Raw genomic sequence first — 230,686 nt, forward strand, 5'->3', positions numbered from 1 at the left:
GCAGCTCATTATGCTGTAAATGAGTATAAACCTGAACTTATAATCAAATTCTATTCAAATGGCGGGTTAGATAGTTTAAAGAGGTATATCGAACGCAGTAAGGCCGATGGATTTGATCCGAAAGCATTTGGATTAAAAGAATTATCCAATCTCTTAGCACAATTAGATTCTAATCAGTTTAAAACTATTGATGAGGTTTATCCTTTAATTGCTACATTAGAACTTAAAGCTGCTGATGCGCTCCTTCGGTATCATAGCGTTATGAAATATGGTAGTGTTAATCCGCGAAAATATTTTAATCGCTATTTTATAAAGCAACTACGACCAGATAGTGTGCACATGGATTCGATACTTAGTACTTCAGATCTGCTTTTAGTGCTAAATAATTCGCAACAGACTACAAAGGCTTACATCGATTTAAAAATGGCGTTAGCACATTACCGTGATAGCCTAAAAACAGATGATAATCCATTAATAAGGACAATTAAGCTAAATATGGAACGCCTGAGATGGCAAATTCCAATAACTGCGGATGAAGTTGTTAGGGTAAATATTCCAGATTTTTCGCTAACCTGGTTTTCGAAGGAAGACACGCTGGTACACATGAATGTATGCGTTGGCGCGAAAAGAGAGCAGACTTATGCCGAAAAGATGAGAATTTTCCTACAATCGGGTAAGCTTGATGATAAGCCAAGAAATCACGAGACCCCCCAATTGTATAGTGTTTTCAATGCAATACAAGTAAATCCAATTTGGAATATTCCGGTTAGTATTGCACAAAGTGAGATTTACCATCAAGCACTGAAAGACCCTTATTACCTATCGAATAATAATATAAAAGTTTACTATAAAGAAAAGCTGGTTAAAGATCCCGACACCATAAGATGGGGTAGATATGCACGCGAAAAATTACCTTTTAAGTTTAAACAGGGTTCTGGTGAGGGAAATGCATTGGGGAAATTTAAATTTATCTTCGACAACAGTTCGAGTATTTATCTTCATGATACCAATAATAAAAATGGTTTCAAATTAAAAAATAGAGCAATTAGTCACGGTTGTGTGCGAATTGAAGATCCGTTAAAGTTTGCCCAGTTAATGGTGAAAGATAAATATCAGTATGATAATTTGCGGATGGAAGTGAATCTACCTCCAATAGATACCACTAGAAATGCGAAGTATAAGCGATTAATGGCTAAAAAAACTGACACATTAAAAAGATTTCAATTAAATCCGGCTTGGTTCGCTACGCGAAAAAATATTGCTGTAATTATTGGCTATGCTACCGCATGGGTAGAAAATGGTAGGGTTCAATTCCGTCCAGATGTTTATGATTACGACGGATTGCTGTGGGAAGCGATGAAGCCTTATCGGTAAAGCGCTAGCAACATTCAAACATTTAACATTCCAACATTTCAACAATTTTTAAAACAAATTCGATTTTATTTCATTTTGTAAGTATGAAATTAAAACGCTACCCTAACTCTGCTTTCCTCGTAAGTATATCCTTACTACTTTTTATTCTCCCATCTTGCAAAAAACCCCATTCTGATATTGGAGCAGTTGTTTTCAAGGAAACTCGAAACAAAATTTTTAAGGATATTGAAACGGATGTTTTTATTGAGAAATTTAAAGAAACCTTTGAGAAACAAAAAAATACCTATAGAAACCCCAAATTTTTAGCTGCGCTATACGAAGCGAACGATTTTGAGCCCCTGATTTTGATGAGGGATTTACCGCAAAATAAGCTAAAAAAAGCTGTTATCAAATTAGGTGAATCAAATGCCCACGGTTTAAACCCTGAAACCTTTCAAACTTCCAAATTAGACCAACTGGTAGCACAAGTATATAATAAAAAGTCGATAAAAACATTAAATGAAGCCTATCAAGTGCTGATAGCTCTAGAGCTTACAGCAGCCAACGCTTTCACCAATTATAGCAATGCGCTGCAATTTGGATTAATTAGTCCCAGAAAGATTTATGCTCAATATTATACCGAAACCAAAAGACCAGATAGTGCAAGTTTTATGGAGGTGTTTACCACTAAGAGTATTACATCATTTTTAGACAGCATACAGCCAAAAGATAGCGAATACCTTATGCTGCAAAAGGCCCTTCAAGATAATGTTCAAGTGCCGGGCACAAACAAAGAAGAGTCGGAAAGAATTTTAATTGTAAACTTGGAGCGGATGAGATGGAAAAATAAACCTACAGAAGAAAAGTATGTTTGGGTTAATATTCCTGATTTTAGATTAGATGTTGTTGAAAATGGAAAATCTATTTTAAATATGAAAGTATGCGTAGGAGAGGGAAGAAATAAAGACTATTCAGATAAATTAATGGAATACGATGAGAACGACTTCGATAGCGATCGACCGTTTAATAGAGAAACTCCTCAGTTAAAAAGTATAATTCATAGTGTTCAAGTTAATCCAATATGGAATATACCTGAAAGTATTGCGACTAACGAAATCACCAAATTAGCTGCTAAAGATCGTTATTACCTTTCCAATCATAATATAGATGTTTTTTTAGACGGAAACAGAATTGAAGATACTGAAACCATAGATTGGTCGTCGCCAGATGCAGGTAAAAAATATGCGTTTAAACAGCGACCAGGCGAAGATAATGCATTGGGTAAAATTAAGTTTTTGTTCAACAATCAAAGCAGTGTATACCTTCACGATACACCTTCTAAAGCAGCATTTAAACAAACCATGAGAGCCGTTAGTCATGGCTGTGTTCGAGTTGAGCAGCCTTTAGAACTTGCCCGTGCATTATTTGGTGAAGGAAATAAATTTGACAAAATAAAATCGGGTATGGAAGGTAAGCGAACCGATGCAGAAGACATCGGTTTATCCAATAAAGTTCCGGTGTACCTAGCGTACTCAACCTGTTGGGTGGATGCAAATGGTGTGTTACAGTTCAGAAAAGATGTTTACGGTTTAGATATCGTGCTCTATGCTTACCTGAAAAAAATGGCGTAGTGATTTTATAGAAGGAGCATACAAGCCTAATTTTAGCGTTTATGTTCCTTCTATTCTATGGTGAAAACTTAAATTTTAAAAGGCTAGTAGGTAGTATGTTCGAGTGCAAAATTTGCAGCCAAGGTGTGATCTAAATACTTAGATGTATAGGCTTCTTGGCTTTTGTTGATAAATAGCACCGTTTTATCTTCGATGGTGCTAATTACCTTATCGGCCAACTCAGGGGCCACTGCAGGACAACCCTGACTTCTGCCCAATCTTCCAAGGGCCTGTATCGTCCCCTTACTAACATAAGCCGCTCCATGTACTACAATAGATCGCATGCGTGCATTGTTGTTAAAACCCTCATCCATTCCATCTAATTTAAGCGATTTGCCATGCATGCCCCGATATACCTCGCCAGTAACATAGAAACCTAGGCTACTGCTAAACGAATCGTTTTGATTAGAGAATTTTATCGCTTCATTATTTCCACTGCGTTGTCCGTGAGCCACCCAAGTATTCAACAAAATTTCTTTTTTATCAAGATCGATAATGTAAAGACGTTTCTTTGTACTTACTTGATCAAAGTCGACAATCGTTAATATCGATTTTTTGGAAAGCTGACCTGCTTTTTTTAGATTATAAAAGCCTGTTAATGCCTTTTCGAAGGTAGCTTCCAGTAATCCTGCATCTTTTAAGTGTGCAGCTTGATAAATACCATCTACATGTTTAATGTACATACTATCAATGGAAACAACAGTTCTCGGTTTTACCTCGTCTTTTGATGATTTCCATCCCATGCTAATGAAGAAAATGGCGAGTGCTGCTAGTCCAGATAATCCTAAAATGTATTTTTTCATAGCGTTTGCTTTTTATGCGTGCTGTATAATTATTTACGTATAGGTTTTTTCGAATAGCGTTGTTTTATGTATTAGATATTAACCAAATATACGCATTTTTTAATAGTTATGTTAAGTTTTGTCCCATTATTGCTTTATAGTGACTAATTCAACGAGTTGAAATTCAAAGTGTTATACTCTTTTTTGGAATAATTCCATGTTTAATTTTATAACTCCTAAAAATATAGTTATTTTAGGGTCATTTAAATATTAAGCTAAACAAAATGAATAAAATGCTCCCTATTATTTTTACATTGGGTTTTGTAATTAGTTTTGGTTCTTGTGTGCAGATTCCAAAACAAGAGGAAAAAAAGACTGCAGAAAACCCAAAAATTGATAAGGATAAAATAGGAAAGCCAATAATTGAAGAGAAGTTAATTATGTCTAATTTTAATACATTTTGGGCATATTATAACGCAAATATTAAGTTTTTCGAAGACTTTGTCCCCTTTGATACAGCAGGAGTTGAAATGAAGAAGAGAGATTTCTTAAATACCTTAACTTCTGGAGATTACTATCCCTTGCTTATTAAATCAAAAGACTCGTTAATTAATTATAAGTTAGCTAAAATACCTGCAAATGGACCAAAAGATGCAGGGGCCTATTTAAGACAAGATTCGAAAATTGCTTTAGTACATTACGACATGGAGGGCAAAGCCATTCCTGCGTTTGATTTTATCGATGTGAATGGTAAACATTATACTTCAGAAAATACAAAAGGTAAAATTGTTCTTTTTAAATGTTGGTTTATCAATTGTGGGGCTTGCATTTTAGAAATGCCCCAGTTAAATAAAATGGTGCAAAAATATAAAGATAGGAACGATATTTTGTTTATCAGTCTTGCATCAGACCCTAAAAAGTCACTTCAAACTTTCCTAAAAAAAACGCAATTCGATTATGCCGCCGTTCCTAATCAGGATAAATACATGGATGAAGAATTAAAAGTCGCTGCTTACCCATGGCATTTCTTAATTAATAAACAGGGATTATTGGTTAAAGCAGTAGGTTTAGCTGAAGATGTTGAAATGCTTTTAGACCGAGAATTGAAAAAGTAAGTTATTTAGAGCATGTTTCGCTCAAAAATAAGCAATAAACATTTTCACAACATAAATTTAAACAGGCTATTAATATCCGAATTTTTTCTATCTTTGGTTTTTAATGAATTTCCTGTATCCAGGCTTTCTTTTTGCGCTTTTTTCGATCGCTATTCCGGTCATAATACACTTATTTAATTTTAGAAAGTTTAAGAAAGTATATTTTAGCAATGTTGCTTTTCTGAAGGAAATTAAAGAACAAAATTCTTCTCAGGAGAAACTAAAAAACCTCCTTGTACTTGCGAGTAGGCTATTGGCTATTATTTTCCTTGTTCTTGCATTTTCTCGCCCATTTATCCCTTCTGGTACAAAACACGATCAAAGCAGAGGAAATACAGTAAGCATTTATATCGATAACTCCTACAGCATGGAAGCTGTTAATAAGGAAGGTAATCTATTAGACGAAGCAAAAAGAAAAGCAAAAGAAATTGTAAAGGCATTTCAACTGAACGATCGATTTCAGTTGTTAACCAACGATTTTGAAGGTAAACACCAGCGTTTACTTAATGCCGATGAATTGATACAGGCAGTTGATGAGGTGAAAATTTCTGCTGCGAGTAGGTCTTTACAACAGGTTATTAACCGTCAACAAAGCATATTTACAGGAACAAGTAATCGTTTTAGCTACTTAATTTCAGATTTTCAGAAAGGCTTTGCAGGCGATGTTCCAATTTTAACGGATAACAATACAAACATTTCGCTCATCAAATTAAAATCCAACCACTTGCCAAATGTTGCGGTAGATAGTGTATGGTTATTATCTCCCGTACATCAAATCAATGCCACTGAGAAGGTTGCAATCCGTTTAAAAAATTATGGAGATGAGGAAGCAAAAAATATCCCAGTTAAATTAACCGTTAACAATCATCAAAAAGCCATTAGCAGTTTAACTATTCCCGCTGGCGAAACTACAATAGATACACTTTCTTTTAGTGGATTAAACCTCGGTTGGCAAAAGGGGCAATTAAGTATAAAAGATTTTCCTTTAACATTCGACGACCAACTTAACTTTAGCTTTAAGGTAAGTGCAGATCAACAGGTATTAAGTATAAATGGCACAAGTAGTGAAAAATATATTAGCGCGCTTTTTAAGTCTGATTCCTATTTTAAGTTAACGGAAATGCCCGAAAGTAATATTAATTACTCTACATTCGCCAACTATAGTTTAATCGTACTTAATGGATTAAATAATCCTTCAAGTGGTCTTGCATCGGCACTTAAACTTTATGTAGAAAATGGAGGTTCTGTTGTTGTTTTTCCGGATATGGCTTCGAGTAAAGAAGTATACAGTCAGTTTTTTACCAACTTAAATCTTCCGGCAGTTGCCGAATTAAATACCACGCCAACCAAAGTAAGTGCCATCGAACTAAAAAATGCCCTTTTCAAAGATGTATTCGAAAGTTTACCTCAAAAATTAGATCTTCCACAGGTAAAACAATATTTTAGTTTTGTAGAAAATAACAATATTAACAAAGAAAATTTACTTCAGTTGCCAGCTAACAAATTATTTTTTGCCCGTTATCCTCAAAAAAGTGGGCAAATTTATCTAGCGGCAACAGGCTTAAATAAGAACGATAGCAATTTACCTGAACATCCTGTTTTTGTGCCCTTAATGTATAAAATAGCTTTTGCAAGTGTACGCGAACAACCGCTTTATTATACCGTGATAAAGGATAATGTTATAGAAAGTAATAAAATCAACTTAAGTAATAATCAATCGCTCAGGTTAGTGAGTGATAATTTTGAAATTATTCCAGAAATACGGCAGAGTAACGACAAAACACGGTTGTATACAGCAGACCAAGTTAAAAATTCTGGTTTTTACGAGTTAAAACAAGCAGATTCACTACTCTCTGTTATTGCTTTTAACGATAACAGAATAGAGTCGGATATGCATTATGACGGCCCATCCGATTTAAGTAAGGTAATTAATAAGCAACAAGCAAACCTAATCGACCCAACTGTTGATCCGGTTGCAGCTACAGTCTCTGCAAAAAATAGCGGTACAGAGTTATGGAAACTTTGCCTAATTTTAAGTGTTATTTTTTTAGCGATTGAAATACTATTGGTTAGATTTTATCATATAAACAATAATTCAAATTCATGAACCTCTTTATTAAGGGAATAACAATAGCCGATCCAAATAGCCAGTTTAATCAACAAAATTGCGATATACGCGTTGAAGATGGAAAGATTGTGGCCATTTCAAATGCGTTAGCGCCAGCTAAAGGTGATCAAATTTTTGAAGCACAAGGTGCAATTCTATCGCCAGGTTTTTTCGATTTAAATTGTTCGATAGGCGATCCAGGATTAGAAACCAAAGAAGATCTAGAAACCGCTACGGCAGCTGCCAAGGCAGGTGGCTTCACTGCATTAGCTGTATTGCCAACAAGCAAACCTGTAGTACAAAATAAAGGGCAAGTTGAATACATTTTAAATAAAACAAAAAACAATCTTGTAGAGGTGCACCCAATTGGCGCCATCAGCAATGAACTAGAAGGAAAAGAGCTTGCCGAGCTGTACGACATGAAAAGGGCAGGGGCGGTAGCTTTTTCTGATGGTGATTATGCTATTGCCGACGATGGTTTTATGAGTAGGGCTTTACAATATGCACAAGGATTTGATGCCTTATTAATGGTATATCCCGAAAATAAATCGATGGCTGGTAAATCACAAATTAATGAAAGCAAAAATAGTATCCTTTTAGGGATGAAAGGATTGCCCGCATTGGCCGAAGAAATGCACATCGCTCGCGATATTTATTTGGCTACCTATCATCATTCACCTATCCACATTAGTACGATCTCTACTGCAGGGTCGGTGGCGTTAATTAAACGCGCTAAAAAGGATGGAGTTAAAATTACTTGCGATGTGGCGGCCCATCAACTCATTTTTACAGAAGATTTGCTGAACGATTTTGATAGCAATTATAAAGTAAAACCTCCGCTAAGAAGTAAAAACGATACTAAAGCGCTATTGGCCGGGCTAAAAGACGGAACAATAGATGCGATTTGCACGCAACATCGTCCACATGAAATCGAATTTAAAGATGTAGAGTTCGAACGCGCAGCCTATGGGATCATCGCTTTACAAACTGCCTTGCCGCTTTTACTAGAAGTTGGTTTAAGTGCCGAATTGATTGCGGAAAAATTAGCAATTAATCCACGTAAACTATTGGGGCTGCCAGTTGCGACGGTTAACATTGGTGAAGATGCCAATTTCACTATTTATCACCCTACCCAAGAATGGGTTTTTAATTCACAAACAAATGCTTCTAAATCAAATAATTCGCCTTTGCTCGGTAAAACCTTAAAAGGAAAAGTGCAACTGGTTTATAACCATAAACAATTTCAAAAATATGAACACTAGCGTAGAACAAGCATTAATTGCTTCACTTGATAAATTTGCTGAAACCAAAAAAATAGATTCGATTGCTATCGAAACACGATTGGTAGAAGTTTTTGGAAAAGACATGAACTTTTTAGAGAAAGTTGCAGAATTTGATGAGGTTTTTGATGAACAGCCGGCTTTTAACGAGTTAAGAGAGGTGTATTTCGATTTACTGATGATTAATTTCTTTACTAGTGACGTAATTAAGCTGGAAGAAGATTATCTTGAATCGAAAGAATGGGCGGATATTGAAGAAGAAACGATTGATCGGGGAACGGAATTGCTGAATTTGTTATTGTACATTAATGAATGTCACGATGAAGAAATCAAACCTGGGCTTGAAGATTTCCTAAAAGAATTTTTGTTGGTCGAAGAAGATGAATTTCAAGACGAGTTCCATATTTATGAAGATTTAATCAGCAACCAACAATTGGCCGAAAGTAGTGTGGAAGATATTTGTAGTAATGCTGACTTATTGGAGTTGAGTGAAGAAATGGAAGAACTTTTTGTACCCTTTATGACGTTTTTCTTGCAGCCAAACACCAGTGAAGGTGTACAGCTCGAATTAATAAAATATAGCAATAATAGCAGTTTTGATGTTGCGGTTTACACATTAATTACTAATTTTAATAAAAATCGTTAAACCAAACAAAAAAAAATATGGAAGCAACAGCTACGAAAGTAAATTTAAAAACAGAAGCGCTAAAAAATGGCGCAATCTGGGGCGTAATTAATATTGTATTATTTGCGGTGGTCTGGTATGGAATGCCAAGCTTAATGAGCTCGTATGTTTATGTTGGTATTACCGTAGTTATAGGCATTTTGCTAGCCGTTTTCTTTTGTATCGATTTGAGAAAGAAGGCGGGTGGCTATTGGTCGTTCAGTGAAGCACTTTGGCCAATACTTGCCATGTTCTTAACAAATATGACCATTGTGTTGGTATTTACATTGGTATTTGGAAAAGTAATCGATCCCACCTATCCTGTTAAGATGAAAGAAGTTTCTATGGCAGGAACAGAAAAAATGATGTCGTCTATGGGCATGGATGAGTCTCAGTTGCAAGAAGCAATGGCAAAAACTGAAGAACGATTAGATAAACAATTTAACCCATCTGTTGGCGACTTCATCTTTCAATATGGAATGTCTGCAGTATTTTATTTTATAGGCGCGCTAATATTTGCTGCTATTTTCAAAAAAGCTAATCCTAATCCTTGGTCAGAACAGGAAGAAGAACCTGTTCTTCAAGAATAAATCGAACCAAGCATAAATTTATCAACGTGCAGGTTTTATCAAAATATTTGATGAAGTTTGCACGTTGTTTTTTATAGCGCATTTTATCTCACTACCCAATACTAAAAAATGCCAAACTTATATATCATTTCTGGATATAATGGAGCAGGTAAAACTACTGCTTCGTTTACCGTATTACCAGAAATGTTAACTTGTAGAGAGTTTGTAAATGCAGACGAAATAGTGAGAAGATTATCGCCTTTTTTTCCAAACGTTTTGTCTTTCAAGCAGGTAAAATAATGCTTAAACAGATATATGATTTGTTGTTTAAGCTAGCTCAACGAATGAATTAAAAAGTGAACTGGTTGTTTTTTGTTTAAATAATGTGAATCTTGCCATTCAGAGGGTTGAGGAAAATTGCTAAAGGGAATAAAAAGGGAATTGCTATCTTTGATCACGAAATTTTTTGAAAATTTAATCAAAAATTGATGAACAAGGAATTTACACTTGACGAACTTCAAGAAAAAATAAAACAAGGTCTTGATTTAGCTTTCAAAAAACTTGTTGCTGAAAAGAAGAAGAATAATGGTGTTTTTGTTTTTTCAGAGAATGGAAAAATTGTGAAGGTAAAAGCCGTGGATTATAAAGGTTAGATGGATATATCAGTTGTAGTACCCTTATTTAATGAAGAAGAATCGCTGCCAGAATTAATGGCTTGGATTCAGAAAGTAATGTCGGAGAATAATTTCTCTTATGAAGTCGTCTTCGTTGACGATGGAAGTACCGACTCTTCGTGGCAGGTAATTACCTCCTTAAAAGAACAGTATACTGCAGTTAAAGGAATCAAATTTAGACGGAACTACGGGAAATCTGCCGCACTAAATGTAGGCTTCGAAGCCGTACGGGGCGACGTAGTCATTACCATGGATGCCGATTTGCAAGATAGTCCAGACGAAATACCCGAATTATACCGTCGCATAAAAGAAGAAAACTACGACCTCGTGTCGGGATGGAAAGCTAAACGCTATGATCCCATCTCTAAAACAATCCCTACCAAATTATTTAATGCTGCTACGCGAAGCATGAGCGGAATTCAGCTAAATGATTTTAATTGTGGGTTAAAAGCTTATCGTCATGATGTCGTTAAAACCATCGAAGTCTATGGCGAAATGCACCGCTACATTCCTGTTATAGCCAAATGGGCCGGTTTTACGAAGATAGGAGAGCAGGTGGTTGAGCATCGTGCGCGTAAATATGGAACAACGAAATTCGGCCTTAGCCGATTTATTAACGGATTTTTAGATTTATTAACCATTTTCTTTGTCGGTAAATTCGGTAAACGACCCATGCATTTTTTTGGAGCCATAGGTGCATCAAGTGTGTTTATTGGAACGATAATGGCTTTATGGCTCATTGGTGTAAAACTTTATCATATTGCCACCGGAACAGCATATCGAGAAGTAACCGATCAACCGATGTTCTACTTGGCCTTAACGGCTACCATTATTGGAACACAACTTTTCTTAGCTGGATTTATTGGCGAATTGGTTACCCGAAATGCCCCTGAAAGAAATGCCTATTTAATTGAAAAGGAAATACTTTAATTAGCTAATTTGCTAATTAGCTAATTAACAAATTGTCTGATGTTTTTCTCCATAATCATCCCTTTATACAACCGTCCACAAGAAATAGACGAGCTTTTAGCCACATTAACCAAGCAAACCTATACACGGTTTGAAGTTTTGGTGATCGAAGATGGCTCAGTAGAGGATGCGAAAGCTATCGTAGCTTCTTATGCCGACCGATTAGACATTCATTATTACGTTAAGCCTAACGAAGGACAGGGCTTTTCCCGTAATTTTGGCTTCGAACGAGCTAAAGGCGATTATTTTGTAATCTTCGACTCCGATTGCTTAATCCCGGCCGATTATTTAGAAATCGTATCTAATTATCTTTTTGAGCATCAGCTCGATGCGTATGGAGGGCCAGATGCTGCACACGAAAGTTTCACACCCGTACAAAAGGCCATTAGTTATGCCATGACTTCGCCCTTTACCACAGGCGGTATCCGCGGAAATAAAAAACATATCGGACAATTTCATCCGCGGAGCTTTAACATGGGCGTTTCGAGAGAAGTTTATGAGAAAGTAGGTGGCTTTATTCTTACCCGCTTAGGCGAAGATATCGAATACAGTATTCGTATCCACGAAAATGGATTTAAAATCGGATTAATACCAACAGCAAAAGTTTATCACAAAAGAAGAACAAGTTTTGCTCAATTTTATAAACAATTGCATTTTTTCGGGAGAGCACGAATCAATATTTACAAACATTTTCCATCTACCTTAAAATTAGTGCATTTTTTTCCTGCAGTAGCTACACTAGGAATGGGATTAACCTTATTGTTGAATGTATTTAATCAGCCTTTGGCCCTGATTTGTAATCTGTTGGTCGTATTATACTTTATGTTGATATTTTTTCATGCTTGGCAGCTTAATAAATCAATAAAAATTGCATTTTTGAGTGTTATCGCATCATTTATCCAGCTCACTGCTTATGGATTTGGCTTTATGCAGGATTTTTGGAAACGAGTTATATTAAATAAATCATGATTGAGTACCTAAAAGAAAGCTCATTTGCTGTTAGAGAAGTAATTTTTGACGCATGGAAAGTTACACGCGACAATTATGTTTCGATTGCCACGCTATGCTTTTTAATTTTCATAACCGCATCAACTTCTACTTTTATGGCCTTTTTTATGGGCGAATTGCACATAGGGATTCGGATAATTATGCTTATCATTTTTATTATGAGTTACTGTGTGGTCGAACTGTGTTTAATCAAATACATTTTTAAATTGCTAGACCACGAAAATGCAGAAATTACCATTATAGAAACACTTCCTACACGAAAAGAAATAGGTCGCTTTTTAGTGGGGGCGGTTTATTTTGGCTTGAGTATATTCCTGGTTGGCATTTTGCTGATGCCCGTTTTATATATCTTAGAACTTATTTTAAAATTGGGTGTAAATCAAGGCGTGTTCAGTAATTACACGCAAGCAGGAAAAATAATCGTAAATATTTCTGTGGCAATTGCTGTGCTTAGTATTTTCTTTACTTTCATTAGGATTATCTTTTTTCCTTTTTTTATTATCGATAAGCACGTTACTGCATTTGAATCGATAAAATTTAGTTTGGCAACTACAAAGGGCAATTTTATTAAACTATTATTCATTTTTGTAGGCTTAGTTTCGGTTCAAGCAATTGTATTTGGATTTTTTTATATTGTAGTGATGACTGGCTTTCGGCTTATTAATTTCTTTTTCGACTATGATATCAATCAATATATATCTTTAATTGTGGTTGTATTTAGCTCATTCGTCATTGTTCCCTTCACCACTGCATTTTTTGCAGTCGCCTATCGTAAAATAATGAGCGAATATCAAGGAGACGAGCATCCCGATATTATGCATAATATCGTTTAATATATTCTCTTTCAATATTAATATGGGGTTAAAAGCAGCATTAAGTAAACCATTTGCGGCCTGGGTGGTAAAGAAAATAGATAAATGGAAATATAATGCCGTAAATGCTCAACAGAAAACATTTAAATCTTTAATTAAATCGGCAAAAAATACAGCTTTTGGTAAGGATCATCGTTTTTCGAATATTTTGAGTTACGACGATTTTAAGGCAAATGTTCCTATTCGCGATTACGAAAAATTAAAGCCTTATGTAGATCGAGTGGTAAATGGGGAGAAAGATATCTTATGGAAAGGTAAACCTAAATACTTTGCCAAAACCTCTGGCACTACATCGGGTGTAAAATACATTCCAATTTCTAAGGAATCGATGCCCGAGCATATCAAAGCTGCTAGAAATGCCTTATTAACCTATATTCATGAAACTGGAAAAGCAGAGTTTGTAAATGGGAAAATGATTTTTTTGCAAGGAAGCCCCATTATGAGCAAGAAAAACGGTATAAACGTTGGTCGTTTATCGGGCATTGTAGCCCATTTAGTTCCAAAATATTTACAGAAAAACAGGCTTCCATCGTATGCTACCAATTGCATCGAAGATTGGGAAACAAAAGTTGATTGCATTGTGGAAGAAACTTTCAATCAAAATATGACCTTGATTTCGGGAATACCACCTTGGGTACAGATGTATTTTGATAAATTAATAGAGAAGTCTAATGGAGCAAAAATTAAGGATATTTTTAAAAATTTTAGTCTTTTTGTATATGGTGGAGTAAATTTTGAGCCTTACCGTGCCAAAATCGAGGCAAGCATCGGAAAAAAGATTGATTCTATCGAAACGTATCCAGCCTCAGAAGGATTTATTGCTTATCAAGATCAACAAACGGATAAAAGTTTATTGTTATTGGTAAAAGCGGGTATATTTTACGAATTTATTCCGGCCGACGAATATTATAATGAAAAACCTACCCGTCTAAGTTTAAAAGATGTAGAATTGGAGAAGAATTACGCCTTAATCTTAAATACAAACGCGGGTTTATGGGGATATAGTATTGGCGATACCATTAAATTTGTATCCAAAAACCCCTACAAGATTTTAGTCACCGGTAGAATAAAACATTTTATATCCGCCTTTGGCGAACATGTAATAGGCGAAGAAGTAGAACACGCACTGCTATCGGTTGCAAATGAAGAAGGGATAGAAATTACTGAATTTACCGTAGCTCCACAAGTAAATCCGCCACTCCACGAATTGCCCTTTCACGAATGGTTTGTAGAGTTTGGTTCTTTACCAAAGAACATAGAAGAATTTAGTAAAAAGGTGGATGAGGCTCTTCAAAAGAAAAATATTTATTATTTTGACCTTATCGAAGGCAAGATACTTCAACCCCTAATTATCCGTACCTTGCAAAAAGATGCTTTTGTAAAATATATGCGCGCTGAGGGTAAGTTAGGCGGACAAAACAAGGTTCCAAGATTAAGTAATGATAGGCAGCTTGCTGATAAACTAAAAGAATATGTAATTAGCTAACCCCGATCGCTATCGTGAAGCTAATTCGTCAATTAACACATTAACATTTGAAGAATATATCCATACTAGGGAGTACAGGCTCAATAGGAACACAAGCATTAGCTGTAATTCGTGCTAATCCTAATTTGTATCGAGTACATGCGTTAACAGCACAGAATAATGCTGCGTTATTAATACAGCAAGCATTAGAATTTAAACCTGAATTGGTTGTAATCACTTGTGAAGACCATTTTACAACCGTTAAAAAAGCCTTGCCGAATATCCTTGTTTTATGCGGCGAAGATGCGCTAATTGCTGCGGTTGAACTTTCGCAAACAGATTTTGTGCTTACTGCGATTATGGGTGCTGTTGGGTTAAAACCTACCATTGCAGCCATCAAAGCGAAGAAAGATATTGGTCTTGCGAATAAAGAAACCTTAGTTGTTGCCGGCGAACTGGTGATGCAATTGGCAAAAGAAAATGGTGTAAAAATTATTCCGGTTGATTCGGAACACTCAGCAATTTTTCAATGTTTAGTCGGCGAAGAAGAAAATCCATTAGAGAAAATTTATTTAACCGCATCTGGAGGGCCATTTAGGGGAAAGGACATCGAATTTTTGGCCACAGTAACCAAAACCGAAGCCTTAAAACATCCCAACTGGGTAATGGGTGCCAAAATAACTATCGACTCGGCTTCTTTAATGAATAAAGGTTTAGAGGCGATTGAAGCAAAATGGTTATTCGATTTAACACCCGAGCAGATTGAAATTATTGTTCATCCACAATCCATTGTGCATTCTATTGTTCAATTTATAGATGGTTCTATGAAAGCGCAAATGGGCATTCCCGACATGAAATTACCCATTCATTATGCATTAGCCTATCCCAAAAGGATAAATAATGATTTCGAACGCTTCAATTTTTTAAATTATCCTTCTCTTACTTTTTCGACTCCAGATACAAAAAGTTTTCGTAACCTTGAACTTGCTTTTAAGGCAATGGATAAGGGAGGGAATTTGCCCTGTATTTTAAATGCAGCTAATGAAGTAGTGGTAGAGGCATTTTTACAAGATAAGATCGGATTTTTGCAAATGAGCGATGTTATTGAAGAATGTATGGAAAATGTATCTTTTATAGCCCAACCTAGCTTAAACAATTATTTAGAAACCGATGTGCATACACGTATATTTGCACAGCAACTCGTAACAAAATAAAATATAACACATCTAAAAACATTATACTATACATTATATGAACGGACTGATTATGGCGGGCCAGCTTTTGCTGGGATTATCGATACTAGTAATTTTACACGAGTTAGGACACTTTTTAGCCGCACGTGCCTTTGGAATAAAAGTCGAAAAATTTTACCTTTTCTTTGATGCCTGGGGCTTTAAACTTTTTAGTTTCAAAGTTGGCGATACAGAATATGGTGTGGGATGGTTACCACTGGGTGGTTATGTGAAAATTACTGGGATGATAGACGAATCGATGGACGTGGAACAAATGGCGTTGCCACCACAGCCTTGGGAATTTCGCTCAAAACCAGCTTGGCAACGGTTAATTGTGATGTTAGGTGGAATTATCGTAAACATTATAGTAGGTATTTTTATTTTTTGGATGCTTACCTTTAAATATGGTGAAACCTATATCGATAACAACCGACTGGTTAATGGTGTGCATCCAGGCATAATTGGTAAAGAAATTGGCCTAAAAGATGGCGATAAGATTTTGGCAATTAATGGGCAGAAAGTTGTTCGATTTGATGAGATTGTTACTTCGAAAGTGTTACTTGGAAACCCAAAATTAACCATTTCTAGAGAGGGACGGGCAATAGATTTAACAGTTCCTGAATCGGTTTTAAATAGCATTAGCAAGCATGGAATTGATGAGTTTATCGAGCCTAGAATAGTAGCGGGAAAAATTGCCACTGTAATAGGCCCAGAGAAAGAAAAAACTGGTTTCTTAGCCAAAATTAAGCAATTAATTTTTGGAAAACCCGAGCCTATACTTACTCCAGCATATGATGCAGGAGTTAAAGCTGGCGATAGTATTATTGCTGTAAATGGAAAATTAGTGCGTTTTAGAGACGACTTTACTTCTGGCGTACGAGCATCTGCCGGTAAAAAAATTGCTTTAACTGTAATAAGAGATCATAAGCAAATCGAATTAATGCCAAAGGTTACACCTGATGGCACAATTGGGGTGATGGTAACTCCAGGTGAAGATTTGCCAACCCAACATATTGATTATAATTTCTTCGAATCATTCGGGGTAGGAACCACGAAAGGGTGGACTACCTTTGCAGATAATGGTAAGGGGATTTGGAAAATGGTGACAGGGAAAGTGAGTGCAAGAAATATTAGTAGTCCGATCGGTATTGCAAAAGTATATGGAGCCCAATTCGATTGGTACAATTTCTGGCGATTAACAGGGCTAATTTCTATGGCATTGGCCTTTATGAATTTATTGCCAATTCCAGCTTTAGATGGGGGCCATGTGGTATTTTTAATTGTTGAGATGATAAAAGGAAAACCACTCGGCGATAAATTTATGGAACGCGCACAAGTGGTGGGCTTTGTGATTTTATTGAGCTTAATGGTATTTGCTTTCGGAAACGATATCTTGAAGATTTTTAATAAGTAGGTTAATTCGTAAATTAGCTAATTAAATTAGCCTATGAACTACTTTGATTTATACGAAATTCCCATTAGTTTTAATCCTAATCAAGAGGCGATTAAAGAAAAATTTTATGCCCTAAGCAAAAAGTATCATCCCGATTTTTATATCAATGAAAGCCAAGAAAAACAAGACGAAGTACTCGAGTTATCAACCCTTAATAATAAAGCTTTTCAGGTTTTAAAGGATGATCAACAACGACTCCATTATATTTTAGAATTAAAAGGACAATTAATAGAGGGAGAAAATTATAGCCTTCCGCAAAGCTTTTTGATGGAAATGATGGATGTAAATGAAGCAATTATGGAGTTAACAGTCGATTCTGATAAAGCTAAAAAGGAATCGTTGGTTGGTCAAATTTCTGATATCGAAAATTTATTAAGTAGCGATTTAAAGGCATTAACTTCATCTTTTGATAGAAGTAGTGTAATTGAGCAAGAAGAACGCTTAAAAGCTATTAAAGATGTTTACTATCGGAACAAATACCTTGGGCGCATAAAGGAGTCGCTCGCTAAATTTACAACATGAGTTCATTAAACCTATTTAGAAAAGTAGCCGTTGCCGAGGGCATATCTTATATTTTATTATTATTTGTGGCAATGCCATTAAAATATTGGGCCGATATGCCATTAGCCGTAAAATATACCGGATGGGCGCATGGCTTGCTCTTTGTCTTATATGCAGCCTGTTTAATCATGGCATGGCAAGAGCGAAAATGGAAGTTCGGTAAATCAGTACTCATTTTCCTAGCGTCGCTATTGCCTTTTGCACCGTTTATAGTAGATAAAAAATTAAAAGAAGAAGGATAACCTTACTTCTTCGTAAAATTTATCATATAAATTACCTTAGCAGCAATCTTAAGGAAATCATTTACTGAAAATCAGCAGTTAATTCATCTTGTAAGTAATTATTATGAAAATAAATTTGCGTAGTTAAATGGCTACACATATATTTGTAGTCAAATAGCTACATATGAAACTTAGACGGGATGTATTTCAAGCCATTGCGGATCCTACAAGAAGGGCCATTCTGCTTTTGGTGGCTTCACAATCTATGACAGCCGGTGCATTAGCCGCTAACTTTGACACAGCAAGGCCAACGGTTTCAAAACACTTGCAAATACTAACGGAGTGCGAATTATTGGTGCAGCAGCAAGATGGAAGGGAGATTTATTATCATGCGAATGCGAAAAAAATGAAGCAAGTGGCCGACTTTATCGAACCGTTTCGGGCCATGTGGGACGAGCGATTTAATAAATTGGAAGAAGTAATGAGAAAATATAAAAGCGTTGGTAATGGAATTGAAAACAAAGATTAAGGCCGAAGAAGGTAAACAGGAATTGATTATTACACGTGAATTCGATTTGCCTTTAGCATTACTTTTTAAAGCGTATGTTGATGCCGATGTTGTAGCGCAATGGATGGGCACAAAAGTAGTGAAGCTGGAGAGTAAAAAGCACGGTAGCTATCAGTTCGAAACGAGAGATCCCCATGGTAATGTGGTTTTTAGCGCCAACGGTGTGCTGGCTGAGTTTGTGCCAAATGAGAAAATTACGCGTACGTTTGAAATGGAAAATACGCCTTTTGCCGTTCAGCTCGAATATTTAACATTCGAACACCTTACTGCAGAAACGAGCAAACTCACCATGCAAATTGTATATAAATCTGTCGCTCTGCGAGATCAAATGCTAGCACTTCCATTTGCTCAAGGACTTAACATGGCGCATAATCGATTACAAGAAATAGTAAATAAGCAAATATGACAAAGACCCAAAGAATTACCTATTGGATTGCCACAGGCTGGCTGGCGTTGGGCATGCTATCAACGGGTATCGTACAATTCATAAAATTAAAAGAAGAAGTAGGTATGATGATTCATTTAGGTTATCCTTCTTACATTTTGCCCTTATTAGCTTTTTGGAAAATATTGGGTGTTGTAGCAATACTTATTCCTAAATTTGCTTTGTTAAAAGAATGGGCCTATGCAGGCTTCTTTTTTGCCATGTCTGGCGCCTTGATTTCGCATTTAGCTGTTGGTGACCCTGCTAAAGAATTTTTCGGTCCCACATTATTAATCATACTTATTGTAGTATCTTGGTATTTTAGACCTCTATCTAGGAAAATGGTAGCCGCTAATTAATTTAATCGCATGAAAAAAGAATTACCGTTAGAGCAAAGTACAGAATTACTCAGCATTTTGAAAGCGCGCTTTGAGAAAAATATGAACCGTCATTCGGGTATGGAATGGTCTAAAATACAGGTAAAGTTGGAAGCAAATGCCGAAAAACTATGGTCGCTCGATGAGATGGAAATTACAGGAGGGGAACCTGATGTGGTGATGTATGATAAAGCTACTGATGAATATGTTTTCTTTGATTGTGCTGCCGAAAGTCCGAAAGGCCGTAGAAGCGTCTGTTACGATCATGAAGCGCTTGAGGCGAGGAAAGAACATAAGCCAGGCAACAGTGCTGTAGAAATGGCGAAAGAGATGGGGGTCGAGCTGCTAAATGAGCAGCAGTACCGTGAACTACAAAAATTAGGGAATTTCGACACTAAAACATCGAGCTGGATTGTCACTCCACAAGCGATCAGAAAATTAGGAGGCGCTATTTTTGGCGATTATCGCTATGGTACCATTTTTATCTATCATAATGGTGCCGAATCGTATTATGCGGCAAGGGGTTTTCGGGCTTCGTTAAGAGTTTAATTGATGATGGTAAATCCTAAAGTAGATTTTTATTTTAGAAGGCCTGGAAAATGGCAGGAAGAATTGGAGCGATTGCGTCTAATTGTTCTGGGCTGTGGACTAACAGAAGAACTGAAGTGGGGTTGTCCATGTTATCAATATAAGAGAAGCAATATTGTTTTAATCCATGAGTTTAAAGAATACTGTGCGCTTTTATTTTTTAAAGGGGCATTGTTAGGGAATGTCCATGGTTTGTTGATTCAGCAAACGGAGAATGTACAAGCTGCGCGACAGATTCGCTTTTCGAATGTTTTACAGATTTTAGAAAATGATGCGACTATTAAAGCTACCATTTTTGAAGCTATAGAAGTAGAAAAGTCGGGTTTAAAAGTGGAATTGAAGAAGACTACTGAATTCGAGATGACGGAGGAGTTTAAAGATAAGTTGGATCAAATTCCGGCATTAAAAACTGCTTTCTATGCATTAACACCGGGCAGACAGCGTGCTTATTTACTTCATTTTTCGCAGCCTAAGCAGGCGAAAACGAGAGAAGCAAGAGTAGAAAAGTGCATGGAATTGATTATGAATGGAAAAGGATTGGGGGAGGATAGGAAATAATTATACTAGGATTGTCACTGAATCAGACAGGGAAGCTGATAGAAAAGAGGTGGGCTTTGTGCATGTGCCTCGTTCAGAAAAGCTTGCGTTAATAACAAACTTTCAGAATAAGAGATATTAAGTTGGAGAGAAACTTTGAAATGTTGCATCCATCAAAAAGGCTATCATTTCTGATGGCTGTTCATTTCGATTTTTAGGTACTCCCGACGATACAAATTTTCCAAACACTAAAGTTAACCCCTCTATTAACAAAACGTATATTTCCTTTTCACTATTTCCAGCTGTTTAACATTTCAATCGCTTTTTCCAAGACTGATGACAATAGGGCGAATGCCTAGAACGATGCAGCGCTACGCCATAGAGCATTATCCAAAGCACACAAGGCTCACCCTTACGAGTTAAACAACTAGATATTTTTTTCTATAAATTATTATCTCCAAATCCATAGCAGCTGGTTTTGGATGCCTGCTATTGAACGCACGTGTAAGATGCAGGATATGAAAACATTCAGGGTATTCTGCTGAGAACGAATTTTTACAATTACAGTAAATAGTAAGATTGCATGGCCTAAATATTTTATCAAAACGTGCAAAAAACGATTTTTTACAATCAGGGAATTTCAGCATTGCAGACATTTGTAAAACATTCAAACACATACAAAAGCAATGAAAAAATCAAGCAGAATAATCAACATAGCGCTAATCGCTGCTATGGTTGTGGCTGCAAAAGTTCAAAATCAATAAATAATAATATGAAAGCATTTACAGTAGATCAAGTTAATGAAGCTCACAGCAAGGTAAAATCAGGCGCTGATTTTCCGGCCTACATAAGGGATCTGAAAGAGCTGGGGGTAGTATACTACAAAACATATGTTACCGATGGCCATACGGAGGTTTATGGCGCAGAGGGTTATAAAGTAATCAAGCCGGCAAAATATGAAGCTATTGCAATTTCTGACCAGCGCAACATAACCCAGTTTAAGATTGACCTAAAGGAACACCAGCAGGGAAAAACGGATTACCCTACGTTCATCAGGATGTGCGCTGGCTTCGGTATCGACCACTGGATTGTCTCATTGGATAGGATGACCTGCACCTATTATGATATGGCGGGCAATGAGGTATTGGTAGAGCTGATCCCGGAGGTATAATTCGGTTTGTCTGGCATTTTAATTAAGAGTAATAACAGTTTGTTTTATAGAAAATAGTGGTGTGTCTGCTGCTTTTGTCCTCTGCCGCATTGGGCTGCAGATTATCTGCCGCTCGCTATTTCATTTGTTTATTTAACTTTTACTACCTCAACAGCGTGATCGTAATTTGAATTCGCAAGATTACAACAAGCGAATTTTTACAATCAGGACCGTGCCCATGCCTTTAGATTTGTATTTAAACAATTTGATTTCAATATAATGGACTTTATAAAAAAGAATTTCGGAACATTATTTTTTCTGTCAGGATTAAGCCTTTTGGGACATATCGCCTCGGATATGTACCTGCCATCATTTCCGCAGGTAATGGCCGATTTCTCGACTACAGAATCAGCAGTTGCTTTGACCTTCAGCATATTTCTCCTCGGACTTGGTGTAGGCAGCCCCTTATCAGGTTATTTGTCTGACAGCTTGGGAATGCGCAGGTCACTACTTGCCGGGCTGATACTTTTTATAATCTCCAGTATAGGCTGCGCAATCAGCAGCTCGATAGCCATGTTGCTCTTGTGTCGCGTGCTCCAGGCCATCTCGGTTTCGGCTGCGGCTACAATATGGCAAAGCATTGTGGTTTCCCGGTTTGAGGGCGCGCAGCGCGCAGCAGCTTTCAGCATACTGTATCCTATGGTAGCAGTATCCCCTGTCTTGGCACCCCTTGTCGGGAGCTATTTAAGCTCACAGTATGGATGGCGCTTGGTATTTTATATAATAGCAGCAATAGGCTGCATCCTCATGATGGTTGCCTACCGCAAATTGCCTGCATCAGAAGGAGTAGAACGCGGCAGCTCGATGGTGGAGAATTTCAGAAAATTGCTCTCCGACGCCTATTTCAGGAGTATGGTCTTAATGCTAAGCTTTACCACAGGGGCCTATTTCGGTTACCTGACCATAATACCTTTCCTATTAAAGGAGCATGGGCATCCCGAATGGCACATCAGTTACTTCCTTATACCAAGCCCCTTCCTGTTCATGCTCGGCGGATACCTCAGTCCTAAGCTATCAGCTAAATATGGATCAATCCCAACACTGATGCTGATTGCGCTGTCCAATCCATTGGTTATCGGTATCACCTTTCTAATATCGGGCTATTTTGATGGTATTGCCATCTTTATCATAGCAATGCAGTGTATGTCAGTTTTAAACGGGATTATTTATCCACTTGCTTCAGCTGAGGCAGTAAACCGTATTCCTGCGCTCTCGGGATCTGCGGCCGGGCTTTCAGGGGCATTCCAGTCTTTTATCGCTTCACTTGTTTCCCTGGCGGTTGCCTTAACTATCCCTTATCAAATGGTTGGCTTTGCGACTGTCCTATTTGCCTCTTATGGTATCGCATTGCTGTTCTGGTGGAGATTGCGCCGAAGTTCATTAATTAAAACAGCTCATCAATTATCTTTGTAAATACTTGATAATTAAAATGTTATGGTGTTCAAGCTTTCAATAAAACAGAGGAACGGTAGCAGGAAACATCATTGTGTTGTATGTCTTTGATAATTAGTCTAGTACTCGCTTTTTGGTGCAATTTCTATTCTAAAATCAACCAAAATTCTGTAAAAAGCAAAAAATGCAAGTTGTTAATAGTCAATCTGTTACAAACTTTCGTTTTTTTGTTGCGTACTCTCGGAGATACAAATTTCGGAACTTTTTTATAGCGATTTAGAAATTTTATTTCGTTTGAAGGCTTGAAAGACACTTTTTGAATAAGGTGAAGGGAAAAATATCCAAACGTTTTGAATGCTAGAATAAAATTAGTTTTTCAGAGCCTGTAAAATATAATTGATTTTATCTACTTCTTTCACTTCAATTTTTATATCTGGTTTGATGCCAATATTGTCGATAGGATATTCTGGCAGACGTTTGGAACGTCCAATAGGTATAACTAGATTGAAATCTTTACACGGAATATTAAAGTACTGCGTGTTATTGTAATCTAACATTCCAGCTGAATTTTCACCATAAATTTTCACCTTATCACTTTGCATTGCACTTAGCAGAAACGACTCTGCAGAACTCGCTGTATTCCTATCAATCAGTATGGCTACTTTAATCGGAAATTGATAAACAGTATCCAGCTTGATTTCGAAACTATCTTTTCCAGAAGGATTAACAAACTGATTAGGGTATTGCTCCATCAGTTTAATCAAGTTAATTATAAAATCTTTTCCAGCCTTTGATAAGTCAGTATCTTTAAGGTTTTCTGTTAAAATATTGATATTTTCTTTAGAAGATAGAAATTCGTCTGGCTTAATTTTTATTGGTTTGGTATAAATGAAGGGCATTAGGCCACTGAATGCATAATCAGTACCACCAGTATTACCCCTTAAATCAATGATCCAGTTGGGCAATTTCATTAGTTGCTGATTATAATTTTTAAGTAAACTGTCGATGTTTTTTTTCTCGCTCCATTCAAATGATGGAAGCCTTAACAAGACAGTTTTGTCATCAAGTATTTTGAAATTAGTCTTTGAGTCTAATTTTTCTATTGAAACTGGACTATTTTTTGGTTTAGCAAATCGAGCATTCAAGAATTTTGCTACTTCCGGATATTTTTCTCTATATCTCCAATCAAGCTGAACACGAAGGTGACTGTCTTTGAAATAATTTGTCCACGATCTGAGGATCACATAACATGAATCAACACTCTTAGCAGCAACTGCGTTCTTTCTTAAAGAGTTAGTAAATTTTTCAAAAGCTTTTTTGTTTGTAACTTTAATTTTATCGTTAAAACCAGCATAATCTGATCCCACGCGGCTAACCATGTAGTCAAAGTTAATTGCACAATCACATTGTTGTGCTGCAGATATAAAAGGAAGAAGGAAGAATAGAATAGGAAGAAGTGTTTTCATCTTTTCAAATATACTATACTGACGAATAAATTTAGGTTTTGGTTGCATGATCAAAAACAGTTTGCTCAAATGGAATAACATTTACAACTATAGTTTATGATATTAAAAATTTAAGAGGGCAATGGGAATTGAGTCCATCTAGCGAAAGCGTGTCACTTGTGATTTTAAACCCACACGAATTGACTACATACAAAAAAACCCTTCATTTCTGAAAGGTTTCAATTCGATTTGAGTACAGAAAAGGGTTCTGTTTTAGAACATTTAACTGGCTTCCTAATGATAGTTGAGAACATTATCGAGAAAAATGAACTCAAAAAAAGTCGAGAAAATTACACATAACTTTTTTGTTGAAAGTGTTCGAAGAATTTAACATAGCAGATTTTTCGAACACTTTTCAAATCACTACCAATTTATTTGTAAAGTTGCACGCTTACTTATTTTGTTAGATTTATTCTTTAGTTTCAGTATTTCTGAATTCCCTGTTGAGCAAGTAGTCGATTTTATTTATCCTTGCAAGAATATCATCTAATTCATCCACTTTAAACTTAATTGCATTGGGTTTGTCACGGAACTTTGCTAGTCCGATTCCAGTTTCATTGTCCCAATCGGCAATCGTCGGAATCAGTGGATAATGCGCAAACTGATTTCTGAGCTCATTTAGTTCAGAAAGTTCTCTGAAGATATGTTTGTATTTTATCTTGTTCTCCGGAGCCCGTGAATAAATGATGGCTTGGAAACTAGCTCGTTTGTTTTCAAAGGTCATTCTTTCAAGCATGGTTTGATACATTTGATTACCTAATTCCCGATCAGAAATAAATGATTCGGTCATGATCATGCTCATGGTCATTTCCAGAAAACAGAACTGGCTGATAATTTTTCCTCTATAAAAGTGCGCTCGATCGATATAGTTTTCGTCAATGATCCAATTGATATTGTCTTCCATAGCAATAAATCTACAAAACTAAATGCAGTTTAATTGGGCTATGTTTTTGAACAGTATTTATCTAGTAGAATTTTCTCTGCTACGAGTCTTAAATGAAATTGGTAATTTTAGATCGCCTGTTTCATCTAAATTATAGCTTACTCATGGATACAGAAGAATTTCCCGTTCTTAAATATACTGTACAACTGTATTACAGTCCCGCGCAGAACCAGCAGCTAGATAGTGATCATTCTCCACCACTTCAGATTGCCTCGGGAGTTTTGGTACAGACTTCAAAAAAGTTTTTTCTCATTACTTGTAAACACGTCTTTGATAACATCAAAATAGATGATGTTGTGATTTTAACTTCAATGGGCTTTGCTGTTAGGTTACCTGATTCGGTCAAATTTTTGAATGATGCAAACGACAGCATAGATTTAGCCATAATAGAACTAAAAAGCTATAGAGTTAGTGAGCTGAAAACTGTTTACTCATTCCTGCCATATAAATACCTCGGTTTCAGTCACGAGTTCGACGAAGAATTATGGTATATGCTTTTCGGATATGTTAATAAAAAGACAGAGCTGGAAGACAAAGCATTCTATGCCCCGACTTTTGGATATCTGACTACAATTCGTCGATATAGAAATTTCGAGAAACTGGGTTTTAGTTATGAAAACAATGTGTCGTTAGAGTACAGCCGAAAACAAAGCTTCCTAGATGAAGAGGTTAAAATGTTAGGTTTCAAGGAACTGAAGGGAATGAGTGGTGGTGGGATATGGTTGTCGGTTGCTGGCAGAAGACGCAATACTTACAATTACATTCTTGTAGGTATCATGATAGAGGAAAGGATCGACAGAGGATTCGTAATTGGAACCAAAATAGGTCTTATTGAAAAACACATTAACTGATCATCTAAATTATTCAAGATATGTATCAAGACGACCCTATAAAGTTCTGGAAAAACTTCCGTTTAGGCACTGAATTGCATATTTCAGGAAGCTTTATTTACGATGCGCTGCATTCATTTGATCAAATTGAATACTTCCGATATGAACACGAAGTATTTGAATTCCTCTATAACCTTTCTGTTGGACTTGAACGGTTGGAAAAAATCGTTGTTATTCTGGCAGAGCATGATGAAGAAATTGACCAGGAAGAATTTGAACGTACCTTGATTACCCACAATCATTTGGAACTTCTTGCCCGAATAAAGAAAAAACACAACATAAATCTTGGCAAACCCCACCTCAAGCTATTACAGTTTATAGGAGACTTTTACAGGTCTACCCGATATATTCGTTATAATCTCAAATCCGTCTATACCAAAAATCAGGATCTACATGGTTTTGTCAACTTTTTAAAGGAAACCTTACACGTAACCGAGGAAGAAGGCATTAGCCCGATGGTTGCAAATGACCAAAGGGTAAAAAAGTTCATTGGCAAACTGGTTGGCAAAATCAGCGCGGAACTTTACGAATTGATTCTCGCAGAAACCGCAAGGCTAAATATTTACACCCATGAAATATTGACTTATTCGAAAGCCTATAAGATTTTTCTTGCCAAAGAATTCACATTTGAAAAGGAAAGGCATCTGCAAAAAGAAATTCTGGTGTTGCTACAGTCAGGGCATTTGGATGATGGGATGACGAGGTTTATTAGGTCGATCGAACCACTGCCTCTTGAGAATTACAGTAGTGCAGAATACATCAGGTTTTTGATGGATATCAGGAACAACAGCGAAATAATAGATGAAATGGATACAATCTTGGAAGATGAGCCAATGACTAAAGAGCGGTTGGAACAGGTGAGTCTAGTTGGCAGGGATGATTTATACTTTCAAGAAGAAGATGATTTTGATGATATTTAAAGAAATTCAAAAATGAACAAAGATGAACTGAGGGCCGAATTTACCCGTTTGCGAATAATGGATTCGGAGAAAAACATAAATGATGTGATCGATATCCTTTTGGAATATTTTCTGAAAAGCATCCAAAACCATAGGAGTGACAAAAATACTCCAACGCATTTGCATGATGCCATGCTGATCAACCAGATGCTGTTTACCAAGCTGGCTCATCTGAAACAATTGATCAGCGGGATTGAATTCGTTTCAAAAGATGGTTCGAGACTGAAAAAAATTGTTGACCCGACTGTTGTTGCATCGTTGGTCAGGACTATTTTTGAAACCGTCGGAATGTTCAATCTCATCTACATCAGTAATAATTCGGACGAAGAAATGTTGATTAAATACAATCTGTGGGTTATAGCAGGATTAAGCTACAGGCAAAGGTTTGTCCAACAAACGAGCTCTCCCGAAAACATTCAAAAGGCAAAGGATGAGCTCGCCCAAATAGGAAAGTTGAAAGCACAAATCGAATCTACGGCTTTATTCAAAGCGCTGAGCCAGCGTGACAAGGATAAAATCTATGAAAAGATTAACAGAAAGGAATACAACGTCATATTTGAAAATGGGCATGTAAAGGGAATTGCAGGGTTCCAAGAATTTATAGCAAACGCGGGTTTTAATCCCAAACTGATGGATAACATGTACACTCATTTTTCGTTGAACTCACATCCATCCAATGTTGCGGTATTCCAGTTTGGAGATATGTTCCAAAATAAAGACCCACGTTTTTTTGAACTGGCAAGTTTCAATGTAAAAAATGCCATTTTTCTGCTCAGTGTTTTCATCGCCGACTATATCAGGTTATTCCCTGATGTAGCCAACACGTATAGCGGTAGACCAATCATCGATCAAATCATGATTAACTTCTTCAATGCCTTTATGCGTGGTCATGAATATGACATCAACAATGCTTACGAACATCTGAATTAGGTCGACTGACTTTATACTCACTTTTTCCGCACTTAAGGCGAGCAAAAAAATAGCCCTAAATCTACTTGCCAGAGAAGATTAGGGCTTAAAATATTAAAATGATTTCTAAGCCTTTGATTTTATATATTGTCGTTTTGGTCTATCATCTTTTACCAATTTACTACCATATTTGGCTCTGATTTCATCCAGTGATTTTTGACTCCCCTTAGCTACCTTATATTCCCCTGTGCGGAAATACCAAGCCATTTTTTTAGACGCAAACAAAAAACCTGCTTCCTTTAGTGTTGCCCTTTTCGGATAAGTATTGCCTGTTACCCAAATCCAGTAACCGACCAGTTCAATAACAATGCCTTCCAAATGGATAATCTTTTCTATGGCTTGCCTGTATTCTTCCGAAAATCGGATTTCGTTTTCTGTTTCTTCCTCGGAGAGATTGGCACCCTTCAAGGCTTTGGCTGATGCAAAGGCATACTCTTTATTGATTTCCTGCATGGTAAGCGTATCGCCTCCCAAATCGGGGTGATACTGCTTTGCCAGTTTCTTATATGTGGCTTTGACCTCTTCCAGTGTTGTACATTCGTTAAACCATTTCATAACATTAAGAATTAGGTAACTTGGTTTCTAAAATTTCTGTTTCGGTTACCGTTACGTTGGCGGTGCTTCCAATGAGGTAATCGGTTTCCGTCTCCAGTTCTGCTATTGTTTCAAAAAGACTAAGAGCGGTTTCCACGTCTACCCGAATGCTTAGGATTAAATGATGCTTTTTCATAACTAGAGATTTGATGTTGTTTCTTGAACTCCCTTAACTGCCTGTTAAAATGGGTTGGGTTATCCGCTTTGAACTGCTCGTCGTAACCCTCCCAATACATTTGGTCGAGGAATTCTATAAATACTGCTTCCATACGCTAAAAATTTGATAAGGAAATAAACGCCCCTGCAAATAGCAAGGGCGTTAAATGGATTAATAGGTACTATTGATCTGCCCCTCAACTTCGCCCAATTTTTCTAGGCATAGGGTTTTGATGTTGTCCGCTGTGTTTTTAATGATGAAAGGATTTTTTGTTGTAAACTCCCTGTCGTTATCATCTGTGATGGTAAGCGTACAACCCTGAAAGTGGTTAAGGTTGGTTTCTTCCGCTTCATCCATCTGCGCAACCTCAAAGGCTTCCAACGTATCGATAGTTGAAGAAAGTTTGTCCCTTTGATTGGACAGTCGGGTCAAATCCTTGATTTTTTTCAACATCTGGTCAAGGTTCATCACTGGTTTTTCCTCTGCCAATTTTGCTTTTATCTCCTTTTTGGTCGGCTCTGCCTTTGGTTCATCGGCTTTGGACTGTGCCTGTGTATTTTCAGCCTTTGGCGCTTCTGTTTTAGCTGTCGGTTGTCCATCGGTTTTAACAGGCTCGTTTACTTTTCCTTTCTCTGCTTCCTTGTTTACATTGACAAAATCGCTCTTATTTGCCTTGCCGTTTTGGATTTGTCCATTTGATTTGTTGTTTGCGATTGCTTTAGTTTCCATTATTTCTATTTTTAAATGATTGATAAATGATTTGTAAATAATATCCTGCGGGTTGATGCGATGCCCCTTGCTGTGGCGCATGGGCGGTGGGTGCTATGGGTGGGCTTCTGCCTTTTGTCGTATTCATCGGACTATGGGTTTAAAAAAATCAGTCGGCAGGAGCCTCCTGGCTTTTTGTTAAACCCCCTCACCTGATACAATCCAGTAGGCAGGCAAGACTTTGCGAAAAAAAATACTACCCGAAGCGAAGCGAGGTGTGGAGATTTTTTTTCAGCAAACCCTTTAGGGCTTGGTCTTGACTAGGCTAATGGATTGTTCAGAAATTTGTTAGCAAAAAGGTTGGATGAGAATTTTGAGTGTCATTTAGATTCTTCGCTCAATTTTGAGTAGTTTTAAGAAGCAATCAAATATGTTCATCATTAAACTATCGCTCATTAATGAAAGTAGTTAACGCTCAAATAACAAATTATAGGTTATTAAAATCCTTTAACCTTGACTTTGAAAATGATCTTTCTTTGGTCATTGGAAAAAATAATTGTGGCAAGACATCATTATTGTCCATAATGGAGAAATTTTTGAATTCAGATTCTGGTACGCCAGATTTTGCCTTTGAGGATTTTAACATAGAATTTCAAGAGAAAATCAGGGAAATTGTTGAGGCTAAAGAAGTAGTTGAAATACCTGATGCTTTCGGGATAACATTAAAGCTATACATTCAATACGGTGAAAATGATAATTTGAGCAATATTAGTCCCTTAATGTTAGATTTAGATCCCGAAATAACTCAGATTGTTCTTGCATTCGAATACATACTTACTTACGAAAAACTATTGTCATTGAGAATTGATTATGCTTCTTTTAAGTTAGACCAAAATTTAAGCTCTTTGAACAATGACTCGGCAATTACAGCAGTCCATTCTCTTCCATCATCTGGTGAAGAAGTGAAAGCCGTAGTCTCTGAGCCAAAAAAGGAAATTATAAAAAAAGATGTGCTTTACTTTCTTAAGAAGTATCACAAGAACTACTTTAAGTTATTCAAAAAATCTTTGGAGTACAATAATGAAAGTAATTTCATTGACTTAGGAAATCAGCTAATAAAGCTTGATAAGGTCATAAACTTTAAGAGAATTAAGGCTAAAAGGGATGTTTCAAACCAAGATGGCAATCAGAGCAAGTCTGATAAAACATTATCTAGAATGTCATCTAGATATTATGAAAAAATTTCCAATCCAATAAATGAGTCTGAAAGTATAAAGGAACTCATTGCACAATTAGGAAAAACAGATGAGCACCTTACCGGCATTTATGAAAGAGTTTTTTCAGGAGTAATTGGGAAGGTAAAGAAATTTGGTGGTATCGGAAAGGATGAATCTATCATCAATATTATTTCTACTCTTGAAGAAAAAAATATCTTAAAGGAAAATACGACTGTGACATATAACCATAATTCTTTTTCATTACCAGAGGATTACAATGGTCTTGGCTATATGAATTTGATAGCTATGATATTTGAGATTGAGGTACTATTAAACGATTTTAAGAAAATTAAGGATAAAGAAGCTATTCCAGCTGACATCAATATTCTTTTTATCGAAGAACCAGAAGCACATACGCATCCGCAAATGCAATATATTTTTATAAAAAATATTAAGAGATTATTATTCGAAGCTTCACATGGAATTGACCAGGATAACATTAAGTTTAACTTACAAACTATAATCACAACACACTCTTCACATATCACAGCGGAAAGTGACTTTGATGATATAAAGTATTTCTTTAAAGAGTCTAAGAATAGTGTAATAGCAAAAAATCTCAAAAAACTTAAAGAGGAATACAATTCAGAACCAAGTCACTATCACTTTTTAACTCAATATCTTACTTTAAATAGAACGGAATTGTTTTTTGCGGATAAGGCGATTCTAATTGAGGGCGATACTGAACGCCTATTACTGACAGCAATAATGAAAAAACTAGATATTGAACATAAGCATGAAGATTTTATATCGTTGCTTTCTCAAAACATATCAGTTGTTGAAGTTGGGGCGCATTCTCATATTTTTGAGAAACTTATACATTTTTTAGGTATCAAATGCTTAATTATAACAGACTTTGACACCTGTAAGATGGAACAAGTAATGAAAGACGGTAAAGCTGCTCAAAATAAAGATGGTAGTCCAAAACTAAGAGCAAAAAAATGTCGAGTTGCTGAAGGCGAATCATCTTCAAATGCTGCAATAAATAGTTTCTATCCCAATAAATCTTTACCTGATTTAATAGCTCTTACAATCTCTGAAAAAGTCCATGAAAAGATCAACAATAATTGGACTGTTAAAGAAGATGGATCACTTTGTATTGTATTCCAAACCAAAGAAAATGATTATCATGCAAGAAGCTATGAGGATGCCTTTATCTCCTTAAATCTGCAATTCATTAAAGACAATAAGGACAAATTTAGGAGCTTAAAGAATGTTGATGAGCTGGATAACGATGAATTGGATGTTTATGATATTGCTGATACTTGCATTGACAAAAAGACGTCTTTTGCTCTTGACGTAGTATTTAACAGTAATGAAGATTACAGTAACTGGCAAATACCATCATACATAACCGAAGGATTACTATGGCTACGGAACTAGACGAAATTTCAGCACTTATCGACGATGGCAAGAGCTTCCTACTTAGTGGAGGTGCAGGAAGTGGCAAAACTTTTACACTTGTTCAGGTTCTTAGAAATGTTTTTGAAAAAAAGCCTTCTGCGAATGTTGCCTGTATTACATATACGAATGTTGCTGTTAAAGAAATTCTTGAAAGGACATCTTATCAAAATCTGCATGTTTCAACCATTCACGATTTTCTTTGGGACACAATAAAATCCTATCAAAAAAATTTGAAACAGTGTTTATTCTCTTTGATAGAAAAGGAAAAAATAACTGACAGCAGTGGATTAGTGACGAGTAGTGAATACTTTTATGATAAAAGCATAGATTACAGAGAGTGGCGAAAAATAAGCGAAGGTATCATTAGCCATGACGAGGTAATTCTTTTAGCAGAAGAAATGTTTTGTGTTTATCCTGCACTATGTGACATTGTAAGAGATAAATATGATTTCATCTTGGTCGATGAATATCAAGACACTTCAAAAGAAGTAATAAATATTCTTTTAAATCATCTTCAAAAATCTTCAAAAAAGAATGTCCTTGGTTTTTTCGGGGATTCAATGCAGGCCATATATGGAGGTAATGGCGATATACAATCTTTTATTGATGAGGGAATTATTTATGAAGTTGTAAAAAAAGATAATAGGAGAAATCCTAAAACTGTAATCGATTTAGCCAACCAACTTCGAACAGACTCCTTGGTTCAACAGCAGGCGGAAGATGAAAATGCCCCAAATTACGGAAAATCAGGAAGCATAAAATTTCTATATTCTGATTCTACGGACTTTGATCTAATCAAGTCTAGTGAATATTTTTCTACTTGGGATTTTTCTAATACAAAAGAGACTAAGGAACTATATCTTACACATAATTTGATTGCTCCCAAAGCGGGTTTTCCAAATCTGATGGCGATTTTTTCGAAAGATAGGATACTAGAATACAAAAATTCTATTCTTAGACATATCAAGGAAAATAACATTCAACTTGAAGAGGGTTTGAATTTTGGACAAGTAATTGATTCATTGAATTTGAGAATGCCTCCAGTCGTAACAAGTTTTGTGGAGGAAAACCAACAGCTTTATATGGAAGCACGTAGTTATCCTTTTGATACGTTTAAAAATATATATTTAGATTCCGATCAGCTTATAGGAAATAAGAAGGGCTCCGATGAAGAAGAAAGAAAAAAAGGAAGCTTAAGAAATCCAATAATAAAACACCTATTTCATATACAAGATTGCATATTTTATTATGCAAACCGTAACTATAATGATTTTATTAGGAAAACACACTATAGAGTCACCTCTCTTGAAGGTAAACGAGCATTAAGAGGTAATATGAATGTATTACGTGCATTGGCTAATAACCGAATACAGGACATAATCGATTTTTCCCATGAGAATGGAATCTGGCTTAGGAACGAAGAAATCAATGACTATATTGAACAATATCGTTACGTTTATAATCGGATTAAAGAAATTTCTTTCAGTGAATTTCATAATTGTTATTTATATATAGAGGGATTTACGCCATTTTCTACCCAACATAATATTAAAGGTGCTGAATTTGATGATGTTTTTATTGTATTAGATAATGGCAGGTGGAATAAGTACAATTTTAAAAATCTATTTCTAAAAAATGGGAATGAAAATGTGTTAGCTGAAACAGAAAAACTTTTCTATGTATGTTGTACGAGAGCGAAAAGAAATTTAGTTGTATTCTATCATAATCCAGAACAAGCCGTGCTATCGAAAGCTGAGATTTGGTTTGGGAAAGATAATGTAAAAAAGCTATCTTGATATAGCAAAAAGCCTGACCGTTTCCGATCAGGCTTTAATTCCCAAAACAATTGAATGTTTTATTTTGCGTTCTTTTTCTCAGTTACCTCTTTTCTGATTTCGGTAGCCAGATTTTTCAAGTCCTGCATGCCTTTTCTCACTCTAGTTCCTGCGGCACTGTTAGCCTTGTTGTAGAATTTGTCTGCATCCGCTTCAATTGAAGCCACAAGGTCTTTTACCTTTTGGAATTTTTCCATGTCTTTGATCTTTAAGTTTATGAATATGGGTTAGTTTTTTTCTAAACGAACATAACCAATTTTTTGGTTACCTGCTCATTTCGTGAACCTGTGCATTTTCCTTCTCTTTGCCCTTACCGTTTAACAGGTTATTTTCCATAGCCGGCTCCTTTAAAAACTGCTCACGTTTTTCTGGCCTGCCATTTTCAGCATAGAAATTTAGTTTGCCCCAACGTACTGCAGTTTCCATGAACATCTTTACCTGTTCGCCTTCTTTGGTCACCGTAACCAATGGCCTGTTACCGTTACGGATGGAGGCTTCCAAAGCTTCCGCCTTTTTTGGGTCTTCCATTTCCTTGATCTTATACGTTTCAAGTATAGCCTTGATATCAAATCGGTATGCAGGGTCGGCATACTGTCTAAAGGTTAGATTTCCCTGACGGTCACGTTCCTTATCGGTGTCCAGTTGCATCCACGCTTTATAGGGCACACCGTCACGGCTCAACATATCGTCACGGTAAACATACCTGCCTTGCACCAAGTTAGCTCCCTGTTCTTTGGTAAACCCTTTTCCGTGGTCAAGCCAAAAGGTCTGCGGCAATGGTTGAGAATAGAAACTGCGCTGAAAATCTTTTGCCACATAGTTGATCGTTCCCTTTTCCATATTTGCCAGCATGATCTTGTGTGCGGCATCCTTTCCAACAGCAAGTTCACTGTTACCTTTCTGTTCCTTGAAAAAAGTAATCGCTTCGGCAACATTTTCAAACTTTTTGACCATGTTCTTGCCTTCCTCATTGGGCGTTATGACCATATATTTATGGCCTCCTTCCAATGGTCTGCCCTGATTGTGGGTCGCTTCGTACTTGTTCAGATAGTAGAATTCCGATTGTCCCGACTGCTTGAAATGAATGGTCAAATCTACCTGCCCCTTAGTCGCAGAAACAGTATCATAGAGCTTGAAGTTTGGCACATCCTTGCGCATGTTTTCTTCCATCTGCTCAATAAGTTTATCGGCGAAACCCAATTTTTTCATCTCAATTTTCAGGTCTTCCAAATTATTCAAATTCATGGTCTTATGGTTTTAGTAAACGATTCGGGTTTATTGTTTCGGAGCAAAATTGATTGCCCAGCCTTTAGTTTTACCCTGATACGGCTAACTTTTCGGCTGACCAGCGTTTTGGCGGCATCAATGCCCGCACTGGTGACCTGTGCGCCCAACGAGCCGTCAATTCCAAGCAGGTTGACACCACGCACCGCATTCTCGGTGCCACCGTTGAGCGCATCGGTCAACATGGCTTCTGGTGCATAAATGCCCTCCATACCATCAAGGCTATATACAGATAGGTCAACTGGAACAATGGAAGTACCCAAGCGGATATTGCGGATATCCAATAGCAAACGTTGGTTGGCAATCCTGCACGTACCGAAAACTTCATGGCCTTTGGGAATGAATACACCATTTATACGAATGGTGTCCTGTAGCTTCAGTTTGATGGTTGCACCCTGTACTACCTTGTAACTGCCCACAAGCGTTGCGGGAATTGCCCTAAACTGGCTATCTGGATTTAACGATTTCTGTAACCTGAACCGCTGTTGTACCAACTCGGGGTGTTGCAGTTCCAGCATGTTCTGCATCAGACCGTTGAGCTGTGCCATTTCGGGATCTTCACCTTTGCCGTTCTGCATGGTCTTCATCAGGGCTTCCAAACGGTCAACATCGGATTTCATGCCTGTTTGCTGTGCGCTTGAAATGGAACTTCCAGAACGTGGGCTCGTTGGAGTGGGCTTTGCGATTTCCCTGTTCAGCTCTTCCAGTTTTCGGCTGATATCATCGGTCTTTGAGTCTTGTTGCCCAAATCCCAATCGGTCGGCAACGGCCTTGATGCCGTTAACCGAATCAGCGGATTTATCGCCGTTCTGCTCATAAAGCCCGAACTTATCGGTCGGTTCTTCATTTTTAAATGAAGCATCGGGCAATTGGGTGTTGATACCCTTAGCGGATGACTTTGAATGCCCATCCTTTAGGCTTTTGCCACCGCCCATTGCATAGAATGCAAGGGCAAGAAACGGAATGATGAGCAAAGGTACAAATAACAGTACCTTCTGTTTCTCCAGTCTTTTTTTTGTTATCATATCTAGTGTTTTAATGATGAAATAATTTTTAATTAAATGCCTTTACGATCAGGTAAAGGCAATAGCTTCCAAAAGCTATACTAAACCCGATCAGTCCGAGCCGAAGGCTTCTCGCTGAAAACCTTCGAACTTTTTTGTTGAGGTATTCCGCAATGGCGGTCTGTCTGCTGACAATACCATCAGATATTCTTTTTAAGGTAGCCTCATCCGCAATTTGCGGCCTGTTTTTTCTTAAAAACTTCATGGCATTTAGGGATTTAAGGGTTCGTCCCTGTTGACCAATATCTCCCAATCCTGCACCAAAAAACCGTGTGGGTTGTTATCGGTCTGCATTTTCATGTCCCGTACCTTTCCCTGTGTAACCAGTTTTCTCACGATGGTACTGGATGAGCGTACCAGCTTCTGCGTGGCATAGCAGGTAAATTCATACGGGTATTGGTTGATGTCCAGTTTGGTGCTATCGACCTCGATTTCCTGCGAAATATTGGCCGAAATGAGGTTGTTGTAATAGCCCGACTCCCGAAGATTGTCGAACTGTTTTTTGGCCGATTCATCAGCCAGGTACAATGCTTTGGAAACCGAAGCTTTGATCGCCTTATCATCGGGACTGAGCGAAAAGAAATACTGGTGAAAGGTCTTGATGTGGTCACGAAGTTCTACTTCAAGATTACTTTTTTTGTCGGATGCCATTGCCTGTAAAACCTTGCCGTTATAAAGGATATGGATGCGGTTCTGCGACCTGTCCACCAGATCATAGCTTTTGTAGATGCAAAAGCACATACAGCCCACATTGGCCAATATCAGAAAGATACTGAACAGTTTGATGTGCCGAAAAGCGGTATCGATATTTTTAAAATGTGTAAACATAAAATTGGTTTTTTAAATCAGTGACCAGATAATCTGTCGCGCATATGACTTCCGCTTTTTCCCAAAGCCCTGCCGACTGCGCCGTGTGTGCCTGCGCCTTCTGCTTTTCCAGAAAGACCCTCATTGATATGCCTGCCAGCACTGAGGATATTCCCTGCGCCCTGTACCGCTCTTGCGCCACCTGCGGATGCTACAGCACCTCCAGCACCCGCACCACTTGAAACCATATTGGTCACTTTTTGCAATACACTGTTGTTACCATGTGCATGTACCACATAGTTGGCAATGCTCGGAACAGCCGCATATCCGACGATTCCAATGACGAGAAACACGAGATAAGCTACATCGTTCTGACTGAAAAAGGTATCTCCCTGCTGGTCAATCTGTGAAATATCCAGCTTTAGCATATTCTCTTGGATTTTCCCCAAAATGCTTCCAAAGATGTTGGCAATTGGAAGCCAAAGGAAAATGTTCACGTACCTTGCCAGCCATTGGACTAGCGAGTTCTGGAAACCGTCAAACACGGCAAATCCAAATACGAGTGGCCCCAAAATGGCAAGCACAATGAGAAAGAATGTCCGAACAGTATTGATGCAAAGACTTGCAGCAGCATATAGTACTTCCAATACCTGGCTCAACCATTCCTTGATGGAGTTTCTGAAATTGTAGTACTGCTTTTCCATAAAGAACTGCATATCATGTCCGATGCCCTCAAAAAATCCTTCGCTTTCCTCTTCGGGATAGGTGTATTTCAGCCACTTTTCCTTATTACCGTTACCGTTATCCCCGACATACATTTGCCAATGGTCGCTCTTTTTGATCGCGGCTTCCTTTGCCTTCAGCAATCTTTCTATCGCCTTATTACTATCGCTTACCATTGCACCAGTAGCCGAAACGGTGGGCTGGAGAATGCCATTCATAATTGCAATGACCATCGGGAAAAGCAAAATCGCTAGGCCGAGTGCAAATGGGCGCAAGAGCGGATAGACGTCGATAGGTTCGGCGGATGCAATCTGTCGCCAAACTCGGCTGGCAATATACCAGAGTGCGCCAAATCCAGCGATGCCACGGGCAACATCGATTAGCCGACTGCAAAGGGGAAGCATTTCGCTGTACACCTTGTCCAGCACGGGTTGCATTCCATTCAGGCTTTGTGCCATACCCTGTGCGTGGGAAAATTCGGGCAAAAGCATAGCTATCACCGCAAGAAATGCGGTCAAAAATAATCTCTTCTGCATAAAAAATTAGTTGATGTTAAATTGTTTTTGGATGGTTTTCAGATCGGCTTTTTCCCGCTTTCGTTGCAGGTTCAATAGATCCGCTTCACCGTTGAAATCGCGCAGGAACAGCAGCTTGTCCTGCGTATCGGCAAAGATGCGGTCGATTGCCCGAAGGCGTTCTTCATCAGCCATACGGAGCTTGGACGAAGTAATGATCAGGGTAAGTTCTTCCAGATTGTCCAGACTGCCGTCAAAAATCCGCTTGTAGACCTTTTCGAGATAATCGAGTTCCGAAACACTGAAATTGTCCGAACGGCTGAAACGGGAAAATGCGGAAGTATATTCACCTATGATATGTTTTTGGCATTTGATGATGTCGGCCACCCGCTTGTATTTTTTGATCTCTGGATTGACCAGCATCAGCCCATCCAAAAACATTTCGTGGAGACTGAAATTTCCCTGCGCAATGTTCTTTACCGAATTATAACCGTTGCTTACAATCTGGTAGCCTCTTTTCATATCGGCTAGGATATTCTTCAACTGGCTCAATTTTTCGACATTTAACAGCAGTTGCTGGACTTCTGTAGATTGTGCCTTTACTGAAAAGGAAAGCCCAAAGACCATCAATGCAATGCACATAATCGGATATTTTCTAATTGATTTCATAGCTTTTCTTTAATAGATCAATCTGTTTTTGTTCGTTTTTCTTCTGACGAATGAGCAGGTTAACGTTTCCCACAAAATCCTGTACAAATGCGGCTTTTTCTTTCATGGAACTGTAGACCTTCTCCAGTCTTTCCAATCGCTGCTGGTCACCCATTTCCAGCTTGCCAGAAGTAATGATGAGTAGCATTTCTTCAAGATCACCATCACATTCGGAAATTACCTTTGCTTTGACCTGACCGATATACAGGGAATTGAAGGAAGATAACAGGTCGCTCTGTGCGATATTACCGAAAGCCTTTCTGGTCGAAAGCTGTAGTTCGATAATCTGGGCAATCTTGGCGTTGCCCAGTACAACGGGGCTGACCTGTTTCAACGAACTGATAAAAGCATCATGCAATTTGAATTCCCCATTGGTAAAATCCCGAACGGTTTCCAGTCCCGAACCTACAATATCATAGCCCTTTTTTGCATAGCCAATATAGACCTGCAAGGCGGCGATCTGTTGCAAGAGGTACTGTTTCTGCTTTTTCTTTTGGTTGAAGAACTCGCCCAGGGTTTGGGAGTAACCAGAACCTGCAACACCAAATAACAGCACAAACAACAATAAGCTGATCTTGAATTTACTGTACCCCATAGATTTCCTTTAGTTTAGCGGCCTCGTCCAATGATCTGCTTCGCTGGATGCTCAAAGCGATGTTCTGCCTGTTGAATTCCTTGAGGTCGGAATAATTGCTGTCCATCTGCGCCGAAGCCTTACCGATAAGCTCCAATCGCTCGCCATCACTCATCTGTGTCTTAAAGGAATTCACCACCAATAAAATCTGGTCTACATTTTTAAGGCTTTCATCGAGCATCCCTGAATAGATTTTCTGCATGTGTTCCAATTCTTCAGCCTTAAAGTGCTTGTCCTTTTGGAAAAGGTTCCATGCCCATTTGTATTCATCGATAATGGAAACCTGCTTTGTAGTGAGTTCCTTTAACTTTTTATAATAGGCAATGGCCGATTTGACCTTCCAAAGTTCGGTGTAATATTCGCTGTAAAGCTGCTTCTGTTTTTCCGTCCAATCGGCAATTTCCGTTAGCTTCAGTTTTGAAAGCTGGTTTTCCAGTACTTTTTGCGCATTCTGTAGCCAGATCGTTTCGTTCTGCAAACGCTGTACTTTAAGGTCTACCGCCTTGATTACTTTTTTTACCCCCGCCTTGATGACCTCAACGACCGCTATCTGTGCATCTGCATTTTTGGGCAGTGCCACAAACAGGGTCATGGCGCTCATGGGGAGCATGACCATATATTTTTTCATAAATTTCTTGATTGCACCGATGTATGGCCATACACCGATAGGTTCTTTGATTCTCATATCGATATGAATTGAAATGTTACTGTTTTTGATATTCGCGCGAATTCACCATCAGTTTGTTTGCTTCGGGGAAGAAAGTAATCAGTCTACCTTTTCGGGTTTCGGTCAAGGTTTTGGTAGCCTTGTCATAGACCGCATTCCAGGTTTCGGTTTTAAATTCCCGCATTTGTTTTCTGCCGTTTCTGATCCTGTTCAGCCCGGTTTTGCGGTAAATGATAAAATTGTTTCCTTCTGACGGCTCAATTGTCAAGGTATCATTTGAAGTGCCGTATTCATGGTTGTAATCATCGGTATAGGTTCCCGAAATAAACGGTCTAACGTTGTCATTTGTGCAACCGATAAACAGGATTGCCCCTAATACAAATAAAATGATGGTGGTTTTCATAGGATTAAAGTTTATGCCCAAAATGGTCGGTGAATATTTGGTTGTTTGTTAGCCAGTTCCGAGGCCAGAACTGCAATGCCTTTTTGCATACTGCCGTATCTTTTGGCATATTCCTGTACCTGCATTTTTTCCTTTTCTTCAGTGGTATAGGCCAGATATTCACTGGCGGAAACTTCTGTACGGTACACTTTGCTGTGTCCACCAAGCGAGATAAAAACCTCCTTGTATTTCCGTTTGGGGTCGTTTGCCTTGTTCATCGAAAGTACCTGCGCCTTTTCCTTATCGGTCAAGCCCAAGAGCTCCTGTACCTGGTCGAACTTGTTCTGGTATTTGCTCTGGTCTAACAGAATTTTGCAGTCCGAATTGTTGAGAATAGCGTTTTTGACGATGGGCGAACTGATGATGTCGTCAATCTCTTGGGTGACGACAATCGGTTCACCAAAGAACTTCCGCATCGTTTTAAAGAGGTATTGCACATAAGCCGCCATGCCTTCTTTTGCAATTGCCTTCCAGGCTTCTTCAATTAATACTAATTTCCTGACACCCTTTAACTTGCGCATCTTGGAAAGTATCATTTCCATGATAACAAGTGTTACCACTGGAAACAGAATAGGATGATCCTTCACGCAATCAAGCTCGAAAACAATAAACCTTTCGTTCAACAGGTCAAGGTTTTCGGTCGCATTCAATAGGTAATCGAATTCACCACCACGATAGTATGGGCGCAATACATACAGGAAATTGCCCGCGTCAAAATCACGCTCCTTTACCTTTTGCCCGTCCAGCACACTCAGGTATTCGGACTGCAGGAATTCGTAAAAGGTATTGAAGCAGGGAAACAGGTCGGCATTCCTTTCCAGATGCTCAAAATATAAAGTCAAAGCACCCGAAATGGCCACATACTCCGACCTGCGGTAAGGCTCATCGTCCTTTTTCCATAGTGCAAGCAAAAGCGTTTTGATGCTTTCCTTTTTTTCGGTGTCCAGTATCTCGCCATCGCCCAAATAAAAAGGGTTGAAACGGATAGGGTCACTTTCAGAATAGGTAAAATAGTAACCACAAACAAGCTCACAAAGTCCCTTATAACTATGTCCAATATCAATGATCACCGAATGCGCGCCCTGCTCGTAGTATGACCTTACCAGATGATTGGTAAAAAATGACTTTCCCGATCCACTTGGGCCACAAATGAACTTTGAACGGTTGGTAATCCAGCCCCTTAGCATCGGTTCATCTGAAATATCCACATGAAGGGGTTTTCCTGTCAAACGGTCACCCATGCGCAGACCAAACGGACTGATGCTTGACTGGTAACTGGTTTCAAGGTTAAAAAAACACGTTGCCTGTTCAACGAACGTATCAAAGGTATCGTTCATCGGAAAATCCGCTTGGTTGCCTGGCATTCCCGAAAACCATATCTGGGCGGCTCCATCCGTTTCCTGTTTACAAGTGGCATCCATTTGCGCCATTGCCGTCGATACCAGATTTTTAAGGTCTTTAGCCTTTTCATCTTCCGACCATGCCATCACATTAAAGTGCGCCTTTATCGGAAGCCTTTGTGATGCAATGGCCTCGTTCAGAAAATCGTTCACCGCATCACGGCTGATCGAATTTTCCCTTGAATAGCCCGAAAGGGACTGCAAGCGCAGTTTCTTGGCTTCGAGTTTTTTGATCGTCTTTTGCGCATCTTCGATAAAAATAAACTGGTTCAGTACATGGTTGCAGTTCAGAAGGCTACCCAAAGAACTGGCATAACCGATGGAGAACTTCGTACGGTCGGTACTGTACTTTTCGTAATTGATACGGCTTCCGCAATAAGCTGGTAGGTCTTCGGTATCTGATAAGGCATACAGTTCCACTTTTTTACTGCCCACATGGATTTCATCTTTGATATGCACATCGGAAATGATCGGTTGCTCACCATTTTTTAATAGGAAAACGTACCGTTCGATAATTCCTGCACGGTTTGCCGTTCCCGCAAGCTCATCATCGGTCAACCGTTCCAGCGAAACAAAACCACTGTCTTTTAGGACATGCTCAAACTGGCCTACATTGTCCAAAAAGTCATTAAGCAGCACGGGGTTAATGGTCTGGCTAGGTACGATCGACTTGCGCAAGATGTTGCTGTATGCGGATGAGGAAAGTTTTCTGTCTTTTGGCTTTTTGGTCAAAAAGATATAGCATTCGTGCTCCAGAAAGGGACGTTCGTTAAAAAAGGTTTCACTGGATTTGGACAGAAAGGTTTTACCATACTTGTTGTAATCAGCATTATACGAACTTTCAAAAAACCAGTCGCTTTTGTGGAAAATACTATGCTCTGGTAACACCCTTATCGCCCTTACCCAAGCCTGATGATAGGCTTCATAGTCCCTGTCCGAAAGGGTAAATATTTCGGGCATGGTGGCTTTGTAGGCTATGGTGATGTCACCACCAGATGAAAGGATACAGTTATGTTCTATCTTCACTATCGGAAGAATATCGGTTGCTTCTGTCATGGCTTAAGATTTCAGTTTGATAAATAATTTTCTGGAACGGAATTTTAGGCAAATGGGCAATCGACGTTTGGCCAGGAATTTGGAAAGTCCGTGTTGCCCGAAACGGTGGCTCAATCTAGTGACCACCATAAAAAGTGCGGTTCCCATTCCAATAATGAGGGGCAGTACAACAAACAGGCTAACTCCCAAAATGTACAATGTGGCGAATGCGATGAGCAAAAATACCAGCCCAATGGCAAGGTAGGCGATGTACTGCGCCTTTAATTCCTTAAAGGTTATAGGTTTGCTCACGCCCTTGTTGATCTGATAAACGCTTGCCATGACTAGATGCCAAAAAAGGATTTAAGTACCGTTGCCACTACCACCAAAAAGATACAGCTACCAAACCATGCAGCGGCTACCTTGCTCGTATCGGGTTCGCCAGCGTTCCACTTATTGAAAACTTTAATGGCACCGATAATGCCCACAACTGCACCAATGGCATACATCAAATCTGTTCCTGCATCGAAATAACCCTTTACTTTGTTGGTCGCTTCGCGGATTCCATTATTCCCATCTTGACTGTAAGCGGTAAAACCAATAACCAAAAGGCAGAGCAGTGCCGAAAAACGTAAAATGATATTCTTAAATAACTTGTTCATATTGAAAAAATGTTAAAGGTTAGTCCCAAAGGTTTTCCAATTCTTCTGGAGTCAAATGAAAAGGTGCGTGTTCACTGATAAAGGCATTGATCTGGCCGATGTTGGGATGAGAACCGATGGAAGGAAAGTTCAGTCGCACCATTTCCATCATCCCAAAAAAGTCCTTTTTGTTGCCATCCTGTTTGGCCAGCACTGAAAAGATTTCCTTGAGTTCCTGAACCACATCGGAAACCAGGCCGATCTTCTGCACTTTGGCACCATCATCAGAAGCAAAGCTGATCTGCTCGGTGCCTATTACGCTCATCCCATCGGGCAGTTTGGATTTGCCCATTAGCCCATCATCTTCAACTAGGGATTCTTCTTCCACCGTCTCCACATCTTTTTCCCATCGATGGGGCAAGGGCTGAGAAACACGACCGCTACTGGAACCGCTAGCTAAAAGACTATTCAGTTCAACCTTGAAATAGAGCAGGATTACTCCAACATACCAGAGTACCGTGAGTACCCCCGTGGCAAACAGAAACTGGTGCCATGAAAATTGTTGCATCATTTGATTTTGCTTTAGTCGCAATGCTCCATTGCACCGCGATTTGTGATGGCAAAGTTTGAAAGACCGTAAAACTTCCTTTCCAAGCTTGGAAATAAAGTCTCAAAAACAGCCTTCAAATCAAGAAAAACCTAGTTTTTTGCCCGCTAACTTTTCGGGGTCATAGGCATCTTCGTCCTCCATTTTCTTAAGCAGCTCTTCCCGAACACTGTCCAAAAAGTGTGTCTTGCTCAAACGCTTGCGCAGTTTCAGGTCATCAAAGCCCCTTTTGGGAATACCGAGGTCAATCCCAAAAAACTCGCCCACCATTTCAAAGAACTCGCCGATACCGATCTTCCCATCGTTCACCTGTTTTTTTACATAAAGCCCATGTAAAAGTTCAATGAGGTTGATTTTCTCGCCTGTCCATTTCAGTGGTTTGCGCAGTTTAGTGGGAATGGTGGGGGGTTCGGTAGCACCCTTTGGGCTGTCCAGTTCGGCGATCAATTCATTTATATCAGACCGTAACTGTTCATAGGCGATAAACTTGGCAAACAGGTAGCTCACCTGTGGAATATCAACCGCTTCATAACCCTCAAGAACAGGGGGCATCGGCACATCGGTATTACCAGCTTTGCAGAACCAGGCTTCATCCATCTGGTGCATATCCACTTTGTAGTATTCATAATGCAAAGGATGGCGCAAAAAGAACCGTTCCAGATAGTGCAGCTCATCGAGATAGTATTTCTTCAAAGCCTTTCCATCTTGGTGCGGTTTTCCCGCGGACAACGAGTATTTCTCGGTACAATAGAGCTGAAAGGAAGTGAAATCGGGAAGATAGTATTTGTAATAGGAGACTTCAGCACCCACATTATCAATTGGATGTTCACATAGATAATCCTTTACCGATTTAATTGAAGCACCGATCAACAGCAGTTGTTCGCGCAATAATAGATGTGGCAAATAGCTACTGCTATCCAAATTTTTGAGAGCGTTACGAAGCTTTTTCAGCTCATTTTCACTGAACTCTTGTAACATAGGGTAACATTAAGTTGATCCTGCCTTGCCCGTTGACTGGCGATAATTCTTACAGGTCAGGACGATAGGTAGCTTTTCTCCATACGCTATTTGGTTATATCGCAAAACTCAACTACAAAAACCTCAAATCCATACTGAAAAGCGAGAAATGAAATACGCCAAACTACGAATATTGGCTTAATTGAACTACGTTCATACGTCAATAAATTCAGAAAATTAAAGGAGTTTCGCACATGGATTGGAAAACCGAAACAAAGCTGAAATTTGCCGAGCACTTGCTTGCATTAATGGAAGCGTACGCAAAAGCCAACCCAAATGATAAAAATTCGCTCAGGGCACTAGCGGCACGCTCCGGACTTGAGCCCAGTCACGTACAACGTATCGCAAAAGGAAAAGTAGATGTAGCAATGACCACACTTTTTTCGCTTGCAGAAGGACTGAAGATCAGTCCAAAAGAACTATTGGATTTCAAATAAAATTACAAACTATGGTGTTTCCAATTTGCGGATCAGGTTGAGCCTGGTCTTTACCTCTGCTTTGGAATGGATATTCTGCACATGCTTGGCCACCGTTGAGGGAGAAATAAAGAGCTGTTCGGATATTTCCTGATGCGAACACCCAGAACGCAAAAGCCTGATTACTTCCATTTCCCTAGCCGTAAAATCATATTTGGTAAGATTGGATTCAAAGATTTCTTCGTTCGGCGCAATACGGTGCAACAACCTTAATTTTTCCTGCTCAAGCCTTGCAACTTTCACGGACTTGGTAATGAAAAGCACCGTAATGATCAAAAAACCCAGATTGGTCACCAGCACCTCAATCCACTGTGAAATCTGGAAATAACCGAATACCGTCATAAACACCCACGGAGAAACTGCCGCATAAACGGCAATCATTTCGGTCTTGTTATAGGGATGATTGGAAATACTCCGTTTTTTGATCTTGAGCCGAATGGCATCCAGTAGCATATACAGCAAAAATACTGCATACAAAAATGGCACGATCATCCCATAGCTCGTTGGAATGGCCAGTTCCCCGAAAATCGGATAAACGATGCAGAAAAAAATAACATAAGGCAATATCAGAAATAGAAAAGCTCCGTAGGTTGCCTGAAACCGCATGCTCTTCAGGTTAAACGCCTTGTAGAAATAGTAAGGGAAATAAGCGGACATCAAAAAGCCACTGCCATAGGCAATGATATTTTGGCCAACAACCGACATACCATAACGGGCATTGGGCAGCAGTCCGCCCGCAACATTATAGACCAATAAAAGCAGCAACAATAACATATACCAGCCACGGCTTTTATCCTGCGGGTTGAAAAGAAAATAGACCAGTTGATAACAGAACATACCAAATTCAAGGATGCAGATGATGAAGGTAAGCACATGCATTTCGGAATTAAAAACTAACATAGGGATAGATGTAGGGTAGATAATCAGTTAGAAAAGGGCAATCTTAGAAAATAGAGTTGATAGCCGAGTTCAAGCATGTCATAAACTTCAAAACCAAATTTTTTATACCACGGTAGATTAGCAAGCGTCGAGGTTTCCAAATAAATCGGACGGTTCTCCTGTTGGCAAGCAATAATAACTTCATTCATTAGCTTCTTACCCAAACCAAATTTCTGATATTTTGGTTCAACTCCAATGAACCAAATGTATGCCATTCTAACCCTTGGCTGTACTGCTTTAATCTTCGCCTCCCTTTTTATTGCTTTGACCACATTGCACACTCCAATACTCCAAATGATCAGTTTCAAATCGTGAGATACTAATTCAATAGTCATTTTTTTCAAATCAGGGTAAAGTAAAAGCGCACATGCTTTTCTGTCATCAGATAGTACAACTTTTCCAAACCTATAGCATACCTCAAAAGCGTATTCCATTAGCTTTTTGATTCTTATTAATCTTAACTCGTCCTGTTTAACAATAAAATTCACACTTGCATTCTGGTCAAAGGCATAGGTCAAAATTTCAACAGCTCGATCTTTGTCATTTGGTTGCGCTATTATCATAAAATGTATTTTTGCTAACAAAAAAAAGCACGTCTGAAAATCCTTTCAGATCGTGCCTAATTAACTATTATTTACCTAAATTTATGAAAAGAGATTTTTGCTCCTGTCTTTAAAATTTTTACTTGTTTGTTTGTGGAAATCATTTGAAATCACTTTTTAGTAATTGTTCTATTGTTTTGATTAATAGGTCCTTCTCTCTAATTTCAGAAAAACTATTTGTCCTAAACAGGTTTCCATTTTTATCTATCAACATCGGATGTGGATATGATTTTATACCATAATAACTAATAATCGGATGTTCTTTTCCTAAATTTGAAGTATATAAATTGATCACATCATTAGACGTATAATCTCCAGAAGCGACACTTTTCTTCCATAGTTCAAAATTTTTATCTATAGAAATAGTAATAAAAACTATATTATTGTTAGCTTTATAAAGCTCCTCTACATCTTTGAGTTGATTTTGATAAAATAAACGGCATGGTGCACAGCCAGTGAACCAAAAGTCAATAAAGACAATCTTTCCCTTAAAATCAGTCAGTTGTACCGTTTTTCCAAAGATATTGGTAAGAGAAAAATTATATGCTTTGGCTCCATCAGCAAGTCTAGAATATTTGGACAGAATTTGTTTCACCTCTTTTAAATTGACTTTAGTCAACGCGTCATGAATTAAACTGTCCATATTTTTTAATTGATTAACATACAGATAGAAGAAATTAGCTATCAATTTATCTTTAAGTAAGCTATCGCTTTGTTGCAAAATTTCTCGATATGTATTTAGGTATGCACTTTCATTATCAGAGATATAATTTTTCACGAATAAGTCACTTATGATAAATACAGGTTGGCTCTTAGAGTATTTGTTCCTAGTTGGGTAGGAGGTATTTTCTTGTATATGCTTCTTATAAAGACTTAGTAGCGTATCTTTTGAATGGTTATCTGTCTTCTTTATTTCATAAAAGAATGTATTTATTTTTTCTACTGCAGTTTCACTTTGAATATCTGTTAAAAATAATTGATAAGCAGGAATAGATAATTTATCCTTATAATTTTTTAGTAAATTCTCAAGATCAAAATACAAATTATCTATGTGATTATTTTCGTTGTAGTAGTAAAAACCGTCTTTTTTTGATAGTAATGGAAGGCCGTGTCGCTTGTTATGTATGTTGTTGAGGTCTTTGAAACATTCTAGGTTTATCGCCCCATTACCTATGGCTTCAAAATTGAAATGCTTGTTAATTACATTTTGCGATATTATAATTGTTATATCGTTCCCATTCTCGATAGGACATAGGGAAATCACGTCCTTGAAAAGTGAATATGAATTAGCATCTGAAGTTTTTAAAAAAATCGAAAAATATCCAATTTCCCTGCTAGTTAGTATAATCTCGGACTTTCCATCAACAATTTTTAAAGCGGTATCAATTGATGGAACATTTGATAATACATTACCCAAAAAGGCATTGTCATAATATTTAACATAAATTGAATCAGTAATTAAATTTAAGCTGCTTGTTAAAATTGTGATTTTGGTACTTGCTTTAACGGCATTTGAAGCAAATGTTAAAGAGTATGTTAAGGCAATTGTAAGCATACCAATTGTCTTAAATATTTTAGTCATGTCCTTTTTCATCTAATATTTTGTTCGATTCCACTTAACCTAATTTCTACATCTGGTATTTGATATACGTAACGAGCGTCATTTGCAGTAAGAGTATACGTTTGATTATTAATTGTTCTTACAAGTGTTTTTTGAAATCTAGGATCGGTATTTAGTCTTCGCAAATCTTCCCACCTTATTTGACCTGTGAATGGCAATTCTTTTCGTCTTTCAAGTAGGATTTTTTCGAGTGCTTCAGTGGCGTTATTTAGATTAATATCTACATACGAACCAGTTTTATATCGTTTTCTTAATAGCGAGTTTAAATCTGCACTAGCATCTTGAAATTTATTTATTCTGGCGTAGGATTCTGCTCTATTTAAATAGACCTCATTAATGGCTAAGCCGCCAAATAAATCAGTTGTTCCACTATACGCCCCTCTAAATACAACCTGATTGGCAGGTTCGGAGATAATACGATAGAAAAGGATTTTCCTTAAATCATTATTCTGATATGATTTATATATTACGCTATCTATCCATCCTTTTCCTGTGTATGGTCTGATGATTTGACTAGTCGAAATATTAGCAAAAAAAACTATTTCTGAGTTACCTGTCTTAAAGTTTGGAAATGGCAGTGGAGCAGTTGTGGATAATGTATTGAAATCTAAAAGTGAATTATTGCTACCTAAAACTTTTGTTGAGGAAGCAATGCAATTATCGAAATCGCCCATGCATAGATATATTCTAGATAGAAGAGCTTGGCATGCTGATTTACTTGGCCTTGATAGAAAAAGTGCTCTAGCAGGCAAAAGTCCTTCGGCTTCATTTAGATCTTTTATAACCTGGGAATATACTTCTTCAATAGAATTTCTTTTTGAGATAATGTTTACGTCGGCACTTAGTCTTAAAGGAATTCCCAAATCATTTTTTGTATTCGTACTATATTGCTTTGCAAAATTTTGAACTAAATTATAAAAAGCAAATGCTCTATGAAATAATGCAGCGCCTTTTACTTCTGAATATTGCACTGCATTCTGTTCATTGATTTTGATTTTATTTAATCCTTCTAAAACAACATTGCAAATTTCTATTTTTTCATAGGAAAAGTTCCAGTCATTACTTGTACCGCCTTCTAAAATATCCTTAGACCATATATATGCATTTCTAGGTATTACAGCCTGAGACTGCCAATCCGAAGTCAAAGTAAAATAGTTGTCACTTCCTACTAAACCTAGTCCAGGATAATTTGTATTCATTTTTCCCTCATTGTCTAATAGTTTTTGTAAGTCTTCTATTGTTGTAGGAACAACTTGTGATATTGAATATTTCTTTTCTAACCAATCTTTTTTACATGATATTGAGATCACACATATTGATAGAATAACATAAAATATATTTTTCATAACGCAATTAAAAATTAGTTCTTAATGAAATCGAGTAAGTTTTGGGACTTGGTAAAGCTGTAATTGATCCATTAGATATTGCATCTGGATCATATCCTGATTTGTTTGCTTTCCAAAGTATACCTAGATTGTTCGCATAGAAGTAAATAACAACATTTTTAAATGATGCTTGCTTAGAAAGTATATTTGAAAGGTTGTAACTTAGCGATATATCCTGTAATCTAATATGATCTGCTTTCTCTATATTAACTTCAGAATTTTCATAAAATGAATTTCTATTATCATTTGTTTGGTAAATTAAAGATGGTACGTTTGTGAAAGCTTCATCACCAGGTTTCTGCCATCTGTAAACATAATCATTGTGTATTCCTTTAGAAGATGTCAGAAGATTTTGGTAATTTAAGTTAATCGTGCGCTTCTTGAAGTAATATTTCATCGCATACGTGATATTTACTGAAGCCGAAAAGCCCTTAAATGAAAACATATTTCTAATTGACCCAAATATTAAGGGTCTAGTGGAACCATTATAGACAATCCCGTTTCCAACGGTTGCATTAGATATTATCGAAGTATAATCCTTACTATTAAGATTGTTTATGAAACCTATTGGATCACCATTCACAGGGTCAAGTCCCGCATATTTAAATGAATAAAGTCCATTGATAGAATTTCCAATAGCTGAAGAACCTGTATATCCACTAGTTATTTGTATTCCTGTCGTATTTTTTGATGAATAGTCAAGAACTTTGCTTGTTGATAAGTTTGTTAAAAGGTTTGTTGACCAATTGAAAATACCAGAAATATTATTTGAAGTTAGGTTTATATCGATACCTGATGCTGATGTTTTTGAAATATTTCCAAGTACATTTGTAAATCCTGTCGATGGAGCAAGTTCAATATTATCTATTAAATCTTTACCTGTCTTTTTATATATATCGATAGAGCCTGTTAAAACATCTTTATTTGTTTTGAAATCTATCCCGAAATTAGTCGTTCTGATAGTTTCCCATTGAAGTTCAGGATTTGGTGCAGTTATAATATTTCCGTTACTTAATCCTGTATTGATACTTGTTCCTATATAAGCGGCTGTCAGATACGCAGAACCAAAATAAACATTGCCATTATAACCATAACTTCCACGTATTTTTAAATATGGTAACCAAGTTAGTTTATACCATTTTTCGTTACTACTAACCCAACCTAAATCAACTGCGCCTAATGGAGTGACTTTATCGTTGGCTTTAACTCCAAAAATATTAGCTCCATCACGTCTGCCACTTAGTGTGATTGAATATCGATCTTTAAATGAATAAAATATTTTAGCCATTTGAGAAATATATCGTTGAGTAGTACTTAATATTGACCCGTTTGGCTCTGGAATACGACCTCCAAATCCCCCTGTTTGGGTAAGGAAAGTTGAATAATTTAAAGCATTTGAAGATGTTCCATATTCTGTGAATCCATACGAAATTCTGCCGTCGAAATTCTCGTTAACCGACTCTCTAACTTCGTAGCCTACGAGTCCATTTATTGAATGATGTCCGAAATGTTTTGCAAAATTCAATTGACTCCTATAACTATTTGCTGTACTATTCCCGTTGCCTTGATATAAAATTCCGCCTTTCGGAACTTGGAAAGTAAAGGATTTCGATGTAGGATTGTATATTGTAAATGTGTTTATTAGATTTCTGGAAAAAAAAGAATTCTGATCATACAGGTTTGAATTAGTTGACGTAGATTTTTGATTCTGGTATTGTAAGTCAATGCTGAGCCAATCATTGAATTCGTATTTGGCCGATAAAGCTATTCGTAAATTATTGTTTTTAATTCTATTATTGACCAGGTTAATCTCATCTATTGGACGCAATTTCCAATCAAGAAATCCTAATTTCGAAAGACTATCTACGTAACTTAAAGAATGATTTTGTACAATTGCAGATGATGCTCCGCTTTTATCAACTAAAGTTGCATAGCTATAAATTGTTGAATTGTCTGGTCCAGATAAGTTTCCCCATGAAAACCTATTGTTTTTTACTGCGTTTGATTGGCTGAAAACTATAGAAGATGTAAATTGCAGCCCTTTTATGGGTGTATATGTGTTAATATTGGTTACACTTAAACGATTCGAATTATTTTTTATTAAATTTTCCTTAAAATCGTCATAGCCTAGACCAACGTAATAGGTCGTATTTGTGCCTCCTCCGCTTAAATTTAACGCGTATTGCTGAACTTGATTCTTCCTGTAAATGTATTTTAGAAAGTCATCCCTAACATCATTTAATTTAAATTCATTTAATTGGTTCTCTCCTTCGGTAGAAGTTAACTTGCCAGTTTTCAGTTTTTGGAATATATCAACAGCAGGAGTTAAACCTGGATACTCATTTGTGTTTGAAATTTTATTGTTATAATAGCCATTATCAAATAAAACTTTTTCTATTGAGATAAAATCAGAGGAGTTTAGAAATTGTTGATCGTAAAAAATATCAGGTTTTTCAGTAATTGTGTAGCTTGTGTTAAATCCTATTTTAAGTCCCTGATTTAACTTACCTTTTTTAGTTGTGATAACTATTACGCCATTGCCGCTTCTAGCGCCCCATAACGAAGCTGCAGAAGCGTCTTTTAAAATAGAGATATTTTCAATATCGTTAGGGTTTAGTGAATTTATATCTCCTTCAAAAGGAAAACTATCAACTACAATCAGAGGAGTAGAATTAGCGATGAAAGTTGTTTGGCCTCGAACTGTTATTCCAGTTGAATTTGTACCTTGATTTACTGTGTTATTAAAGTAAGCTCCACTTGATATACCGTTTAATCGACTAAGAACATCGGAACTTACTCGTCTATTAAATAATTCATTATCTATAGTAGTAACTGATCCATTAATACGCTCTTTCGAAACTGTTTCATAGCCTGTCGAAACCACTCCAACCTCATTTAGTTGATTTATAGAAATATCAAGTTTAATATTTCCAAGATTTTTAGCAGCAATTAATTCCTTAGTCTTAAAACCAAGTGACGAAATCTCCAACATCGCATCTTCTGCTATGTTTTTTATTATAAATTGACCGTTATTATCTGTTTTAGTTATAATACTGGTACCTTTGACCTTGATTGTGGCACCTGCAATCGGATCACCTCTTTCATCTACAATTTTTCCAGTGACATCTATTGTAGACAGATAATCTATTATCCTCTCTAAAACGGACTTAGACTTTTCCTTAATGATAATCGTTTTTTCCTCTATTTCGTAATCTAGATTATTTCCATAAATAATTTCTTTCATTACTAAATCCACTGGTGCATCTTGAAAATTCGCATCAATGCGTTTCGAGGAGTTAAACTCAGTGCTCTTAATGAGTACATCATATCCAGTTTGTTTACGGAGCTCAAAAAACAACTTTAGATAAGATATATTTTTTTCCTTGAGGGTCAGATTTTGCCCAAAGGTCGCTGCGCTCACCTGCATCAGTGATAACAGGATTATAGTTGCAGTCAGTTTCATGATAATCAGTAGTTTATGTACATAGCTATTCGGCGTACGAAAAATTTTAGTATATTTTTTATACATTTGATATTCTGTTAATGATGTCGTGTCCATCTTTCCACAGACTTCAGCACTTCATCAGGTTCAATACTTTGTTAACTCAATGTTTGATGTGACAGATAAAAAGGGCTTCGACGGCAAATCGAGGTCCTTTTTCGTCTTGATGATACTATTGCGTTTCCTTTTTTTCTTTCATGTCTTTAGTTGTTTATTAGGTTTACTTTTTATAACAGGTTGGTTAGACCTTATTTATTTTTTCTAGCAATAATTATCTTATTTTTTTCAATATTAAATTTCGCCACTTTCGTTTTTTCCAACATCTTCAGCACCTTTGATACATTTTCAAACTTACTTATGGTTCCCAAAAAAGTTTCTTTTTTTAGTGAAGCATCTTCATACAACACCTCTACATTGTACCAAAGTGCAATCTGAGCCATGATATTTTCCAACGATTCGTTGTTGAAAATGAAGAAACCTTCTTTCCACGCGATCACATATTCCGCTTCAATATCCCTCACATCAGTACCTTTCTCGGTTAACACCATCTGTTGGTTGGGTTTTAATATTTTTGAAATGCCCGTTTTGGTTATGATCTTAACTGAGCCTTCTAATAAGGTTGTTTTGATCTTAGAAGATTTAGAATAACTTTCGATATTAAAATGGGTACCTAAAACCTCAACTTCCTGTTTTTCACCTTTTACAATGAACGGATGCGCCTTATCCTTTGCCACCTCAAAATATCCCTCACCCGATAAAAAGACTTCCCGTTTAGCATATCTTTTAAAATTCGTCGGATATTTCAGCGAAGATTCCGCATTTAAAAACACGAGGGAACCATCAGGCAAACGCACCTGCGATTGTTCACCTCGTGTAGTAGATAAGGTATTGTAAGTAAGATTATTTCCATCGTTTCCTGTAACCTCGTAGATCAATTGCCCGTCTTTAGTTTTAGTTATTTTTACGCCAGCTTCATTTGCAATATTCCCTGCAAGTGCATCATTGATCAAGATCTTGCGACCATCGGCCAAGGTAAGGGTTGCCCCATTTTTGCCAGGGGCAATGTCATTGGCATATTCAAGATTTTTAGTTAGACCTTCATTTAGATTTTTGCTATAGAACCAGATACCTGCCGAAACCAAGGCTACGACAACAGCAGCTGCTATACCAATACGTGGCCAAAGCCTTATCTTTCTGATCGGCGCTTTTGGCTGTTCACTACTGAAAATATTTTCAAGAATCATCTTGCGCTGCTTTTCAGAAGCCGAAACCAAACTTTCCTCTTGATGATAAGCCTTTTCTATTAGCCTTTCCAATATTTCACCGTATACTGGATCGCTGGTAAAATCCCAAAACTCTTCCAATTCCTCTGGGCTTGCCTGATCGGTCAAGTATAGTTTTAATAGATGTTCTATTTTATTCTGTATGTTATCCATAGTATCCGAATAGGGTAGAAAATGGTTGTTTCTTTTATGGACACCAAAAAAATCAGGGCAGGGTCGGTTGCGCCGTAAGAAATGTTGCAACTAACTGATATTCAATGAAATTATTTGCTTAGCGCAATAATTAATAGCGGATAATAGATTGCATTTTTGCGGAAATGTTCCCGTATGATTGCCAACGCCTTTTTCATGTGGCCACGCACTGTTTCCTTAGAAATGCCCATAGCAAGTGCAGCTTCTTCGTATTTAAGCCCATCTAAATGGCAAAGCTGGTAGACCTGCCGTTGCTGTGGGGCAAGGTGGTCAAGGGCATCGTTCAGCATGTGCATGGCAGACTTGTAATCCAGTTGCTGATGGATAGGGTCATATCCAAGCGTTTGGGAAAACTCGCTTGCATCAATATCCATTTGAACACCTAACCTTTTTTTGCGTTCCAGATCACGAAGGGCATTCAGGCAATGGTTGCGAACCATCCTGCTCAGGTAGCCACCGAAACTTTCAATTTCAACTAACTTTGCTCTAAATGACCAGACTTTTAAAAAAACATCCTGCACGATTTCCAGTGCCAATTCTTCGGATTTAGTCAGTTTGATACTGAAAGATAGGATGTCCCTATGGTAATGGTTGAACAGTATCGTAAAGGCACGCTGATCCCCTGTGGCAATCTTTGCCAGCACTTCTGTTTCGTTGATAAGGGGAGTCAATGCCATACCGTACTATCCAGTAAATTTAAGTATAAATACGCCCCAATAATAATCATAATTATCTATTTTCCTATTAGGCTAACATTAAGTTTGACGTATGAGACTATCTTAAAATGATTCGGTTACATAGATATTGGTCTTTCCTGTTCTGAAAATCCCTCATCTGTTTTGCTTTTATCTTCTTTTGGTGGTTTTGGATATTTCGCTTTGATCTTTTTGCATTCTTCGGCTAGTAACTTTTCAATGTCATTTTTGATCTTTTGGTAGTTCTCTGCCACATCCCTTGCCGATACCTTTTCAATAATTGGAATGGGTTTATAATTTGCTTCCTCTTGTGCAATCGCTTTGTGGTCATTCTGTATCTCGCAGTGGAACATCTTTAAGCTAATCTTCTGCTCTGGATTATCGGCTACAATGCCCACAAATTCCCCCGATGACAATGCCGAAATCTTTGATGCTGGAAGGGCATAATCTAACTGTGTTGATTTGGAAATAGACACATCACTGCTGTTGATACTCTTGCTCTGCCTGTCCTGCATGATCTTCCCAAAATTCTCGCTTAGTTTTTTTGCCGTACTTCCCGTAACCTGTCCGCTGATGATATTGCCGATAATCCCCGTAATAACATCGGCCTGCTCACTGCCATAATCTTTTTTAAGCTGGCTAAAATCCTGTACCGCTAAAGTCGTAGCAACCTTATTGCTTCTTGCCGTTGCAATCAGACTATCCATGTTGTTAAAATAGATAGTCGGAAATTCATCAAACACCAAACTGCTTTTCAACTGATTTTTTCGATTAACGAGTTTAATCATCCTAGAAATATACAATGATAATACTGCGCCATAAACCTGCAATTTCTGAGGGTTATTACCTACGCAAACTATCTTGGGCTCTTTGGGATTATTCACGTCCAATGTAAAATCATTGCCACTCAATACATAGTACAATTGAGGTGAGGATAATCGAGCCAGCCCAATCTTTGCCGATGCAATTTGTCCTTCCAGTTGCGCCATTGCCTTGTTCTGGTAAGCTGAAATAAACGGGTTGACCAAAACCCTGATCTCTTCCTGCTCAAACAGCACGGCAAAAAGCTTATCATAGTCTGCCTGCATCAGTTCGATTACATGGGGCAAAGTGCAATACCTGCCATCTTCATATTTCCGCAAATACCAGATAATTGCCGTTAAAAAATTGATGGGACTTTCCACAAAGAAATCACCTTGTTTTTTGATCCAGTCCCTGTTCAGCCCCATCATAATGGTGCGGCTAGCTTCTGTCGCATCCGTGATATCGTTCATTGCGCTTGGGTCTAATGGGTTGCAACGGTGGGTACGGTTCAAGTTGTCAAAGTTGATGATGTAGAATTTGGGCTTAACCTTATAATTCTGCTGATATTGCAACAGCTTGTTGTAGGCAATCTTGGAAAGGTCGTCAAACTTGAAATCATAAAGGAACATGGAAAAGCCTTTTTTGATGTGCTGGTCGATGATATGTCGTATCACAAAATACGATTTTCCTGCGCCTGGGGTTCCCGCTACAAGCAATCCACGAAAAGGATTGATGAAATTGATCCAGCTATCTCGAACCTTGTCTTTGAGTTTGTATTTAGCGGGCAGGTTAATGGAATATTCGTTTTCCAATAGCCGTTCTTCCTGTGGAAAGGTTTCGTTTTCCGAGTTGAAAATATCATTGTTTAAACCGTTTTTTATCAACCTTGATAACAACGTACCACCTGTTAGGATCAACAAATAGCCAACCATTGTAATAGCAATATATACTACAGCATCAATCGTTGGTGTTGCATTCAAATAAAAACATAATACACTGATAAAGTATAAGAGCAAGCCTGTAATCAAGTAGGCTATAATTACATTCTTCTGTATCTTTTCATCCTTTCTGCCTTTTATCCCAAATAGCGAAACTACTAATAGCAAAAGCCCTGCAAGCTTTGGATAGAGCACGTTTTTGAAAAGCCCTGTTTTTGAGAAATTGGCGATAATTCGATCTGTAATTTCTGCCGTAAATCCCCATTGTTTGAATGCCAAATAACAGCATAGGTAGAAATGGATAGCGAGTATAAAAATGCTGATGAGCCTTGTAAAATCTACAATTTTTCTAAGCCCCTGAATGTCTTCGCCTGTATTCATAATAATATAGTTTCATTAAAGTCCTTGTTGTGGTTCCTGTCCCTGTGATTTCCCTTTTTTGCGTCTGCGTTTTTTGCCTAATAGCGGAGCAGGTTCATTATTGCCCTTGGCCAGTATCATATCCAAGAAGTTGGTTGGTGTTGAAGGTTTAAGGAAATCGGTTTTTTCCTGTTGCTGTAAATGGGTCTCTTTTTCTTTTTTTATTGGAACATCAGTTTCCCTGAACCGTTCCAATAATGCCTTAGCACCGTACGACTTGTGCAGGTCGCTACCATTAAATGCTGTTTTGCGGTTGTGGTCGATAAACGTAACACCATAAATAAAACCCTGTTCGTTCTGACGGAACAGGCAAGCGATGTTCCGTTTATCCAATTCCTCAATAAATGTTGATCTCGTTAACCCGTGGTAGCGGTCAAATACCTTTTCGATTGCAGAGATTAACGGTTCTTTGAGTACTTTGCGTTTTTCTTTGTTAAAGCCAGACTGCTTTCCGATGTTATCTAAAGTCGGTTTGCAATAGATATGACTTGCCTTGATCGGGATGCCGATAGGCTCGCCTTTTTCACCAACAATGGAATAGAGCAGACCTCTGTTCTCGAACATCTTTGTATCTTCTCTTCCACGAATTGCGGTAATATTGAATTGCTTCAAAACCGCATTGTATTCTGCAAATGAGGTATATCTATACGTGCGCATGACTGCGCTTACGATATTGCTAATCGTTCGTTTGGTCGGTTTGCTGCCATACGTCGCTTTTTCAATTTCAGCCGCCTTGATGCCTAAAACATTTCTCAATTGCCTGCCCGAAGCCTGTACAAGTTTGTATTCTTTTTCTATTTCTATCCTTGCGTTCTCGGACAGCCTGTAACCTATACCGTGAATATCAATTCGCTTGCCCTCTTTGGTGACGTTGGTGGTCACGATATGGATGTGGGGATGGTTTGCATCAAAATGCCTATAGACCAAATGCGGCTGTTCACCAAAGCCAATCCGTTCCATATATTCTGCGGTTATCTGCTGAAGCTTTTCATTGTCCAGTTTGTCCGAAGGATCAAAGTTGAGCGTAATGTGTAGGGCATTTGTTTTCACCCTGCCATTGAGTTCGGTCAGACGTTCAAAACGTTTTAGTTTTTGAATGATGTGCATCTGTTCCACTTCCCCTGCGAAGCCACTGGCCATGATCAGTTTAGCTTGGTTTTCTGCAACCTTATCTTCATTATAGTGGATAATCCCTCGAATACTCTTACCACTCGCTATTTTTGCAACCATTGTACAGCCAGTTTTGAAATGATGGTGAGCAATCGGTCTACTTTTTCACCAACCACATTGTAAAGCACTACCGTTTTGCTTGCATGGAACGCCCGTTCAGTTTGGCTCTTGCAGGCGTTGAAATATCGGGTCTGCTGGTTGATGTTGATGCCAATTGCTTTCAGTTCTTTTCTGATCAGTGCCATTTCTTCCATCGGGGCGTTCATCGAAATATCCTTGTGCAGACAGTTGATGCGCTCTTTGGAAAGTATCTTCCTTGCGATTTCTGCGATGCTCTGGCTATCGCTTGCTTTGCACAGCTTATCCAATTTCTGATACAGGGCATCATTTACCCTAATGATCAGGTTATGTTTGAGCAGTTCATCATCCGGTGTTTTCGGTCTTGGCATACCTCACTTTTAAACGTTCAAAGAATTACGAGTTCCGAGTAATTCTCCCGACCACAAGGGCGGCAAGATGTTTTTGCGCATGCAAAAATCCATCTTGCTGCCAACCCTCGGTGGCCAAAAAGCACCCTAAGAACGTCACTTCGCAATTCTTTTTTCAATGGTTATCTATCTAGGCCAAAAGTGAAAAACCTGCTGATTGTTCTTTCCAAGCTTGGAAGAATAAGCTCTTCGACATGCCATTAAATAGTTCGTAAGATGTATTGTCAGCGATTAGGCTTATCGTTTTTCCAAGCTCGTTTCTATGGCTTTAAAAGGGAAAGATATTTGAACAATGAGAAAAGCAAAGCGTGTCGGAGAAGAGGTTAAAGCTGATAGCAAAAGCCTATCGGAAAGGCCATTATCCATCGATAAAAAGAATGAAGAAATGACAGAAATCTACGCAGGAAGCGAGGAGGTAATGCTAAATTTAGTCGTAGAAATCATTGTTAAAATAATAAAAAAGGAGGTTTTATGAATGCGATTGGGTATATACGTTTGAGTATAAAAGACCAGTCCAACTATTCGCTGGAATATCAGGAGAAAAGCATCAGGGACTATTGCGACCGCAACAACGTAAACGTATTGGCGGTGTTCAAAGACAATGGAAAAAGTAGCTATACTTTTGACCGTCCAGATTACATCGCACTAGAGGATTTTATCAAGAAGCACAAAAAGAAAGTGCGCTATCTGATTGTCATGGATCATGACCGCTTTAGCCGAAACCTTTCTGAAGCGTTGACCAAGATCGATAGCCTAGAAAAGAAGCACGGATTGAAGGTGCTGGCGACCAATGAACCTTTGGATTTGGACACCACCGATCCATCTGTGTTTATGCAAAGGGCCTTCAAGTATCTGATTGCCAATGAAGAGCTTTTCCGTATCAGAAAAAGGGTCAAAACGGGCATCCGTCATGCAAGGGAAAGTGGTAGGTTCATCAATAAGGCTCCTTATGCCTATACCAATACCCGTGATGAACACAACAAATCCATTATTGTCGTGAATGAAAATGAGGCTGAAATCGTCAAGAAAATTTTTAGGGATTACTTGCGGGGCAAACAAGCCTTTATCATCCATAACGAGGTCAAACAATTGGGCTTCACTAGTAAGGGCAACAGCTCGATCACTCGGACTTTGAGCAACTGTGTATATGCAGGTTTGATCAAAGTTCCAGCTAATAAGGACACGCCCGAAAAATATGTAAAGGGACAACATAAGGCTATCATCAGCGAATCAGACTTTTGGTTGGCGCAGGAAATGTTGGGCAACAAAAGACCATCTATTGTAAGGGCTAGAAGTGAAATGCCATGGAGAGGATTATTAAAATGTCCATGTGGAATGAGTATGACCGCAGGTTGGAGCAAGGGAAAAAGGGATTACTACCTTTATTACAGGTGTACTCGGCATCGGGGAACCAATATCTCTGGTGAAAAATTGCATGAGCAATGGTATGAGCTATTAAATATGTTGAGTTTCACAAGCGAACAAGTGGATACCATTGTCAAGAATACCAAAAAGGAGTTAAAACAAACCTTGAACGATAACCTTGAACAGATTGCCGCTAGGAGGAAAGAATTAGAGGAAATTGAAGCGAAGATTGACCGTTTGGAAGCAAGGGTAATGAACGATGAGATAGAAGCCTATACCTATAAGAAATGGTTCAGTAAGTATTCGGGAGAGAAGGCCTATGTGGTTAACGAACTTGAAAAATTGAATGAACATAGAAACGATAAGTGGGGTAAGATGCTTGCCCTTTTGCCTAACTTATTGGACATTCCTTCGATTTTTGAAAAGGCTGAAATCAATGACCAGCATTTGCTCATTAAAGAGGTGTTCAAACATAAGTTCACATATCTGGGAGGGCAAGTTAGAACACCTTTACTTAATCCTGGCTTCAATCATAAGAGGTTGGTATTCAAAGAGAAAGGGCTGCTTTTGGAAGAGCAACCCTTGTCTAATTTGGGAGTTAATCCCGTTTGTACTCGGAGCGGGAATCGAACCCGCACGCCTGTTGAGGGCACAGGATTTTAAGTCCTGCGTGTCTACCAGTTCCACCATCCGAGCTTAAAAGCAATTAAGCTTTTAAAATAAATGCCTCCTGGTAGGAAGGCATTTAGAGCGAAAGACGAGATTCGAACTCGCGACCCCGACCTTGGCAAGGTCGTGCTCTACCAACTGAGCTACTTTCGCATTGTTAACATCATCCGATGTTGTCCCCATCGTTTCCGTTTGGGAATGCAAATATAAACAGATTTATATTCCCGTCAAGAAATATTTTAATAAAAATTAAGCTACTAGGGTAAGTTGTTGGCTTTCAGTACATCAAAAATTAAATCATTTTCGAAACCCTTGTTTTGAAGGTAGCTAATGAGCTTATATTTCTTTTTTAGTGAGTCTTTTTCATTAATTGTTGCTTCTTTCTTTATTGCGGAAGCTAATAAAATAGCTAAATATTCGTCCATTTGGATTCCATTTAACGCTTTTTGAATCAGCTTATCTGGGACTTTCTTCAATTTCAAGCCTTGTTTGATTTTTAATTTCCCCCATTTTTTTATCTTAAACTTACCAGATGTATAAGCATGAGCAAAGCGTTCTTCATTTAAGAAATTGGTGCTAATGAGTTCAGCAATTACTTCTTCTACCTCATTTGGGAACAAATTCCACTCATAAAGTTTATCCCTTACTTCCTGCTGAGAACGTTCTTGATAGGCACACCAACTCTCGGCTTTTAATAAAGCAGTTTTTTTATCTAAATTGAGGGGCGTTTGTTGAGTAGATTTCATAAATAATTGTTGAAATTCGTAAAAAAATAGCAGCAATTCTCTATTTATTGTTTTTTATCATGAGCAGCAATTCGTATTCGATCAACCATATTGCCAAAATATTAGCTGCAAATGCTATATTACCTCATCAAGATGCAGTTATTCAAAATTTGCTTACCGATAGCAGAACGGTGGTTGATGCCGATAGATCCTTGTTTTTTGCCATTTCTGCACAACGAAATGGGCACGACTTTATAGGAAATGCTTATGAGAATGGGATACGTAATTTTGTCGTCTCAGCGAAAATCGATGTGAAAAAATATAGTGATGCGAACTTTTTAAATGTCGATAATACCTTAATAGCATTGCAAGAACTAACTGCTTATCATCGAAAGCAGCACCATTTGCCCGTTATCGGAATTACAGGAAGCAATGGTAAGACTATAGTTAAAGAGTGGTTATTTCAATTGTTAAGTACCGATTATCATATTGTTAGAAGTCCCAAAAGCTTTAATTCTCAAATCGGTGTTCCCTTGTCGATATGGCGAATTACAGATGAAGATAACCTTGGAATTTTTGAAGCTGGTATTTCTAAGGCCAACGAAATGAATGCTTTGGCTGAGATAATTAAACCGACGATTGGTATTTTAACGAATATTGGAGAGGCCCATGCCGAAGGATTTAACTCAAAAGAAGATAAACTAAGAGAAAAGTTAAAGCTTTTCAAAAATGTGGATTTACTAATCTATGCTCCAGAGTATGCGGCAGGTGTAGAATTACCTGGGAAGAAGAAATTTTCGTGGAGCACAGTGGGGCCTGCAGATTTGCAAATCACCTCTATAACAACAAAGGAAGAAAATACAGTTCTTCATGCCATTTACCATCAAAAAAAGATTGGCTGTGAAATTTCTTTTAACGACAAAGCTTCGATAGAAAACTGTATCATTTGTTGGGCAACTTTATTAGCACTTGGATATACGCCAGAAGCAGCCGAATTAGGTTTAACGAAATTAACGCGGGTAAACATGCGCCTTGCTTTAATTAATGGGATAGAAAATTGTTCTATTATTGACGATTCGTATAGTGCAGATAGTTCTTCCTTAGCCATAGCGCTTGATTTTCTTAATCTTCAAAACCAACACCCTAAAAAAACGCTTATTTTATCCGATTTATACGAAACCGGTAAAAAGGATGAAGAGTTATATACAGAGATAGCTGCCTTATTACAGCAAAAGCAAATTGATCGATTAATCGGAATTGGTGTAAAATTATCCTCAATGGCTCATTTGTTTTCTTTAGAAGCATCATTTTATCGAAGTACGCAAGCGTTTATCGATAATTTATCATCCATTCCATTCGCTAACGAAACCATTCTAATAAAGGGAGCAAGACGCTTCGAATTCGAACGTATTACTAAAGTATTAACGCTAAAAATTCACGATACCATACTCGAAATTAACTTAAATTCCCTCGCTGGAAACCTGCAATTTTACCGAAATAAGTTAAATCATGGTGTTAAAATTATGGCGATGGTTAAAGCTTTTTCGTACGGTAGTGGGAGTTTCGAAATTGCCAATCTACTTCAATACCAGAAGGTAGATTATTTGGCAGTTGCTTATGCCGATGAGGGAATAGCTTTAAGAAAGGCAGGTATAACTTTACCTATTATGGTGATGAGCCCGGAACCTTCCGCTTTTGAAGCGATAATTAACTATAAACTGGAGCCTGAAATTTATAGCGTATCGATTTTAAAAAGTTTCATCCATTTCTTGCCCGAAAATGAAACTACGTTTAAAGTCCACCTTAAATTGGATACGGGAATGCACCGTTTAGGTTTTGAAAAAACAGACCTTCCACAACTTTTCGAACTCTTGCTTAACACGAATAAACTAATGGTTGAAACAATTTTTACTCACTTGGTTGCTACGGAGCAGGCTAGACATGATGAGTTTACAAATTTACAAATTAACGAATTCTCTTCTTTGTATTCCGAAATAACTAAACAATTAAACTATTTTCCGATTAGACATGTTTTAAACACCTCTGGCATTACTCGCTGGCCGCAAGCGCAATTTGATATGGTTAGGATAGGTATAGGCTTATATGGCTTCGATGCTGCCTTAAGCCATAATAAGGGGCTGCAGACAGTAGCTTTATTAAAAACAACGGTTACTCAAGTTAAGGATCTAAAACCTGGCGAAACTGTTGGGTATGGTCGTTCAGGGGTTTTACCTAATGGAGGAAAAATTGCGACGGTAAAGATAGGTTATGCCGATGGCTATAATCGTAAATTTGGCAATGGTGTAGGTAAAATGTTAATCAACGGGAAAATGGCACCTACAATAGGGGCAATCTGTATGGATATGTGCATGCTCGATGTAACCAACCTGACCGTTAAAACAGGTGATGAAGTTGTGGTTTTCGACCATCGGCACAGTATTGTAGATTTAGCCAAGGAAATTGATACCATTCCGTACGAAATATTAACAAATGTGTCGCAACGCGTTAAAAGAGTTTATTTTTATGAATAAAATCTCTGGTTGAGCAGTATTAATAAATTTTCCCATTGAGACGATATGGATAGACTAAATTTAAGCAATTAACCGAATAACCAATTAACCAAAAATTACGTAATTTTACTCCATGAACAGAATTGGAAAGGCACTTCTTAATTACCTGATTAAAGGATTGTTGATTGTGTTACCAGTTGCACTGAGTGTTTTCATTGTTATTTGGGCCGTAACTACAGTCGATAGCTGGTTAAATATCAATAATATTTTAGGCGTAGACCCTAAAACAGGTGCGAACAGAAATATTCCGGGTTTAGGATTAGGTTTGGTATTAACGATTATTCTAATTTCTGGCATCTTTGTAACCAATTTTGTTACTGAACCTATGTACAATTGGTTTAAGCGGGTGATGAACCGTTTGCCACTCTTAAATTTTATATTTTCTTCAATAAAAGATTTAACAGAAGCCTTTGTGGGCGACGAGAAAAAATTTAATCACCCTGTTTTGGTAGAGGTAGAAGGTGGGATGAAAAGAATTGGTTTTTTAACTCAAAATGACTTAACAAAATTGAATCTACCGGGCGATGCGATTGTTTATTTCCCTTTTTCTTATTCATTTGCCGGCCAAGTTTATGTAGTGAGCAAGGATAGAATAAAGCCTTTAAATATGAGTGCTGCCGATGCCATGAAATTGGTAGTGAGTGGGGGGGTTAGTCAATTTTAATAAGATCGCGTTATGGTGGGTATCATAACCGCAATAATAATAAGAATAATCGCCCTAGAAAAAAATTCTCGAACAAAAAGACCGCTTAACAGCAATAATTCATCTTCATTATCACTTGAAGCAGTTCCGGAAGCAGTTGTAGAATGGTATTGGATAAATTTATCTCGGTGATTCGTTATAGCCCATTGTGATAGCCAGCTGTTTGTATAGCTCCAAGACGCAACATCTAAATCGTTAAAAGTTACAGTTGCTTTTAATTTCCAACCATTATAGGTGATTGTGCCGATTTGATTGTGGTTTTCATCTCTTATTTTAGTGATTGGATTTAAAAACCCCTCTGTCGTGAAATAATAGTTTTTTAGCGCAATTCCCCTTGCGTTATTCTTCAATGAACTAAAGATTAAGCTTCCCTTTATTTCTCCATTGGTATAGAGTTGATAATTGCTATCAAACAAACCTTTTCGCCAAGTTAACAATCGTTTCATTTCAATCTCCTTAATTAATAGACACCATATTTAAGGAATAGTTACGTTAAAGATGCGTTTTGATTAAAGTATGACAAATAACAAATAGATTTCTCCTCGCTACGCTGCGTTCGAAAAGACGGTTTCTAAAAATTTGGTTTCAGTACATATTTATCGTAGAACCTGAAAATGTGTTCCGCTGCATCTTCTGCGGTGTCTACCAATCTGAATAAATTCAAATCTTCGGCATGGATATTATGTTCCATCTCTAACATGTGTGATTTAATCCACTCTACCAATCCGCCCCAATAGGCAGTGCCCACTAAAACAATAGGGAAACGGGCAATTTTTCCCGTTTGAATTAAGGTTATCGCTTCGAATAATTCATCCATTGTTCCCATTCCGCCAGGTAAAACCACAAAGCCTTGAGAATATTTCATGAACATTACTTTTCGAATAAAAAAGTAATCAAATTCTAATAGTTTATTAGGATCGATGTATTTGTTGTGGAATTGTTCGAAAGGCAAATCGATATTTAAACCAACCGATTTTCCGCCGTTCATGTGCGCCCCTTTATTCCCAGCTTCCATAATACCGGGTCCGCCACCCGTAATTACACCATAACCTCGCTCTGTTAATAAGCGACCACATTCTACTGCAATTCCATAATACGGATTTGTTTCTGCTGTACGTGCCGAGCCAAAAATACTTACACAAGGGCCAATTTTAGCAAGTTTTTCGAATCCATCTACAAATTCGGCCATGATTTTAAAAATCTGCCAACTATCGGTAACTTTAATTTCTTGCCAATCTTTATTCGCAAAAGCGCTTCTTATCTTTTCTTCACTAGTCATCTTTTTTGTTTAACTGTTTATGTAAAGTGTCGTCCTCTCGACGATAGGAGAGATCTATAACGTTATTTCTTCACAGATTTCTCCTCGTTCCTCATTCGAGATGACGCCGTGTTTTATATTAAAATTTAGTCTGTTGATCGGTTTTTTTGCTAATCAGCAATAAGCCTGCAAAGGTAATCAAACCATTTACCAAAATCAGTTCTACACTAAATACATATCCACCCAATAAGGTAGTAGAATTTGCAGCTAGGATGAAACATAACGCCGGAGAGAGTACACAAATTAAAGGAACTAATCTGTCATTTACCCCTCTATTTCTAACAAATAGTCCGAAACTATACAACCCTAAAAGTGGTCCGTAGGTATAAGACGCCACCTTAAAAATTCCTGTTACAACCGACTGGTCGTTAACTGCATTAAACAAGATGATTACTAAAAACATCAATATAGAAAAGACAACATGTACAGTGTGCCTCGTTTTAACCGCATTTTTATTATCAAGGTTTTCCTTTTTTGCCATGCCCAAAAAATCTACACAAAATGAAGTGGTTAATGCCGTTAAGGCACTATCGGTAGTGGCAAATGTTGCTGCAGTTAAACCTAGCATAAACACAATTGCTGGTATGGTTGCTAAATGATTTAAAGCAATTTCAGGAAATAAAAAGTCGGTTCGCGGTTTTCCTGTAAGGTGATCTAAAGGAATCTCGATACCGTTTTTACTCGCAAAAACATATAATAATGCACCTACGCTTAAGAAAAAGATATTTAAGATTACAAATACTCCGGTAAACGTAAACATATTTTTTTGAGCTTCTTTAATGGTGCCCATACTTAGGTTTTTCTGCATTAAATCTTGATCTAAACCCGTCATCGCAATAGTTACGAAAATGCCACCAAGTAAAGCCTTACTCACATGAAAACCATTAGTTAAGAAATCTTCGTAGAAGAAGATTTTCGAATACCCACTATTTTTAATCGTTTCGAAAGCCTGCGGAATGCTGAGGTCTAAGCTGTTGCAAATAAAATAAATGGTTAAAAACACAGATAGTACCAAGAAAAACGTTTGTAAGGTATCTGTAATGATAATGGTTTTTAAGCCTCCTTTAAATGTGTATGACCAGATTAATGTTAAAGAAATAAGAACTGTTGCCCAAAATGGTATGTTGTACGAATCGAAAATAAAACGTTGTAAAACAATAACGACCAGGTAGAGACGAAAAGCTGAGCCTATGGTTCTACTGATTAGAAAGATGGAAGCTGCAGTTTTGTAGCTATAAAAACCCAGACGTTGCTCAATGTAACTATAGATCGAGGTCAACTTCATTCGGTAATAAAGCGGCAGTAATACCGTTGCGATTATAATAAAGCCTATTGCATTACCCAATACAAACTGGAAATATTGAAACTGATTTCCAGAGGGAGCGCCAACTTCTCCCGGTACAGATATAAATGTTACCCCAGATAAGGCTGTTCCAATCATCCCGAAAGCAACCAAATACCATTTAGAGTTGCGATTGGCCAAAAAGAAAGTAGAATTATTAGACGATTTTTTTGATGTTGCGAAGGCAATGATAATTAAAATGGCGAAGTAGCCGATCAAAAAGGATAAAAGTATTGCTGGACTCATAAAGTATATTTAGTTTTTAAATGTAAGAAAATACTCTTTAAATCGATTATTTGTGCTAAAAATAAATTGAGTTTTGACTATTAGCTATGGTCTAAATACTTAAGAAATCAACTTTTTTCCTTAATTTCGTAAAATGAATTTTTCTTCCAAGCTGCTCGAAGATGCGGTACACGAATTCTCTAAATTACCTGGTGTGGGGCAAAAAACTGCACTTAGGTTAGTTTTACATTTACTAAATAAGGATCAGGAAGAGGTGTCGCAATTTGGAAATACACTCATTAAACTGAAACAGAATATTAAGCATTGCACTGTTTGCCATAATATTTCAGACCATACCACTTGCAGTATTTGTGCAGCAACAAAAAGAGACAAGGAATTAATTTGTGTAGTAGAAGATACCCGCGATGTAATGGCTATTGAAAACACCAATCAATTTTTTGGTGTGTATCATGTTTTAGGTGGATTAATTTCGCCGATGGACGGTATTGGTCCGTCTGACTTAAGCATTGATAGTTTAGTGCAACGAGTGGCAACAACTCCAGTTAAAGAAATTATTTTAGCTTTAAGTGCTACGATGGAGGGCGATACTACACTTTTCTATCTTCATAAGCGTTTAAAGGATTTCCAAATTCCTATTAGCACTATCGCTAGGGGGATAGCCTTTGGTGGCGAATTGGAATATGCAGATGAGGTAACCTTGGGTAGGTCGATCATTACGCGCGTACCTTATGAAAGTTCAATTTTAAAATAAGTATGAAATAGCCATGTGCCGAAATGCACAAACACAAATGAAGATACAAAGCGTATTCCATATGACAATTGAAAACAATATTATCTACATATGAAAACACGAATTGGTATTGCTTTAGGATTAATGATTTGGGGAAGTACTTTTGCTCAGGTTAAAATTCATTCCCATAACGATTATGTTCAGCAGAAACCTTTCTTTACTGCTTATAACAACAAGGTGGATGAGATGGAAGCTGATGTTTTTCTTGTAGGTGATTCAATTGTAGTGGCGCATAGTAAAAAGGAAATTAATGCTGCAAATACTCTTTATAAACTTTATTTAAAGCCGATTGCTGCGTCTTTTAAAACGCATAAGACCAAATTATATACTGATGAAAAATATACGTTTAGTTTAATGATTGATGTGAAGGAAAGCTGGAATGCAATTTACCCTTCATTGAAGAAAGAAATTGAAAAATATGGAAATATATTTAATCGGGATGCACAAAAATTAGGTGTTCAAATCGTAATCAGTGGTTCGAGACCAGATCATTCTACCTTTTCTACTTATCCAAAATGGTTATTTTTTGATGGACTGCCGAACATCAGCTATGCAAAAAAGGATTTAAAGCGAATTACAATGATAAGCGATAATTTTGCTACCTATTCGAAATGGAAAGGTGTAGGAGAAATTCCAAAAGAGGATAAAGAGAAGTTAAAAAAACTGATTGCCCAGGCGCATAAACTTAATAAACCCATTCGATTTTGGGGAGCACCTGATACTGAAGCCTGTTGGGAACAGTTAGTTGAATTAGGTGCAGATATCATTAACACTGATAAAATTGAAGAAAGTAAGAAATATTTCCAGAATGAACGTTAAAGATAAAACCATCATCATAACAGGCGCCTCATCGGGCATAGGTAAGGCATTGGCCGAAGAATTGGCACAGCGTGGCGCAAACTTGGTTTTAGCCGCTAGGCAATATGTTACCTTATGCGAAATCACAGCTAACTTAGAAGCAAAATATGCAATTAAAGCACTTGCTGTGCAAACTGATGTTAGTAAGGAAATAGATTGTGAAGTATTGGTTAAGCAGGCCGTTGCAACTTTTGGTAAAGTTGATATTTTAATTAACAACGCGGGTTTATCCATGCGTGCGCTATTTAAGGATTTAGATTTAGCTGTACTCAAGAATTTAATGGATGTTAATTTTTGGGGAACGGTGTATTGTACTAAATATGCTTTGCCAGAAATTTTAAAAACCAAAGGTAGCATTGTTGCCGTATCTTCCATAGCAGGCTATAGAGGTTTGCCTGGAAGAACGGGTTATTCCTCATCAAAATTTGCAATGAATGGATTTATGGAAGCGTTACGAACAGAATTACTAAGAACAGGCGTACATGTAATGGTGGCATGCCCAGGTTTTACCACCTCGAATATTCGGGTTGCTGCCTTAGCTAAGGATGGTGCAGCGCATGGCGAAACCAGTATGGAGGAAGGTAAAATGATGACCGCCGAAGAGGTTGCAACCCGTATTAGTGATGGGATCGTTAATCGCAAACGTACATTAATTATGACAAGGCAAGGCAAATTAGCCGTTTGGATGAATAAATTGTTTCCTGCATTTACCGATAAAAAGGTTTTTGAATTATTTGCTAAAGAAAAGAATGCCTTGATAAAGTAGTAAGTATTCAGGGATTTAGTAGGAAGTATCAAGACAGGGTGCAGAAAATTAGGTGTATTATGTTTCTATGTTAAATAAAATATGAGTTTTAGAACTGCTTTTATGATTTTTGCTTTTTTAGGACAGATTTTTTCTGGATATGCTCAGGTTCGAGTGGTTAAAAATATTAATTATGCGGCGACCAATAGCATAGATAACACGTTAAATATCTATCACAAAAAAGACAATCTTCAAAATCAAGACGTCATTATCTTTATTCATGGCGGTTCATGGAGTAGTGGCAAGAAGGAAACCTATTGGTGGTTAGGAAGAAATTTAGCAAAAAAGAATATCGTAACGGCTGTTATTAATTACCCATTAGCCCCAAATGCTACCTATAAAGAAATGGCTTTGGCTAGTGCTCAAGCGGTAAAATGGGTTAGGGATAGTATTTCGAATTATGGAGGCAATCCGAGTCGTATTTTTTTAATGGGCCATTCGGCCGGTGGACATTTATGTGAACTCATTAACTCGGATATGGAGTATTTTAAAGCGGTGAATATAGATAATCCAATAAAAGGAGTGATTTTAGATGATGCTTTTGGTTTGGATATGGAAGAATATTTAACAAAAGCAGAAAAAGACGATAATTATTTCGATTTTTTAAGAACCTTTAGTCCAGATCCTAAAATATGGCAAGCGGGTTCGCCATTATTTTACATCAAAAATGTAAATAACCCTCATTTGTTGTTTTATGGAAGCAAAACATACGAAGCCATACAAATTCAAACTGAGCGAATTTATAAAAGGTTAAAAGAACAAAATGTAACTGTAAAATTAGCGGTAATTCAGGATAAAAAACATGTGGGCATGATTAGTCAACTTATTTTTGGAGGCAATAAAATGTACAAAATTATTGTTGATTTTCTTAAGGAGACAACCTGAACACCCCCAAGAATTTAAGCTATTGCCTCTACTGCGCTTATCTTTGATAAATCTAACGTAGTTATGCCTTGCTCATCTTGAGAAAGAAGACTGGCAAATCGACAGTGAAAGAGTATATGATCGTCTAAATAAGATGCCCTACTATGTACAGTTTGAGAAAAAGTATCATCAAAAGCTTGCAGAAGTACTAAAACTTCAGTCTCTCCTTCAATCATTTCCTCATGGCTCATTCCAAATAGTGGGCTTTTCTCATCAATCGGGTGTACAACCGTCCAGCTTAAACTTAACAAGCCAATTTTATTTCGTTCCAGTTCTAAAGGGAAGAATCTTCTTGTTTTTTTACCATCTACCAGTTGATTTATGGTAAAAACCATTTGCACTCCAATTTCAATCAATTGATTGTTACGTGCATTGGCTAGTCTGAACATTAAGCCTGTTATGCCTTTGTAAGGTGCTACAACCATGTTTTTGCTGTATAAAATTTTAGCTGTGGGTCTCGAAAACCTACCGTATAATAATCCAGTAGCTAGCGCAAAAGCCAATAAACCTAACATCGACTCGAAAGCAGCTACACAACTAGTTAAAAACCCATTCGGACTAATATGGCCATAACCTACAGTAGAGATGGTTTGTGCAGAGAAGAAAAAGGCATCAAAAAAATGATCTCTAGTTGTTATACCAGCTGCACCACGTAAGTTTTCTATTCCAATCAGGACATAAATGGATGCGAATAGAATATTGATGATTAGATATGAAGCAAGGATAATTAGTATGAACTTACGCCACGACATCGAAATTAACCAATTATAGGTGTCGTCTGAACGGAAAAAGGGTAGGCCAATTCTCTTTACATTCGAAGTTCCATCGGGGTTCATCATTCTTTGGTCTTTTCCCATCGGCCGTTTGCCAAAGCCTAAATCGTCGTCGTCATGCTGTTTTTTTCTATTAAATGCCATATTTCTAAATTATTTCAAGAAAGATTTTGCAAATAATAAAAACTATTCCATATTTGTGGCAGAATGATACAGATAAACACAAATAAAAACTGGTGGTGGCATAACGCAATAGCGTGATGTAACCTCTTTTGTGCTTATTTTTTATAAAAATATTTAGAAGGTTGCTTATTTAGGCAGCCTTTTTTGTTTTACACTCATGAAGAAAATTTTAAACCACTTATTCGAAAATAAAACCTTTAGCCGTGAAGAAGCGCAACGAATTTTAACGGCTATTGCACTTGGCGAGTTTAACAGTTCACAAATTGCCGCTTTTATTACAGCGTATGGAATGCGTAATATTACGGTATACGAATTGCAAGGTTTTCGTGATGCAATGTTAGATTTATGTTTAAAAATAGATTTTTCAGAATTTGAACTCGTTGATCTTTGTGGAACAGGTGGTGATGGTAAGGATACTTTCAATATTTCCACTTTGGCTTCATTTGTGGTCGCGGGTGCCGGATATAAAGTAGCCAAGCATGGAAATTATGGGGTGTCGTCTGGCTGTGGTTCTTCGAATGTGATGGAGTTCTTAGGTTATACGTTTACAAACGATGAAAGTACATTGAAAAAGAGCTTAGACCAAGCAGGAATTTGCTTTTTGCATGCACCCTTATTTAATCCCGCAATGAAAACGGTAGCACCCATTAGGAAGGAGCTGGGGGTGAAAACTTTTTTCAATATGCTGGGCCCAATGGTGAATCCGGCGCAGCCGAAAAATCAGATTGTAGGGGTGTTTAGTTTAGAATTGGCTCGTCTATATGCTTATTTATATCAACAAACGGATAAAAATTATACCATTATCCATGCCGTTGATGGCTTTGATGAAGTTTCGTTAACCTGCGATTTTAAAACGTTTAGCAAAAATGGTGAGCAACTAAATAAAATAGCCGATTTGGGTTTCGAAGAAATAACCGAGCAAGAAATTCAGGGTGGAAATACAGTAGAATCTTCTGCCGAGATTTTTATGAGCGTTTTAAATGCAAAAGGCACAGATGCGCAAACAAACGTGGTATTAACTAACGCAGCCATAGCTATACAAACCATTAAAGGGAAGGTTGAATTTGCCGATTGTTATTATGAAGCAGAAGAATCGTTGTTGAGTAAAAGAGCATTAGGAAGTTTTACAGAATTGATAAACGTTTAAATTGAAACTTTAGGAGTTGAGAAAATGAAGTTTTTTGTCTTAATAAACTTAATTTAATGGTAAAAAAGATAGATGAATGGTAAAAACAATATGAAATTAAAGCTAAAAGTTTGTGGAATGAAACATGCGGCTAATATTGCTGCTGTAGCCGAACTACATCCTGATTATTTGGGTTTCATTTTTTATCCTAAATCTCCACGTTTTATTAGCGAAGTTTCTGCAGAGTTAATAAAATATATTCCATCAAGTATTAAAACAACTGGAGTTTTTGTGGGTGAGGATATAGAAACTGTTAAGGCTTACATTTTTAAATATAACTTAAAAGCTGTTCAACTACATGGCAAGGAAAATACAGAATACTGCAAAGAAATTAAATTAACTGGAGTAGAGCTAATTAAGGCATTTGGAATAACAGAGGATTTTGATTTTTCTCAATTGGTAAGCTACTTAAATGTAGTTGATTATTTTTTATTCGACACACAAACCCCTCAACATGGTGGCTCAGGTAAAGTATTTGATTGGAGAGTGTTAGAAAATTATACCCTAGATAAACCTTACTTTTTAAGTGGCGGCATTGATTTAGAGCATATAGGAAAGCTAAAGGAAATAAGCGACAAAAGGTTGTACGCAGTAGATATAAATAGCAAGTTTGAGCTAGAGCCTGGATTAAAAGATGTTAAAAGGATTAAGGAATTTGTAGAAATGACGTGAAGCAAAAACAATAATTATGAACTATTTTGTAAATGAAAAAGGATATTATGGCGATTTTGGGGGAGCATACATTCCCGAAATGCTGTACCCTAATGTGGAAGAATTAAGACAAAAGTATTTGTCGATCATACGTGAAGATAGCTTTCAACAAGAGTTTAAGGCTTTGTTAAAAGATTACGTAGGCCGTCCATCGCCACTTTATTTAGCTAAACGTCTATCTGAAAGATATGGGGCTAATATTTTCTTAAAAAGAGAAGATTTAAACCACACTGGTGCACATAAAATCAACAATACAATCGGACAGATTTTATTGGCCGAACGTTTGGGCAAGAAACGGATTATCGCTGAAACCGGAGCTGGTCAGCATGGTGTGGCAACGGCCACCGTTTGCGCATTACGTGGATTGGAATGTGTGGTGTACATGGGCGAGGTAGACATTAAGCGCCAAGCCCCAAACGTTGCGCGAATGAAGATGTTAGGGGCTAAGGTTGTTCCCGCTACATCAGGCAGTAAAACATTAAAAGATGCGACCAACGAAGCCATGCGCGATTGGATTAATAATCCAGTGGATACACATTATATCATAGGCTCTGTGGTAGGTCCTCACCCATATCCCGATATGGTAGCCCTATTTCAATCCATTATTTCTGAAGAAACTAAGAAGCAGTTAATCGAGCATACTGGAAAAGACGAACCCGACTATGTTTTGGCTTGTGTAGGTGGTGGTAGCAATGCCATAGGAATGTTTTATCATTTTATTGACGATAAAAATGTTAAGCTCATCGCTGTCGAAGCTGCGGGAAAAGGAGTAGATTCAGGTTTCTCTGCAGCTACAACTAATTTAGGTAAAGAAGGTGTTTTGCATGGAAGTAGAAGTATTTTAATGCAAACGTCAGACGGGCAAGTGGTAGAACCACATTCAGTTTCAGCTGGTTTAGATTATCCTGGTATCGGCCCACAACACGCCCATTTGTTTAAAACTGGCCGTGGAAAATATGTTTCCATTACAGATGAAGAATCGCTAGAAGCAGGTTTATTATTAACACAATTGGAAGGTATTATTCCTGCAATTGAAAGTGCGCATGCCTTGGCGTATTTAGAGTATATGGAATTTAACCCAGGCGAAAATGTGGTGGTGTGTTTATCGGGCCGCGGCGACAAAGACATGGAAACGTATATGAAACATTTTAACTTATAGATTTGAGATTTAGCTATGAACCGATTACAACAACTCTTCGCAAAACAAGGAAAAAATCTTCTTTCCATATATTATACTGCAGGGTATCCCAATTTAACCGATACATTAAAAATTGCTGAAGCTTTAGAAAAAGCTGGAGCAGATTTTATAGAAATCGGATTTCCGTACTCAGATCCTGTTGCCGATGGACCAACAATTCAAGCCAGTAGCAAGCAAGCGCTTGATAGTGGAATGACTCTAGAAATTCTTTTCGAACAATTAAAGGATTTACGTAAAACCGTTAGCATCCCTATTTTATTAATGGGATATGTAAATGTGGTTTTGCAGTATGGGGTTGAAGATTTTTGTAAAAAATGTAAAGAAGTTGGAGTGGATGGTTGCATCATTCCAGATCTTCCGATGTACGAGTACGAAGAACTTTACCATAACTACTTCTCAGAAAACGGTCTTAGTAACATCTTTTTAGTTACCCCGCAAACCTCTGAAGAACGCATCAGAAAAATTGATGCATTGAGCAATGCATTCATTTATTTATTATCGTCTGCAGCCACTACAGGAAAGGATTTAGATGTTTCAGCTCAAGCGAGAACTTATTTTGCACGTATCAAAGCTATGGACTTAAAAAATCCAGTGATGATTGGTTTTGGTATTTCAGATCGGAAAACCTTCGATTCGGCAAATGAATATGCTAACGGAGCTATTATTGGAAGTGCTTTTGTTAAAAATCTAGATGAAAACAGGTTAGAAGCTAGTATAAAAGAGTTTATGAGCGAGTTTAGGTAACTCATTATCCCTTTATCATTTTCAAGAACAAAAATCCACTTAGTCCAGCGATAGCCGAAGCACATAAAATTGCAAATTTTGCTTCCAAAATATGATCGGTACTATTGAATGATAATAATGAGATGAAAATGGACATGGTAAACCCTATTCCTGCTAACATCCCTACACCAATAATATGTTTCCAATTTGCACCTGAGGGTAGCTTCGCAAGCTTAATTTTAACCGCAAACCACGAAAATAAGGTAACACCAAGGGTTTTACCTAAAAATAATCCCGCTATAATACCCAGCCCCAAAGGAGAAACCAGCCCATCAACCATCTCGTTCTTGAAAGTAATATTGGTATTAGCCAATGCAAAAATAGGCATGATTAGATAATTTACTGGAACGGTTAAAAAATGCTCTAATTTCTCCAGGGGTGATTCGATTGCTGTATCATTTGTTGGGATCGTAAAGGCTAATAAAACGCCTGCAATGGTAGCATGTATTCCCGAATGGTGAACAAAATACCATAAAAATAATCCTGGTATTAAATAAAACCATAAATTTTTAACTTTAAAGTAATTTAAGGCAAGAAGTAATGCGAAAACCACTCCAGCCATTAAAAAATAATTCCAATAAATTTGAGCTGTATAAAAGATGGCAATCACTATAATTGCTCCTAAATCGTCGGCAATAGCTAAGGCAGCTAAGAATATCTTTAATGAGCCAGGTACATTTTTCCCTAATATGGCAATAATAGCTAAAGCAAAAGCAATATCGGTAGCCATCGGAATTCCCCAGCCCGAAGCGGTATCTTCACCTTTGTTGAAAAGGAAATAAATTATTGCAGGAATAATCATCCCTCCCAATGCAGCCAATACGGGTAAGGACGCATTTTTTATACTCGATAATTCGCCTTCTATTAATTCTCTTTTAATTTCTAAACCCACTAAAAGGAAAAAAATGGCCATTAATCCGTCGTTAATCCATGTAGAAATGCTGTAAGTTAAATGAATACCGGCAACGTTAATTCCAATGTTGTGTGCTAAAAACTCAATATAATCCAGCTTATGGCTCGAATTTGCAATCCATAATGAAATACAAACACAAATTAAAAGGAAGATGCCGCCAATTTTACCTGATTGAAAGAATTTTTTAAAAATAGAGAGGTTAATCTTTTTTGCCATTTATTTGCTTAATATTTGCTACAGATATGCAGATTTAGGTCAGTATGCATACTATACAAAATTAACATTTAACTTATTAATCAACGCATCCGCGGATAAAAAAACACCTATAGAAATTCTGCTAAATCCCCTTTTCCTTCACGTATAATTTCAAATTCTCCTGTGGTGCAATCCACTACCGTAGAGGGTTCATTATCGCCATAACCACCATCAATTACAGCATCTACTTGTTCTTGGTACTTTTCGTAAATTAATTCTGGGTCGGTAGAATATTCGATCATTTCGTCGTCGTCTTTAATGGAGGTAGAAATTATAGGGTTTCCCAGTGCTTCCACAATAGATCGAGCAATTTCGTTATCGGGAACTCTTATGCCCACTGTTTTTTTATTCGAACTTAATAGTTTAGGTACATTGTTATTGGCATTAAAAATAAAAGTAAAGGGGCCAGGCAAGGCTTTTTTCAACACCCTAAATACAGTGGTATCTATGGGTTTAATAAAATCGGAAATATGCCTTAAATCGGAGCAAATGAAAGAAAAGTTTGCTTTTTCTGGTTTTATGCCGCGAATACGACAGATTTTTTCGATTGCTTTCTGATTGGTGATGTCGCAACCCAAACCATACACCGTATCGGTTGGATAAATGATCAATCCCCCCTTTTTCAAGATTTCTACAACTTGATCTATGGCTCTTGGATTCGGGTTTTCTGGATAAATCTTGATTAACATACTCAAAAATAACAAAATCGGGGGTAAGTTGTTTAGTTTTAATGCGCTTCTTTTATTATTTTTGAGTACACCTTGAAGCTAAACATTAATTATGAGAAAAGCTTTCGTTGCCATTGCCGCCTTTTTAGTCGCCCTCACTATAATGCTGGGATTATTGTATCCGCCATTGTGGTGGTCGTTTATTTTTACAGGTCCTTTTGTAATTTTGGGTGTTTACGATTTATATCAACCAAAGCATAGTATAGTTCGGAATTATCCGGTTTTTGGCAGGCTTAGGTATTTTATGGAGGAATTAAGGCCGAAAGTGTATCAGTATTTTGTAGAAAGCGATACCAATGGCAAGCCGTTCAGTAGATTGAACCGTTCCCTAATTTACCAACGTGCTAAGAAAGAAAACGATACTATTCCATTTGGAACACAGCTAGACGTTTATGAAAATGGATACGAATGGTTAAGCCATAGCATAGCTGCAGTTAGTCACCACGAATTAGAAGTTAATCCACGTGTTACAGTTGGTGGTCCAGAATGCACGCAACCCTATTCGGCCAGCATATATAACGTATCTGCTATGAGTTTTGGATCGCTTAGTCAGAATGCTATTTTAGCCTTAAATGGGGGCGCGAAAATGGGAGGCTTTGCACATAATACTGGCGAAGGTGGCATTAGCGATTACCATAATGGACCTGGGGGCGATTTGATTTGGCAGATTGGAACTGGGTATTTTGGTTGCAGACATCACGATGGTTCATTTAATTATGAAGCCTTTGCTAGTCGATCGCAAACAGAAAATGTAAAGATGATCGAAATTAAGTTATCACAAGGAGCTAAACCCGGTCACGGAGGTATTTTACCTGCAAGTAAAGTTACCCCAGAAATTGCTCGCATTCGTTTGGTAAAAGAAGGTTTTGATGTAATTTCTCCTCCAGCACACACTGCTTTTTCTACTCCCTTAGAAATGATGGCTTTTGTGAAAAAACTTAGAGAACTGTCAAACGGCAAGCCTATTGGGTTTAAATTATGCATTGGCAGAAGGAGTGAATTTTTTGCTATTTGCAAAGCCATGGTAGAAAGCGGTATTTATGTAGATTTTATTACCGTCGATGGAGGAGAAGGCGGTACAGGGGCTGCGCCACAAGAATTTTCGAATGCTGTAGGTATGCCTTTGAGAGAAGGAGTGGCATTTGTACACGATGTACTCACAGGTTTTGGATTAAAGAAATATATTAAAATTATTGCTTCGGGTAAAATATCGTCGGGTTTCGATTTGGTTAAAAATATTGCCTTAGGTGCCGATTTATGTAACTCGGCAAGAGGGATGATGTTTGCTTTAGGCTGTATTCAGGCGCTCGAATGTAATAGTAATACCTGTCCAACCGGTGTAGCTACGCAAGATCAAAGTTTAATGAAGGGTTTAGTGGTTGAAGATAAAACGGTACGCGTTTTCAATTTTCACCGATTAACGGTTCAAAGTGCGGTAGAATTGCTAGGAGCGGCAGGATTGCGACACCCTTACCAACTTACACGAGCGTACATTAATAGGCGGATGACACAGAATGTGATGCAATCTTACTTAGAAACCTATCCTTATATTCCGGAGGGAAGTTTATTGCAAAGCCCTTATCCATCACAGTTCGAATTGGGGATGGCATTGAGTACATCCGCAAGCTTTGCGCCAACAGATTACCGTGTTTCGGCAGTCGATTATCAAGCGGCAAGCGCGCATTCTGTTTAGTTTTTAACACAGAGGAGATAGAGCTTTCGCAGAGCACGCGGAGTAAATTATTTTAACGGCAAAGGGCGCCAAGGTCGCAAAGTTGGGTGTGAGTTACCATCAAAATAAATAGTTAAAACGATTGTCTGTACGCCCTCAGCGATCTTTGCAGTTTAAGTGTGCGTATTGCCTACACTCCCCCGTTTCTCTGTGAATACTTTAAGATCTCTGTGGTTATGAATTACCTAAAATTCAGCGTTCTTCGGAAATCTTGGGAAAGCAATTACGTCTCTAATGTTAGTCATACCAGTAACGAACAACACTAATCGTTCAAAACCCAAGCCAAAACCGGCATGTGGTACTGATCCAAAGCGACGGGTGTCTAAATACCACCACAGTTCTTCTTGCGGGATATTCATTTCTTCCATGCGTTTGGTTAACTTATCCAATCGTTCTTCACGCTGTGAACCCCCAATCATCTCGCCTATCCCAGGAAATAGCACATCCATAGCCGCTACCGTTTTGCCATCTTCGTTCATTCGCATATAAAATGATTTGATGTCTTTCGGGTAATCGGTTAAGATTACTGGTTTTTTAAAATGCTTTTCGACTAAATAGCGTTCATGTTCAGATTGTAAATCTGCCCCCCATTCATCAATAAGGTATTTAAACTGTTTCTTCTGATTTGGTTTCGAATGTTTTAAGATTTGTATCGCTTCGGTATAGGTTAAACGTTCAAAATCGTTAGCTAAACAGAAGTTAAGTTTTTCGATTAATGATAATTCACTGCGTTCTTGTTGTGGTTTTTGTTTTTCTTCCTCTACTAAACGGTCATTTAAAAAGGTTAACTCGTCTTTGCAGTTCTCAATGGCGTAGTTAATGATGTATTTCATCATGTCTTCGGCCAACTGCATATTATCTTCAATATCGGCAAAAGCAACTTCAGGTTCAATCATCCAAAATTCGGCTAAATGGCGAGTTGTGTTTGAATTTTCTGCTCTGAAAGTTGGTCCGAAAGTATAAATCTGTCCAAATGCAGTGGCGGCTAATTCGCCTTCTAGCTGACCCGAAACGGTTAAGTTAGTGGCACGACCAAAGAAATCTTCCGAAAAATCTATTTTTCCATCTTCTGTTCTTGGGGTTTTGTCGAATTCTAACGTGGTTACTTTGAACATTTCACCGGCACCTTCGGCGTCGCTAGCGGTTATAATTGGTGTGTGCATGCATACAAAACCGCGATCATTATAAAACTTGTGGATAGCAAAGGCTAAAGCATGACGAACTTTAAATACAGCATTAAACGTATTTGTTCTAAAACGCAAATGCGCATTTTCTCTTAAGAACTCCAAACTATGCTTTTTAGGTTGTATGGGGTATTGTTCAGGATTGCTATCGCCCAATATCTCAATTGAAGAGGCTTTAATATCTACCTTTTGCCCTTTACCTATTGACTCAACAATAATGCCTCTTACGTTTAGTGCTGCGCCTGTGGTAATACGTTTTAACAATTCTTCGGGCGTATTGGTGAAATCTACCACCACTTGGATATTGCCCATGCAAGAGCCATCGTTTAAGGCGATAAATTGATTGTTGCGAAACGTGCGCACCCAACCCATAACCGTTACTTCTTTGTTAAATACTGTAGATTCTAATAAGTCTTTAATTTTTTCTCTCTTTATCATCCTGCAATAGCTTTTATAAGGGGTGCAAAAATAAGGATTTTAACCTAAAAACCTGTAAAATATCATTAAGTTTGTTTATGCAAATTTTCGGAAAAGAAATTAATGGGAAAAGGTTAGTAGGAGAACCTGAACTTTTTTCGCTTGAAGAGCGGATTTTTAATACCGTTTGCATTATTGCCTTTGTTACCATGTGTTTTGAGGTTCCTTTTAATCTAATTATAGGATTAATGGTGCCAGCAAGCCTATGTATTTTTGGTGTTTTTTTTTCAGCCTATCTGTACTACCTATCGCGATTTAAACGAAAATCATCTATTGGAATCCAGCTATTTTGTTTTGTCTGCAACCTTTTATTTGTAGTTAATTATTTTTTTAATTCGGGAATTTTTGGGCCAAATTTGTTGTTGTTTTTGTTGGCCTTATTTTTAGTGGTTACCATTATTCCAAAAAATCAATTTAAGATTTGGGTAACACTTAACTTGATTTCGGTATTTACCTTATTGGTATTGGAGTATCTTTATCCCGAACTTGCCAAAAACGTCTATGATAGTAATTTGAGTAAGGCCATAGATTTTGCAATTACCTATTTTGTTGCCGTTTTACTTATTTATTTTACCATTAATTATATAAGAAAGAATTACGACACCGAGAAGAAAGCAGTTCTTGATCGAAATATTGCTATAGAAAACCAAAAACTTGAACTCGAACGGTTAAATTCTGAAAAAGATAAATTGTTTTCTATCGTAACGCATGATCTTCGTACGCCTTTAAATTCGATTCAAAGTTATTTGGAACTGCTTTCCATGTCAGAATTGGACGAAGATGAAAGGAAAATTTTAAAGAAACGCTTGCTCGAGATTACAAAAGATACTTCTGCTATGTTAACAAATGTGCTGTCGTGGTCTAAAACGCAGATGGAGGGAACGCATGCAGAATTAATTTCCTTAAAGGTTAAAAATGCCCTAATTAGTGGCTTAAGTATTGAAAGAAATCTATCGCTAAAAAAGGGGGTGAATTTTGAGATCGCTTGCGATGATGATTTAGCTATAATTGCAGATAAAAATATGTTTGAACTCGTATTGAGGAATTTGGTTAATAATGCGATTAAGTTTACGTCAAGTGGGGGATTGGTTCGTATCTCGGCGACAAAGAAAGATTCAGAATGCCATATTGTTGTTAAAGATAATGGTTTGGGGATTGATCCCAAGCAACAAGAAAAATTGTTTCAGTTAAAAGCAGCATCAACATATGGCACCAATAACGAAAGAGGCGTAGGGGTAGGGTTGTTGCTTTGTAAAGAATTTACCGATTTACAGGGAGGAAAAATAGGTTTCGAAAGTAAATTAGGTGAAGGTTCATCCTTTTATCTTTCTTTTAAACTGAGTTAAGATAATTTTATCTTTTTTGTGTTAAAATTTGAAAAATATCTCATTTCATCTTAATTTTCTGATAGATTTTGTATTTTTTATTGATTTATTAGGTGTTTATTTGATTTTTTTCATAAAATATCAAGTATTATTTAAGTTTTTTTGAAAAAATACTAAAACAATCAATTTTTATCGTAAATTTTTAATAAAAAATCGTTTCATTTTCTTATTTGATAGTTATTTTGAGAGAAAATTCATTTATTTTTCAATAAAATTAAAAATATTATTGAAATTATTTATTTTTTATAAAAAATTATATATATTTGTCATGTTCATACAAAAAAGTACATTTATATTTGGTTTGATTAAAGCTCTGGTTGGATGGCCAGAGCTTTTTCATTAAAAAATTAAACAAAGAAGAATAAATTATTCTCAAAAAAGAACAAGACTACGCTAATTATAAAACTAAACCAACCTAAACTAAAAGACCAGCCGAATTCGACTGGTCTTTTTTTAATTTTCTAAATTCAAAACACGTATTTTAACATTAGTCGAACAAGAGCTATTGCTGTAACCTACTCAAATATCGATATAGACCCTCTTGATTACCTATCAATTCTAAGTGATTTCCTGATTCTATAATCTGACCTTTCTCGAGTACGATTATATTATCGGCTTCACGGATGGTAGATAATCGGTGTGCAATAATAATTGATGTACGACCCTTCATTAATTCTTCAAGTGCCTCTTGTACTAAACGTTCTGATTCTGAATCTAAAGAAGACGTAGCTTCATCTAAAATCAGTATGGATGGATTTTTTAGCAATGCTCTCGCAATAGCAATACGCTGGCGTTGACCGCCAGATAATTTAACCCCGCGTTCGCCTACTACGGTTTCGTATGCTTCAGGAAATGAAGAAATAAATTGATGTGCATTTGCGCGCTGTGCAGCTTTGATAATTTCTCCTTTTGTAGCACTTAATTTGCCGTAGGCGATATTTTCTAAGATAGTACCCCCAAATAGCATTACGTCTTGAGGCACAATAGCTACCTGATTGCGGATATCGGTAAGGGAATAGGAGCTTGCCGATTTACCATCGAACAAAATCTCTCCGCTTTGCGGATGATAAAACTGTAAGATCAACGTAGCCATAGTCGATTTCCCCGACCCGCTTGGTCCAACAATAGCCACTTTTTGACCCACTTTGGCTTCGAAAGAAACGTTGCGTAATATTTCTAACTCTGGTCGCGAAGGATAAGCGAAGTTAATGTTTCGAAAAGACAGATTACCTTCTATTTTTTGAATAATGTTATCGTCTTTCTCGTTAGTCGATATTTCTTCGCCTGGTTCGGCCAATATTTCGAGTACGCGTTCGCTAGCGCCTACTGTTTTTTGTACGTTGGCAAACAATTCGGGAAAACTACCAAGGGAACTCCCTAAAAACATAGCATATAGGGAGAATTTCAATAGTTCGCCAAACGTAATTTCGTGCCTACTTACCAGCACGCAACCATAACCTACTACACCAAGCACGCCACCAAAAACGCACAATACAATAAATGATACAAACATGCCCCTAAATTTTGCGCCTCGAACAGCAATATTGGCAACATCACGAATGGTATTGCTATAACGCTTGGCTTCGAAAGATTCGTTCACAAAAGCTTTTACATTCGCAATGCCCTGCAAGGTTTCTTCTACTATGGTATTCGATTCGGCCATTTTATCCTGCGCTTGGCGTGAGATTTTTCTGATAAATCGCCCAAAGAATACCGCAAATACAATAAGGAGGGGCAGTACCATGAGAAGTGCAATTACCAATTTTTTAGAAATAATGGCCATAAAAATAATACCTCCCACAAGTAAAACAGCCTGCCTGATAATCTCTGCGATGGTGGTGGTAAGTGTATCTTGTACCTGCGATAAATCTGCAGATATACGGCTATTGAGTTCTCCCACCCTTCGGTTAGAAAAGAAATTCATGGGTAGGGTAATTAACTTGAAGTAAGTGTCTCGCCTTATATCTGCCAATGAGCGCTCTGCCACATTAACAAACCAAAGTATACGAAAATAAGATACCATAGCCTGCACAGCCAATACCACAAATGCCAATGTTAATATGCCCTGTATAGTGCCAGGTAAATAGCTACTGGTATGCTTCCCTTGTGCAGTATCGATAAGTCCGCCAATAAATGATGGGAAGGCAAGCCCAACTAAGCTCGATAAAAACAGGAAGAAAAGCGCTGCAATGAATTTAAAGCGATAGGGTTTAAGATATCTAAGTAGCCGTGCAACATGGGTTAAGGTTTCTCTATTTAACTTTGCTTTTGGCAAATCTATGCTTGCTTCATTACCGCTGTTTAATCGTTGTCGTGCCATTGAGAGTTAGTCATGAATTTGTGCTCAGCAATTTTATGCTTTAAATATATGACCAATAGATTGTTGTACCTTAAACGTATCTGCTTCAATTATTTTTTTGACTGAAGGATCAATTTTTGAAGAAAAGCTAGCCTCTACAACGATATGATTTAGTTCATTTGTTATCATCACTTCAAAACGATGATTTTCGAATTTAAAGTCTGATTTAACTTTAGTTAGTTGTTTTTCTGTTATTTTTACAAATTCATAACTACTACTAAGCTGGTCGAAAGCATCTTTTGCGGTTTCTAGCACAAGGCGTGTTTCTACATCCAGATCGTTAATTAAAATGGTAGCGTTTTGATTCAAATCTTTCAGCACAGGCAGTAGATCTTCACTGAAGATAATTTCTTTTGCATCGTTTATGGAGAGTATCTCAGAATTACCACTTTTATCAAATCGCTGTTCTAGATAAATACTGTCATTCCCATCTTTTAGGTGTGCTATTGTTGGAGAAGTATATTCAACTTTGAGATCGCTGATTACATTTTTAACAATGTTTACTACTTGAATTAATAACGGAGAAGGAGTGATGTTGCTCATTATTTATATTTTTTGCAAAGGTACAATACTATTTGTGGAACCAGGAATTATGGACGTATTATTAAAAAAAAATCCTCCAGCTATACATTATAGCTGGAGGATAATAGCGATTAGCGAACCTATTTCAACGAATCCTGTATTTTTTTAATGGCATCTAAATGTGCTTTTACAATAGGGGCAGTTTTCGCTGCAAATGCTTTCAAATCTGCATCTTCACCATCTTTAGCTTGTTTTTCCATCAAGTCTACTACTTTTTTATGGCCATTAACCATATCGTCTACATATTTTTTGTCGAAGTCTGTTCCAGTTTTAGCGTTTAACTCATCCCACATTTTCTGATGATCTTCGTCTAATGAAGCGGGTAAGGTAATATTTTTAGCGGTTGCAATAGCCATTAGCTCTTCGTTAGCTTTGCCATGATCGCTTACCATCATACTGGCAAATTCTTTAACTTGTGAATTGGTAGCTTTTGTAAGTGCCAATTTGCCCAATTCTACTTCGGCCATGCCAGCTGCTGCAGATTTTGTGGCAAATTCTGCATCGGCTTCTATAACTGCAATGCCACCTGTTGCGGCTACATTTGTAGTGGTGTCTTTCGATTCATTTAAACTGTCGGCAGTTTCTTTGGAATCTTTGTTTTCGCTGTTACAGCTTTGGAATGAAAATGCGGCAAGCGCAATCATACATAGAAATCCTAATTTTTTCATGGTAAAATAATTTAATTTTTAAAGGTTATGAAGCTATCATGAGTTTTGTCTATTTTTTAATGTGAACTCATGATGGTTTCACGATAAGTGGTTTAAATTTTTAATTTGTGGAGATAACAGTTTATGGAGCTGAATGTTTTAATTTATTCAGCTAAAAATTACCTAATCCTTTAATTTTTTTCACCATCTTAGCTATTTGAGGTGTTTTTTTACAACTTGCGTACTATGAAAAAATCGACGCTGTTTTTACTCCTATTATTTTGTACTACGGCTTTTGCACAATCGCCATGGGACAATCTTGCCAAAAGGCCATCTACCTTAGGGATAGACAAAGGAACGATTAGTTTACAATCTACCGCCTTTTCGATTCAATTGCTAAAGTCGTCTCAGACCTTAAAATCATTGTGCCCAAAGACCGATCGGAGTTTCGATTTTTCGCCAATACAATTTTTACAAAAGAGAAGTAGCGATGGTTTTTATCATTTAGGCGATATCACGCTGAGGATAAGACTACAGGGCGAGAATGAGTGGAAGAAGTACAGTACGGCAAGTAAAAGAGCGCCAATTACCGAATTGCCAACTGGCGGAAAGATTTTAGCAGCCGCAAATTTAGCAAATACCTTGCCTGCTGATATTCCGCTTACCATTAAACGGTATTGGGAACTCGATAACGGCAATTTGGCTTTACGTTTCGAACTTATCAATACCAGCAATGTGAATGTTGAAATAGGTTCGTTGGGTATCCCCTTAATTTTTAACAATATTTTAGACGGTCAGTCGCTCGATTCAGCACATAAGCACAATGTATTTTATGATCCTTACATTGGCATGGATGCAGGTTATCTTCAGGTAACACGATTAAGCGGAAAAGGGCCTGCTCTATTGGTAGTTCCACTTGGAAAAACACCATTTGAGGGCTATAGTCCATTACTCGACGACCCTTCGCCACGCAGCATAACTTTCGAGGGATTTTATGAATGGATGCCGTTAACCAAAGCACACGCAGAAAGTGATTGGAAAAATGCCCAACCTTGGAACAAGCCCAACACAATTATCTTTAAGGCAGGTGAGAAGCGAAGTTTTGGACTAAAATTTATACTTGCACCTAACGTTAAGGGGATTGAGCAAGAATTAGCCGCTCAAAAAAGACCGGTTGCGGTAGGGATTCCTGGGTATGTAATTCCACAAGATGTGGATGCAAAATTGTTCCTAAACTATTCAAAAGCTGTTCAGTCGATTACAGTTTATCCCGAACATGCCTTAAGTCTTAAAGCTTTGCAAGCTTTAAAAAATGGTACTAAGGTATATCAAGTAAAAGGGAATGTTTGGGGAAGAGCAAGGCTTACCGTTGTGTATGCCGATGGACTTCTGCAAACCATCCAATACAAAATCATTAAACCAGAAAGCAAATTGCTAAGCGATTTTGGTCATTTTTTAACCACTAAGCAATGGTTTGATGATGCAAATGATCCCTTTCATCGCGCACCTTCAGTAATTAGTTACGACTACGATACCAAAACACAAGTAACACAAGATAGACGTGCATGGATTGCCGGTTTGGGTGATGAAGGCGGTTCTGGAAGCTGGTTGGGTGCTATGATGAAACAACTCATCCAACCCGATAAAGCTGAAGTGCAAAAAATGGAGCAATTTGCAGTCGAAACCATGTGGGGTAAGTTACAAAGCAATGCAGCAGATTCGTCTAAATACGGTGTTCGCAAAAGTTTGTTCTACTATGAACCAAAGGAAATGCCCGAAGGTACATACAATGCTACTATTAACTTTAAAACTTGGAGTGCATGGCCAAAAAAAGAAGCAAATTCTTTGGGGCGTTCGTATAACTATCCACACGTTGCTGCAGCACATTGGGTATTGTATCGCCTTGCGCGCTACCATACTAATTTGGTTACTCAAAAAGACTGGAAATGGTATTTAGAAAATGCTTTTCAAACCACTATGGCTATGGTAAATAAAGCACCTTACTATGCGCAGTTCGGACAAATGGAAGGTTCTGTGTTTCTATATATTCTAAAAGATTTAAAAGCAGAAGGTTTGGTGCAAATGGCTACGGAGTTAGAGAAAACCATGAAAAAGCGAGCCGATCATTGGCGCAGTTTAAACTATCCCTTTGGAAGCGAAATGCCGTGGGACAGTACAGGGCAAGAAGAGGTGTACCTGTGGTCGGCCTATTTTGGCTATCAAGATAAGGCCGATGTAACCTTGAACGCTATTTTAGGGTATATGCCTACGGTTCCACATTGGGGCTATAATGGCAGTGCTAGAAGGTATTGGGATTTTTTATATGGTGGCAAATTATCTAGGATAGAGCGCCAACTTCATCATTACGGTTCGGGCTTAAACGCTATTCCAGTATTAACGGCATATCGACATAGCCCAGCAGATTTATATCTTTTGCGGGTTGGCTATGGTGGTTTAATGGGGGCAATATCGAACATCACCGAAGATGGTTTTGGCCCGGCAGCTTTTCATTCCTTTCCATCTACCTTGCAAATAGATGGGCTTTCGGGCGATTATGGACCTAACTTTTATGGCTATACAGTAAACTCGGCAACTTATATTGTTAACGATAAGGCCTATGGCTGGTTAGCTTTTGGTGGTAATTTAATGCAAAAGACGAATTTAGTTGAAGTGAAAATTACTACGGCGGCTAAATCTAAAGTATTTATAGCGCCGTTAGGATTATGGCTCACTTTAGATGCAGGTACATTTAATTCGGTTGCTTACGATTCGTTAAAGCAAACTGTAGAGATAACTTTAAATGCTGATGATGCGTTTACGCCCAATGCGTATTTGCATATCGATCAAAATGATATGAGTAAAGGAAAATTTAAAACAAAAGCAAGCTTTAAGTTAGAAAGGGAAGCTTTTGTAATTCCTTTAGGGAAAGAAGCGATTAAAGTGTTACTAACAAAATAGGAAAATTAAGTATTAAATGAGCATTTTTTCCCCATTGTGTAGAATTTTCCCCCAATTATGAGTAAAAATGTCCACGAAATTTTATTTTTTAGGTTAGTTTACCTTGAAAAATAACGTTTTTATTCTCAGTTAAAACTTGGTTTGTAAATCTCAAAGCCAATTTGTTTGGGGCTATTTAACTCGTTGGTTATTCTTTATATGCTTTTGGCTTTCTATTTGAGAGATAGGTTAGCGTGTAAAAGCACGTTCGGAAGCGATGGAGTACAAAAATAAGGTAATGATTGTTGACGATAACCCAATAGATCAATTGATAACGGAATATATCCTTAAATTGAATCACGAGCAGGGCGACATTATTGTTATGAAAAGTGCTAATGACGCATTAAACTACCTTGCGCTACATGCAAATTCCCCAGAATCGCTACCATCCTTGATATTTCTTGATTTAGATATGCCTGTAATGAATGGTTTCGATTTCTTGCAACGGTTTAAAGAATACGCTGATGAAGTGAAAGAAAGATGTAGAATTGTAGTAGTTACCGCATCTGAAGCAAAAGCTGATATTGAAAGAATGCGATCAGATCCTCATGTTATCAAATTAGTTGCCAAACCGCTACACAGACACTCCTTAGTACTTTAATTGACATAGAATTACGCAATCATAACTCAGCCCCGACTAAAGTTGGGGTTTTTTACTCCTCAGCCGGCTTATTGACCATTATTTATTGCAATATATTCACACTCCTGTTATAACAATCAGGGGTATGCGAACTGGTATTGGCCTCACGGGATTCCTGTTAAGAAACCATCATGAGTTTACACTTTCGTGGTATTCATGCTTTACGCTGCGCATCAAGATTTTGTTTATTTTTGTATCAACACAAAAAGAAAGGTATATTGCATTAAAATCCAATTTGTATGAAACGCAAAATCTTAACCCTTTTATTTTTTAGCCTGACCATCACTTTAAAAGCACAAACTGCGGCAGAAAGCAAAGTTTTAGCGGCCGTAGAAAAAATGCGATTAGCTTTAATTAGTGGAGAAAGAGCTGCATTAGATGATATTGCTGCTACAGATTTAAGTTACGGACATTCAAGTGGTAAGCTACAAGATAAAGCTGCATTTGTGGAAGCTATAGCAAATGGCTCGTCTGATTTTGTAACTATCGATTATAAAAATCAAACCGTTAAAGTAACCGGAAAAACGGCGCTGGTTCGTCACGAACTGCATGCAAAAACAAACGACGGTGGTAAGCCTGGCGAAGTTCACTTGGGCATATTATTAGTTTGGCAAAAAGAAGGTAAAGATTGGAAATTATTGGGTAGGCAGGCTTTTAAATTAGCGAATTAGCGAATTCGTAAATTACCTAACGCACAATTCAGTGGCTAAAATCTTTTTTTCGAAATCTTCAACAGGATATTTTGCTTCAATAAGTTCTAGCAACATTTCTGTAGCAAGTTGGCCCATCTCAAAGGCAGGTTGCCTTACAGAAGTTAATGGAGGATTAAAAAGATCTAATACATCGGAATTGCTAAATCCAACGATAGCAACATCGTGCGGAACCGAAATCTTTAAATTTTGAAACACACTTAAGCAACCCATACTTAAACGGTCGCCCGCCACAAAGATAGCATCTGGTTTTTCTTTTAACGCCATTAATTCTTTGATGGCTTTTTCGGTTTCCGAATACATCATTCCGCCATGTAAGCAATGTTTAATATAGTTCGGATTAATCGGCATACCGTTATCGCTCAAAGCGGCCTCATATCCTGATAAACGTTCAATGCTGATCGATAAATGGTTGGAACTGGTAAGGTGTGCGATTTTTTTATAACCTTGACTAATTAAATGATTGGTAGCCTGATAAGCTCCCTTTTCGTTGTTAGCAATTACTTTATGTGTAATAATCTCATCCGCTACGCGGTCGAAAAATACAATGGGCAAGCCTCTTTCATGTAAAGAACTGAGGTGAGAAATATCTGTCGTTTCTGATGATAAGGAAACCAATAGCCCATCTACCGACCTCGAGGCTAAATGCTGTACGTTAATTACTTCTCTATCGTATGATTCGTGGGTTTGAGAAATAATAACGTGATAACCTCTGTCGTATGCAATAGATTCGATGCCGTTAATGGCTTGAGAGAAATAACTGTTGGCCACCTCGCTTACAACTACGCCAATTGACTTGCTTCTACGCTCTTTTAAGCTTAAAGCTATAGGGTTTGGTTGATAATTAATCTCTTTTGCGTAGGCTAAAACAATTTTCTTGGTAGCTGCACTAATTTCGTGTGTATCTCTTAACGCTCTAGAAACGGTAGAGGTAGATAGCCCTAAGGCTTTGGCAATATCTTTTATGGTTACGGGCTCAAACATGTTTCAACGCTATATTTTGATGCAAAAAATTCGATTTATAATAATACTATTTTTTTACATGCTTAAAGGTAACTTTTTAAATCAGTTTTGGCAACGTTGTCGGGAACGATTGCACAAATTTAGTGTCCTGTACTGTCATGCTTTTTGAAAAAAACAATGTAGACTTGTTAATGGAAGACCGTAAAAGTCTACCAATACAACCATTTATAACCTTAATGTATGAAAAAAGTTTTACTATTATGTAGTATGCTTATCCTCTTTTTAGGATTAGCTAATGCACAACAAACAAAACAAATCTCGGGTAAAGTAACAGATAAGAACACCAAAGAAGCTATTCCTGGTGCAGCTGTTGCTGTAAAAGGTACAAATTCTATCGTTAGTACCGATGAGAAGGGAGAGTTTAAGATCAATGTTCCGGCTACAGGCACCGTAATTTTAACAGCGAAATACTTGGGCTACAAGCTACAAGAAATTACTGTTGGAAATTCAACAAAAATTAATTTTTTGCTCGAAGACGATGTTTCGGTCTTAGACGAAGTGGTAATTAATATTGGGTACGGAACAGTACGTAAAAAGGATTTAACGGGAGCTGTATCTTCAGTGGGTGCCGACGTGATTTCTGCAGCCCCTGTTTCGTCGGCCTTAGAAGCTATTCAAGGTCGTGTTGCGGGTATTAATATCTCTGCAACAGAAGGATCACCTGATGCCGAATTAACCGTAAGGGTTAGGGGCGGTGGTTCGATTACAGGCGACAATTCGCCACTTTATATTGTAGATGGATTTCCGGTTTCGAGTATTTCTAATATTGCCCCACAAGATATAGAAAGCATCGATATTTTAAAGGATGCTTCTTCTACCGCCATATACGGGTCGAGGGGAGCTAATGGTGTGGTATTAATTACCACTAAAAATAGTAAGGATGGCAAAACATCGGTAAGTTATACAGCGTTTACTGGAACACGAGAACTGGCCAATAAATTAGATGTGTTATCGCCTTTGGATTTTGTGACTTGGCAATATGAAAGATCGCTTTTAGAAAGAGTGCCACTCGATTACACCCAATATTTTGGAAATTATCAAGACATCGATTTGTATGCAAATGTACCGGCAAACGATTGGCAAGAAATTATTTTCGGACGTACAGGAACTACATTTAATCAGAATATTAACATTAGTGGTGGTGGCGACAAAACAAAATATAGCCTTAGCCATAGTTTAGTAAAAGATAGGGCCATTATGCAACTTTCAGATTTTGAAAGACAAAATGTGAATTTTAAACTAAACCATAAATTGTTTAAGGGATTATCACTTGACTTTGGTTTGCGTTATGCTGATACTAAAACAAATGGTGGTGGGGCAAATGAGCAAAACGAAAAATCTTCTGCCGATTCTCGCTTAAAAAATGCAATGATTTACCCGCCATTTACGGTTCCTGGTTTAACTACTACCACAGAAACCAATGATGAATTTAACTTATACGATCCTTTAGTTTCGATTTCTGACAACGATCAGTTTATCCACAAAAAAACCTATAACATTAATGGTGCACTATCTTGGGATATTATTGATAATTTAAAATTACGTTCAGAAGCTGGTTACGATGCTGCTAGAACCGATAACGATCGTTTTTATGGCACTACAACCTATTATGTAAGAAATGCACCAGCGGCAGAAAATCAAAATCTTCCGGCTATTATCTTCGCAAATTCGAATAGAAATAGTTTCAGAAATACAAATACCTTAAATTATAATTTTAGCAAGATTTTTAAGAACAAGCATAACCTAAATGCATTGTTAGGTCAAGAATTTATTAAAACCGAGCAAACAGCCTTAACGAATGTAGTGCATGGCTTCCCTAAATCGTTCGGTTTTGAACAAGCACGAGTTCTATCTACCCAAGGCAAGGCAAATTCGATCGATAATAATTTTTCTCCAGACGATAAATTGTTGTCGTTCTTTGGTAGGGTAAATTATGATTACGAAGGGAAATATTTATTAAGTGCAACTTTTAGAGCGGATGGTTCATCAAAATTCTCGGAAGCAAACCGTTGGGGCTACTTCCCTTCAGTTTCTGGAGCATGGAGAATTTCTCAAGAAGGTTTTATGAAAGGTACTAAATCGTGGTTGAACGATTTAAAACTGAGAGGAAGTTACGGTACTGCAGGTAATAACAACATCCCTCCGGGTCAAATGAACCAGAGCTTCCAAAATTCAGTAACCACTTGGGTTAATGGCTTTAATAATTTTTGGGCGGCTTCTAAAATTATGGCAAATCCAGATTTAAAATGGGAAACCACTGTTACCAGAAATGTGGGACTCGACTTTTCATTGTTAAGTGGTACCTTAACAGGAACAGTTGATGCCTATTCTAATCGAACTAAGGATTTACTAATTAGCTTCCCTGTTGCGGGCACTGGGTACGATTTTCAGTTCCGTAACTTAGGCGAAACCCAAAATAAAGGATTAGAGTTTTCTTTAAATTGGAATGCAATTAAAAAAACCAATTTCGATTTATCGTTTAGTGGAAACATAAACTTTAATAGAAATAAAATTATTTCCCTAGGGTCAGTTAAAAATATTAACGGAACATCGGGTTGGGCTTCGACAGAAATTGGGGTCGATTATTTAGTAGAAGAAGGGGCTTCGGTTGGTCGCATTTACGGGTATAAAAATGCTGGAAGGTACGAAGTGTCTGATTTTTCTGGATATAATGCCGCCACAGGTAACTGGACATTAAAAACTGGAGTAGTAAATGGAACATCGTTCCTTGGAACTGTTCGTCCAGGTACAATGAAATTGCAAGATATTTCGGGCGATGGTAAAATTGATTTATCAGATAGAACAGTTATAGGAAATGCAAACGCCTTAAATACAGGTGGTTTCTCCGTTAATTCTAGAATTTTCAACTTTGATATTGGTGCTTATTTTAACTGGAGCTACGGTAACGATATTTATAACGCAAATAAAATTGAGTACACTTCTACAAGTAAATACTCATCGAGAAATATGATTTCTGAAATGGCTACTGGAAAGCGTTGGACCAACTTGCGTGCAGATGGTACCCTAAGCAATGATCCTGCAGAACTAGCTGCAATGAATGCGAATACAACCTTATGGTCGCCTTTTATGAAATCATTTGTGTTGAGTGATTGGGCTGTGGAAGATGGTTCGTTCTTGCGCCTTTCTACCGTAACATTAGGCTATACCTTGCCGCAGAGTATATCGAACAAAATAAAAATGAAAAAGCTACGTGTTTATGCTTCTGGTTACAATTTATGGCTGTTAACCAATTATACTGGCTTTGACCCAGAAGTTTCAACGCGTCGCCAAACCAGTTTAACCCCTGGCGTAGATTACTCGGCTTATCCGAAAAGCAAATCGATTGTTTTTGGTTTAAATGTTAATTTTTAATTATTAAAAATATGAAAAAGTTATTCTATATAGTATTCATGCTCATCGGAATTACAGTAATTAGTAGCTGTAAGAACACCTTAGAAGCACCAACCAAATCATCGCTCGATGAATCCGTTATTTTTTCTACACCTGGCTTGGCCGAAGGAGCAGTTGCCGGAATTATCCAATCGTTCGGGGAAACCAACTCCTACCGAGGTCGTTTCTTAGTTTTTTATGGTCTCAACAACGATACTGAGGTTAACAATGGACTAAAATCAACCGCAGATGATAAATCTAGATTGTCTAACTATGATGGAAATGCGAATAATGCGCAAATGAACACCGACAATAATGTTTGGGCTAAACTTTACGAAGGTATTGAAAGAGCAAATCTAGCCATCAGAGGGATAAGAACCTATGGTAAAATAGAGAGCAACCCCCAAATGGCGCAGATTTTAGGCGAAATCTTAACCTTAAGAGCGGTATTGTACAACGATTTAATGAAAGGTTGGGGCGATGTACCTGCTAGGTTTGAACCCATCTCTAGTGCAACTTCATATCTGCCAAGAAGTGATAGAGATGTTATTTATAAGCAATTGCTGAAAGATTTGGACGAAGCGGCGGGTTACTTACCATGGCCAAACGAGACAGCTACCACTAGTAAGGTTGAGCGCGTAAGTAAGGCTTTCGCAAAAGGTATGAGAGCCCGTATTGCATTGGCAGCAGGTGGTTACGGACAACGTTTAGACGGAACAATACGCCTAAGTACGGATCCAGAACTATCACGCGATAAAATGTATGCGATCGCTAAAAAAGAATCTGTAGAGATTATCGACAGTAAAAAATTAAGACTGCTGGGTTTCGAAGAGTGTTTTAGAAAATTAAATGAAGAAGGGGGTGCTGCTGGATTAGAATCGATTTGGGAAATTCCATTTAGCGAAGGTCGCGGTAGAGTAATTTTTGATTTAGGTGTTAAACACTTAAAAACAGATCAATATACTGGACAAAACAAAGGTGGTACCGACGGACCAAATCCCATCATGCTTTACGAATATGATGTAGATGATGTAAGAAGAGATGTGAGTATTGTGCCTTACGAATGGGATGGCGGCGATGGTACTAAAGGTGCTATTCAGGTGCCTTCGTCGCTTGGTCGTTTATATTTCGGTAAATACCGTTACGAGTGGATGAAACGCAGAGTTACATCTACCAATGATGATGGATTAAATTGGTTATACATGCGTTATTCGGATGTAATACTTATGGCTGCAGAAGCAATTAATGAGTTAGATGGTCCGGCTGCAGCAGCTCCATATTTAAAAATGGTACGTGATCGTGCTTTCCCAACTAACCCAGCAAAGGTAAATAGCTATATGGCTACAGTATCGGGTTCTAAAGCTGCGTTTTTTGATGCAATCGTTAATGAAAGAGCATTAGAGTTTACCGGAGAGATGCTTAGAAAATCTGATTTAATTCGTTGGAATTTATTAGGTACAAAAATAGCTGAAGCGAAAGTTAAACTTCAACAGTTAGAAAACCGACAAGGTAAATACGCTGCACTTCCTGCAAAAATTTATTATAAAACCTTAGCAAATGGAGAAACCGTTGAAATTTATGGATTAAATTTTGGTGATACCGATGCGCAAGGCGCAGCTTTGGGGTATACTTCAAACAAAGCATGGACCATGTCTGCATCGAGCGATGTAGTTACCTATTGGGACGCTCTTGCCATAAAAGATCCAAATAAACAACAATATTGGCCAATATGGCAAATATTCTTAGACTCGTCTAATGGAACGTTAAATAATAAAAACTTAAACTTATGAGAAAGCAAACCTTATATATGAGCATTTTCGTTCTAGGAACTCTGATTGGATTTTCGGGATGTAAAAAGAACGATATTACCGAGCCGATTACTACACTAGATGTAGATCGCGCATTTTCACCTACCGGCTTAACAGCCAATGTGGTGAATAAAACCGAAGTTAGATTAACATGGAAAGCGGTAAATAACGCAAAAAACTATACCATAGAGGTTTATGAAACAGCTGATTTTTCTGGAACACCCATAATAGCCGTTAAAGACATCACCTTTTTACAATTACCTTATACTGTAACTGGGCTTGGTGGCGATACGCAATATTACATTAGAGTAAAAGCTGTGGGAGAGGGTGTGGATGATTCAAAATGGATTTCAGCCACCCTAAAAACCGATTCGGAACAGATTTTTCAAGATGTAAACCCTGATAAATTAACCGCCACTTCTGTGGTATTGAATTGGCCAGCAGGGAAAACAGCAACAAAGATTACGCTAAGCCCTGGAAATATCACTCACACGGTTACCGCTGCCGAAATTGCCGCAGGGGCGGCAACGATTTCGGGTTTAACAGGAGAAACGAATTACACAGCCACCTTATTAAATGGCACAAAGATTCGTGGAACGATGACTTTTAGTACGTTACTCGATTTAGGTGGTGCAACTTCTGTTTCACCAAGTGATGATTTGGCCATGGTGATTGCCAATGCATCTGCTGGTGATGTTCTTGCATTACTTCCAGGCACCTATACCATTAATGCAGATATCACTATCGATAAATCAATTTCACTTAAAGGTGCAAAACCTTCTGATAAGCCCATTCTTAAAGGTTTGGTGTTAAAAATCATGGGAAATGCAGCATTAGGCTTGAAAGATTTGATACTTGATGGCACTGGAGCGCAAAATAGCAATCAGGCCATTATTTATAATGAAGCGTTAGATAATGCTTATGGTAACTTGGAAATCGAAAATTGTGAGATGAAAAATTATGTAAAAGGACTGATGTATGTAAATGTTAAAGCTCTCATCGAGTCGGTTACCTTTAAAGGAAACATCATCAGTAATATAGAGTGTAACGGTGGCGATTTTATAGACTTTAGAAATGGCATTGCTAAGAAGTTTGACTTCACAAATAACACCGTATACAATTCTTCTTTGCAAAGAGACTTTTTTAGAATGGATGCCGGCGGCTCTGGTAATTTCCCAAGTATTACCTCGGTAGTAACCATTGCAAATAACACGTTTAATAATATTTGTGTAGGGGCTTCTAGGCGACTACTATATATTCGACTTGCTAAACACGAGATTTATTTTACTAAAAACATTGTTGCAAATTCTGGTGGCATCTTAACAAATCAAGGCTCTACCAATATTGTTGGGACAAACTTTGTAGAAAACAACTATTACAATGCACCAGCTTATATGGGTGGAAGTTCGACCTCGGGTGCTAAATATGATACAGGAAGTTTTACCACACTAAATCCTGGTTTTGCCAATGCTGATAACGGTGATTTTACACTGTCAGAAATTACATTAAAAATAAATGGAATAGGCGACGCACGCTGGAGATAAATCAATTGTAAACTAGAGGCGGTAAAGGTATCACTATCTACCTTTACCGCTTTTGATTCAAAACCTATGTATATTTTTAAAATTATACTTCTTGCTTCTGTTTTCAACTTAATCAGCTGTGCCAAAAAAGCAAATACCGATATACTACCTCCAAAAGAAGAAGTAAAGGTAACACCACAACCTATTCAGGAAACAGCTATTGCGTTTCCAGGAGCTGAGGGTTTTGGTAAAATCGCCTCTGGTGGACGACGCGGTAAAGTAATAAAAGTTACCAACCTGAACGATGATGGAGCAGGGAGCCTAAGAGCGGCCATTGCCGAAACTGGGGCACGTATAATTGTTTTTGAAGTATCAGGAAACATTAAGCTGAAAAGCAAACTTCAAGTAAAGAATGCAAATCTTACCGTCGCTGGGCAAACTGCTCCAGGTGATGGAATTTGTATTCAAGATTACGAAATGAATATCGATGCTGATAATGTTATCATCCGTTTTATGCGGTTTAGGATGGGCGATTTAACCAAAAACGAGCAAGACGCTCTTTGGGGTCGCTATCATCAAAATATTATCATCGACCACTGTTCCATGAGCTGGTCGATTGACGAGTGTTCGTCATTCTATGCCAATAAAAATTTCAGCATGCAATGGTGTATTCTTTCAGAAAGTTTAAATAAATCGTTCCATGAGAAAGACAATCATGGCTATGGTGCGATATGGGGTGGGTCGAATGCTACTTTTCATCATAATTTGCTTGCTCATCATAACAGCAGAAATGCCCGATTTGATGGTGGAAATCGCCCAGGTACTGGGGTAAGTCCGTTTGGAATTGACAAAGTGGATTATCGTAATAACGTGATTTATAATTGGGGGAGCAATAGTGCGTATGGTGGAGAAAATGGGGAATATAACATTGTGGCCAATTACTATAAGGCAGGACCTGGAACTGCGAGTTCGAAAAGAAGCAGGATTATGGAGATATCTATGGAACCCGATCTAGTAAAATACGGTCCCGGATATGGCAAATTCTACATCACAGGTAATTATGTAGATGGAAACGCTACTGTAACACAGAGCAATTGGAATGGAGGAGTAGATAAAGGGTCTGGACTAAGTGATGCCAATTACGCCGCTGCAAAAATGACAACTGCTTTTAGTGCTGAATCATTAACTACACATACTGCTGTTCAGGCCTATAACGCAGTATTAGCTTATGTAGGTGCAAGTTATAAAAGAGATGCGGTGGATACACGTATTTTAAAAGAGGTAAAAGATGGAACGGTTACGTATAATGGTTCTAAAACAGGTTTCAAAGGAATTATCGATTCTCAAACGGATGTTGGGGGATGGCCTGTCTTACAACAAACTGCTCCTTTAAAAGATACTGATGGCGATGGAATGCCCGATGATTGGGAAATAGCAAAAGGATTAGATCCCAAAATAGCGAATGCAGTTGGACGGAATTTAAGTACAGGCTATGATAATATTGAGGTTTACGTTAACGAGCTTGTTAAAGTGATTACAGAAAATCAGATACTTTAGGATTATTTTAACTAATGACATTTTTGGCATCGTTTGCATTAATTAATTCTGTATGAATACCTTTTTGGGAGATAAAATTGGCTAATTTGCTGTGTAAAAACCAAGTATCTTATGTATAAAAGTTTAATTATAGGTTTATCGTTGATATGCCTATCCTTATCAAATTCACAACAAAAAATTACAGTTTATATTATAGGAGATTCTACTGCGGCCAATAAACGGCCTAAAGCATTTCCAGAAACAGGCTGGGGAATGGAATTGCAACCTTTTTTTGATGCGGAAGTTAAGGTAGATAATAGAGCTCTTAACGGAAGAAGCACCAAATCTTTCATTAACGAAAAAAGATGGGATGCCATTTTAACCACATTAAAGGCAGGCGATTATGTGCTAATCGAGTTTGGTCATAATGATGAAAAAATTGAAAATCCTGCGGTTGGAACCTCATTAGAAGAGTTTAAACAGAACTTAATTACGTACGTTAAAGAAACCCAGGCGAAGGATGCGCATCCTATATTATTAACACCAATTATGCGTCGAAACTTCAAGGATGGTGTTTTTATCGACACACACCTAGGCTATCCTAATGTAATGCGAAAACTGGCAGATTCCTTACACCTACCCCTAATCGATATGCACCGTAAAACGGAAAAACTAATTGTGGGTTTAGGAGAAAAGCCATCGATAAAATTATTTAATCATGTAGATAGTGGCCATGTAAATTATCCTAAAGGAAAAATGGATAATACGCATTTGAGTCCTGAAGGCGCAAAAGCAGTTGCAGGCTTAGTTGCCGATGGTATTAAAGAAACTAAAACTTCACTAGCAAAGCATTTAATTAGAAGATGAAGCCATTATGATTTTCAAACCACACCGTGGGATGAATAACTCTGATAGCTTCATCACAATTAAAAAACAAATTATATACGGATGAAAATCTTAACCAAATCATTTATATTTCTTTGTTTACTAGTTCTTTTCGCTTTTTCACTACCGAAGAAGCCAGTACGTATTTTTTTGATAGGTGATTCAACCATGGCCGATTATACTTTAGATTCAGGCTATATGGATAAGAAATTTCCATTACATGGTTGGGGACAAGTGTTTCAGCCTTTTTTTAGGAAGGATAGTTTATCGAAAGTTAAAAAGTTAATCGGTTCTGATAGTGTAATTATTCTGGATAAGGCAAGAGGTGGAAGAAGTACCCGAACTTTTTTTGAAGAAGGGCGTTGGGCTGCAGTGTATAAAGCATTGAAAAAGAACGATTTGGTAATGATCCAGTTTGGACATAATGATGCTGCGGTAGATAAACCCGAACGCTACGTTAATATTGCTGGTTACAAAGAATATTTACGATTATATGTAAACCAAACCAGAGAAAAAGAAGCTATACCCATCTTGATTACACCTGTAAATAGAAATTATCCTTGGAAAGATGGAAAATTAAGTAACGTACATGGCGAATATCCAAACGCAGTAAAGGATGTAGCCAAAGAGTTAAATGTAAGACTGATCGATTTAACTCAACTGTCAATTGCAGCATTTACAGCAAAAGGGCAAGATGAGGTTACCTCAACATATTTTATGAATTTGGAAAAAGGCATCTATAAAGGATACCCTGTTGGGCAAAAAGACAATACCCATTTTCAAAAAGCTGGTGCCCTTGCGGTTGCTCAGTTGGTATTTAACGCAATGAAAGGATTATAATATGAAGAAAATTATGTTATTAGGGTTAAATTTTTTAATCGTTTTTTTTGCGAATGCTAACGATGCTCCCAAAACCGCAACTCTTAGCCCACAACTCAAAACGCCATACGATATCACCGTTGCAGCCGATGGATCTGGAACCTACAAAACTGTTCAAGAAGCCATTAATGCAGTGCCTGATTTTAGGAAAGTAACCACCACTATTTTTATAAAAAATGGGGTTTATAAAGAGAAATTAAATCTTTCAGCTTCAAAGCAATTCATTAGAATGATTGGGGAAAGTGTAGAGAAAACTATTTTAACATACGACGATTGGGCGCAGAAAAAAAATGTGTTTGGAGAAGAAAAAGGTACCTCTGGCTCGTCTAGTTTTTACATTTATGGAAATTCTTTTACCGCAGAGAACATTACTTTTCAGAATACAGCTGGTCCGGTTGGACAAGCGGTTGCTTTATTTGTAGCTGGCGATAAAGCTAAGTTTATCAATTGTAGAATGCTCGGTTTTCAGGATACACTTTATACCTATGGCCATGCCAGCAGGCAATATTATTACAAATGCTATATAGAAGGTACGGTCGATTTTATTTTTGGTTCCTCGACCGCGGTATTCGACGACTGCGAAATTTTCTGTAAAAAGAACGGCTACATTACGGCATCTTCCTCTCCAGATACTTTGAAGTACGGCTATGTGTTTATCAATAGCAAAATAACTGGCGATGCACCAGAAAATTCGTTTTACTTGGGCCGTCCATGGCGGCCATACGCAAAATCTGTCTTTATAAATTGTGAATTGGGTAAAATGATTAAGCCCGAAGGATGGAACAATTGGGGGAAAGAAAGCAATGAGAAGACTGCCTTTTATGCAGAATATAAAAGCAAAGGACCAGGTGCCAATTCTCAATCTAGGGTCCCTTGGTCGCATCAGCTTGATGAGGTTACGGTTAAAGAGTATACACTAGCAAAAATTTTTAACGACTGGAATCCAAAAGAAGGAATAGGGAAATAGGGAATAGAATAACAAACCATGAAAATACTTACTGCACTTTTCTTTTTAAGCTTTGCGTTAACCGTAAGTGCTCAACAACTTTCCCAAACCTGGGTTTCAGATTTGGGTAATGGAAACTATAGAAATCCAGTGCTAAATGCCGATTATTCAGATCCAGATGCGATACGGGTAGGCGACGATTTTTTCTTGGTTTCTTCAAGTTTTGATGCAGTGCCAGGTTTACCAATCTTACATTCTAAAGATTTAGTAAATTGGACCATCATTGGGCATGCGCTAAAAAGACAGCCCCCATTCGAACATTTTGCGAAAACACAACATGGTAATGGCGTTTGGGCGCCTTCTATCCGTTTCCATAACGGAGAATTTTATATCTATTATCCAGATCCAGATTTCGGTATTTATGTAACGAAAGCTAAAAATGCTGCTGGTCCTTGGGGAACCCCTATTTTGGTAGAAGCTGGTAGAGGATTAATAGACCCTTGCCCACTGTGGGACGAAGATGGAAAAGTTTATTTGGCTCATGCATATGCCGGCAGCAGGGCTGGCATTAAAAGTATCATTGTAGTTAAAAAAATGAATACGAGTGGCGATAAAACAATCGACGAAGGTAAATTAGTTTATGACGGACATGAGCTTGATCCTACCATTGAAGGGCCTAAATTTTATAAAAGAAATGGTTTTTATTATATTTTCGCACCAGGAGGAGGTGTGGCAACAGGTTGGCAAACAGTATTACGCTCAAAAAACGTTTACGGTCCTTATGAACGTAAAGTGGTGATGAACCAGGGTAAATCCCGAATAAATGGGCCACATCAAGGTGCTTGGGTAGATACACCAAGTGGTGAAGATTGGTTTTTGCATTTTCAAGATAAAGGCGCATATGGTCGAGTAGTGCATCTACAACCGATGAAATGGATAAATAACTGGCCCGTTATTGGTGCAGATCTTGATGGGGATGGAATTGGAGAACCCGTATTCATCCATAAAAAGCCTACAATTTCAAAGTCGACCCCACGTGTTACACCCGCAGAAAGCGATGAATTTAACAGTGAGAATTTAGGTTTACAATGGCAATGGCAAGCTAACCCGGTTGCAACCTGGTCATTCTTAAACCCTACTAAAGGCATTTTACGACTGTTTTCTGTTAAGACACCCGATAGCGCAAAAAATCTTTGGGATGTTCCGAATTTGCTCTTACAGAAATTTCCTTCAGAGAAATTTATGGTTACAACAAAATTAACTTTTACACCAAATCCTAAGCTCGAAAACGAAAAATCGGGGCTGATCGTCGCGGGCATGAGCTATGCTAATCTAGCTGTGAAAAGCAAAAAAGATGGACTTTATCTCGTGTATTCTGTATGTAAGAATGCGGATCAGGGAAAAGCAGAAGTTGAAAAAACCATAGGTAAACTCAATTCAAGTATCATTTATTTGCGTGTTTCGGTTATTGAAGAGGCTAAATGTCAGTTTAGTTATAGTGTTGATGGCAATACCTTTATTACCTTAACAGATATTTTTCAGGCCGAACCCGGAAAATGGATAGGCGCTAAAGTAGGCCTTTTTTGCGTTAGGGAACAGCAGACTAATGATTCGGGCTATGGAGATTTTGATTGGTTTAGGGTAGATTAGTAGGCAAAAACCGGTAACGATTGCATAGTTATTTCCTCCTAATTAGTTCCGTTATAATTTAAATCTATGTAGACTTGCTATAATAAAGAGTGAAGAGATGTAGTTAATGATTAGGTTAAGCATCAAGACCTGCAACCCACAACTCGCAACCCATAACTCAAAAGAACCTAATATAATCTGTAACACATGAATAAAATAGTATTAACTCTATTTACACTTGTTATTTTAAGCGGATCACCTTCACTGTTCGCTCAAACGTCGGTTAAACCTTATTCGTTTACTAATCTTCCAAAAATTGCTAAAACTTCGTTTAAAGCAGATACTTTAAACATTTTAAAATTTGGTGCTATAAGCGATGGATTAACCTTAAATACAAAAAGCATAAACGATGCTATCATTACCTGCAATAAGAGGGGCGGTGGTGTGGTAGTGGTACCGAAAGGATTATGGTTAACCGGACCGATCGAATTAAAAAGCAATGTTAATTTGCACCTCCAAGAAAATGCAATTCTTCAGTTTACAAAAGATTTTAATCAATATCCTTTGGTAGCGGGTAATTGGGAGGGTTTGGCTCAAATGCGTAATCAATCGCCCCTATGGGCTACCAACCAACAAAACATAGCCATAACTGGTAAAGGAATTATTGACGGTGCTGGCGATGCCTGGCGAATGGTAAAAAAGGAGAAATTAACGGAGAGCCAATGGTCTAAATTGATTGCTTCTGGTGGTGTAGTTAGCGAAGATAAGAAAACATGGTACCCAACAGAGAAGTTCTTTAATGCCTCGAAACTTAAAAATCCTGGAGAGATTACACCAGAAAAAACGCTGGACTTTTACAATTCAATCAAAGATTTTCTGCGCCCAAATTTAGTAGTATTTACTTCGTGTAAAAGAATATTATTAGAAGGGGTTACCTTTCAAAATTCTGCCGCTTGGAATATTCATCCACTAATGTGCGAAGATTTAACCGTGAGGAACGTGTATGCTAAAAACCCATGGTATGCGCAGAATGGAGACGGTATCGACATCGAATCGTGTAAAAATGTGTTAATAGAAGGAAGTACGTTTGATGTGGGGGATGATGGAATTTGCATTAAATCGGGTAGGGATGCCGCTGGAAGAAAAAGAGGAATGCCAACAGAAAATGTAATCATTCGCAATAGCACCGTTTATCATGCGCATGGCGGATTTGTTATTGGCAGTGAGATGAGCGGCGGAGCAAGAAATATATTTGTTTACGATTGCTCGTTTATTGGAACCGATATTGGTCTTCGTTTTAAAACTACCCGTGGTAGAGGTGGCGTAGTAGAAAAAATATTTGTGAAAAATATTAACATGATTGGAATAGTAGGAGAGGCCATATTATTCGATATGTATTATGCTGCGGTTGATCCAATTGCTTTAAAAGGAGATAAAAGAGAAGCGCCAAAAGTAGTGCTTTTGCCGGTTACAGAGGAAACACCAACATTTAAAGATTTTCACATCAGCAATGTAGCTTGTGATGGTGCTTCCAAGGCGGTTTTTATTAGGGGGTTGCCAGAATTAAGTATTAGTAACATTACCCTCCAAAACCTAAGCATCAAGGCACAAGAAGGATTAGACATACAAGAGGCTAAGAATGTTACACTTAACAATGTAAATTTGGTGGTTTCTGACGCTAATCCGCTGATAAATATCCAAAATGGAAATCAAATTAACTTCAAAAACATAAAATATAATGCAGCACAACTTCTTTTCCGCATTAGTGGAGAGCGGAACAGTTTAATACAATCTTCGGGACTAGACGCCTCAAAAGCGAAGATAAAGACCGAATTTTTAGCTGGCGCAACAGAGAAATCATTACAGATTAAATAAAAAATACAAATGAGAACTTCTTTTTATAAATATTTATCAGCGGTTGTTTTATTTAGCCTACCTTTTCAAGGAAGCGCACAATTAAATAAATCGCTGTCACAACAGATGGCTGCAACAGTAATTGGGGTTTGGAACGATAGTTTAAGTACAACAACATCGGGGTTTAGGCCTACAAAATGGTCGTACGATTTAGGTGTAGTTTACGAAGGTTTTGAAGGAATATGGAAACGAACTGGTGATGCTACGTATTTTAAAGCCATGCAAAAAAATATGGATAGCTATTTGGATAAGGATGGCACGATAAATAAGTACAAACAGACTGATTATAATATCGACAATGTTAAAAATGGTCGCACTTTACTACTGCTCTATAAAGTAACTGGTCAGCAAAAATACTTTAAAGCAGCTACTGTATTATGGGATCAACTGCAGCAGCAACCCCGCACTAAGGAAGGTGGTTTTTGGCACAAAAAAATCTATCCAAACCAAATGTGGCTCGATGGCTTATACATGGGCGAACCATTTTATGCTGAGTATGCGGCTTTGATTAAAAATGATAGGGCGTTTGATGATATCGCCAATCAGTTTATTTGGATGGAAAAAAATGCTAGGGATACTAAAACAGGATTAATGTATCATGGCTGGGACGAGTCGAAAGCAGAACAATGGGCCAATAAAACAACGGGCAGGTCGCCTCATTTCTGGGCTAGAGCAATGGGTTGGTACGGAATGGCATTAGTTGATGTGCTGGATAATTTTCCTGTTAATCACCCTAAACGAAAAGAACTGCTTGCCATTTTAGCGAGATATGCAGTTGCTATACAAAAAGTTCAAGATGTTAAATCGGGTCTTTGGTATGATATTTTAGATAAACCCCATGGAAAAGGGAATTACCACGAAGCTTCAGCGTCGAGCATGTTTGTGTATACCTATGCAAAAGCGGTCCGCAATGGCTATTTACCGAAAACGTATTTCGCATTAGCCGATAAGGGCTATAAAGGAATTAAAACTTCATTTATAGAACGTGTTGATGCAGATAAAATAAATCTTAAAGGTACGGTGAGCGTATCTGGCTTGGGTGGTAAACCTTATCGTGATGGGAGCTACGCATATTATTTAAGCGAGAAGGTAGTGGTTAACGACCCCAAAGGGGTAGGAGCATTTTTACTAGCATCGAATGAGATGGAATTAGCCGCATTGCCAAAACCGGGCGTGGGTAAAACAGTGCTATTGGATTCATACTTCAATAACGAATCGAGAATAGATCAGAGCGGAAATGCATTATCATGGCATTACAAATGGGACGAACAAGCGAATGGAGGTTTTTCGTTTTTTGGAGGTGTGTTTAATAGGGCAGGTTTCAAAACAAAAACCTTATATCATACACCAACAGCGGCAAATTTAAGCGGTTCTTCAATTTATATTATTGTAGATCCAGATAATGAAAAAGAAAATCCAAAACCAAATTTTGTTTCCCAATCGGATATCAAAGCCATTACGACTTGGGTAAATTCAGGGGGAGTGTTAGTGTTAATGGCCAATGATGCGCCAAATGCAGAATTGAAACACTTTAATGAGCTTGCAGCTAAATTTGGCGTATTTTTTAATGGCGATAGCAAAGGAACAGTTCCTGTTGCTAAAAATTTCGAGACGGCAAAAGTTGAGGTTCCTGCAGGAAATGAAATCTTTAAAAATCCAATTACACTCTTCATTAAAGAATACAGCAGTTTAAAACTATCTGGAAATGCAAAATCCCTTTTAAAAGATAAAGACGGTGACCATGTGATGTCGGTTACAAAGTTGGGTAAAGGAACAGTATTTGTAATTGGTGATCCATGGGTGTATAACGAATATGTTGACGGTAGAAAAATCCCTGCTAACTACGAGAATTTTAAAGCTATGGTCGATTTGGTAAGCTGGCTTTCTAAACAATTGAAATAGTAAGATGTAATGAAAAATAAAATAATTATACTTTATGCATTAGTTTGTATCGTCTTTTGCTCATGTGCAACTGCGCAAACTGCTAATGAAGTTGTTCCGAAAACGGATTCCTTGGCTGATAAAATGTTGATTTATCAACTAAGTAACGGAGCATGGCCAAAACAATTGGATGGGGGCCATGTAGTTAGATATGAAGAGCCCTTAGATGAGGCCTTGATGAAAAAAATTAAAGCCACTACCTATATGCATGCTACCATAGACAATGCAGCTACGAGTCGTGAAATTAATGCTTTAGTTAAAGCCTATAAAGAAACGGAAAATAAAAAATATTTAGATGCCGCCGAGAAAGGAATTGAATATCTTTTTAAAGCGCAATATGCCAATGGTGGATGGCCACAATACTATCCCGATAATAGCAGTTACCGTGCAGAAATTACCTTTAACGATAATGCAATTGTAAATGTGCTTAATATCATGCTAAACATCGCTACTCAGAGCAATGGTTTTGAGGTAGTTAATAAAGCTTATATACCAAAGGCTAAAGATGCTGTAATGAGAGGCTTAGATTGTATTTTAAAAACTCAAGTGGTGCAGCACGGAACATTAAGTATCTGGGCAGCACAATATGACCAAAACACATTAAAACCAGCAAAAGCTAGAAATTTTGAGCCTGCATCATTAAGTACCTCCGAATCTGTTGGGATAGTGAAGTTTCTAATGCGATTGAAAAATCCGAGTTTGCAGGTTAAAACGGCTATCACCAGTGCAGTAGATTGGTTCCAGAAAGCTAAAATTGTTGGTTATCGGTTCGATAAATTAACAGATGTAAAAGATAAAGGATTAATTAAAGACGAAAGCGCAGTGATATGGGCTAGATTTTACGATTTCGACACCAATATGCCCATTTTCGGCGATCGCGATAACTCCATTAAGAGTAACGTAGCCGATATTAGTTTCGAACGTAGAAATGGGTATGCTTGGTATGGTATCTGGGCAGCTAATCTAATTGCAAAGGATTATCCAAAATGGAAAAAAGCGAATCAGTATAAGTAAGCAGTTTTTAGTTTTCAGTTCATTCAACTCCCAACCAACCAAAAAACTAATCAACCAAAAAACCAACCAAACTGGGAACGATTGCGCAAATATTTGCACCTAAATAAGGTTTTTACTAGTAAAAAATCCTTAAAATTGTTTTAACCAAGCTGGGATTGAATAATTGTGCCTTATCCCTAAGAAAGTATAAATCGAAAAGCCGTAGAACATAGAAATGATCTTATCTAAAGAAAATTTACACCTTATTAATAAGGAGAATGTAGCCATACCTCAAACACATACCTTCGAACTTCCAGAAAAAGTACTTCAATTCGGAACTGGTGTTTTACTTCGCGGTCTACCAGATTATTTTATCAATAAAGCCAATCAGCAAGGTGTATTTAATGGTCGTGTTGCTGTTGTAAAATCTACAAAAGGTGATACCGCCGAATTTGATTCCCAAGACAGTCTGTATACCTTGTGCATAAGGGGCTTAGCGAATGGAAAACTAGTTGAAGAAAACATTATTTCATCGGCAATTAGCAGAGTAATTGCTGCCGATCAAAACTGGGCAGACATATTAGCAATTGCCTCGTCAAAAGAACTTAAAATTATCATTTCTAACACTACCGAGATTGGTATAGTTTTAGTAAATGAAAGTATTAACCAAAATCCACCAAGTTCTTTCCCAGCTAAAGTTTTAGCGGTACTTTATCAACGCTTTAAAACATTTAATGGTTCAAAAGAAAGTGGTTTAGTGATTATCGCTACAGAACTCATCCCTGATAATGGATCTAAATTAGCATCAATTGTATTGCAGCTTGCGCAATTTAATGAACTGGAGGCTTCTTTTGTTGCTTGGTTGGCAACTGCGAATACTTTCTGTAATTCATTAGTAGACCGCATTGTTCCAGGCAAACCTGATGCTGCTCACTTAATGCAATTAGAGAGAGAATTGGGGTATACTGATCAGCTGTTATCAATAGCCGAGCCCTACAGACTTTGGGCCATAGAGGGCGATGATAAAGTAAAAGAAATGCTCCAATTTGCTAATGTTGATGCCGGAATTGTGGTTGCAAAAGATATTGAGATTTATAGAGAGTTAAAAGTACGCCTATTAAATGGTACGCATACATTAAGTGCTGGAATTGCATTTTTATTAGGTATCGATACTGTAAAAAATGCCATGCTAAATGGGCAGGTTAAACGATATATTGAAGAATTAATGGCTTCTGAAATTAGCGCCGCAATACCTTATGCTGTTACAGAAAAGCAAACTTCTGATTTTTCTAAGGCGGTGGTCGACCGTTTCGCAAATCCTTCGATCGAGCATCTTTGGCATAATATTACATTTCAATATACCATGAAAATGAAAATTCGTATTTTACCGCTTCTGGCGAATCATTATAAGGTTTATGGTAATGTGCCAGATTATATGGCGATGGGTTTTGCAGCATACTTACAGTTTATGAAGGTTGATAAGTTAGCTAACGAAAAGTATTATGGTTCATTAAATGGTCATAGCTATTTAATTAACGATGATAGTGCCGGATATTTTTATAAGCAGCAACTAAAAGGTGATGCGGATTATGTAACAAGCGTACTAAGCGACTCGGATTTCTGGAAATTGGACTTAAATTTAATGCCAGGATTTATCGAAGCAGTTCACGAAAAATACAATTCGATACAAAATAAAGGAATGGAAGTTACTTTAGTAAATTTAGCATAAGAAATGAAACAGTTAGTTTTAAAAGTTCACCCTAATGATAATGTGCTCGTTGCATTGAGCGATTTAAAAGCTGGCCAAACCCTAAGTTATCAAGGTGAAACGTATACACTAGTGCACGATATTAATGCAAAACATAAGTTTTATATAAACGACATGAATACGGGCGACGAAGTGTTGATGTATGGAACGTTAGTTGGGAAAGTGCAATATCCACTTAAATCGGGCTCTTTAATGACTACCGATAACTTAAAACATGCAGCAGCTCCTTACGAATTTCGACCTTATCATTACACTTGGGAAGCACCAGATGTTTCTAAATTTGAAGGTAGAACATTTAATGGATACCATAGAGCAGATGGTAAGGTTGGGACGGCAAATTATTGGCTATTTATTCCAACCGTTTTTTGCGAAAATCGCAATTTGGATGTGATTCGTGAAGCTTTACATAACGAATTGGGTTATGCAGTAACGGCAAAATATAAATCGTACACCCATCAGTTAGTAGAAGCCTTTAAAAATGGTGTAGATATTTCTACTTTAGATTCGCCACTTTCTTTTGAGGGTGTAACGAATAACCGTCCGTTTAAAAATATAGACGGCATCAAATTTTTAAACCATCAAGGTGGATGTGGGGGAATCAGGCAAGATTCTGCCGTGCTAAGTAAACTTTTAGCCGCTTATGCCGATCATCCAAATGTTGCGGGAGTAACCGTATTAAGCTTGGGGTGCCAGAATTTACAAGTTCAAGATTTTAAAAAGGATTTAAAAGATAGAAATCCTAATTTCGACAAACCGCTTTTCATTTTCGAGCAACAACAATCGCAAAGTGAAGAAAGTATGATCGCTTTAGCTATCAAAAAAACTTTTGAAGGTTTGGTAGAAGCAAATAAAATTGAACGTCAGCCTGCACCGCTAAGCAAAATGAATGTGGGTGTTAAATGTGGTGGGAGTGATGGTTTTAGTGGGATTTCGGCAAACCCAGCAGTTGGTTATTGTGCTGATTTGCTGGTGGGCTTAGGAGCTACGGTTTTATTGGCCGAGTTTCCAGAGTTATGTGGTGCAGAGCAAAATTTAATAGACCGTACCAAAAATGAAGCTGCGGCTAAGAAATTTATCAGTTTAATGGGTGCGTATAGTCAGGCAGCAGAAAATGCTGGCTCTGGTTTTCACATGAATCCATCTCCAGGAAACATCAAGGATGGCTTAATTACCGATGCCATAAAAAGTAATGGAGCAGCAAAAAAAGGGGGAACATCGCCCATAGAAGATGTTTTAGATTATACTGAACCTTCTACTAAGCATGGATTAAACTTAGTATGCACTCCAGGAAATGATGTAGAGGCAACCACAGGTAAAGCAGCAAGTGGTGCTACCTTAATTTTATTTACTACCGGTTTAGGCACGCCAACAGGAAATCCAGTTTGCCCAGTTATTAAGGTGTCTACAAACAATGCCTTAACCAAAAGAATGGGTGATATTATCGATATCAATACAGGGCCGGTAATTGAAGGCGAGAAAACCATTGAAGAAATGGGAGAAGATATTTTAGAATACTGCATAAAAGCTGCTAGCGGCGAAGTAATTCCAAAATCAGTTTTACTTAATCAAGACGATTTTATTCCTTGGAAACGGGGGGTGTCGTTGTAAAAAACGAAAAATAATGAAACCTGCGAAGCAAGCTTCATAACCGTTAAAAACAATAAAAGCTAATGAAAATAATACAACACGTACATTCAGACGACTTTAAAACCTACCAAACCGATAAAATTAGAGAGCGATTTTTATTGGATGGCCTGAAAGAAGAAAATAAGGCAAACTTTGTGTATGCCCATTACGATAGAATGGTTACTGGATTAATTACGCCAAAAACCGAGACGTTGAGTTTAGGTACATACGATATATTACGCGCCAATTTCTTTTTAGAAAGAAGAGAAATGGGTGTAATTAACGTTGGTGGCGAAGGAATAATTGTTGCCGATGGAACGAGTTACGATTTAGCAAAATTAGATTGCTTATATATGGGAAAAGGTGTGAAGGAAGTGAAATTTAGCAGTAAAAATGCAAATGATCCCGCCGTTTTCTATGCCTTATCTGCACCCGCACATGCAACCCACCCAACTTCATTTTTAAAGCATAGTGATGCATTTTCTGCTCAGTTGGGAAGTGTTGAAACGGCTAATGAACGTAAAATTGCCCGTTATATCCATAAAGATGGCATACAAAGTTGCCAGCTGGTAATGGGATTAACCATTCTTTCTAACGGAAGTGTTTGGAATACCATCCCGCCACATACTCACGATCGCCGAATGGAAGTTTATTTCTATTTCGATGTTGATGAAGAGCATCGCGTGTTCCATTATATGGGCGAACCGCAGGAAACCCGCCACATTATTGTAGCGAATCATGAGGCGGTATTGTCGCCCGTTTGGAGCATACATGCAGGCAGTGGAACAAAAAATTATAGTTTTATTTGGGGTATGGCAGGCGAAAATCTAGACTATGCCGATATGGATACATTTGGAGTAAAAGAACTTAAATAATGGAACAATCATTTTCTTTACAAGGTAAAGTAATCATAGTAACTGGCGGAACGGGAATTTTAGGCAACTCGTTTGTAAATGCCATTGTAGAAGCAGGTGGAGCAGTGGGAATTTTAGGTAGAAATACCGAAATCGCGAACGAAAGGGCCGATGCAATTAATAAAAATGGCGGTAAAGCCATCGCATTAATTGCTGATGCCATGGATGAAGCCCAATTAATTGCTGCCCGGGAAAAAATTATAGCCGCTTTTGGTAAAATAGATGGATTGGTAAATGCCGCTGGTGGAAATATGCCAGATGGTGTTTTGCAACCTGAGGAGAGCATTTTTGCCATGAAAATGGATGGGATGAAAAAAGTGTTAGACCTCAATTTATGGGGAACATTAATTCCAACACAAATATTTGGAGAAGCGATTGCTCAGACAGGAAGAGGAAGTATTGTGAATATTTCTTCTATGAATTCTAAAAAAGCAGTGACCAAAGTTTTAGGCTATAACATGGGTAAAGCGGCGGTTGATTGCTACACCCAATGGTTTGCTGTAGAATTGGCCAATCGTTATGGCGATAAAATTAGAATGAATGCCTTAGCACCAGGCTTTTTCTTAACAGAACAAAATCGTAATTTATTAACTACACCAGATGGTGGATTTACACCCCGCGGTCAGTCGGTAATTAAACAAACTCCCTTTAAGCGTTTTGGTGACCCCGACGAATTAAAAGGTGCTTTAGTTTGGCTATTGAGCGATGCATCTCAGTTTGTAACTGGCGCAATGATTTGTGTAGATGGAGGATTTTCGATATTTAGCGGGGTTTAAAATGAAAATAACCACATAGAAACCCCTATGTGGTAAAGTAAAAAATAACAAAACGTGAAAAATTTTTTAGACGATAACTTTTTATTGCAAACTCAAACAGCCCAAACGCTGTATCATGAGTTTGCAAAACATATGCCCATTATTGATTACCATAATCATTTAATGCCTGATCAGATTGCTGAAGATAAGAACTTTGAGAACATTACTCAGGTTTGGTTATATGGCGACCATTATAAATGGAGAGCAATGCGTGCAAACGGAGTCGACGAATATTATATCACGGGTGGTGCAACAGATTGGGAAAAATTCGAGAAATGGGCAGAAACAGTTCCGTATACACTAAGAAATCCACTATATCATTGGACTCATTTAGAATTGCAACGTTATTTTGGTATTCATGAAGTGCTATCATCGGCCAATGCCAAAAAGGTGTACGACGAGTGTAATGCTAAATTGCAAACCAAGGAATATAGTGTGCAAGGCTTATTGCGTAAGATGAACGTTAAAACCTTATGTACTACCGATGATCCTCTTGATAATTTAGCCTACCATCAACACATAAAAAATAGTGGAATTGATTTAAGAGTTTTACCTGCTTTTAGACCGGATAAAGCAATGAATGCTGATGATATAGCTGCACTAAACATATATATCGATAAATTAGCTAGTATAACGGCAACTTCTATCGATGATTATGATGCCTATTTAGCAGCCTTAAAATCTCGTCACGATTATTTTGTGGCCAATGGTGCATCGGTTTCTGATCACGGTTTAGAACAGATTTATGCAGAAGAATATACGGAAGCTGAGGTAAAAGCCATCTTCTTAAAAATCAGAAGCAATTCGACCATCAGTTTAGCAGAGAATTTGAAATTTAAATCCGCTATGCTATTCAATTTTGCCCTATGGGATCACGAAAGGGGCTGGGTACAGCAATATCACTTAGGAGCATTGCGTAATAATAATACACGCTTGCTATCTTCACTAGGTCCTGATACAGGTTTCGATTCGATTGGCGATTTTCAACAGGGTAAATCCTTAGCTAAATTTTTAAATAAATTAGATTTAGAGAATAAACTTGCAAAAACTATTTTATACAATTTAAACCCAGCTGATAACGAATTGATGGCTACCATGATTGGAAATTATCAAGACGGTACAGTTGCGGGTAAGGTGCAATGGGGTTCTGGTTGGTGGTTTTTAGACCAAAAACAAGGGATGATTAATCAAATCAATGCCTTATCGAATATGGGTTTATTAAGTCAATTTGTAGGTATGCTTACTGATTCGAGGAGCTTCTTATCCTTCCCACGTCACGAATATTTTAGACGCATATTATGCGATTTATTTGGTACAGATGTAGAAAATGGAGAACTTCCTTATGATAAGGAATGGCTAGGAAAAGTTATTCAAGATATTTGCTTTAACAACGCAAAAACCTATTTTAATTTTTAATATGGGCAGAGTATTAAGTTTTGGTGAACTTTTGTTGCGTATTTGCCCCGATGGCGATGGCGAGTGGTTGGCTGAAAATAAATTACCATTTTATGTTGGTGGTGCCGAATTGAACGTAGCTACAGCCTTAGCTTTATGGGATATTCCATCAGCCTATTTTACCGCCCTGCCAGAGAATTTTATGTCCGAACAACTTATCGGATATATGGATAATTGCAAAATCGACACCAGCAAAATATATCGTGGTGGTGAACGTATAGGTTTATATTATTTACCAAAAGGAAAAGATTTAAAGAATGCAGGTGTAATTTACGACCGTGCACATTCTGCATTCGCAACCCTAAAAACCAATGCGATTGATTGGGATAGGGTTTTAGAAGGAGTAAGTTGGTTTCATTTTAGTGCGATTTGCCCGGCGCTAAACCAAGATGCTGCCGATGTATGTTTGGAAGCGGTAAAAGCGGCAAGCGAAAGAGGCATTACCTTATCAATCGATTTAAATTTTCGTGCTAAATTATGGCAATACGGAAAACAGCCTATAGAAATTATTCCTCAAATGGCTCAATATTGCGATTTAATTATGGGCAACATTTGGGCAGCGGAGAAAATGCTTGGGATTAGTATTCCAGAATTCATCCACGAAACGAGCGATAAAAATACGTATCTTGAACAAGCAAAAAGAACTTCTGAAGAGATACGTAAACGTTATCCTAAATGTAAATGGATAGCAAATACGTTTAGATTCGATTACAAACTAGGAATAAAATATTACACTACACTTTTTACGGCTAACGAGCTTTTGGTTTCGAAAGAATATCGCGCTGAAAAGATTTTAGATAAAGTGGGTAGTGGCGATTGCTTTATGGCGGGATTAATCTATGGATTTTACCAAAATAATAATCCTTTAGCTACCTTAAATTTTGCAACTGCAGCAGCATTTAATAAACTATTTATAGCGAGCGATTGTACCACAGCTACTGTCGAAGATATAAAACAAACATTGGAAGCGAATGATCAAGAATAAAGAAACAGCAATAGCAGCAATTAAGAAACAAGGCTTATTGCCTTTGTTCTATTATGAAGATGCTCAAGTAAGCTTAGAAATTGTTCGAGCATTGTACAAAGGCGGTGTACGTATTTTTGAATATACGAATCGGGGTAAAGCTGCGCTCGAAAATTTTAAGTTTTTAAAGGAAGCCTTAAAAACAGAAATGCAAGATTTGTTTTTAGGTATTGGCACCATTAAAAATACAAACGAATTAAACGATTTTCTGGCTGCAGGAGCTGATTTTATTGTTTGTCCGGTTGTAGATGTAGAAGTTGGAAAGTTAACCCATGAAGCAGGTTTATTATGGATACCTGGCTGCATGACACCAACAGAAATTAATATTGCTCACCAATTTGGTGCGGGAATAATTAAGCTTTTTCCAGCGAATATCCTAGGTGCAGAATATTTATCATCAATTAGAGAGCTTTTCCAAGGCCAATTGTTCGTGCCCACTGGCGGCGTAGAAATCGACGAAGCAAATATCGATACTTGGTTTAAAGCAGGTGTGTGTGCTGTAGGAATGGGAAGTAAATTAGTAAGCAAAAAAATATTAGAAAATAGAGAGTACGAGAATCTGTTTTCGCTGACCACGAAAGCATTAGAAATTATAAATAAAGTAAATCCAACAAACTAACCAACCAAAAAACCAAAAACCAATAATATGAACCAAGCCAAAATTGGCAATTATAGATGGACGATTTGTGCCCTTCTATTTTTTGCGACTACCGTTAACTATTTAGACAGACAAGTTTTAAGTTTGTTAAAACCAGTATTAGAAGAACAATTTGGATGGTCGAATAGTGACTATGCAGATATTGCAGCAGTTTTTCAATTTACCTATGCCATTGCTATGCTTTTTGCAGGCCGATTTGTAGATAAATTAGGCACAAAATGGGGGTTTGGAGTTGCAATCGTTGTCTGGTCTATCGGTGCAGTTATTCATGCCTACTCCATTTCAATTGGTACTGGCTTAGCTTCTGTTTTAACATCGTTTGGAATAGCTGCATTACCCGTTTCGCTATTGGGCTTTATGTTTTCGAGAGCAGTATTGGCGGTTGGAGAAGCAGGCAATTTCCCCGCTGCAATTAAAGCAACTGCAGAATACCATCCCAAAAAAGAGCGCTCTTTAGCAACCGGTATTTTCAATTCTGGTGCTAATGTGGGTGCAGTTTTAGCCCCGCTTACAGTGCCATGGATTGCCGAAAACTGGGGCTGGGAAAGAGCATTCGAAATGGTAGGTGCAATTGGGTTTTTATGGTTGTTGTTTTGGCTTATTTTCTATGAATCTCCCGAAAAACAAAAACGATTATCGGCCGCAGAATTAGCCTACATTAATAGCGATGAAGATGAAGTTTTAGATAAGGCAAATGTAGATAAGGTTTCATGGTTTAAATTATTAACCTATAAACAAACTTGGGCTTTTACATTTGGTAAGTTTATGACAGATGGTGTTTGGTGGTTTTTCCTGTTCTGGTTGCCAGGATATTTAAAAGATCAATATGGCATGACTGGTTCAGATATCGTTCTTCCATTATCTGTACTTTATAGTATGACCATGATTGGAAGTATTGGTGGGGGTTGGTTACCTAAGTATTTTGTAGATAAAGGATATGGAGTTTATGATGGCCGAATGAGGGCAATGTTTGCCATTGCATTGTTCCCACTTGTGGTATTATTAGCCCAACCTTTTGGTCATTACTCGTTCTGGGTTCCTGTTCTCTTAATCGGTATTGGTACCTCTGCACACCAAGCTTGGTCGGCCAATATTTTTACAACAGTTTCAGATATGTTCCCGAAAAGAGCAATTGGCTCAGTAGTGGGTATTGGCGGCATGGCAGGTGGAATTGGTGGTGTTTTGGTTACTAAAATGGGAGGATGGATATTCGATAGTTATGCACACAAGGGAATTTCAGAGTCTTTCTCTAAATTTAGCGAAATGGGGAATAGTAGTTTTGTCAGTCAAATTACATCAATGGATCTTGCCAGCAAATATGGCGATAAGGTTGATTTAAATGTGATGGCTTTGAGTAAATTACCTGTAGAAGTTGCCGAGCGGTTAAAATCTATAGACGGTACGCTCTTTAATCAGCTTTTAGAGATCCAAAAACCATTAGTACAATCCAACATGACGGTTGCCTACACTATAATGTTTGCGTTCTGTGCCGTGGCCTATTTAATTGCTTGGGTGGTTATGAAATCATTGGTTCCAAAATATAAAAAGATTACTGATTTATAAAGTATGAGTTTTCAAGAACAATTAAACGAACTCTTTTTAACGGAAGAGCAGATTCCTGCTGACTTTAACTTAGTAGAAGAAGTAAATCAACGTGAGTATCTTTCGAATGGAGAAATGTTGCCTTGGAATGGAGATGTTCATACGGTACTTTCGCCAATTTGCATTAAAACAGGTACGGGCTTACAGCGTAAAGTAATAGGCACTTATCCACTATGTGATAAAGATGAAGCGAATGCGGCGCTCGATGCTGCTGTAGCTGCTTATAATAATGGTAGAGGCGAATGGCCCACCATGAGCGTTGCCCAGCGAATAGAAAGGGTAGAGAAGTTTACACACGAAATTATTGAGAAAAAACAAGAAGTTGTAAAGCTAATTATGTGGGAAATTGGTAAAACATTTACCGATTCGACCAAGGAATTCGATCGTACTATCGAATACATTCAAGCCACAATAGATGCCTTAAAGGATTTAGATCGCCAGTCGGCCGGATTTACCATAGAACAAGGAATTATTGCACAAATTCGCCGGTCGCCCCTTGGAGTAGTTTTATGCATGGGGCCATTTAATTACCCGTTAAATGAAACCTTTACTACATTGATTCCTGCGCTGATAATGGGCAATACCATTTTATTTAAACCACCTAAGCATGGAACATTATTGTTTTATCCGTTATTGGAAGCCTTTAAGAACTGTTTTCCGAAAGGAGTGGTGAACACTATATATGGTCGAGGAAATAAAATTATCCCTGGCTTGATGGAGTCTGGAAAAATTAATGTACTTACCTTAATTGGTTCGAGCAAGGTGGCTAATGAGCTAAAAAAAATGCATCCTAAGGTAAACCGTTTACGAGCAATTCTAGGTTTAGATGCTAAAAATGCAGCAATTATTACGGCAAAGGCCGATTTGAAATTGGCCGTTCAAGAAACAGTATTGGGCTCGTTATCATTTAATGGACAGCGTTGTACAGCGCTAAAGATTATTTTTGTTCACCGTAGCTTAGCGGATGAATTTTTAATCCAACTTTCGGAAGCTGTAAGTAAGTTAAAATTTGGAATGCCATGGGTAAGTGGAGTTTCGTTAACTCCTTTACCAGAACCTCATAAGCCCGCCTATTTAAAAGAGTGCTTAGATGATGCAATCGCAAAGGGTGCAAAAATAGTAAACGAAAATGGTGGTGTTACGAACGAATCTTTTGTCTTTCCTGCAGTAGTATATCCTGTTAACGCAGAAATGAAATTGTATACAGAAGAACAATTTGGTCCGGTAGTACCTGTTGTTCCATTTGATGATTTAGAAGAAACGATTACTTATCTAATCGAATCAACACACGGTCAGCAAGTAAGTATTTTTAGCAACGATGAGGATGAAATTGCCGCTTTAATCGACCCTTTGGTTAATCAGGTAAGTCGTGTAAATATTAATTGCCAATGTCAGCGTGGACCAGATGTTTTCCCTTTTACAGGCAGAAAAGATAGCGCTGAAGGAACATTATCGGTAGTTGATGCATTAAGATCGTTTTCTATTCGGTCTTTAGTAGCAACAAAACTCAATGATAGCAACAAGCATCTTTTAAATGAAATAATTGATAGTCATAGTTCAAATTTCTTAAGTACCAAGTATTTGTTTTAGCATCAATATAAAATGCTTTAATCTTTTCACCGTCACAATTATACTACAGTTAAAAAAGAAAGTCTAAAACTTTCTTTTTTTTATAAAATTGATTACATTTGAGCTTACCCTTTCGAGGGTATGTTTTTCATAGGTAGATGTAGGGTCAGAAACATTGTTTCTGGCCCTTTTTTTTGTGGCTTTTATCCGAGTTAAGTATTCGCTGCAAACGCCCAGACTATTTTATCAAATCTTCGTATCTTTGCTACAATGTTAAATAAAAAGAAGATTATTGTTGCCATTACTGGAGCAAGTGGAGCTGTTTACGCTAAAGTTTTATTAGATAATCTCTTAAAGCTTTCAGACCAGATTGAGAAAATAGGTGTGGTGATGTCTGACAATGCAAAAGAAGTTTGGCGCTTTGAACTGGGTAATGATGATTATAAACACTATCCATTTGCGTTTTACCAAAAAATGGATTTTAATGCACCTTTTGCTTCTGGTTCTGCCAAGTACGATACTATGATTATCGTACCGTGTTCTATGGGAACACTTGGTCGTATTGCAAATGGAATCTCTAATGATCTAATTTCGCGTGCAGCGGATGTAATTCTGAAAGAACGTCGAAAATTAATCGCCGTAGTGCGTGATACTCCTTTTAGCCTCATTCATATCAATAACATGAAAATAGTTACCGAAGCGGGAGGAATTATATGCCCTGCAAACCCATCGTTCTATAGCCTTCCAAAAACCATTGAAGAAGTTGCGCAAACTGTAGTAAGTAGAATGATTGATTTAGCAGGGCTGGAACAAGAAAGCTATCGCTGGAATGATAAATAGTTCATTTGTGTCATTAGTTCATTGTCAACTAAGCGCCATGTCTCCATACTCACATCTAATTGTTATCTTGATGTAAGATAACATCCTGGCTTAATACTCAATACTTAATACTCAATACTATTTTCGTAACTTTGCAAGCTGATGAAAAAAGTTGCATTTTATACACTTGGCTGTAAGCTGAATTTTTCAGAAACGTCTACCATTGGTCGCTTGTTTACCGATGCTGGCTATACTGTGGTAGAATTCACCGATTCAGCTGATGTTTATGTAATCAACACCTGTTCGGTAACAGAACATGCCGATAAAAAGTGCCGTAAGGTAGTTAAAGAAGCATTAAAATACGCACCCAATGCCTATATCACCATTGTTGGGTGTTATGCGCAGTTAAAACCAACAGAAATTGCCGAGATAGAGGGCGTAGACATGGTTTTAGGTGCTGCAGAGAAATTTAGAATCGTAGAATTTATTTCCGATTTAACTAAAAATCCAAAAGCTATTGTTCATCAACAAAATATAGAAAAAGTAAACCATAATTTTATTGCAGCCTATTCAATTGGGGATAGAACACGTACTTTTTTAAAGGTACAAGATGGATGTGATTACCCATGTACCTATTGCACCATTCCTTTAGCGCGAGGTGGAAGCAGAAGTGATACCATCGAAAATGTGGTTAATCGTGCTGCTCAAATCGCAGCTAGTGGCGTAAAAGAAATTGTGCTTACGGGTGTAAATCTGGGCGATTTCGGCATTCGCGATGGCCAAAGGCAAGATAAATTTTTCGATTTGGTGAAAGCGCTAGACGAAGTTGAAGGTATTGAACGGATTCGGATTTCATCTATTGAACCTAATTTGTTAAGTAACGAGATTATCGAATTTGTAGCTACTTCTAAACGATTTGTACCACACTTCCATATTCCTTTACAATCTGGATCAAACAAAATTTTGGGATTGATGAAGCGGCGCTACCAACGTGAATTATATACCGAACGGGTTGCTAAAATTAAAGCAGTAATGCCAAATTGCTGTATTGGTGTCGATGTGATCGTAGGTTTTCCGGGCGAAACGCACGATGATTTTTTGGATACGTATACATTTTTGAATGAACTAGACATTTCTTATCTGCACGTTTTTACCTACTCAGAACGCGAACAAACAGAAGCGGCTACCATGAAGGGTAAAGTAACGGGAAGCACTCGATTTGACCGTAATAAAATGCTACATATTCTATCTGATAAAAAGAGAAGAGCCTTTTACGAGTCGCAGATTGGAAGTGAAGCACAAGTTCTTTTTGAAGATGATCAAAAAAACGGATTTATGCATGGCTTTACTAAAAACTATGTAAAAGTTAAGGCAAAATACGACCCAGTTATGGTAAATGAACTTAAAAATGTGAAGTTAACCGCATTATTGGCCGATGGAGAGGTTGAAGTAATGGAACTTCAGTCGGCAGCCTTGAGTCATTAGTTAGTTAATCCAAACTTTAGACTTTAGGCTAAAGACTTTGGACTATCTTTATTATCTTAGCCTAAATTTTTTTGATATGTTCCCAACCGTTTCCCACTTTCTTAACTATCTTTTTGGTATAGATCTACCCTTACCTTTTAATACATTTGGTGTATTTGTTGCGTTTGCGTTTGTAGCCGGTTACTGGGCATTCTCTGAAGAAGCAAAAAGAAAGGAAGCATTGGGGATTATAAAGCCTTCGATTAGAAAAATTACCATTGGAGAGCCAGCAAGTATCACCAGCCTGTTAACAAATGCATTTTTCGGGTTTTTGGTAGGTTATAAGTTAGTTTATGCACTGTTAAATTATAAACTTTTTGTAAGTGATTCCCAACTCGTATTGTTATCTGGTAAAGGGAATATTTTTGGCGGATTGGCCTTGGCTGCATTATTTGCCTATTGGGAATATAAAGAAAAGGATAAAGCAAAATTACCTAAACCAAAAACAGTCGATGTTATCGTTCGTCCACACGAATTAATGAGCAGCCTTGTGGTTTGGGCAGCCGTTTGGGGTTTTTTAGGAGCAAAAATATTCGACAATCTGGAGAACTGGGATAGCTTTATTCAAGATCCTATTGGGGGTTTACTTTCGTTTAGTGGGTTAACATTTTATGGAGGTTTAATATTTGGTGCTGCAGCGGTACTTTATATTGCACGTAAACACGGAATCAAACCTTTGCACATGCTCGATATTGGCGGTCCCGGAATGATGTTGGCGTATAGCGTAGGCCGTATCGGATGTCATTTATCAGGAGATGGCGATTGGGGAATTCCTAATTTAAACCCAAAACCCTTTACATGGCTTCCAGATTGGCTTTGGGCTTATACCTATCCAAATAATGTCGCAAATGAAGGTGTGCCTATTGCAAATTGCGTAGGGAAATTCTGTAACGAATTGCCTCAGCCCGTATATCCAACAGCATTGTATGAAGTGATTGCTGCCTTTTTAATCTTTTTGGTGCTTTGGAACATTCGTCACCGTATTAAATTGCCTGGAATGATGTTTGGTATTTATTTAATGTTTAATGGTGTAGAACGCTTCTGTATAGAGCTAATCCGGGTAAACTCGAAATACCATGTGGCTGGAATTCCATTTACACAGGCTGAATTAATTTCTTCAATATTATTTATCTGTGGGTTGTTATTGGTTACTTACTCCATCAAAAACAAAGAGAAAAACGCTAATTATTAACTAGGGATTACAGGATTTTAAGATGAATTATGAATTGCTTTGTTCGAAGGTGATTTCAATTGCTCGCTTAACGGGAAATTTTATCCGCAAAGAAGCGATGGCATTTGATGCAAAAGCGATTGAGTATAAAGGCTTAAACGACATGGTTTCGTATGTTGATAAACAGGCTGAAAAACAATTGGTTAGAAATTTAACTAAAATTTTGCCAGAAGCTGGATTTATTACCGAAGAAGATACCGTTAATACTGTTGGTAAAAACTATACCTGGATCATCGACCCTTTAGATGGAACCACTAATTTCGTTCACGGAATACCTACTTATTCGATTAGTATTGCGCTTTACGAAGAAAATAAACCCGTAATTGGTGTGGTATATGAAATTAATCGTGGCGAAATGTTTTCTACCTATAAAGGAGGGGTAGCTTATCTTAACCTAAAGGAGATTCGTGTTTCATCAAATCGCAATTTATCGCAAAGTCTATTAGCTACTGGGTTTCCATACTACCAATTTGAAAAGCAACCACAATACATTCAATTGTTTACCGAAATGATGCAGAAATGCCACGGCTTAAGGAGAATTGGTTCTGCAGCGGTAGATTTGGCCTATGTAGCATGTGGTCGATTTGAAGCTTATTTCGAGTATAATCTCAATGCTTATGATGTGGCGGCTGGCGCCTTTCTCGTGCAACAAGCAGGGGGTAAAATTTTAAATTTTTCTGGCGGTGATGAGTTTTTAGAAACTAGAGAGATACTAGCCACGAATGGGTTGGTTACTGATGAGATTTTAGCTACAATTAAGAAGTATTTTTAGGCAAGCGTTTGCCCCGGGCGAAAGTGGCCTACTTTATGAGAAAAATACGCGGCAAGCAGAAGTTGCCTTGCTGGAAAGAAAATTAAAGTATTGCGTTTGGCGATAAGCGATAGCGATGATTTAAACTTTCCTTTAAACAAAAAAAGCCGTAACTAATGCCACGACTTTATATTTCTTTTGAATGGTGCTGCCAATTCACAAATTAGCTAATTGACAAATTCACTACTTACAATGCTTCCGAAACTACTTCCTTAACTTCAGGTACCATTCTTTGCAATAAATTTTGAATACCAGATTTTAAGGTGATGGTGCTCGAAGGACAGCCACTACAACTTCCTCTAAGTTCAACGGTTACCACACCCTCATCAAATGATTTATATGAAATTGCACCGCCATCTTGCTCTACAGCTGGGCGTACATAATCATGTAAGATTTGTTGAATTTTTATTTCAAGATCACTACCCTCAAAAGCAGGAGCTTCTTCATTACTATTATCTTTTATCTTTAGTTCTGATTCTACTGCCCCTTTTACAAATTCTTTTAAAATAGCCTCAATATCTCCCCATTCTGCATCTTCCGTTTTAGTAATGGTTACAAAATTACTGGCAAAGAAAACACCACTCACAAAATTAAACTTGAACAATTCTTTTGCAAAAGGAGAATGCTCGGCACTTTCTTTAGTTGCAAAATCTTCGCTACCATTAATTAAAAGCTTATTAACCATAAACTTCATGGTGGCAGGATTTGGCGTTTGCTCGGTATATACGTTTATTGTCATGTCTGTAATATTATGCTACAAAAATAATTAATTCTAATTCTAAATAGTAGCTAATGTTGTCTATTTTAGGTCATTTTGATAATATGCCGAAACATTTATAAAAAACCAATTAAAAGACCCCTGTATAATTAAACGGCGTAATCTGCTTCAATTCCGCTTTAATGGTATCGTTCACATCCAGTTCATCAATAAAAGCCGCCATGGTTAACGCTGTTATTTTTGTGTTTGTGCGGGTTAAAGCCTTCAACGCTTCGTATGGGTTTGGATAAGCCTCTCTTCTAAGCACTGTTTGTATTGCCTCTGCAACTACCGCCCAATTATTTTCTAAATCAGCCTCGATAGCTTCCTTATTTAATATAATTTTATTTAAACCCTTTAAGGTAGAGCTAATTGCAATTAGGGTATGAGCCATGGGTACACCAATATTTCGAAGAACAGTAGAGTCGGTTAAATCTCTTTGCAAACGGGAAATGGGTAGTTTGGCTGCGAAAAATTCGAATAAAGCATTTGCTAAACCAGCATTTCCTTCGGCGTTTTCAAAATCGATCGGGTTTACTTTGTGCGGCATAGCCGATGATCCTACTTCTCCGGCTTTAATTTTTTGTTTAAAATAATTTTTTGAAATATAAGCCCAAATGTCGCGGTCTAAATCGATGATAATGTTATTAATTCGTTTTAAAGCATCGCATTGTGCTGCAAATTGATCGTAATGTTCAATTTGAGTAGTGTGTTGTGCTCTTTTTAAGCCTAAGGTATCATTTACAAAATGATTAGAAAAAGCTACCCAGTCTGTTGCGGGATACGCAATATGGTGGGCATTAAAATTTCCAGTTGCCCCACCAAACTTGGCACTATTGGGTATATTTTTAAGATTTTCTAATTGAATGTTCAAGCGCTCGGCAAATACTAAAAATTCTTTACCAAGTTTAGTAGGCGAGGCGGGTTGTCCATGGGTATGAGCCAAAAGCGGGACATTTTCCCATTCTTTCGCTAAATCTTTAATTTTTTCAATGAGTTCGCCTATAACGGGATAATATACTTCTTCCAAGCCTAGTTTAAAGGTGTAAGGGATTGCTGTATTGTTTATATCCTGAGAAGTTAATCCAAAATGAATAAATTCTTTATAAGGCTGAAGATTTAACTCATCGAATTTAGATTTAATAAAATATTCAACCGCTTTTACATCGTGATTGGTTATGCCTTCGGTGTCTTTAACTTGTTGCGCATCTTCATCAGTAAAGGATTGATAAATGGATTTTAAATTCGGATATAGTTTGGTATCAAAATCAGCCAAACCTGGGACTTTAGCTTCGCAAAGTGCAATGAAATACTCTATTTCTATAAAAATTCGGTATTTGATTAAAGCAGATTCAGAAAAATAATCGGCAAGTTTAGCAGTTGTTTTTCTGTAGCGACCATCAACTGGAGATATGGCCTGAAGCGGAGATAAATTCATTTTGAACCTGAAATTTGATATTTCCGCAAAGTTAAGTATAATATACTTAATTCCATTTCCATAAATCGACTTATCGAACGAATGTAACGTGTACCACTACTAAATTCGTTAGTTGCTCCTAATTCGAAACGACGATTTCCTTAGAATCAAAAAACCCCGATGTATATCGGGGTTTTTTGTAAGTTTTGCTTTTGACTAGTTTTTTACAGTAGTATCTTTAGCCATAGTATCAACAGCTACAGTAGTATCAGTACCGTTAGTATCAACAGCCATAGTTGTGTCAGCTCCAGTAGTATCAGTACCCTCTGCTTTTTTCTCTGAGTTACAAGCTGCTACTGATAAAGATAATGCTAAAGCTAAAAAGCCAAATTTAAATAAGTTTTTCATTCTAATTTTCTGTTTAAATAATTAATTAATTTTACTTGTTAATACTGCAAAGTTAAAAAGGTAACCCGTAAATGTGAAAAAAAGTTAATATTATTTTTTTATAGCCCATGAAGATAAGATTATGGCGCTTTTCGATTCATAACCATCAAAAGTTTACCTGTACAATTTAATTAATTAAACTCATGAAAGCTTCATTACCATTAAAATCAGTTATTTACCAATGAAAATTTGTTGTATTTTGCAGAAAAATTCACAAAAAATAACAATCGGTAAGTTTTTGATAACGTTAATCCGCTTATAATTAGCATATAAGGCTAGTTTGTAAATAAATGTCCTTTATATTAAAATAAAATATTTTTTTAATTTATTGGGTTACCATTCACGTATAAATGTATTAATTGGTGAGTATTAAGTTAAGCAGTTCAATTCCAACAGATAGAGAGGTAGTATTAGGTATACTTAATAATTCAGAAGAAGCCCTTAATAAGTTGTATTTAGGTTACTTCCCTATGGTGTTGCAATTTATTTTGAATAATAGCGGCGATGAAGCTGATGCGAAAGATGTTTATCAAGAAGCTATTATCGTATTATATGATAAAATTAAGAGTGGTAATTTCGAATTAAGTAGTAAGCTTAAAACCTATTTATACTCGGTAAGTAGACGAATTTGGTTAAAGAAACTAGCACAACAAAGTAAAAAGACAAATAATATATCGGATTTTGAAGATGTATTAGTGGTAGAGGATGATTTTGAGCGCCATGAGGAAATAGATCAACAGTTTGATCAGATGTCAAAAGCCCTGAATCATTTAGGCGAACCTTGTAAAACGATAATACAGGATTTTTATCTCCGTAATTTATCGATGCAAGAAATTTGTGAGAAGTTCGGCTATACGAATACGGATAATGCAAAAACACAAAAGTATAAGTGTTTACAACGGTTAAAGAAGTTATTTTTTCAATTATAAAATGAACAACGAGATACAGTTAGAAGCGATTATTGAAGATTACTTAAATGGTAAGCTTAGTCCAGCCGAACATAATGCGTTTGAGCAATTAAGAAGTAACGACCCAAATGTTGATCATAAAGTTGTTGCGCACAAGGTGTTTTTAGAATCCATGCAGCAATATGCTGATGTACTGGCATTAAAAGAGCAAATGGATTATGCCCATAATCAGATGGATATCGCTGCTATGAGTGCTAAAGTTAAACCCCATGCTTCAAAAATAGTTAGAATTTGGCGTAACAATAAGTCTGCGATTTCTATTGCCGCTTCATTTTTAATCTTAGCCAGCGCTGTATTATTGTCTACTTACAGTCAGACCAAGCAAGAAGTAAACTTACAATTACTCGATAGAAAAGTATCTCAACTTAATCGATCACAGAATAATATTATTAGAGTAATAAGCAATGATGCGCACAGGTCAAACCGCGCTCCTGCTAAATTTGGCGGCACTGGTTTTGCGATTTCAAGCAACGGCTATATTTTAACAAATTATCATGTGATAAAAGATGCCGATTCTTTATATATTCAAAATAGTAAAGGGATGTCTTTTAAAGTTAGAAAAGTTTACGAAGATTCAGGTAACGATATCGCAATCTTAAAAGTCACTGATCTATCTTTCGAAAACCTTGGTGCAGTGCCGTATAGCATAAAGGAAAAGGGCGCTGTCATTGGCGAATCTGTTTATACATTGGGTTATCCGAAAGATGATTTTGTACTTGGTGATGGCTATGTAAGTTCTAAAACAGGGATAAATGGGGATACCTTAACCTATCAGGTTGATATACGGGTAAATCCAGGAAATAGTGGTGGCCCATTGCTCGATAATAATGGAAATATTGTGGGTGTAATAAATGGCAAGGAAGATAAAGCAGATGGAGCAGCCTTTGCTGTTAAGTCTAGATATATTACGGAAGCCCTAAATGCAATCCCACAAGATTCATTAACTAAAAGAGTAGCCTTGGGAAAAAGAAGCATTTTGCAAGGTTTGAAGAGGCAAAAACAAGTCGAAAAAATTCAAGACTATGTTTTTATGATAAAAGTATATAATTAACGCTAGATAAATAAAAATAGAACCCGTTGCCTATCGCTTCGGTTTTTTTAGTTTTAATCGCAGTTGTACCAATCTTTTATTCTTAGCTAGTCGAAGGGAAATACTCACATCCGTGGCTATTTTTGTTAACTTTATTTCTCATTAACTAATTATGGAATTCGGACGCGTTGAACCTTCAGAAATAAAAGAAATAGACTTTAGCCTGCCAAAGGATGGTCATCAAACTGCAATTACCTTTAAATCCTTAAAAGCGACACAAAAGCGGGAGTTTTATGTGGGCTGTGCCAAATGGGGTAGGAAAGAGTGGGTTGGACTTATTTATCCTCCCAAAACAAAAGAGAAAGATTTTTTAGGCGCTTACGTAAAGCACTTTAATTCAATCGAGCTCAATGCCGTTTTTTATAATATCCCTAAAGAAGAACAAATTCTGAAGTGGAAGGAAATGACCGAAGCGAACACGAGCAAAAATTTCATCTTCTGCCCAAAATTCTCTAGAAGCATTACTCACATCAAACGCTTAAATAATGCAGATGTAGAAACCGACCTATATTTAAAAGCAATGTCTGCATTTGGTAAACATCTAGGGCCATGTTTTTTGCAGGTGAGTGATAATTTTGGACCAAAAAATCTTGCTGTTCTTGAAGCCTATTTACAGAAATTACCGAAAGACCTTAAGGTGTTTGTAGAAGTACGCCACCAAGACTGGTTTAAAGATCCTATCGCAAAGAAAGAATTATTTGAAATGTTAGCAAAGGTAGGAAAAGGCGCGGCCATCACCGATGCGAGCGGAAGAAGAGACTGTTTGCACATGGAACTACCTACCCCAGAAGCGTTTATCCGGTTTGTTGGCAATGGAGGTAAATTTTTAGATTCTGATAAAGCTAGAGTAGACGAATGGGTAATTCGAATTAAACAATGGCTAAATCAAGGACTTCAAAAGGTATATTTCTTTTTGCATCAGCATGATGAAGCAGATACCCCTCTAATTGCAGATTATACCATCGAACAATTTAATGCCCATTTTAACAGTAATTTGTCACGAATAGAATTTATTATACCAAATAAACTACCTTTTTAATAGACTTTTTGTATCTTCAACTCAAATTTATTTTATCAATCTAAAATTAATTCATTATGAGTATAAGAATTGGAGATACAGCACCGAATTTTAAAGCCGAAACATCAATTGGCAATATAGATTTTTACGATTATCTGGGCGATAGTTGGGGAGTATTGTTTTCCCATCCGGCAGATTATACGCCTGTTTGCACAACCGAATTAGGTAGAACAGCATCCCTAATGCCCGAATTTGAGAAGAGAAATGTGAAAGTTTTAGCATTAAGCGTCGATTCTGCAGAGTCGCATAAAGGCTGGATAAACGATATCAATGAAACACAGCATACACTTGTAGAGTTTCCGATTATCGCTGATCAAGATAAAAAAATTGCGGATGCGTACGATATGATTCATCCCAATGCTTCTGAAACGATGACCGTTCGCTCTTTGTTCGTTATCTCTCCAGATAAGAAGGTGAAGTTAATGATTACCTATCCTGCCTCAACAGGTCGTAATTTTGTAGAGGTGTTAAGGGTAATCGATTCCTTACAATTAACAGCAAAATATAGTGTAGCTACCCCCGCAGATTGGAAGGATGGCGAGGATGTTATTGTAATGAATAGCATTAAAACTGAAGATATTCCAGAAAAATTTCCAAAAGGACATACGGTAATTAAGCCTTATTTGAGAACAACTCCGCAACCTAATAAGTAGTCTAACTAAAATTCTTCATAAACAGCGTATCGTAGTTTTTAAGTTTCGCTTTTATAGTTTTATTTAATTTTTGTTGCTGATAATTCGAAGTAGAACGATCAAGTTGCTGAAGTACAAAAAATCCTACCTGTATATCATTCATTAATGTTCGTTGCTGATCAGGATGAAGCGATAAGATATAATCAAATTCTTTTTCAATGTAAGAGGAAGTTGCGGTGGTGAGCTGGTTGGCCCGGTTAAGCTGTCCTAATCCATAGAGATTTTGAATCAAGCCCACTTTATTAAGTGTGTCTGAAATGGAGGAGTTTTGAAGCAGAAGTTTTGAATAGGTTTTCTCAATAACATTTTGAGCCATTTTAATCTTGTTTTCCAGAATTAAATTTCTAGCTAGGGTGTTTGAAAAGCCTAGTGTTCCTTGCAGTACACGTCTGCTCTCTGGATCTAGATAGGCTGCAGCTTTAAATCCACCTAATTCAAATTTATCTACAAAGTGTTGGTAGGCTAACTCCGTATTCGTTTGTTCTGTTTTCGTAAAATTCTCAGCTGTCGACGGTTTTAAAGGTAGTAATCGATAGGCAAAGCCTTCTAAATACAAATATTTATCCAAGCCCAAATAGGTATCTTCAGAAACTGAAGCAGCAAAATAAATTGGCCGTTTCCAATTATTGTGCACTAAGATATCGAACATCGCTAGATCCGACTTTAACACGTGATTTTTCTTGAAGTTCCACTCTAGTTTCGTAGCAATTTTATCCTCATCAACTGCTGAAACGGTTTTTGTAGCGATGATATGTTTCGGATTAATGGTCATTTTGAATTTTTGAGTTGGTAAAAAGTTTTCCAAGCTACCATCTCTCATTTCAATTTTATCGTCTTTATTATCTGATGTAAGTATAGAAAGTAGTTCGTTTAATTCCACACTATCTTTAATTCCATAATCGTAATACATAAGATAATCGCGTGTGCCATCTTTGTATTGCTCATTTTCCATTTTTATTGGTAAAGCGTCAGATTTATACTGACTCCGTTTCATTTGATTGATATAGGCTTCTGACGATAAAAATTGTAAATTTACTACGCGTACATCCGTTCTAATGCCTTCCACTTCTTGTGCATACCATAGGGGATAGGTATCGTTATCGGCATTGGTAAATAAAATGGCGTTTTTTTCACAGCTATTAAGGTAATTTTTAGCCATTTCTATCGCGGTTGTTTTACCACTTCGATTATGATCGTCCCAGCCATTAAGGGCCATTAGCGTTGGGGCCATAACGCATATCAACGTAGCTACAAGCAAAGTTAACTTTTGATTGTAATATTTTGCCATAAGTTCCTTTATGGCAAGTACGCTTAAACCAATCACAATGGCAAAAGCATAAAAGGAACCCACATAAGCATAATCGCGTTCTCGTACTTGCAATGGGTCTTGATTGATGTATAAAATGATGGCAATTCCCGTACAAAAGAATAAGGCAATAACTACCAATGCATCTTTTCTATTTTTTCGCCATAAGTATACTAAACCAATTATTCCGAAAATAAAAGGCAATCCATAAAAAAGATTATAGCCATTATTTAAAGTTATGCTTGGCGGCAATTTACTTTGGTTACCTAAATGGATGGCATCTACTGGTTTTATGCCCGACAACCAATTGCCTTCGGTTAAGCCTCCCTGACCTTGGAGATCGTTTTGTCTGCCAATAAAATTCCAGGAAAAATAACGCCAATACATAAATCCTAGCTGATAGCTTGTAAAGAAATTGAAATTCTGCCAAAATGATGGTGTTTCTCCATCAGAAAGATTCATCCAACTCTGATAAAATTTAATGTGGTCTGGCTTATCGCTAAAGGTGCGGGGAAACAAGGTGTTTTTATCATATACACGCTCGTAGTTTTTACCATTTATTTCATATTTATTTAAACCTCTTCTATAGGTCTCACCATTTTCTTTGATAGCTATAGGTTCAGAATTGAAAAATTGTCCGTAAACAAGTGGTTTATCGCCATATTGCGTGCGTGCTAAATAAGAAAATAAAGAAAGTGGAGTATCGGGGTTAGAAAGATTAATATTTGTCTTTGCATTGGCTCTGATAATGATCATAAAATACGAGCTGTAACCAAAAAGCACAAAGCTTAGGCAAATTAAAGCTAAATTTAATTGGTATTTACTTTTCTTAATGCTGTAAATAATTCCATAAGCGATAGCAGCTGAGCTTAGTGCAAGAAAGACCAATGCGCCAGAACCAAATCCCATGCCGAGTGTATTCACAAAAAGTAAGTCGAGTTTAGCAGCAAATAGTACAAAGTATTGAATAATGCCAAATTGAACGAAGCCAAGTAAAGCACAACCAATTAAAAAAGCTTTGCTAGTTCCCCAAAAGGTCGCATTTTCTGTCTTCCTAAAATAATAAATTAATGCAATGGCAGGAATGGCTAAAAGACTAAGCAGGTGAATACTGATTGAAAGCCCAATCATAAATGCAATAAATACTAACCACTTATCGTTCATTTTAGCTTCCCATTTTAAAATTGCCCAAAAAACAATGGCCGTACATAGTGTTGATATGGCATATACTTCTGCTTCCACGGCCGAAAACCAAAACGTATCTGAAAAGGTATACGCTAAAGCCCCAATTGTTCCTGCAGAAATAATGCTCCAGGTGTTTATGGTACTTAACTCTTCTTTCGACTTCCTTACAATTTTCAAGGCCATCGCATTGATGGTCCAAAAGAGGAACATTATGGTAGCTGCACTTGTAATTACCGATAAAAAGTTAACCCAGTAAGCAACTTTCTCGGGGTTACCTACAGCTAATAAAGAAAATAAGTTTCCAAGCATTAAAAAGAATGGCGCGCCGGGTTGGTGACCAACCTCTAGTTTAAATGAAGCGGCAATAAATTCGCCACAATCCCAAAAACTTAGGGTAGGCTCCATACAAAGCCAATAAACGAGTGTTGCAAATGCAAAAATTGCAAAGCCGATTCTTTTGTTAAGTAAGTCGAAATGGTTCATCTGATTAGTTTAGGTTCTAATCAAAAGTACCTTTTTGATGAAACGTGAGTTGTTAAAAGACGTTAAAGAATGTTAAAATGGTTGTTTAGTTGTTTGGGTTGTTGGTAGGAAACCTAACCAAGCGACTTCATTAATAGTATTGAACAATTTTTGCTTTTATCGCTAAATATCCATTGCTATTTTGTGTAAAAATGATAAAATCGTCGTTATTTGATACTATTTTGTGTTTTTTCACTAGATTTTCGGCCTTTTCAGGATAGTTTCTAACCACTACATTGCCGATTAAATTTTTCTCCTTTTTTAACTCATTTAGTGTTAGGATGGATTTGATTTCAAAAATTCGCCCTAAAAAATCAGCGTTTATCGTATCGCTAAAATATAAATGACTGTGTTGATGTAATTTTTGAAGACCAAATGCTTTGCCGATAAAATTAAAAGCGCCGCTTTTTAAGAGTGCCACATCGGGTTCATATAAGTAACCTGTAGGTTCGGTATTTCCAATTTCAATCGGTGTTTGCAAATCATTTAACTTAAAAGAAAATATTTTTAAAGTATCATTAAGCGTAGCACAAACAATTTTTGTTTCGGCTATATAATTTTTATCAATTACCCAAAGTAATTCTTTACACTCGTTTTTCACACTTACAATATGAATTTCACTCACATTTTGTAATTCTGCAATTCCGGCACTAATATCCAATAGTGGGGCTGTTTTGATGATTACACGTTGTGCCTTTTCAAGGAAAAACTTTAAGTATGAGGTTACATCGGGTGTACAGTCTTTAAGTTTAAAAACTTTAGCACTTCCACTTCGACGAGCGGGGTCTATATATAGGGTATCACAGCTTAAAGTAATGGCCTCCAAAATCTCTATTCCATTTCCAGCTAAGCATACTATATTCTGAGCACCTAGAACTTTTGCATTGTTTTCCGAAATGGCACATAACTCCTCATTTATTTCACAACTTAACACCTCTTTTGCCTTTTTAGCGAAAAAGAAACTATCTACGCCAAAGCCTGCTGTTAAATCGATCAGTCTATCACCAATTAGTAAATTAGCTTTATAGGCTGCAGTTTGTTCAGACGAGCATTGCTCTATAGAAAGGAGTGGAGGATAATAAATATTATCTTGATGATACCAAGTTGGCAATTTGTGAATCGATTTCTTTTTCGCAGCAATTTGCCCAGCTAATTCAACCGAACTTACCCCTTCAACTACAGGTTTCGCTAAAGCAATTCTGTTTACATCATCGTTGATATGAGTTTTGATGTAATGCTGTACTTCTGGGAGTAGGATTTTTTGGTTCATAGCATTTAATGTTGTAAGGTTGAAATGTTTTAATGTTCAGGGAATATAAGTACCATATCGTAAGCACCCAAAACCTTCCAACTTTCGAACTTTTCAACCACCTAAAAGTCTATCTTTCATCACAATCTGACAAGTATGCCTGCTTTTAACCTCTAGCAATACCTCCTTATTCAACGTAACGCGATCAATAGTGTTTTGATTATAATAGCGTATGGTTACCAACTCAAGCCCTTTATTGTATTTAACTTTAAAGGTTTCTGATAAATCTTTAATTAAAATATCAATTTTATCAGAATCATCAACACTTACAGAAAAACTAATGGCCGAGTTAAGCATTGTATTTACTTTTACTTTGTTTTTGTGAAATACACTAAATATAGCGCTTAAACTTTCCTCGATAATAAAAGAATAATCTTTTGGAAATATAGAAATTAACACCTGATTAACTTTAAAAATGAAAGAGGGTACGGGTAGTGGAATATTTAAGTTGCTAATTTTAGTTCCTTCGGCTTCAGGAACTAAAAATGAACGCACATAAAGTGGAATTTCTTTGTTTTGAAGAGGTTTAATTGTTTTTGGATGAATAACAGTAGCCCCATAATATGTTAATTCGATGGCATCGTGATACGACAATTGGTCTATTTTCTCCGTTTCATCGAACCATTTTGGATCGGCATTTAAAACTCCAGGAACATCTTTCCAAATGGTTAACGATTCGGCATTTAAGCACGAGCTAAAAATAGCAGCGGAATAATCAGACCCCTCTCTGCCTAAGGTACTTGTGAAATTTTCACTCGTGCCCCCCACAAATCCTTGTGTAACCACAATCCCTTTATCTAAAAATGTTGGTAAATGTTTTTGGATTTCGTATGCTGTTTTTTCCCAATTTACATTTGCATCTTTATAATTATTATCGGTTTGAATGTAGTTTCTAGCATCAGTCCAAATCGTAAAAACACCTACCTGATTTAAATAAGCCGCAACAATTTTTGTAGATACCATTTCTCCAATAGAAACAATCTGGTCGTATAAATAATCGGCAGGATCGCTGGCCTCGTCTTCTAATTGCCATTCAATTTCTACAAAAGTATTAGCAACATCATTAAAAACTGGATTTTTGTGATCTTCAAAGAGGCTATCCATTATCGAAAAGTGATAAGCTTTAATTTCTTCGAAGATCTGATGACAACTGTTATCACCATTAATGTATGCTTTGCTAAGCGCTTCTAGCTTGTTGGTTACCTTGCCCATTGCCGAGATCACAATTAAAAGTTGATGTGCTGCATGGCTTTTAACAATTTTAGCTAGATTTTTAACACCTTCAGCATCTTTTACAGAAGCCCCTCCAAATTTAAATACCTGCATGCCGCCCTTCAATCAATTTATGTGTTTGCTCTTTTGAAAATGAGGCGTTTAACCAGCCTTCTTCGATATGTGCTTTGTATTTGTTGTAAAAATGAATAGCAGGCTCGTTCCAATCTAACACTTGCCATACCATGCCATTATAATCGTTTTCTTTAGCTTCTCGAATTACATTTTCGAAAAGTAATTTACCTGCACCTTTACCTCTATACGTTTCAGTTACTAAAAAATCTTCTAGGTATAAACGGCGACCTTTCCATGTCGAATATCGGGTATAGAATAACGCAAAGCCAATAATGCCAACCGCAGGATCTTCGGCTACAAACGCCTTCCAAACGGGCGTTGTACCAAAGCCAGCATCTATAAATTCGGCTAAGGTAACTGTTACCTCTTCTGGCGCCTTCTCGTAAAATGCCAATTCATTAATTAATTCGAGAATACGTTCGCAATCGGTTTCTATCGCAGTTCTTATGGTGATGTTCATCTGTTCATTAGTCATGAGTTCATTTTGCTTTTTTATTCCGTTTTCCAGTGCTTTATCACCCTCTTTCCAAATATACTACTTCCAATTCTTACCATTGTACTACCCTCGGCTATAGCTGTTTTATAATCGGCCGACATCCCCATTGATATTTCTTTAAAGTAGTCGTCATTTCTAAAGAAACTCAATTTTATGCCATCGAATAACACTTTTAGCTCATTAAATTCTACTTGAGTTTGTTTTTCAGAAGCGGTATTGGTAGCGATGCCCATCAAACCTAAAATTCTAATATTTTTACAGGCTGCAAATTCTTCGCTCCTTAATAATTCTATCAATTCATCATAGCCCAAGCCAAATTTTGTGTCTTCATCTGCAATATAAATTTGCAACAAACAATCAATAATCCGATTGTTTTTCGCTGCTTGTTTGTCTATTTCTTTCAGTAATTTTAAACTATCTACCGATTCAATAAGCGTTATAAAAGGAGCAATATATTTTACCTTATTCGTTTGTAAATGCCCAATTAAGTGCCACTCAATGTCTTTTGGTAATTGATTAGCTTTCTCTACCATTTCTTGGACCAAATTTTCCCCAAATACACGTTGTCCGGCGCTATAAGCTTCTAATACCGCTTCGGTAGGATTGTTTTTTGAAACTGCAACAAGTTTAACTTTTGCTTCATCTAATTCACTTTTATATTTCAATAAGTTATCTGCTATGCTCATTTATCAGTATTTTTGGTAAAAATAACAAAATGAACAGAATTTTCGCCTTATTCATCATTTGTATGACGCTTTATGCCTGTAAACCTGGCATCCCAAAAGATATTATACAGCCCGATAAAATGGAAAAAGTTTTATTCGATATTCATACTGTTGATGGGTATATTGGAGCATTACAAAAGCCAGATACCGCTAAAATTGTGGCGTCGAGCTATTACGCTGGTGTATATAAAAAATTCGATATCGACTCAGCAACTTTTGAAAAAAGCAAAAACTACTATTATACAAGGCCCGATCTTTTAGATAAAATGTATAAAAATTTGATGAAGCAATTCGAGCAAGAGCGAAAAAACAACGATAAACGGTTAAACGAAGAAGCATTAGCACAGCAAAGAAAAGAAATGGCAAAAAATATCCAAGTGTTGGCTGTACCCGATTCGCCTGCAGTAACTCCTACATTTACCATGGGACAAAATCCTTTTACCTTATTCCCGCCTCTCCTTCAATAGCTTTATGTTATATCCCGAAAATTGCCAAGAACGTTTAGGCTTTAATGAAATAAAACAGCTCGTGCATCATCATTGTTTAAGTACAATGGGACAGGCTTTGGTTCTAAAAATGCAGGTGATGACCAAGCATGATCAGATTACTAAATTTTTGCGCCAAACCTATGAGTTTAAAAGTATTCTTGTAAATCAGGAACCCTTGCAAATCAGTACGTTTTTCGATATAAAAACTTTAGTCGAAAAAATTAGAGTCGAAGGTGCATATTTAATGGAAGACGAATTGTTTCAAATTTACGCTTCCCTGCAGACGGTTTTTTCAGTTATCCGCTTCTTTGATGAGAGAAAAGAGATTTATCCAAGTTTGGAGGCACTTTTTGAGCATCTGCAAATCGAAAAAAATATCCTTAAAAAAATAGAAACCGTAATCGATGCAAAAGGTAAAATGAAACCTAACGCATCGCCCCAACTACAAGAAATAACATCAGCCATAGCAATAGGCGAACAGGAAGTAAGGAAGAAAATGGACTCTATCTATAAAATGGCCTTGGGTAAGAACTGGGTAGCCGATGGAAGCCTAACCATTCGCGATGGAAGAATGTGTATTCCCATTTTAGCCGAAAATAAACGCAAGCTAAAGGGTTTTATTCACGATGAATCTGCCAGCGGTCAAACCGTATATTTAGAACCAGAAGAGGTTTTTACACTAAATAATAGGCTTAGAGACCTCGAATTTGATCGTCGGCGAGAAATCATCAAAATTTTAATCGCATTAACCTCAGAATTAAGGCCTTATACCTCACTATTGCTTTCTTATCATGGTTTTTTAACTAAACTGGACTTTGTTAGGGCAAAGGCACTTTTTGCAATCGATATTGATGCGACCATACCTATTGTGATTAAAGAGGCAAAAACGAAACTAATTAATGCCAAGCATCCCTTATTGCTGCTTTCTTTTGCGGCTGAAAAGAAGACGGTTGTGCCTTTAAACCTCCATATTAACGAGCATTTGCGCATCGTGTTAGTATCAGGCCCAAATGCAGGTGGAAAGTCGGTCTGCATGAAAACCGTTGGCCTTTTACAAATGATGTTGCAAGCTGGTTTATTAGTGCCTGTTGATGAAAATAGTGAAATGGGTATTTTTGATCAGATTTTCGCAGATATTGGCGATGACCAATCGATAGAATCAGATTTAAGTACCTACAGTGCACATTTAACAAAGATGCGCTATTTCGTTGCCCATGCCTCACCAAAAACTTTAGTGCTAATTGACGAATTTGGAACAGGTACAGATCCACAGTTTGGCGGACCAATGGCCGAAGCGGTGCTCGAAGTACTAAACACAAAAAAGGTAAGAGGCATAATCACTACCCATTATTCGAACCTTAAACTTTTCGCAGGTAATACCAGCGGACTAGAAAATGCATCTATGCTTTTCGACAATAGTAAAATGAAACCCCTATATATTCTCGATTTAGGTAAACCAGGAAGTTCTTATGCGTTTGAAATTGCACAAAATATTGGTTTACAGCCTGAAGTATTAGCATTGGCACGATTAAAAACGGGCGATAACCAGAATAGCGTAGATAGTTTATTGGTGAATTTAGAACGCGAAAAAAGACAAATGCACGAAGCAAAAATTACCTTAGCAAATCAGCAAAATAAGGTAAAGAATTTGGTGGCAGAAAATGAGAAGTTAAAACTTTATCTCGAAGAAAATAAAAAAACACTCATTAAAGAGGCAAAATTAGAAGCCCAAAATATTGTTCGTGAAGCCAATAAATTGGTAGAGAATACCATCGCCGAAATAAAAGAAAAGCAAGCCGATAAGGTGGTAACTAAAGAACTTCGTCAAAATCTTCAAAAGAGCATCACTAAGAATGAAGTTAAAGAAGAACGTAAGCCAGTGGTTAAACTAGACCATTCAGTTATCGAAGTAGGGGACTGGGTGCAATTGATAAATACCGAAACGAGCGGACAAGTGTTAGAAATTAATCGCGATACTGTTGTTTTAGCACTTGGCGATCTGCGTTCGGTGGTGAAAAGAAATCGTGTGCAAAAAATTAGCAATAAACAAGCTAAAAAGGCAGTTCAGAACAATTCCTTTTCTGGTAGAATGTCTGAAGCCATCAGTACGTTCAGACCTGAACTCGATTTAAGAGGTATGCGTGGCGAAAATGCCATTCATGAAGTAGAGAATTATTTAGATAAAGCAATTATGCTAGGTTTTCCCTCTATAAAATTAATCCATGGTAAAGGTGATGGTATATTAAGGAAATTAATTAGAGAATATCTAAAGAAATACAAAGAAGTTAACCGAGTAGAAGATGAGCATGCCGATCGTGGTGGCGATGGAATTACATATGTGTATTTGAGTTAAACTAAAAATTGTTGAACTTGGCGAGGCTTACAACTGGATTTCGACCGGTACCAGGAAAGAAATAAGCTAAAGCAAAAGGCATAATTCCCGACCACTTAGTGTATTTTTTACATCCAAATTAAACTAAATTTCATTTGGATAGCGTCTAATATCTTTCTAATTTAGCCCGAAAACAAGGGTATATGATTAATAAAGTGGTAGCAGGTGCTGACCAAGCCGTCAAAGATATTGAAGATGGAAGTACGCTGATGTTGGGCGGGTTTGGCCTTTGCGGTATTCCAGAAAACTGCATTACTGCATTGGTTAAAAAGGGCGTTAAAGAATTAACGTGTATTGCAAATAATGCTGGTGTGGATGATTTCGGTATTGGCTTGATGCTTCAAACCAGGCAGGTTAAAAAAATGATCTCATCCTATGTGGGTGAAAATGCCGAATTTGAACGGCAATTGCTAAGCGGGGAATTGGAAGTTGAATTAATCCCACAAGGTACACTAGCCACTAGATGCCTAGCAGCAGGCTATGGCATGCCCGCCATCTTTACACCTGCCGGAGTAGGTACTGAAGTAGCAGAAGGTAAAGAAATCAGGAATTTTAAGGGTAAAGATTATTTGTTGGAATATGCCTTCGAAGCAGATTTTGCTTTGGTAAAGGCATGGAAAGGTGATACTGCTGGTAATTTAATTTTTCGCTCTACGAGTAGAAATTTTAATCCTGTAATGGCAATGGCAGGAAAAATTACCATTGCCGAAGTCGAAGAATTAGTAGAAGCTGGTGAACTTGATCCCGATCAAATTCATACACCTGGCGTGTATGTACACCGCATTTTTCAAGGTAAAGCGTATGAAAAGCGAATTGAGCAGCGAACAGTTAGAAGTAGGTGATTTGAGAATGTGCTGATGAGTCAATTCACAGATTAACACATTTACAAATTAATACAAAGTATGAAGGGAATTGGCTAATTCACTAATTAACACATTTACAAATTAAACAATGTTAGATAAAAACGGAATAGCGAAACGCATCGCAAAAGAAATAAAAGACGGCTACTATGTGAATTTAGGTATTGGTATTCCAACCTTAGTTGCTAATTATATACCGAACGGTATAAATGTAGTTTTGCAATCAGAAAATGGGCTTTTAGGTATGGGCCCATTTCCCTTTGAGGGAGAAGAAGACGCCGATTTGATAAATGCAGGCAAGCAAACCATTACCACCTTACCAGGCTCGGCTATATTCGACTCGGCGATGAGTTTTGGGATGATTAGAGCACAAAAAATTGATTTGACGATTTTGGGCGCCATGGAAGTTTCAGAAAACGGTGATATTGCCAACTGGAAAATTCCTGGTAAAATGGTAAAAGGAATGGGAGGGGCGATGGATTTAGTAGCCTCAGCGAAGAACATTATTGTAGCAATGCAGCATGTAAATAAGGCAGGTGAAAGTAAGCTGTTGCCAAATTGTACCCTGCCATTGACCGGTGTTAAATGCATAAAGAAAATTGTAACCGAACTTGCTGTTTTAGATGTATTGCCTGGCGGGGGATTTAAGCTCATCGAGCGCGCTCCAGGTGTAAGCGTAGATTTTATACGGGCTGCAACGCTAGGTAAATTTTTTGCAGATGATGATGTTCCAGAAATGTTGGTTGATTAGTTCATTGATTCATCAGTACGGAAATTTGCCTTTAACTCATCTGTAATCTCTGCTGTAATGCGAATAATGTCATCAGGGATATCCAGATTGTTTATCACTATTTTTTCGCAGGCATCTCGATAAGGTAATAAGAACTCTTTATAGGCAGGTAAGACGTGATTTGTCCATTTATAAAGCACATCATCTTCAGGATAGCCTCGGTCCATTCCGTCGCGTTTAATTCTACGTAATAAAGCAATCTCTTCATCCGCTTCGATAAAAATGCGAAGGTCTAATAATTCTGCAATTTCTTTAAAATGTAGGATAAAAAGTCCTTCAACGATGATAATTGGAGCTGGATTGATCTCCAAAATCTTCACCACGGCAAGGGGGTTGTTAAAATTGTATTCCTTCTTATAAACGACTTCACCTTTGATTAATTTTTTAATATCTATTAAAAATTGTTCGTCATCAATGGTAGATGGAAGATCGAAATTATATAACTTATTTTCTTCTTGGGTCATTTCCCCAGCAGGAATATAATAATCATCTTGCGATAACAAGGTAACTTCATCATTTTTAAAATGATGAAGAAAGCTATTTAAAAAAAATGTTTTACCAGAACCACTGCCACCCGCAATACCGATAATTAAAGGTTTATTGTTGTTCATTTTCAACTGCACCGTAATTTAAATTACAATTAAATCGTTTATCTAACGCACCCACGGCATCGGCCACGGCTTTTGTCATTACAATAATAACATCTTTTGTGGTTTCATTCTCGGTAAATTTACCAACAACTTTTGCATAAGTAGAACGATTGGTCATCGGATTAGTAACTTTAATAATAGTGCCAACAGGGGCAGTACGATGTAAAACAAGCATTTTTGAAGGATCTAAGTCCTGGTCTTCTATCCATACTGCTACCCCTTTTTCATTAAACTGCACCAATCCAAATTTTCCAGGTTGCTTAAGTTTTGGATCTTTTGTGGTTTCTGCATTCTCGCTCCTCGCTTCTTCCTCAACCCCAGTAGTTTTATTAGCGTTCTTAATTATTAATTTTTGTCCAGTCGTTAACTCATTGCTTGATAAATTATTGCTTGTTGTTAACTGATAAGTAGTTAAGTTATACTTTTTTGCAATCGAATAAATGGTTTCACCAGTTGCAACCACATGCTCGAAACTCCCGTCATTTTTTGTAGAATTTGACGTGGGCGAATTTACAATGGCCTTCGTATTCACAATAGGTTGGGCTACCGTTTCCTGTGCTGCTTCACCAGTTTCGCCATTAACGTTAGCGATTTTTAAGACTTGACCAATTTGTAAACTGGAAGAACGTAACTTATTTAATTTCTTAATCGCCTCTACAGTAGTACCATATTTTTCGGCCAATGCATTTAAACTTTCTTTGGCCTTAATAGTATGCGATATAATAGTTGCAGTAGAATGATCAGCCTCACTTTCTGGCGCTTTATATACTGAGGCGGAGCTAATTTCAGACGTTAGTGTTTGTTCTTTGTTAGTCGGAATTTTTAGCACCTGTCCAATTTGCAAGTTAATAGAATTTAGTTGGTTAGCTTTTTTAATCTCGTCTACTGTTGTTCCATATTTATTGGCCAGCATATTCAAATTGTCTTTTGCCTTTATGGTGTATTCGATAAAATCTGCTTCAGGTGTTGCAATAGTTGATGAGGTAACCGTAAATGGTATAGCCGTTGGAATTTTTAACGTAACACCAATCTGCAAGAATTTACTGTCATTAAATTCCATTACATCTTTATAAGGGACGTTATATTTTTTAGCAATAGAGTAATAGGTTTCTTTAGGCTCAACTTTATAGATAATTACCTTTTTTCCCTTGTTATTTTCTACCCCAATCGAATCGATAGTGTTACTGGCTAAAGAAACAGAAGTGCTTAAAAGCAAAGAAGCTAGCAATAAAATATATAATTTATGCATTAAAATGAGTTCAAACTATTTGGATTTACAATTATACGAATAATATCTTTTATGGTCGTATGCTATGTTAAAACGATAGTAATACGGTTCTATTGTTGAATAGGCATAATTTTGGAAAACCATTTTGAAGGATTTTTGTTATTATTAAAAATAGAATCAACATGAACGCAAAAGAAATAAGCTTGGAAGAAAAAGCAGTTAAACCTGTAGTAGATTTATTAAATGATTATCTTGCCAATTACCACATTCATTATCAAAAGTTAAGAGGCTGCCATTGGAATGTAAAAGGTCACAATTTTTTTACTCTGCATATTAAATTCGAAGAATTATATACGAATGCGCAATTAACTATTGATGAAATTGCTGAACGTGTATTAACTCTTGGTAAACCTCCACATAGCCGTTTTGTTGATTACATTAAAGAATCTGCGATTAAGGAAGTGGATACCATTGGTATGAACGATTTTGCAATGGTCGATGCCATTTTAGACGACATGGCTAAATTAATTGAATTGGAAAGAGAAATTATGAAAGCGTCTGAAGAGGCTGGTGATGATGGAACGAATGATATGGTGAATAAATTCATGCAATTTAAAGAAAAAACGACTTGGATGTTAAGATCTTTCGCAGGTAAAAAATAGTTTGTGAATTAGTAACTCGCTAGGAAAAAATAATCAGCTAATTAGCTAATTTACGAATTAGCTAATTATCTTTGACCATGGGCTACAAAAGTTTAGCAGCGTGCATCGAAGATTTAGATAAAAATGGACATTTGCTCCGAATTAAGGAAGAAGTAGACCCTTATTTAGAAATGGCGGCAATACACCTACGCGTATACGAAAATCAAGGCCCTGCTTTGCTGTTCGAAAACGTGAAAGGCAGCAAGTTTAAAGCCGTTTCTAACCTTTTTGGTACCTTAGAAAGGTCGAAATTCATGTTCCGTGACAGCTTAGCTAAAATTAAGCAATTGGTTGAACTCCGATCAGACCCTATTAAAGCGTTGAAAAATCCGATCGCTTATGCAGGTACCGCATTAACCGCTTTGTCGGCATTGCCCTTAAAACAATCGCTTTTCAAACAAACGTTTAGCAAAACCTCTATTAGCAGTTTGCCACAAATTGTAAATTGGCCAATGGATGGTGGCCCATTTATAACCATGCCCCAGGTTTTTACAGAAGATATCGATAAACCTGGTGTAATGAATGGAAATTTAGGCATGTATCGCATCCAATTAGCTGGTAATGATTATATACAAGACCAAGAAATTGGTTTGCATTATCAAATTCATAGAGGCATAGGGGTTCATCAAACCAAAGCCAACGCAAAAGGGAAACCCTTAAAAGTGAGTATTTTTGTAGGCGGACCGCCATCGCATCCGCTTGCGGCAGTTATGCCTTTGCCCGAGGGATTATCGGAATTAACTTTTGCAGGTGCACTGGGGAATCGTAGGTTTCGATATTTTTATGATGATGAAGGTTTTTGTATTTCTGCAGATGCCGATTTTGTAATTACTGGGACGGTTTATCCACAGCAAAATAAGCCAGAAGGACCCTTTGGTGATCATTTAGGCTATTATAGCTTAACACACCCCTTCCCGCTAATGAAAGTGCATAATGTGTATCATAAAAATGATGCACTATGGTCGTTTACCGTAGTGGGCCGACCGCCTCAAGAAGATACGAGCTTCGGGGCCTTAATTCATGAAATAACAGGTTCGGCTATTCCACAAGAAATCTCAGGATTAAAAGAAGTGAACGCAGTTGATGCAGCTGGTGTACATCCGCTATTGTTTGCTATTGGAAGCGAACGATACACGCCTTTTTTAAAGGAACGAAAACCTCAAGAGATATTAACCATCGCCAATCATATTTTAGGTAAAAATCAACTTAGTTTAGCAAAGTATTTATTTATTGCCGCAAGAGAGGATAATGAAGCGTTGCGTACCGGAGATGTTGGACCTTTTCTTCAACACATGCTGCAACGAATAGATCTTCGAAAGGATTTGCATTTTTATACAAACACCACCATCGATACCCTCGATTATTCGGGAGATGGGCTAAATACAGGCTCTAAAGTTGTTTTTGCAGCTGCTGGTGAACAAAAAAGGGAGTTGTGGAATGAATTTCCTGCTAAAATTAATTTACCCGTTGGATTTAGTGTGGCAAAAATTGCACTCCCTGGTATTGCGGTAATAGGAGCAAAACCATTTAGCACCGCTGATGAGCGAAGTAAAGAGATGCTACGATTAACAGAAGCACTTCGTTCGGATGATTTATCAGGCTTGCCACTAATTGTGGTAGGTGACGATTCGGAATTTACAGCTGCAACACTAAATAATCTCGTTTGGGTAACTTTTACGCGAAGTAACCCTGCAGCCGATATATTTGGTGTTGATGCTTTTACCAAAGATAAACATTGGGGCTGCAATGGACCATTAATTATCGATGCCCGAAAGAAATCCCATCATGCGCCTGAATTAATTAAAGATGCAGCAATAGAAGAGCGAATTAATCGATTGTGGGAAAAAGGCGGCTCGCTATATCAAACTAAGCATTAAAATAAAAACCATTAAGAAGTTAAGCCTTAATTTTCTTAATTCCTTAATGGTTAGAATATTTTCACATTAGCTAATTATTTAATTTTAATCTCGTAATCCATTTTTGCCTGTATACCCGCATTCATAATGGCTTTTTGCATTTGTTTATACAATAGGTAATTTTCGCCCAATTCTTTCTTGGTGTAGTAAATGCTGATATTTTCTTTTGCATTTGCTAATAGCGATTTTAAAGGGTCAATTTTCTCTGGATATTCTACCACTTTATAATCGCTTAATTTCGCTTTTTTTGCTGCCGAAACAATAGCATCATTAAAACTGCCTAAACGATCGGCCAAACCAATTTTTATGGCATCAGTACCAATCCAAACGTGCCCCCCACCAATGCTATCGATCTGTGCTTTGGTTTTCTTTCTTCCATCAGCCACTCGGCTTAGAAAAGTATCGTAGATATGATTTACTCCATTTTGGATGATAAAGCGCTCCCCAGCCGTTAATGGCCTGTTTATGCTCATAATATCGGCATACTTACCCGTTTTAACACCATCAAACGTAATCCCCAATTTATTGGTTAGCAAGTTTTGCATGTTTGGAATAATTCCGAATACCCCAATCGACCCCGTAATGGTGTTCGGCTGCACAAAAATACTATCAGCAGCACAGCCAATATAATAACCGCCAGATGCAGCTACATCCCCAAAGGAAGCAATTACGGGTTTAACTCTTTTACTGAGTTCAACTTCTCTCCAGATTACTTCAGAAGCTAACGCACTACCACCGCCAGAATTTACACGTAAAACAATTGCTTTAATGCCATCGTCTAATCTTGCCTTTCTAATTGCCCTCGAAATGCGCTCCGAACCAATTTGCTCATCAGACCCCTCTCCACCAACAATATCGCCATTGGCATAAATTACTGCGATTCTATTTTTACCTGTGAAAGTAGAATTTGCAGGTAAATTTGCTGCGTAATCATTGATGCTTACGGTTTTGATTGTACTTTTTTTATCCTGTTTAGTTAATTTTCTTAGTTCGTCAAGTACTTCATCTTTATATTTAAGACCATCGATTAATTTATAATTTAAAGCATCTTTTGGTTGTTGTATTTTAAAATCATTCGCTATAGCATACAAATCTGTGGTCGCGATATTTCTGCTCTTCGAAATGCCATCTAAAAAAGTTTGGTACAATCCGCCCACATATGCGGTTACTTGCTGACGGTTATAGTCGCTCATTTTGGTATTCGTAAACGGTTCTACCGCACTTTTATAATTACCTACACGAATAATTTGTGCCTCTATTCCCAATTTATCTAGGGCGCCTTTAAAAAAAGTAAGTTCTGAACTAAATCCTTTAAATTCTAATCCACCTTGAGGGTTTAAATAGATTTTATTAGCTGCTGAAGCTAAATAATAGGCGCCCTGAGAATAAACTTCGCTATAGGCAAGAACCGGTTTGTTACTTGTTTTAAAGTCGAGAATAGCATTTCTAACTTCAAGCATCGTTGCCATGCCGGCATTTGGAGCGGTTACATTAATATACACCGCTTTTATTTTATCATCGGTTTTCGCAGCTTTAAGTGCTCTAATGAAATCGGGAAAACCAATTGTTTTTTCATCGCCACCTCCAAAAAATGGAACTCCAGCTAAAGAATTTTCTGGTGTACGCTCGGTAATGGCTTGGTCTAGGTTTAAGTACAAGACTGAATTATCCTTAACGATCACTTTTTTCTCTTCTCCAACGCTTGCTATAATGCCCACCATGATTACAAAAAACAGTATAAACAATAGAACAGTAGATATTACGATTCCAACAACGGTTGCAAAAACATATTTAAAAAATTCTCTCATGTGCGAATTAAAGTTATTAATTTGTAAACTTAGATAAATTGCTTTAAAATTCAAGACTTTTACTATGCAATCAGACAAACATACTGCGTACTTGTTACTCGGCAGCAATTTAGGCAAGCGTGAAAAATGTATTGCCGATGCTGTTGATTTATTGGCAGAACGCGTTGGAGAGATTGTAAAAATTTCTTCTATTTATGAAACTGCTGCATGGGGCAAAACCGACCAGCCAAGCTTCTTAAATATCGCTATTGAAATTGAAACGGTACTAAATCCATTTCAACTACTCGAAATGGCATTGAAAATTGAAGCGGATTTGGGTCGAATTCGCTATGAGAAATGGGGGTCGAGGTTAATTGATATTGATATTATCCTTTATGGAGATAGGATAATTGAAGCAGAGAAACTAAAAATTCCTCATCCTGAAATGCAGCATAGAAAATTTGTGCTGCTTCCATTAGCTGAAATTGCGCCTACTCTCATTCATCCAGTATTAAAACAAAGCATTTCTGAATTACTTCTTAATTTGGATGATAATTTAGCAGTATTAAAGCGATAAATCAAAATTCTAATTAAACAGGAAGGTATTTTTTTTCTGTAATTGCATAAAGCCACATTTTTTTTTAAGTTTGAAACAATGATCGATCAAAATAAAAATAATCAACCGTTAGACCTCTCGTATTTAAGGGAGATGTCGGGCGATAGCAATGATTTTATGATTGAGATGCTAGATGCATTTCAAAAACAAACGCCTATCTACATGGCCGATTTGGCAACTGCAATAGCCGCTCAAGATTGGAAAGCAACTTCAGAAGCCGCGCATAAAATTAAACCTACTTTTTATTATGTAGGTAGGGAAGATGCTCGAGATCATATGCAAATGATGGAGAGAAATGCGCGTGAATTAATCGATTTACAGAATATTCCATTAAATTTTGCAGAAGCACAAGAATTTGTAGAAATACTTTATAAACAATTAACCGAGGCAAAAGCAGCGTTGTTAAAATAAAAGTATTATTTCCTAAAATGCAAAATCGATAATCCAATATATAGAACTAGAATAAAGGGTACTGCTGTAAATTTTAGTAAGGTAATTAATAGCACAGACAAGATTAAAAAAAGATATTTCATCTTATTTCTAGCCCAAGTTACATCACTTAATTTCATAGAGAAAATCTTAATTTCACTTACCAATAAAAAGCTTGTCAATGCTACTAATCCAATCAATAAGAAGGTAGAGCCAATTACCCCTGGATAATCTTTCGCAATAAAAGGAAGTGAAACAATAAATAAAGTATTCATTGGCGTGTTTAAGCCAATAAAATCTTCAGTTTGTCTTTCGTCTATATTAAATTTTGCTAGCCGTAAGGCCGAGAAAACGGTAATTATAAATCCTAAATAGGGCAAATATTCGTGTTGATAATCCCCTGCTTTCAAGAGTTGAAACATTACCACTCCTGGTAAAAAACCAAAACTGACCATGTCAGCTAACGAATCTAATTCTTTCCCAATGGCCGATTTAACGTTTAATAAGCGGGCAACCATACCATCAAAAAAATCGAAAATTCCAGAAAGAAGTACAAAATAAGCAACGGTTTCGAGATCGCCTTTAAATGCAAAAACAACCCCAATGCAACCCGAGAATAGATTGGCGCAGGTAATGGCATTGGGGATGTGTTTTTTCATTTTATCCATTCATTCCCAATAAAAACTCTTCATTGGTTTTAGTACCTTTAATTTGGGCTTGTACTAACTCCATCGCTTCTTGAGAGTTCATATCAGCTAAGTGATTGCGCAACACCCAGATACGTTGTAATGATTCTCTGTCTAACAACAAATCTTCTCTACGTGTACTGGATGCAGTAATATCAATGGCAGGGAAAATACGTTTATTCGATAATTTACGATCCAATTGTAGCTCCATATTACCGGTACCTTTAAATTCTTCGAAAATTACCTCATCCATTTTAGAACCCGTATCGGTTAATGCAGTTGCTAAAATAGTTAATGAGCCTCCTTTTTCGATGTTACGTGCCGCACCGAAGAAGCGTTTTGGTTTGTGTAAAGCATTGGCATCTACACCACCCGAAAGAATTTTTCCGGAAGCGGGAGCAGTAGTATTATATGCACGTGCTAAACGCGTAATCGAATCCAATAAGATTACTACATCATGTCCACATTCTACCAAACGTTTCGATTTCTCTAACACGATATTGGCAATTTTAACATGACGTTCTGCCGGCTCATCAAATGTAGAAGCAATAACTTCAGCGCGTACACTACGTGCCATATCTGTAACTTCTTCTGGGCGTTCATCAATTAAAAGAATAATTAAATATACCTCAGGATGGTTTTTTGCAATGGCATTGGCCACCTCTTTTAATAAATTGGTTTTACCAGTTTTTGGTTGTGCAACAATTAAGCCACGCTGACCTTTACCAATTGGAGTAAAAAGGTCCATTATGCGTGTAGAGTAATTAGTATTATCTGTAAATAAATTTAATTTCTCTGTAGGAAACAGTGGGGTAAGATAGTCGAATGGTACACGATCTCTTACATCTGCGGGCATACGACCATTAATGCTAATTACTTTAACCAAAGGGAAATACTTTTCGCCTTCTTTGGGCGGACGAATGCTTCCATTCACCGTATCACCAGTTTTTAAACCAAAAAGTTTAATTTGTGATTGCGACACATAAATATCATCAGGTGAAGAAAGATAGTTGTAATCTGCCGAACGTAAGAATCCATAACCATCGGGCATAATTTCTAGCACACCTTCGTTGGTAATGGTATTATCGAAATCGAGTGTCGAATAGCTGGTTTCGTTTTGCTTGTGGTTATTGCTGTTGTTGTGGCCTTTAACCGGGCGATTGTCTTCTCTTGGTACTCTTTCTTCGCGAACAGGCTTTTCTTTAACTTCTGCACTTTCTGTTTGCGCAACAGGTGTGGCTTGATTTTTATTTTGTTTGGGCCTGTCTTTAAAAGATTTACCTTCGGTAGCAGCGGTTTTATCTTCTCTCGGGAGTTTTTCTTTTTTAGCTTGATTTTGCAACTTCATGGCAATCGTCTCTAAACGATTAGGGTCGTCTGTAAAATCTGGTGGTAACGTTACTGGAGTAGGATCGATTGCCTCTTCTTTTACTGGTCGAGTTTTTGGCTCATCGAAAAGTGTTGGTCGTTCTGGCTGCGGCTCCGCTAAAGGGGTACTATCTTTTGCAGCAATTCTTGTGCGTTTACCAGCTTTAGGTTTATCTGCAGAACTTTCTTTTACGATTTTGGGTTTTGCTTCTTTCACAGTCGTTGCGCTTGGAGCTGCATTCTTAGTTAAAAGTTGTTCGATTAGGTCGCTTTTTCGCAAATCATCAGCGTTTGCGATTCCTTCATTTTTTGCTAACTCACGTAATTCTGCAGTTAGTTTTTCAGTTAATTCTGTTTTATTAAACATTTATATGTGATTGTCGGGAAATTTTAATTTGGGTTTATCAAAAAGAATATGACGGAAAAATGCCTTTAAAAACATTTACGATTAGCTATTTGTGAGAAATTTTTCTGGGATATTCAGATAAACGTTCGAGAATTATTGCACAATTGTATGTATTTGAAATTTAATCTGCAACAAAAACTTTAAAATGTTTAAAAATAAATTAAAAATTTTTGATTTGCCTTCCTTAAAAACTCTTAAAATTAACATCTTTGTGTTGCATTTTCGCCATTTTAAATGAACAAAGAACAGCTTTTTGAACAAATTAAACAGAAAAAATCTTTTTTATGCGTGGGCTTAGATCCAGTATTAGACAAGATACCAAAACACCTTTTAAAATATAACGATCCTATTTTAGAATTTAATAAGCAACTTATCGATGCTACACACGATGTATGTGTGGCGTATAAACCAAATACTGCTTTTTATGAAAGCTATGGAGCAAAAGGCTGGCAAACACTTACCGATACCTGGAAACACATTCCAAAAGATGTATTTACCATTGCAGATGCGAAACGTGGAGATATTGGTAATACCTCCGCAATGTATGCTGAAGCATTTTTTAATGAGAAAAGTGGGGGAATGAGTTTTGATTCCATTACAGTTGCTCCCTATATGGGGAAAGATTCGGTATCACCATTTCTGAATTTTGAAGATAAGTGGGTGATTTTGCTAGCTTTAACCTCTAATGATGGAAGCCAAGATTTTCAGATTAAGCAGAGTGGAAACGAGCTGTTGTTCGAGCAAGTTATCAAAACTTCATCTCAATGGGCCACCACTGATCAGATGATGTATGTAGTTGGAGCAACTAAGGCCGAGGCGTTTGAAAATATCCGCCGTTTGGCTCCCGATCATTTTTTGTTGGTTCCTGGTGTAGGCGCACAAGGTGGAAGTTTGGCTGCAGTTTGTAAGTATGGGCTAAATAAGCAATGTGGATTACTTATTAACTCCGCTCGAAGTATTATTTATGCGAGTAGTGGTTTAGATTTTGCCGAAAAAGCAAGGGAAGAAGCCTTGGCACTCCAACAAGAAATGGAGCAGATTCTAGTTGCCGCTCAATTGGTATGAGCGCAAAAATTAATATAAAATTAATTGTAGCCCTATTAATTGTAGCCATTGTTTGGGGAACAACCTACTTGGGCATACGAGTTGCCGTGCACACCATCCCACCATGGTTTGTTGCTGGTATGCGACAATGTATTGCTGCCCTTATATTATTAATTATTTTATGGCGTAAGGGTGAATTTAAGTGGATAGGGTGGGGCAATTTAAGGCGACAAATGTTGCTTTCTACCTTAATGATCGTAATTGCCAACGGGATGACCACCGTAGCAGAGAAAAGTATCCCTAGCGGATTAACTTCTTTACTCAATGCGCTTAATCCAATTGTTGTGTTTTTGGGAAGTGTAGCAATTGGTCTGCAAAGACCAAGTTTAAAAGGATTTTTAGGGGTAACGGTAGGGTTTTCTGGCGTTGCATTTATCTTCCGAGACGGATTAAGCGATTTGCTTGATCCACAGTACCAAACTGGTATGTTTTGTATCGCAATAGCCATTACTGGCTGGGCAGCAGGCACTATTTATACCAAAAAGTTTACTTTGCAGAGTTCTAATATCTTTTTAGACCTTTTTTATCAGTTTGCGTTTTCGGCCGTAGTACAAATCGGATTGGCTTTTTGCTTATCATCTGAAATAGCACCTGAAAATTGGACGCTGAAAAGCTTAGCTGCTGTAGGCTATTTAGCCGTATTTGGTTCAGTAATTGGTTATTTTAGCTACAATTATGCCCTAAAAAAGGTGAGTGCCACTGAGGTTTCTATCCTTTCTTATTTTAACACCATCATTGCGCTGTTTTTGGGTTGGCTTATCTTAGATGAAGTAATTACGATCGACTTGCTCATTGCAACAGTGTTGATTATAGCAGGTGTTTTTATTACGAATTATAAGAAAAGACCTTAATACCTTAACCAATTTTTTATTCTTTAAATTAAATCAAGCACTCTATATTAAATGATTGAAAATAATTATTAAGTGCTTGTAATTCAAGGTTAAATGATGTTTAAATTTCTTTTTTGAAAGGAGATTTCAATAGTTTTAAACATGAAATTTCCTGAAGAATTCTTACATTTTATTTGGCAATTTAGGCTTTATGGTTCCCTAAAATTATACACTACCAGCGGCGAGGCCATCGAAGTAATTCGAACAGGTAGCTTAAATAAAAATTCGGGTCCCGATTTTTTGCATGCAAAGCTTGTAATCGATAAAACCATTTGGATTGGGAATATAGAAATACATATCCATTCGTCAGATTGGCTTGTGCATCAACATCAGCATGATACAGCCTATGATAATGTAATTTTACATGTAGTTTATGTGAACGACGAACCTATTTATAGAACTGATGGTACCCAAATACCCACTTTAATATTAAAGGATTGTTTTCCTGTTAAATTCTTAATTCATTATGAGCAGTTAATCCAATCTACAAATCATTTTCCATGCCAAAAACAAGTCCATAGCATAGATAGCTTTTTTATAAACAGTTTTCTAACAAGGGTTGGAATAGAACGGTTAGCACAGAAATCGGAAGAAGTATATGAGAAGCTGAATGAACTTAAGGGGAATTGGGATGAAACCTTTTATCATTTTATGGCTAGGAATTTTGGACTAAAATTAAATGCAATGCCAATGGAAATGCTATCGAGGGCATTACCCCAGCAAATTTTAGCAAAGCACAAAGATAACCCCTTTCAAATAGAAGCATTGCTATTTGGACAGGCAGGATTTTTAGAGCAAAAGTTTACCGATGCTTATCCTCAACAGCTAAAGCAAGAATTTCAATTCCTAAAACATAAATATAATTTAAAGCCCTTATCAGTTTCCTTATGGAAATTTATGAGAATGCGGCCTCAGAATTTTCCAACGCTTCGATTGGCGCAATTTGCGGCACTTGTTGTTAATTCCAATCATTTATTTTCTAAAATTGTCGTCATCAAGGAGTATGGTAAAATTGCACAGCTTTTTGATGCGTTGCCAGTAGATCCATTTTGGGAAACACATTATCACTTTCATAAAGAAGCCGAAAACGTGAGGGTACAATTAGGAAAGGGTACAATTCAAAATATTCTTATCAACACCATTAGTCTATTTTTATTTGCTTACGGAAAATATATCGATCAACAAGCGCTAATTGATCGAGCGTTGGCGTTACTGGAATATTTACCTTCAGAGCATAATGTCATTATAAAACAATATTGCGATGCGGGTGTTAAAGTGAATACCGCTTTTATATCGCAGGCATTATTACAACTAAAAAAAAATTATTGTAATGAAAAAAAATGTCTAAATTGTGGTATTGGAATTAAAATTTTAAACAAATAACATGTTTCAAAAAGTTGTTACTTTTTTCGAAAAGCAGAGTTTTGGGGTTTCAACCTATTTGGCGAATAAATTGAACATGAGCACTACTAAAGTACGTTTGTTCTTTATTTATGCATCATTTCTGGCGGTTGGCTTTCCAATTTTATTTTATCTTTTGGCGGCGGTTGTGCTGGATATCAGAAACTACATGAAAAAAGCACGGTTAAACGTTTGGGATATTTAGCTTAATCATCATCCCTTAAGATAGCTGCAATTTCCTCAAAACCCTTTTGCGCAGCTAGGTCGGCCGGAAGTTTTCCGCCTTCCATCCGTAAATTTACATCGGCCCCATGCTCTAATAATAAGATAATTAACTCGATATTGCCCAATTGTGCTGCCGAATGCAAAGGTGCCATTCCCGATTTCTGACATACATTTGGGTATGCCCCAGCTTCGAATAGCATTCTAGTGATCGCAATATTATTTGCAGCAACGGCAGAGTGTATAGGGAAAACGTTAAAGCCATTCTTGCTGGGTAGATTTACCTCTGCTCCCTTTAGAACCAAAAATCGAGCTAAATCTTCGTGTGCAAAATAGCAAGCTAGCCCAAGTGGAGTAAAGCCATCTTCAGAATACGCATTAATAAGATTTGGATTTTTAAAAATAAGAAGCGTTGCATCATCAAATTTACCCAAAGCACAAGCTTCAAAAAGTGTTAACTCGGGCACAAATTCTGCTATAGCATTTGCAATATCCGGTCTTTTATAATACGCGGCTAATAATAAAGGCGATACGTGATGAGAGGTTGTCCTTTTTGCTAATTCAGGTTGTGTGCTAAGTAAGTCGATAATTTCGGCTAACTGATTTTCTTCAATTAGCTTTTCGAGATGCGTATTATCCATGGTATTAAAACTAATACGTTAAAATAACAAAAATAAAATGAGATTGTTGCATAGATTGTTATTTTAGTATAATGAATCAAGTTTCCCCATTAGTTAACGCCACATGGCTTTTTGAAAATGCAAATCTTCCCCAGCTTATTGTTTTAGATGCAAGTCTGAAAAGCCCGATTAAAACGGGGCAACCCATCGAAAACAAAATTATTCCTCATGCTCTGCAGTTTGATTGGGATGCCTTTAGCGATCTTGGAAATCCTTTACCTCATACCTTCCCCGAAAGCCCTCAATTTACGCAGGCTGCTCAAGAATTAGGAATAAACACGAACAGCTTAGTGGTGATATATGATCGTGCAGGTATTTATTCTAGTGCAAGGGTTTGGTGGATGTTTTTGGCTATGGGCTTTAAAAATAGCTATGTTTTAAATGGTGGCCTTCCCGAATGGCTAAAAATGGGTTATGGATATGCAAATGAATACGAGAAGCCACAAGAAAAAGGAAATTTTATTGCAACATTTAATGAAGATCTAATTTCAAATCGACAACAAGTTTTAGCTGCTTCGAACGATAAAAGTAAGTTAATCATTGATGCTAGGAGTGCAGATCGTTTTGATGGAAAAATTGCTGAGCCAAGGCCTGGCCTTCGATCGGGGCATATTCCAAATGCTATAAATATACCCTACGAAACGGTACTTTTTGAGAATAAAATTCGGACTAAAAAAGAACTTGAAGAGATTTTTTCAGCCGTTAAAAACAAAAATACTCCCCTAATTTTTAGCTGTGGATCGGGCGTAACCGCTTGTATTGATGCCTTAGCGGCTACCCTAATTGGTTATAACCATATAAGCGTTTATGATGGCTCTTGGAGCGAATGGGGTATGAATTAATATTGGATATAAAATGGAATTTATCTAAGTTTGTTGACTATAAATTTATACAGATGTCGGTAAGGGGAAACCAATTTAAATCCAATTCATTTAAGCAGGAAAATGATCCTTCAACAGGTAAGAAACCTTCCGCAAGCCGTTCTCAACGTCCAAAAGCAGATATAATGCCTTCTTTTGATTTAAAAGATGGGCGATTTATTAAAATTGTTGGCCTCCTCTTTATCATTATCTCCATCTATTTTCTAGTTGCTTTTACCTCATATTTATTCACTTGGCAAGACGATCAGAGTTATGTAATTGATGCAAATGGCGGTTGGAATAATCTTTTTAAAACGGTTGGCGAATTGAAAGACGCGGGTGTTAATGCTCCTGTGGTCGAAAATTGGTTGGGAAAGATTGGTGCTTTACTTGCACATCAATTCATTTATGAATGGTTTGGTGTTGCTTCTTTTCTCTTTATTTTTGTATTTTTCGTTATTGGATATAGGTTGCTTTTTAAAGTAAAGATTTTTGCAGTAGAGAAAACATTGGCCTATAGCTTTTTCTTTTTGATTTTTATATCATTAACCTTAGCCTTTGGTCATTCTTTTTTATCGCAAACCCCTCATTTTTTGGAAGGCGAATTTGGATATTGGACGAATAAATTACTGGTAGCACAAATAGGGCCTGCAGGAGTTGCCGGTTTGATTTTATTTTTAGGTTTAACCATATTGATTATAGCTTATAATATCGATTTTAAGCTGCCTAAGCTTAAAAATGAGGAAGAATTTGTGCCTAATTTGCCCCCTGTAATTATAGATGAAGATGAAATTATTTCGGAACCTGTAGAATTTAGCGTTAACGACCGATTTAAAAAGGAGCAGAAAAAGGAACAGAATATTGTGCTAACACCCAATCGTTTCGAAGATCGGGAGGAGCGTGTGGAGGATATTATCGCTGCCCCGTTGGCCAACAATGTGATGCTAGCCCCAACGGTTAGTCCGCCTCTAGAAGTTGCACCTGAACCTGCATTTACTATCGAAAAAAGTGAGGATGAAGTTAAATCAGATGGCTTAGTTGAACAATTTGGTCATTACGACGAAAAATTGGATTTGTCTGGTTATCAGTATCCAAATTTAGACTTACTCGAAAACTACGGTTCCAATAAAATCTCGGTAAACGGCGAAGAACTGGAAGCCAATAAAAATAAGATCGTAGAAACCTTAAATCACTACAACATAGAGATTGATAAGATTAAAGCTACTATTGGTCCAACCGTAACCCTATACGAGATTATTCCAGCCCCTGGTGTTCGGATATCGAAAATTAAGAATTTAGAAGACGATATCGCGCTAAGTTTAGCTGCTTTAGGTATTCGTATCATTGCTCCAATGCCAGGTAAAGGAACAATTGGCATTGAAGTGCCGAATCAAAATCCAGAAATGGTATCGATGCGCAGCATTTTAGCAACCGAGAAATGGGCGCAAAATACAATGGATTTACCCATTGCTTTAGGGAAAACGATTAGTAATGAAGTTTTTATCGCCGACTTGGCCAAAATGCCTCACTTATTAGTTGCTGGAGCAACCGGACAAGGAAAATCGGTTGGAATAAATGCAATTTTGGTTTCACTGCTCTTTAAAAAGCATCCAGCGCAGCTGAAATTTGTATTGGTCGACCCAAAAAAGGTAGAATTAACTTTATTTAATCGAATCGAACGTCATTTTTTAGCTAAATTACCTGGTGAGGCCGATGCCATCATCACCGACACAAAGAAGGTGGTAAACACCTTAAATTCGCTTTGTATAGAAATGGATCAGCGTTACGACCTGTTAAAAGATGCACAGGTGCGTAATTTGAAAGAATATAATGATAAATTTATCAAGAGAAAGCTTAACCCAAATAATGGCCATCGTTTTTTGCCATTTATTGTATTGGTAGTGGATGAGTTTGCCGATTTAATGATGACCGCGGGTAAAGAAGTAGAAGCGCCAATTGCACGGTTAGCACAGCTGGCCAGAGCCATTGGTATTCACTTGGTTTTAGCTACACAACGCCCTTCTGTAAATATTATAACGGGTACTATTAAAGCCAATTTTCCAGCTCGATTAGCCTTTAGGGTACTATCTAAAATCGATTCCCGAACAATTTTAGACAGTGGTGGGGCCGACCAGTTAATTGGTAGGGGAGATATGTTATTGTCGACCGGAAGCGACTTAATAAGACTACAGTGTGCTTTTGTAGATACACCAGAGGTTGACCGTATTTCTGAATTTATTGGCAATCAGCGGGGCTATCCAGATGCCTATCAGTTGCCAGAATATATCGACGAAAATGCAGAGCAGAACAAAGCCGATTTCGATCCTGATGATAGGGATCCGCTATTCGAAGAAGCAGCACAACTCATTGTAACACACCAACAAGGCTCTACATCGCTCATCCAACGGAAAATGAAATTAGGATATAATAGGGCAGGAAGGATAATCGACCAACTAGAGGCCGCAGGTGTAGTTGGCCCTTTTGAAGGGAGTAAAGCAAGAGAAGTTTTATTGCCAGATCAATACGCTTTGGAACAATTCTTGACTAACTTAAATAAAAAATAATGAGAATTTAGATTCTACTGAGTAAATTTGTACTCGGAAGATAAAATAGAGAAAAGATGAAGAAATTAATAATAGCATTGGTTGTAATTGGAAGTTTTGGATTTACTGCATTGGCACAAACTGATTCGAAAGCAAAAGAGATTTTAGCTGCCGTAAGTAAAAAATATCGATCATACGATGTGGTTAAAACCGATTTTACGTTTACACTTAATAATGCACAAGCAAAAGTCAAAGAAACCCAGCAAGGAACTTTATATGTAAAAGCAAATGCAAATAAATATAAAGTGGCTATGACTAACCAAGATCTAATAAGTGATGGTAAAGTGCAATGGATGTATCTAAAAAACGATAAGGAAGTTCAAATTTCGAACGTCGATAATAGTAGTGATGCTATTAATCCAGCGAAAATATTTACCATATACGAAAAGGGTTTTAAGTACTTATATACTGGCGAGAAAAAAATAGGTGCTAAAACGTATCAAATGATCGATTTATCTCCAACAGACATTAAGAAATCGATTTTTAAAGTGCGTTTAAGCATTGATAAAGTGACCAAGCAAATTGCTAACGTTGTTATTTTTGAGAAAAATGGAAATACGTATACGTACAACGTTAAAACATTTTTACCTAACATAAAAGTGCCGGAAACAACATTTGCTTTCGATGCCAAAAAATATCCTGGTGTTGAGGTGGTTGATTTACGATAAAAATATTTTTACCTGTTAATACGAGGGGTTTAGGCGATATGCTTAAGCCCCTTTTTTTGTGTAATCGTTGTTGCTTAAATAATTTTCGCTAATATTGTAACCTACAGTCACTAATTTGTTAAGGGATGAAAAATAATATATTATCGCTTATTTTTGGCTTAATTAGCCTATCATCTTTCGCCCAGCACACTAAATTTACCATCAAAGGAACAATTAACTGGAAAAATGATGGCTATGTTTACCTTAGCTATCAAGATAAAAATGGGAAAGCCAAAACAGATAGTAGTGCAATTACTAATCAAACTTTTCTATTTACAGGAGAAATTAACGAGCCAAAAAATGCCTATTTGACAAGCTCGTTAAAGATTAGAAGTATGGACGACCCAAATTATACCAGTTTCTTTATCGAGCCTACAGAAATGAAATTGGAAATTACACAGGGAAACTATAAAAATTTTAAACTAAAAGGTTCTAAAACACAAGATGAGGCTACAGCTTTAGCAAAGTTAAAGAGATCAATTAACGAAGAGCTGACGCCCTATTACGCTGCCTATAAGAAGGCTAATGAAACCTATACTCAAGCAATTAGAAACAGACTGCCACAATCTGAACAAGATGCGCTGCATAAGAAAGCAAATGATATACGCGATCAATTCGAACCTTTTAACGCACGATTGGATCGGCTAGATTATGCTTTTATTTCAAAAAATCCTAACTCGTATTTATCGGCCTATTTGATGATTTTTAAGGTTTCGAGCTTACCTTTAGACTCAGTTGAATTATTTTATAATGGCTTTTCTCCCAAAGTAAAACAGAGTAGCTTTGGAATGCAGATTGCTGGAGAAATCGAAAAACTAAAGAAGGGCTCGCCAGGTGCCCTAGCAACAGTGTTTAGTACGATCGATATTGATGGTAAACCGTTAAGCTTAGCCGATTTTAAAGGAAAATATGTATTGCTAGATTTTTGGGCGAGTTGGTGTGTGCCTTGTAGAGAAGGAAACCCGCATTTAAAGAAATTATATGCCCAATATAAAGAAAAAGGCCTAGAGATTATTGGAGTGTCTGATGATGACACCAAGCCCGATGCGTGGAAAGCTGCAGTGGCTCAGGACCAGATTGGCGTTTGGAAACATATTTTAAGAGGATTAAAAAGAGTGGGGGATACCTACGATCGCACAAACGATATTAGTGAGGATTTTGGAATTCATACGTTACCCACTAAAATATTGATTGATAGAAATGGAAAAATTATTGGTCGCTATGGAGGCGGTGGCGAAAGTGACGAAGCGATGGATAAAAAATTGGCAGAGATATTTTGAAGATAACATTTTTAGGTACTGGAACATCGCAGGGCGTACCCGTAATTGGGTGTGGCTGTGCTATATGCCAATCGCAGGATAGAAGAGATAAACGGTTGCGTGTATCTGTTTTGATTGAAACTGATGATAAGACCTTTGTAATCGATAGTGGCCCCGACTTTAGGTACCAGATGCTACGAGCTGGTGTAAAAGATTTGGATGCGATCCTATTTACTCACGAACACAAAGATCATGTAGCAGGCTTAGATGATATCCGACCTTTTAACTATCTTCTACATAAGAAAATTGAAATTTATGCTAGTCCGCGCGTACAAGATGCCTTAAGAAGAGAATTCTCTTATATTTTTGAGGATACAAAATACTTTGGATTGCCACAGATTAACATGCATACCGTGCTAGATTTGCCTTTTACCGTTGGCCAAAATACAATTATCCCTATCGAAGTAATGCACCATAATTTACCTGTAAATGGCTATCGGATTGGCGATTTTACCTACATCACCGATGCAAAAACAATTTCTGAAGCTTCCTTGTCTAAAATGAAAGGCAGTAAGTATTTAGTGTTAAATGCTTTACAAAGAGAAAATCACGTGTCTCATTTTACTTTAGAAGAAGCAATAGCATTTGCGAATAAGGTAGGAGCTAAAATGACTTATTTAACGCATGTGAGTCATAATTTAGGTTTACATACAGATATAGAGAAAGAGTTGCCAACTGATATTCGGTTGGCTTATGATGGGTTGACTTTTAATGTGTAGTATTCTCTTTTAAAATTCAATCATTCCCTTATATTTCCTTTATAACATGATATCTTTATTGGTTGAGGAGAGATCGATAATTCCTTTTTATATGCAACGTAATTATATTGCATATAAAAAGGAATTTATCTAAGTTTGCAAGCTTAAACCCGGGTGGCGAAATTGGTAGACGCGCCAGCTTGAGGGGCTGGTGCTGGCAACGGCGTGGCAGTTCGAATCTGCTCTCGGGTACAAAGGTAGCTAAGTCTGATTTTTCAGATCTTAAGCTGCCTTTTTTATTTTATTTAATCGAGGATACTGTTATAAATAGTTTCATATTATTTTTATTCTTATTGATTGTAAGTATAAATGAAAGTATACGTAAGCTTTCATAATTATTTTATAAGTTTAGGTTTTATTATCCTAACCAAAATATAATAAATGAAATCGATAAGCAGAATTTTTGTTTTTATTTGTTTAAGTGCTACTTTTCCAACTTGGGCACAAAAAGTTATAACACTTAAATCTCCCGATGGGAAAATTTTATTTTCCTTTAAGCTCACACCAAAAATGCCGCTTTATCAAGTAAGCTATGAGGGCACAGCGTTGATAAACTATTCTGAACTTGGTTTTAATTTTAAAGAATCTGGAGTTTTCGGTGCAAATCTAAAACAACCTAAAGCAGTATTTTCGCAGGCTGATGAAAATTATGATTTAGTAGTAGGTAAAACTAAAACAGTTCATTATCAATATAAACAGGTAATTATTCCTTTAATTGAGAAAAAGGAAAATGGAAAAACCATCAATTTAGTGGTTAGAGCTTTTAATGATGGATTGGCATTTCGTTATGAATTTCCAAAACAATCGAATTGGGATTCTTACATTTTAACTGAAGAAAAAAGCCATTTTAATTTAAGCCAAAACCCTAAAATAACATCTTTATTATTTAAGAATACCAATAATAGTCACGAAGGTTTATATAATAAAACTACACTAAATGACTTTGTTTCAAAGGAATTGATGGATATGCCCGCTTTGTTTGAATACCCAAACAAGGTCTTTATGGCAATTACTGAAGCGAATTTGAGGAATTATGCAGGAATGTATTTAGTTAAGTCGGGTCTTGGGTTAAAAAGTGAGTTATCGCCTTTGCCAGGACAACAAGAAATTAAAGTTAAAGCTATTCTTCCTCATCAAACCCCATGGCGAGTACTGTTAATTAGCAATAGGGTAGGTGCTTTAATCGAATCCAATATTTTAACAAGTTTAAATGATCCTTCAAGAATAAAAGACACTTCGTGGTTAAAACCTGGTAAAACATCCTTTCATTGGTGGAATGGAGATGTAGTTCCTGACACCTCGTTTGTTCCTGGGGCGAATTTCGAGACCAATAAGTATTACATAGACTTTTGCGCAAAAAATAATATCGAATATCACTCGGTAATTGGTTATGGTGGTTTTGCTTGGTATCCAAACGATTGGCCAAATTATGGTCACCAAGGAACCTATTCGGATGTTACTAAAACAATTGCTTCTTTAGATATGAAAAAGATTTGTGATTATGCCAAAAGTAAAGGGGTTGCCATTCATGTTTGGGTAAATTGGAAAGCGTTGTATCCACAACTTGAAGCAGCTTTCACGCAATTTGAAAAGTGGGGTATAAAAGGTATGATGGTTGATTTTTTAGATAGAGACGATCAGGAAATGGTTAATATTCAAGAAGAAATTTTACAGAAAGCTGCAAACCATCATCTATTTATACAATTTCACGGTGCCTATAAACCAACAGGTCTAAGTAGAACATATCCAAATGAATTTACCCGAGAAGGCACATGGAATTATGAACAAAATAAATGGCGTAAAACGGGTATTACACCAGAACACGACTTGGATATTGCATTTACAAGGTTATTGGCGGGCGCTACCGATTATCATCTAGGTGGCTTTAGAGCAGTAAAACCGGAAGAATTTAAAACACATTATATAAGGCCTTTAATGGTAAATACCCGTACGCATATGCTCGCAATGTATGTCGTTTTAGAAAGTTATTTAACCATGGTGGCCGATTACCCAGAGGCTTATGAGGGTCAACCTGGTTTTGATTTTATACAAAATGTGCCTACATCATGGGATGAAACCAAAGTGCTAAATGCTGAAGTTGGTGGGTTTTTAACAGTAGCTCGAAGAAAAGGGAACGATTGGTATATAGGCACTATTAATAATAGTATAGCAAGGAATTTGAAAATTTCATTAGCATTTCTTCCGGCAGGAAACTATAAAGCAGAATTGTATAGTGATGGATTTCAAACCACTCAAGACCCAAATGCTTTAGTTAAAACTTTAAAAACCGTAAGCAAAGCCGATGTAATTACAATTGATTTAGAAAAAGGGGGTGGACAAGTAATGAGACTGGTTAAGGAATAAAGAACTCTTTAATTATACTGTACGTAATATCTTCTCCATTTTCCTTCCTTTTGCTAACTCATCAATTATCTTATCTAGATACCTTAATTTTTGCGTTAAAGGATTTTTAATTTCTTCTACTCGGTAACCACAAATTATCCCAGTAATGAGATGAGCATTGGGATGTAAGGTAGCTTGTTCAAAAAAAGTTTCGAAAGTAACACGCTGTTCGATCAGTTCTTGTAATTTTTTTTCGTCAAATCCAGTTAACCACTCAATTAATTGATGCAATTCTGCAATGGTTCTGCCTTTTGTTTCTACTTTTTTAACGTAGTGAGGATAAACCGAGCCGAATATCATCTTTGCAATACGGTCGTCGTGTTTGCTTGTATCTGTTAAGGCTCCCATAATTCTATTTTATTACCCTCTGCATCCATAATATGTACAAATTTCCCATAGTCGTATGTTGCAATTTCGTCGAGTACAGTTACTCCATTTTCTTTAAGGTTATTTACCAGTTGTTCGATATGTTGGACGCGATAGTTAACCATAAATTCTTTTTTAGACGGCGAGAAATAAGCATCTCCTTTTTTGAATGCGCACCATTGAAGCGTGTCGATTTCGTCCGGATTATTAATATTTCGTGAATCAAAACTAGAAGAGCCCCAATCGTTAATTTCAATACCTAAATTTTTGGTGTACCATTCTTTCGTTTCTTTCAGATTTTCTGAATAAAAAAAAATGCCACCAATTCCTGTTACTTTTGGTGTATTATCTGTTTTATCTTCCATATGATTGGTTTTGAGGTTAAATTTACTAAAAATTATCAAAGATTAATGTATGATTTCGAATGGTGAACTTTCTTCAATATCCATTCAATCTTCCTTTTTATAAACTTAAAGTTCATCCTCAAGTTACTTTTTTCGTGGGTGAAATTGGAATGGGGGCACTTGGCGCCACAAGGACGGCTTTTTCTCAAGAAGTGAAAGTATTGCAGAAAGATTTAGTTTTTGCAGTTGGCTACCTCAAACGTAAATCTCCCCTTTTCATAGTCGATCGGTACTCGATTATCGAAGTGTGCAGAACCCATAATTAGCATAAATTGTCCAACGCCCATCGTTAACTTGCCTTCTTTTTTTAAGAAGGCTACTGGATTGCGGTTCCAACGTTCGGCCTTGTTAATTTTAAAATCGTAATGCCCACGTAGGGTATCTCCATACATTTCGCCTTTAAACTGACCTTCATATTTTTCTTTTTTATCGACATAATTAAAAGTGAGGATTCCATTGATAATTTTTTTCGAAGTATCTATCGATAACCATGCGGTATCGTTTCCTGAAATGGATTGGTAACAAACGGTTTTTGTCTTGTCCATTACCTTTTCTTTAGGTTTTTCTTGTTGACAACCAAAGATTAAGGTACTTGTTATGAATGAAATTGTAATAATTAATTGATGAGCTCTCATGAGTGTACAGGTTTACGTAAATATACAAAAGAATTATAAAGGATAGATGCATTATTAGTCTGCTTTCCATAAAAAAAGACCTCCATATACTTGGAAGCCTTCTCGGTAAATTAAAACGTATACTCTTATTAAAAAATCTCAAATCCTTTTTTAATTCTATCGCTATAAACCGCAGCCTCATCAAATATTGCTGTTTTAAATACTAGTGGTTTGTTCTTATAGTATACAGTTGTTACGGTATTAACTTGTTCTTTTAGCGAAGAAAATGGGGCAATGCGTTTATGGATAAAAAGTGTATCATTTCTAAGCGTTGCTACTTTTTTAATTTCATTAAGATTATTTGATTTAAAAGAGTTAGTTATCGAGCGTTGCTCATTAATACCCCAGTTGGTATCATCAATAATAGGATTACGCGTTACAGGTGCATTTTCTGCTCTTCTCCACGTAGTAACACGTATGTCTTTCTCATAACTCTCGATTTCAGCGCCACATCTAGAACATTTTCCTGTAGTTGCATTTGAAACAGGATAAACTGTAACTGTGCTGTCTTTGGTATCGATGGTATAGGGTTTGCGTGACGTTGATGATTTTGTGTAGGTTACACTGTGTCCTCTTTCGGCACAAATATTTTTTTTATCTTCAGATTTTTGAAGAGAGGCTGTATATTGAGCCGATGCTGAGAAAATGCTTAATGTAAAAATTAATGTGAATATGTGTTTCATAATAAGGAATAATTAATATGTGATGATGTACATTAGACAAAGAGAATGCCATCAACACTTGGTATGAATTTCCTTTCGTGTTCTGGAGTAATAAAATGGCATTTATAGCTATTTTAACTAATTTTTGGTTTCCTAATTATTTTATTAACTAGTTGTATAATCAAGTTTTTTAGGAATGAAAAAAAATAAATGTGCAACAAATTCCCCACCTCTGGGAAAACGAGAAAAGAGTTCCACTCACATTAAAGCAACTATTTAATTAATAATATAAATTAGATTTTTAGCGGACCTGAAATTTATCACGATACTGGGAAGGCGTCATTCCTACATTTTTTTTAAAAATCTTTCTAAACGCTTTAGGGTCGCTATATCCCGATTGGAAAATAACTTCGTTCATTTGATGTGAAGTGCGTTCTAATAATTTTTTAGCCGCTTCAATTCGCGTTTGTTGTAAATATTTGATGAGGGTTACACCTGTAATCTCCTTAAATCGTCTAACAATATTTCTTCGGCTAGATGGGATATCTTTTATTAACTCGTCTATAGTAGCGGTATCGTGATAATTGTTTTCGATTTTTTCTTGTGCCGATGCTACTAAGTGATCATTATGGTTTTTGGAAGGCTGAAAGGTACTAAAATAGGTTTGCTTATCTCGATCCATGTCAATTGCAAAGATCTTAGCGGTTTTAATGGCTATTTGACTGCCACAAAATTCATGAATGATATGTAAAAGAAGATGGAACGAAGAAGTAGCTCCGCCACTAGTATATAATCTTCCATCTTGTGTAACGGTTTTATCTGCCCGTAATCGCACTTCAGGAAATGCAGCTGCAAAGTTAGTACAGGCATCGACATGTGTAGTAGCGATTTTTCCCTTTAATAAGCCACTTGCAGCAAGCAAAAATGCACCTGTACAAACTGTTGCAATACTTGCACCCTTTGCATAGTGTTTTGTGAAGTAGGGAATATATATCGCATTTTTTTGCAAGGTCTGTGGCATATTATCTGTAGTAAATGCAGGAATTAAAACTAAGTCTAAGATCTCGTCCGTATCTACTGATGTTAACTTATAGCCATAAATCTCCTTTGTGTTTCTTAATAAATCTGTCGAAGCAATTACGCTAATATTAAAAGGGATTTCTTTTTTATCGTTTGCGTAAAATTTATTAACGGTTTCAAAAACTTCTAAAATAGCGGCAACGCTTAATAATTTGTAATCTTTGGTTAATAATACCGCAATGTTTTTCTGCATTTTTTTAAATCTTAATTAAAGATAAGAAATTTGTCGCAAATGCCCCCTATAGTTGACTTTAATAGCATTCATTTTAACATTGAATTATCTTAACTTAGAGTAATTAAATAGATAAAATGAAAGAAGAACTAGTAAGTAAGAGATTGTATGCCTTAATCGATTTATTCGATATGCATACTCCATTTTTTGATAACGTTTTAGAGGGGATTTCAGAGGAAGATTCGACAAATCGCCTTCATACTAAAGCTAACCATATAGCGTGGCTTGCTGGTAGTTTGGTTCAAGAACGTTATGAATTGGCTAATTTATTAGGGCTAGATCTAAAATCGACCTCAAATGAACTTTTTAAAGAGCATAAGGGGATTCAGGAAAATACTACCTATCCTTCTCTCGATTCTTTTAAAAAAGATTGGAAAGCCATTTCCCCAATTTTAAAAGCACAGTTGTTAAGGGCAACAGATCAAGAGCTAGACAAGGTACTTGAGTTTCCTGGAATGAGCTTTCCGCTGTACGATATGATTTCTTTTCAAATGTACAGGGAGGCCAACTGCATCGGCCAAATTGCCTTATGGCGTAGATTATTAGGTTATGAAGCAATGAAATATATGTAATATGGATAAGCAAGCAATACTAACTGAATTTGAAAAAACATTTTCTTCCCTAGAAAATACAATCACCCTATTTAACAATGAGGATTTCAATACAATTCCATTTGAAGAAAGTTGGACTCCGGCCCAAGTAGTACAGCACATTCTATTGTCTATAGAAAATTTCCCATCTGTATTAACTGGAAAAACTGAAGAAACGAATAGACCTATCGATAAGTTTATTCCTACGTTAAAAGATATTTTTTTAAACTTCCAGACAAAAATGAAATCACCAGATTTTATTAAACCAACACTAAAAGACTATGACCTTGATGAGCAATTGACAAAAATACAACACGTATCTGCTGAAATTAAACGGGCCATTGAAAAGGAAGATCTTTCAAGAACCTGTTTGGGTTTTCAGTTTCCCTCTCTCGGCTTGATCACAGGATTGGAATCGGTATACTTTATTATTTTTCATACCCAACGCCATACGCATCAATTGACTGAAATTCACCGATTTTTGAAACACAATTAACTCATATGAACATAGTTTTAAGTATTCTGTTATTTTTAGCTGTATTTGTGGCTTTTCTGCTTTTTTTAGCACTTGTGGTGAAGAAAAAATATTTCATTCAAAGAGAAATAGTTATCAATAAACCAAGTGATGAGGTTTTCGATTACATAAGATATATGCGAAACCAAGAGAAGTATAACAAGTGGGTACTGCAAGATCCCAATGTAAAAATTGAATATAAAGGCATAGATGGAACAGAGGGATTTACCAGTATTTGGGAAGGAAATAAGCAAGCCGGAAAAGGTGAACAAGAAATTAAAAAAATTGTAGAGAATGGTAGTATTAACTTTGAATTAAGGTTCGAAAAACCATTTAAGAATGTCGGACAAACGTATATGCATACCACTGCGGTCGGTAAAGCTAAAACCAATGTTAAATGGACGATGGAAGGACGAAACAGTTATCCTATGAATTTATTTAATCTATTTATTGATAATTTGCTTGGAAGAGACTTAAGTACAAGCCTCGATAATTTGAAACGGATTTTAGAAAGCTAAAATATGGTAGAAGTGTTTAAAACGAATGTAAATGATGCCTTAGATGCACAGCTAATTCTTAATCATATTCATGAAAATTTCTCAAATTATCAGGCAAATTTTGCACTTGATGATTGCGATAAAATTCTTAGGATTAACTGCTTAGACGGATTTGTAGCTGCAGTAGACATTATCGCTATTGTTGCCGCACATGGATTTGATGCTAGCATCTTGGCTCATGATTTTCAGCCTAGGAGTTTTATTTTCTAAGCAAGATTGTTAACTTTATAGCATGTTGCAAAGAAAATTATCTTTTTTTCTGTTTCTAGTTTTTTATTCGGTAACTGCCTTTGCCCAAAATAAGGATGCTGTAATTGGAAAGTGGCTCAGCGCTACTGGCGAAGGCCAGATCGAGATTTACAAACGCGCAGATAAGTATTTTGGCAAATTATCGTGGATTAAAGAACCAAACGACGAGAAAGGAAAACCTAAGGTTGATTCTAAAAATCCAAACCATGCCTTACAAACGAAGCCGATTTTAGGGCTGGAAATATTAAAAGACTTTGTTTTTGAAGATGGAAGATGGACCGACGGTACCATTTACGACCCTAAAACTGGAAAAACCTACTCCTGTAATTTATCAATTAAAGAAAATGGTCAACTCAATGTTAGAGGCTATATTGGGATATCGCTAATTGGTAGATCTGAAACCTGGAAAAAAGTAAAATGAAAAAGCTATTTCTATTCGCATTACTATTCCCTTTAATTGGGTTTGCTCAGCAATATTCTTCAAAAAATCTCAGCTTAAAAAAACTTACTACTGGAAAAAACACAAGTATGCGTGGCGTTTCTGTTGTGTCTAACCAGGTAGCTTGGGTAAGCGGAAGCAACGGACAGGTGGGAAAAACAGTTGACGGCGGTATAACTTGGGCATGGACACAGCCAAAAGGGTATGAGAAATTGGATTTCAGAGATATTGAGGCATTTGACGACCAAAATGCGATAATTGTAAATGCCGGTTCTCCAGCATATATATTATTAACTAACGATGGCGGAAAAAGTTGGAAGGAAACCTATAAAAATACCGATTCACTTATTTTCTTGGACGGGATGGGATTTTGGAACAGAAATGAAGGAATTATTTTTGGAGACCCCATCAACAATAAAATGCAACTGCTAAAAACTAGTGATGGTGGGTTAACCTGGAAGAATATTTCAGATCATCTAAAGAAAGCATTAGCGGTGGGAGAGGCGGGTTTTGCGGCAAGTGGTACTACCATTAGAACAAGCAACGACGGAAAGGTATGGATTGCAAGCGGAGGAAAAGCATCAAATATTTATTATTCGTCAAATTTTGGTAAGAAATGGAAAGTTTATCCTTGCCCAATCATTCAAGGCGAAAGTAGCACAGGTCCGTTTTCAATTGGATTTTTAGATTCAAAAACAGGGATTGCCGTAGGTGGTAATTACTTAAAAGATAAAGAAAGTACAAATAATATTCTTCTCACTAAAGATGGTGGAAAAACGTGGACCAAGCCAGTAACACCTGTACTCGGTTACAGATCGGCTGTAGAACATATTAATGGATTGCTTTGGGTGGCAACAGGGAGCTCTGGTACTGATTTTTCGGAAGATGGAGGCCAAAATTGGACGAATATTTCGACTTTAAATTTCAATGCCGTTCAAAAAGCAAAAACAGGCAATTTAGTGCTATTAACTGGAAACAGGGGAAATATCTATCAGCTGGTACTGCCAGTTGAGTAATTTTTTCACCAGCCAATACAGCTAAGTTTAGCTAATTTTACACGTTGTAGCAATTGCACTAATATAAAGCCATTGAGAAGTTAAGCCTTAATTCTTAATTTTAATGGTTAAAAAATATTTTACAAATAGCCTAGGATTTTCTAAGCTGCCTGAGATGTTAAGAACAAAAACAACACGGTGGTAAAAAACCAAGTCAATTTCCTGTCATAAATCAGCTACATTTTTGATAGAAATGTCTTATTGTAAAACATACACTTACATTTGTTGTTTAACAAAAATGTTAAACATAATTGTAAATGGCGCAGAGAGATACAGGAACCGAGCAATTAATTAAAGATACAGCAAAGCAAATCTTTTTTTCGGAGGGAAAATTACATGCAACTACGCAAGATATTGCCGATGCTGCAGGTGTGAATAGGACATTACTCAATTACTATTTCAGGTCGAGAGATATTTTATTTGAGCAGGTTGCCACCGAAGCAAGAGCCGAAATATCGGCCGAATTGGATTCAGTGTTTACTGCAGAACTTGAGTTTAAGGAAAAAGTTAAACAATTGATTACTGTTTTTATGGATCAAGCCATGAAATTTCCTTACCGTGAAATGTACGTAGTTACTGAACTTAACCGTAGCGATAAATCTGTTCCAGAAGAAAAGAAAAATCGAATAAAGCAATTTTTAAAAGAGATTAGTGCCGAAATGGAAAAGGGAAAAATAAAGAAAATGGATCCTCGGCAATTTGTTATGAATCTTTTTGCTTTAATGGCTTATCCGCTGATTACGAATTGCTTGAATAAATCGCTCTACAGCATTAATGATGCCGAGTACCTTAAACTAATGCAGGAAAGAAAGCAGCTCATTTTTGAAATGGTCTATCAATAAAATAAATTAAACTAAACACACAAATAAACTCAAGATACACATGAAATCGATTACCCAACTTTTCATTGCCTTACTTTTAAGCGTCGTTTTAGCCTCATGTGGCGGAAAAGATGAGAAAGCAGCTCAAGCAGCGGCTGCAGCAAGCGAACCTCAACCTTATCCGGTTTTTGAAGTAAGTACCCAATCAACTACACTCGATTCAGATTATCCTGCAACCATAGAAGGTATTCAGAATGTAGATATCCGCCCAAAGGTAGATGGCTTTATCGAAAAAATTTATGTAGACGAAGGTGCGGTGGTTAAAAAAGGACAATTGTTATTTGCAATCAACGCTCCTCAATATGAGCAGTTGGTGAGAACAGCGAATGCTGCCATAAGTAGCGCCGAGGCAGATGTAAATGCTGCTCAGTTGCAAGTGAATAAAACAAAGCCACTAGTAGAGAAAGACATCATCAGTAAATACGAACTTGAATCGGCACAATTAACCTTGCAAAGTAAAAAGGCAATGCTTGCTCAAGCTAAAGCAACATTGGTTAACGCAAAGGTAAATTTAGGCTATACTAGAATTACCAGTCCGGTTGAGGGTGTTGTAGGTGCTATTCCCTTTAAAACGGGAAGCTTAGTAAGTGGAACAAGTGCACAACCTTTAACTACTGTTTCCAATACATCAAAAGTTTACGCTTATTTTTCGTTAAACGAAAAGCAATTGTTAGATTTTTCAACGATGTACAAAGGTAAAACGCTTCATGAACAAATGAAGAATATTCCAGCAGTTGGCTTGGTATTGGCCGATGGGTCAATTTATGCACAGAAAGGTAAAATCGAATCTATTAACAGTCAGATCAATAAAGTTACGGGATCCGTTAGCCTTAGAGCTACTTTTCCAAATCCATTATTTCAGTTAAAAAATGGTGCAAGTGCCCAAGTTCGTATCCCCCAACATATCGAAAATGTAATTCTTGTTCCACAAAATTCAACCATCGATCTTCAAGGAAAGAAATTTGTGTACATTTTGGGCGACTCGGCAAAGGTAATTAATACAGAAATCCAGATCATGGAAATTCCAAAAGGTAAGTTCTATGTGGTTACTGGCGGATTAAAAGTTGGTGATAAAGTGGTCTTGGAAGGTTTCCAATCCCTAAAAGACGGCATAAAGATTAAACCACAAGAGCAAAAAACCGATTCGGTATACGCTGAACTAAAAAAATAAGCTTCCTGTTAAAGCAAATCATAAATTAAAATTATGTTCAAAAAATTTATAGAACGGCCTGTATTATCAACCGTTATCTCCATTATCATCGTGATACTCGGTATACTTGGTCTAGTTACACTTCCCGTTTCCCAATATCCTGAAATTGCCCCTCCAACCGTTCAAGTAAGTGCTTCTTATCAAGGCGCAAATGCCGATGTGGTGATGAATAGTGTAGTTATCCCACTCGAAGAGCAGATTAATGGGGTAGAGAACATGACTTACATGACTTCGTCTGCTAGTAACGACGGAACGGCAACCATAACCGTAAATTTTAAGCTGGGTACCAATGCCGATTTGGCAGCAGTAAATGTTCAAAACCGTGTAGCCAGAGCCAGTAGTTTATTACCGGCAGAGGTTACACGTTCGGGTGTGGTTACGGCTAAAAGACAATCGAGTAACGTACTTATTTTTGGTATTTATAGTGACGACCCCTCATACGATCAGAAATTTTTACAGAATTATGCAAACATCAATATCATTCCTCAAATTAAACGTATAAATGGAGTAGGGGATGCAAGTGCATTCGGATTGATGGATTACACCATGCGTCTTTGGTTAAAACCCGATGTAATGGCAACGTATGGCCTAGTTCCAAATGATGTAAGTGTTGCTTTAGCCGAACAAAATATTGAAGCCGCCCCGGGCCAACTTGGTGAGCAAGGGGATCAAGCTTTTCAGTACACCCTAAAGTACTCTGGTCGCTTAAAAAATGAGACAGAGTTTAGCAATATTATTATAAAAACGGGGTCAAATGGACAAATTTTAAGGTTAAAAGATATCGCTAGAATAGAATTAGGTGCCCAAAGTTATGCAAGTTCTGTACGATTTAACGGTAAACCAGCTTTGGGTATCGCCATTGCTCAAACAGCGGGTTCTAATGCCAAAGAGGTTATTGATGGCGCCATTGCAGCCCTAGATCAATCGTCGAAAACCTTTCCAAAAGGAGTGCATTACATGACCCTGATCAATATCAATGATTTCTTGGATGCTTCAATTGAAAAAGTGCTTCATACCTTAATCGAAGCATTTATTCTGGTATTTATTGTAGTGTTTATCTTCTTGCAAGATTTTAGGTCGACCTTAATCCCTGCTATTTCTGTTCCAGTGGCTATTATTGGTACATTTTTCTTCTTAAGCTTATTTGGTTTTACCATTAACTTATTAACACTCTTTGCTCTGGTGCTTGCCATTGGTATTGTGGTAGATGATGCTATTGTAGTCGTCGAGGCCGTACATGCTAAACTAGACCATGGTTATACGTCGGCTAAAAAAGCCACACTCGATGCCATGGACGAGATTAGTGGGGCAATTATTTCGATTACCCTGGTAATGGCCGCTGTATTTATCCCAGTTAGTTTTATTCAAGGTTCGTCGGGTGTATTTTATAAGCAATTTGGTTTAACCTTAGCGATTGCAATTATATTATCAGCTGTGAATGCGCTAACCTTAAGTCCAGCTTTATGTGCTTTATTCTTAAAACCACATGCAGATGACGATGGGAAACCTAAAAGTTTTATAGAACGTTTTTACATTGGCTTTAACACGGCTTTCGACTTAATGACCAACCGTTACAAAAGATCGGTTAGTTTTTTATCACGGAAAAAATGGGTAGCTATTGCTGGTATTTTTGCCTTTGTTGGTTTGCTTATTTGGACCATGAATACTACCCCTAAAGGCTTTGTTCCGAACGAAGATATGGGTACGATCATGTCTGATATTTCCTTGCCCGCTGGAACTTCACAAGAACAAACCGCTATTGTTATCAAACAGATCGACCAAATTGTTCACGAAATTCCTGAAATAAAAAACTCGCTTAGGATAGTTGGTCGCAGTATGATCAGTGGTTCGGGAAGCTCGTATGGAATGGTAATCTCTCGGCTAGTTCCTTGGAATGAGCGTAAACGTGATGTGAAAGTAATCATAGGCGAATTATTTGCTAAAACTGCTAAAATTAAAGGGGCGAAAATAATTTTCTTCGCACCACCCACCATCCAAGGGTTTGGTTCTAGTGGTGGCTTCGAATTTCAACTACAAGATAAAACCGGGGGTGATATTCGTAAGTTTAACGAAGTGGGAACTGCATTTTTGGGGGCTTTAAGTAAACGCCCTGAAATTCAATATGCATCAACCTCGTTTAATCCTAATTTTCCACAATATCAAATTGATGTAAATGTAGCCAAAGTAAAACAAGCTGGCCTTACCGTAAATGAAGTGTTAAACGTAATGCAAGGGTATTATGGTGGTGTATATGCATCCAACTTTAATAAATTCGGAAAGCAATATAGGGTAATGTATCAGGCCGATGCTCAATATCGTGCAAACGAGCAAAGTTTGAATGGTATTTATGTGCGTAATGCGAGTGGCAGCATGGCGCCTATTAGCGAATTTATTACCCTTCAACGGGTATATGGACCGCAAGCCATCTCTCGTTTTAACCTGTATACTTCGATAGCAGTAACAGGTGCACCAAAGGCTGGTTTTAGCTCAGGTGATGCCTTAAAAGCTGTACAAGAAGAAGCAGCAAAACATTTGCCATTAGGTTATGGCTATGAGTTTTCGGGCTTATCTCGAGAAGAAATGGCGGGAGGCAATCAGACCATCCTTATTTTCTTACTGTGCGTAGTTTTTGTGTATTTCTTGCTTTGTGCGCAATATGAAAGTTATATCTTACCATTAGCGGTATTAATATCGCTTCCTATCGGATTGGCGGGTGTGTTTATTTTCGATAAATTATTCGGTGTTGATAATAACATTTATACACAGATCACTTTAATTATGTTGGTTGGCTTATTGGCGAAGAATGCGATTTTAATCGTAGAGTACGCGGTAGATCGCAGACGAAAAGGTATGGGTATAGCAGATGCAGCCATCCAAGGTGCAACCGCACGTTTACGCCCAATTTTAATGACCTCTTTTGCCTTTATTTTGGGCCTATTGCCATTGATGCTTTCTAGTGGGGTAGGTGCTGCAGGTAATAAATCGATTGGTACGGGTGCCGTAGGGGGGATGTTAATTGGAACGATTTTCGGAATTTTTGTAATCCCTGCATTGTTTATCATTTTCCAAACCTTACAAGAAAAAGTAAGCAGTAAATCGCCATTTAACGAAGATGTTCATGCTGAGCAAATAGATTTGGCATTTCCAACAGTTGATGAACGTGAACACTAATATAAAATTTATGTTATTCAGAAATAAATTATCAGTTTTAATTTTCGGTTTTGTTACACTAACTTTTAGTGCGTGTATCAATCAAAAATACAATGGTCCGACGGCCAATGCCACACACTTATATAGAAATCAAACCACAACAGATACCACAACCATTGCAGATTTACCTTGGAGAAATTTATTTACCGATCCAACACTGCAATCGTTAATTGAAACAGGTTTGGCGCAAAATTTAGACTTAAAGCAGGCAATTGAACGTATTAAAATTGCAGAAGCCACTTTACAACAAAGTCGTGCTTCATTTTTACCTAGTTTACAAGGTGATGTATCGGTAACTGATGCCAAACAATCGCGTGCTGCTCAGAATTTTCCCGCTGGGTTAAACATTAACCTAGAAACACAAACCTATAGGGCACAGTTAAGCACTAGCTGGGAGGCCGATATTTGGGGCAAACTAAGCAGCGCAAAACGCTCTGCCTATGCAAGTTTATTGCAAAGTGACGCCGCTAAACGTGCAGTGCAAACGCAGTTAATTGCCAATATTGCCAATACCTATTACAGCCTATTGGCTTTAGATAAGCAGTTGGCGATTACATTACAAACGATAAAATCAAGAAAAAGTAATGTTGAAGCGATGAAAGCTTTAAAAGAAGGAGCTAAAGTAACCGGAGCGGCGGTGGTGCAAAGCGAAGCGAATTTATATGCTGCAGAGGTTAGTGTTCCCGATTTAAAAAGAAACATTAGAGAAACCGAACATGTATTAAGTATTTTATTGGCAAACGCCCCTGCTGCTATCAATCGTTCTTCAATAGATCAGCAAGTAGCCTATACCAATTTAAAAACGGGTGTGTCTGCTCAACTTTTGCAAAACCGCCCGGATGTACAGGCTGCAGAATTTGCATTTAAAGCCGCATTCGAAAACACAAATGTAGCTAAGGCCTATTTTTATCCGGCTTTAACTTTAACTGCAAGTGGTGGTTTATCTACTTTACAATTAAAAGATTTTTTTAATCAATCTGTTTTTTACAATTTGATTGGTGGGTTAACTCAGCCAATCTTTGCAAAAGGACAAAATAAAGCACGCTTAAAAACATCCTTAGCTCAACAACAAATCGCGTTTTTTGCTTTTCAACAAGTGCTAATCACTAGTGGTTCAGAGGTTTCTAATGCATTATACAGTTATCAAACGGCAGTTGAGAAACAAGAAACTAGAGCCAAGCAGATCGCTTCCTTAACCAAAGCGGTAGATTTTACCCAGGAGTTATTACGTTACAGCTCGGCAACAAATTACACCGATGTATTAACTTCAGAACAAAGTTTACTTGCAGCGCAACTAAGTGGGGTGGGCGATCAATTACAGAAATTGCAGGCAGTGGTTAATTTGTATAGAGCTTTAGGAGGTGGCTGGAAATAAAAGATCAGCTTAAATGCAACCTGTAATGCGGGCATAACAGGTTACGAATTTCATTATACGCTTTACGAGATAGGGAGTTTTTGTAAGACGTATTGCTTATCAATAAGCCTAGAATGATTATTACGAGGTGGTTAAAAGTTTAATGTTTCCTTTATAGTTTTTTCCGATATTTAATTTCGTTCCATTTTTGAGAATAATCATATTTCCTTCTAAATAATTCACGAACCTTTTGTGGAGGATAAACGATTTGTGGATACGAACAAATTGTACTGCGGGCAATTGCTCTTCAAAACTCGTTAAGGTTCGTGGGGTGAGTAAAAACTCCTTATCTTTCCATACTTTTACGTAATTTCCTAAACTTTCAAGATAAAATATTTCGTTTAAGTTAACAATAATCTGCTTTTTATCTGCTTTAATGGTAATATACTCATCTTCAATTTGAACACTATCTGGAATTACCGATTTTATTTGATTTTTGAGTTGATAAATTGTTAAAGCTCGGTTTGCAGCTTTTAATAGTCGATCGAAACGAAAAGGTTTAAGCAAATAATCACACACATCGAGATCAAAGCTTTCTAATGCATATTCTTCGAACGCCGAAGTAATGATGATGATCGGCTTATGCGTAAGGGTTTTGATAAAGTCTAATCCACTTAATTTTGGCATTCGAATGTCAAGAAAGATAAGGTCTACTTCGGTCTTGCTTAAAAAATCTAGTGCATCCGTTGCACGATAACACTGCCCCACGCAAGCTAAAAAAGGAATATCTTCAAGATGTGCTAAGATTACATCATGTGCTAAGGGTTCATCGTCGATAATTAAACAGCGTAAACTCATGTAATAATTTCTAATTCTGCGGTATATCGATTTGGGTGAAGGTTTATTTTTAAACTTGAAGTTTTTGGATAAACCAAAGCTAGCCTTTTCTTTAAGTTAGCTAAACCAATACCACTAATCTTAGTTGTGGCTTCATCCTCAATAGAATTCTCGCAGCTAAAATATATTTTTTTGTCATCAGATGTTAAGTATAGGTTTAAAAAAGCTTCATTCTCGGCTGGCTCAATACCATGTTTAAATGCATTTTCTATCAATACAATTAGCAAAAGAGGAGCTATTTGTAGATTTTCGTCGCCAATATTTTTTTCAAAGCGAAAATTTAACTGCTTTTTAAGCCGAATTTGTTGCAATTGGATATAATCCTCAATATAGTTAAGTTCTTCTAATAAAAATACGCGATCTTGTTGCCCTTTGTAAATGGTGTAGCGCATCAAGTCTGATAACCGCAAAATGCTATCCGATGTTTGATCAGACCGCTGTAAACTAAGTCCGTAAAGATTATTTAAGGTATTAAAAAAGAAATGTGGATTGAGTTGTTGTTTCAGTAAGTCGAGCTCTGTTTGCGATTTTTCCATTTCCAGCGACAATATATGTGTATTTTGCTTGCCCCATTGCATCGCCAATACCACGGGTAGGCTAAATAACATGATCCCAATTACTCCAAATGCATTTTCTAAATCGAAAGCATTGCTTGAAAAAATAGCTCTTCCTAACGTTTTATTAATGGGTAATGAAATTAATATCTGTGCAATTATTGGATATAAAATTACAACGGTAGCAAGCACACTCAGAATATATAAAATTAAGCCTTTTCGCTTTAAGACATGAGAAACCAATATGCGGTTGTTAAGGATAAAAAAGAGGTAGCCACAGAGATACATCAATAAAAACTGAATAAAAAAAAGTAAAAATGTTCCAAAATTGGCCACTATTTTCGTTAAGCTAAATTCGAAACCTATTAATAATTGTTCTTTTTTGTGGTACATGGGATTGTTCAAACTCGAGGTCCCCATAGCAGCTATCACAAGAGAAATTAAGATTAAGCTGATTAATACCGAATTCTCTAAGCCTATTTTCTTCAACCATTTGGCATCCTTTATTTTTTTTTGATAATAAGAGTTGATCTTTAATAACAATTCGAGTGCTATTGTTGATATAGCAGCTGTAATAAATAGGGAAGAATCATAGTTTTTGGGTGCTAATAGTATGCAAATAGTAGTAAAAAAAGCCTGCATCAATAAAAAACAACTGGCCCAATAGATAAGATAATATCGTGGAGTTAAATTCTCTTTAAAATAAGTCTTATTGTACACAAAAGCTAAAGCTGGAAGCTGATTAAAAACCAAAATAAGTACACAATTCAAATAATCAGACCATGCTAAAGTTTTGGCTTCAGTGATATGGAAAATAGACAACCACAGCGTTAATCCCAAAAAAAGTATAAACTCTTGGTGCTTAAGGTAAGAAGTTCCCGTTCGGCGTGCTTTTGTCATCTAATTTAAGCTTAAAGAAAATGGATTTTAATGAATTTGAGAAATCTAAATGACGAAAGTAGTGATTTTAATGACAAAAGGATTTTTAATCAAAATATTGGCGAACAGGGAAATATCTCACCTTAATCTGCCTTTTGTCACTAATGTAATAGCGTTCGTCATTATTATTTATTAGTCTGTAGCTGCATCTGTTTCTTTGTTATCGTATTAATAGTATTTCAAATGAGCAGACTTCAATTACTAAATCTCAGTAAAACATACACCAATGGCGCTAAGGCTTTAGACAACATTTCATTAACTATTTCTAACGGTATGTTTGGCTTATTGGGGCCAAATGGAGCAGGTAAATCATCGCTGATGCGAACTTTGGCCACTTTACAGCTTCCAGATAGGGGTACCTTCGTTTTTGATGGTATCGATATGCTCAAAGAGCCTCAAAAAATGCGTAAGCAGTTGGGGTATTTGCCGCAAGATTTTGGTGTTTATCCTAAAATATCGGCTATAGATTTGCTTAACCACCTCGCTATTTTAAAGGGTTTAACAAATAAAAGCAATCGAAAAGAGCAAGTTTTATCGCTACTACAACAAACTAATTTGTTCGAAGTAAGAAATAGGGCCGTTAGCAATTTTTCGGGAGGGATGCGTCAACGCTTTGGCATTGCGCAGGCCTTATTGGGCAACCCTCAATTTATTATTGTAGATGAGCCTACTGCTGGGTTAGATCCCTTAGAACGTAATCGGTTTCATGATTTGCTAAACGAAATTGGCGAACAAAGAGTAGTTATGCTCTCCACACATATTGTAGAGGATGTACACGATTTGTGCCCAAATATGGCTGTTTTAGCAAATGGGCGGATTGTACTACAAGGAAAACCCGCCGATTTAACCGATAAACTAAATGGTAAAATTTGGAGAAAAGTAATTGATAAGCAGACTGTAAATGAATATTTGTCGATATTTAATGTAATTTCTACACGGATAGTGGCTGGCAAAATTCATGTTTTTGTATTAGCAGATTATTGTCCGACAACAGGTTTCGAGCAATTTTATCCGGGTTTAGAGGAAGTATATTTTGCGGCCCTATTTGATGTGAAAGGGGTTAAGTCATGCTAATTTCTATGCTTAAATTTGAGCTTAACTATCATTTTAAGCAAACCTCTTTTCAACTTGCCTGTCTTTTATTTTTAGTACTGGGTACATTTGCCATTGCAAAAGGAAATTTTGGCGATGGAGATGTTTACAAGAACTCTTCATATGTAAGTGCTTACCTAATTTCTCTACTTTCGTTATTTTCCATCTTTTCGAGTATGCTGTTCTGCGCCAATGTGGTTTTGAGAGATTATCAGCATAAGATAGACTCGGTTATTTTTACGACTGCAGTAAATCGGTTCACTTATGTCACTTCAAGGTTTTTAGGTTTATTAATTGCGGTATTTTTACACCTCGCTTTCGCTGCCCTAGGCCTCTATATTGGGACAGCCTTTGTAGAAACTGCGCAATTAGGTGAATTTAATATGGGATATTACCTGCACCCGCTCTTTTTTTTCGGCCTACCAAATGTTCTTTTATCGGTAAGCTGCATTTTTTGTGCCGCATTATTAACTAAAAATGTGCGAGCAATTTATGCAACTGGTGTGCTATTGTACATTATTTACATGGTAGCATCTATTTTGGGTGATTCTCCATTATTTGCTACTTCTAATTTAAGAGTTAATGATCCAAGTATTTTACCTTTTTTGGCCGACCCTTTCGGGATGACTTCCTTTTTTAGTGAAACGAAAAAGTGGACCAATGCGAATAAAAATTATCAACTTTTTCCAATTAAAGGAGTGTTCTTGGCTAATCGATTAACTTGGCTAGGTTTTAGTGTCGTCATCACTTTCTTAAGTTATACATTTTTTAATTTTAGATTATCAATAGCTAAACAATCAAAACAAAGAGTTAAAGAAGAAATTAAGCAACTTATTGTTCCATTTAAACATTTTAAAGTTGACCCACAGGGCATAAAGTATAATTATAGCACATTTGCTTCACAGTTTAAGCTTGAGCTTATTTCGCTCTTTAAACACATTCCTTTTATGGTGATGCTTATCCTCTGGGTATTTGTGTTTAGTGTTGAGTTAAAAGATACACTCTTTAATGGCGCTTATGGTATTCATGCTTATCCAACCACTGGAATGATTGTGGAGGAAATGAGGTCGATAAATTTTGCTTTATTGTTGCTGATTTTTTACGCCGCAGAATTGGTGTCTCGAGAAAAAACGGCAAACATAGATGGCTTAATTTACAGTACACCCGTTAGAAATGGAGGAATGTGGTTGGCGAAGTGCTTAACACTTGGCGTTTTGGTACTAACCCTAGTAACCTTAACTATTGGTATAGGAATAGGAGTTCAAGTAGCTAATGGTTACTTTAAATTCGAAGTGTTAACCTATCTTTCGCTCTTTTATTATAGTGCTTTCCCCTTATTGTTATTTGTTATACTTATTATAGGTATCCAAAGCTTAACTTCCAATAAATATTTAGGCATGCTATTAAGCATGGTGATAGTTTTCTTCTCAATTTTTTCGTCACAGTTAGGGATATCCCATTTCTTACTTCGATTTGCAGCCGTGCCCGATCTTCAATTTTCTTATTTTAATGGTTTCGGACATTATGCAGAAGCATTTAATTGGTATATGTTGTATTGGCTAGGTTTTGCTTCAGCTATTGGAATATTAACCATTGGCATGTGGCAAAATGCCACTCCACAAACGTTTTTAAGTCGTGTAAAATCAATTCCAAACGTTTTAATCAATTTAAAATTTATCTTCCTGCCAGCTGTTTTGGTTTGGGTAGGCAGTGGAGTTTACATTTATCACCAAACGAATAGCATTGGAAAGTATAGCACTAAACAAGAAAGGTTAGCTTGGCAAATAAACTACGAGAAGAAATACGGTCCATTTGTTTATCTTCCTCAACCTATAATTAAATCAGTTTCTATCAAAGTAGATCTTTTAACCGAACAAGGAATCTATACGGTAAATGGAATTTATCGCCTAAAAAATGAGACCAACAAGCCCATTACAAAAATTTGGATAGGTTTAGATCCATCTGTTAATACTTTCGATATTTCTATCCCCAACGGAGAAAACCAAGAGAGAGACGACGAATTTAACCAACAATTTATCAATTTAAAGAAGCCGTTATTGCCAAATGCCGAAACTACAATGAACTTTTCTTTAAAAGTAATACGTGGTGGTTTTGTACCTTTTGATACGGAGAATTCGATAGTTTCGAATGGAACATACATCGAGTTGGAAAAATTCGTTCCTAATTTTGGTTATAATCCCAGTCTTGCTATAGATGATAAAAAGAGTAGACAAAAATCACATCTTCCTCAAAAGGCTCCAGGAAACGCTGTTGATTACCGCTATCACTTAATCGATTTTGAAAACACCATTTCTACGGCATTAGATCAGCAAGTAGTTACTGTAGGCACACTTCAAAAATCATGGATAGCAAATAACAGACATTATTTTACCTATAAAACTACTCAACCCATCAATTTTATGTTCGCCCTAAGTTCGGCACATTATGAAATAAAGAAGGAAAGGTATAAGGGCATAGATTTGCGTATTTATTATAAAAAAGGACAGGAGTACAACTTAACAACCATGATGAAAGCCATCAAAGAAACCATAGCTTATGGGGATCAAAATTTTGGTGCATACACGTTAAAGCAGTTTACGTTAGCCGAAATTCCGCAATATCGTGGTGCGGCAACTGCCTATCCCGGCGTAATATTTAGTGCAGAACGATTAAATTTTTTAAGTAACTATAGTAAGTCAAATAAAATAAATCAAGCCTATGCCATTACCGCACATGAAGTTGCACATCAATGGTGGGCAAATAAACTCGATCCGGCTTACGCTCCTGGAAGAGCCATGCTTACTGAAACATTGGCCAAATATACAGAGGCGATTTTAATCGAAAAGCACTTTGGTAAAATGTATTTAAGCAATTATTTGCGATTGGATAATCAGCTTTATTTTTCTAATCGTTACGCAAACGAAGTAGAACAGCCGCTAACAAAAGCAATCGACCAAGCCTATGTATATTATCAAAAGGGCGGCTTAATTATGTATGCTATTAAAGAAGCCATTGGAGAAAAAGCATTAAATGCTATGTTAAGAAAATTAATTGTTGAGCACGAAAATCCAAATCAAAAGGCTACTACAGCAAACTTTATTCAACTTTTAGCGAAATCACTTCCGCTCGATCAGAAAAAATTTGCCGAAAATAGCTTTAATCAGGTGGTTAATTACGATATGAGTATAAATGTACTGGGATGTAAAGTGTTGAAAAATGGAAAATTCAAGGTAGACATCGCTGTAAAAGTTGTCGCAAATAAGCAAGGTTTTAATCAACCCCAAACACCAGATATGGATGTTGATATTGCATTTTTCCATACGACAAAACCAGAATGGAATCTACACACAAAACCTAGCTATTTGAAAAAACATCGCATCAGCAGTTTAGCTACCAAATTAACCATTTTTACTGATAAAAAGCCAAAAGTAGTGGCAATAGACCCCTATGCTTACCTCTTGGATGCAAATTTAGAAGATAATATGCAACAACTTAAATAAGCTATTTTGTAGTTAATAGTACTTTCGATTTGTTTTATTTGTTTTTATTTTATTTCTTTGATAGGGTGATGCTTTGCATAACGATACCATACGAAACACTTTAAAATGTCAAATCTTAATGATGCATTAGCCGCCGCAAGCGAAACCAAAGCACTTCGCATTGGTTGGGGTATGATAGGGCAAGTAGCTGATTTATTTACAGAACAATTTCCAAACCAACAAGCGGTAATCATTGCAGATCGCATTACATATAAAATTGCAGGCGAAAAAGTACATCAAATTCTTGAGGAAGCTAGAATTAAACAGGTAAGCCCTTTTATATTTTCAGCTGAACACCTTTATGCAGAATATTCTTTTGTAGATGAACTTATTGCATTTTTAAATACAAATAATGCGATCCCTATTGCTGTAGGATCGGGTACCATTAACGATTTAACTAAATTAGCTGCTCATTTAACCAATAGACAATACTTGTGTGTGGCAACTGCAGCCTCGATGGACGGTTACACTGCTTTTGGAGCATCCATTACTGCAAATGGTGCAAAGCAAACCTTTAATTGCCCAGCTCCACAAGCTTGCTTAGCTGATATCGAAATTATAGCTCAAGCACCTGTTGAAATGACAGCTTCAGGCTACGCCGATTTATTCGCAAAAATTACCGCTGGTGCCGACTGGATTTTAGCGGATAGCTTACATGTTGAAGCTATCGATTTTAAAGCCTGGTCTATTGTTCAAGATGGCCTTCACGATGCACTTTCAGATCCTGCCAGTGTTCGTAAAGGTAATGCTGAAGCGATAACGAAGTTGGTAGAAGGTTTAATGCTTGGCGGATTTGCCATGCAATGGTCTAAATCGAGTCGGCCAGCTTCTGGAGCCGAGCATCAATTTAGTCATTTATGGAATATGGAGAACCATTTAAACAATGGCGAACACGTGTCTCATGGTTTTCAGGTTAGCATTGGAACATTGGCTATTACCGCACTTTACGAACAGTTTTTAGCAACACCCATTGATGAATTAGACGTTTCATTTGCCTGTGCGAACTGGCCATTGGCAACTGAATCGGAAGACCAAGCCTTAAAAATCTTCGAAGGAACCGATTTTCCAACTATTGGTTGGCTAGAAACCAAAGCAAAATACAGCAATCGAGAACAATTGACTCAACAATTAACGCTATTAAAAACCAATTGGACAGGATTAAAGCACGAACTCGCTAAGCAAATAGTTCCATTCGTAGAAGCTAAACGTAGATTAGACTTGGTTGGCGCCCCAACCACACCTGAGCAAATTGGAATCTCGAGGGAAAAACTTCGAGAAACGTTTATCCGTGCCCAATTTATTCGCAGACGTTTTACGATACTAGATGTAGCCATACGAACCGGTTATTTAAATCAATGGCTCGATACCTTGTTCGGAAAAGGAGGCATCTGGGAAATCCACTAATAAACCAAAGAACTAAACCACAAACCATCCAAAAACCGAACCAAATATGAGCACTAGCACTAATCAAGGGTATGCATCTATGGATGCTTCAGCAAGTAAAAAATTTAAATATTGGCAGTTTCGAACCATCATCATTACTATGATTGGTTATGCACTATTTTATTTTGTCCGTAAAAATTTCTCTTTTGCCATTCCAGGCTTAACGGCAGAATACGGAATTACCAAAACAAGTTTTGGTATTATCATGACTCTTGTAACAATTGTTTATGGAATATCTCGATTTTTGAACGGAATACTTGCCGATAGGATAAATGCACGCTATCATATGGCCATAGGCTTGTTTTTATGCGCTGTGGCCAATTTTGCCTTTGGTTGGGGTACTGATTTGAGTACCTTGTTTACTGGGCAAACTAGCGGTATAATGTTCACCAATACAATGGTTTTAATTTTTGGTATTATTCTAATTCTCAATAATCTAATACAGGGAAGTGGATTCCCACCAGTAGCTCGTTTATTAACCCATTGGATACCGCAGAACGAATTGGCAACAAAAATGTCGGTTTGGAATACTTCACACTCTATTGGTGCGGCTTTAGTAGCTATTTTAGCAGGTTATATTATGGGCTCATTAGGAACAAATATGAGTGCCAATCCAGAAGTGGTAAACATGATTGCTGCCAATTTAAAGATTGATGTAAGTGATGCTGATAAAATGAAAAGTGTGATCGAATCGGCTTCTCATTATGGTGCATGGAAATGGTGTTTTTGGATACCAGCCTGTATTGCGTTAGTAGGTGCTATCGGATTATTCATTACGCTGCGCGACACACCTTCGTCGGTAGGATTGCCAGAATTACATAAAACTTATAATAAAAAAGGAAAAGAGGCAACTGCCGAGTTTAAAGCATTTGTTCGCAAAGCAGTTTACCGAAATAAATGGATTTGGATTTTGGGAGTTGCCAATTTCTTTGTGTACGTAGTTCGATTTGCAGTATTGGATTGGGGACCAACGTTTTTAAAAGAAGCGCGCGGAATGTCGTTGGCTAATGCAGGGTGGACGGTAGCTGTTTTTGAAATTTTTGGTATTCTTGGCATGCTTGCAGCAGGTTGGGTAACCGACAAATATTTTGCTGGGAAAGCTCATCGTACATCATTATATTGCATGGTTGGAGTAGCTATATTTATGACGATTTTTTTATACATGCCCGAAAGCAGCCCACCATGGGTAATGATATTTGTATTAGCAATGTCTGGATTTTTTATTTATGGCCCCCAGGCACTTATAGGTATTGCAGCAGCAAATCAAGCAACAAACAGGGCGGCTGCAACAGCAAATGGTTTAACAGGAATGTTTGGCTATGCTAGTGGTTTGGTTTCGGGAGTTGGCGTTGGTTATATGGTTGATTCTATTAACAAAATCAACCCGGGAAAAGCTTGGGATTATGTGTTTATGATGATGATCGGGATGGCAATAATTGGCGTGCTGATTTTTGCTTTAATGTGGAAAGCTAAAGCTCATGGTTATGAAGAGCTAGAAAATTAATTATAATGAAAACAACAATGTTCGAAGGAATTCACAATTCTATATCTCCAGAATTAAAAATACGCTTAAAAGGAATAAAGCATGTGGCATTGGATATGGATGGAACCATTTATAACGGGAGTACTTTATTTCCATACACCATTTCCTTTTTAGAAAGCTTGAGAAATGCTGGGATTGGCTATTCATTTTTAACCAATAATCCCTCTAAAAGCAGGCAAGATTATTTAGAACATTTAGCTAAAATGGGAATACCCGCCGATGCCGAAGAAATGTATACGTCTGCATTGGCAACGATCGATTATTTAAAGAGCACGTATCCTCACGTTAAACGCTTGTTTATCTTAGGAACGCCAAGTATGATTGCCGAATTTGAGGCAAATGGCTTTGTGTCTACTGCCGACGATGCGACCGATATTCCAGATGCGGTAATTATTGGCTTCGATACTTCTTTGGTGTATTCGAGATTGTGTAGAGCAGCATGGTGGATCAGTCGGCAATTAATTTATATCGCTACCAATCCAGATTGGGTATGTCCAACAGATCAGCCAGTAATTTTAGTCGATTGTGGTGCAATTTGTGCCTGTTTAGAAGGCGCTACTAAACGATTACCTGATGTAGTAATTGGAAAGCCAGATGCAAGAATGTTGGATGGAATTTTACATCGCTATAATCTAAAGCCCAGTGAAATTGCGATGGTGGGCGACCGTTTATATACCGACGTAAAGATGGCAGTTAATGCGAATGCCTTAGGTGTTTTGGTGCTTTCAGGCGAAGCCACACTTGATGATACGATTAATGCTGAAGTTAAGGCCGATATTATAGCAGAGAGTGTTGCCAAGTTTGGGGCATTACTTTTAGCAGCAAAAAGGGAATAGTTTGTTTTGAAGTTCGAAGCTCTATGTCTCCAATAGCTCTAATGGGTTTTGCTGCGGTTAAACTAAAAAAATCTGTAGTATACTTTTCATATCCAGTAATTACAATGATAATTCGATAGTTCCCTTTTGGTAACTTATTGAAGGTAAAATATCCGTTTTCATTGGTACGAGACATTCTAACCACCAACGAATCGGATGCCAGTGTGACTAAGATATTTTTTAGTGGCTTCTCGTGTAAGACCAAAACTCTTCCACTTACTTTTCCTTCGGGATTTCTGGTTAATGAATAGCTGAACTTGAGAAGGGCAGCAATGATAAGGCACCTAATTAACAAAAACATAATAAGCTGAGGATTAAAATACACCTAAAGCTACAGCGTAAAAAAATGTTTAAGCAGCGTTTAACAAAGTTTAACTACTTGTTTAACAAAGTTTAACAGATATAAAATTATTTCTTGAAAGCCATATAACCACCTAGTGATGCAATTGCAGTAAAAGCAAATAAAAGGTCGCCATTTACCGGCAAAGATTTTGATGTATTTTGCTTGTCAGCTTTAACCGAAAGCTTAACTTCTTTGTTAAAGGAAATTTTACTAGCGCTTACTGTAAACGTTATGGCTACTAGCGTAAGGATGATAAGTGCAGGTTTTAAAAATTTCATGTTGTTAGTATTTACAATACCAAAGACAACAGTAGTGCCATTTTCATTTTTTTCTTTTTTAGAAATAAATGTGCCCCTAGAGGTGTTTTAAATGTATTTAAGCATAGGTTAAAAAAAATGGGTAATTGGGGAATTTAATTATTCCCCAATTAAATCGGGGAAATTTGGGGAATATTTAACCCTTTATTATTTATCATTAATGAATGTAAATTTGAAAACCGAAATCTTTAGTCGTGCGATTCGCTAATTTTTCAAATTAATTTCTTTCCAAAGCAAACACTATTCTCTACGCCAATATATTGACCGTAATTAGGAATAATTTGATAGCCTGCTTTATGATAAAGAGAAATAGCTGCCGATTGCCTAATTCCGGTTTCTAAAACGTAATGATGAAAGCCTAAAGCAGCAGCCCATTGTTCAAGTTCATTTAACACCTGGTATGCAATTTTTTTTCCTCTCATTTTTTCTTTAACAAACATCCTTTTCATTTCCACTTTATCACTTTCAAAAGGTTTAAACGCACCACATCCAACAGCTTCGCCATTTTCAAAAGCAACTACCACATTTTTAAGCATGTCGATTTTATTAAATTGTGCATAGAAGGAATGCTCGGCGCCATCGATTATAGCAAGATAAGCATCTAAAAGTTTTACCAGTTCAACAAAATCTGGATGTTCAGAGGTGGTTCGTATTAGGGAAATCATCCCCTAAATATAAAATTAAAACACCACACGTTCTGCCATTATTTTTAAACACTTTTGTTCTACCTCCGCTGCATTTTTAGCCGACAGGTAAATGCGTAAAGGTTGCTTTGGGTTGTCATCGATATAGAAACCATTGAATTTTTCTGGAGCTAAAATGTGTTCAATTACAAATTTATGTGGATTAACCATCACAACCTGATAAGCGTATTCTCCATTTTCTAGGGCGCGAACCTCATTTGGAAAATCGAATTCCTGAATCTCCGTTACTGCATCATCAAAAAGATAGAGTTCAATGTACTTTGCTATTTCTTCATCGTTTTTAAATACGCCAGCAATCCAATACCCATCATCATTTTTTCTATCTACAGTTAAAATTTTTAATTTCTCTTTCATATCCAATAGTTGCGAATTAAACGCCCTTAATTAAAATAAACCTAAGAAAAAATGGCAAACTAAGCAAATACGTTTAGTTGTTTTTATCAAAATCTTTAGAGTTTGCAACATGTCTGATGATGTAGAACTTTTTAAAAAAACTTTAGGTAAACAGGTTGCCCGTTTGCGAAAGGAAAAGGGTTTTACTCAAGCAGAATTAAGTGCGTTAATTAATAAAGACTACCAAAGTATTAGTAGGATAGAGAGTGGTAAAATAAATTCGTCGTGCTATATCATTTTTCAAATTGCAAATGCACTTGAAGTAGAAGTTAGCGAATTTTTTAAAAATGTTTAAAAGCTAGCTTTCATTCTTGTTTTTCGATCGGACAAACGATGTTCACTTTAAAACCTCGATCAGGGCTCGACTCTAAGGTGTAAGTGGCATCAATCATTTGCAGCCTACTTTTAATGTTTTGTACGCCTATTCCATGATGTTTGGTAAGGATAGAAAGGTCGAACCCAATCCCATTATCGTTATAATCGATAACTAAATTTTTATCGTTGGGTTTAAATATTAAATTTATTTGAGAAGCATTGGCATGTTTAAGGGTATTTGCAATGAGTTGGGTAATTATTCTAAATAGGGCTAATTCTATTTTCTCGGTTAAAAACCGAGTTTCTACATAAGGTTCGTGATGAATAAGTACCTCTATTTTCCCAGTTTTATTGATTAAAGAAATAAATGATTCGAGTGTATGATAAAGGCCGAACATCGTTAAACCTGGAGGCGACAGGTCGTGCGCAATATTTCGTACATCATTAATCATTTTATCAATTAATTGTCTTGCCGATAGCAGCGTATCCTGGTCTTCTATACTTTGCTTGTTGGCATTTAGCATCAATTTTATGGCAGATAACGTTCCTCCAATTTCATCGTGCAAATCTTCTCCAATGCGCTTGCGCTCTATTTCTTGCGATTCGATTACGGCACTTAATAATTGCTTTTGTTGAAGAATTTCACTTTCCTGAAAATCTCGACGTTGTTGCCACATTATATTCTGACCTTTTATATATAGGATTAAAAAAAAGGTAATTAGCACAAAAACAGCTAATACAGTATAAAAAATCAGGATATATACGTTGTCACCCATTCTTTAATAAGTTAAACCCTTTTGCCCATAGTATATACATGAACATTACAAATACAGCATGAAGATTCCATATCATACTATTCATTGCCTTATTCATTCGTCCAAAAACTAAATAATTTGATAAAATAAATATGATACAAGCAACTGGGAAATAGATCAAAATTCCCATGTTAAACCAACTAATCGGTTTATTGATCCAGTTTTCTGTAAAGCCACTTTTGTATAGGTAAAGCAGACAGAAAAAAGTTATAATGATAGCTTCTAACGGTCTTGTATACGTGTTAAACGTATAAATACTTTGCAGAAACGTAAAGTTAAGAATGCAAAGTATAGGAAATAAGATCATAATAAATGAAAGCACCTTTTTTATACGTACGTCGGTAAAGACGACTCGGAAGTAACTCAATATAAAAACAGCTTCCATTATTGTATAAATGTGCAATAATGGAAGATTTCTCATCTTAAAATTAACTACGATAATTGCTAGTAGGTTAATCAAGCCAGAAATTATTAAATAAAAAAATAATAGCCGAGATGCCGATTGTAATTTATCGTAATTGAATAGCGCGAATAAGATAGGTAATAATATACTTAGCGGAACAATGTAAGTAACGAACATATTAGTTAAGGAACAAATAATGGGCTCTCTGGATCACATTCTGATGGACAAGGTTTTGTGAAATCATAAATATCACTTCCATCACCACCTTCGCCTAAACCAACGGCCGTTGTATTGATTAGGTCATTCCCTTCTTTATCTACCGCAACCACTAAAGCTGTAACCTCATCTGGTAAATCCTGATCATTAGCCTTAATGGCAAAATAGGTGCGTACCCCAGTTAATGTACTTCTTACATTTCCATCGTCGTCTACCGTGGTATATTTTTGAATGATAGCGAGTAGATCGTCAATAGGAATAAGTACGGCTCTTGGAATGTTACTTTCAGGTATTGCACCCGATTTAATCATTTTTTCTCTAAATCGTGTAACTCTGCCGATGGCTTCATCAACAGGGATGGTGGGAACGTTAATTGGGTTCATATAATGGATAATTAATTTTTCTCTAATCTAGAAAAAAATCAACATTTAATGCAGATACGAATGATTTTTTATACTTTAAGGCATTTAATTTGAATATTGATGAACATTAAAGTAGCTATAGCCGATGATCAAAAACTTTTTAGAAGAGGCATGGCCGCTCTCATTAGTTCTTTCGATGAGATGGAAATTATCTTCGAGGCCGAAAATGGGAGAGAACTGCTTGATTTATGCACTAGCGAGTCGGTAAAACCGGATGTGATTGTGCTGGATCTTTCCATGCCTGTGCTTAACGGATTAGAAACTTTAAAAATACTTAAAGAAGATTTCCCCGCTATTCGAGTTATTATTTTAACCATTCATGAAGCCGAAAATTTCGTTCTTTCTACTATTCAAGCTGGTGCAAATGGGTATTTAGCCAAGAATGCCGAACCCGAAGAGGTCGAGCTTGCTATTCGGGAAGTATATAAAAACGACTTCCATTTTACCATTGAAATGCTCGAATTAATGCGTACAGGTTTAGTGAAGAAAACTCAAAATGCTTTACTTGCCCAAGAAAATAAATTAACTCGAAGAGAAACTGAAATTTTAATCTTAATCTGTAAGCAATTAAGTAGCGGTGAAATTGCCGAAAAAATGTTTTTAAGTAACCGAACCGTCGAGGGGCACCGAAATAATCTTTTGTTAAAAACTGGAAGTAGAAATACTGCTGGGTTAGTTGTATATGCCCTAAAGCATAAAATTATCGATTTATCTAGCTTTACCCAATAAAACCACGTAGAAATACTTGGTTTTTTCCAGTATAACTACGCTAAAATCTTTTGAATAAAATCTGTCACTTAGCAGTAGAAATTAATAAATCAGTTACGCTAAACTATACACAGATGAACTATTCGAATAAAATTAAAGGCTATCAGCCAATTTCCTTAACTATTTACAATTTATTTTTTGCCTCAATGTCTAATGAGACAACAGTAGAGGGAATGATTAAAGACGTACAGAATAGACTAAATCTTAAAGAAAAAGATAAACCAGGACTTAAAGCTTGGAAAGCTTTATGTAAGTTAATAATAGGCGATGGTCGCACAGCCACTCAAAAAAGTAAAACGCTGCTCGATCCACATAACGAAATTATGCTTTCTCAGATGACGAAAGAACTTACTCCTTTTGCCAAGGAACTTATTTTTTTGTCACAAGAGCAAGGGATTAACTTGATGATATTAAGTGGAACGAATATAAATGACGTGCCTGAACTAAGCATGCAAAATTTCGGCTTATCTTTCGATATTGGAATTTTTGATCAAACTACTTCTGGAGAGTTAATTTATAATGGAAACGTGTTGTTGTATGCTAATGTTGCAAAATTAGCTGAGTCGATTGGCCTAACCTGGGCGGTAGACCAAAAAACATTCTCGCACCAATCGCGGTTCGAATTAAGACCTGCTTGGGCGCTACGCATGACCGAGCAAGAAATGCTCAATGAATTGAAACGAAGAAAAGAAGCAAATTTAAACTTGCTTGCCATTCTTGATTAGATTTTTAAATTAATGCTCTACTACCTGAGAGGGGCGCTAAATATTGGCGTCCCTTTTTTTTATATTATTAATTGCCTTAAATTCATTATATTATGTTAGCTTTAAACATTTCCATATGAGAATTGCTTCACACCACGGGTGATTATCCTATACTACTGCTCACTTTAAATGCCAATTGTAAGTTAAGGATTATGAAGAGTAACGATTCTGATGAGTTAATCATTGCCAACAAAGCACTCGCCTTTCAAAATGCTGAAAAGGTTAAAAGAGAAGCCGAATTAAGTATTGCCAACAAAGAACTTGATTTCCAAAATAGTGAGAAGGCGCACCTTGCGGCCGAACTCATCATTGCTAATAAGGAACTCATTTTTCAGAATGAAGAGAAAGAGCGTCGTGCAGCAGAATTAATTATTGCCAACAAGGAACTCGCTTATCAAAATAAAGAGAAAGAAAAACGTGCTAAAGAGTTAATCATAGCCAATAATGATCTAAAAAAGGCACAAGATGATATCCGCAAACTTAACAATGAACTCGAACAAAAGGTAATTGAACGTACTTCACAGTTAGAGTCGGTTAACAAAGAACTCGAGTCGTTTTCCTATTCTGTATCGCACGATTTACGTGCGCCAATTCGTGCTATTAATGGGTACACCCGAATTCTTATTGAAGATTATTCGGATAAAATAGATGCTGAAGGTACAAAAGTTTTACAAGCAATCATCAATAACTCAAAAAAAATGGGCGAGTTAATCGACGATTTGTTAGCATTTTCCAAATTGGGAAGAAAACAAGTTAGCTTTTCAGAAATTGATATGCTTCAACTCGTTCGATCGGTACAAGAAGAACTCATTTTCGAAGCAGGTGAAAATGTGCCAGAATTTAAAATAAATGAACTTTTCCAAGCAATGGGCGATCAATCGCTTATTAAACAAGTATGGATCAATCTCATTTCCAATGCTGTTAAATATTCTAAGTATAAAGAAAAAACCACGATTGAAATTAGTGCACATAAGATGGTAAATAGCGTAATTTACAAGATTAGAGATGAAGGTGCTGGGTTCGACATGGAGTATTACGATAAGCTTTTTGGTGTTTTTCAGCGCTTGCATTCTCAAGAAGAATTTGCAGGTACGGGTATTGGGTTAGCGATCGTTCAAAAAATTATAAATCGCCATAATGGCAAGGTTTGGGCAAAATCGAAAGTAGATGAAGGAAGCAGTTTCTATTTCAGTTTGCCGAGCATAACTAAAAGTTAAAAAATTATGAATTACGATAACATAGAAATTTTATTTGTTGAAGATAGTTTAGATGATGCAACACTTACCATTCGTGCACTTACCAAAGGTGGCTTTACGAATAAGGTACATCATGTGGTGGATGGAGCAGAAGCCCTCGATTTTATGTACTGCAGGGGAAAGTACGAATCAAGGAAAAAAGAGAATCTTCCCAAACTTATCTTACTCGATTTAAAAATGCCCAAGGTGTCAGGGATACAGGTGTTGGAGAAATTGAAATCTGATTCTGAAATGAATTCTATTCCCATAGTGATGCTCACCTCATCTAATGAAGGGCCGGATATAGAAAAATGTTATGCGCTAGGCGCCAATAGTTACATCGTTAAGCCTGTAGACAGTGATAACTTTTTTAAGGCCATTAAAGAAATAGGATTGTATTGGATGGTGCTAAGCCAACATTCAGATTAAAGAATTATCTCATGACTACTCTTCTCAATGTACTTATTCTGGAAGATAATAAAAGCGATGCCGATTTGCTGTGTCGTGAACTGAGTAGATCGGGATTGAATTTTACAGCCAAAATTATTCAAACAAGAGTAGAATTTGAGGAATCCCTAGCAAATTTTAATGCAGATGTAATTTTATCAGATTACGCACTGCCTGCATTCGATGCGGTAAGTGCTTTTCGTATTAAGCAAAAAAAACATGCACATATCCCTTTTATAATCGTATCTGGAGTTATTGGTGAAGAAAATGCGGTTGAACTTATAAAAGATGGAGTTACGGATTACGTATCGAAGCAAAAATTATTTACTTTGTTTACAAAAATTAACCGAGCATTAAATGATACAGCAGAAAGGAATGAGAAAATTGTTATTGCCGAAAAATTAAAGTTACAAACCGTCGAACTTATTACCGCCAATACCGAGCTTGCCCTACTTAATCAAGAGTTAGAAGCTCGAGTGATGTTACGAACTAAGGCGCTGGCTGATAGCGAAAGCCGCTTTCGCAACATGATGGAAGCCATCCCTCAAATTGCGTGGACAAACGCCCTCAAAGGTGATGTGATTTTTTATAATCAACGCTGGTGTGATTATACAGGATTTACAGAATCAAAGCATTTTTATACTGTTATTCACCGAGAGGACCGTAAAATTTGCTTTGATCAATTTTATGCCATATTAAAAACCAACAGTGGTGGCGAATTTCAAATTAGAGCTAAGCGATCGGATGGAACATATAGATGGCATCTTATACGCCTGATGCCCATTCTAGACGAGCAAAAACAAATTCAGCTTTGGGTGGGTACAGCCACCGATATTCAAGAATTAAGGCTGTTACAGCAACAGAAAGACGATTTTATCAGCATTGCAAGTCACGAACTCAAAACCCCAATAACGAGTTTGAAAGCCTCTCTGCAACTTTTAGATCGAATAAAAAATAAACCTCCAACATCAATGTTGCCAATTCTAATATCGCAAGCGAACAAAAGTTTGAATAAAGTTAATACGTTGATAGCCGATTTGTTGGATGCAAGTTTAGCAAATAAGGGGCAACTTCATATCAACCAACAATCTTTTAACATACACCAACTCATAAAGGAATGTTGCCTTGATGTTCATTTAGATGATAAATACACCTTTAAAATTGAGGGAGATAAAGAAATAGCGGTTTTTGCAGATTCCATACGAATTGAACAAATTGTAGTTAATTTTATCAATAATGCAGTTAAATATGCGCCAAACTCTACCGAAATTGTAATTAGAATCGAGAAAATAGCCCAAGAAGTTAAAGTTGCCGTGGTCGATAAAGGCCCAGGTATTCCCTCAGAAAAACTGAGTCGTCTTTTCGACCGTTATTATCGCGCAGATACTAGCGGGAGCCAATATACCGGCTTAGGACTTGGCCTTTACATTTGCTCAGAAATCATCAAAAAACACGGCGGTAAAATTGGCGTAGATAGTACATTAGGCAAGGGAAGTGCGTTTTGGTTCATCTTACCGATGGCATCTTAATCTGCTTTCTTTTTAGTAACCCTCGCTTTTTTAACTACTGGAATCGCTTCTCCTTCGGCTTTTTTAAGTGCAACTTTAGCTTTCTTAACAGGAGCAATTTTCTCGTCACTTTTAACTTTTTTAAGTGGTGTTTTTGGAATAACTGGCTTATCCTTAACTACTTCTTCTTTTGGAGTTTCAATTGCTGTACCTGCTTTTTGAGTTAAGAAAATCTCTAATACCTGTTTCAAATATAAATCAGGTTTCGGCATGTGAATAATCGTGCCGGGTTCTTTATCTTGAGATGCCTTAATATATGCGGATTTTATTTTGCCCCATTCTTTTGAATACAATTTAATAAACATTGCTACAAAATCATCAGAACTATATTTCTTAGGCAATCTGCCTAATACTGCTTGAATTTTTTCTTCTTTACGGTGTAATACTGCCATTTTCTTAATTTCAACAAAGATAGTTTATTCTAAAACCATTTTTCTAAGAAACTGTTAGGTAAGTTCATATACTTAAAGTAAACTAACATGGAAAATTTAAAAGACATCAATAGCAATACAGAAAAATTTGTAGATAAAAGTGTTCATCAGACGCTTAAAGGTAGTAAGCCAGTGGGCTATGGAAGCAGTATCCAGAACAGCGGAAATGGAAGTAAAGCCCGTCCACATGAGCAAAAAGAAGACGAAAAAGATAACAAACAAGACGCTATCAAAGAAAAGCAATAGATTTATTTAACCGCATATTCTGTGCGTATGGTTATACTAGCTGTTTTATTTTTGGAAGAAGTGTTAAATGCACCACCATAGCTAAAATCTTCATTGCTGTTTTTGCCAGTAATTTGAAACACGCCCATATTCGCATATTTTAAATTGCCCAAACTGCTTCCAGCATTCTCTGCTATACTTTCTGAGCGATCTCTCGCATCTTTACTTGCTTTTGCCAATAAATCGATTTTTAGTTCCGACATTTTGGTATAATAGTAAGAAGGTGGTGCTGAGTTTAATTCAATTCCGCTTTGTATAAGTTCAGTAATTTCTCGACTAATCTTTTCTACTTGGTCAATATTGGTCGATTCTACTTTTACATTTTGTGTTAAACTATAACCCCCGAAGTTATTAGAAATTAGTCGGCCATTAGCGTCATATTGGGGGTTATATATTTTATTAATATTAACTGCAGAGAAAACAACTTCCTTGTCTTTAATTCCTTTTTTGATAAGATAAGATCGGATAGCCATTTCATCGGCTTTTAAACTAGCATAAGATTGTTTTAAATCCATACTCACGCGCGAATAATCACCACGCCATACAATCAAGTCGCTAACAAAATCTTTCTCGGCTTTACCAGTAACCATTACCCGTCTTTTATCTTTGTATTTATAGGTATATGCTCCAGCAATTATAAAAGCGGACAATAAAATTGAAATTCCAATGATAACCGGAAAAGAATAAGTTCTGTCGATAGTGTTCATAGTTCTTTAACAGCTATGACGTATATTTTGTTCTGAATATTGTGCAGCAGCGATACTTTAAGAAAAAAATTACCACAGATTAAAAAAAAGAAGCTAATATTGAGCTAAGCTAGGTAACGATTAACCTTGAGTATAAAATTATTAATATCAAAAGGTTTGCTTATAAACTCATCAGCTCCACATTTGTCTTTTAAATCCAATACCGCATAATTGGCAGACATCATCATTATCGGAATAGCAAATGTTTTTGTTTCCTTTTTCATTTTTTGGCAAACATCAAGTCCGTTTCCATCGGGGAGCATAATATCTAACACAACCATGTCGGGTAAGTGTTTTTTCATTTGAATCCAAAATTCTTTAATATTAGGGTAGGCTTTTACTTTATAATGTTCCTCGGTTAAAAGGTATTCTAAGATTTCCCTAATGTCTTCATTATCTTCCACTATATATATGCACTTTTTCATTTCCTCTAGATTGCTTATTCATTAAGTAGTTAGATTACAGTAGATAACGCTAATTGTTTTGATTACAACTGAAACGATTGCTTTAGGTTGTGGAGATTCTAGACGAATAAAAGATGAAAGTTTTTATAAATGCATTTTATATGTAGAAATATTTCTACTAATTGGGGAATTAAATATACAATATGTGTATATATTACCCCGATGTTAAATTCATGTTATTAACAAATATATTTGTTGAAAAAAATAATTTTAAAATGCTAAAGTATTAGTAATCAGCTATTGAAAGCTTTAAACCAATATTTTCACTACTTTTAGGAATGATTAATTGAAAAAAAATATTGTTAATTTTAAATAAATTATTTTAGATTAGATTCGTGGCACAGTAAAAATTCAATTCATAAAAAAAAATAATAATTTCCTGTTCACCTGAAATGTAAGTTTGAGCATCTACCTATGTAAAAACATTATATAACGCTGCTTGCACGGCTTAAATTTTTTAACCATAAACATAACGCTATGAGGAACAACTACACTCGCACTTCAACTTATCCAGCCCCAGCTATCTTTGCTTGTTTGTTAATTTTAGGTATTGCTTTGCTTACTCCTCTCGTAAAAGCTCAAGCTTTTTATAGAACTGTATCTTCCTCACAATTAAATATCACTGCAGTGCCTATTGTCGAACCAGTATATGAGATTAAAAGTGAGGGCACTTATTTAATTAAAGATGGTATGCTCGACGAAATTTATAACTTAAGGTTAACATGGCCAGCCATCAAATTCGACTCACTAGTAAGCGATAAGAAAATAACTTTTGAACAAACTCGTGTTATGGTTTTGCCAATCATGAGCATGGTTCATATTATAGGTACACTCGATGTAGATGGTATTAAAAGTACAACCAATTTTCAATTGGGATTTCATATCAACAGCGATCAAAGCATTACATTTAAAGGAGTAAAACTATTCAAATTAAACGATTTGGCTAAGGATCTATCTAGTAATGAACTAAAGCTGGCTATTGACTTTGTACTAAAAAATAATAAAAATAATTTAGCCGTTATAACTGCTAAATAATAGTTAATTTGTTTGTTGATATAAGCTAATGCCTTTGGTTCGGGTATTAGCTTTTTTTATTTAGGTCATTTTTTTATTTCCACTATAGTTTCTAAAAAAACTATTTTTCTAAATTCAGACATATCGGTATTATTTAATGCAATGCATCCATTGGTCCAGTCTTTTTTCTTTTTAACTCCTTTAGATGTACCGTGAATCATGATATTACTTCCAGCGGTAAGGCTTTTGGCTTTTGCCCTCGCTAAATCGATTTCGTTAGGATAGGAGAGATGAAAGGAATGAAACGTTGGGCTATCCCACTTTTGATAATCAATTTTGTAAATACCTTCCGGTGTTCTGCCATCTCCCTCGCGTTCTTTTTGTCCAACAGGGTTTGGTCCCAGGCCTATATGGTAACTTCTTATCGTTTTACCCTGTTTCTGCAAGTACATTTTTCGCTCACTTTTAATTACCAATACCTTGTCGACCATACTTCTAAGCCGCGTATTTTCTTCAGCTTCTTTTAGTGCGGTTTCATAATCGATTTCCTTATATAAACCACGCAGAGATTTACCATTAGCCACCCTCATTTTTGCAGCTTTTATGATTTTTAAGTAATCATTCGTCTTTCCGGTAGTATCGCCAATAATTTTTCTAATGGATAAATATTCAGTAACGTCTGCTTCGGTAATTATCGTGTTGTAAACTACTCTAATCTGATCAGTTTGCTCTGAAAAGCTCAAGGCATGTTCATAAGATATGTTTTTATTTAAAACTAATGATTGTTTGGTGTTTTTTAAAATTCTTGCATAGCTAACCTGCTTTCCCAGCGTATCTGTAATCTTTCGCAGGCTGATGTAGTCATTTATATCTTGCTGGGTAATTAAAATTAGCGTATCTATTTTTGGTGTTTTTATCCGAACACTGTCCAAAACTTGAGCGTTAGCATTGATAAAAAAAGCAACGAATACTAAAAATGGAAAAAGAAATCTAGGCATACTTCAACAAATTTTGTTACAAGTATAAAAATAACTAATTAAATAGTTGATAATTTGATGAATTAAATTTCCTCATTTAGTCTCAATAAAAAATCTTTTAATTTCTCTAACGAAGCGATGATTTTTTGATTTTCTTTAACCTCGCTATTATTATTTTTAAGATGTTCTTTAGCCCCTTTTAAGGTAAATCCCTTATCGTCTACCAAGTGAAAAATTATCTTTAAGTTTTCAACGTCTTCCGGGGTAAATAAACGATTGCCTTTTTTATTCTTTTTAGGCTGTAACACATCAAACTCTTTCTCATAAAACCGAATTTGAGACGCATTTACACCAAACATTTCGGTTACTTCGCCCATGGTGTAATACATTTTATTAATCTCTCTCTCTTTGTAAGGCATGGTTTTATCTGATTATAAGTTAATTGTGGCTTTTACTTAAAGTATTCAAATGTAATTGGATTTTAGTAGAATACCGCAATAAAATTTTAATTTTGTATCCATGACGGCTAAAGAAATACGACAGACTTATTTAGATTTTTTCAAAAGTAAACAACACCATATTGTTGCATCGGCTCCAATTGTGGTTAAAAACGATCCTACATTAATGTTTACGAATGCAGGGATGAACCAATTTAAAGATTTATTCTTGGGCGAAGCCGCCATAAAATATGCACGTGTTGCCGATACACAGCGTTGTTTACGGGTTTCTGGCAAGCATAACGATTTAGAAGAGGTTGGAATCGATACCTATCACCATACCATGTTCGAGATGTTGGGTAATTGGAGTTTTGGCGATTACTTTAAAAAAGAAGCCATTGCCTGGAGTTGGGAATTGCTAACTGAAGTATATCAAATTCCGAAAGATCAATTATACGTTTCTATCTTTGAGGGTGATGATAAAGAAGGCTTGCCACGTGATGTAGAAGCATTTGAGCTTTGGAAACAATTAGTCCCCGAGGATCGCATCATTTTGGGGAATAAAAAGGATAATTTCTGGGAAATGGGCGATACTGGGCCGTGTGGACCATGTTCTGAAATTCATGTAGACTGCCGTCCCTTGGCCGAACGTGAAGCGTTAAGCGGAAAGGAACTCGTAAATGCAGATCATCCTCAAGTAATTGAAATTTGGAATAACGTATTTATGCAGTTTAACCGTTTAAAAGATGGTTCGCTAAAACCTTTACCTGCACAACACGTAGATACTGGAATGGGTTTCGAGCGATTGGTGCGTGTACTGCAAGGAAAAACATCTAACTATGATAGCGATGTATTTCAACCTTTAATTCAATTTATTTCTGAGAAATCTGGATTTGACTATGTGGGTAGTGCTGAGCCTGGGGAAAAGGGGTGGAATGAAGCGGTGGCCATGCGCGTAATGGCTGATCATATCCGTGCGATTTCTTTTGTGATCGCTGATGGTCAACTCCCTTCAAATACTAAAGCAGGTTACGTAATTCGCCGTATCTTACGTCGCGCTGTGCGTTATGCGTATACATTTTTGAATTTGAAAGAGCCCTTTTTAAATCAACTTGTTCCTGTTTTGGCCGATCAGTTTAAAGGGGTATTTGACGAATTGTATTTGCAGAAAGATTTTGTGCAAAAGGTAGTTCTGGAAGAAGAGGTTTCGTTCTTGAGAACATTGGGTAGGGGTATAATAAAACTTACCGAGTATATAAAAATTGATGGTGATCTTGAACAAAATGTAGATAAATTACTTTCTCCAGGGATAATCGATGGTAAATTTGCTTTTGAGTTATACGACACCTTTGGATTTCCAATTGACTTAACAGAGTTAATAGCAAAAGAAACTGGCTGGAAAGTTGATATGGAGGGTTTTGAAAAAGAGCTGATTAATCAAAAAAATCGCTCTCGTGCTGCAACGGCTATTGATACAGGCGATTGGGTAGTGGTAAATGACGATAACGACACGGAATTTGTAGGGTACGATTTAACTGAAATCGAAACACAAATCTTAAAATACCGTAAAGTAAGTGCGAAAGGAAAAGAACAATATCAAATCGTATTGCGTCAGACTCCTTTTTACGCAGAAAGTGGTGGCCAAGTTGGTGATACAGGCAGGTTAGAAGACCATAGTCGCCAGTTTTGGGTAGAAATTACCGATACCAAAAAAGAAAATGGGGTAATTGTACATTACACCGATACCTTACCTGCTGATCTTGAAGGTACATTTTGGGCGGTAATAGACGAGAATCAACGGATCCTTACGGAAGATAATCATTCGGCAACCCATTTATTGCATGCTGCCTTAAAAAAAGTATTAGGCTCACATGTAAATCAGAAAGGAAGTTTGGTTAACTCGGATAATCTCCGCTTCGATTTTTCTCATTTTGCCAAAGTTAGCGAGGCGGATTTAGCCGAAATAGAACATATCGTAAATCAAAAGATTAGAGAAAACATCGTTCTAAAAGAACAACGCAATGTGCCCTATGATGATGCCATTACCTCTGGGGTAACTGCCTTATTTGGCGAAAAATATGGAGATTTCGTTCGTATAATCACTTTTGATGATCATTTCTCGAAAGAACTTTGTGGAGGTACGCACGTTAAAGCAACCGGACAAATTGGTTATTTTAAAATCATTTCAGAAAGCGCAGTGGCTGCAGGAGTTCGAAGAATTGAGGCAATTACAGCAGATAAGGCCGAACAATATATTGTAAATCAAAGTAATGAGATTAATCAATTAAAGGGATTATTTAAGGGCAATCAAAATGTAGCTGCTGCGGTTCAAACGTTATTGGATGAAAATGCTCGACTTAAGAAAGAAGTGGAAAAGAGCATCTTAGCTAAGGCTGGCGATATGAAACAGGAAATCGCTAATCAAGCACAGCTGATTAATGGAGTTAATTTTATTGCAGCCCATGTAGACTTGCCAAATGCAGAAGCAGTTAAGAACCTTGCTTTCGAGGTAAAAGCATTAGTCCCAGATTTATACTTAGTATTAACTACATTAATTGATGAGAAACCTGGCATTACGGTTATGATCGCCGAAAGCAAAATTTCTGATCAATTAAATGCTGCTAAAATTGTTCGTGAGTTAGGAAAAGAAATTCAAGGTGGGGGAGGTGGTCAGCCTTTTTATGCAACCGCGGGCGGTAAAAATGCTTCTGGACTACCAATTGTTTTGGTTAAAGCAAAAGAATTTTTGTAGCCTTTTGCTATTATTTTTCTTAAGGTGTAACTTTTCAACTAGATTTATCGTTTAACCTACTACAAACTAAACCTTACCATGAAAAAACCACTTCTAATTGGCTTATTATTGGCCCTGTCGTTTACTGGCTATGCTCAAGAAGCTGATTCCCTAAAAAATTCTATTCAAAAGAATGCAGAGGCCATAGGCCATGGAGGGAATAATGAGTTAAAAATTAACCTTCTTTATACTGTTCTTGGTATTCCAGAAATAAGCTATGAACGTTTACTTGCCGATAATATGGGGGTTGGGGCTTCCATTCTAGTTGGTATCGATAATTCTGTTGGCAATAGTTTCGCTTTTATGCCACATTTTCGTATATATTTTGGAGCAAAGAAAGCAAGCGGTTTTTTTATCGAGGGAAATACAGGATTGATTACAACGAGAGAAGATAATTATGACTTTATGGTTTATCCTCCTGAATACCCAGTTTGGGTGAGAAAAAATACCACAAAATTTGGTATTGGAGCCGCGGCAGGCGCTAAATTTTTAACACGAAACGGGTTTTTAGGTGAAGCTTATCTTGGCGCAGGGAGATTATTTGGGAATAAGGATAATTATCATTCGGATGAGGCTTATCCGAGAATTGGTATAACCATTGGGAAAAGATTTTAACTCTCCCTGATGAAAACATTATCGCTCTCTATCTTTTTCTTAACATTATGGGCTGTAACGTTCGCGCAAACAGACACTATTCCTGAAAAGCCAATAATCGACAGAACAATTGGCAAAAACGAGATCAAGCTTAACTTTTTGTATGCACTAGTAGGCTCTTTGGGTAGAGATATGGACATTTATTTTCCTGAAATTACGTACGAGCGAATTATAGATGATGGGTTTACAGTTGGAATTTCGGCTTGGAGAAGGGCTCCGGAATTGGCATTTTTAATTACTCCGCATGTTAGAGTTTATTCTGGTAAGAAAAATAATGGCCTATTCTTCGAGTTTAACGCCGCAATATTAAAAGCTGATTATGATTATCGAAGGGGTCATGACTTTCCTCATCCTGTTTTTGAAGAAAACCCAGGTAAGAAATTAGGAAGTGGTCTGGGATTCGCTGTTGGAGGTAAATTTTTAATCGGAAATGGTTTTGTTATGGAAACCTATTTGGGTTTTGGTAAATCGACTGTAAGGCACGAAAATATTAAAGGTACTTATTCTTATCCAAGAGCTGGAATTACCATGGGACAACGGTTTTAATAATCGGTCGATGTTCCCATCGACCGAAATAAATCTACCTTCTACCCGAGTGATTGCCTCTTGACTTCAGAGCTTTATATTTCTTAGAAAATTTGTGTTCATCATGCCTTACCTCAGTATGTCTTACTGCTGGTCTCGAGAATTTCGCTTGATAAACCTGATGCTGTAAATACGGACGAGGTTGATTAATCACTACCTTTCTACCTCGGTATAAATCGTAATTTCGGTATCTTGCGGGTAGCGTTTTCCTATGTACCCATTTATTTCTTTCGAGATAAACAAATTGCCTGGTGGGTACATAATAATAACTTTCTACTTCTGGCAGGTAATAATAATCTACATGATTGTAACCTCTAGGTCCCCAATTGGGTTGCGAGCCGATGTTAATCTGTAAACTTACCTGTGCTTTTGCGGGTTGGTAAATGGCGGTAGCGCTTGCTACTAAAACCATTAAGATTAATTTGTTCATAAGATTTCATTTTTGTGTACACTGTATAATACCAATTGCGTGCCACAAGCAGAATGTTACCTTAAAATCACAATTTTGATACAATTTTGATTTATCTTTGAGGGGTATAATCAACATAATAGCCGTTAATGAGTGCAATTGCCCCAACTGCTCCTTTAGATTTCGAACTCGTTTCTGGATTAGAAATTCATGTGCAGTTAAACACACAGTCTAAAATATTTTCGTCAGATAGCACCACTTTTGGTGCAGATCCGAATACTAATATCTCTACCGTTTCATTGGCTTTACCAGGTGCGCTTCCCAAATTAAACAAAGAAGTGGTCGAAAAAGCAATCAGAATAGGCTTAGCCTTAAATTGCACCATTAACCAGCATAATTTTTTCGACCGAAAAAATTATTTCTATGCCGATTTGCCTAAAGGTTATCAAATTACACAAGATAATAGTCCAATTTGTATAAATGGCTATTTAACGGTTGCCCTGGCTAATGGTGAAGAGAAAAGAATTGGTATTAATCGTATTCACTTAGAAGAAGATGCAGGGAAAAGCATGCACGATCAAGATCCATCTTATTCGTATGTAGATCTAAATCGTGCAGGGGTTCCTTTAATCGAAATCGTTACCGAACCCGATATTCGAAGTGCAGAAGAAGCATCGGCCTTGCTTACAGAAATTAGGCAGCTTGTACGCCATTTGAATGTGAGCGATGGCAATATGGAAGAAGGGTCGTTACGTTGCGATGCAAACATTTCGATCAGACCAAAAGGAAGCATCGAGTTTGGTACCCGTTGTGAAGTTAAAAATTTAAATTCTATCCGGAATGTACGCAGGGCGATGGATTTCGAATTTTCTCGTCAAGTACAGTTGATTGCACAAGGTGGAAAAATTATTCAAAGCACCTTAAATTTTGATGCCGATAAAGGCACTACATCACCCATGCGAAGCAAGGAAGAGGCAAATGATTATCGTTATTTTCCAGATCCTGATTTGCCACCCATCGAAATTTCGGATGCCTGGTTAGCAGAAATTAAATCGGCCATGCCAGTTTTACCTAAAGAACTTGCAAAGCAGTTGGTAAAAGATTTAGGAATTAGTGCAACTGATGCAGCGCTACTTGCACAAGATAGCGATACCTACACGTACCTTTTGGCTGTTTTACCCCTTGTAAGCCATAAAAAAAGTGCAGTAAATTGGCTAAATGGCGGAATAAGAGCTTTGCTTAACGAAAAGGGGAGCAGTATTGCCGAATTTCCCCTTAGTCCAGCTCAATTAGCAGGGGTGATTAACTTGGTTGATGAGAAGAAGATAAGTCAGCAAAATGCCTTACAACAGCTAATACCAGCGCTATCCACGAATGAGGATGTGCTTGAAGCGGCATTGAAGTTAAATTTATTAATCGGAGAAGACGGCGACGAAATTTCTTCGTATATAGAAGAAGTATTAACGAAGTTTGAACCTCAAGTACATGCTTACAAAGGTGGAAAAAAGGGTGTGTTAGGGTTGTTCGTAGGCGAAGTAATGAAATTGGCCAAAGGCAAGGCTGATGCAAAAAAAGTGAGTGATCTAATTATAGAAAAATTAAAATAATAAATATAAAAATATGAAGTATTTGAGTTATATGCTGTGTTTGGTTGTTCTTTTTACGGCTAGCTGTAAAGACAAAACCAAATTTACGATCAATGGAAAAGTAGAGAATTTTGACTCCGAAAATAAAGTCTACCTCTATGGAATGGCTAGTAGTACCATGACGGTTATCGACTCGACCGTGTTATCGGATAAGGGTGAATTTAAGTTTTCGAGACCTTCGGAAAATGCTGATTTTTTCAGAATCAATATCGGTACGAATGAATACATGTTTATCGCAAAAAATGGAGATGTGATTAATTTTACAGCAGATCTAACAAATGCAGATCACGACTATAAGTTAAGCGGTGCAGATGAGGCAGATAAATTAACTGAATTTAATACGATGAAGTTTAAATCGTCGGCAGAACTTGAAAAGATTAAGACCGACTTTGATAAAAAAGTAGAGGCTAATCCGGAAAAGAGAGATGCTTTATTAGAACAAATCAGACCTGTTTATATGAAAGCGTTAGACGAATTAAATGCTAATATCATTAAATTTGCACACGACAATACAAAATCTCTTGTCAGCTTTTATGCGATCAGTTCAGTTAATCCAACTGGAAATGAAGCAGCATTAGTAAAGTATGCAGAAACCGTAAGTGAAAAGGTAAAAAAGCATGCTGCAGTTAAAACTTTTGTAGAAAATGTTGAGAAATTGAAATCGCTATTGGTAGGTCAAAAAGCACCAGATTTTAGTATTAATGGATTTGTTGATGGAGAGAAAATTGAGTTGAGTCAATTTAAGGGTAAATATGTATTGATAGATTTTTGGGCTTCTTGGTGTGGACCGTGCAGGGCTGAAAATCCTAATGTAGTAAAAGCATACAATACCTACAAAAATAGAAATTTTACCATTTTGGGGATTTCATTGGATAAAGATAAAGCGGCTTGGGCACAAGCCATTAAACAAGATGGTTTAACGTGGACTCATGCTGGAGAATTGGCAGATTTTGAAGGAAGTACAGTAAAACTTTATCAAGTTCAGGCTATTCCTGCATCTTTCCTTTTAGACCCATCAGGAAAAATTATTGCGCGAGATTTAAGAGGAGAAGAATTGGATGCGTTTTTAAACAAAACCTTACCTTAAAGTTAAGGTTGTTCGTCGACTTAACAATTTGTTAACTTCATTTTAACCAATTAGTACAATTGTATACTTACTTTCGTAACAAATAATTAAACAATGAGTACAGCCAAGCAGAAAATACTAATCGTTGATGATGAGCCAGATATTTTAGAGCTGATAGAATACAATCTAAAAAAAGAGGGTTATCAAGTTTATTTAGCCAGCAATGGCGCAGATGGCGTAGCGATGGCTAAAAAGGTGCATCCCGACTTAATTATTTTAGACATCATGATGCCTAAGATGGATGGCATAGAGGCGTGTAGGATTATGAGAGCAATTCCGGAGTTCAAAAATACGTTTATGGTATTTTTAACTGCACGTAGCGAAGAGTACTCGGAAATTGCTGGATTTAACGTTGGGGCTGATGATTATATTGCCAAACCCATTAAACCAAGAGCGTTAATAAGTCGCATTAACGCTATTTTAAGAAGAAATACTAGTGGGGAGGAGATTTCAGATAACAAAGTCGAGATTGGCGATCTTGTAATTGATCGAGAAGCTTATTTGGTTTTTCAGAATGGCCAAAAAGTAGTTTTAGCTAAAAAGGAATTTGAGTTGCTTTATTTATTGGCTTCTAAGCCTGGGAAAGTATATACGAGAGAATCTATTTTAAAAAATATTTGGGAAGATTCAGTGGTAGTTACCAATAGAACCATTGATGTACACATTCGTAAGCTGAGGGAGAAACTAGGCGAAAATTATGTGGCTACGGTAAAGGGAGTTGGCTACAAATTTGAATTGAGTTAATTCCTCGGGCCGGAGGGCCTTTCTATTTAAGGTAGTGGTTTGGCTAATTTGTGCCTTCCGAAAGTCTAGAAGGTTGGTGATGGGGCTGAACGAAGGTGTAGTGCTTTTGCAATGTGGTTAACCTTTAAACTGTATAAACACTGGAAGAACTGTGATGCTCTAAAGTTTAAGGCGTAGGTTATAGGTTTAAATTGAGCTAGCAATCAAATTTATCAAGTAACTTCAATAAGGTTGTAAAATCTTTCGGATAGGGTGCTTCTATGCTAATATCCTGCTCATCAAGGCCTTTAAAAACGATTTCTTTAGCATGTAGGGCAAAACGTTTCATGATAGGCAATTCTTCTTCATCTTTTGAAATACGATAACCTTTTTTAATCGACGATAGATAAACCGGTTTTCCTTTGTACATATGGTCGCCAGCAATGGCTGCGCGTTGGGTAGCCAGGTGTATTCTGATTTGGTGCATTCTACCCGTAACGGGCTTACATTCTACTAAAGTATAGTGCTTATAATGCTTGAGGGTATTAAAATAGGTTTCTGCTCTTTTACCCTCTTGTCTGTCGATGCTTACATTCTTATTGCCGTCGTTTAAAATTGGTAGATCAACAAAGAGGTTGTCGAATTGGAATTGTCCATCTACGACAGCATGATATACTTTTTTAACTTTTCTGCGTTCGAACTGCATTGCTAAATTTCGGTAGGCATCTGGGTTTTTAGCAATTACGATTGCGCCCGAGGTTTCCTTGTCTAATCGATGGCATACTTGTGCATCGGCGGCATATTGCTTTGCTAAACGAAGGATGTTTATTTCACCGGCAGCACCACGTTCGTCAAGCGAGGCAACGAATGGAGGCTTATTTACAACAATATAATCGTTGTTTTCGAAAATAATAAGATCTTTAAAAATGGGGTATTTCACGGTGCAAAGATACAAAATAGTCTTGAGTCTGCAGTCAGAAGGCTCGAGTCTATTTTATTAAGTCTTTTTTACGACATGTCTTAGCTGATCATCTTTAATTATCTTGACCAATTTTTCTTCATCTACTATCCTATAACGCTTATCAACTGCTTTAATCATCTTTTGCTCGGTAAATTCAACGATTACCTTAAATAAGGTTTCATAAGAAACCCCGGCGAATGCCGATAAATCTTGACGTGTTAACTCAATACCAATAAAACCTTCTTCATTAACAGAAAACTGATTTTTTAATGCAATAAAAGATTGAGCAATCCGTGCTTTAACCGTCATATGAACCAAATCTCTCATTTTTTTGTCTTTCTCTTGGAGTTCGTTGGCAAAAAAACGCATCAAATTATAGGTGAATTTAGGATTGAGTTCCAAACTAGACTCGAAGAAATCCATTGGAAAATAGCATACTGTTGTTTTTTCTAAGGCAGTTGCCGAAACGGGATATATTTTTTCTTGACCTAAGCCTAATTGGCCTAAAATATCCCCCTTTTTTGCGAATCTTACAATAAATTCCTTTTCTTCATCCCAATACTTATGAACTTTAACTTTCCCATCGTAGATAAAATAAATTCCTTTAACCTCTTCTCCCTCAGTAAAAATTTGCTCGCCTTTTTTAAAGACGCTGTTCTTTTTGTTCAAATCGATAACTGGCTGCCATTCTTTCACTGAAAATTGACATAGAAAGCAGGTATTCAAATCACATCTTTTCATTTAACTACAATATTAAAAATTAAATCTGATTTAACAGAAAAGAGATTTATTATAATAATATTGCATTAGCAATAATAATAATAGTTTTTTATATAAAATAATAGCAAATAGTATTGTTTAAACAATATTAATTTTCATCTTTTCATGTTTTATTATTACTTTTGCAAGCTAGTTAAACTATCTTTTTAACTATGAACCGTTCACCTGCCCACTAAAACAAAAATTATATACAGATGAAACCAGTAGATCAAATCGGTCTTCCACTCTCTCCAGCTTTAGCGTATACTGCACAAAGACTTCATGATACCACTACCGGAAAAGTAGAAAAAATGAGGATGATTAAAATAGCATCGCTATCTGTTTTAGTAGCAGTTTTTATCAGTTTAATAGCCAAGCTGCTGATTTATTTAATCGATATAGTAACTAATCTTGCATTTTTTGGCATTTTGAGCAAAGACTTTAATAGTCCTGCCGCAAACCAATTAGGAATTTGGGTTATTTTTATTCCGGTTATTGGAGGGGTGCTGGTAGGTTTTATGGCTTTATATGGTTCGAAAGCAATACGGGGTCATGGTATTCCGGAGGCGATGGAACAGATCTTAGTGAACCAAAGTAAGATAAAGCCGATTATCGCAATTTTAAAACCCGTATCATCGGCCATTGCCATAGGAACGGGTGGCCCATTTGGAGCCGAGGGACCTATTATTGCAACGGGAGGGGCTTTGGGCTCTACACTAGGTCAGCTTTTTAAAATTAATTCGAACGAAAGGAAAATAATTTTAGCAGCGGGTGCAACGGCGGGCATGTCGGCCATTTTTGGTACGCCTATAGCTGCAGTATTTTTAGCCATCGAGTTACTTTTATTCGAGTTTTCGCCGAAAGCAATTTTACCTGTTGCTTTGGCGTGTATTACAGGTGCAGCTGGGCACAAGCTTTTATTTGAAAATGGTGCAGTTTTTACAATGGCTAATTTAGCGATACCTAGTAATTTAGCCCTTGCAATTTATAGTGGATTGGGCATTATTATAGGTTTTATATCATTGGCTTTAACCAAAATTGTATATTTTATTGAGGATGGATTTGAAAAGCTACCAATTCATTGGATGTGGTGGCCTGCTATGGGTGGTTTTGCTGTTGGGGTAGTGGGTTATTTTTATCCTCATACCCTTGGAGTAGGGTATGATAATATTGTGAATTTGTTATCGGGCACACTACCTCTTGGAATTATACTTGGCTTGTGTTTTTTTAAATTTCTTTCTTGGGCCATTGCATTAGGAAGTGGTACCTCTGGCGGAACCTTGGCTCCATTGCTAACCATTGGCGGTGCTGCGGGTGCCATTTTAGCTCATCTTGTACTATTGATTTTTCCACATTGTGGGATTAACGTTCCGATGTCGGCATTAATTGGCATGTCGGCCATGTTTGCAGGCGCATCAAGGGCGTATTTAACCAGTATTACCTTTGCACTCGAAGCAACTATGCAATCTAACGCATTATTACCTTTATTGGGGGCGTGTAGTTCTTCCTATTTAATTTCTCTTTTCTTTATGAAAAATACGATCATGACCGAGAAAATTGCTAGAAGGGGAGTAATTACTCCAGATTCTTATCAGCCTGATATCCTGAGCAAAATTCAAGTCGCACAGTTAATCTACGAAGATCCAATCGTTATACACTGCAATGATTTAATAAGTTTATCCCAAAATAGAACCACAAAGCAGCGCTATTTTTTAGTTAAAAATAATGCTGGAGATTATGAAGGCGTTTTAGATTCAGAAAATTTAGCGTTAAAGACAACACCTCCTACCCAATCCATTCATCCATTCGTTAAAAGAAAATTAGCTTACATCAATAATGTTGATACGCTAAAACGTGCCCTTGAAATTCTATTTTTGAATAAGCAAGAATTTGCACCTGTATTATCGATAGAACGAAGTGAAATGATTGGGGTGGTATCACAAAAAGACATTTTAAACGCTTACCACCATTATTTAAAAAGTGATAAGGAGGTAACCGCTAATTTATCGCTCAACACACAACGCAAAAAGGCATTGGTACGGGGCCGACAGTTAATAGCAAAAAGGAAACATGCATCGTAATTACCCCGGCTGGTCATGCTATTCCGCTCTTTTTAACCCAAATTTCTCAATTTTACTGTACAAATGACTCCGTTGAATATCGATATCATCGGCGGTTTTAGATACGTTCCAATTGTTTTTCTCTAATTTAAACTTGATGAATTCTTTTTCGGCGTGATCTTTATAATCCTGGAAATTATTGAATTTATCGTAGTGGGTTGCAGTTGCACCATTAGTTGTAGCCGTTTGATTAGCTACTGAACCTATATTTGTTCCGCCTCTTGGGTTGGCAAAAATGTTAACATCATTTTCGGTAATGGTTTTATCACTTAAAATGATCAATCGTTCTATCATATTATGTAATTCGCGAACATTCCCTGTCCATGGTAATGCCTTTAAGGCAGCCATCGCACTGTCACTTATTTTTTTTACCGGCATCCCATAATCGCTGCAAATTTCTTCCAAAAAGTTTTGTGCAATTTCTGGAATATCGTCTGTTCGTTCGGTTAAATGTGGAACATGGATATTGATTACATTTAAACGGTGGTATAAATCCATTCTAAAATTGCCGTCCTCAATTTCTTTCAACAAGTCTTTATTGGTTGCGGCTAAAACACGAACATTTACTTCCTGTTCTTTTTCGCCACCAACTTTGGTAATCTTATGCTCTTGTAAAGCTCTAAGCACTTTTGCTTGTGCAGAGAGGCTCATATCGCCAATCTCGTCTAAGAATAGCGTACCGCCATTGGCCAGTTCGAATTTTCCGATGCGTTGTTTAACAGCAGAGGTAAACGAACCTTTTTCGTGCCCGAACAATTCACTTTCAATTAACTCAGAAGGTATGGCTGCGCAATTTACTTCTACTAACGGCGCATCTGCACGATTCGATTTTTCGTGAATCCACCGCGCCACCAATTCTTTTCCACTTCCATTTGCGCCGGTGATTAATACGCGAGCCTCAGTAGGTGCAACCCTTTCAATCGTCTCTTTAATTTTATTGATACTATCAGAATTTCCTAAAATATGGCGTGTCTTACTTGCTTTTCGCTTTAGAACCTTGGTTTCGGTTACCAATGTTCCACGGTCTAGTGCATTTCTAACGGTAATTAAAAGGCGATTTAAATCTGGTGGTTTCGAAACAAAGTCGAATGCTCCTTTTTTACTGGCTTCAACGGCTGTTTCGACGGTGCCGTGACCAGAAATCATAATGAATGGAAGATCTGGTTTAAGCAACAATCCTTGCTCCAACACTTCCATGCCATCCATTTTATTCATCTTGATGTCGCACAGTACTAAATCGAAATTACCTTTTTTAATGAGTTCTAATCCGTCGATGCCGTTATCGATATCTTCAACTTCGTAATTTTCGTATTCTAAAATTTCCCGAAGCGTACTTCTAATTGCTCGCTCGTCATCAATAATTAATAATTTAGCCATATGTGGTTGTTCGATCTTAATTTGGTGCTAATATATGTATAGTTTTTAATACAACGATAAAGTAGGGAGAATTGTTTGCTTAAGGAATTTGGAGGTGGCGAAAGAAAGAAAAAAAATGTAAGCCTATAAGCCGGGTTCTGTTTTCCCGATATAGATTCGGGACTTCTATCATTAATCTACTATAAATGTTGCCATTTATCTCTAACGACCTACCCACTAACATCAGACGTGCCGCCCTTATCCTGATTTCTATCAGGAGTTAGCCTATTTGGTCTTTCAACTCCCGGGGTTTACCAAAATCCCAATCACTTGGGAAGCTCGTGAGCTCTTACCTCACGTTTTCACCTTTGTCTCAACATAAAGTTGAGATAGTTTATTTTCTGTAGCACTTTCCGTTATTCAGGTTTTCATTCCTAAATCCCTTCCCGTTAGGAAGCGAGATGCACTGTGTTGCCCGGACTTTCCTCTCTCCCGAAGGAACAGCGATAGAACAGCTTACATTTTTTGCTAAGGTACGGTTTTTAATCTTTAGTCCTTGAGTCTATTTATCTACAAGAATTAGACTCAAGACTGCCGACCCCAGACTGATGACTATCTGCAAGAAGCAAGGTCTTTCGAAACCTGCTCATAGGTGTACATTCCTTGTTTATTTCCAAAAGAATTGGTGATGTAAACCGTTACTTGGGCAATATCGATATCGGCAAAATTTAAGCCAGGCATTTTTCCATCATACTTTTTACCATGGATAATCATTTCTTTATTGCTGCCATTTTTAATGATGCAGGCTAGATCGGCCTTATTGGTTTTCAGAAATAGCGTGTCGGTAAGTGGGGGAGCTAATTCCCCTAAGCCTTCTCCCTTTTCGCCATGGCAATTTTGGCAACGGGAAACATAAATATCTTTCCCGTTGCTCATATACTTTGCAAATTCTATTTCTTGGGAGCTTTGGCACGAATACACCAAACTACCTATCAGTAGTGAAAAACCTCCAAAAACGATATACTTGCGCATCTTATTTTTTGTATTCGGCCAATAAAATTTCAACATCTTTTTTCAATTGAGCAACCTGTTCTGTTTTTGTGCCATCGTATGCACCGCGAATTCTTTTTTCTTTATCGATTAAAACCAGCCAACCTTGATGAATATACCCATCGGTAGCGGTACTATCTTCTTCAACAACTGTTAAATAGCTTTTTTCGGCTATGGTATAAATTTCATCTTTATTTCCCCAAACAAATTGCCATTTTTTACCGTCAACGCCAAGTTTTTGAGCATATTTTTTCAATACAGAAGGTTTATCGTATTTAAAATCGATGGTATGTGATAAGAACATCACATCGGGGTTATCTTTATATTGATCAAATACTTCTTTTAAGTTTCTATGCATTATTGGGCATATGGTAGAGCACGAGGTGAAGAAGAAATCGGCAATATATACTTTATCTTTAAGTACCTCTTGAGTGGTGACTACGCTATCTTGATTTAAAAAAGCAAATGAGGGGATGGTTTGATAAAGGGTATCTACGCCGTCTTTGGTAACTTTTGCTTCGCGTTGTCCGTAAATTGGTAGTTTTTTATCATTGGTACATCCAGCAAGGCTGATAGAAGCATAAACGACAATAAAAAGGCAGATAGTGTTTTTAAATTTGATCATGAGGATTGAATTTGTGTACAAACATACGTTAAAGCAAAATAAGGTTTAACGTATGATGTAAGATTAAAGTAAATAATAGAGTTGATTGAGGTTATAGGTTAGTCCAATATATATTTTTCCGGCACTTTGAGGATGATCGGTTTTTGCTTGCCAAGCATTTGTTTGAATACCTATATTTAAAGCAATATTTTTATAATATATATCTGCGCCTAAGCCTGCCATCAAATTGTTCATCTCGTGCTCTCCAGTCCGTATTTCATTATACGTTTCTCCTGCCGATTTTTCATAAAAAAATTGAGCCGAGGGCATAATCTGCCAATTTTTATTCAGCCTTTGTGTATAAAAAAAGTTCAAGAAAGAAGTGCTACTATTCGCAATTCCTTCAGCTTCCTTATTTTGTCCATTTACCTTATAAGCAGTGTTTAAACTCAGTCCAAATTTTTTATAACCGAGCAGATAATTTAAATAGAGAAAACCATCTGTACTTCCCGTACCCGGTTGCATCAAAGCAGAATAGCGAATTCCAGTTGTAGTTTTAACGTTATTTTTACCGCTTGGTAGCTTCACTCCAGCACCAACAATTAAACGTTGGTTAACATTAGGTCCATTTAATTTTCGTATTAAATGGTATCCTGCAAATAAATTTACATCCCCCATTCCAGAAATGGAGGAGGTGTAACTGTTGTAACGTTCGGTATTGGAATTGTATGGAATAATTGCATTCAATTCTATTCTACGATGTATAAAATATCGACCACGAAATTCCAGAGTTCGATAAGCCTCATAATCAGATGCATTGCCCATATGCGTAGTTAAAGGTGCATTTCGGCTGTCTTTAGGGATTAGAAAGTCACTGTTTCTTGGAAAAATGGAGTGTTTTTGACCTTTATAGCCACTGAATGATCGATACCGGTACAAAAGGCCAAAATTGCTTTGATTATCATAGGGTGTTAAGCCCATGAAACACCCGCAAATGTCGCATGCAATTACATTTATGGGCATAAGTAAACAAAATAGCAGCAATTTAGTATTCGCTAAATGCTTTATTTTTGATAAATTCTTCATCTGTTAATGTTTTTAAAAAGCTGATTAAGTATTGTTTTTGAAGGGATGATAGCTGAATTCCAGCTTTTAAACTTGCGTCGAGGTTAGGGTGATTAACTATTCCGATAGTGTAGTGCGCTAGTACCTTATCTAGTGTGTTAAATCTGCCGTCGTGCATGTAAGGTGGTGATCGTTCGATATTCCGAAGCGTTGGAACTTTAAATTTTGCTTCATCACTTGCCTGTTCGGTGATAATTTTTCGGCCTAGATCGGCACTTTTTAAGTCGAGGCCATTATTTCTATAGCTTAGGTCTGTAAATAACGGCTCGGTGTGGCAATTGCTACATTTTTCCTTAAATAGCATATAACCCTGCTGTTCTTCAGGAGTAAATGTATGTTTCTGAGGGTCGCGCATCACCTTATCGTATTTGCTAGTTGCTGATACCATGCTCACCATAAATTGCGTTAGTGCTTTAAGTACTTGTTGGGAAGTAATATTGGAGCTGTTAAAAGCCGTATTAAATAATTTGGGATAGGGTGCTGTCTTATTCAAGAATTCGACGATACTGGTTAAACTTGTTCCCATTTCGCAGGGATCGGTTATAGCGTTAATGGGTACAATTTCTAAATTTTTAGCACCTCCATCCCAAAAGAATTCCTTTTGCCAAGCTAAATTGAATAATACGGGTGCATTTCGTTTACCTAAGCAATTGTTAACACCATGACTAACAGGATGATCTAATTGCGCAAAAGCTGCAAATTGTTGATGGCAACTGCCGCACGATACACTTTTATCGGCAGAAAGCCGTGCATCGTAAAATAGCTTCTTGCCCAATTCAAATCCATCTTTAGTTAATTTATTTTCATCAAAATTGTAAACCGTAACAGGAAAATTAGCAGGCCTCACAAACCGAACTGATTCGGCTTGTGAGGCTACTTCATTTTTGCTGCAGGCATACCCTACCACTAAACTCAAAAAAAGCCAGAAGTATACTTTTAAATGCCTCATTTAATTATGAATATGATCTAATTGAAAGAGTCCATTTGTATAATTATCGGCAACAAGAGCCGAATTGGCTCCCCCCATTGTAAAATTCAAATTTGCAAAGCTGATGGTCTGTTTGCCTGTAAATAGTGCAGCCGCATTTACCTTGAAATGAATCTGCGGCTTTTTATCGGCTCGAATACGAAGTGGATTGCCAGCGGCAAATAGCTTGCTGTAGGTTCTTATCGTATTATTCGGATCGGCAATACCTCCAATATGGAACGTTAAACTGTTGTCTGGGGCGGTAGATTGGGGTGAACTTCCCTCTAGTTTTACAAAAATGTATCCGCTATTCCAAGTCCAGAACATTCCAAGTGTTGGGTCTAAAGCGCCCGTTTGTGCACCAGCTAGGTTTCGTTCTTTATCTACACCAATGGTGAAAGCAATTTGGGTATAATCGCCGGCAGGTATATCTGTTAAAGAGTTTAACAAAGAGGCTGGTTTACTTACATCTACAAGAAAGTAACTTTCGGGTACTTTGTAAATCGTACCATCTTCTTTAGATAACGTTATATTACTAATGTAGTATTTGAAAACTGAAATGTTAAAGCTATCGCCATTGGCATTTTTGTAGGTGGGCGTGTTTAGAACAAGCGGTGTTTCATTTACAAAATTCTCGAATTCTAGGGCAAATGAGCCCTTTTCGTTAGGAGTTATGGTTTCTTCTTTTTTGCATGAGAAAAATATGCTGGTAAGCAAAAGAAGGCTATATAATAAAGTTGATTTACTATTCATTTTTGAATTTGGTATTTAGTTTTAAATGTAAAAGGGACGTCATTGCGAGGTACGAAGCAATCTCCTTACTAAAAGTAAATTGTATTAACAGGTGCATTAAGATCGCTTCGTGCCTCGCGATGACGCACAAACTAGCAATGAAGCAAAGAATAAATGCTCAGTTAGTAATGAAGATAGGGCTTAATTAGGCTGTTTTAGGCGGATGAAAGATGCTGATTGGTTGGCCTATCGGTTTTTTTTGTACAAAGCGCGATATCGTTTTTAATAAAACAATTTCATGGAATGAGGGAAGCAAGTTAGCTGTAGACGGTGCTACTGTTTCGATAATGCGCTTTAGATTTTCTTGGTCGTGCTTGTTTTTTTGCTCTAATTCTTTAAGCTTAATATCCATAAAACACTTACCTTCACAATGCAGTTCGGGTTTATCTTTATTGGTACAGAGTACACTAGCGATATAGGCTTTGTTATAAGCATAGGTAGAGAATAACAGCCAATGATTGAAGCAATTGATAACAATTCCTACCAACAAGAAAGTGGCGACAATTTTTCTAAATGCTGTCATTGCTGCAAAACTAGCAATTGTAATTAATTTTAAGTCAAAATTTTGAGAAATTATTTTGTATACATATGGGTAGATTTAACTATATCATCTTATTAATTTTACTGGTAAATAATTCGTTTACTGCTAAAGGCCAAATTTTAATTCAAAAAATTAATGCAGATTGGCAATTTCGTCAACAAGATGAGAAGTGGTATCCAGCGCAGGTACCAGGAGAGGTTCATGTAGATTTATTAAGCAATAACTTAATTCCTGATCCATTTTATCGAGATAACGAGAAAAAATTACAATGGATAGAAAACGAGAACTGGGAGTATAAAACCACTTTTAAAGTGAGCACTGCTTTGCTAGCGAAGGAAAATGTTCATCTTGTTTTTGATGGCTTAGATACCTATGCGGACGTTTATTTAAACGGTAAACTTTTGCTTAGGGCTGATAATATGTTTCGTCAGTGGCAAATTGATGTAAAGCAACAGTTAAAACCAACTAATATCCTACTTGTTCGATTTTATTCGGCTCAGCGCAAAGTTGATTCCTTAGCTAAAGCTAATTTGCCGTTTTTGATACCCGATCATCCTAGGGCATACGTACGAAAAGCGCAATTTCATTTTGGTTGGGATTGGGGGCCTAAATTAACAGGGGTAGGCATTTGGAAAGCTGTTCGATTAGAGGCCTTTGATAAGGAGTCTGTTGAGCGAAAATTTATTCCTCCTTTAAAGGTAGAATTGGTTCAACAACCCGACCAATATGGCACATCTTTTTATTTTAAGATCGAAGGTAAACCAGTGTACATGAAAGGTGCCAATTACATTCCATCAGATGCATTTGTAACCCGAATGAAAAAAGACGATTACCGAAAAATACTGATGATGGCAAAGGATGCGCATATGAATATGCTTCGTGTTTGGGGAGGAGGAATTTATGAAAGCGACGATTTTTACGATTTATGTGATTCGTTGGGGATATATGTCTGGCAGGATTTTATGTTTGCCGGAGCGATGATTCCTGGCGATAAGGCTTTTTTTGATAATGTAAGAGAAGAAGTGAGGTATCAAGTAAAACGTTTGCGTCATCATAAAAGTATTGTTTTATGGTGTGGGAATAACGAGGTTGATGAAGCATGGAATCGCTGGGGATGGCAAAGTCAATTTAAAATTAATGCTAAGGATTCGGTTAAACTGTGGAATGATTATACCCGAATGTTTCGGGATAGCATCCCCAAATGGGTAAAAGAAATAGATCCTGGCCGGCCGTATATTAGTTCTTCACCAAAATTAGGCTGGGGTGTTAAAGAAAGTATTAATGAGGGCGATAGCCATTATTGGGGCGTTTGGTGGGGAGGCGAAGATTTCGAAACGTTTGAGAAAAAAACAGGTCGTTTTGTAAGCGAATATGGAATGCAGGCGATGCCTAACTATTCGAGTGTATTAAAATATACCTTGCCAGAAGATCGATATCTGTTTTCTGATGTGTTAAAAAATCACCAAAAGGCAGGAAATGGATTTACAAAATTGGCGGGTTATTTGAATAATTATATGATCGATTCGGCCAAAATAAGTAAGCTTTCTGTAGAAGATTATACCTATCTCACGCAATGTGTGCAATATTATGGGTTTAAGAACATGATTTTAATTCACCAAGCAAAATCGCCGTATAACATGGGGACTTTGCTTTGGCAGTTAAACGATTGCTGGCCTGTGGCCAGTTGGAGCATTACCGATTATTACGACCGAGCACCTAAGGCAGCTTGGTATGCGGTTAAAGCTGCGTATAGTAATCATCCGCCAAAGCGAGATACCGTTAGGCCAAAAGATTTAAAGTTAACCAATCCAAAAATCACGTATTCAATTAAAGGTAAACAGTTGATTTTAAAATCATCGGCTTTTGCCAAATATGTATTTGTTGATGTTGTTGGGTTTAAAGGAAGGCTTAGCGATAATTATTTTGATTTGGAGGCGGGGAAGGAGAAGCAGGTTGAGTTTGTTGGTGGCTTGCCAGGCAAAGGAATTAAAGTAAAATCACTTTGGGATGTGATTAAATAGGATGGATTAATGTCATCTCGGCGATAGGTATTTTAGGTTTTATCGTCATCTCGACGAGAGGTATTTTAGGTTTTATCGTCATCTCGACGAGAGGAGAGATCTGTAGGGTGGTTCTATAGATATCTCCTCGCTGCGCTGCGTTCGATATGACGGAGCTAGCGTTCGATATGACGAAACAAGGGTTCGATATAAAGGAAGTAAGTGGTTGTATAGATATCTCCTCGCTGCGCTGCGTTCGATATGACGAAACAAGGGTTCGATATAAAGGAAGTAAGTGGTTGTATAGATATCTCCTCGCTGCGCTGCGTTCGATATGACGGAACTAGAGTTCGATATTATGAAAGTGGTTGTATAGATATCTCCTCGCTGCGCTGCGTTCGATATGACGGAACTAGGGTTCGATATGACGGAGCAACCATTGCGTTCGATATGAGGCGCGACGTGCTTTTTAATTTGTTGAAAAACTACTTTTGTTGTGCTAGCGGTAACTCATTTATATTTTCTAATTTCGGACAAATGGAAAGAGGCGGGTGCATTTATATCATGACAAATTATACTAGAACGACTTATTATACGGGCGTTACATCAGACTTATATGCTCGAATTATGGAGCATAAAGGTGACAAGTATCCAAATTCCTTCACTTCTAGATATAAATTAAAATATTGCGTTTATTTTGAAGCACTCTTCACTATTGAAGAAGCAATTGCAAGGGAGAAGCAAGTAAAAAAATACAGAAGAGAAAAGAAGGAAGCATTAATAAATAGTATTAATCCGAAATGGGAAGATCTGTGGGAAATAATTAAGGATTGGGAGGCAGGATAGATACTTTCTTGTAGCATCTCGTCATCTCGACGAGAGGTATTTTTTAGGATGCTTCGTCATCTCGACGACAGGTATCTTTAGGTTGTATCGTCATCTCGACGACAGGAGAGATCTATTAGGTGGTTGTATAGATATCTCCTCGCTGCGCTGCGTTCGATATGACGGAACTAGGGTTCGATATGAAGGAAGTAAGTGGTTGTATAGATATCTCCTCGCTGCGCTGCGTTCGATATGACGGAGCTAGGGTTCGATATGACGGAACTTGGGTTCGTGACGCTTATATCATCCTTTATTTACTGCTGCAAATCTCCCATAATTGCCTTAATTTTTTCGCCTAACTTAATTTCTGTTGCTTTAAATTCATCAGCTGATGCTAATGGTGTGTTTACACTGCAGTAGAACTTAATTTTAGGTTCCGTGCCACTTGGTCGTGCAGAGATAATACTTCCATCGGCCGTTATAAATTGCAAAACATCCGATTTAGGGAAGCCAAGTTCCTTACTTGTTCCGGCTTTAATATCTGTTTCTTTATTTAATTCGTAATCTTTTAATGTTACTACTGGAGAACCGCCTAAAGTAGCAGGCGGATTATTCCTAAACTTCTCCATCATGGCCTTAATTTCTTCGGCACCTGATTTTCCTTTTTTGGTGATGGAAACTAAATCTTCCTTATACATCCCATGTTCTACATACATGTTAATCATGGCTTCGTACAAACTGCTTCCTTTATCTTTGTAAAAAGCCGTCATCTCGGCAATAAATGCACAAGAAATTACCGCATCCTTATCACGTACCAAGTCGCCAACCAGGTAGCCATAACTTTCTTCGCCGCCGGCAATAAATGTTTTTTTGCCCTGTAAACCAGTCATTACTTGCCCGATCCACTTAAATCCAGTTAAGGTATTAAAGTATTCAACATTTTTAGCATCGCAAATGGTCTTAATTAAACTGGTAGTTACAATGGTAGACACTACATATTCATTTCCAGTTAATTTATTTTTCTCTTCCCAAGCTGTTAATAGATAATTAATCAATAAACTTCCAGTTTGGTTTCCGTTCAATAGAACAAATTCACCATCGGTATTTTTTACCGCTATGCCTACACGGTCGGCATCAGGATCGGTTGCCAAAACTAAATCTGCATCAATTTCTTCCGCTTTTTTAAGTGCTAGGGTTAGCGCTTCTTTTTCTTCAGGATTAGGATAAATAACCGTAGGGAAATTACCGTCGGGTTTGCTTTGTTCTTCAACCAGCGTAACGTTAGTGAAGCCAAATTTCTCTAGTGCTTTTGGTACCAGTGTTATTCCTGTTCCATGGATGGGGGAGTATACAATTTTCAAGTTTTTCTGACGAGCAATCGCATCTGGGGAAACTGATAATTCGGTTATTTTAGCTAAATAGAGATTATCTATATCGGTATCGATGATTTCTATATTTTGCTCAATGCGATTAAATTTTACTTCGTCGATACTTTTTATCGCCGCAACTTCATCCATCACCATTTTATCATCAGGCGAAGTAAATTGTCCGCCATCTTCGCCATAGGCCTTATAGCCATTGTATTCTTTTGGATTATGCGAAGCGGTTAACATCACTCCGCTTTTACAGCCAAGGGTACGTACGGCAAAAGAAAGTTCGGGTGTTGGTCGTAATGCGGAGAAGAAATACACGTAGATCCCGTTTGCCGAAAAAACATCGGCGGTTATTTTCGCAAAAACGTCAGAATTGTTTCGGCTATCGTGTGCAATGGCTACGCTAATTTTTTGGTTGGTATATTTTTTTAGCAGGTAATTGGCTAAACCTTGCGTAGCCGTACCAATCGTATATTTATTAATCCTATTCGAACCTGCGCCCATAATGCCACGTAAACCACCCGTACCAAACTCCAAACTTCTATAGAAACTGTCGGTTAGTTCAGTAAAAGCTTCTTGATCTAGTAAGTTTTGAATGGCCGATTTTGTTTCAGAATCGTAATTTCCTTCTAGCCATTGGTTAATGGTTGCGCTTGTAGTTTGGTCTAATTGCATACGTATTTGGTTGAGGTTTATGCTACAACAAAACAAATTTAAGATTGTTCAAAATGATATTTATTGTACAATTCAGAATTTTATTTCGCCACTTTAGCTAAAATTAGCGTGCTTTTTGTTATTTTCACGCCCCATTACAAGTATAAAGAAAAATAGTAATTGTTCAATGAAGATATTAAAATTTGGAGGCACTTCTGTAGGTAGTCCTGAGCGAATGAAAAAGTTACTGGATATTATTAATCCAGGCGAAGAGCAAATTGTAGTGTTATCAGCTGTGTCTGGTACAACCAATAGTTTAGTAGAAATTTCATCAAAGTTACTCAAGGAAGAAAAGCAAGATGCTCTAAATTTAATTCATGCTTTACAAGCTAAATACAATGATTTTGTGGTCGAATTATTGCCGGAGGGCGATTTTAGAGAACAAGGTGAAGAAGTGGTGGACTACCATTTTGGCTTTTTAGCCAGTTTGGTGAACGATCTTTTTACTGCGGTAGAAGATAAAGTGGTTTTGGCCCAGGGCGAATTGTTATCAACCACGTTATATCACATTTATTTAAAGTCTATCGGTGTACCTTCGGTGCTCTTGCCAGCTTTAGATTTTATGAAGATTGATGAAGATAACGAGCCAGATATTCCATTTACAACCGAAAATTTGATGCCGATTTTGGCGAAGCATAAAGGTACAAATTTGTTTATTACGCAGGGTTTTATCTGTAGAAACAGTTTTGGTGAGGTAGATAATTTACGCCGAGGTGGAAGCGATTATACCGCTTCTTTGCTTGGTGCGGCAATTTTAGCCGAGGAAGTTCAAATTTGGACGGATATTGATGGTATGCACAATAACGATCCAAGAATTGTAAAAGGTACCAAACCGATTTCTCATTTATCGTTTGATGAAGCTGCGGAGTTGGCTTATTTCGGAGCAAAAATTCTTCACCCTCAATCTGTTTTCCCGGCGCAGAAATATAAAATACCCGTTCGTTTGCTAAATACGATGGAGCCTAAGGCTGCAGGAACGGTAATCAGCACAGAAAGCGAAAAAGGGAAGATCAAGTCTATTGCTGCAAAGGATGGCATTACGGCAATTAAAATTCAGTCGAGCCGAATGTTATTGGCCTATGGTTTCTTGCGTCGTATTTTCGAAATCTTCGAACGTTATAAAACACCGATTGATATGATTACCACCTCGGAGGTGGCTGTTTCGTTAACTATTGATTTTACGGATAACCTGGATGAGATTGTAAAAGAACTTCATTCTTTCGGTACGGTAGAAATAGACACCAATCAGAGTATTGTTTGTGTGGTTGGCGATTTTGGTGCCGAAAAACATGGTTATGCAGCTAGAGTGTTAGATTCGATTAAGCATATCCCGGTTCGTATGATTTCTTATGGTGGAAGCGCTTATAACATTTCGATGTTGATCAGTACCGAACACAAGACCGAAGCGTTAAGAAGTCTCCACAATCGAATTTTTGAATAAAAATTATTTAAAATAGAAGATAAGAAAAACCAAGAGTAAGGTTAAGACGATAAAAAATCGAATTCTTCGCTCAAATTCTCTTCTTGTGATCGCATTTCGCCTATAATCTAAGTAATTGGTGATATAAATGAAGAGTAAAAAGACAATGATAAGTATAACTAGAAATTTCAAATTGTATGTTTTCCGATAAAGATATAGCACATTTCTCTAAATTAGAAACTCCTTTCTATTATTACGATTTAAATTTGCTCGAGCAAACTTTAAAAGTATGTAATGATGCGGCTAAGGCCTATCAATTTCATGTGCATTATGCCATGAAAGCGAATTTTAATGAAATGGTGCTTAGCAAAATTAGAATGATTGGTTTTGGTGCCGATTGTGTAAGTGGAAATGAGGTTAAAAAAGCCATAGAAGTTGGATTTTCAAAGGATAAAATAGTTTTTGCAGGTGTTGGCAAATCAGATAAAGAGATTATTGATGCTTTAGAAAGTGATATATTCTGTTTTAATGTAGAATCGCTACAAGAATTAGAGGTGATCAATGCGCTTGCAGAAGCAAGGCAAAAAGTGGCCAAGGTAGCCATAAGAATTAACCCAAATGTTGATGCACATACGCATGCGAACATTACTACCGGATTGGATGAAAATAAATTTGGTATCAATTCGTGGGATATGCCGGCCTGTGCTGAGCTGTTAACCATTTGCCCCAATTTAGAGTTTATCGGTATACACTTTCATATTGGCTCGCAAATTACCAATTTAGACGTGTACAAAAACCTATGTAACCGTGTTAACGAATTTTCTGCTTGGTTCGAAGATCATGGTTTTAGGGTTAAGGTTTTAAATGTTGGGGGTGGACTAGGAATAGATTACCATCACCCAAATGAACAAATTCCAGATTTTAGCACGTATTTTAAGGTGTTTTCCGACTTTTTAGACGTAAAACCTTATCAAGAAGTACATTTCGAACTGGGAAGGGCGTTAGTAGGGCAGAGCGCTTCTTTAATTAGTAAAGTGTTGTATGTTAAAAATGGAAAGAAAAAGAATTTTATTGTTTTAGATGCTGGTATGACCGAGTTAATGCGTCCGGCGTTATATCAAGCCTATCATTTGATAGAGAATATTACTTCTTCCAATTCCCAACTCCCAACCTCCAACTTAATAAAGTACGATGTTGTTGGTCCAATTTGTGAAAGTACCGATTGTTTTGGCAAAGAAATTTCGTTGCCTGAAAGTTTTAGAAACGATTTGATCGCTATTCGAAGCGCGGGTGCATATGGTGAAGTTATGGCTTCGCATTATAATTTAAGAGAAGGAGTAAGGAGTTATAGTAGCGAGGGATAGCTGCCAACGGGAGTATAGTGAACTCCAATGAGCTTCACGGTCGCTACGAGAGAACTATTTAACCATTTGTATAGTTATCTCCTCGCTGCGCTGCGTTCGATATGACGATTTTCTAGAAAATTAACTTAAGCGTTTTTCTTTGCAGACAGTAACAATACTGCGCCAACTACCAATACGATTCCTCCTGCATAAGGCGGCCAGTTAACCGATTTTTCTTTATCTGCGGAAACCTGTATAGGTCCAGCGTCAATGATTTTTTCTTTTTTAGTGTAGGTAAAGCCTGT

The 230,686-nt window shown here is 37.1% G+C and carries 214 protein-coding genes, 3 tRNA genes, 1 other RNA gene and 1 pseudogene (2 of these 219 only partly in view); 128 read left to right on the forward strand and 91 right to left on the reverse strand.

Annotated elements, in window-relative coordinates:
* A protein-coding gene (locus WG904_RS17410; RefSeq protein ID WP_339580622.1) for a L,D-transpeptidase family protein crosses the window boundary here: on the forward strand, nucleotides 1–1,374 show its 3' portion. Its footprint begins 204 nt before the window's first position; 1,374 of the gene's 1,578 nt are visible here — the last part of the coding sequence; its start codon lies beyond the left edge, outside the window; it ends in the stop codon at nucleotides 1,372–1,374.
* Nucleotides 1,375–1,457: 83 nt separating this feature from the next.
* Nucleotides 1,458–2,984, forward strand: a complete 1,527-nt coding sequence (locus tag WG904_RS17415) for a L,D-transpeptidase family protein (RefSeq protein ID WP_339580623.1) — start codon at nucleotides 1,458–1,460, stop codon at nucleotides 2,982–2,984.
* 83 nt (nucleotides 2,985–3,067) lie between these two features.
* On the opposite strand, the gene WG904_RS17420 is transcribed toward WG904_RS17415, so the two are convergent.
* Entirely contained in the window at nucleotides 3,068–3,826 is a 759-nt protein-coding gene (locus tag WG904_RS17420) for a murein L,D-transpeptidase catalytic domain family protein (RefSeq protein ID WP_339580624.1), read from the reverse strand.
* 263 nt (nucleotides 3,827–4,089) lie between these two features.
* Here WG904_RS17420 and WG904_RS17425 point away from each other — a divergent pair, with 263 nt between their 5' ends.
* The 22 genes from WG904_RS17425 (at nucleotide 4,090) to WG904_RS17530 (ending at nucleotide 23,151) form a co-directional block, all read left to right on the forward strand.
* Nucleotides 4,090–4,920 carry a TlpA family protein disulfide reductase gene (locus WG904_RS17425; protein ID WP_339580625.1) on the forward strand — a complete coding sequence of 277 codons (831 nt, stop codon included), beginning with the start codon at nucleotides 4,090–4,092 and terminating at the stop codon, nucleotides 4,918–4,920.
* A gap of 103 nt (nucleotides 4,921–5,023) precedes the next feature.
* Nucleotides 5,024–7,066 carry a BatA domain-containing protein gene (locus tag WG904_RS17430; RefSeq protein WP_339580626.1) on the forward strand — a complete coding sequence of 681 codons (2,043 nt, stop codon included), beginning with the start codon at nucleotides 5,024–5,026 and terminating at the stop codon, nucleotides 7,064–7,066.
* On the forward strand, nucleotides 7,063–8,328 hold the full coding sequence (locus WG904_RS17435; RefSeq protein ID WP_339580627.1) for a dihydroorotase: 1,266 nt from the start codon (nucleotides 7,063–7,065) through the stop codon (nucleotides 8,326–8,328). The genes WG904_RS17430 and WG904_RS17435 overlap by 4 nt, the downstream gene beginning before the upstream one ends.
* On the forward strand, nucleotides 8,318–8,992 hold the full coding sequence (locus tag WG904_RS17440; RefSeq protein WP_339580628.1) for a hypothetical protein: 675 nt from the start codon (nucleotides 8,318–8,320) through the stop codon (nucleotides 8,990–8,992). Before WG904_RS17435 ends, WG904_RS17440 begins: the two co-directional genes overlap by 11 nt.
* Nucleotides 8,993–9,009: 17 nt before the next feature.
* The gene (locus WG904_RS17445) at nucleotides 9,010–9,600 is read left to right on the forward strand and encodes a DUF4199 domain-containing protein (protein ID WP_339580629.1); all 591 of its coding nucleotides are present in this window, start codon (nucleotides 9,010–9,012) and stop codon (nucleotides 9,598–9,600) included.
* Between the two features lie 108 nt (nucleotides 9,601–9,708).
* Entirely contained in the window at nucleotides 9,709–9,879 is a 171-nt protein-coding gene (locus tag WG904_RS17450) for a hypothetical protein (RefSeq protein ID WP_339580630.1), read from the forward strand.
* Nucleotides 9,880–10,067: 188 nt separating this feature from the next.
* The gene (locus WG904_RS17455; RefSeq protein WP_339580631.1) at nucleotides 10,068–10,232 is read left to right on the forward strand and encodes a DUF8506 family protein; all 165 of its coding nucleotides are present in this window, start codon (nucleotides 10,068–10,070) and stop codon (nucleotides 10,230–10,232) included.
* Nucleotides 10,233–11,183 carry a glycosyltransferase family 2 protein gene (locus WG904_RS17460; protein ID WP_339580632.1) on the forward strand — a complete coding sequence of 317 codons (951 nt, stop codon included), beginning with the start codon at nucleotides 10,233–10,235 and terminating at the stop codon, nucleotides 11,181–11,183. It begins immediately after the preceding gene.
* A gap of 39 nt (nucleotides 11,184–11,222) precedes the next feature.
* Nucleotides 11,223–12,191, forward strand: coding sequence for a glycosyltransferase family 2 protein (locus tag WG904_RS17465; RefSeq protein ID WP_339580633.1), 969 nt, complete (start codon nucleotides 11,223–11,225; stop codon nucleotides 12,189–12,191).
* On the forward strand, nucleotides 12,188–13,063 hold the full coding sequence (locus tag WG904_RS17470) for a DUF7847 domain-containing protein (protein ID WP_339580634.1): 876 nt from the start codon (nucleotides 12,188–12,190) through the stop codon (nucleotides 13,061–13,063). Before WG904_RS17465 ends, WG904_RS17470 begins: the two co-directional genes overlap by 4 nt.
* Before the next feature lie 22 nt (nucleotides 13,064–13,085).
* Nucleotides 13,086–14,588 (forward strand): GH3 auxin-responsive promoter family protein, encoded by a 1,503-nt coding sequence (locus tag WG904_RS17475; protein ID WP_339580635.1) that lies wholly within the window; start codon nucleotides 13,086–13,088, stop codon nucleotides 14,586–14,588.
* 47 nt (nucleotides 14,589–14,635) lie between these two features.
* Nucleotides 14,636–15,781, forward strand: coding sequence for a 1-deoxy-D-xylulose-5-phosphate reductoisomerase (locus WG904_RS17480; RefSeq protein ID WP_339580636.1), 1,146 nt, complete (start codon nucleotides 14,636–14,638; stop codon nucleotides 15,779–15,781).
* 37 nt (nucleotides 15,782–15,818) lie between these two features.
* Nucleotides 15,819–17,213, forward strand: coding sequence for an RIP metalloprotease RseP (rseP, locus tag WG904_RS17485; protein WP_339580637.1), 1,395 nt, complete (start codon nucleotides 15,819–15,821; stop codon nucleotides 17,211–17,213).
* Between the two features lie 33 nt (nucleotides 17,214–17,246).
* The gene (locus WG904_RS17490) at nucleotides 17,247–17,774 is read left to right on the forward strand and encodes an iron-sulfur cluster co-chaperone HscB C-terminal domain-containing protein (RefSeq protein WP_339580638.1); all 528 of its coding nucleotides are present in this window, start codon (nucleotides 17,247–17,249) and stop codon (nucleotides 17,772–17,774) included.
* Nucleotides 17,771–18,055 carry a DUF3817 domain-containing protein gene (locus WG904_RS17495; protein ID WP_339580639.1) on the forward strand — a complete coding sequence of 95 codons (285 nt, stop codon included), beginning with the start codon at nucleotides 17,771–17,773 and terminating at the stop codon, nucleotides 18,053–18,055. The genes WG904_RS17490 and WG904_RS17495 overlap by 4 nt, the downstream gene beginning before the upstream one ends.
* A 163-nt stretch (nucleotides 18,056–18,218) precedes the next feature.
* Nucleotides 18,219–18,563, forward strand: a complete 345-nt coding sequence (locus tag WG904_RS17500) for an ArsR/SmtB family transcription factor (protein WP_339580640.1) — start codon at nucleotides 18,219–18,221, stop codon at nucleotides 18,561–18,563.
* The gene (locus WG904_RS17505; RefSeq protein ID WP_339580641.1) at nucleotides 18,541–19,008 is read left to right on the forward strand and encodes an SRPBCC domain-containing protein; all 468 of its coding nucleotides are present in this window, start codon (nucleotides 18,541–18,543) and stop codon (nucleotides 19,006–19,008) included. The genes WG904_RS17500 and WG904_RS17505 overlap by 23 nt, the downstream gene beginning before the upstream one ends.
* Nucleotides 19,005–19,385 carry a DoxX family protein gene (locus WG904_RS17510; protein WP_339580642.1) on the forward strand — a complete coding sequence of 127 codons (381 nt, stop codon included), beginning with the start codon at nucleotides 19,005–19,007 and terminating at the stop codon, nucleotides 19,383–19,385. The genes WG904_RS17505 and WG904_RS17510 overlap by 4 nt, the downstream gene beginning before the upstream one ends.
* Before the next feature lie 9 nt (nucleotides 19,386–19,394).
* A complete protein-coding gene (locus tag WG904_RS17515; RefSeq protein ID WP_339580643.1) occupies nucleotides 19,395–19,952 on the forward strand; it encodes a DUF4256 domain-containing protein in 558 nt (185 codons plus the stop codon).
* A gap of 3 nt (nucleotides 19,953–19,955) precedes the next feature.
* Nucleotides 19,956–20,549 (forward strand): YdeI/OmpD-associated family protein, encoded by a 594-nt coding sequence (locus WG904_RS17520; RefSeq protein ID WP_339580644.1) that lies wholly within the window; start codon nucleotides 19,956–19,958, stop codon nucleotides 20,547–20,549.
* Between the two features lie 586 nt (nucleotides 20,550–21,135).
* Complete coding sequence (locus WG904_RS17525; protein ID WP_339580645.1) at nucleotides 21,136–21,699, forward strand: DUF1398 domain-containing protein; 564 nt, start codon at nucleotides 21,136–21,138, stop codon at nucleotides 21,697–21,699.
* 258 nt (nucleotides 21,700–21,957) lie between these two features.
* Nucleotides 21,958–23,151, forward strand: a complete 1,194-nt coding sequence (locus WG904_RS17530) for a Bcr/CflA family efflux MFS transporter (protein WP_339580646.1) — start codon at nucleotides 21,958–21,960, stop codon at nucleotides 23,149–23,151.
* Between the two features lie 347 nt (nucleotides 23,152–23,498).
* Here the strand turns inward: WG904_RS17530 and WG904_RS17535 are convergent, their stop codons facing one another.
* Entirely contained in the window at nucleotides 23,499–24,644 is a 1,146-nt protein-coding gene (locus WG904_RS17535; protein ID WP_339580647.1) for a S41 family peptidase, read from the reverse strand.
* A gap of 400 nt (nucleotides 24,645–25,044) precedes the next feature.
* Entirely contained in the window at nucleotides 25,045–25,539 is a 495-nt protein-coding gene (locus tag WG904_RS17540; RefSeq protein WP_339580648.1) for a hypothetical protein, read from the reverse strand.
* A 143-nt stretch (nucleotides 25,540–25,682) separates the two neighbouring features.
* Between WG904_RS17540 and WG904_RS17545 the strand changes: the two genes are divergently transcribed.
* Genes WG904_RS17545 through WG904_RS17555 form a run of 3 tightly spaced genes read left to right on the forward strand, consistent with a single transcriptional unit; the run spans nucleotide 25,683 to nucleotide 28,357 of the window.
* Entirely contained in the window at nucleotides 25,683–26,429 is a 747-nt protein-coding gene (locus tag WG904_RS17545; RefSeq protein WP_339580649.1) for a hypothetical protein, read from the forward strand.
* A 20-nt stretch (nucleotides 26,430–26,449) separates the two neighbouring features.
* Nucleotides 26,450–27,388, forward strand: a complete 939-nt coding sequence (locus WG904_RS17550) for a hypothetical protein (RefSeq protein ID WP_339580650.1) — start codon at nucleotides 26,450–26,452, stop codon at nucleotides 27,386–27,388.
* 12 nt (nucleotides 27,389–27,400) lie between these two features.
* Nucleotides 27,401–28,357, forward strand: coding sequence for a DUF5677 domain-containing protein (locus WG904_RS17555; RefSeq protein WP_339580651.1), 957 nt, complete (start codon nucleotides 27,401–27,403; stop codon nucleotides 28,355–28,357).
* Nucleotides 28,358–28,462: 105 nt separating this feature from the next.
* Here WG904_RS17555 and WG904_RS17560 read toward each other — a convergent pair whose 3' ends face one another.
* From WG904_RS17560 to WG904_RS17575, 4 genes are all read right to left on the reverse strand, one after another.
* Nucleotides 28,463–28,951, reverse strand: a complete 489-nt coding sequence (locus WG904_RS17560) for a J domain-containing protein (RefSeq protein ID WP_339580652.1) — start codon at nucleotides 28,949–28,951, stop codon at nucleotides 28,463–28,465.
* A 4-nt stretch (nucleotides 28,952–28,955) separates the two neighbouring features.
* Nucleotides 28,956–29,126 (reverse strand): hypothetical protein, encoded by a 171-nt coding sequence (locus tag WG904_RS17565; RefSeq protein WP_339580653.1) that lies wholly within the window; start codon nucleotides 29,124–29,126, stop codon nucleotides 28,956–28,958.
* A 192-nt stretch (nucleotides 29,127–29,318) separates the two neighbouring features.
* The gene (locus WG904_RS17570; RefSeq protein WP_339580654.1) at nucleotides 29,319–29,876 is read right to left on the reverse strand and encodes a hypothetical protein; all 558 of its coding nucleotides are present in this window, start codon (nucleotides 29,874–29,876) and stop codon (nucleotides 29,319–29,321) included.
* A complete protein-coding gene (locus WG904_RS17575; protein WP_339580655.1) occupies nucleotides 29,866–30,003 on the reverse strand; it encodes a hypothetical protein in 138 nt (45 codons plus the stop codon). The genes WG904_RS17570 and WG904_RS17575 overlap by 11 nt, the downstream gene beginning before the upstream one ends.
* Nucleotides 30,004–30,313: 310 nt before the next feature.
* Between WG904_RS17575 and WG904_RS17580 the strand changes: the two genes are divergently transcribed.
* Nucleotides 30,314–32,515: an AAA family ATPase gene (locus WG904_RS17580; RefSeq protein ID WP_339580656.1), complete on the forward strand. Its 2,202-nt coding sequence runs from the start codon at nucleotides 30,314–30,316 to the stop codon at nucleotides 32,513–32,515.
* Nucleotides 32,500–34,332: a UvrD-helicase domain-containing protein gene (locus WG904_RS17585; RefSeq protein WP_339580657.1), complete on the forward strand. Its 1,833-nt coding sequence runs from the start codon at nucleotides 32,500–32,502 to the stop codon at nucleotides 34,330–34,332. The genes WG904_RS17580 and WG904_RS17585 overlap by 16 nt, the downstream gene beginning before the upstream one ends.
* A 59-nt stretch (nucleotides 34,333–34,391) precedes the next feature.
* Here WG904_RS17585 and WG904_RS17590 read toward each other — a convergent pair whose 3' ends face one another.
* From WG904_RS17590 to WG904_RS17660, 15 genes are all read right to left on the reverse strand, one after another.
* Complete coding sequence (locus WG904_RS17590) at nucleotides 34,392–34,568, reverse strand: histone H1 (protein WP_339580658.1); 177 nt, start codon at nucleotides 34,566–34,568, stop codon at nucleotides 34,392–34,394.
* 67 nt (nucleotides 34,569–34,635) lie between these two features.
* Nucleotides 34,636–35,616 (reverse strand): hypothetical protein, encoded by a 981-nt coding sequence (locus WG904_RS17595; RefSeq protein ID WP_339580659.1) that lies wholly within the window; start codon nucleotides 35,614–35,616, stop codon nucleotides 34,636–34,638.
* Nucleotides 35,613–36,680: a conjugative transposon protein TraM gene (traM, locus tag WG904_RS17600; RefSeq protein ID WP_339580660.1), complete on the reverse strand. Its 1,068-nt coding sequence runs from the start codon at nucleotides 36,678–36,680 to the stop codon at nucleotides 35,613–35,615. The genes WG904_RS17595 and traM overlap by 4 nt, the downstream gene beginning before the upstream one ends.
* Nucleotides 36,681–36,708: 28 nt before the next feature.
* The gene (locus tag WG904_RS17605; RefSeq protein ID WP_339580661.1) at nucleotides 36,709–36,924 is read right to left on the reverse strand and encodes a hypothetical protein; all 216 of its coding nucleotides are present in this window, start codon (nucleotides 36,922–36,924) and stop codon (nucleotides 36,709–36,711) included.
* Between the two features lie 5 nt (nucleotides 36,925–36,929).
* Nucleotides 36,930–37,547, reverse strand: a complete 618-nt coding sequence (traK, locus tag WG904_RS17610) for a conjugative transposon protein TraK (protein ID WP_339580662.1) — start codon at nucleotides 37,545–37,547, stop codon at nucleotides 36,930–36,932.
* Nucleotides 37,548–37,564: 17 nt separating this feature from the next.
* Nucleotides 37,565–38,785: a conjugative transposon protein TraJ gene (gene traJ / locus WG904_RS17615; RefSeq protein WP_339580663.1), complete on the reverse strand. Its 1,221-nt coding sequence runs from the start codon at nucleotides 38,783–38,785 to the stop codon at nucleotides 37,565–37,567.
* 6 nt (nucleotides 38,786–38,791) lie between these two features.
* Nucleotides 38,792–39,433 carry a TerB family tellurite resistance protein gene (locus tag WG904_RS17620; protein WP_339580664.1) on the reverse strand — a complete coding sequence of 214 codons (642 nt, stop codon included), beginning with the start codon at nucleotides 39,431–39,433 and terminating at the stop codon, nucleotides 38,792–38,794.
* The gene (locus WG904_RS17625; protein WP_339580665.1) at nucleotides 39,420–40,067 is read right to left on the reverse strand and encodes a hypothetical protein; all 648 of its coding nucleotides are present in this window, start codon (nucleotides 40,065–40,067) and stop codon (nucleotides 39,420–39,422) included. Before WG904_RS17625 ends, WG904_RS17620 begins: the two co-directional genes overlap by 14 nt.
* Nucleotides 40,054–40,791, reverse strand: coding sequence for a conjugal transfer protein TraI (locus tag WG904_RS17630; RefSeq protein ID WP_339580666.1), 738 nt, complete (start codon nucleotides 40,789–40,791; stop codon nucleotides 40,054–40,056). Before WG904_RS17630 ends, WG904_RS17625 begins: the two co-directional genes overlap by 14 nt.
* 19 nt (nucleotides 40,792–40,810) lie before the next feature.
* Complete coding sequence (locus tag WG904_RS17635) at nucleotides 40,811–41,176, reverse strand: hypothetical protein (RefSeq protein ID WP_339580667.1); 366 nt, start codon at nucleotides 41,174–41,176, stop codon at nucleotides 40,811–40,813.
* An 11-nt stretch (nucleotides 41,177–41,187) separates the two neighbouring features.
* Entirely contained in the window at nucleotides 41,188–43,671 is a 2,484-nt protein-coding gene (locus WG904_RS17640) for a TraG family conjugative transposon ATPase (protein ID WP_339580668.1), read from the reverse strand.
* A gap of 3 nt (nucleotides 43,672–43,674) precedes the next feature.
* On the reverse strand, nucleotides 43,675–43,992 hold the full coding sequence (locus WG904_RS17645) for a DUF4133 domain-containing protein (protein ID WP_339580669.1): 318 nt from the start codon (nucleotides 43,990–43,992) through the stop codon (nucleotides 43,675–43,677).
* Between the two features lie 2 nt (nucleotides 43,993–43,994).
* Nucleotides 43,995–44,312 carry a DUF4134 domain-containing protein gene (locus WG904_RS17650; protein WP_339580670.1) on the reverse strand — a complete coding sequence of 106 codons (318 nt, stop codon included), beginning with the start codon at nucleotides 44,310–44,312 and terminating at the stop codon, nucleotides 43,995–43,997.
* Between the two features lie 19 nt (nucleotides 44,313–44,331).
* Nucleotides 44,332–44,862 (reverse strand): hypothetical protein, encoded by a 531-nt coding sequence (locus tag WG904_RS17655; protein ID WP_339580671.1) that lies wholly within the window; start codon nucleotides 44,860–44,862, stop codon nucleotides 44,332–44,334.
* A 117-nt stretch (nucleotides 44,863–44,979) separates the two neighbouring features.
* Nucleotides 44,980–45,876, reverse strand: a complete 897-nt coding sequence (locus WG904_RS17660) for an RteC domain-containing protein (protein ID WP_339580672.1) — start codon at nucleotides 45,874–45,876, stop codon at nucleotides 44,980–44,982.
* A gap of 233 nt (nucleotides 45,877–46,109) precedes the next feature.
* Between WG904_RS17660 and WG904_RS17665 the strand changes: the two genes are divergently transcribed.
* Nucleotides 46,110–46,352, forward strand: coding sequence for a helix-turn-helix domain-containing protein (locus tag WG904_RS17665; RefSeq protein WP_339580673.1), 243 nt, complete (start codon nucleotides 46,110–46,112; stop codon nucleotides 46,350–46,352).
* Nucleotides 46,353–46,361: 9 nt separating this feature from the next.
* Here the strand turns inward: WG904_RS17665 and WG904_RS17670 are convergent, their stop codons facing one another.
* From WG904_RS17670 to WG904_RS17715, 10 genes are all read right to left on the reverse strand, one after another.
* The gene (locus tag WG904_RS17670; RefSeq protein ID WP_339580674.1) at nucleotides 46,362–47,291 is read right to left on the reverse strand and encodes a response regulator transcription factor; all 930 of its coding nucleotides are present in this window, start codon (nucleotides 47,289–47,291) and stop codon (nucleotides 46,362–46,364) included.
* A gap of 23 nt (nucleotides 47,292–47,314) precedes the next feature.
* Nucleotides 47,315–47,893, reverse strand: coding sequence for a GNAT family N-acetyltransferase (locus tag WG904_RS17675; RefSeq protein WP_339580675.1), 579 nt, complete (start codon nucleotides 47,891–47,893; stop codon nucleotides 47,315–47,317).
* Nucleotides 47,894–48,032: 139 nt separating this feature from the next.
* Entirely contained in the window at nucleotides 48,033–49,514 is a 1,482-nt protein-coding gene (locus tag WG904_RS17680; protein WP_339580676.1) for a TlpA family protein disulfide reductase, read from the reverse strand.
* An 8-nt stretch (nucleotides 49,515–49,522) separates the two neighbouring features.
* Complete coding sequence (locus WG904_RS17685; protein WP_339580677.1) at nucleotides 49,523–50,899, reverse strand: RagB/SusD family nutrient uptake outer membrane protein; 1,377 nt, start codon at nucleotides 50,897–50,899, stop codon at nucleotides 49,523–49,525.
* A 7-nt stretch (nucleotides 50,900–50,906) separates the two neighbouring features.
* The gene (locus WG904_RS17690) at nucleotides 50,907–54,401 is read right to left on the reverse strand and encodes a SusC/RagA family TonB-linked outer membrane protein (protein WP_339580678.1); all 3,495 of its coding nucleotides are present in this window, start codon (nucleotides 54,399–54,401) and stop codon (nucleotides 50,907–50,909) included.
* A 287-nt stretch (nucleotides 54,402–54,688) separates the two neighbouring features.
* The gene (locus tag WG904_RS17695) at nucleotides 54,689–55,876 is read right to left on the reverse strand and encodes a FecR family protein (protein WP_339580679.1); all 1,188 of its coding nucleotides are present in this window, start codon (nucleotides 55,874–55,876) and stop codon (nucleotides 54,689–54,691) included.
* Nucleotides 55,877–55,986: 110 nt separating this feature from the next.
* Entirely contained in the window at nucleotides 55,987–56,592 is a 606-nt protein-coding gene (locus WG904_RS17700; protein ID WP_339580680.1) for an RNA polymerase sigma factor, read from the reverse strand.
* A gap of 116 nt (nucleotides 56,593–56,708) precedes the next feature.
* Entirely contained in the window at nucleotides 56,709–58,733 is a 2,025-nt protein-coding gene (gene mobC, locus WG904_RS17705; RefSeq protein ID WP_339580681.1) for a conjugal transfer protein MobC, read from the reverse strand.
* 15 nt (nucleotides 58,734–58,748) lie between these two features.
* A complete protein-coding gene (locus WG904_RS17710; RefSeq protein WP_339580682.1) occupies nucleotides 58,749–60,002 on the reverse strand; it encodes a relaxase/mobilization nuclease domain-containing protein in 1,254 nt (417 codons plus the stop codon).
* Nucleotides 59,987–60,391, reverse strand: coding sequence for a mobilization protein (locus WG904_RS17715; protein ID WP_339580683.1), 405 nt, complete (start codon nucleotides 60,389–60,391; stop codon nucleotides 59,987–59,989). Before WG904_RS17715 ends, WG904_RS17710 begins: the two co-directional genes overlap by 16 nt.
* Before the next feature lie 331 nt (nucleotides 60,392–60,722).
* On the opposite strand from WG904_RS17715, the gene WG904_RS17720 reads away from it, so the two are divergent.
* Together WG904_RS17720 and WG904_RS19675 are read left to right on the forward strand one after the other, a co-directional pair.
* A complete protein-coding gene (locus WG904_RS17720) occupies nucleotides 60,723–60,905 on the forward strand; it encodes a hypothetical protein (protein WP_339580684.1) in 183 nt (60 codons plus the stop codon).
* A pseudogene (locus WG904_RS19675) lies at nucleotides 60,902–61,630 on the forward strand (recombinase family protein); the annotation flags it as partial. The gene WG904_RS17720 and the pseudogene WG904_RS19675, both read left to right, overlap by 4 nt.
* A gap of 776 nt (nucleotides 61,631–62,406) precedes the next feature.
* Here WG904_RS19675 and WG904_RS17730 read toward each other — a convergent pair.
* The 3 genes from WG904_RS17730 to WG904_RS17740 form a co-directional block, all read right to left on the reverse strand.
* A tRNA-Leu gene (locus WG904_RS17730) sits at nucleotides 62,407–62,491 on the reverse strand.
* Between the two features lie 53 nt (nucleotides 62,492–62,544).
* Nucleotides 62,545–62,617 (reverse strand) — tRNA-Gly (locus WG904_RS17735).
* 104 nt (nucleotides 62,618–62,721) lie between these two features.
* Nucleotides 62,722–63,210: a regulatory protein RecX gene (locus WG904_RS17740; protein WP_339580686.1), complete on the reverse strand. Its 489-nt coding sequence runs from the start codon at nucleotides 63,208–63,210 to the stop codon at nucleotides 62,722–62,724.
* A 59-nt stretch (nucleotides 63,211–63,269) separates the two neighbouring features.
* Here WG904_RS17740 and WG904_RS17745 point away from each other — a divergent pair, with 59 nt between their 5' ends.
* Nucleotides 63,270–65,720 carry a bifunctional UDP-N-acetylmuramoyl-tripeptide:D-alanyl-D-alanine ligase/alanine racemase gene (locus WG904_RS17745; RefSeq protein ID WP_339580687.1) on the forward strand — a complete coding sequence of 817 codons (2,451 nt, stop codon included), beginning with the start codon at nucleotides 63,270–63,272 and terminating at the stop codon, nucleotides 65,718–65,720.
* 112 nt (nucleotides 65,721–65,832) lie between these two features.
* Complete coding sequence (locus tag WG904_RS17750) at nucleotides 65,833–66,423, forward strand: DUF502 domain-containing protein (RefSeq protein ID WP_339580688.1); 591 nt, start codon at nucleotides 65,833–65,835, stop codon at nucleotides 66,421–66,423.
* On the opposite strand, the gene WG904_RS17755 is transcribed toward WG904_RS17750, so the two are convergent.
* The 3 genes from WG904_RS17755 to WG904_RS17765 form a co-directional block, all read right to left on the reverse strand.
* Nucleotides 66,420–66,908, reverse strand: a complete 489-nt coding sequence (locus tag WG904_RS17755; protein WP_339580689.1) for a hypothetical protein — start codon at nucleotides 66,906–66,908, stop codon at nucleotides 66,420–66,422. The two genes, WG904_RS17750 and WG904_RS17755, sit on opposite strands and share 4 nt — an antisense overlap.
* Before the next feature lie 125 nt (nucleotides 66,909–67,033).
* On the reverse strand, nucleotides 67,034–67,741 hold the full coding sequence (locus WG904_RS17760) for an LOG family protein (RefSeq protein WP_339580690.1): 708 nt from the start codon (nucleotides 67,739–67,741) through the stop codon (nucleotides 67,034–67,036).
* 118 nt (nucleotides 67,742–67,859) lie between these two features.
* The gene (locus tag WG904_RS17765) at nucleotides 67,860–69,368 is read right to left on the reverse strand and encodes a sodium:solute symporter (protein WP_339580691.1); all 1,509 of its coding nucleotides are present in this window, start codon (nucleotides 69,366–69,368) and stop codon (nucleotides 67,860–67,862) included.
* A 133-nt stretch (nucleotides 69,369–69,501) separates the two neighbouring features.
* Here WG904_RS17765 and recR point away from each other — a divergent pair, with 133 nt between their 5' ends.
* The 4 genes from recR (at nucleotide 69,502) to WG904_RS17785 (ending at nucleotide 72,706) form a co-directional block, all read left to right on the forward strand.
* Nucleotides 69,502–70,119, forward strand: coding sequence for a recombination mediator RecR (recR, locus tag WG904_RS17770; protein ID WP_339580692.1), 618 nt, complete (start codon nucleotides 69,502–69,504; stop codon nucleotides 70,117–70,119).
* 90 nt (nucleotides 70,120–70,209) lie between these two features.
* The gene (locus WG904_RS17775; RefSeq protein WP_339580693.1) at nucleotides 70,210–70,977 is read left to right on the forward strand and encodes a PI-PLC domain-containing protein; all 768 of its coding nucleotides are present in this window, start codon (nucleotides 70,210–70,212) and stop codon (nucleotides 70,975–70,977) included.
* On the forward strand, nucleotides 70,967–71,782 hold the full coding sequence (locus WG904_RS17780) for an SDR family oxidoreductase (protein WP_339580948.1): 816 nt from the start codon (nucleotides 70,967–70,969) through the stop codon (nucleotides 71,780–71,782). The genes WG904_RS17775 and WG904_RS17780 overlap by 11 nt, the downstream gene beginning before the upstream one ends.
* A gap of 81 nt (nucleotides 71,783–71,863) precedes the next feature.
* Entirely contained in the window at nucleotides 71,864–72,706 is an 843-nt protein-coding gene (locus WG904_RS17785; RefSeq protein ID WP_339580694.1) for an alpha/beta hydrolase, read from the forward strand.
* Nucleotides 72,707–72,720: 14 nt separating this feature from the next.
* Here the strand turns inward: WG904_RS17785 and WG904_RS17790 are convergent, their stop codons facing one another.
* Entirely contained in the window at nucleotides 72,721–73,662 is a 942-nt protein-coding gene (locus WG904_RS17790; protein WP_339580695.1) for an ion channel, read from the reverse strand.
* 196 nt (nucleotides 73,663–73,858) lie between these two features.
* Between WG904_RS17790 and trpD the strand changes: the two genes are divergently transcribed.
* From trpD to trpA, 4 genes are all read left to right on the forward strand, one after another.
* Nucleotides 73,859–74,848, forward strand: a complete 990-nt coding sequence (gene trpD, locus WG904_RS17795; RefSeq protein ID WP_339580696.1) for an anthranilate phosphoribosyltransferase — start codon at nucleotides 73,859–73,861, stop codon at nucleotides 74,846–74,848.
* Between the two features lie 90 nt (nucleotides 74,849–74,938).
* Nucleotides 74,939–75,559, forward strand: coding sequence for a phosphoribosylanthranilate isomerase (locus WG904_RS17800; protein ID WP_339580697.1), 621 nt, complete (start codon nucleotides 74,939–74,941; stop codon nucleotides 75,557–75,559).
* 16 nt (nucleotides 75,560–75,575) lie between these two features.
* Nucleotides 75,576–76,757 (forward strand): tryptophan synthase subunit beta, encoded by a 1,182-nt coding sequence (gene trpB / locus WG904_RS17805; RefSeq protein ID WP_339580698.1) that lies wholly within the window; start codon nucleotides 75,576–75,578, stop codon nucleotides 76,755–76,757.
* Nucleotides 76,758–76,772: 15 nt separating this feature from the next.
* On the forward strand, nucleotides 76,773–77,540 hold the full coding sequence (gene trpA, locus WG904_RS17810) for a tryptophan synthase subunit alpha (RefSeq protein ID WP_339580699.1): 768 nt from the start codon (nucleotides 76,773–76,775) through the stop codon (nucleotides 77,538–77,540).
* A 4-nt stretch (nucleotides 77,541–77,544) separates the two neighbouring features.
* Here the strand turns inward: trpA and nhaA are convergent, their stop codons facing one another.
* Nucleotides 77,545–78,708 (reverse strand): Na+/H+ antiporter NhaA, encoded by a 1,164-nt coding sequence (gene nhaA, locus WG904_RS17815; protein ID WP_339580700.1) that lies wholly within the window; start codon nucleotides 78,706–78,708, stop codon nucleotides 77,545–77,547.
* 107 nt (nucleotides 78,709–78,815) lie between these two features.
* Nucleotides 78,816–79,436: an L-threonylcarbamoyladenylate synthase gene (locus tag WG904_RS17820; protein WP_339580701.1), complete on the reverse strand. Its 621-nt coding sequence runs from the start codon at nucleotides 79,434–79,436 to the stop codon at nucleotides 78,816–78,818.
* 91 nt (nucleotides 79,437–79,527) lie between these two features.
* Between WG904_RS17820 and WG904_RS17825 the strand changes: the two genes are divergently transcribed.
* Nucleotides 79,528–81,168, forward strand: coding sequence for an FMN-binding glutamate synthase family protein (locus tag WG904_RS17825; RefSeq protein ID WP_339580702.1), 1,641 nt, complete (start codon nucleotides 79,528–79,530; stop codon nucleotides 81,166–81,168).
* 224 nt (nucleotides 81,169–81,392) lie between these two features.
* Here WG904_RS17825 and asnS read toward each other — a convergent pair whose 3' ends face one another.
* Nucleotides 81,393–82,829, reverse strand: a complete 1,437-nt coding sequence (gene asnS / locus WG904_RS17830; RefSeq protein ID WP_339580703.1) for an asparagine--tRNA ligase — start codon at nucleotides 82,827–82,829, stop codon at nucleotides 81,393–81,395.
* Nucleotides 82,830–82,906: 77 nt separating this feature from the next.
* On the opposite strand from asnS, the gene WG904_RS17835 reads away from it, so the two are divergent.
* The gene (locus WG904_RS17835; protein ID WP_339580704.1) at nucleotides 82,907–84,214 is read left to right on the forward strand and encodes a sensor histidine kinase; all 1,308 of its coding nucleotides are present in this window, start codon (nucleotides 82,907–82,909) and stop codon (nucleotides 84,212–84,214) included.
* Nucleotides 84,215–84,755: 541 nt separating this feature from the next.
* Here the strand turns inward: WG904_RS17835 and WG904_RS17840 are convergent.
* The 3 genes from WG904_RS17840 to WG904_RS17850 form a co-directional block, all read right to left on the reverse strand.
* Nucleotides 84,756–86,573 carry an ABC transporter ATP-binding protein gene (locus WG904_RS17840; protein ID WP_339580705.1) on the reverse strand — a complete coding sequence of 606 codons (1,818 nt, stop codon included), beginning with the start codon at nucleotides 86,571–86,573 and terminating at the stop codon, nucleotides 84,756–84,758.
* A 33-nt stretch (nucleotides 86,574–86,606) separates the two neighbouring features.
* Nucleotides 86,607–87,155 carry a hypothetical protein gene (locus WG904_RS17845; protein ID WP_339580706.1) on the reverse strand — a complete coding sequence of 183 codons (549 nt, stop codon included), beginning with the start codon at nucleotides 87,153–87,155 and terminating at the stop codon, nucleotides 86,607–86,609.
* A gap of 119 nt (nucleotides 87,156–87,274) precedes the next feature.
* Entirely contained in the window at nucleotides 87,275–87,862 is a 588-nt protein-coding gene (locus WG904_RS17850; RefSeq protein WP_339580707.1) for a DUF4142 domain-containing protein, read from the reverse strand.
* A 225-nt stretch (nucleotides 87,863–88,087) separates the two neighbouring features.
* On the opposite strand from WG904_RS17850, the gene WG904_RS17855 reads away from it, so the two are divergent.
* The 3 genes from WG904_RS17855 (at nucleotide 88,088) to WG904_RS17865 (ending at nucleotide 92,149) form a co-directional block, all read left to right on the forward strand.
* Entirely contained in the window at nucleotides 88,088–90,799 is a 2,712-nt protein-coding gene (locus WG904_RS17855; RefSeq protein ID WP_339580708.1) for a DUF5695 domain-containing protein, read from the forward strand.
* Nucleotides 90,800–91,055: 256 nt separating this feature from the next.
* Nucleotides 91,056–91,439, forward strand: a complete 384-nt coding sequence (locus WG904_RS17860) for a response regulator (RefSeq protein ID WP_339580709.1) — start codon at nucleotides 91,056–91,058, stop codon at nucleotides 91,437–91,439.
* 278 nt (nucleotides 91,440–91,717) lie between these two features.
* A complete protein-coding gene (locus WG904_RS17865; RefSeq protein ID WP_339580710.1) occupies nucleotides 91,718–92,149 on the forward strand; it encodes a nuclear transport factor 2 family protein in 432 nt (143 codons plus the stop codon).
* Nucleotides 92,150–92,161: 12 nt separating this feature from the next.
* Here WG904_RS17865 and WG904_RS17870 read toward each other — a convergent pair whose 3' ends face one another.
* The gene (locus tag WG904_RS17870; RefSeq protein ID WP_339580711.1) at nucleotides 92,162–93,172 is read right to left on the reverse strand and encodes a LacI family DNA-binding transcriptional regulator; all 1,011 of its coding nucleotides are present in this window, start codon (nucleotides 93,170–93,172) and stop codon (nucleotides 92,162–92,164) included.
* A gap of 219 nt (nucleotides 93,173–93,391) precedes the next feature.
* Here WG904_RS17870 and WG904_RS17875 point away from each other — a divergent pair, with 219 nt between their 5' ends.
* The 24 genes from WG904_RS17875 (at nucleotide 93,392) to WG904_RS17990 (ending at nucleotide 126,432) form a co-directional block, all read left to right on the forward strand.
* The gene (locus WG904_RS17875; protein ID WP_339580712.1) at nucleotides 93,392–96,583 is read left to right on the forward strand and encodes a SusC/RagA family TonB-linked outer membrane protein; all 3,192 of its coding nucleotides are present in this window, start codon (nucleotides 93,392–93,394) and stop codon (nucleotides 96,581–96,583) included.
* Nucleotides 96,584–96,594: 11 nt separating this feature from the next.
* Nucleotides 96,595–98,391, forward strand: coding sequence for a RagB/SusD family nutrient uptake outer membrane protein (locus WG904_RS17880; RefSeq protein WP_339580713.1), 1,797 nt, complete (start codon nucleotides 96,595–96,597; stop codon nucleotides 98,389–98,391).
* Nucleotides 98,388–99,953, forward strand: coding sequence for a DUF4957 domain-containing protein (locus WG904_RS17885; RefSeq protein WP_339580714.1), 1,566 nt, complete (start codon nucleotides 98,388–98,390; stop codon nucleotides 99,951–99,953). Before WG904_RS17880 ends, WG904_RS17885 begins: the two co-directional genes overlap by 4 nt.
* A 66-nt stretch (nucleotides 99,954–100,019) precedes the next feature.
* Entirely contained in the window at nucleotides 100,020–101,489 is a 1,470-nt protein-coding gene (locus WG904_RS17890) for a pectate lyase (protein WP_339580715.1), read from the forward strand.
* Nucleotides 101,490–101,600: 111 nt separating this feature from the next.
* Nucleotides 101,601–102,335, forward strand: a complete 735-nt coding sequence (locus WG904_RS17895; protein ID WP_339580716.1) for a rhamnogalacturonan acetylesterase — start codon at nucleotides 101,601–101,603, stop codon at nucleotides 102,333–102,335.
* An 81-nt stretch (nucleotides 102,336–102,416) separates the two neighbouring features.
* Nucleotides 102,417–103,193, forward strand: a complete 777-nt coding sequence (locus tag WG904_RS17900) for a rhamnogalacturonan acetylesterase (protein WP_339580717.1) — start codon at nucleotides 102,417–102,419, stop codon at nucleotides 103,191–103,193.
* Nucleotide 103,194: 1 nt separating this feature from the next.
* Complete coding sequence (locus WG904_RS17905; RefSeq protein WP_339580718.1) at nucleotides 103,195–104,199, forward strand: pectinesterase family protein; 1,005 nt, start codon at nucleotides 103,195–103,197, stop codon at nucleotides 104,197–104,199.
* 18 nt (nucleotides 104,200–104,217) lie between these two features.
* The gene (locus WG904_RS17910; RefSeq protein WP_339580719.1) at nucleotides 104,218–105,828 is read left to right on the forward strand and encodes a glycoside hydrolase family 43 protein; all 1,611 of its coding nucleotides are present in this window, start codon (nucleotides 104,218–104,220) and stop codon (nucleotides 105,826–105,828) included.
* Between the two features lie 186 nt (nucleotides 105,829–106,014).
* The gene (locus WG904_RS17915; protein WP_339580720.1) at nucleotides 106,015–107,682 is read left to right on the forward strand and encodes a glycoside hydrolase family 28 protein; all 1,668 of its coding nucleotides are present in this window, start codon (nucleotides 106,015–106,017) and stop codon (nucleotides 107,680–107,682) included.
* Between the two features lie 9 nt (nucleotides 107,683–107,691).
* Nucleotides 107,692–109,623, forward strand: a complete 1,932-nt coding sequence (locus WG904_RS17920) for a glycoside hydrolase family 88 protein (RefSeq protein ID WP_339580721.1) — start codon at nucleotides 107,692–107,694, stop codon at nucleotides 109,621–109,623.
* Between the two features lie 9 nt (nucleotides 109,624–109,632).
* Nucleotides 109,633–110,676: a pectate lyase gene (pelA, locus tag WG904_RS17925; RefSeq protein ID WP_339580722.1), complete on the forward strand. Its 1,044-nt coding sequence runs from the start codon at nucleotides 109,633–109,635 to the stop codon at nucleotides 110,674–110,676.
* A 214-nt stretch (nucleotides 110,677–110,890) separates the two neighbouring features.
* Nucleotides 110,891–112,384, forward strand: a complete 1,494-nt coding sequence (locus WG904_RS17930) for a tagaturonate reductase (RefSeq protein WP_339580723.1) — start codon at nucleotides 110,891–110,893, stop codon at nucleotides 112,382–112,384.
* 3 nt (nucleotides 112,385–112,387) lie between these two features.
* Nucleotides 112,388–114,031 carry a UxaA family hydrolase gene (locus WG904_RS17935; protein WP_339580724.1) on the forward strand — a complete coding sequence of 548 codons (1,644 nt, stop codon included), beginning with the start codon at nucleotides 112,388–112,390 and terminating at the stop codon, nucleotides 114,029–114,031.
* 62 nt (nucleotides 114,032–114,093) lie between these two features.
* The gene (gene kduI / locus WG904_RS17940) at nucleotides 114,094–114,924 is read left to right on the forward strand and encodes a 5-dehydro-4-deoxy-D-glucuronate isomerase (protein WP_339580725.1); all 831 of its coding nucleotides are present in this window, start codon (nucleotides 114,094–114,096) and stop codon (nucleotides 114,922–114,924) included.
* Complete coding sequence (locus tag WG904_RS17945; protein ID WP_339580726.1) at nucleotides 114,924–115,739, forward strand: SDR family oxidoreductase; 816 nt, start codon at nucleotides 114,924–114,926, stop codon at nucleotides 115,737–115,739. The genes kduI and WG904_RS17945 overlap by 1 nt, the downstream gene beginning before the upstream one ends.
* 54 nt (nucleotides 115,740–115,793) lie before the next feature.
* Nucleotides 115,794–117,194: a glucuronate isomerase gene (uxaC, locus tag WG904_RS17950; protein ID WP_339580727.1), complete on the forward strand. Its 1,401-nt coding sequence runs from the start codon at nucleotides 115,794–115,796 to the stop codon at nucleotides 117,192–117,194.
* A gap of 1 nt (nucleotide 117,195) precedes the next feature.
* A complete protein-coding gene (locus WG904_RS17955; RefSeq protein WP_339580728.1) occupies nucleotides 117,196–118,218 on the forward strand; it encodes a PfkB family carbohydrate kinase in 1,023 nt (340 codons plus the stop codon).
* Entirely contained in the window at nucleotides 118,205–118,876 is a 672-nt protein-coding gene (locus WG904_RS17960; RefSeq protein ID WP_339580729.1) for a bifunctional 4-hydroxy-2-oxoglutarate aldolase/2-dehydro-3-deoxy-phosphogluconate aldolase, read from the forward strand. The genes WG904_RS17955 and WG904_RS17960 overlap by 14 nt, the downstream gene beginning before the upstream one ends.
* Before the next feature lie 27 nt (nucleotides 118,877–118,903).
* A complete protein-coding gene (locus tag WG904_RS17965) occupies nucleotides 118,904–120,478 on the forward strand; it encodes an MFS transporter (protein WP_339580730.1) in 1,575 nt (524 codons plus the stop codon).
* A 3-nt stretch (nucleotides 120,479–120,481) separates the two neighbouring features.
* Nucleotides 120,482–122,107, forward strand: a complete 1,626-nt coding sequence (locus WG904_RS17970) for an NADP-dependent glyceraldehyde-3-phosphate dehydrogenase (RefSeq protein WP_339580731.1) — start codon at nucleotides 120,482–120,484, stop codon at nucleotides 122,105–122,107.
* A gap of 249 nt (nucleotides 122,108–122,356) precedes the next feature.
* Nucleotides 122,357–122,926, forward strand: a complete 570-nt coding sequence (locus tag WG904_RS17975) for a UbiX family flavin prenyltransferase (RefSeq protein WP_339580732.1) — start codon at nucleotides 122,357–122,359, stop codon at nucleotides 122,924–122,926.
* Nucleotides 122,927–123,067: 141 nt separating this feature from the next.
* Nucleotides 123,068–124,390: a tRNA (N(6)-L-threonylcarbamoyladenosine(37)-C(2))-methylthiotransferase MtaB gene (gene mtaB, locus WG904_RS17980; protein WP_339580733.1), complete on the forward strand. Its 1,323-nt coding sequence runs from the start codon at nucleotides 123,068–123,070 to the stop codon at nucleotides 124,388–124,390.
* A 76-nt stretch (nucleotides 124,391–124,466) separates the two neighbouring features.
* On the forward strand, nucleotides 124,467–125,621 hold the full coding sequence (locus tag WG904_RS17985) for a prolipoprotein diacylglyceryl transferase (protein WP_339580734.1): 1,155 nt from the start codon (nucleotides 124,467–124,469) through the stop codon (nucleotides 125,619–125,621).
* A 22-nt stretch (nucleotides 125,622–125,643) separates the two neighbouring features.
* Nucleotides 125,644–126,432, forward strand: a complete 789-nt coding sequence (locus WG904_RS17990) for an inositol monophosphatase family protein (RefSeq protein WP_339580735.1) — start codon at nucleotides 125,644–125,646, stop codon at nucleotides 126,430–126,432.
* A 226-nt stretch (nucleotides 126,433–126,658) separates the two neighbouring features.
* Here the strand turns inward: WG904_RS17990 and WG904_RS17995 are convergent, their stop codons facing one another.
* The 3 genes from WG904_RS17995 to WG904_RS18005 form a co-directional block, all read right to left on the reverse strand.
* On the reverse strand, nucleotides 126,659–127,210 hold the full coding sequence (locus tag WG904_RS17995) for a NifU family protein (protein WP_339580736.1): 552 nt from the start codon (nucleotides 127,208–127,210) through the stop codon (nucleotides 126,659–126,661).
* 109 nt (nucleotides 127,211–127,319) lie between these two features.
* Nucleotides 127,320–128,666, reverse strand: a complete 1,347-nt coding sequence (purB, locus tag WG904_RS18000; RefSeq protein WP_339580737.1) for an adenylosuccinate lyase — start codon at nucleotides 128,664–128,666, stop codon at nucleotides 127,320–127,322.
* Between the two features lie 195 nt (nucleotides 128,667–128,861).
* Entirely contained in the window at nucleotides 128,862–129,053 is a 192-nt protein-coding gene (locus WG904_RS18005) for a hypothetical protein (RefSeq protein WP_339580738.1), read from the reverse strand.
* Between the two features lie 401 nt (nucleotides 129,054–129,454).
* On the opposite strand from WG904_RS18005, the gene WG904_RS18010 reads away from it, so the two are divergent.
* The 4 genes from WG904_RS18010 to WG904_RS18025 all read left to right on the forward strand — a co-directional run bounded on the left by WG904_RS18010 (nucleotide 129,455) and on the right by WG904_RS18025 (nucleotide 132,881).
* On the forward strand, nucleotides 129,455–130,021 hold the full coding sequence (locus tag WG904_RS18010; protein ID WP_339580739.1) for an RNA polymerase sigma factor: 567 nt from the start codon (nucleotides 129,455–129,457) through the stop codon (nucleotides 130,019–130,021).
* A 1-nt stretch (nucleotide 130,022) separates the two neighbouring features.
* The gene (locus WG904_RS18015; RefSeq protein ID WP_339580740.1) at nucleotides 130,023–131,111 is read left to right on the forward strand and encodes a S1 family peptidase; all 1,089 of its coding nucleotides are present in this window, start codon (nucleotides 130,023–130,025) and stop codon (nucleotides 131,109–131,111) included.
* 151 nt (nucleotides 131,112–131,262) lie between these two features.
* The gene (locus WG904_RS18020; RefSeq protein ID WP_339580741.1) at nucleotides 131,263–132,189 is read left to right on the forward strand and encodes a DUF72 domain-containing protein; all 927 of its coding nucleotides are present in this window, start codon (nucleotides 131,263–131,265) and stop codon (nucleotides 132,187–132,189) included.
* A gap of 56 nt (nucleotides 132,190–132,245) precedes the next feature.
* Entirely contained in the window at nucleotides 132,246–132,881 is a 636-nt protein-coding gene (locus WG904_RS18025; protein ID WP_339580742.1) for a peroxiredoxin, read from the forward strand.
* Nucleotide 132,882: 1 nt separating this feature from the next.
* On the opposite strand, the gene WG904_RS18030 is transcribed toward WG904_RS18025, so the two are convergent.
* The 5 genes from WG904_RS18030 to WG904_RS18050 all read right to left on the reverse strand — a co-directional run bounded on the left by WG904_RS18030 (nucleotide 132,883) and on the right by WG904_RS18050 (nucleotide 139,771).
* The gene (locus WG904_RS18030; RefSeq protein WP_339580743.1) at nucleotides 132,883–135,894 is read right to left on the reverse strand and encodes a glycosyltransferase family 117 protein; all 3,012 of its coding nucleotides are present in this window, start codon (nucleotides 135,892–135,894) and stop codon (nucleotides 132,883–132,885) included.
* Nucleotides 135,895–136,024: 130 nt separating this feature from the next.
* Entirely contained in the window at nucleotides 136,025–137,203 is a 1,179-nt protein-coding gene (locus WG904_RS18035; RefSeq protein WP_339580744.1) for a class I SAM-dependent RNA methyltransferase, read from the reverse strand.
* A gap of 93 nt (nucleotides 137,204–137,296) precedes the next feature.
* Nucleotides 137,297–138,568, reverse strand: a complete 1,272-nt coding sequence (locus WG904_RS18040; protein ID WP_339580745.1) for an aspartate kinase — start codon at nucleotides 138,566–138,568, stop codon at nucleotides 137,297–137,299.
* Nucleotides 138,555–139,049: a GNAT family N-acetyltransferase gene (locus WG904_RS18045; protein ID WP_339580949.1), complete on the reverse strand. Its 495-nt coding sequence runs from the start codon at nucleotides 139,047–139,049 to the stop codon at nucleotides 138,555–138,557. Before WG904_RS18045 ends, WG904_RS18040 begins: the two co-directional genes overlap by 14 nt.
* 32 nt (nucleotides 139,050–139,081) lie before the next feature.
* Entirely contained in the window at nucleotides 139,082–139,771 is a 690-nt protein-coding gene (locus WG904_RS18050) for a YggS family pyridoxal phosphate-dependent enzyme (RefSeq protein WP_339580746.1), read from the reverse strand.
* A 29-nt stretch (nucleotides 139,772–139,800) separates the two neighbouring features.
* Here WG904_RS18050 and WG904_RS18055 point away from each other — a divergent pair, with 29 nt between their 5' ends.
* The 4 genes from WG904_RS18055 to WG904_RS18070 all read left to right on the forward strand — a co-directional run bounded on the left by WG904_RS18055 (nucleotide 139,801) and on the right by WG904_RS18070 (nucleotide 144,301).
* On the forward strand, nucleotides 139,801–140,277 hold the full coding sequence (locus WG904_RS18055; RefSeq protein WP_339580747.1) for a DUF4296 domain-containing protein: 477 nt from the start codon (nucleotides 139,801–139,803) through the stop codon (nucleotides 140,275–140,277).
* 4 nt (nucleotides 140,278–140,281) lie between these two features.
* Nucleotides 140,282–142,651, forward strand: a complete 2,370-nt coding sequence (locus WG904_RS18060) for an endonuclease MutS2 (protein WP_339580748.1) — start codon at nucleotides 140,282–140,284, stop codon at nucleotides 142,649–142,651.
* A 182-nt stretch (nucleotides 142,652–142,833) separates the two neighbouring features.
* A complete protein-coding gene (locus tag WG904_RS18065; RefSeq protein WP_339580749.1) occupies nucleotides 142,834–143,532 on the forward strand; it encodes a CoA transferase subunit A in 699 nt (232 codons plus the stop codon).
* A 109-nt stretch (nucleotides 143,533–143,641) separates the two neighbouring features.
* Nucleotides 143,642–144,301, forward strand: coding sequence for a 3-oxoacid CoA-transferase subunit B (locus WG904_RS18070; protein WP_339580750.1), 660 nt, complete (start codon nucleotides 143,642–143,644; stop codon nucleotides 144,299–144,301).
* Here WG904_RS18070 and WG904_RS18075 read toward each other — a convergent pair.
* Both WG904_RS18075 and WG904_RS18080 read right to left on the reverse strand, forming a co-directional pair.
* Nucleotides 144,298–144,951, reverse strand: coding sequence for a uridine kinase family protein (locus WG904_RS18075; protein ID WP_339580751.1), 654 nt, complete (start codon nucleotides 144,949–144,951; stop codon nucleotides 144,298–144,300). The two genes, WG904_RS18070 and WG904_RS18075, sit on opposite strands and share 4 nt — an antisense overlap.
* Entirely contained in the window at nucleotides 144,938–146,239 is a 1,302-nt protein-coding gene (locus WG904_RS18080; RefSeq protein ID WP_339580752.1) for a LysM peptidoglycan-binding domain-containing protein, read from the reverse strand. The genes WG904_RS18075 and WG904_RS18080 overlap by 14 nt, the downstream gene beginning before the upstream one ends.
* Before the next feature lie 161 nt (nucleotides 146,240–146,400).
* Here WG904_RS18080 and WG904_RS18085 point away from each other — a divergent pair, with 161 nt between their 5' ends.
* Nucleotides 146,401–146,880, forward strand: a complete 480-nt coding sequence (locus WG904_RS18085) for a Dps family protein (protein ID WP_339580753.1) — start codon at nucleotides 146,401–146,403, stop codon at nucleotides 146,878–146,880.
* Between the two features lie 77 nt (nucleotides 146,881–146,957).
* Entirely contained in the window at nucleotides 146,958–148,796 is a 1,839-nt protein-coding gene (locus WG904_RS18090) for a UbiD family decarboxylase (RefSeq protein ID WP_339580754.1), read from the forward strand.
* A gap of 74 nt (nucleotides 148,797–148,870) precedes the next feature.
* Here WG904_RS18090 and sppA read toward each other — a convergent pair whose 3' ends face one another.
* Nucleotides 148,871–150,643: a signal peptide peptidase SppA gene (gene sppA / locus WG904_RS18095; protein ID WP_339580755.1), complete on the reverse strand. Its 1,773-nt coding sequence runs from the start codon at nucleotides 150,641–150,643 to the stop codon at nucleotides 148,871–148,873.
* Between the two features lie 64 nt (nucleotides 150,644–150,707).
* Here sppA and folK point away from each other — a divergent pair, with 64 nt between their 5' ends.
* Both folK and WG904_RS18105 read left to right on the forward strand, forming a co-directional pair.
* Nucleotides 150,708–151,199, forward strand: a complete 492-nt coding sequence (gene folK / locus WG904_RS18100; protein ID WP_339580756.1) for a 2-amino-4-hydroxy-6-hydroxymethyldihydropteridine diphosphokinase — start codon at nucleotides 150,708–150,710, stop codon at nucleotides 151,197–151,199.
* Between the two features lie 78 nt (nucleotides 151,200–151,277).
* Nucleotides 151,278–151,649 (forward strand): Hpt domain-containing protein, encoded by a 372-nt coding sequence (locus WG904_RS18105; RefSeq protein ID WP_339580757.1) that lies wholly within the window; start codon nucleotides 151,278–151,280, stop codon nucleotides 151,647–151,649.
* Nucleotides 151,650–151,654: 5 nt separating this feature from the next.
* Here the strand turns inward: WG904_RS18105 and pssA are convergent, their stop codons facing one another.
* Together pssA and rho are read right to left on the reverse strand one after the other, a co-directional pair.
* Entirely contained in the window at nucleotides 151,655–152,326 is a 672-nt protein-coding gene (gene pssA / locus WG904_RS18110) for a CDP-diacylglycerol--serine O-phosphatidyltransferase (protein WP_339580758.1), read from the reverse strand.
* Nucleotide 152,327: 1 nt separating this feature from the next.
* Entirely contained in the window at nucleotides 152,328–154,088 is a 1,761-nt protein-coding gene (gene rho / locus WG904_RS18115; RefSeq protein WP_339580759.1) for a transcription termination factor Rho, read from the reverse strand.
* 273 nt (nucleotides 154,089–154,361) lie between these two features.
* Here rho and pyrF point away from each other — a divergent pair, with 273 nt between their 5' ends.
* From pyrF to WG904_RS18135, 4 genes are all read left to right on the forward strand, one after another.
* Nucleotides 154,362–155,192 (forward strand): orotidine-5'-phosphate decarboxylase, encoded by an 831-nt coding sequence (gene pyrF / locus WG904_RS18120; RefSeq protein WP_339580760.1) that lies wholly within the window; start codon nucleotides 154,362–154,364, stop codon nucleotides 155,190–155,192.
* Nucleotides 155,189–156,082: a DMT family transporter gene (locus tag WG904_RS18125; RefSeq protein WP_339580761.1), complete on the forward strand. Its 894-nt coding sequence runs from the start codon at nucleotides 155,189–155,191 to the stop codon at nucleotides 156,080–156,082. Before pyrF ends, WG904_RS18125 begins: the two co-directional genes overlap by 4 nt.
* A gap of 141 nt (nucleotides 156,083–156,223) precedes the next feature.
* Nucleotides 156,224–157,504 carry a DUF2851 family protein gene (locus WG904_RS18130; RefSeq protein WP_339580762.1) on the forward strand — a complete coding sequence of 427 codons (1,281 nt, stop codon included), beginning with the start codon at nucleotides 156,224–156,226 and terminating at the stop codon, nucleotides 157,502–157,504.
* A gap of 1 nt (nucleotide 157,505) precedes the next feature.
* The gene (locus WG904_RS18135) at nucleotides 157,506–157,727 is read left to right on the forward strand and encodes a PspC domain-containing protein (protein ID WP_339580763.1); all 222 of its coding nucleotides are present in this window, start codon (nucleotides 157,506–157,508) and stop codon (nucleotides 157,725–157,727) included.
* A gap of 1 nt (nucleotide 157,728) precedes the next feature.
* Here the strand turns inward: WG904_RS18135 and WG904_RS18140 are convergent, their stop codons facing one another.
* Nucleotides 157,729–158,385, reverse strand: coding sequence for an ankyrin repeat domain-containing protein (locus tag WG904_RS18140; protein WP_339580764.1), 657 nt, complete (start codon nucleotides 158,383–158,385; stop codon nucleotides 157,729–157,731).
* Between the two features lie 71 nt (nucleotides 158,386–158,456).
* Between WG904_RS18140 and WG904_RS18145 the strand changes: the two genes are divergently transcribed.
* From WG904_RS18145 to WG904_RS18175, 7 genes are all read left to right on the forward strand, one after another.
* The gene (locus WG904_RS18145; protein WP_339580765.1) at nucleotides 158,457–159,266 is read left to right on the forward strand and encodes a sulfurtransferase; all 810 of its coding nucleotides are present in this window, start codon (nucleotides 158,457–158,459) and stop codon (nucleotides 159,264–159,266) included.
* Between the two features lie 53 nt (nucleotides 159,267–159,319).
* Nucleotides 159,320–161,848, forward strand: coding sequence for an FtsK/SpoIIIE family DNA translocase (locus WG904_RS18150; protein WP_339580766.1), 2,529 nt, complete (start codon nucleotides 159,320–159,322; stop codon nucleotides 161,846–161,848).
* 56 nt (nucleotides 161,849–161,904) lie between these two features.
* Nucleotides 161,905–162,555 (forward strand): outer membrane lipoprotein periplasmic chaperone LolA1, encoded by a 651-nt coding sequence (lolA1, locus tag WG904_RS18155; protein ID WP_339580767.1) that lies wholly within the window; start codon nucleotides 161,905–161,907, stop codon nucleotides 162,553–162,555.
* 125 nt (nucleotides 162,556–162,680) lie between these two features.
* Nucleotides 162,681–163,874: an AhpC/TSA family protein gene (locus tag WG904_RS18160; RefSeq protein ID WP_339580768.1), complete on the forward strand. Its 1,194-nt coding sequence runs from the start codon at nucleotides 162,681–162,683 to the stop codon at nucleotides 163,872–163,874.
* Nucleotides 163,871–164,632 carry an MBL fold metallo-hydrolase gene (locus WG904_RS18165; RefSeq protein WP_339580769.1) on the forward strand — a complete coding sequence of 254 codons (762 nt, stop codon included), beginning with the start codon at nucleotides 163,871–163,873 and terminating at the stop codon, nucleotides 164,630–164,632. Before WG904_RS18160 ends, WG904_RS18165 begins: the two co-directional genes overlap by 4 nt.
* Before the next feature lie 147 nt (nucleotides 164,633–164,779).
* Nucleotides 164,780–164,863 (forward strand) — tRNA-Leu (locus WG904_RS18170).
* A gap of 189 nt (nucleotides 164,864–165,052) precedes the next feature.
* On the forward strand, nucleotides 165,053–167,035 hold the full coding sequence (locus WG904_RS18175; protein WP_339580770.1) for a glycoside hydrolase family 97 protein: 1,983 nt from the start codon (nucleotides 165,053–165,055) through the stop codon (nucleotides 167,033–167,035).
* A 12-nt stretch (nucleotides 167,036–167,047) separates the two neighbouring features.
* On the opposite strand, the gene WG904_RS18180 is transcribed toward WG904_RS18175, so the two are convergent.
* From WG904_RS18180 to WG904_RS18200, 5 genes are all read right to left on the reverse strand, one after another.
* Nucleotides 167,048–167,422 carry a DUF2200 domain-containing protein gene (locus tag WG904_RS18180; RefSeq protein ID WP_339580771.1) on the reverse strand — a complete coding sequence of 125 codons (375 nt, stop codon included), beginning with the start codon at nucleotides 167,420–167,422 and terminating at the stop codon, nucleotides 167,048–167,050.
* Nucleotides 167,410–167,805, reverse strand: a complete 396-nt coding sequence (locus tag WG904_RS18185) for a VOC family protein (protein ID WP_339580772.1) — start codon at nucleotides 167,803–167,805, stop codon at nucleotides 167,410–167,412. Before WG904_RS18185 ends, WG904_RS18180 begins: the two co-directional genes overlap by 13 nt.
* A gap of 212 nt (nucleotides 167,806–168,017) precedes the next feature.
* Nucleotides 168,018–168,389 carry a hypothetical protein gene (locus tag WG904_RS18190; RefSeq protein ID WP_339580773.1) on the reverse strand — a complete coding sequence of 124 codons (372 nt, stop codon included), beginning with the start codon at nucleotides 168,387–168,389 and terminating at the stop codon, nucleotides 168,018–168,020.
* Between the two features lie 218 nt (nucleotides 168,390–168,607).
* Nucleotides 168,608–169,201 (reverse strand): hypothetical protein, encoded by a 594-nt coding sequence (locus WG904_RS18195; RefSeq protein WP_339580774.1) that lies wholly within the window; start codon nucleotides 169,199–169,201, stop codon nucleotides 168,608–168,610.
* A 280-nt stretch (nucleotides 169,202–169,481) separates the two neighbouring features.
* Nucleotides 169,482–170,453, reverse strand: coding sequence for a GlxA family transcriptional regulator (locus WG904_RS18200; protein ID WP_339580775.1), 972 nt, complete (start codon nucleotides 170,451–170,453; stop codon nucleotides 169,482–169,484).
* Between the two features lie 116 nt (nucleotides 170,454–170,569).
* On the opposite strand from WG904_RS18200, the gene WG904_RS18205 reads away from it, so the two are divergent.
* The 10 genes from WG904_RS18205 to WG904_RS18250 all read left to right on the forward strand — a co-directional run bounded on the left by WG904_RS18205 (nucleotide 170,570) and on the right by WG904_RS18250 (nucleotide 180,572).
* On the forward strand, nucleotides 170,570–171,064 hold the full coding sequence (locus WG904_RS18205) for a DinB family protein (RefSeq protein WP_339580776.1): 495 nt from the start codon (nucleotides 170,570–170,572) through the stop codon (nucleotides 171,062–171,064).
* A 1-nt stretch (nucleotide 171,065) separates the two neighbouring features.
* Nucleotides 171,066–171,578 carry a DinB family protein gene (locus tag WG904_RS18210; protein WP_339580777.1) on the forward strand — a complete coding sequence of 171 codons (513 nt, stop codon included), beginning with the start codon at nucleotides 171,066–171,068 and terminating at the stop codon, nucleotides 171,576–171,578.
* A 5-nt stretch (nucleotides 171,579–171,583) separates the two neighbouring features.
* On the forward strand, nucleotides 171,584–172,114 hold the full coding sequence (locus WG904_RS18215) for an SRPBCC family protein (protein WP_339580778.1): 531 nt from the start codon (nucleotides 171,584–171,586) through the stop codon (nucleotides 172,112–172,114).
* Between the two features lie 3 nt (nucleotides 172,115–172,117).
* A complete protein-coding gene (locus WG904_RS18220; protein ID WP_339580779.1) occupies nucleotides 172,118–172,363 on the forward strand; it encodes a hypothetical protein in 246 nt (81 codons plus the stop codon).
* Nucleotides 172,364–172,385: 22 nt separating this feature from the next.
* Entirely contained in the window at nucleotides 172,386–172,823 is a 438-nt protein-coding gene (locus WG904_RS18225) for a DUF2147 domain-containing protein (RefSeq protein WP_339580780.1), read from the forward strand.
* Nucleotides 172,820–173,857 (forward strand): WD40/YVTN/BNR-like repeat-containing protein, encoded by a 1,038-nt coding sequence (locus tag WG904_RS18230; protein ID WP_339580781.1) that lies wholly within the window; start codon nucleotides 172,820–172,822, stop codon nucleotides 173,855–173,857. The genes WG904_RS18225 and WG904_RS18230 overlap by 4 nt, the downstream gene beginning before the upstream one ends.
* Nucleotides 173,858–174,153: 296 nt before the next feature.
* Nucleotides 174,154–174,738, forward strand: a complete 585-nt coding sequence (locus tag WG904_RS18235; protein ID WP_339580782.1) for a TetR/AcrR family transcriptional regulator — start codon at nucleotides 174,154–174,156, stop codon at nucleotides 174,736–174,738.
* 40 nt (nucleotides 174,739–174,778) lie between these two features.
* Nucleotides 174,779–175,948 carry an efflux RND transporter periplasmic adaptor subunit gene (locus WG904_RS18240; RefSeq protein ID WP_339580783.1) on the forward strand — a complete coding sequence of 390 codons (1,170 nt, stop codon included), beginning with the start codon at nucleotides 174,779–174,781 and terminating at the stop codon, nucleotides 175,946–175,948.
* Nucleotides 175,949–175,981: 33 nt separating this feature from the next.
* Nucleotides 175,982–179,158, forward strand: a complete 3,177-nt coding sequence (locus WG904_RS18245; protein ID WP_339580784.1) for an efflux RND transporter permease subunit — start codon at nucleotides 175,982–175,984, stop codon at nucleotides 179,156–179,158.
* Between the two features lie 10 nt (nucleotides 179,159–179,168).
* Nucleotides 179,169–180,572, forward strand: a complete 1,404-nt coding sequence (locus WG904_RS18250) for an efflux transporter outer membrane subunit (RefSeq protein WP_339580785.1) — start codon at nucleotides 179,169–179,171, stop codon at nucleotides 180,570–180,572.
* A 120-nt stretch (nucleotides 180,573–180,692) separates the two neighbouring features.
* On the opposite strand, the gene WG904_RS18255 is transcribed toward WG904_RS18250, so the two are convergent.
* Nucleotides 180,693–181,409 (reverse strand): LytR/AlgR family response regulator transcription factor, encoded by a 717-nt coding sequence (locus tag WG904_RS18255; RefSeq protein WP_339580786.1) that lies wholly within the window; start codon nucleotides 181,407–181,409, stop codon nucleotides 180,693–180,695.
* Nucleotides 181,406–182,902, reverse strand: coding sequence for a sensor histidine kinase (locus WG904_RS18260; protein WP_339580787.1), 1,497 nt, complete (start codon nucleotides 182,900–182,902; stop codon nucleotides 181,406–181,408). The genes WG904_RS18255 and WG904_RS18260 overlap by 4 nt, the downstream gene beginning before the upstream one ends.
* 222 nt (nucleotides 182,903–183,124) lie before the next feature.
* Between WG904_RS18260 and WG904_RS18265 the strand changes: the two genes are divergently transcribed.
* The 5 genes from WG904_RS18265 (at nucleotide 183,125) to WG904_RS18285 (ending at nucleotide 191,394) form a co-directional block, all read left to right on the forward strand.
* Entirely contained in the window at nucleotides 183,125–184,015 is an 891-nt protein-coding gene (locus WG904_RS18265) for an ABC transporter ATP-binding protein (protein WP_339580788.1), read from the forward strand.
* Nucleotides 184,016–184,020: 5 nt separating this feature from the next.
* Nucleotides 184,021–187,533 (forward strand): ABC transporter permease/M1 family aminopeptidase, encoded by a 3,513-nt coding sequence (locus tag WG904_RS18270; protein WP_339580789.1) that lies wholly within the window; start codon nucleotides 184,021–184,023, stop codon nucleotides 187,531–187,533.
* A gap of 105 nt (nucleotides 187,534–187,638) precedes the next feature.
* A complete protein-coding gene (locus WG904_RS18275) occupies nucleotides 187,639–188,976 on the forward strand; it encodes a sn-glycerol-1-phosphate dehydrogenase (RefSeq protein ID WP_339580790.1) in 1,338 nt (445 codons plus the stop codon).
* A 46-nt stretch (nucleotides 188,977–189,022) separates the two neighbouring features.
* A complete protein-coding gene (locus tag WG904_RS18280; RefSeq protein ID WP_339580791.1) occupies nucleotides 189,023–190,519 on the forward strand; it encodes an MFS transporter in 1,497 nt (498 codons plus the stop codon).
* Between the two features lie 5 nt (nucleotides 190,520–190,524).
* Nucleotides 190,525–191,394, forward strand: coding sequence for an HAD-IIA family hydrolase (locus tag WG904_RS18285; protein ID WP_339580792.1), 870 nt, complete (start codon nucleotides 190,525–190,527; stop codon nucleotides 191,392–191,394).
* Here the strand turns inward: WG904_RS18285 and WG904_RS18290 are convergent.
* The 4 genes from WG904_RS18290 to WG904_RS18305 form a co-directional block, all read right to left on the reverse strand.
* Nucleotides 191,336–191,734, reverse strand: a complete 399-nt coding sequence (locus WG904_RS18290; protein WP_339580793.1) for a carboxypeptidase-like regulatory domain-containing protein — start codon at nucleotides 191,732–191,734, stop codon at nucleotides 191,336–191,338. The genes WG904_RS18285 and WG904_RS18290 overlap by 59 nt on opposite strands.
* Before the next feature lie 107 nt (nucleotides 191,735–191,841).
* Nucleotides 191,842–192,054, reverse strand: a complete 213-nt coding sequence (locus WG904_RS18295; protein ID WP_339580794.1) for a hypothetical protein — start codon at nucleotides 192,052–192,054, stop codon at nucleotides 191,842–191,844.
* 251 nt (nucleotides 192,055–192,305) lie between these two features.
* Nucleotides 192,306–192,758, reverse strand: a complete 453-nt coding sequence (locus tag WG904_RS18300) for a GNAT family N-acetyltransferase (RefSeq protein WP_339580795.1) — start codon at nucleotides 192,756–192,758, stop codon at nucleotides 192,306–192,308.
* A gap of 15 nt (nucleotides 192,759–192,773) precedes the next feature.
* The gene (locus WG904_RS18305; protein WP_339580796.1) at nucleotides 192,774–193,151 is read right to left on the reverse strand and encodes a hypothetical protein; all 378 of its coding nucleotides are present in this window, start codon (nucleotides 193,149–193,151) and stop codon (nucleotides 192,774–192,776) included.
* A gap of 109 nt (nucleotides 193,152–193,260) precedes the next feature.
* On the opposite strand from WG904_RS18305, the gene WG904_RS18310 reads away from it, so the two are divergent.
* The gene (locus WG904_RS18310; RefSeq protein WP_339580797.1) at nucleotides 193,261–193,485 is read left to right on the forward strand and encodes a helix-turn-helix domain-containing protein; all 225 of its coding nucleotides are present in this window, start codon (nucleotides 193,261–193,263) and stop codon (nucleotides 193,483–193,485) included.
* Between the two features lie 10 nt (nucleotides 193,486–193,495).
* Here the strand turns inward: WG904_RS18310 and WG904_RS18315 are convergent, their stop codons facing one another.
* On the reverse strand, nucleotides 193,496–194,281 hold the full coding sequence (locus WG904_RS18315; RefSeq protein ID WP_339580798.1) for a sensor histidine kinase: 786 nt from the start codon (nucleotides 194,279–194,281) through the stop codon (nucleotides 193,496–193,498).
* A gap of 624 nt (nucleotides 194,282–194,905) precedes the next feature.
* A complete protein-coding gene (locus tag WG904_RS18320; RefSeq protein ID WP_339580799.1) occupies nucleotides 194,906–195,322 on the reverse strand; it encodes a hypothetical protein in 417 nt (138 codons plus the stop codon).
* A gap of 99 nt (nucleotides 195,323–195,421) precedes the next feature.
* On the opposite strand from WG904_RS18320, the gene WG904_RS18325 reads away from it, so the two are divergent.
* The 5 genes from WG904_RS18325 (at nucleotide 195,422) to WG904_RS18345 (ending at nucleotide 200,104) form a co-directional block, all read left to right on the forward strand.
* Nucleotides 195,422–196,090, forward strand: a complete 669-nt coding sequence (locus WG904_RS18325; RefSeq protein ID WP_339580800.1) for a response regulator — start codon at nucleotides 195,422–195,424, stop codon at nucleotides 196,088–196,090.
* 113 nt (nucleotides 196,091–196,203) lie between these two features.
* The gene (locus WG904_RS18330; protein WP_339580801.1) at nucleotides 196,204–196,854 is read left to right on the forward strand and encodes a M15 family metallopeptidase domain-containing protein; all 651 of its coding nucleotides are present in this window, start codon (nucleotides 196,204–196,206) and stop codon (nucleotides 196,852–196,854) included.
* A 191-nt stretch (nucleotides 196,855–197,045) separates the two neighbouring features.
* Nucleotides 197,046–198,110, forward strand: a complete 1,065-nt coding sequence (locus tag WG904_RS18335) for a sensor histidine kinase (protein ID WP_339580802.1) — start codon at nucleotides 197,046–197,048, stop codon at nucleotides 198,108–198,110.
* Nucleotides 198,111–198,116: 6 nt separating this feature from the next.
* Nucleotides 198,117–198,557, forward strand: coding sequence for a response regulator (locus tag WG904_RS18340; RefSeq protein WP_339580803.1), 441 nt, complete (start codon nucleotides 198,117–198,119; stop codon nucleotides 198,555–198,557).
* Nucleotides 198,558–198,568: 11 nt separating this feature from the next.
* Nucleotides 198,569–200,104 (forward strand): ATP-binding response regulator, encoded by a 1,536-nt coding sequence (locus WG904_RS18345; protein WP_339580804.1) that lies wholly within the window; start codon nucleotides 198,569–198,571, stop codon nucleotides 200,102–200,104.
* Here the strand turns inward: WG904_RS18345 and WG904_RS18350 are convergent.
* Complete coding sequence (locus WG904_RS18350; RefSeq protein WP_339580805.1) at nucleotides 200,101–200,535, reverse strand: hypothetical protein; 435 nt, start codon at nucleotides 200,533–200,535, stop codon at nucleotides 200,101–200,103. The genes WG904_RS18345 and WG904_RS18350 overlap by 4 nt on opposite strands.
* 87 nt (nucleotides 200,536–200,622) lie before the next feature.
* On the opposite strand from WG904_RS18350, the gene WG904_RS18355 reads away from it, so the two are divergent.
* Nucleotides 200,623–200,820, forward strand: coding sequence for a hypothetical protein (locus tag WG904_RS18355; RefSeq protein ID WP_339580806.1), 198 nt, complete (start codon nucleotides 200,623–200,625; stop codon nucleotides 200,818–200,820).
* A 2-nt stretch (nucleotides 200,821–200,822) separates the two neighbouring features.
* Here WG904_RS18355 and WG904_RS18360 read toward each other — a convergent pair whose 3' ends face one another.
* Together WG904_RS18360 and WG904_RS18365 are read right to left on the reverse strand one after the other, a co-directional pair.
* The gene (locus WG904_RS18360) at nucleotides 200,823–201,566 is read right to left on the reverse strand and encodes an SIMPL domain-containing protein (RefSeq protein WP_339580807.1); all 744 of its coding nucleotides are present in this window, start codon (nucleotides 201,564–201,566) and stop codon (nucleotides 200,823–200,825) included.
* Between the two features lie 104 nt (nucleotides 201,567–201,670).
* Nucleotides 201,671–202,030, reverse strand: coding sequence for a response regulator transcription factor (locus tag WG904_RS18365; protein WP_339580808.1), 360 nt, complete (start codon nucleotides 202,028–202,030; stop codon nucleotides 201,671–201,673).
* A gap of 516 nt (nucleotides 202,031–202,546) precedes the next feature.
* Here WG904_RS18365 and WG904_RS18370 point away from each other — a divergent pair.
* Nucleotides 202,547–203,104 (forward strand): hypothetical protein, encoded by a 558-nt coding sequence (locus tag WG904_RS18370; RefSeq protein ID WP_339580809.1) that lies wholly within the window; start codon nucleotides 202,547–202,549, stop codon nucleotides 203,102–203,104.
* A 65-nt stretch (nucleotides 203,105–203,169) separates the two neighbouring features.
* Here the strand turns inward: WG904_RS18370 and WG904_RS18375 are convergent, their stop codons facing one another.
* Both WG904_RS18375 and WG904_RS18380 read right to left on the reverse strand, forming a co-directional pair.
* Nucleotides 203,170–204,081 (reverse strand): L,D-transpeptidase family protein, encoded by a 912-nt coding sequence (locus tag WG904_RS18375; protein ID WP_339580810.1) that lies wholly within the window; start codon nucleotides 204,079–204,081, stop codon nucleotides 203,170–203,172.
* 62 nt (nucleotides 204,082–204,143) lie between these two features.
* A complete protein-coding gene (locus tag WG904_RS18380) occupies nucleotides 204,144–204,479 on the reverse strand; it encodes a MerR family transcriptional regulator (protein WP_339580811.1) in 336 nt (111 codons plus the stop codon).
* 100 nt (nucleotides 204,480–204,579) lie between these two features.
* Between WG904_RS18380 and alaS the strand changes: the two genes are divergently transcribed.
* The 3 genes from alaS to WG904_RS18395 all read left to right on the forward strand — a co-directional run bounded on the left by alaS (nucleotide 204,580) and on the right by WG904_RS18395 (nucleotide 208,488).
* Nucleotides 204,580–207,249 (forward strand): alanine--tRNA ligase, encoded by a 2,670-nt coding sequence (alaS, locus tag WG904_RS18385; protein WP_339580812.1) that lies wholly within the window; start codon nucleotides 204,580–204,582, stop codon nucleotides 207,247–207,249.
* 78 nt (nucleotides 207,250–207,327) lie between these two features.
* Nucleotides 207,328–207,903 (forward strand): hypothetical protein, encoded by a 576-nt coding sequence (locus tag WG904_RS18390; protein WP_339580813.1) that lies wholly within the window; start codon nucleotides 207,328–207,330, stop codon nucleotides 207,901–207,903.
* A gap of 9 nt (nucleotides 207,904–207,912) precedes the next feature.
* The gene (locus WG904_RS18395; RefSeq protein WP_339580814.1) at nucleotides 207,913–208,488 is read left to right on the forward strand and encodes a hypothetical protein; all 576 of its coding nucleotides are present in this window, start codon (nucleotides 207,913–207,915) and stop codon (nucleotides 208,486–208,488) included.
* Between the two features lie 34 nt (nucleotides 208,489–208,522).
* Here WG904_RS18395 and WG904_RS18400 read toward each other — a convergent pair whose 3' ends face one another.
* Nucleotides 208,523–208,957 carry a hypothetical protein gene (locus tag WG904_RS18400; protein WP_339580815.1) on the reverse strand — a complete coding sequence of 145 codons (435 nt, stop codon included), beginning with the start codon at nucleotides 208,955–208,957 and terminating at the stop codon, nucleotides 208,523–208,525.
* 128 nt (nucleotides 208,958–209,085) lie between these two features.
* Between WG904_RS18400 and gatB the strand changes: the two genes are divergently transcribed.
* The 3 genes from gatB (at nucleotide 209,086) to WG904_RS18415 (ending at nucleotide 212,452) form a co-directional block, all read left to right on the forward strand.
* Nucleotides 209,086–210,543: an Asp-tRNA(Asn)/Glu-tRNA(Gln) amidotransferase subunit GatB gene (gene gatB, locus WG904_RS18405; protein ID WP_339580816.1), complete on the forward strand. Its 1,458-nt coding sequence runs from the start codon at nucleotides 209,086–209,088 to the stop codon at nucleotides 210,541–210,543.
* Nucleotides 210,544–210,556: 13 nt separating this feature from the next.
* Nucleotides 210,557–211,669: a redoxin domain-containing protein gene (locus WG904_RS18410; RefSeq protein ID WP_339580817.1), complete on the forward strand. Its 1,113-nt coding sequence runs from the start codon at nucleotides 210,557–210,559 to the stop codon at nucleotides 211,667–211,669.
* A gap of 93 nt (nucleotides 211,670–211,762) precedes the next feature.
* Nucleotides 211,763–212,452 carry a response regulator transcription factor gene (locus tag WG904_RS18415; protein WP_339580818.1) on the forward strand — a complete coding sequence of 230 codons (690 nt, stop codon included), beginning with the start codon at nucleotides 211,763–211,765 and terminating at the stop codon, nucleotides 212,450–212,452.
* Nucleotides 212,453–212,648: 196 nt separating this feature from the next.
* On the opposite strand, the gene WG904_RS18420 is transcribed toward WG904_RS18415, so the two are convergent.
* Both WG904_RS18420 and WG904_RS18425 read right to left on the reverse strand, forming a co-directional pair.
* Nucleotides 212,649–213,371: an RluA family pseudouridine synthase gene (locus WG904_RS18420; RefSeq protein ID WP_339580819.1), complete on the reverse strand. Its 723-nt coding sequence runs from the start codon at nucleotides 213,369–213,371 to the stop codon at nucleotides 212,649–212,651.
* A gap of 57 nt (nucleotides 213,372–213,428) precedes the next feature.
* On the reverse strand, nucleotides 213,429–214,133 hold the full coding sequence (locus WG904_RS18425; RefSeq protein ID WP_339580820.1) for a Crp/Fnr family transcriptional regulator: 705 nt from the start codon (nucleotides 214,131–214,133) through the stop codon (nucleotides 213,429–213,431).
* Between the two features lie 233 nt (nucleotides 214,134–214,366).
* Here WG904_RS18425 and WG904_RS18430 point away from each other — a divergent pair, with 233 nt between their 5' ends.
* Entirely contained in the window at nucleotides 214,367–216,232 is a 1,866-nt protein-coding gene (locus WG904_RS18430) for a chloride channel protein (protein ID WP_339580821.1), read from the forward strand.
* A gap of 18 nt (nucleotides 216,233–216,250) precedes the next feature.
* Here WG904_RS18430 and WG904_RS18435 read toward each other — a convergent pair whose 3' ends face one another.
* The 8 genes from WG904_RS18435 to WG904_RS18470 all read right to left on the reverse strand — a co-directional run bounded on the left by WG904_RS18435 (nucleotide 216,251) and on the right by WG904_RS18470 (nucleotide 222,688).
* A complete protein-coding gene (locus tag WG904_RS18435) occupies nucleotides 216,251–217,648 on the reverse strand; it encodes a sigma-54-dependent transcriptional regulator (protein WP_339580822.1) in 1,398 nt (465 codons plus the stop codon).
* Nucleotides 217,649–217,758: 110 nt separating this feature from the next.
* Nucleotides 217,759–218,150, reverse strand: an RNA gene (gene rnpB, locus WG904_RS18440) — RNase P RNA component class A.
* Between the two features lie 89 nt (nucleotides 218,151–218,239).
* Nucleotides 218,240–218,659 carry a c-type cytochrome gene (locus WG904_RS18445; protein ID WP_339580823.1) on the reverse strand — a complete coding sequence of 140 codons (420 nt, stop codon included), beginning with the start codon at nucleotides 218,657–218,659 and terminating at the stop codon, nucleotides 218,240–218,242.
* Nucleotide 218,660: 1 nt separating this feature from the next.
* Complete coding sequence (locus tag WG904_RS18450) at nucleotides 218,661–219,302, reverse strand: SCO family protein (RefSeq protein ID WP_339580824.1); 642 nt, start codon at nucleotides 219,300–219,302, stop codon at nucleotides 218,661–218,663.
* A gap of 63 nt (nucleotides 219,303–219,365) precedes the next feature.
* On the reverse strand, nucleotides 219,366–220,367 hold the full coding sequence (locus WG904_RS18455) for a hypothetical protein (RefSeq protein ID WP_339580825.1): 1,002 nt from the start codon (nucleotides 220,365–220,367) through the stop codon (nucleotides 219,366–219,368).
* Nucleotides 220,327–221,355 (reverse strand): cytochrome-c peroxidase, encoded by a 1,029-nt coding sequence (locus tag WG904_RS18460; protein ID WP_339580826.1) that lies wholly within the window; start codon nucleotides 221,353–221,355, stop codon nucleotides 220,327–220,329. Before WG904_RS18460 ends, WG904_RS18455 begins: the two co-directional genes overlap by 41 nt.
* A complete protein-coding gene (locus tag WG904_RS18465; RefSeq protein WP_339580827.1) occupies nucleotides 221,356–222,126 on the reverse strand; it encodes an MbnP family protein in 771 nt (256 codons plus the stop codon). It abuts the gene before it with no gap.
* 184 nt (nucleotides 222,127–222,310) lie between these two features.
* Nucleotides 222,311–222,688 (reverse strand): hypothetical protein, encoded by a 378-nt coding sequence (locus tag WG904_RS18470; protein WP_339580828.1) that lies wholly within the window; start codon nucleotides 222,686–222,688, stop codon nucleotides 222,311–222,313.
* A 65-nt stretch (nucleotides 222,689–222,753) separates the two neighbouring features.
* On the opposite strand from WG904_RS18470, the gene WG904_RS18475 reads away from it, so the two are divergent.
* Nucleotides 222,754–224,727: a glycoside hydrolase family 2 protein gene (locus WG904_RS18475; protein WP_339580829.1), complete on the forward strand. Its 1,974-nt coding sequence runs from the start codon at nucleotides 222,754–222,756 to the stop codon at nucleotides 224,725–224,727.
* 516 nt (nucleotides 224,728–225,243) lie between these two features.
* The gene (locus WG904_RS18480; protein WP_339580830.1) at nucleotides 225,244–225,552 is read left to right on the forward strand and encodes a GIY-YIG nuclease family protein; all 309 of its coding nucleotides are present in this window, start codon (nucleotides 225,244–225,246) and stop codon (nucleotides 225,550–225,552) included.
* A 293-nt stretch (nucleotides 225,553–225,845) separates the two neighbouring features.
* Here the strand turns inward: WG904_RS18480 and WG904_RS18485 are convergent, their stop codons facing one another.
* Nucleotides 225,846–227,579, reverse strand: coding sequence for a phospho-sugar mutase (locus WG904_RS18485; protein ID WP_339580831.1), 1,734 nt, complete (start codon nucleotides 227,577–227,579; stop codon nucleotides 225,846–225,848).
* 166 nt (nucleotides 227,580–227,745) lie between these two features.
* Between WG904_RS18485 and WG904_RS18490 the strand changes: the two genes are divergently transcribed.
* Both WG904_RS18490 and lysA read left to right on the forward strand, forming a co-directional pair.
* The gene (locus tag WG904_RS18490; RefSeq protein ID WP_339580832.1) at nucleotides 227,746–229,059 is read left to right on the forward strand and encodes an aspartate kinase; all 1,314 of its coding nucleotides are present in this window, start codon (nucleotides 227,746–227,748) and stop codon (nucleotides 229,057–229,059) included.
* A gap of 176 nt (nucleotides 229,060–229,235) precedes the next feature.
* Nucleotides 229,236–230,402 carry a diaminopimelate decarboxylase gene (gene lysA / locus WG904_RS18495; RefSeq protein WP_339580833.1) on the forward strand — a complete coding sequence of 389 codons (1,167 nt, stop codon included), beginning with the start codon at nucleotides 229,236–229,238 and terminating at the stop codon, nucleotides 230,400–230,402.
* Between the two features lie 125 nt (nucleotides 230,403–230,527).
* Here lysA and WG904_RS18500 read toward each other — a convergent pair whose 3' ends face one another.
* Nucleotides 230,528–230,686, reverse strand: the 3' portion of a protein-coding gene (locus WG904_RS18500) for a hypothetical protein (RefSeq protein WP_339580834.1). The gene runs 57 nt beyond the window's last position; the window shows 159 of its 216 coding nt (coding positions 58–216); the start codon falls outside the window, past its right edge; its stop codon occupies nucleotides 230,528–230,530.

It is taken from the genome of Pedobacter anseongensis (assembly GCF_037482965.1).
Classification (GTDB): domain Bacteria; phylum Bacteroidota; class Bacteroidia; order Sphingobacteriales; family Sphingobacteriaceae; genus Pedobacter; species Pedobacter anseongensis.

Coding starts and splice junctions, on each gene's coding strand:
- WG904_RS18445 (WP_339580823.1), bottom strand. CDS start 218,659: ATGCGCAAGTATATCGTTTTTGGAGGTTTTTCACTACTGATAGGTAGT.
- pelA (WP_339580722.1), top strand. CDS start 109,633: ATGAAAAATAAAATAATTATACTTTATGCATTAGTTTGTATCGTCTTT.
- WG904_RS17910 (WP_339580719.1), top strand. CDS start 104,218: ATGAAAATACTTACTGCACTTTTCTTTTTAAGCTTTGCGTTAACCGTA.
- WG904_RS18295 (WP_339580794.1), bottom strand. CDS start 192,054: ATGAAATTTTTAAAACCTGCACTTATCATCCTTACGCTAGTAGCCATA.
- WG904_RS17550 (WP_339580650.1), top strand. CDS start 26,450: ATGTATCAAGACGACCCTATAAAGTTCTGGAAAAACTTCCGTTTAGGC.
- WG904_RS17790 (WP_339580695.1), bottom strand. CDS start 73,662: ATGGCATTTAATAGAAAAAAACAGCATGACGACGACGATTTAGGCTTT.
- WG904_RS18230 (WP_339580781.1), top strand. CDS start 172,820: ATGAAAAAGCTATTTCTATTCGCATTACTATTCCCTTTAATTGGGTTT.
- traJ (WP_339580663.1), bottom strand. CDS start 38,785: ATGCAGAAGAGATTATTTTTGACCGCATTTCTTGCGGTGATAGCTATG.
- mobC (WP_339580681.1), bottom strand. CDS start 58,733: ATGAATACAGGCGAAGACATTCAGGGGCTTAGAAAAATTGTAGATTTT.
- WG904_RS17420 (WP_339580624.1), bottom strand. CDS start 3,826: ATGAAAAAATACATTTTAGGATTATCTGGACTAGCAGCACTCGCCATT.
- WG904_RS18305 (WP_339580796.1), bottom strand. CDS start 193,151: ATGAAAGAGAAATTAAAAATTTTAACTGTAGATAGAAAAAATGATGAT.
- WG904_RS17575 (WP_339580655.1), bottom strand. CDS start 30,003: ATGAATACGACAAAAGGCAGAAGCCCACCCATAGCACCCACCGCCCAT.
- lysA (WP_339580833.1), top strand. CDS start 229,236: ATGTTTTCCGATAAAGATATAGCACATTTCTCTAAATTAGAAACTCCT.
- WG904_RS17850 (WP_339580707.1), bottom strand. CDS start 87,862: ATGAAAAAATTAGGATTTCTATGTATGATTGCGCTTGCCGCATTTTCA.
- WG904_RS18070 (WP_339580750.1), top strand. CDS start 143,642: ATGTTAGATAAAAACGGAATAGCGAAACGCATCGCAAAAGAAATAAAA.
- WG904_RS18460 (WP_339580826.1), bottom strand. CDS start 221,355: ATGAGGCATTTAAAAGTATACTTCTGGCTTTTTTTGAGTTTAGTGGTA.
- WG904_RS18415 (WP_339580818.1), top strand. CDS start 211,763: ATGAGTACAGCCAAGCAGAAAATACTAATCGTTGATGATGAGCCAGAT.
- WG904_RS18185 (WP_339580772.1), bottom strand. CDS start 167,805: ATGGAAGATAAAACAGATAATACACCAAAAGTAACAGGAATTGGTGGC.
- gatB (WP_339580816.1), top strand. CDS start 209,086: ATGAGTGCAATTGCCCCAACTGCTCCTTTAGATTTCGAACTCGTTTCT.
- WG904_RS17520 (WP_339580644.1), top strand. CDS start 19,956: ATGATGGTAAATCCTAAAGTAGATTTTTATTTTAGAAGGCCTGGAAAA.
- WG904_RS17465 (WP_339580633.1), top strand. CDS start 11,223: ATGTTTTTCTCCATAATCATCCCTTTATACAACCGTCCACAAGAAATA.
- WG904_RS17655 (WP_339580671.1), bottom strand. CDS start 44,862: ATGATGCAACAATTTTCATGGCACCAGTTTCTGTTTGCCACGGGGGTA.
- WG904_RS17680 (WP_339580676.1), bottom strand. CDS start 49,514: ATGACTAAAATATTTAAGACAATTGGTATGCTTACAATTGCCTTAACA.
- WG904_RS17650 (WP_339580670.1), bottom strand. CDS start 44,312: ATGAACAAGTTATTTAAGAATATCATTTTACGTTTTTCGGCACTGCTC.
- WG904_RS18450 (WP_339580824.1), bottom strand. CDS start 219,302: ATGATCAAATTTAAAAACACTATCTGCCTTTTTATTGTCGTTTATGCT.
- WG904_RS17530 (WP_339580646.1), top strand. CDS start 21,958: ATGGACTTTATAAAAAAGAATTTCGGAACATTATTTTTTCTGTCAGGA.
- WG904_RS18015 (WP_339580740.1), top strand. CDS start 130,023: ATGAACAACGAGATACAGTTAGAAGCGATTATTGAAGATTACTTAAAT.
- WG904_RS18085 (WP_339580753.1), top strand. CDS start 146,401: ATGAACGCAAAAGAAATAAGCTTGGAAGAAAAAGCAGTTAAACCTGTA.
- WG904_RS18360 (WP_339580807.1), bottom strand. CDS start 201,566: ATGAACACTATCGACAGAACTTATTCTTTTCCGGTTATCATTGGAATT.
- WG904_RS17800 (WP_339580697.1), top strand. CDS start 74,939: ATGAAATTAAAGCTAAAAGTTTGTGGAATGAAACATGCGGCTAATATT.
- WG904_RS17430 (WP_339580626.1), top strand. CDS start 5,024: ATGAATTTCCTGTATCCAGGCTTTCTTTTTGCGCTTTTTTCGATCGCT.
- WG904_RS17695 (WP_339580679.1), bottom strand. CDS start 55,876: ATGGATAACATACAGAATAAAATAGAACATCTATTAAAACTATACTTG.
- WG904_RS17440 (WP_339580628.1), top strand. CDS start 8,318: ATGAACACTAGCGTAGAACAAGCATTAATTGCTTCACTTGATAAATTT.
- WG904_RS18075 (WP_339580751.1), bottom strand. CDS start 144,951: ATGAACAACAATAAACCTTTAATTATCGGTATTGCGGGTGGCAGTGGT.
- WG904_RS18190 (WP_339580773.1), bottom strand. CDS start 168,389: ATGGACAAGACAAAAACCGTTTGTTACCAATCCATTTCAGGAAACGAT.
- pyrF (WP_339580760.1), top strand. CDS start 154,362: ATGAACAAAGAACAGCTTTTTGAACAAATTAAACAGAAAAAATCTTTT.
- WG904_RS17880 (WP_339580713.1), top strand. CDS start 96,595: ATGAAAAAGTTATTCTATATAGTATTCATGCTCATCGGAATTACAGTA.
- WG904_RS17580 (WP_339580656.1), top strand. CDS start 30,314: ATGAAAGTAGTTAACGCTCAAATAACAAATTATAGGTTATTAAAATCC.
- WG904_RS18180 (WP_339580771.1), bottom strand. CDS start 167,422: ATGGGAGCCTTAACAGATACAAGCAAACACGACGACCGTATTGCAAAG.
- nhaA (WP_339580700.1), bottom strand. CDS start 78,708: ATGGCAAAAAAGATTAACCTCTCTATTTTTAAAAAATTCTTTCAATCA.
- WG904_RS18455 (WP_339580825.1), bottom strand. CDS start 220,367: ATGAAGAATTTATCAAAAATAAAGCATTTAGCGAATACTAAATTGCTG.
- WG904_RS17890 (WP_339580715.1), top strand. CDS start 100,020: ATGTATATTTTTAAAATTATACTTCTTGCTTCTGTTTTCAACTTAATC.
- WG904_RS18125 (WP_339580761.1), top strand. CDS start 155,189: ATGAGCGCAAAAATTAATATAAAATTAATTGTAGCCCTATTAATTGTA.
- WG904_RS17495 (WP_339580639.1), top strand. CDS start 17,771: ATGAGTTCATTAAACCTATTTAGAAAAGTAGCCGTTGCCGAGGGCATA.
- rseP (WP_339580637.1), top strand. CDS start 15,819: ATGAACGGACTGATTATGGCGGGCCAGCTTTTGCTGGGATTATCGATA.
- WG904_RS18200 (WP_339580775.1), bottom strand. CDS start 170,453: ATGCAGAAAAACATTGCGGTATTATTAACCAAAGATTACAAATTATTA.
- WG904_RS18480 (WP_339580830.1), top strand. CDS start 225,244: ATGGAAAGAGGCGGGTGCATTTATATCATGACAAATTATACTAGAACG.
- WG904_RS18005 (WP_339580738.1), bottom strand. CDS start 129,053: ATGAAAAACTTATTTAAATTTGGCTTTTTAGCTTTAGCATTATCTTTA.
- WG904_RS18045 (WP_339580949.1), bottom strand. CDS start 139,049: ATGAACATCACCATAAGAACTGCGATAGAAACCGATTGCGAACGTATT.
- WG904_RS17845 (WP_339580706.1), bottom strand. CDS start 87,155: ATGAGCAACATCACTCCTTCTCCGTTATTAATTCAAGTAGTAAACATT.
- WG904_RS18145 (WP_339580765.1), top strand. CDS start 158,457: ATGAATCAAGTTTCCCCATTAGTTAACGCCACATGGCTTTTTGAAAAT.
- WG904_RS18365 (WP_339580808.1), bottom strand. CDS start 202,030: ATGAAAAAGTGCATATATATAGTGGAAGATAATGAAGACATTAGGGAA.
- kduI (WP_339580725.1), top strand. CDS start 114,094: ATGAAAATAATACAACACGTACATTCAGACGACTTTAAAACCTACCAA.
- WG904_RS17445 (WP_339580629.1), top strand. CDS start 9,010: ATGGAAGCAACAGCTACGAAAGTAAATTTAAAAACAGAAGCGCTAAAA.
- lolA1 (WP_339580767.1), top strand. CDS start 161,905: ATGAAGAAATTAATAATAGCATTGGTTGTAATTGGAAGTTTTGGATTT.
- WG904_RS18250 (WP_339580785.1), top strand. CDS start 179,169: ATGTTATTCAGAAATAAATTATCAGTTTTAATTTTCGGTTTTGTTACA.
- WG904_RS17625 (WP_339580665.1), bottom strand. CDS start 40,067: ATGGGGTACAGTAAATTCAAGATCAGCTTATTGTTGTTTGTGCTGTTA.
- WG904_RS18375 (WP_339580810.1), bottom strand. CDS start 204,081: ATGCCTAGATTTCTTTTTCCATTTTTAGTATTCGTTGCTTTTTTTATC.
- WG904_RS17595 (WP_339580659.1), bottom strand. CDS start 35,616: ATGAATTTGAATAATTTGGAAGACCTGAAAATTGAGATGAAAAAATTG.
- traM (WP_339580660.1), bottom strand. CDS start 36,680: ATGATAACAAAAAAAAGACTGGAGAAACAGAAGGTACTGTTATTTGTA.
- WG904_RS17930 (WP_339580723.1), top strand. CDS start 110,891: ATGATCTTATCTAAAGAAAATTTACACCTTATTAATAAGGAGAATGTA.
- WG904_RS18465 (WP_339580827.1), bottom strand. CDS start 222,126: ATGAATAGTAAATCAACTTTATTATATAGCCTTCTTTTGCTTACCAGC.
- WG904_RS17560 (WP_339580652.1), bottom strand. CDS start 28,951: ATGAAATGGTTTAACGAATGTACAACACTGGAAGAGGTCAAAGCCACA.
- WG904_RS18485 (WP_339580831.1), bottom strand. CDS start 227,579: ATGCAATTAGACCAAACTACAAGCGCAACCATTAACCAATGGCTAGAA.
- WG904_RS18270 (WP_339580789.1), top strand. CDS start 184,021: ATGCTTAAATTTGAGCTTAACTATCATTTTAAGCAAACCTCTTTTCAA.
- WG904_RS17535 (WP_339580647.1), bottom strand. CDS start 24,644: ATGCAACCAAAACCTAAATTTATTCGTCAGTATAGTATATTTGAAAAG.
- WG904_RS17740 (WP_339580686.1), bottom strand. CDS start 63,210: ATGAAATCTACTCAACAAACGCCCCTCAATTTAGATAAAAAAACTGCT.
- WG904_RS18245 (WP_339580784.1), top strand. CDS start 175,982: ATGTTCAAAAAATTTATAGAACGGCCTGTATTATCAACCGTTATCTCC.
- WG904_RS17500 (WP_339580640.1), top strand. CDS start 18,219: ATGAAACTTAGACGGGATGTATTTCAAGCCATTGCGGATCCTACAAGA.
- WG904_RS17710 (WP_339580682.1), bottom strand. CDS start 60,002: ATGGTTGCAAAAATAGCGAGTGGTAAGAGTATTCGAGGGATTATCCAC.
- recR (WP_339580692.1), top strand. CDS start 69,502: ATGAATTTTTCTTCCAAGCTGCTCGAAGATGCGGTACACGAATTCTCT.
- WG904_RS17515 (WP_339580643.1), top strand. CDS start 19,395: ATGAAAAAAGAATTACCGTTAGAGCAAAGTACAGAATTACTCAGCATT.
- WG904_RS17645 (WP_339580669.1), bottom strand. CDS start 43,992: ATGGCAAGCGTTTATCAGATCAACAAGGGCGTGAGCAAACCTATAACC.
- WG904_RS18225 (WP_339580780.1), top strand. CDS start 172,386: ATGTTGCAAAGAAAATTATCTTTTTTTCTGTTTCTAGTTTTTTATTCG.
- WG904_RS17870 (WP_339580711.1), bottom strand. CDS start 93,172: ATGTTTGAGCCCGTAACCATAAAAGATATTGCCAAAGCCTTAGGGCTA.
- WG904_RS18280 (WP_339580791.1), top strand. CDS start 189,023: ATGAGCACTAGCACTAATCAAGGGTATGCATCTATGGATGCTTCAGCA.
- WG904_RS18030 (WP_339580743.1), bottom strand. CDS start 135,894: ATGAACCATTTCGACTTACTTAACAAAAGAATCGGCTTTGCAATTTTT.
- WG904_RS18135 (WP_339580763.1), top strand. CDS start 157,506: ATGTTTCAAAAAGTTGTTACTTTTTTCGAAAAGCAGAGTTTTGGGGTT.
- WG904_RS18275 (WP_339580790.1), top strand. CDS start 187,639: ATGTCAAATCTTAATGATGCATTAGCCGCCGCAAGCGAAACCAAAGCA.
- WG904_RS18325 (WP_339580800.1), top strand. CDS start 195,422: ATGAACATTAAAGTAGCTATAGCCGATGATCAAAAACTTTTTAGAAGA.
- WG904_RS18430 (WP_339580821.1), top strand. CDS start 214,367: ATGAAACCAGTAGATCAAATCGGTCTTCCACTCTCTCCAGCTTTAGCG.
- WG904_RS17570 (WP_339580654.1), bottom strand. CDS start 29,876: ATGGAAACTAAAGCAATCGCAAACAACAAATCAAATGGACAAATCCAA.
- WG904_RS18290 (WP_339580793.1), bottom strand. CDS start 191,734: ATGTTTTTGTTAATTAGGTGCCTTATCATTGCTGCCCTTCTCAAGTTC.
- WG904_RS18060 (WP_339580748.1), top strand. CDS start 140,282: ATGTTATATCCCGAAAATTGCCAAGAACGTTTAGGCTTTAATGAAATA.
- WG904_RS18020 (WP_339580741.1), top strand. CDS start 131,263: ATGGAATTCGGACGCGTTGAACCTTCAGAAATAAAAGAAATAGACTTT.
- WG904_RS17900 (WP_339580717.1), top strand. CDS start 102,417: ATGAAAATCTTAACCAAATCATTTATATTTCTTTGTTTACTAGTTCTT.
- WG904_RS17415 (WP_339580623.1), top strand. CDS start 1,458: ATGAAATTAAAACGCTACCCTAACTCTGCTTTCCTCGTAAGTATATCC.
- WG904_RS17720 (WP_339580684.1), top strand. CDS start 60,723: ATGAGAAAAGCAAAGCGTGTCGGAGAAGAGGTTAAAGCTGATAGCAAA.
- WG904_RS18205 (WP_339580776.1), top strand. CDS start 170,570: ATGAAAGAAGAACTAGTAAGTAAGAGATTGTATGCCTTAATCGATTTA.
- trpD (WP_339580696.1), top strand. CDS start 73,859: ATGAAGAAAATTTTAAACCACTTATTCGAAAATAAAACCTTTAGCCGT.
- WG904_RS18265 (WP_339580788.1), top strand. CDS start 183,125: ATGAGCAGACTTCAATTACTAAATCTCAGTAAAACATACACCAATGGC.
- WG904_RS17920 (WP_339580721.1), top strand. CDS start 107,692: ATGAGAACTTCTTTTTATAAATATTTATCAGCGGTTGTTTTATTTAGC.
- WG904_RS17435 (WP_339580627.1), top strand. CDS start 7,063: ATGAACCTCTTTATTAAGGGAATAACAATAGCCGATCCAAATAGCCAG.
- WG904_RS18065 (WP_339580749.1), top strand. CDS start 142,834: ATGATTAATAAAGTGGTAGCAGGTGCTGACCAAGCCGTCAAAGATATT.
- WG904_RS17840 (WP_339580705.1), bottom strand. CDS start 86,573: ATGGCACGACAACGATTAAACAGCGGTAATGAAGCAAGCATAGATTTG.
- WG904_RS17510 (WP_339580642.1), top strand. CDS start 19,005: ATGACAAAGACCCAAAGAATTACCTATTGGATTGCCACAGGCTGGCTG.
- WG904_RS17750 (WP_339580688.1), top strand. CDS start 65,833: ATGAACAGAATTGGAAAGGCACTTCTTAATTACCTGATTAAAGGATTG.
- WG904_RS17660 (WP_339580672.1), bottom strand. CDS start 45,876: ATGTTACAAGAGTTCAGTGAAAATGAGCTGAAAAAGCTTCGTAACGCT.
- WG904_RS18475 (WP_339580829.1), top strand. CDS start 222,754: ATGGGTAGATTTAACTATATCATCTTATTAATTTTACTGGTAAATAAT.
- WG904_RS17985 (WP_339580734.1), top strand. CDS start 124,467: ATGTTCCCAACCGTTTCCCACTTTCTTAACTATCTTTTTGGTATAGAT.
- traK (WP_339580662.1), bottom strand. CDS start 37,547: ATGTTTACACATTTTAAAAATATCGATACCGCTTTTCGGCACATCAAA.
- WG904_RS17555 (WP_339580651.1), top strand. CDS start 27,401: ATGAACAAAGATGAACTGAGGGCCGAATTTACCCGTTTGCGAATAATG.
- WG904_RS18130 (WP_339580762.1), top strand. CDS start 156,224: ATGAAATTTCCTGAAGAATTCTTACATTTTATTTGGCAATTTAGGCTT.
- WG904_RS18490 (WP_339580832.1), top strand. CDS start 227,746: ATGAAGATATTAAAATTTGGAGGCACTTCTGTAGGTAGTCCTGAGCGA.
- WG904_RS18390 (WP_339580813.1), top strand. CDS start 207,328: ATGAAAAAACCACTTCTAATTGGCTTATTATTGGCCCTGTCGTTTACT.
- WG904_RS18335 (WP_339580802.1), top strand. CDS start 197,046: ATGAAGAGTAACGATTCTGATGAGTTAATCATTGCCAACAAAGCACTC.
- WG904_RS18315 (WP_339580798.1), bottom strand. CDS start 194,281: ATGGGTGACAACGTATATATCCTGATTTTTTATACTGTATTAGCTGTT.
- WG904_RS17895 (WP_339580716.1), top strand. CDS start 101,601: ATGTATAAAAGTTTAATTATAGGTTTATCGTTGATATGCCTATCCTTA.
- WG904_RS18350 (WP_339580805.1), bottom strand. CDS start 200,535: ATGGCAGTATTACACCGTAAAGAAGAAAAAATTCAAGCAGTATTAGGC.
- WG904_RS17965 (WP_339580730.1), top strand. CDS start 118,904: ATGAACCAAGCCAAAATTGGCAATTATAGATGGACGATTTGTGCCCTT.
- WG904_RS17835 (WP_339580704.1), top strand. CDS start 82,907: ATGCAAATTTTCGGAAAAGAAATTAATGGGAAAAGGTTAGTAGGAGAA.
- WG904_RS17585 (WP_339580657.1), top strand. CDS start 32,500: ATGGCTACGGAACTAGACGAAATTTCAGCACTTATCGACGATGGCAAG.
- WG904_RS18470 (WP_339580828.1), bottom strand. CDS start 222,688: ATGACAGCATTTAGAAAAATTGTCGCCACTTTCTTGTTGGTAGGAATT.
- WG904_RS17590 (WP_339580658.1), bottom strand. CDS start 34,568: ATGGAAAAATTCCAAAAGGTAAAAGACCTTGTGGCTTCAATTGAAGCG.
- WG904_RS18285 (WP_339580792.1), top strand. CDS start 190,525: ATGAAAACAACAATGTTCGAAGGAATTCACAATTCTATATCTCCAGAA.
- WG904_RS18160 (WP_339580768.1), top strand. CDS start 162,681: ATGAAAAATAATATATTATCGCTTATTTTTGGCTTAATTAGCCTATCA.
- WG904_RS18080 (WP_339580752.1), bottom strand. CDS start 146,239: ATGCATAAATTATATATTTTATTGCTAGCTTCTTTGCTTTTAAGCACT.
- WG904_RS18425 (WP_339580820.1), bottom strand. CDS start 214,133: ATGAAAAGATGTGATTTGAATACCTGCTTTCTATGTCAATTTTCAGTG.
- WG904_RS17885 (WP_339580714.1), top strand. CDS start 98,388: ATGAGAAAGCAAACCTTATATATGAGCATTTTCGTTCTAGGAACTCTG.
- WG904_RS17935 (WP_339580724.1), top strand. CDS start 112,388: ATGAAACAGTTAGTTTTAAAAGTTCACCCTAATGATAATGTGCTCGTT.
- WG904_RS17915 (WP_339580720.1), top strand. CDS start 106,015: ATGAATAAAATAGTATTAACTCTATTTACACTTGTTATTTTAAGCGGA.
- WG904_RS17640 (WP_339580668.1), bottom strand. CDS start 43,671: ATGACAGAAGCAACCGATATTCTTCCGATAGTGAAGATAGAACATAAC.
- WG904_RS18240 (WP_339580783.1), top strand. CDS start 174,779: ATGAAATCGATTACCCAACTTTTCATTGCCTTACTTTTAAGCGTCGTT.
- alaS (WP_339580812.1), top strand. CDS start 204,580: ATGACGGCTAAAGAAATACGACAGACTTATTTAGATTTTTTCAAAAGT.
- WG904_RS17565 (WP_339580653.1), bottom strand. CDS start 29,126: ATGAAAAAGCATCATTTAATCCTAAGCATTCGGGTAGACGTGGAAACC.
- WG904_RS17635 (WP_339580667.1), bottom strand. CDS start 41,176: ATGAAAACCACCATCATTTTATTTGTATTAGGGGCAATCCTGTTTATC.
- WG904_RS17970 (WP_339580731.1), top strand. CDS start 120,482: ATGAGTTTTCAAGAACAATTAAACGAACTCTTTTTAACGGAAGAGCAG.
- WG904_RS18040 (WP_339580745.1), bottom strand. CDS start 138,568: ATGCAGGTATTTAAATTTGGAGGGGCTTCTGTAAAAGATGCTGAAGGT.
- WG904_RS18105 (WP_339580757.1), top strand. CDS start 151,278: ATGATCGATCAAAATAAAAATAATCAACCGTTAGACCTCTCGTATTTA.
- WG904_RS17490 (WP_339580638.1), top strand. CDS start 17,247: ATGAACTACTTTGATTTATACGAAATTCCCATTAGTTTTAATCCTAAT.
- WG904_RS17855 (WP_339580708.1), top strand. CDS start 88,088: ATGAAAAAATCGACGCTGTTTTTACTCCTATTATTTTGTACTACGGCT.
- WG904_RS18035 (WP_339580744.1), bottom strand. CDS start 137,203: ATGAACCAAAAAATCCTACTCCCAGAAGTACAGCATTACATCAAAACT.
- trpA (WP_339580699.1), top strand. CDS start 76,773: ATGAACCGATTACAACAACTCTTCGCAAAACAAGGAAAAAATCTTCTT.
- WG904_RS17700 (WP_339580680.1), bottom strand. CDS start 56,592: ATGGCATTGACTCCCCTTATCAACGAAACAGAAGTGCTGGCAAAGATT.
- WG904_RS18175 (WP_339580770.1), top strand. CDS start 165,053: ATGAAATCGATAAGCAGAATTTTTGTTTTTATTTGTTTAAGTGCTACT.
- WG904_RS17905 (WP_339580718.1), top strand. CDS start 103,195: ATGAAGAAAATTATGTTATTAGGGTTAAATTTTTTAATCGTTTTTTTT.
- sppA (WP_339580755.1), bottom strand. CDS start 150,643: ATGAGAGAATTTTTTAAATATGTTTTTGCAACCGTTGTTGGAATCGTA.
- WG904_RS18340 (WP_339580803.1), top strand. CDS start 198,117: ATGAATTACGATAACATAGAAATTTTATTTGTTGAAGATAGTTTAGAT.
- WG904_RS17675 (WP_339580675.1), bottom strand. CDS start 47,893: ATGATAATAGCGCAACCAAATGACAAAGATCGAGCTGTTGAAATTTTG.
- WG904_RS17775 (WP_339580693.1), top strand. CDS start 70,210: ATGAAAACACGAATTGGTATTGCTTTAGGATTAATGATTTGGGGAAGT.
- WG904_RS18435 (WP_339580822.1), bottom strand. CDS start 217,648: ATGGCTAAATTATTAATTATTGATGACGAGCGAGCAATTAGAAGTACG.
- WG904_RS18330 (WP_339580801.1), top strand. CDS start 196,204: ATGAACTATTCGAATAAAATTAAAGGCTATCAGCCAATTTCCTTAACT.
- WG904_RS17475 (WP_339580635.1), top strand. CDS start 13,086: ATGGGGTTAAAAGCAGCATTAAGTAAACCATTTGCGGCCTGGGTGGTA.
- WG904_RS17990 (WP_339580735.1), top strand. CDS start 125,644: ATGAATTATGAATTGCTTTGTTCGAAGGTGATTTCAATTGCTCGCTTA.
- WG904_RS17450 (WP_339580630.1), top strand. CDS start 9,709: ATGCCAAACTTATATATCATTTCTGGATATAATGGAGCAGGTAAAACT.
- pssA (WP_339580758.1), bottom strand. CDS start 152,326: ATGAAAAAACACATCCCCAATGCCATTACCTGCGCCAATCTATTCTCG.
- WG904_RS17505 (WP_339580641.1), top strand. CDS start 18,541: ATGGAATTGAAAACAAAGATTAAGGCCGAAGAAGGTAAACAGGAATTG.
- folK (WP_339580756.1), top strand. CDS start 150,708: ATGCAATCAGACAAACATACTGCGTACTTGTTACTCGGCAGCAATTTA.
- WG904_RS17690 (WP_339580678.1), bottom strand. CDS start 54,401: ATGAAACTGACTGCAACTATAATCCTGTTATCACTGATGCAGGTGAGC.
- WG904_RS18255 (WP_339580786.1), bottom strand. CDS start 181,409: ATGAGTTTACGCTGTTTAATTATCGACGATGAACCCTTAGCACATGAT.
- WG904_RS17820 (WP_339580701.1), bottom strand. CDS start 79,436: ATGTTAATCAAGATTTATCCAGAAAACCCGAATCCAAGAGCCATAGAT.
- WG904_RS17685 (WP_339580677.1), bottom strand. CDS start 50,899: ATGAAAAATATATTTTATGTTATTCTATCAATATGTGTGATCTCAATA.
- WG904_RS18195 (WP_339580774.1), bottom strand. CDS start 169,201: ATGAAACACATATTCACATTAATTTTTACATTAAGCATTTTCTCAGCA.
- WG904_RS17960 (WP_339580729.1), top strand. CDS start 118,205: ATGATCAAGAATAAAGAAACAGCAATAGCAGCAATTAAGAAACAAGGC.
- rho (WP_339580759.1), bottom strand. CDS start 154,088: ATGTTTAATAAAACAGAATTAACTGAAAAACTAACTGCAGAATTACGT.
- WG904_RS17715 (WP_339580683.1), bottom strand. CDS start 60,391: ATGCCAAGACCGAAAACACCGGATGATGAACTGCTCAAACATAACCTG.
- WG904_RS17620 (WP_339580664.1), bottom strand. CDS start 39,433: ATGAAATCAATTAGAAAATATCCGATTATGTGCATTGCATTGATGGTC.
- WG904_RS17745 (WP_339580687.1), top strand. CDS start 63,270: ATGAGCAGCAATTCGTATTCGATCAACCATATTGCCAAAATATTAGCT.
- WG904_RS18055 (WP_339580747.1), top strand. CDS start 139,801: ATGAACAGAATTTTCGCCTTATTCATCATTTGTATGACGCTTTATGCC.
- WG904_RS17945 (WP_339580726.1), top strand. CDS start 114,924: ATGGAACAATCATTTTCTTTACAAGGTAAAGTAATCATAGTAACTGGC.
- WG904_RS17540 (WP_339580648.1), bottom strand. CDS start 25,539: ATGGAAGACAATATCAATTGGATCATTGACGAAAACTATATCGATCGA.
- WG904_RS18260 (WP_339580787.1), bottom strand. CDS start 182,902: ATGACAAAAGCACGCCGAACGGGAACTTCTTACCTTAAGCACCAAGAG.
- WG904_RS18210 (WP_339580777.1), top strand. CDS start 171,066: ATGGATAAGCAAGCAATACTAACTGAATTTGAAAAAACATTTTCTTCC.
- WG904_RS18380 (WP_339580811.1), bottom strand. CDS start 204,479: ATGCCTTACAAAGAGAGAGAGATTAATAAAATGTATTACACCATGGGC.
- WG904_RS17605 (WP_339580661.1), bottom strand. CDS start 36,924: ATGAAGTTTTTAAGAAAAAACAGGCCGCAAATTGCGGATGAGGCTACC.
- WG904_RS17995 (WP_339580736.1), bottom strand. CDS start 127,210: ATGACAATAAACGTATATACCGAGCAAACGCCAAATCCTGCCACCATG.
- WG904_RS17865 (WP_339580710.1), top strand. CDS start 91,718: ATGAAACGCAAAATCTTAACCCTTTTATTTTTTAGCCTGACCATCACT.
- WG904_RS18310 (WP_339580797.1), top strand. CDS start 193,261: ATGTCTGATGATGTAGAACTTTTTAAAAAAACTTTAGGTAAACAGGTT.
- purB (WP_339580737.1), bottom strand. CDS start 128,666: ATGAATTTATCTCCGCTTCAGGCCATATCTCCAGTTGATGGTCGCTAC.
- WG904_RS18395 (WP_339580814.1), top strand. CDS start 207,913: ATGAAAACATTATCGCTCTCTATCTTTTTCTTAACATTATGGGCTGTA.
- WG904_RS17825 (WP_339580702.1), top strand. CDS start 79,528: ATGAGAAAAGCTTTCGTTGCCATTGCCGCCTTTTTAGTCGCCCTCACT.
- WG904_RS17460 (WP_339580632.1), top strand. CDS start 10,233: ATGGATATATCAGTTGTAGTACCCTTATTTAATGAAGAAGAATCGCTG.
- WG904_RS18050 (WP_339580746.1), bottom strand. CDS start 139,771: ATGAGCATAGCAGATAACTTATTGAAATATAAAAGTGAATTAGATGAA.
- WG904_RS18090 (WP_339580754.1), top strand. CDS start 146,958: ATGGGCTACAAAAGTTTAGCAGCGTGCATCGAAGATTTAGATAAAAAT.
- WG904_RS18345 (WP_339580804.1), top strand. CDS start 198,569: ATGACTACTCTTCTCAATGTACTTATTCTGGAAGATAATAAAAGCGAT.
- WG904_RS18410 (WP_339580817.1), top strand. CDS start 210,557: ATGAAGTATTTGAGTTATATGCTGTGTTTGGTTGTTCTTTTTACGGCT.
- WG904_RS18215 (WP_339580778.1), top strand. CDS start 171,584: ATGAACATAGTTTTAAGTATTCTGTTATTTTTAGCTGTATTTGTGGCT.
- WG904_RS18320 (WP_339580799.1), bottom strand. CDS start 195,322: ATGAACCCAATTAACGTTCCCACCATCCCTGTTGATGAAGCCATCGGC.
- mtaB (WP_339580733.1), top strand. CDS start 123,068: ATGAAAAAAGTTGCATTTTATACACTTGGCTGTAAGCTGAATTTTTCA.
- WG904_RS17860 (WP_339580709.1), top strand. CDS start 91,056: ATGGAGTACAAAAATAAGGTAATGATTGTTGACGATAACCCAATAGAT.
- WG904_RS18370 (WP_339580809.1), top strand. CDS start 202,547: ATGAGGAACAACTACACTCGCACTTCAACTTATCCAGCCCCAGCTATC.
- WG904_RS17670 (WP_339580674.1), bottom strand. CDS start 47,291: ATGTTAGTTTTTAATTCCGAAATGCATGTGCTTACCTTCATCATCTGC.
- WG904_RS17975 (WP_339580732.1), top strand. CDS start 122,357: ATGTTAAATAAAAAGAAGATTATTGTTGCCATTACTGGAGCAAGTGGA.
- WG904_RS17755 (WP_339580689.1), bottom strand. CDS start 66,908: ATGAAACGATTGTTAACTTGGCGAAAAGGTTTGTTTGATAGCAATTAT.
- WG904_RS17470 (WP_339580634.1), top strand. CDS start 12,188: ATGATTGAGTACCTAAAAGAAAGCTCATTTGCTGTTAGAGAAGTAATT.
- WG904_RS18220 (WP_339580779.1), top strand. CDS start 172,118: ATGGTAGAAGTGTTTAAAACGAATGTAAATGATGCCTTAGATGCACAG.
- WG904_RS17875 (WP_339580712.1), top strand. CDS start 93,392: ATGAAAAAAGTTTTACTATTATGTAGTATGCTTATCCTCTTTTTAGGA.
- WG904_RS18140 (WP_339580764.1), bottom strand. CDS start 158,385: ATGGATAATACGCATCTCGAAAAGCTAATTGAAGAAAATCAGTTAGCC.
- WG904_RS17455 (WP_339580631.1), top strand. CDS start 10,068: ATGAACAAGGAATTTACACTTGACGAACTTCAAGAAAAAATAAAACAA.
- WG904_RS17955 (WP_339580728.1), top strand. CDS start 117,196: ATGGGCAGAGTATTAAGTTTTGGTGAACTTTTGTTGCGTATTTGCCCC.
- WG904_RS17760 (WP_339580690.1), bottom strand. CDS start 67,741: ATGACTAGTGAAGAAAAGATAAGAAGCGCTTTTGCGAATAAAGATTGG.
- trpB (WP_339580698.1), top strand. CDS start 75,576: ATGAACTATTTTGTAAATGAAAAAGGATATTATGGCGATTTTGGGGGA.
- WG904_RS18025 (WP_339580742.1), top strand. CDS start 132,246: ATGAGTATAAGAATTGGAGATACAGCACCGAATTTTAAAGCCGAAACA.
- WG904_RS17665 (WP_339580673.1), top strand. CDS start 46,110: ATGGATTGGAAAACCGAAACAAAGCTGAAATTTGCCGAGCACTTGCTT.
- WG904_RS17425 (WP_339580625.1), top strand. CDS start 4,090: ATGAATAAAATGCTCCCTATTATTTTTACATTGGGTTTTGTAATTAGT.
- WG904_RS17785 (WP_339580694.1), top strand. CDS start 71,864: ATGAGTTTTAGAACTGCTTTTATGATTTTTGCTTTTTTAGGACAGATT.
- WG904_RS17545 (WP_339580649.1), top strand. CDS start 25,683: ATGGATACAGAAGAATTTCCCGTTCTTAAATATACTGTACAACTGTAT.
- WG904_RS17630 (WP_339580666.1), bottom strand. CDS start 40,791: ATGAGAATCAAAGAACCTATCGGTGTATGGCCATACATCGGTGCAATC.
- WG904_RS18235 (WP_339580782.1), top strand. CDS start 174,154: ATGGCGCAGAGAGATACAGGAACCGAGCAATTAATTAAAGATACAGCA.
- WG904_RS18355 (WP_339580806.1), top strand. CDS start 200,623: ATGGAAAATTTAAAAGACATCAATAGCAATACAGAAAAATTTGTAGAT.
- WG904_RS17780 (WP_339580948.1), top strand. CDS start 70,967: ATGAACGTTAAAGATAAAACCATCATCATAACAGGCGCCTCATCGGGC.
- WG904_RS18300 (WP_339580795.1), bottom strand. CDS start 192,758: ATGATTTCCCTAATACGAACCACCTCTGAACATCCAGATTTTGTTGAA.
- WG904_RS18150 (WP_339580766.1), top strand. CDS start 159,320: ATGTCGGTAAGGGGAAACCAATTTAAATCCAATTCATTTAAGCAGGAA.
- asnS (WP_339580703.1), bottom strand. CDS start 82,829: ATGATAAAGAGAGAAAAAATTAAAGACTTATTAGAATCTACAGTATTT.
- WG904_RS18400 (WP_339580815.1), bottom strand. CDS start 208,957: ATGAACAAATTAATCTTAATGGTTTTAGTAGCAAGCGCTACCGCCATT.
- WG904_RS17765 (WP_339580691.1), bottom strand. CDS start 69,368: ATGAGTCCAGCAATACTTTTATCCTTTTTGATCGGCTACTTCGCCATT.